The organism is Labrys okinawensis (assembly GCF_002982075.1).
Lineage (GTDB): Bacteria > Pseudomonadota > Alphaproteobacteria > Rhizobiales > Labraceae > Labrys > Labrys okinawensis_A.
Window position 1 is genome coordinate 286,131 of record NZ_PUEJ01000004.1, and the last position, 221,953, is coordinate 508,083.

Annotated in this window: 217 protein-coding genes and 2 pseudogenes (1 of these 219 running past the window's edge); 105 read left to right on the forward strand and 114 right to left on the reverse strand. The window is 64.0% G+C overall.

Features of this window, described 5'->3' with window-relative positions:
* Positions 1-132 precede the first annotated feature (132 nt).
* From C5L14_RS11635 to C5L14_RS11645, 3 genes are all read right to left on the reverse strand, one after another.
* On the reverse strand, positions 133-399 hold the full coding sequence (locus C5L14_RS11635) for a hypothetical protein (RefSeq protein ID WP_105862214.1): 267 nt from the start codon (positions 397-399) through the stop codon (positions 133-135).
* Between the two features lie 16 nt (positions 400-415).
* Entirely contained in the window at positions 416-1,324 is a 909-nt protein-coding gene (locus tag C5L14_RS11640; protein WP_146126887.1) for a hypothetical protein, read from the reverse strand.
* 264 nt (positions 1,325-1,588) lie between these two features.
* The gene (locus C5L14_RS11645; RefSeq protein ID WP_181161132.1) at positions 1,589-4,996 is read right to left on the reverse strand and encodes an autotransporter outer membrane beta-barrel domain-containing protein; all 3,408 of its coding nucleotides are present in this window, start codon (positions 4,994-4,996) and stop codon (positions 1,589-1,591) included.
* A gap of 811 nt (positions 4,997-5,807) precedes the next feature.
* Here C5L14_RS11645 and C5L14_RS11650 point away from each other — a divergent pair.
* A complete protein-coding gene (locus C5L14_RS11650; RefSeq protein ID WP_105862217.1) occupies positions 5,808-6,560 on the forward strand; it encodes an SDR family NAD(P)-dependent oxidoreductase in 753 nt (250 codons plus the stop codon).
* Between the two features lie 12 nt (positions 6,561-6,572).
* Here the strand turns inward: C5L14_RS11650 and C5L14_RS11655 are convergent, their stop codons facing one another.
* On the reverse strand, positions 6,573-7,223 hold the full coding sequence (locus C5L14_RS11655) for a TIGR02466 family protein (protein ID WP_245197243.1): 651 nt from the start codon (positions 7,221-7,223) through the stop codon (positions 6,573-6,575).
* Between the two features lie 78 nt (positions 7,224-7,301).
* The gene (locus tag C5L14_RS11660) at positions 7,302-7,547 is read right to left on the reverse strand and encodes a DUF1127 domain-containing protein (protein ID WP_245443352.1); all 246 of its coding nucleotides are present in this window, start codon (positions 7,545-7,547) and stop codon (positions 7,302-7,304) included.
* Between the two features lie 138 nt (positions 7,548-7,685).
* On the opposite strand from C5L14_RS11660, the gene C5L14_RS11665 reads away from it, so the two are divergent.
* Positions 7,686-9,191, forward strand: a complete 1,506-nt coding sequence (locus C5L14_RS11665) for a winged helix-turn-helix domain-containing tetratricopeptide repeat protein (protein ID WP_105862219.1) — start codon at positions 7,686-7,688, stop codon at positions 9,189-9,191.
* Between the two features lie 28 nt (positions 9,192-9,219).
* Here the strand turns inward: C5L14_RS11665 and C5L14_RS11670 are convergent, their stop codons facing one another.
* The 4 genes from C5L14_RS11670 to C5L14_RS11685 form a co-directional block, all read right to left on the reverse strand.
* The gene (locus C5L14_RS11670; RefSeq protein WP_105862220.1) at positions 9,220-9,612 is read right to left on the reverse strand and encodes a GFA family protein; all 393 of its coding nucleotides are present in this window, start codon (positions 9,610-9,612) and stop codon (positions 9,220-9,222) included.
* Positions 9,613-10,712: 1,100 nt separating this feature from the next.
* Positions 10,713-11,603 carry a LysR family transcriptional regulator gene (locus C5L14_RS11675; protein WP_068291406.1) on the reverse strand — a complete coding sequence of 297 codons (891 nt, stop codon included), beginning with the start codon at positions 11,601-11,603 and terminating at the stop codon, positions 10,713-10,715.
* Positions 11,604-11,779: 176 nt separating this feature from the next.
* Complete coding sequence (trxB, locus tag C5L14_RS11680) at positions 11,780-12,742, reverse strand: thioredoxin-disulfide reductase (RefSeq protein WP_105862221.1); 963 nt, start codon at positions 12,740-12,742, stop codon at positions 11,780-11,782.
* A gap of 13 nt (positions 12,743-12,755) precedes the next feature.
* On the reverse strand, positions 12,756-13,700 hold the full coding sequence (locus C5L14_RS11685) for a mitochondrial fission ELM1 family protein (RefSeq protein WP_105862222.1): 945 nt from the start codon (positions 13,698-13,700) through the stop codon (positions 12,756-12,758).
* Positions 13,701-13,912: 212 nt separating this feature from the next.
* Here C5L14_RS11685 and C5L14_RS11690 point away from each other — a divergent pair, with 212 nt between their 5' ends.
* Entirely contained in the window at positions 13,913-14,284 is a 372-nt protein-coding gene (locus C5L14_RS11690) for a septal ring lytic transglycosylase RlpA family protein (RefSeq protein ID WP_082979910.1), read from the forward strand.
* Between the two features lie 97 nt (positions 14,285-14,381).
* Here the strand turns inward: C5L14_RS11690 and C5L14_RS11695 are convergent, their stop codons facing one another.
* Complete coding sequence (locus tag C5L14_RS11695) at positions 14,382-14,819, reverse strand: MarR family winged helix-turn-helix transcriptional regulator (RefSeq protein ID WP_245443353.1); 438 nt, start codon at positions 14,817-14,819, stop codon at positions 14,382-14,384.
* A 248-nt stretch (positions 14,820-15,067) separates the two neighbouring features.
* On the opposite strand from C5L14_RS11695, the gene C5L14_RS11700 reads away from it, so the two are divergent.
* Both C5L14_RS11700 and C5L14_RS11705 read left to right on the forward strand, forming a co-directional pair.
* Complete coding sequence (locus C5L14_RS11700) at positions 15,068-15,424, forward strand: hypothetical protein (RefSeq protein ID WP_105862223.1); 357 nt, start codon at positions 15,068-15,070, stop codon at positions 15,422-15,424.
* A gap of 596 nt (positions 15,425-16,020) precedes the next feature.
* Positions 16,021-16,773 carry a hypothetical protein gene (locus tag C5L14_RS11705; protein WP_146126888.1) on the forward strand — a complete coding sequence of 251 codons (753 nt, stop codon included), beginning with the start codon at positions 16,021-16,023 and terminating at the stop codon, positions 16,771-16,773.
* Positions 16,774-16,854: 81 nt separating this feature from the next.
* On the opposite strand, the gene C5L14_RS11710 is transcribed toward C5L14_RS11705, so the two are convergent.
* Positions 16,855-18,057: a pyridoxal phosphate-dependent aminotransferase gene (locus C5L14_RS11710; protein ID WP_105862225.1), complete on the reverse strand. Its 1,203-nt coding sequence runs from the start codon at positions 18,055-18,057 to the stop codon at positions 16,855-16,857.
* A 436-nt stretch (positions 18,058-18,493) separates the two neighbouring features.
* Between C5L14_RS11710 and C5L14_RS30330 the strand changes: the two genes are divergently transcribed.
* From C5L14_RS30330 to queC, 5 genes are all read left to right on the forward strand, one after another.
* On the forward strand, positions 18,494-18,655 hold the full coding sequence (locus C5L14_RS30330) for a hypothetical protein (RefSeq protein ID WP_181161133.1): 162 nt from the start codon (positions 18,494-18,496) through the stop codon (positions 18,653-18,655).
* A gap of 161 nt (positions 18,656-18,816) precedes the next feature.
* Complete coding sequence (locus tag C5L14_RS11720) at positions 18,817-19,560, forward strand: NAD-dependent epimerase/dehydratase family protein (protein WP_210203230.1); 744 nt, start codon at positions 18,817-18,819, stop codon at positions 19,558-19,560.
* Between the two features lie 143 nt (positions 19,561-19,703).
* Positions 19,704-21,761: an elongation factor G gene (locus C5L14_RS11725; protein ID WP_105862227.1), complete on the forward strand. Its 2,058-nt coding sequence runs from the start codon at positions 19,704-19,706 to the stop codon at positions 21,759-21,761.
* 50 nt (positions 21,762-21,811) lie between these two features.
* Positions 21,812-22,747, forward strand: coding sequence for a rhodanese-related sulfurtransferase (locus tag C5L14_RS11730; protein WP_105862228.1), 936 nt, complete (start codon positions 21,812-21,814; stop codon positions 22,745-22,747).
* Positions 22,748-22,888: 141 nt separating this feature from the next.
* Positions 22,889-23,593 (forward strand): 7-cyano-7-deazaguanine synthase QueC, encoded by a 705-nt coding sequence (gene queC / locus C5L14_RS11735; protein WP_105862229.1) that lies wholly within the window; start codon positions 22,889-22,891, stop codon positions 23,591-23,593.
* A gap of 234 nt (positions 23,594-23,827) precedes the next feature.
* Here queC and C5L14_RS11740 read toward each other — a convergent pair whose 3' ends face one another.
* Both C5L14_RS11740 and C5L14_RS11745 read right to left on the reverse strand, forming a co-directional pair.
* On the reverse strand, positions 23,828-24,511 hold the full coding sequence (locus C5L14_RS11740; protein WP_105862230.1) for a lysozyme inhibitor LprI family protein: 684 nt from the start codon (positions 24,509-24,511) through the stop codon (positions 23,828-23,830).
* Positions 24,508-25,362, reverse strand: coding sequence for a hypothetical protein (locus tag C5L14_RS11745; RefSeq protein WP_105862231.1), 855 nt, complete (start codon positions 25,360-25,362; stop codon positions 24,508-24,510). Before C5L14_RS11745 ends, C5L14_RS11740 begins: the two co-directional genes overlap by 4 nt.
* A 158-nt stretch (positions 25,363-25,520) precedes the next feature.
* On the opposite strand from C5L14_RS11745, the gene C5L14_RS11750 reads away from it, so the two are divergent.
* The gene (locus tag C5L14_RS11750) at positions 25,521-26,231 is read left to right on the forward strand and encodes a GNAT family N-acetyltransferase (RefSeq protein WP_105862232.1); all 711 of its coding nucleotides are present in this window, start codon (positions 25,521-25,523) and stop codon (positions 26,229-26,231) included.
* Positions 26,232-26,441: 210 nt separating this feature from the next.
* Here C5L14_RS11750 and C5L14_RS11755 read toward each other — a convergent pair whose 3' ends face one another.
* Positions 26,442-26,816, reverse strand: a complete 375-nt coding sequence (locus C5L14_RS11755) for a lysozyme inhibitor LprI family protein (protein WP_146126889.1) — start codon at positions 26,814-26,816, stop codon at positions 26,442-26,444.
* Positions 26,817-26,971: 155 nt separating this feature from the next.
* On the opposite strand from C5L14_RS11755, the gene uvrB reads away from it, so the two are divergent.
* The 3 genes from uvrB (at position 26,972) to C5L14_RS11770 (ending at position 32,126) form a co-directional block, all read left to right on the forward strand.
* Positions 26,972-29,674: an excinuclease ABC subunit UvrB gene (uvrB, locus tag C5L14_RS11760; RefSeq protein ID WP_105862234.1), complete on the forward strand. Its 2,703-nt coding sequence runs from the start codon at positions 26,972-26,974 to the stop codon at positions 29,672-29,674.
* 42 nt (positions 29,675-29,716) lie between these two features.
* The gene (locus tag C5L14_RS29970; protein WP_146126890.1) at positions 29,717-30,037 is read left to right on the forward strand and encodes a hypothetical protein; all 321 of its coding nucleotides are present in this window, start codon (positions 29,717-29,719) and stop codon (positions 30,035-30,037) included.
* A 772-nt stretch (positions 30,038-30,809) separates the two neighbouring features.
* Complete coding sequence (locus C5L14_RS11770) at positions 30,810-32,126, forward strand: reverse transcriptase domain-containing protein (protein ID WP_105862236.1); 1,317 nt, start codon at positions 30,810-30,812, stop codon at positions 32,124-32,126.
* Positions 32,127-32,222: 96 nt separating this feature from the next.
* Here the strand turns inward: C5L14_RS11770 and C5L14_RS11775 are convergent, their stop codons facing one another.
* The gene (locus C5L14_RS11775; protein WP_105862237.1) at positions 32,223-33,353 is read right to left on the reverse strand and encodes a heparin lyase I family protein; all 1,131 of its coding nucleotides are present in this window, start codon (positions 33,351-33,353) and stop codon (positions 32,223-32,225) included.
* 275 nt (positions 33,354-33,628) lie between these two features.
* On the opposite strand from C5L14_RS11775, the gene C5L14_RS11780 reads away from it, so the two are divergent.
* Positions 33,629-34,159, forward strand: a complete 531-nt coding sequence (locus C5L14_RS11780; protein WP_105862238.1) for a DUF3455 domain-containing protein — start codon at positions 33,629-33,631, stop codon at positions 34,157-34,159.
* Between the two features lie 126 nt (positions 34,160-34,285).
* Here the strand turns inward: C5L14_RS11780 and C5L14_RS11785 are convergent, their stop codons facing one another.
* The 3 genes from C5L14_RS11785 to C5L14_RS11795 all read right to left on the reverse strand — a co-directional run bounded on the left by C5L14_RS11785 (position 34,286) and on the right by C5L14_RS11795 (position 36,850).
* Positions 34,286-34,762 carry a hypothetical protein gene (locus C5L14_RS11785; protein WP_146126891.1) on the reverse strand — a complete coding sequence of 159 codons (477 nt, stop codon included), beginning with the start codon at positions 34,760-34,762 and terminating at the stop codon, positions 34,286-34,288.
* Between the two features lie 214 nt (positions 34,763-34,976).
* Positions 34,977-35,918, reverse strand: a complete 942-nt coding sequence (locus C5L14_RS11790; protein ID WP_105862240.1) for a T6SS effector amidase Tae4 family protein — start codon at positions 35,916-35,918, stop codon at positions 34,977-34,979.
* 179 nt (positions 35,919-36,097) lie between these two features.
* Positions 36,098-36,850: a hypothetical protein gene (locus C5L14_RS11795; RefSeq protein WP_105862241.1), complete on the reverse strand. Its 753-nt coding sequence runs from the start codon at positions 36,848-36,850 to the stop codon at positions 36,098-36,100.
* Positions 36,851-37,330: 480 nt separating this feature from the next.
* Here C5L14_RS11795 and C5L14_RS11800 point away from each other — a divergent pair, with 480 nt between their 5' ends.
* The gene (locus tag C5L14_RS11800; protein ID WP_105862242.1) at positions 37,331-39,316 is read left to right on the forward strand and encodes a peptidoglycan-binding domain-containing protein; all 1,986 of its coding nucleotides are present in this window, start codon (positions 37,331-37,333) and stop codon (positions 39,314-39,316) included.
* Between the two features lie 53 nt (positions 39,317-39,369).
* On the opposite strand, the gene C5L14_RS11805 is transcribed toward C5L14_RS11800, so the two are convergent.
* Positions 39,370-40,074, reverse strand: coding sequence for a DUF6882 domain-containing protein (locus C5L14_RS11805; RefSeq protein WP_105862243.1), 705 nt, complete (start codon positions 40,072-40,074; stop codon positions 39,370-39,372).
* A 203-nt stretch (positions 40,075-40,277) separates the two neighbouring features.
* Between C5L14_RS11805 and C5L14_RS11810 the strand changes: the two genes are divergently transcribed.
* Positions 40,278-40,691, forward strand: coding sequence for a VOC family protein (locus C5L14_RS11810; protein ID WP_105862244.1), 414 nt, complete (start codon positions 40,278-40,280; stop codon positions 40,689-40,691).
* A gap of 760 nt (positions 40,692-41,451) precedes the next feature.
* On the opposite strand, the gene C5L14_RS30650 is transcribed toward C5L14_RS11810, so the two are convergent.
* The 8 genes from C5L14_RS30650 to C5L14_RS11850 all read right to left on the reverse strand — a co-directional run bounded on the left by C5L14_RS30650 (position 41,452) and on the right by C5L14_RS11850 (position 52,307).
* Complete coding sequence (locus C5L14_RS30650) at positions 41,452-41,640, reverse strand: DUF2171 domain-containing protein (protein ID WP_105862580.1); 189 nt, start codon at positions 41,638-41,640, stop codon at positions 41,452-41,454.
* A gap of 746 nt (positions 41,641-42,386) precedes the next feature.
* A complete protein-coding gene (locus tag C5L14_RS11820; RefSeq protein ID WP_105862245.1) occupies positions 42,387-43,445 on the reverse strand; it encodes a methyltransferase in 1,059 nt (352 codons plus the stop codon).
* Positions 43,446-44,199: 754 nt separating this feature from the next.
* Positions 44,200-45,423, reverse strand: a complete 1,224-nt coding sequence (locus C5L14_RS11825; RefSeq protein WP_105862246.1) for a multidrug effflux MFS transporter — start codon at positions 45,421-45,423, stop codon at positions 44,200-44,202.
* A 91-nt stretch (positions 45,424-45,514) separates the two neighbouring features.
* Positions 45,515-45,805, reverse strand: coding sequence for a hypothetical protein (locus tag C5L14_RS11830; protein WP_105862247.1), 291 nt, complete (start codon positions 45,803-45,805; stop codon positions 45,515-45,517).
* The gene (locus C5L14_RS11835) at positions 45,802-48,120 is read right to left on the reverse strand and encodes an FdhF/YdeP family oxidoreductase (RefSeq protein ID WP_105862248.1); all 2,319 of its coding nucleotides are present in this window, start codon (positions 48,118-48,120) and stop codon (positions 45,802-45,804) included. The genes C5L14_RS11830 and C5L14_RS11835 overlap by 4 nt, the downstream gene beginning before the upstream one ends.
* 472 nt (positions 48,121-48,592) lie before the next feature.
* Positions 48,593-50,644, reverse strand: coding sequence for a caspase family protein (locus tag C5L14_RS11840; protein ID WP_105862249.1), 2,052 nt, complete (start codon positions 50,642-50,644; stop codon positions 48,593-48,595).
* Positions 50,645-50,761: 117 nt separating this feature from the next.
* Positions 50,762-51,274, reverse strand: coding sequence for a hypothetical protein (locus tag C5L14_RS11845; RefSeq protein ID WP_105862250.1), 513 nt, complete (start codon positions 51,272-51,274; stop codon positions 50,762-50,764).
* Positions 51,275-51,356: 82 nt separating this feature from the next.
* On the reverse strand, positions 51,357-52,307 hold the full coding sequence (locus tag C5L14_RS11850; protein ID WP_105862251.1) for a histone deacetylase family protein: 951 nt from the start codon (positions 52,305-52,307) through the stop codon (positions 51,357-51,359).
* Positions 52,308-52,484: 177 nt separating this feature from the next.
* Here C5L14_RS11850 and C5L14_RS11855 point away from each other — a divergent pair, with 177 nt between their 5' ends.
* Entirely contained in the window at positions 52,485-53,768 is a 1,284-nt protein-coding gene (locus C5L14_RS11855) for an aminotransferase class V-fold PLP-dependent enzyme (RefSeq protein WP_105862252.1), read from the forward strand.
* A gap of 23 nt (positions 53,769-53,791) precedes the next feature.
* On the opposite strand, the gene C5L14_RS11860 is transcribed toward C5L14_RS11855, so the two are convergent.
* On the reverse strand, positions 53,792-54,607 hold the full coding sequence (locus C5L14_RS11860) for a hypothetical protein (protein ID WP_146126893.1): 816 nt from the start codon (positions 54,605-54,607) through the stop codon (positions 53,792-53,794).
* 225 nt (positions 54,608-54,832) lie between these two features.
* A complete protein-coding gene (locus C5L14_RS11865; RefSeq protein WP_105862254.1) occupies positions 54,833-56,281 on the reverse strand; it encodes a cytochrome P450 in 1,449 nt (482 codons plus the stop codon).
* A gap of 107 nt (positions 56,282-56,388) precedes the next feature.
* Between C5L14_RS11865 and C5L14_RS11870 the strand changes: the two genes are divergently transcribed.
* Complete coding sequence (locus C5L14_RS11870; protein WP_105862255.1) at positions 56,389-57,021, forward strand: TetR/AcrR family transcriptional regulator; 633 nt, start codon at positions 56,389-56,391, stop codon at positions 57,019-57,021.
* 232 nt (positions 57,022-57,253) lie between these two features.
* On the opposite strand, the gene agp is transcribed toward C5L14_RS11870, so the two are convergent.
* Positions 57,254-58,489 (reverse strand): bifunctional glucose-1-phosphatase/inositol phosphatase, encoded by a 1,236-nt coding sequence (agp, locus tag C5L14_RS11880; protein WP_105862256.1) that lies wholly within the window; start codon positions 58,487-58,489, stop codon positions 57,254-57,256.
* A gap of 290 nt (positions 58,490-58,779) precedes the next feature.
* Here agp and C5L14_RS11885 point away from each other — a divergent pair, with 290 nt between their 5' ends.
* The 3 genes from C5L14_RS11885 (at position 58,780) to C5L14_RS11895 (ending at position 60,704) form a co-directional block, all read left to right on the forward strand.
* Entirely contained in the window at positions 58,780-59,247 is a 468-nt protein-coding gene (locus C5L14_RS11885) for a hypothetical protein (protein WP_105862257.1), read from the forward strand.
* A 203-nt stretch (positions 59,248-59,450) separates the two neighbouring features.
* The gene (locus tag C5L14_RS11890) at positions 59,451-59,954 is read left to right on the forward strand and encodes a hypothetical protein (RefSeq protein WP_105862258.1); all 504 of its coding nucleotides are present in this window, start codon (positions 59,451-59,453) and stop codon (positions 59,952-59,954) included.
* Between the two features lie 345 nt (positions 59,955-60,299).
* A complete protein-coding gene (locus C5L14_RS11895) occupies positions 60,300-60,704 on the forward strand; it encodes a hypothetical protein (RefSeq protein WP_105862259.1) in 405 nt (134 codons plus the stop codon).
* A gap of 12 nt (positions 60,705-60,716) precedes the next feature.
* Here the strand turns inward: C5L14_RS11895 and C5L14_RS11900 are convergent, their stop codons facing one another.
* The 8 genes from C5L14_RS11900 to ugpB form a co-directional block, all read right to left on the reverse strand.
* Complete coding sequence (locus C5L14_RS11900; RefSeq protein ID WP_210203231.1) at positions 60,717-61,667, reverse strand: DUF6454 family protein; 951 nt, start codon at positions 61,665-61,667, stop codon at positions 60,717-60,719.
* Positions 61,668-61,741: 74 nt separating this feature from the next.
* Positions 61,742-62,356 carry a pyridoxamine 5'-phosphate oxidase family protein gene (locus C5L14_RS11905; protein WP_105862260.1) on the reverse strand — a complete coding sequence of 205 codons (615 nt, stop codon included), beginning with the start codon at positions 62,354-62,356 and terminating at the stop codon, positions 61,742-61,744.
* A gap of 48 nt (positions 62,357-62,404) precedes the next feature.
* A complete protein-coding gene (locus C5L14_RS11910) occupies positions 62,405-62,818 on the reverse strand; it encodes a VOC family protein (protein WP_105862582.1) in 414 nt (137 codons plus the stop codon).
* A 121-nt stretch (positions 62,819-62,939) separates the two neighbouring features.
* A complete protein-coding gene (locus C5L14_RS11915; protein WP_105862261.1) occupies positions 62,940-63,326 on the reverse strand; it encodes a hypothetical protein in 387 nt (128 codons plus the stop codon).
* 103 nt (positions 63,327-63,429) lie between these two features.
* Positions 63,430-64,485 (reverse strand): sn-glycerol-3-phosphate ABC transporter ATP-binding protein UgpC, encoded by a 1,056-nt coding sequence (gene ugpC, locus C5L14_RS11920; protein WP_105862262.1) that lies wholly within the window; start codon positions 64,483-64,485, stop codon positions 63,430-63,432.
* A 7-nt stretch (positions 64,486-64,492) separates the two neighbouring features.
* Positions 64,493-65,341, reverse strand: a complete 849-nt coding sequence (gene ugpE, locus C5L14_RS11925; protein WP_105862263.1) for a sn-glycerol-3-phosphate ABC transporter permease UgpE — start codon at positions 65,339-65,341, stop codon at positions 64,493-64,495.
* Between the two features lie 36 nt (positions 65,342-65,377).
* Positions 65,378-66,259, reverse strand: coding sequence for a sn-glycerol-3-phosphate ABC transporter permease UgpA (gene ugpA / locus C5L14_RS11930; RefSeq protein ID WP_105862264.1), 882 nt, complete (start codon positions 66,257-66,259; stop codon positions 65,378-65,380).
* Positions 66,260-66,500: 241 nt separating this feature from the next.
* The gene (gene ugpB, locus C5L14_RS11935; protein ID WP_105862265.1) at positions 66,501-67,811 is read right to left on the reverse strand and encodes a sn-glycerol-3-phosphate ABC transporter substrate-binding protein UgpB; all 1,311 of its coding nucleotides are present in this window, start codon (positions 67,809-67,811) and stop codon (positions 66,501-66,503) included.
* A 212-nt stretch (positions 67,812-68,023) separates the two neighbouring features.
* On the opposite strand from ugpB, the gene C5L14_RS11940 reads away from it, so the two are divergent.
* Positions 68,024-69,181 carry a diphosphate--fructose-6-phosphate 1-phosphotransferase gene (locus tag C5L14_RS11940; RefSeq protein ID WP_105862266.1) on the forward strand — a complete coding sequence of 386 codons (1,158 nt, stop codon included), beginning with the start codon at positions 68,024-68,026 and terminating at the stop codon, positions 69,179-69,181.
* A 24-nt stretch (positions 69,182-69,205) separates the two neighbouring features.
* Here the strand turns inward: C5L14_RS11940 and C5L14_RS11945 are convergent, their stop codons facing one another.
* Positions 69,206-69,862, reverse strand: coding sequence for a DUF2161 domain-containing phosphodiesterase (locus C5L14_RS11945; RefSeq protein WP_105862267.1), 657 nt, complete (start codon positions 69,860-69,862; stop codon positions 69,206-69,208).
* A 9-nt stretch (positions 69,863-69,871) separates the two neighbouring features.
* Entirely contained in the window at positions 69,872-70,888 is a 1,017-nt protein-coding gene (locus C5L14_RS11950) for a ribonuclease T2 (protein ID WP_245443355.1), read from the reverse strand.
* Positions 70,889-71,303: 415 nt separating this feature from the next.
* Between C5L14_RS11950 and C5L14_RS30335 the strand changes: the two genes are divergently transcribed.
* From C5L14_RS30335 to C5L14_RS11960, 3 genes are all read left to right on the forward strand, one after another.
* Positions 71,304-71,474 (forward strand): hypothetical protein, encoded by a 171-nt coding sequence (locus C5L14_RS30335; protein ID WP_181161135.1) that lies wholly within the window; start codon positions 71,304-71,306, stop codon positions 71,472-71,474.
* Positions 71,475-71,857: 383 nt separating this feature from the next.
* Positions 71,858-73,111: an MFS transporter gene (locus C5L14_RS11955; protein ID WP_105862268.1), complete on the forward strand. Its 1,254-nt coding sequence runs from the start codon at positions 71,858-71,860 to the stop codon at positions 73,109-73,111.
* A gap of 106 nt (positions 73,112-73,217) precedes the next feature.
* A complete protein-coding gene (locus tag C5L14_RS11960; protein ID WP_105862269.1) occupies positions 73,218-74,624 on the forward strand; it encodes an MATE family efflux transporter in 1,407 nt (468 codons plus the stop codon).
* A gap of 34 nt (positions 74,625-74,658) precedes the next feature.
* On the opposite strand, the gene C5L14_RS11965 is transcribed toward C5L14_RS11960, so the two are convergent.
* Entirely contained in the window at positions 74,659-76,149 is a 1,491-nt protein-coding gene (locus C5L14_RS11965; RefSeq protein WP_105862270.1) for a caspase family protein, read from the reverse strand.
* A gap of 331 nt (positions 76,150-76,480) precedes the next feature.
* Between C5L14_RS11965 and ilvA the strand changes: the two genes are divergently transcribed.
* Both ilvA and C5L14_RS11975 read left to right on the forward strand, forming a co-directional pair.
* Positions 76,481-77,995, forward strand: coding sequence for a threonine ammonia-lyase, biosynthetic (gene ilvA / locus C5L14_RS11970; protein WP_105862271.1), 1,515 nt, complete (start codon positions 76,481-76,483; stop codon positions 77,993-77,995).
* 241 nt (positions 77,996-78,236) lie between these two features.
* On the forward strand, positions 78,237-78,416 hold the full coding sequence (locus tag C5L14_RS11975; RefSeq protein WP_105862272.1) for a hypothetical protein: 180 nt from the start codon (positions 78,237-78,239) through the stop codon (positions 78,414-78,416).
* A 114-nt stretch (positions 78,417-78,530) separates the two neighbouring features.
* Here C5L14_RS11975 and C5L14_RS11980 read toward each other — a convergent pair whose 3' ends face one another.
* The 7 genes from C5L14_RS11980 to C5L14_RS12010 all read right to left on the reverse strand — a co-directional run bounded on the left by C5L14_RS11980 (position 78,531) and on the right by C5L14_RS12010 (position 84,472).
* Entirely contained in the window at positions 78,531-78,818 is a 288-nt protein-coding gene (locus C5L14_RS11980; protein ID WP_105862273.1) for a hypothetical protein, read from the reverse strand.
* A gap of 202 nt (positions 78,819-79,020) precedes the next feature.
* Positions 79,021-80,169 carry a hypothetical protein gene (locus C5L14_RS11985; RefSeq protein WP_146126894.1) on the reverse strand — a complete coding sequence of 383 codons (1,149 nt, stop codon included), beginning with the start codon at positions 80,167-80,169 and terminating at the stop codon, positions 79,021-79,023.
* A gap of 90 nt (positions 80,170-80,259) precedes the next feature.
* A complete protein-coding gene (locus tag C5L14_RS11990; RefSeq protein ID WP_105862275.1) occupies positions 80,260-80,721 on the reverse strand; it encodes a molybdenum cofactor biosynthesis protein MoaE in 462 nt (153 codons plus the stop codon).
* Between the two features lie 20 nt (positions 80,722-80,741).
* Positions 80,742-80,993: a molybdopterin converting factor subunit 1 gene (gene moaD, locus C5L14_RS11995; protein WP_105862276.1), complete on the reverse strand. Its 252-nt coding sequence runs from the start codon at positions 80,991-80,993 to the stop codon at positions 80,742-80,744.
* Entirely contained in the window at positions 80,993-81,610 is a 618-nt protein-coding gene (gene pgsA, locus C5L14_RS12000) for a CDP-diacylglycerol--glycerol-3-phosphate 3-phosphatidyltransferase (protein ID WP_245443356.1), read from the reverse strand. The genes moaD and pgsA overlap by 1 nt, the downstream gene beginning before the upstream one ends.
* Before the next feature lie 25 nt (positions 81,611-81,635).
* Positions 81,636-83,606 (reverse strand): excinuclease ABC subunit UvrC, encoded by a 1,971-nt coding sequence (gene uvrC / locus C5L14_RS12005; RefSeq protein WP_105862277.1) that lies wholly within the window; start codon positions 83,604-83,606, stop codon positions 81,636-81,638.
* Positions 83,607-83,707: 101 nt separating this feature from the next.
* A complete protein-coding gene (locus C5L14_RS12010; RefSeq protein WP_181161136.1) occupies positions 83,708-84,472 on the reverse strand; it encodes an SDR family oxidoreductase in 765 nt (254 codons plus the stop codon).
* A gap of 255 nt (positions 84,473-84,727) precedes the next feature.
* On the opposite strand from C5L14_RS12010, the gene C5L14_RS12015 reads away from it, so the two are divergent.
* On the forward strand, positions 84,728-85,192 hold the full coding sequence (locus C5L14_RS12015; protein WP_105862279.1) for a hypothetical protein: 465 nt from the start codon (positions 84,728-84,730) through the stop codon (positions 85,190-85,192).
* 275 nt (positions 85,193-85,467) lie between these two features.
* A complete protein-coding gene (locus C5L14_RS12020) occupies positions 85,468-86,103 on the forward strand; it encodes an outer membrane protein (RefSeq protein WP_181161137.1) in 636 nt (211 codons plus the stop codon).
* A 67-nt stretch (positions 86,104-86,170) separates the two neighbouring features.
* Here the strand turns inward: C5L14_RS12020 and C5L14_RS12025 are convergent, their stop codons facing one another.
* Positions 86,171-87,049 carry a DMT family transporter gene (locus C5L14_RS12025; protein ID WP_181161138.1) on the reverse strand — a complete coding sequence of 293 codons (879 nt, stop codon included), beginning with the start codon at positions 87,047-87,049 and terminating at the stop codon, positions 86,171-86,173.
* 140 nt (positions 87,050-87,189) lie between these two features.
* Between C5L14_RS12025 and C5L14_RS12030 the strand changes: the two genes are divergently transcribed.
* Entirely contained in the window at positions 87,190-87,885 is a 696-nt protein-coding gene (locus C5L14_RS12030) for a helix-turn-helix transcriptional regulator (protein WP_105862282.1), read from the forward strand.
* Positions 87,886-88,133: 248 nt separating this feature from the next.
* On the opposite strand, the gene C5L14_RS12035 is transcribed toward C5L14_RS12030, so the two are convergent.
* Both C5L14_RS12035 and C5L14_RS12040 read right to left on the reverse strand, forming a co-directional pair.
* Entirely contained in the window at positions 88,134-88,736 is a 603-nt protein-coding gene (locus C5L14_RS12035; RefSeq protein WP_105862283.1) for a glutathione S-transferase family protein, read from the reverse strand.
* Positions 88,737-88,826: 90 nt separating this feature from the next.
* Positions 88,827-89,039: a cold-shock protein gene (locus C5L14_RS12040; protein WP_068284736.1), complete on the reverse strand. Its 213-nt coding sequence runs from the start codon at positions 89,037-89,039 to the stop codon at positions 88,827-88,829.
* A gap of 162 nt (positions 89,040-89,201) precedes the next feature.
* Here C5L14_RS12040 and C5L14_RS12045 point away from each other — a divergent pair, with 162 nt between their 5' ends.
* Positions 89,202-90,110: an MBL fold metallo-hydrolase gene (locus C5L14_RS12045; protein WP_105862284.1), complete on the forward strand. Its 909-nt coding sequence runs from the start codon at positions 89,202-89,204 to the stop codon at positions 90,108-90,110.
* On the opposite strand, the gene C5L14_RS12050 is transcribed toward C5L14_RS12045, so the two are convergent.
* Complete coding sequence (locus tag C5L14_RS12050) at positions 90,095-90,979, reverse strand: DUF1499 domain-containing protein (RefSeq protein WP_105862285.1); 885 nt, start codon at positions 90,977-90,979, stop codon at positions 90,095-90,097. The genes C5L14_RS12045 and C5L14_RS12050 overlap by 16 nt on opposite strands.
* Entirely contained in the window at positions 90,979-91,692 is a 714-nt protein-coding gene (locus tag C5L14_RS12055) for an HAD family hydrolase (protein ID WP_105862286.1), read from the reverse strand. The genes C5L14_RS12050 and C5L14_RS12055 overlap by 1 nt, the downstream gene beginning before the upstream one ends.
* A gap of 280 nt (positions 91,693-91,972) precedes the next feature.
* On the opposite strand from C5L14_RS12055, the gene C5L14_RS12060 reads away from it, so the two are divergent.
* Positions 91,973-92,902 (forward strand): DnaJ C-terminal domain-containing protein, encoded by a 930-nt coding sequence (locus C5L14_RS12060; RefSeq protein WP_105862287.1) that lies wholly within the window; start codon positions 91,973-91,975, stop codon positions 92,900-92,902.
* A 66-nt stretch (positions 92,903-92,968) separates the two neighbouring features.
* On the opposite strand, the gene aroC is transcribed toward C5L14_RS12060, so the two are convergent.
* Entirely contained in the window at positions 92,969-94,084 is a 1,116-nt protein-coding gene (gene aroC, locus C5L14_RS12065) for a chorismate synthase (protein WP_105862288.1), read from the reverse strand.
* Between the two features lie 22 nt (positions 94,085-94,106).
* Here aroC and C5L14_RS30340 point away from each other — a divergent pair, with 22 nt between their 5' ends.
* Entirely contained in the window at positions 94,107-94,250 is a 144-nt protein-coding gene (locus C5L14_RS30340; protein ID WP_181161139.1) for a hypothetical protein, read from the forward strand.
* 120 nt (positions 94,251-94,370) lie between these two features.
* The gene (locus tag C5L14_RS12070; RefSeq protein ID WP_105862289.1) at positions 94,371-94,673 is read left to right on the forward strand and encodes a PsiF family protein; all 303 of its coding nucleotides are present in this window, start codon (positions 94,371-94,373) and stop codon (positions 94,671-94,673) included.
* Between the two features lie 71 nt (positions 94,674-94,744).
* Here C5L14_RS12070 and C5L14_RS12075 read toward each other — a convergent pair whose 3' ends face one another.
* The 4 genes from C5L14_RS12075 to pdxH form a co-directional block, all read right to left on the reverse strand.
* Positions 94,745-95,326, reverse strand: coding sequence for a histidine phosphatase family protein (locus C5L14_RS12075; RefSeq protein WP_245443357.1), 582 nt, complete (start codon positions 95,324-95,326; stop codon positions 94,745-94,747).
* A 155-nt stretch (positions 95,327-95,481) separates the two neighbouring features.
* A complete protein-coding gene (fabI, locus tag C5L14_RS12080) occupies positions 95,482-96,300 on the reverse strand; it encodes an enoyl-ACP reductase FabI (protein ID WP_105862291.1) in 819 nt (272 codons plus the stop codon).
* A 147-nt stretch (positions 96,301-96,447) separates the two neighbouring features.
* A complete protein-coding gene (locus C5L14_RS12085; RefSeq protein WP_105862292.1) occupies positions 96,448-97,200 on the reverse strand; it encodes an SDR family NAD(P)-dependent oxidoreductase in 753 nt (250 codons plus the stop codon).
* 148 nt (positions 97,201-97,348) lie between these two features.
* A complete protein-coding gene (gene pdxH, locus C5L14_RS12090; RefSeq protein ID WP_428832619.1) occupies positions 97,349-97,999 on the reverse strand; it encodes a pyridoxamine 5'-phosphate oxidase in 651 nt (216 codons plus the stop codon).
* A 99-nt stretch (positions 98,000-98,098) separates the two neighbouring features.
* Here pdxH and C5L14_RS12095 point away from each other — a divergent pair, with 99 nt between their 5' ends.
* The 3 genes from C5L14_RS12095 (at position 98,099) to C5L14_RS12105 (ending at position 99,443) form a co-directional block, all read left to right on the forward strand.
* Entirely contained in the window at positions 98,099-98,515 is a 417-nt protein-coding gene (locus tag C5L14_RS12095) for an RT0821/Lpp0805 family surface protein (protein WP_181161141.1), read from the forward strand.
* A gap of 203 nt (positions 98,516-98,718) precedes the next feature.
* A complete protein-coding gene (locus C5L14_RS12100) occupies positions 98,719-98,937 on the forward strand; it encodes a hypothetical protein (RefSeq protein ID WP_105862294.1) in 219 nt (72 codons plus the stop codon).
* A 317-nt stretch (positions 98,938-99,254) separates the two neighbouring features.
* Positions 99,255-99,443, forward strand: coding sequence for a hypothetical protein (locus tag C5L14_RS12105; protein WP_105862295.1), 189 nt, complete (start codon positions 99,255-99,257; stop codon positions 99,441-99,443).
* A 647-nt stretch (positions 99,444-100,090) separates the two neighbouring features.
* Here the strand turns inward: C5L14_RS12105 and C5L14_RS12110 are convergent.
* Positions 100,091-100,678 (reverse strand): L,D-transpeptidase, encoded by a 588-nt coding sequence (locus C5L14_RS12110; protein ID WP_105862296.1) that lies wholly within the window; start codon positions 100,676-100,678, stop codon positions 100,091-100,093.
* Positions 100,679-101,279: 601 nt separating this feature from the next.
* Positions 101,280-101,582 carry a hypothetical protein gene (locus C5L14_RS12115; protein WP_105862297.1) on the reverse strand — a complete coding sequence of 101 codons (303 nt, stop codon included), beginning with the start codon at positions 101,580-101,582 and terminating at the stop codon, positions 101,280-101,282.
* A 366-nt stretch (positions 101,583-101,948) separates the two neighbouring features.
* On the opposite strand from C5L14_RS12115, the gene C5L14_RS12120 reads away from it, so the two are divergent.
* Positions 101,949-103,661 (forward strand): vWA domain-containing protein, encoded by a 1,713-nt coding sequence (locus C5L14_RS12120; RefSeq protein ID WP_105862298.1) that lies wholly within the window; start codon positions 101,949-101,951, stop codon positions 103,659-103,661.
* Between the two features lie 38 nt (positions 103,662-103,699).
* Here C5L14_RS12120 and C5L14_RS12125 read toward each other — a convergent pair whose 3' ends face one another.
* Together C5L14_RS12125 and C5L14_RS12130 are read right to left on the reverse strand one after the other, a co-directional pair.
* The gene (locus tag C5L14_RS12125) at positions 103,700-103,969 is read right to left on the reverse strand and encodes a hypothetical protein (protein WP_105862299.1); all 270 of its coding nucleotides are present in this window, start codon (positions 103,967-103,969) and stop codon (positions 103,700-103,702) included.
* Between the two features lie 187 nt (positions 103,970-104,156).
* Complete coding sequence (locus C5L14_RS12130) at positions 104,157-104,492, reverse strand: GIY-YIG nuclease family protein (protein WP_105862300.1); 336 nt, start codon at positions 104,490-104,492, stop codon at positions 104,157-104,159.
* 181 nt (positions 104,493-104,673) lie between these two features.
* Here C5L14_RS12130 and C5L14_RS12135 point away from each other — a divergent pair, with 181 nt between their 5' ends.
* Positions 104,674-105,099, forward strand: coding sequence for a DUF1330 domain-containing protein (locus C5L14_RS12135; RefSeq protein WP_245443358.1), 426 nt, complete (start codon positions 104,674-104,676; stop codon positions 105,097-105,099).
* On the opposite strand, the gene C5L14_RS12140 is transcribed toward C5L14_RS12135, so the two are convergent.
* Positions 105,074-106,009: an alpha/beta hydrolase fold domain-containing protein gene (locus C5L14_RS12140; RefSeq protein ID WP_181161142.1), complete on the reverse strand. Its 936-nt coding sequence runs from the start codon at positions 106,007-106,009 to the stop codon at positions 105,074-105,076. The two genes, C5L14_RS12135 and C5L14_RS12140, sit on opposite strands and share 26 nt — an antisense overlap.
* A gap of 31 nt (positions 106,010-106,040) precedes the next feature.
* A complete protein-coding gene (locus tag C5L14_RS12145; RefSeq protein ID WP_105862303.1) occupies positions 106,041-106,298 on the reverse strand; it encodes a hypothetical protein in 258 nt (85 codons plus the stop codon).
* Between the two features lie 216 nt (positions 106,299-106,514).
* Here C5L14_RS12145 and C5L14_RS12150 point away from each other — a divergent pair, with 216 nt between their 5' ends.
* Positions 106,515-108,101 carry a gamma-glutamyltransferase family protein gene (locus tag C5L14_RS12150; RefSeq protein WP_428832620.1) on the forward strand — a complete coding sequence of 529 codons (1,587 nt, stop codon included), beginning with the start codon at positions 106,515-106,517 and terminating at the stop codon, positions 108,099-108,101.
* A gap of 21 nt (positions 108,102-108,122) precedes the next feature.
* A complete protein-coding gene (locus C5L14_RS12155; protein ID WP_105862304.1) occupies positions 108,123-108,842 on the forward strand; it encodes a DUF1045 domain-containing protein in 720 nt (239 codons plus the stop codon).
* A 110-nt stretch (positions 108,843-108,952) separates the two neighbouring features.
* Here the strand turns inward: C5L14_RS12155 and C5L14_RS12160 are convergent, their stop codons facing one another.
* Positions 108,953-109,327: a winged helix-turn-helix transcriptional regulator gene (locus tag C5L14_RS12160; protein WP_105862305.1), complete on the reverse strand. Its 375-nt coding sequence runs from the start codon at positions 109,325-109,327 to the stop codon at positions 108,953-108,955.
* A gap of 103 nt (positions 109,328-109,430) precedes the next feature.
* Between C5L14_RS12160 and C5L14_RS12165 the strand changes: the two genes are divergently transcribed.
* The 6 genes from C5L14_RS12165 (at position 109,431) to ribB (ending at position 114,660) form a co-directional block, all read left to right on the forward strand.
* Positions 109,431-110,444: a zinc-binding alcohol dehydrogenase family protein gene (locus C5L14_RS12165; RefSeq protein ID WP_105862306.1), complete on the forward strand. Its 1,014-nt coding sequence runs from the start codon at positions 109,431-109,433 to the stop codon at positions 110,442-110,444.
* Positions 110,445-110,724: 280 nt separating this feature from the next.
* Entirely contained in the window at positions 110,725-111,372 is a 648-nt protein-coding gene (locus tag C5L14_RS12170) for a DUF1007 family protein (RefSeq protein ID WP_105862307.1), read from the forward strand.
* A complete protein-coding gene (locus C5L14_RS12175) occupies positions 111,369-112,349 on the forward strand; it encodes a nickel/cobalt transporter (protein ID WP_105862308.1) in 981 nt (326 codons plus the stop codon). The genes C5L14_RS12170 and C5L14_RS12175 overlap by 4 nt, the downstream gene beginning before the upstream one ends.
* 144 nt (positions 112,350-112,493) lie before the next feature.
* The gene (locus tag C5L14_RS12180) at positions 112,494-112,940 is read left to right on the forward strand and encodes a sigma factor-like helix-turn-helix DNA-binding protein (RefSeq protein ID WP_105862309.1); all 447 of its coding nucleotides are present in this window, start codon (positions 112,494-112,496) and stop codon (positions 112,938-112,940) included.
* On the forward strand, positions 112,937-113,287 hold the full coding sequence (locus tag C5L14_RS12185) for an anti-sigma factor family protein (protein WP_105862310.1): 351 nt from the start codon (positions 112,937-112,939) through the stop codon (positions 113,285-113,287). Before C5L14_RS12180 ends, C5L14_RS12185 begins: the two co-directional genes overlap by 4 nt.
* Before the next feature lie 77 nt (positions 113,288-113,364).
* Positions 113,365-114,660, forward strand: coding sequence for a 3,4-dihydroxy-2-butanone-4-phosphate synthase (ribB, locus tag C5L14_RS12190; RefSeq protein WP_105862311.1), 1,296 nt, complete (start codon positions 113,365-113,367; stop codon positions 114,658-114,660).
* Here ribB and C5L14_RS12195 read toward each other — a convergent pair.
* Complete coding sequence (locus C5L14_RS12195; RefSeq protein ID WP_245443359.1) at positions 114,606-115,148, reverse strand: LysR substrate-binding domain-containing protein; 543 nt, start codon at positions 115,146-115,148, stop codon at positions 114,606-114,608. The genes ribB and C5L14_RS12195 overlap by 55 nt on opposite strands.
* A 50-nt stretch (positions 115,149-115,198) precedes the next feature.
* Here C5L14_RS12195 and C5L14_RS12200 point away from each other — a divergent pair.
* Positions 115,199-116,191 (forward strand): annotated as a pseudogene (locus C5L14_RS12200) (molybdopterin cofactor-binding domain-containing protein); the annotation flags it as partial.
* Positions 116,192-116,244: 53 nt separating this feature from the next.
* Here C5L14_RS12200 and C5L14_RS12205 read toward each other — a convergent pair.
* Complete coding sequence (locus C5L14_RS12205; RefSeq protein ID WP_105862314.1) at positions 116,245-116,718, reverse strand: Lrp/AsnC family transcriptional regulator; 474 nt, start codon at positions 116,716-116,718, stop codon at positions 116,245-116,247.
* A gap of 160 nt (positions 116,719-116,878) precedes the next feature.
* On the opposite strand from C5L14_RS12205, the gene ald reads away from it, so the two are divergent.
* Positions 116,879-117,997 carry an alanine dehydrogenase gene (gene ald, locus C5L14_RS12210; protein WP_105862315.1) on the forward strand — a complete coding sequence of 373 codons (1,119 nt, stop codon included), beginning with the start codon at positions 116,879-116,881 and terminating at the stop codon, positions 117,995-117,997.
* A gap of 157 nt (positions 117,998-118,154) precedes the next feature.
* Here ald and C5L14_RS12215 read toward each other — a convergent pair whose 3' ends face one another.
* A complete protein-coding gene (locus C5L14_RS12215; protein WP_181161143.1) occupies positions 118,155-119,150 on the reverse strand; it encodes a sulfotransferase domain-containing protein in 996 nt (331 codons plus the stop codon).
* A 638-nt stretch (positions 119,151-119,788) separates the two neighbouring features.
* On the reverse strand, positions 119,789-120,763 hold the full coding sequence (locus C5L14_RS12220) for an L-threonylcarbamoyladenylate synthase (RefSeq protein WP_105862587.1): 975 nt from the start codon (positions 120,761-120,763) through the stop codon (positions 119,789-119,791).
* 107 nt (positions 120,764-120,870) lie between these two features.
* On the opposite strand from C5L14_RS12220, the gene C5L14_RS12225 reads away from it, so the two are divergent.
* The 5 genes from C5L14_RS12225 (at position 120,871) to C5L14_RS12245 (ending at position 126,287) form a co-directional block, all read left to right on the forward strand.
* Positions 120,871-122,637 carry an acyl-CoA dehydrogenase gene (locus tag C5L14_RS12225; protein WP_105862317.1) on the forward strand — a complete coding sequence of 589 codons (1,767 nt, stop codon included), beginning with the start codon at positions 120,871-120,873 and terminating at the stop codon, positions 122,635-122,637.
* Positions 122,638-122,650: 13 nt separating this feature from the next.
* On the forward strand, positions 122,651-123,514 hold the full coding sequence (locus C5L14_RS12230) for an SDR family oxidoreductase (protein WP_105862318.1): 864 nt from the start codon (positions 122,651-122,653) through the stop codon (positions 123,512-123,514).
* A 161-nt stretch (positions 123,515-123,675) separates the two neighbouring features.
* Positions 123,676-124,611 (forward strand): histone deacetylase family protein, encoded by a 936-nt coding sequence (locus tag C5L14_RS12235; RefSeq protein WP_105862319.1) that lies wholly within the window; start codon positions 123,676-123,678, stop codon positions 124,609-124,611.
* 424 nt (positions 124,612-125,035) lie between these two features.
* A complete protein-coding gene (locus C5L14_RS12240) occupies positions 125,036-125,872 on the forward strand; it encodes a hypothetical protein (protein ID WP_146126898.1) in 837 nt (278 codons plus the stop codon).
* 25 nt (positions 125,873-125,897) lie between these two features.
* Entirely contained in the window at positions 125,898-126,287 is a 390-nt protein-coding gene (locus tag C5L14_RS12245) for a lysozyme inhibitor LprI family protein (protein ID WP_105862321.1), read from the forward strand.
* Positions 126,288-126,378: 91 nt separating this feature from the next.
* Here the strand turns inward: C5L14_RS12245 and C5L14_RS12250 are convergent, their stop codons facing one another.
* From C5L14_RS12250 to C5L14_RS12265, 4 genes are all read right to left on the reverse strand, one after another.
* Positions 126,379-127,017 carry a hypothetical protein gene (locus tag C5L14_RS12250; RefSeq protein ID WP_105862322.1) on the reverse strand — a complete coding sequence of 213 codons (639 nt, stop codon included), beginning with the start codon at positions 127,015-127,017 and terminating at the stop codon, positions 126,379-126,381.
* Between the two features lie 140 nt (positions 127,018-127,157).
* On the reverse strand, positions 127,158-127,418 hold the full coding sequence (locus C5L14_RS12255) for a hypothetical protein (protein WP_068284643.1): 261 nt from the start codon (positions 127,416-127,418) through the stop codon (positions 127,158-127,160).
* 86 nt (positions 127,419-127,504) lie between these two features.
* Positions 127,505-127,930: a TIGR02301 family protein gene (locus C5L14_RS12260; protein ID WP_245443360.1), complete on the reverse strand. Its 426-nt coding sequence runs from the start codon at positions 127,928-127,930 to the stop codon at positions 127,505-127,507.
* Entirely contained in the window at positions 127,927-128,412 is a 486-nt protein-coding gene (locus tag C5L14_RS12265; RefSeq protein ID WP_245443361.1) for an NUDIX hydrolase, read from the reverse strand. The genes C5L14_RS12260 and C5L14_RS12265 overlap by 4 nt, the downstream gene beginning before the upstream one ends.
* On the opposite strand from C5L14_RS12265, the gene C5L14_RS12270 reads away from it, so the two are divergent.
* Both C5L14_RS12270 and C5L14_RS12275 read left to right on the forward strand, forming a co-directional pair.
* On the forward strand, positions 128,411-129,040 hold the full coding sequence (locus tag C5L14_RS12270) for an SOS response-associated peptidase (protein ID WP_181161144.1): 630 nt from the start codon (positions 128,411-128,413) through the stop codon (positions 129,038-129,040). The two genes, C5L14_RS12265 and C5L14_RS12270, sit on opposite strands and share 2 nt — an antisense overlap.
* A 285-nt stretch (positions 129,041-129,325) precedes the next feature.
* Positions 129,326-129,553 (forward strand): hypothetical protein, encoded by a 228-nt coding sequence (locus tag C5L14_RS12275; RefSeq protein ID WP_105862325.1) that lies wholly within the window; start codon positions 129,326-129,328, stop codon positions 129,551-129,553.
* Between the two features lie 11 nt (positions 129,554-129,564).
* On the opposite strand, the gene C5L14_RS12280 is transcribed toward C5L14_RS12275, so the two are convergent.
* From C5L14_RS12280 to C5L14_RS12315, 8 genes are all read right to left on the reverse strand, one after another.
* Complete coding sequence (locus tag C5L14_RS12280) at positions 129,565-130,596, reverse strand: D-alanyl-D-alanine carboxypeptidase family protein (protein WP_245443362.1); 1,032 nt, start codon at positions 130,594-130,596, stop codon at positions 129,565-129,567.
* Between the two features lie 147 nt (positions 130,597-130,743).
* A complete protein-coding gene (locus C5L14_RS12285; protein ID WP_105862327.1) occupies positions 130,744-131,469 on the reverse strand; it encodes a 3-keto-5-aminohexanoate cleavage protein in 726 nt (241 codons plus the stop codon).
* Positions 131,470-131,732: 263 nt separating this feature from the next.
* Positions 131,733-133,151, reverse strand: a complete 1,419-nt coding sequence (locus tag C5L14_RS12290; protein WP_105862328.1) for an FAD-binding oxidoreductase — start codon at positions 133,149-133,151, stop codon at positions 131,733-131,735.
* A 214-nt stretch (positions 133,152-133,365) separates the two neighbouring features.
* Positions 133,366-133,884, reverse strand: coding sequence for a gluconokinase (locus C5L14_RS12295; protein ID WP_245196904.1), 519 nt, complete (start codon positions 133,882-133,884; stop codon positions 133,366-133,368).
* Positions 133,885-133,992: 108 nt separating this feature from the next.
* Positions 133,993-135,219, reverse strand: coding sequence for a class I SAM-dependent RNA methyltransferase (locus C5L14_RS12300; RefSeq protein WP_181161145.1), 1,227 nt, complete (start codon positions 135,217-135,219; stop codon positions 133,993-133,995).
* A gap of 73 nt (positions 135,220-135,292) precedes the next feature.
* Positions 135,293-136,042, reverse strand: a complete 750-nt coding sequence (locus tag C5L14_RS12305; RefSeq protein ID WP_105862329.1) for a TlyA family RNA methyltransferase — start codon at positions 136,040-136,042, stop codon at positions 135,293-135,295.
* Entirely contained in the window at positions 136,042-137,961 is a 1,920-nt protein-coding gene (gene dxs / locus C5L14_RS12310) for a 1-deoxy-D-xylulose-5-phosphate synthase (RefSeq protein WP_105862330.1), read from the reverse strand. Before dxs ends, C5L14_RS12305 begins: the two co-directional genes overlap by 1 nt.
* 134 nt (positions 137,962-138,095) lie before the next feature.
* On the reverse strand, positions 138,096-138,344 hold the full coding sequence (locus C5L14_RS12315) for an exodeoxyribonuclease VII small subunit (RefSeq protein WP_105862331.1): 249 nt from the start codon (positions 138,342-138,344) through the stop codon (positions 138,096-138,098).
* A gap of 236 nt (positions 138,345-138,580) precedes the next feature.
* Between C5L14_RS12315 and C5L14_RS12320 the strand changes: the two genes are divergently transcribed.
* Entirely contained in the window at positions 138,581-140,119 is a 1,539-nt protein-coding gene (locus tag C5L14_RS12320) for a rhomboid family intramembrane serine protease (protein WP_105862332.1), read from the forward strand.
* A gap of 24 nt (positions 140,120-140,143) precedes the next feature.
* Here the strand turns inward: C5L14_RS12320 and C5L14_RS12325 are convergent, their stop codons facing one another.
* Positions 140,144-141,469, reverse strand: coding sequence for a dihydroorotase (locus C5L14_RS12325; protein ID WP_105862333.1), 1,326 nt, complete (start codon positions 141,467-141,469; stop codon positions 140,144-140,146).
* Between the two features lie 289 nt (positions 141,470-141,758).
* Between C5L14_RS12325 and C5L14_RS12330 the strand changes: the two genes are divergently transcribed.
* Together C5L14_RS12330 and C5L14_RS12335 are read left to right on the forward strand one after the other, a co-directional pair.
* The gene (locus C5L14_RS12330) at positions 141,759-142,604 is read left to right on the forward strand and encodes a YgfZ/GcvT domain-containing protein (RefSeq protein WP_105862334.1); all 846 of its coding nucleotides are present in this window, start codon (positions 141,759-141,761) and stop codon (positions 142,602-142,604) included.
* A 335-nt stretch (positions 142,605-142,939) separates the two neighbouring features.
* Entirely contained in the window at positions 142,940-143,530 is a 591-nt protein-coding gene (locus tag C5L14_RS12335; protein ID WP_105862335.1) for a hypothetical protein, read from the forward strand.
* On the opposite strand, the gene C5L14_RS12340 is transcribed toward C5L14_RS12335, so the two are convergent.
* Positions 143,512-144,522 carry an LLM class flavin-dependent oxidoreductase gene (locus C5L14_RS12340; protein ID WP_105862591.1) on the reverse strand — a complete coding sequence of 337 codons (1,011 nt, stop codon included), beginning with the start codon at positions 144,520-144,522 and terminating at the stop codon, positions 143,512-143,514. The genes C5L14_RS12335 and C5L14_RS12340 overlap by 19 nt on opposite strands.
* Positions 144,523-144,670: 148 nt before the next feature.
* Here C5L14_RS12340 and C5L14_RS12345 point away from each other — a divergent pair, with 148 nt between their 5' ends.
* Genes C5L14_RS12345 through C5L14_RS12355 form a run of 3 tightly spaced genes read left to right on the forward strand, consistent with a single transcriptional unit; the run spans position 144,671 to position 146,414 of the window.
* Positions 144,671-145,288, forward strand: coding sequence for a DNA-3-methyladenine glycosylase I (locus C5L14_RS12345; protein ID WP_105862336.1), 618 nt, complete (start codon positions 144,671-144,673; stop codon positions 145,286-145,288).
* Positions 145,289-145,290: 2 nt separating this feature from the next.
* Positions 145,291-145,899 carry an HD family hydrolase gene (locus tag C5L14_RS12350; RefSeq protein ID WP_105862337.1) on the forward strand — a complete coding sequence of 203 codons (609 nt, stop codon included), beginning with the start codon at positions 145,291-145,293 and terminating at the stop codon, positions 145,897-145,899.
* A 5-nt stretch (positions 145,900-145,904) separates the two neighbouring features.
* Complete coding sequence (locus C5L14_RS12355) at positions 145,905-146,414, forward strand: tyrosine phosphatase family protein (RefSeq protein WP_105862338.1); 510 nt, start codon at positions 145,905-145,907, stop codon at positions 146,412-146,414.
* A 186-nt stretch (positions 146,415-146,600) separates the two neighbouring features.
* Here the strand turns inward: C5L14_RS12355 and C5L14_RS12360 are convergent, their stop codons facing one another.
* The 3 genes from C5L14_RS12360 to C5L14_RS12370 form a co-directional block, all read right to left on the reverse strand.
* Positions 146,601-147,137, reverse strand: coding sequence for a hypothetical protein (locus C5L14_RS12360; RefSeq protein WP_105862339.1), 537 nt, complete (start codon positions 147,135-147,137; stop codon positions 146,601-146,603).
* Between the two features lie 6 nt (positions 147,138-147,143).
* Entirely contained in the window at positions 147,144-149,930 is a 2,787-nt protein-coding gene (locus C5L14_RS12365) for a DUF2339 domain-containing protein (RefSeq protein ID WP_146126899.1), read from the reverse strand.
* Positions 149,931-150,201: 271 nt separating this feature from the next.
* The gene (locus tag C5L14_RS12370; protein ID WP_105862341.1) at positions 150,202-151,098 is read right to left on the reverse strand and encodes a LysR family transcriptional regulator; all 897 of its coding nucleotides are present in this window, start codon (positions 151,096-151,098) and stop codon (positions 150,202-150,204) included.
* Between the two features lie 133 nt (positions 151,099-151,231).
* On the opposite strand from C5L14_RS12370, the gene C5L14_RS12375 reads away from it, so the two are divergent.
* From C5L14_RS12375 to C5L14_RS12385, 3 genes are all read left to right on the forward strand, one after another.
* On the forward strand, positions 151,232-152,029 hold the full coding sequence (locus C5L14_RS12375) for an SDR family NAD(P)-dependent oxidoreductase (RefSeq protein WP_105862342.1): 798 nt from the start codon (positions 151,232-151,234) through the stop codon (positions 152,027-152,029).
* Positions 152,030-152,194: 165 nt separating this feature from the next.
* Positions 152,195-153,166, forward strand: coding sequence for an aldo/keto reductase (locus tag C5L14_RS12380; protein WP_105862343.1), 972 nt, complete (start codon positions 152,195-152,197; stop codon positions 153,164-153,166).
* A 162-nt stretch (positions 153,167-153,328) separates the two neighbouring features.
* Positions 153,329-154,192, forward strand: a complete 864-nt coding sequence (locus tag C5L14_RS12385; RefSeq protein ID WP_105862344.1) for an alpha/beta fold hydrolase — start codon at positions 153,329-153,331, stop codon at positions 154,190-154,192.
* 116 nt (positions 154,193-154,308) lie between these two features.
* Here the strand turns inward: C5L14_RS12385 and C5L14_RS12390 are convergent, their stop codons facing one another.
* On the reverse strand, positions 154,309-155,694 hold the full coding sequence (locus C5L14_RS12390) for a cell wall hydrolase (protein WP_105862345.1): 1,386 nt from the start codon (positions 155,692-155,694) through the stop codon (positions 154,309-154,311).
* 263 nt (positions 155,695-155,957) lie between these two features.
* Here C5L14_RS12390 and C5L14_RS12395 point away from each other — a divergent pair, with 263 nt between their 5' ends.
* Positions 155,958-156,794 carry a uracil-DNA glycosylase gene (locus C5L14_RS12395; RefSeq protein ID WP_105862592.1) on the forward strand — a complete coding sequence of 279 codons (837 nt, stop codon included), beginning with the start codon at positions 155,958-155,960 and terminating at the stop codon, positions 156,792-156,794.
* 217 nt (positions 156,795-157,011) lie between these two features.
* Positions 157,012-157,908 carry a KPN_02809 family neutral zinc metallopeptidase gene (gene ypfJ / locus C5L14_RS12400; protein ID WP_105862346.1) on the forward strand — a complete coding sequence of 299 codons (897 nt, stop codon included), beginning with the start codon at positions 157,012-157,014 and terminating at the stop codon, positions 157,906-157,908.
* Positions 157,909-158,009: 101 nt separating this feature from the next.
* Here ypfJ and C5L14_RS12405 read toward each other — a convergent pair whose 3' ends face one another.
* Both C5L14_RS12405 and C5L14_RS12410 read right to left on the reverse strand, forming a co-directional pair.
* Positions 158,010-159,266, reverse strand: coding sequence for a Gfo/Idh/MocA family protein (locus C5L14_RS12405; RefSeq protein ID WP_105862593.1), 1,257 nt, complete (start codon positions 159,264-159,266; stop codon positions 158,010-158,012).
* Positions 159,267-159,336: 70 nt separating this feature from the next.
* Positions 159,337-160,077 carry a GntR family transcriptional regulator gene (locus C5L14_RS12410; protein ID WP_105862347.1) on the reverse strand — a complete coding sequence of 247 codons (741 nt, stop codon included), beginning with the start codon at positions 160,075-160,077 and terminating at the stop codon, positions 159,337-159,339.
* 118 nt (positions 160,078-160,195) lie between these two features.
* Between C5L14_RS12410 and uxaC the strand changes: the two genes are divergently transcribed.
* From uxaC to C5L14_RS12445, 7 genes are all read left to right on the forward strand, one after another.
* On the forward strand, positions 160,196-161,596 hold the full coding sequence (gene uxaC, locus C5L14_RS12415; RefSeq protein WP_105862348.1) for a glucuronate isomerase: 1,401 nt from the start codon (positions 160,196-160,198) through the stop codon (positions 161,594-161,596).
* A gap of 129 nt (positions 161,597-161,725) precedes the next feature.
* A complete protein-coding gene (locus C5L14_RS12420; protein WP_245443363.1) occupies positions 161,726-163,009 on the forward strand; it encodes an ABC transporter substrate-binding protein in 1,284 nt (427 codons plus the stop codon).
* Between the two features lie 5 nt (positions 163,010-163,014).
* A complete protein-coding gene (locus tag C5L14_RS12425) occupies positions 163,015-163,947 on the forward strand; it encodes a carbohydrate ABC transporter permease (protein ID WP_245443364.1) in 933 nt (310 codons plus the stop codon).
* Entirely contained in the window at positions 163,937-164,806 is an 870-nt protein-coding gene (locus tag C5L14_RS12430; RefSeq protein ID WP_105862350.1) for a carbohydrate ABC transporter permease, read from the forward strand. Before C5L14_RS12425 ends, C5L14_RS12430 begins: the two co-directional genes overlap by 11 nt.
* 117 nt (positions 164,807-164,923) lie before the next feature.
* Entirely contained in the window at positions 164,924-165,934 is a 1,011-nt protein-coding gene (locus C5L14_RS12435; protein WP_105862351.1) for a Gfo/Idh/MocA family protein, read from the forward strand.
* A complete protein-coding gene (locus C5L14_RS12440; protein ID WP_105862352.1) occupies positions 165,934-167,010 on the forward strand; it encodes a Gfo/Idh/MocA family protein in 1,077 nt (358 codons plus the stop codon). Before C5L14_RS12435 ends, C5L14_RS12440 begins: the two co-directional genes overlap by 1 nt.
* A gap of 108 nt (positions 167,011-167,118) precedes the next feature.
* Positions 167,119-168,201 (forward strand): ABC transporter ATP-binding protein, encoded by a 1,083-nt coding sequence (locus tag C5L14_RS12445; protein ID WP_105862353.1) that lies wholly within the window; start codon positions 167,119-167,121, stop codon positions 168,199-168,201.
* Positions 168,202-168,300: 99 nt separating this feature from the next.
* On the opposite strand, the gene C5L14_RS12450 is transcribed toward C5L14_RS12445, so the two are convergent.
* Positions 168,301-168,816: a glycosyltransferase gene (locus C5L14_RS12450; RefSeq protein ID WP_105862354.1), complete on the reverse strand. Its 516-nt coding sequence runs from the start codon at positions 168,814-168,816 to the stop codon at positions 168,301-168,303.
* Between the two features lie 182 nt (positions 168,817-168,998).
* On the opposite strand from C5L14_RS12450, the gene C5L14_RS12455 reads away from it, so the two are divergent.
* Positions 168,999-170,123, forward strand: a complete 1,125-nt coding sequence (locus tag C5L14_RS12455) for a PA0069 family radical SAM protein (RefSeq protein WP_105862355.1) — start codon at positions 168,999-169,001, stop codon at positions 170,121-170,123.
* Positions 170,124-170,184: 61 nt separating this feature from the next.
* Here the strand turns inward: C5L14_RS12455 and C5L14_RS12460 are convergent, their stop codons facing one another.
* Positions 170,185-170,625, reverse strand: a complete 441-nt coding sequence (locus tag C5L14_RS12460) for a hypothetical protein (protein ID WP_146126900.1) — start codon at positions 170,623-170,625, stop codon at positions 170,185-170,187.
* A 197-nt stretch (positions 170,626-170,822) separates the two neighbouring features.
* Here C5L14_RS12460 and C5L14_RS12465 point away from each other — a divergent pair, with 197 nt between their 5' ends.
* Positions 170,823-171,395, forward strand: coding sequence for a ribonuclease HII (locus C5L14_RS12465; RefSeq protein ID WP_105862357.1), 573 nt, complete (start codon positions 170,823-170,825; stop codon positions 171,393-171,395).
* 162 nt (positions 171,396-171,557) lie between these two features.
* On the opposite strand, the gene C5L14_RS12470 is transcribed toward C5L14_RS12465, so the two are convergent.
* The 5 genes from C5L14_RS12470 to C5L14_RS12490 all read right to left on the reverse strand — a co-directional run bounded on the left by C5L14_RS12470 (position 171,558) and on the right by C5L14_RS12490 (position 176,789).
* Positions 171,558-172,004 (reverse strand): RbsD/FucU family protein, encoded by a 447-nt coding sequence (locus tag C5L14_RS12470; RefSeq protein WP_105862358.1) that lies wholly within the window; start codon positions 172,002-172,004, stop codon positions 171,558-171,560.
* A 9-nt stretch (positions 172,005-172,013) separates the two neighbouring features.
* On the reverse strand, positions 172,014-173,051 hold the full coding sequence (locus C5L14_RS12475) for an ABC transporter permease (protein ID WP_105862359.1): 1,038 nt from the start codon (positions 173,049-173,051) through the stop codon (positions 172,014-172,016).
* Positions 173,051-174,007: an ABC transporter permease gene (locus C5L14_RS12480; RefSeq protein WP_105862360.1), complete on the reverse strand. Its 957-nt coding sequence runs from the start codon at positions 174,005-174,007 to the stop codon at positions 173,051-173,053. The genes C5L14_RS12475 and C5L14_RS12480 overlap by 1 nt, the downstream gene beginning before the upstream one ends.
* Positions 174,000-175,571, reverse strand: a complete 1,572-nt coding sequence (locus C5L14_RS12485) for a sugar ABC transporter ATP-binding protein (protein WP_105862361.1) — start codon at positions 175,569-175,571, stop codon at positions 174,000-174,002. The genes C5L14_RS12480 and C5L14_RS12485 overlap by 8 nt, the downstream gene beginning before the upstream one ends.
* Before the next feature lie 237 nt (positions 175,572-175,808).
* The gene (locus C5L14_RS12490) at positions 175,809-176,789 is read right to left on the reverse strand and encodes an ABC transporter substrate-binding protein (RefSeq protein ID WP_105862362.1); all 981 of its coding nucleotides are present in this window, start codon (positions 176,787-176,789) and stop codon (positions 175,809-175,811) included.
* Between the two features lie 307 nt (positions 176,790-177,096).
* On the opposite strand from C5L14_RS12490, the gene C5L14_RS12495 reads away from it, so the two are divergent.
* A complete protein-coding gene (locus C5L14_RS12495) occupies positions 177,097-178,230 on the forward strand; it encodes a site-specific DNA-methyltransferase (protein WP_245443383.1) in 1,134 nt (377 codons plus the stop codon).
* Between the two features lie 37 nt (positions 178,231-178,267).
* Here C5L14_RS12495 and C5L14_RS12500 read toward each other — a convergent pair whose 3' ends face one another.
* From C5L14_RS12500 to C5L14_RS12520, 5 genes are all read right to left on the reverse strand, one after another.
* Positions 178,268-179,698, reverse strand: a complete 1,431-nt coding sequence (locus C5L14_RS12500) for an amidase (RefSeq protein ID WP_105862364.1) — start codon at positions 179,696-179,698, stop codon at positions 178,268-178,270.
* A 168-nt stretch (positions 179,699-179,866) separates the two neighbouring features.
* Positions 179,867-180,952, reverse strand: a complete 1,086-nt coding sequence (locus tag C5L14_RS12505; protein WP_105862365.1) for a Gfo/Idh/MocA family protein — start codon at positions 180,950-180,952, stop codon at positions 179,867-179,869.
* Positions 180,953-181,197: 245 nt separating this feature from the next.
* A complete protein-coding gene (locus C5L14_RS12510) occupies positions 181,198-182,358 on the reverse strand; it encodes an ABC transporter substrate-binding protein (protein ID WP_105862595.1) in 1,161 nt (386 codons plus the stop codon).
* Between the two features lie 117 nt (positions 182,359-182,475).
* The gene (locus C5L14_RS12515) at positions 182,476-183,336 is read right to left on the reverse strand and encodes an ABC transporter permease (protein WP_245443366.1); all 861 of its coding nucleotides are present in this window, start codon (positions 183,334-183,336) and stop codon (positions 182,476-182,478) included.
* A gap of 10 nt (positions 183,337-183,346) precedes the next feature.
* Complete coding sequence (locus C5L14_RS12520; RefSeq protein ID WP_105862366.1) at positions 183,347-184,165, reverse strand: ABC transporter ATP-binding protein; 819 nt, start codon at positions 184,163-184,165, stop codon at positions 183,347-183,349.
* Positions 184,166-184,406: 241 nt separating this feature from the next.
* Between C5L14_RS12520 and C5L14_RS12525 the strand changes: the two genes are divergently transcribed.
* The gene (locus C5L14_RS12525; protein ID WP_105862367.1) at positions 184,407-185,357 is read left to right on the forward strand and encodes a MurR/RpiR family transcriptional regulator; all 951 of its coding nucleotides are present in this window, start codon (positions 184,407-184,409) and stop codon (positions 185,355-185,357) included.
* Between the two features lie 353 nt (positions 185,358-185,710).
* On the opposite strand, the gene C5L14_RS12530 is transcribed toward C5L14_RS12525, so the two are convergent.
* From C5L14_RS12530 to C5L14_RS12540, 3 genes are all read right to left on the reverse strand, one after another.
* The gene (locus tag C5L14_RS12530) at positions 185,711-187,093 is read right to left on the reverse strand and encodes an FAD-containing oxidoreductase (protein WP_105862368.1); all 1,383 of its coding nucleotides are present in this window, start codon (positions 187,091-187,093) and stop codon (positions 185,711-185,713) included.
* On the reverse strand, positions 187,090-187,551 hold the full coding sequence (locus tag C5L14_RS12535; RefSeq protein WP_105862369.1) for a DUF4126 family protein: 462 nt from the start codon (positions 187,549-187,551) through the stop codon (positions 187,090-187,092). The genes C5L14_RS12530 and C5L14_RS12535 overlap by 4 nt, the downstream gene beginning before the upstream one ends.
* A gap of 132 nt (positions 187,552-187,683) precedes the next feature.
* Positions 187,684-188,526: a MurR/RpiR family transcriptional regulator gene (locus C5L14_RS12540; protein WP_105862370.1), complete on the reverse strand. Its 843-nt coding sequence runs from the start codon at positions 188,524-188,526 to the stop codon at positions 187,684-187,686.
* A gap of 200 nt (positions 188,527-188,726) precedes the next feature.
* Between C5L14_RS12540 and C5L14_RS12545 the strand changes: the two genes are divergently transcribed.
* Entirely contained in the window at positions 188,727-190,181 is a 1,455-nt protein-coding gene (locus C5L14_RS12545; protein WP_181161146.1) for an MFS transporter, read from the forward strand.
* A 2-nt stretch (positions 190,182-190,183) separates the two neighbouring features.
* A complete protein-coding gene (locus C5L14_RS12550) occupies positions 190,184-190,891 on the forward strand; it encodes an aspartate/glutamate racemase family protein (protein WP_105862371.1) in 708 nt (235 codons plus the stop codon).
* A gap of 52 nt (positions 190,892-190,943) precedes the next feature.
* Here C5L14_RS12550 and mutY read toward each other — a convergent pair whose 3' ends face one another.
* Positions 190,944-192,023: an A/G-specific adenine glycosylase gene (mutY, locus tag C5L14_RS12555; RefSeq protein ID WP_105862372.1), complete on the reverse strand. Its 1,080-nt coding sequence runs from the start codon at positions 192,021-192,023 to the stop codon at positions 190,944-190,946.
* A gap of 24 nt (positions 192,024-192,047) precedes the next feature.
* On the opposite strand from mutY, the gene C5L14_RS12560 reads away from it, so the two are divergent.
* The 11 genes from C5L14_RS12560 (at position 192,048) to C5L14_RS12610 (ending at position 201,571) form a co-directional block, all read left to right on the forward strand.
* Positions 192,048-192,635, forward strand: coding sequence for a DUF721 domain-containing protein (locus C5L14_RS12560; protein ID WP_105862373.1), 588 nt, complete (start codon positions 192,048-192,050; stop codon positions 192,633-192,635).
* 98 nt (positions 192,636-192,733) lie between these two features.
* Positions 192,734-193,396 (forward strand): DsbA family protein, encoded by a 663-nt coding sequence (locus C5L14_RS12565; RefSeq protein ID WP_105862374.1) that lies wholly within the window; start codon positions 192,734-192,736, stop codon positions 193,394-193,396.
* Positions 193,397-193,432: 36 nt separating this feature from the next.
* The gene (gene smc / locus C5L14_RS12570; RefSeq protein ID WP_105862375.1) at positions 193,433-196,891 is read left to right on the forward strand and encodes a chromosome segregation protein SMC; all 3,459 of its coding nucleotides are present in this window, start codon (positions 193,433-193,435) and stop codon (positions 196,889-196,891) included.
* A 192-nt stretch (positions 196,892-197,083) separates the two neighbouring features.
* Positions 197,084-197,398, forward strand: coding sequence for an ArsR/SmtB family transcription factor (locus C5L14_RS12575; RefSeq protein WP_105862376.1), 315 nt, complete (start codon positions 197,084-197,086; stop codon positions 197,396-197,398).
* Entirely contained in the window at positions 197,395-197,814 is a 420-nt protein-coding gene (locus C5L14_RS12580) for an SRPBCC family protein (RefSeq protein WP_105862377.1), read from the forward strand. The genes C5L14_RS12575 and C5L14_RS12580 overlap by 4 nt, the downstream gene beginning before the upstream one ends.
* A gap of 10 nt (positions 197,815-197,824) precedes the next feature.
* Positions 197,825-198,421 (forward strand): ATP-dependent Clp protease proteolytic subunit, encoded by a 597-nt coding sequence (locus C5L14_RS12585; RefSeq protein ID WP_105862378.1) that lies wholly within the window; start codon positions 197,825-197,827, stop codon positions 198,419-198,421.
* Between the two features lie 390 nt (positions 198,422-198,811).
* Entirely contained in the window at positions 198,812-199,180 is a 369-nt protein-coding gene (locus C5L14_RS30915; RefSeq protein WP_105862379.1) for an AtpZ/AtpI family protein, read from the forward strand.
* A 43-nt stretch (positions 199,181-199,223) separates the two neighbouring features.
* Positions 199,224-199,958 (forward strand): F0F1 ATP synthase subunit A, encoded by a 735-nt coding sequence (locus C5L14_RS12595; RefSeq protein WP_068291858.1) that lies wholly within the window; start codon positions 199,224-199,226, stop codon positions 199,956-199,958.
* 43 nt (positions 199,959-200,001) lie between these two features.
* Positions 200,002-200,229 (forward strand): F0F1 ATP synthase subunit C, encoded by a 228-nt coding sequence (locus C5L14_RS12600; RefSeq protein ID WP_068291855.1) that lies wholly within the window; start codon positions 200,002-200,004, stop codon positions 200,227-200,229.
* A gap of 264 nt (positions 200,230-200,493) precedes the next feature.
* On the forward strand, positions 200,494-201,039 hold the full coding sequence (locus C5L14_RS12605; protein WP_105862380.1) for a F0F1 ATP synthase subunit B: 546 nt from the start codon (positions 200,494-200,496) through the stop codon (positions 201,037-201,039).
* 31 nt (positions 201,040-201,070) lie between these two features.
* Positions 201,071-201,571 (forward strand): ATP F0F1 synthase subunit B, encoded by a 501-nt coding sequence (locus C5L14_RS12610; protein ID WP_105862598.1) that lies wholly within the window; start codon positions 201,071-201,073, stop codon positions 201,569-201,571.
* A 234-nt stretch (positions 201,572-201,805) separates the two neighbouring features.
* Here the strand turns inward: C5L14_RS12610 and C5L14_RS12615 are convergent.
* From C5L14_RS12615 to C5L14_RS12630, 4 genes and pseudogenes are all read right to left on the reverse strand, one after another.
* A pseudogene (locus C5L14_RS12615) lies at positions 201,806-201,991 on the reverse strand (YfbK domain-containing protein); the annotation flags it as partial.
* A gap of 95 nt (positions 201,992-202,086) precedes the next feature.
* Positions 202,087-203,385 (reverse strand): aspartate aminotransferase family protein, encoded by a 1,299-nt coding sequence (locus tag C5L14_RS12620; RefSeq protein WP_105862382.1) that lies wholly within the window; start codon positions 203,383-203,385, stop codon positions 202,087-202,089.
* Entirely contained in the window at positions 203,382-204,449 is a 1,068-nt protein-coding gene (locus C5L14_RS12625) for a phosphotransferase (RefSeq protein ID WP_105862383.1), read from the reverse strand. Before C5L14_RS12625 ends, C5L14_RS12620 begins: the two co-directional genes overlap by 4 nt.
* Before the next feature lie 97 nt (positions 204,450-204,546).
* Complete coding sequence (locus tag C5L14_RS12630; RefSeq protein ID WP_105862384.1) at positions 204,547-205,092, reverse strand: cupin domain-containing protein; 546 nt, start codon at positions 205,090-205,092, stop codon at positions 204,547-204,549.
* Positions 205,093-205,282: 190 nt separating this feature from the next.
* Here C5L14_RS12630 and hisD point away from each other — a divergent pair, with 190 nt between their 5' ends.
* The 6 genes from hisD to C5L14_RS12660 all read left to right on the forward strand — a co-directional run bounded on the left by hisD (position 205,283) and on the right by C5L14_RS12660 (position 211,629).
* The gene (hisD, locus tag C5L14_RS12635; protein ID WP_105862385.1) at positions 205,283-206,584 is read left to right on the forward strand and encodes a histidinol dehydrogenase; all 1,302 of its coding nucleotides are present in this window, start codon (positions 205,283-205,285) and stop codon (positions 206,582-206,584) included.
* 166 nt (positions 206,585-206,750) lie between these two features.
* A complete protein-coding gene (locus C5L14_RS12640; protein WP_105862386.1) occupies positions 206,751-207,800 on the forward strand; it encodes an ABC transporter substrate-binding protein in 1,050 nt (349 codons plus the stop codon).
* A gap of 192 nt (positions 207,801-207,992) precedes the next feature.
* Positions 207,993-209,057 (forward strand): ABC transporter ATP-binding protein, encoded by a 1,065-nt coding sequence (locus C5L14_RS12645; RefSeq protein ID WP_105862387.1) that lies wholly within the window; start codon positions 207,993-207,995, stop codon positions 209,055-209,057.
* Positions 209,054-210,229: an ABC transporter permease gene (locus C5L14_RS12650; protein WP_105862388.1), complete on the forward strand. Its 1,176-nt coding sequence runs from the start codon at positions 209,054-209,056 to the stop codon at positions 210,227-210,229. The genes C5L14_RS12645 and C5L14_RS12650 overlap by 4 nt, the downstream gene beginning before the upstream one ends.
* On the forward strand, positions 210,226-211,053 hold the full coding sequence (locus C5L14_RS12655) for an ABC transporter permease (RefSeq protein WP_105862389.1): 828 nt from the start codon (positions 210,226-210,228) through the stop codon (positions 211,051-211,053). Before C5L14_RS12650 ends, C5L14_RS12655 begins: the two co-directional genes overlap by 4 nt.
* A 129-nt stretch (positions 211,054-211,182) precedes the next feature.
* Positions 211,183-211,629 carry an NUDIX hydrolase gene (locus C5L14_RS12660; RefSeq protein WP_105862390.1) on the forward strand — a complete coding sequence of 149 codons (447 nt, stop codon included), beginning with the start codon at positions 211,183-211,185 and terminating at the stop codon, positions 211,627-211,629.
* Between the two features lie 166 nt (positions 211,630-211,795).
* Here the strand turns inward: C5L14_RS12660 and C5L14_RS12665 are convergent, their stop codons facing one another.
* Positions 211,796-212,698 carry a LysR family transcriptional regulator gene (locus tag C5L14_RS12665; RefSeq protein WP_105862391.1) on the reverse strand — a complete coding sequence of 301 codons (903 nt, stop codon included), beginning with the start codon at positions 212,696-212,698 and terminating at the stop codon, positions 211,796-211,798.
* 175 nt (positions 212,699-212,873) lie between these two features.
* On the opposite strand from C5L14_RS12665, the gene C5L14_RS12670 reads away from it, so the two are divergent.
* The gene (locus C5L14_RS12670; RefSeq protein WP_245443368.1) at positions 212,874-214,292 is read left to right on the forward strand and encodes an MFS transporter; all 1,419 of its coding nucleotides are present in this window, start codon (positions 212,874-212,876) and stop codon (positions 214,290-214,292) included.
* Between the two features lie 95 nt (positions 214,293-214,387).
* Here the strand turns inward: C5L14_RS12670 and C5L14_RS12675 are convergent, their stop codons facing one another.
* Positions 214,388-214,801, reverse strand: coding sequence for a VOC family protein (locus tag C5L14_RS12675; RefSeq protein WP_105862393.1), 414 nt, complete (start codon positions 214,799-214,801; stop codon positions 214,388-214,390).
* Between the two features lie 106 nt (positions 214,802-214,907).
* Here C5L14_RS12675 and C5L14_RS12680 point away from each other — a divergent pair, with 106 nt between their 5' ends.
* Complete coding sequence (locus tag C5L14_RS12680) at positions 214,908-215,390, forward strand: MarR family winged helix-turn-helix transcriptional regulator (RefSeq protein WP_105862394.1); 483 nt, start codon at positions 214,908-214,910, stop codon at positions 215,388-215,390.
* Between the two features lies 1 nt (position 215,391).
* Here C5L14_RS12680 and C5L14_RS12685 read toward each other — a convergent pair whose 3' ends face one another.
* Both C5L14_RS12685 and C5L14_RS12690 read right to left on the reverse strand, forming a co-directional pair.
* Positions 215,392-215,970 carry a DUF1993 family protein gene (locus C5L14_RS12685; RefSeq protein ID WP_105862395.1) on the reverse strand — a complete coding sequence of 193 codons (579 nt, stop codon included), beginning with the start codon at positions 215,968-215,970 and terminating at the stop codon, positions 215,392-215,394.
* A gap of 87 nt (positions 215,971-216,057) precedes the next feature.
* The gene (locus tag C5L14_RS12690; RefSeq protein ID WP_181161147.1) at positions 216,058-217,074 is read right to left on the reverse strand and encodes a polyprenyl synthetase family protein; all 1,017 of its coding nucleotides are present in this window, start codon (positions 217,072-217,074) and stop codon (positions 216,058-216,060) included.
* 114 nt (positions 217,075-217,188) lie between these two features.
* Here C5L14_RS12690 and C5L14_RS12695 point away from each other — a divergent pair, with 114 nt between their 5' ends.
* On the forward strand, positions 217,189-217,413 hold the full coding sequence (locus C5L14_RS12695) for a DUF2007 domain-containing protein (RefSeq protein WP_105862397.1): 225 nt from the start codon (positions 217,189-217,191) through the stop codon (positions 217,411-217,413).
* Positions 217,410-218,192 (forward strand): tRNA1(Val) (adenine(37)-N6)-methyltransferase, encoded by a 783-nt coding sequence (locus C5L14_RS12700; RefSeq protein WP_105862398.1) that lies wholly within the window; start codon positions 217,410-217,412, stop codon positions 218,190-218,192. The genes C5L14_RS12695 and C5L14_RS12700 overlap by 4 nt, the downstream gene beginning before the upstream one ends.
* Here C5L14_RS12700 and C5L14_RS12705 read toward each other — a convergent pair.
* Positions 218,189-218,983 (reverse strand): helix-turn-helix transcriptional regulator, encoded by a 795-nt coding sequence (locus tag C5L14_RS12705; RefSeq protein WP_245443369.1) that lies wholly within the window; start codon positions 218,981-218,983, stop codon positions 218,189-218,191. The genes C5L14_RS12700 and C5L14_RS12705 overlap by 4 nt on opposite strands.
* Before the next feature lie 181 nt (positions 218,984-219,164).
* Between C5L14_RS12705 and C5L14_RS12710 the strand changes: the two genes are divergently transcribed.
* From C5L14_RS12710 to C5L14_RS12720, 3 genes are all read left to right on the forward strand, one after another.
* Positions 219,165-220,253 carry an ABC transporter ATP-binding protein gene (locus tag C5L14_RS12710; RefSeq protein ID WP_105862400.1) on the forward strand — a complete coding sequence of 363 codons (1,089 nt, stop codon included), beginning with the start codon at positions 219,165-219,167 and terminating at the stop codon, positions 220,251-220,253.
* 48 nt (positions 220,254-220,301) lie between these two features.
* The gene (locus tag C5L14_RS12715; protein ID WP_105862401.1) at positions 220,302-221,465 is read left to right on the forward strand and encodes an ABC transporter substrate-binding protein; all 1,164 of its coding nucleotides are present in this window, start codon (positions 220,302-220,304) and stop codon (positions 221,463-221,465) included.
* 229 nt (positions 221,466-221,694) lie between these two features.
* Positions 221,695-221,953, forward strand: the 5' end (the start) of a protein-coding gene (locus tag C5L14_RS12720) for an ABC transporter permease (protein WP_105862402.1). The gene runs 605 nt beyond the window's last position; 259 of the gene's 864 nt are visible here — the first part of the coding sequence; it begins with the start codon at positions 221,695-221,697; the stop codon falls past the right edge of the window.

The window sequence follows — 221,953 nt, forward strand, 5'->3', positions numbered from 1 at the left end:
CGCTTGTGTCGTCGTGGCGACCCCATGCCGAACTTGCCCCATAGCGCATCCCCTCGAAGATCTTGGTTCAGGCCGCGAGACCGGCACCGTGAATGAAGCCACCCTTTTGACAATATCGGCTTCCAGCAGGCATCAGACTCGCCGTCCATACATATCTTCGCCGGTGAGTTCGTTTGCTTTGAGCAGCATTGCTTCCAACGCCTGATATACAGGACCGACATCCGCTTTCTTGCTTGCCAGGTCGATGCATTCAGATCGCAGTTTGGCTGTCATTCCATAGAGGGCTTGAAGGGCGTCCGGCTCCAATCGATCATTCAGCGATGCGGCTATGCCAAGATCAAGCGCGCGCTCATATTCACCCCTCTCGACTAAACCGCGAATCTGATCAGCCAGCATCATGTCACAGTGAACCTGCTCAACATTTCTTGTCGTTCGTACGCCCGCCCGGATCCGATACGGCCGGGCTGATGCCGTTCCAGACGACGGCCAAATGCAAGGCGACGAGCAAGTCGATCATCTCGCGGAATTGCGGGCGAATCTCGATAATTCGTCCTGCCCCGGCGTGCTGGACGATCAGACCCTTGTCCTGCAGCTGACGCATGATGCGATGGATCTGAATGCGGGGGATAGCGAGTTCGCGCGAAACCCAGCCATAGTTGAAATTCACAGAGTCTTCCGACCGCGGATCCTCAATTTTGTCGGCGAGCATCAGGAAAAGGGTCACCTCATATCCGCCAGCCATATCGAGGATCGTCTCCATTTCTGGCGTGAAGATCGAGATGTAGCGAAAGTCGACGATGCATCGATAGGAATAGTCGATGACATCCCGAAGCAGGCGATCATCGTTGTAGAGGTCGGAAAGCAAGGTTGGATTGTCCATAAGCAGCGATATCGGAATGAAAAAGTTCCGGTAAACGCCCTTGGCTTTCTCGATCGCTTTGGCGGTGGCTTCGTATCGGAGGTTACGGCGATCCTGATGATTGACGACCTTCCTCAGATATCCCCCGAGCTGAAGCAGCCGCAGGAAGGCGATGGTTCTGGCGCGGCCGGCAATATCGGCGCGTTCGGCAAAGGCCAGGGCGCCCGGCAGTGTGATCCCCTTCTCATCCGCTGACGTACCAAACGCAAAATGGCTTCGCAGCAGATAGAGGGACAGCAAATGCCGCACTTTCTCGGTTGCGAAATGCGAGAGAAAGAAATTACTGCCCATCATCGAGCAGTAACGTTTCGCGAACATCCGAAACGCCGCTCGAAAATTATAATGATTCATCAATAATTTAGCAGTTTCCATCACTTCATGGGAGAGACGACCGAACACATACATGCAATAGACCCGTTCCGCGTCAGGCTTTCTTCAAGAAAAATCAGCGAGCTTTTTCATTGCTGAAAAAACCAAATCGACGCTTCCAAAATTCGGGGCAAGGGCCCGTGACGCCGTACAGGCCAAAGGCGGCTCGCTCCCACGGTGCTGAGGCATCGCCACCTGTCCGGCAAGGCAGAGTCACCGGAGGAAAAGGCGTTGGAGCAAATTCGCGTTCACGCCTGGACGCGATCGGGGCGGCACCATGGGTGGTGCCGCCCCGCCCCGTCACCAGCGATAGCGCAGGCCGGCCGTGCCCTTGAGGGTGTAGTTGTCGCCGCCTTTGCCGGAGAGGGCCATGGCATAGCTGGCCTCGCCATAGGCGCTCCAGTTCTTGTTCCAGCCATAGGTGGCGCCGGCGCCGATTTCGCCCCACAGGCGGCGGTTGCTCTGCACCAGCGAAGTGCCGGACACCTTCACGCTCCTGCCCTTCAGGAACTCGTAGGTCAGGTTGGCGATACCGTAGAATTGCAGACGCGCCGTCTGGCCATCGGCATCCGCCCAGCTCGACAGGTGCTCCACCCTGAGGCCGGCGCGGCCCTGCAGGCTGTCGCCTCGGCCGAGCGCGATGCGGTTGCCCAGATTGTCGGTGAAGCTGGAGAAGTCGACATGGGTCCAGGCAAGCTGTGCCTGCGGCACCACTGCCCAGCCGGAGCCGAGTTCGTAGCGCTTGCCCACCTCCAGGCTCGCCGCGCTCGACCAGCCCTGGTTGCGGCCGTTCTTGTTCGACAGGCTGGAATCATACCAGGTGAACTGGCCGATGGCATCGGCGTAGAGGCCGTCATGGCCGAGCCAGGTCAGGTTGGCGCCGATGCCGTAGCCCTGCGTGGTGATCCTGCCCTTGGCCCTGATAGCGCCGGTGACGGGATCGTTGCTCACATCGATGCGGGCCGTCGAGGTGCCGATGGTCGCATAGGCGCCGATGGTGAGGTCGCCCGCCGCGGTTTCCTTCGCCACGCCCTCATAGCCGGCCTGCAGGAAGCCGATGCTCTGGTCGTAGGCCGAGCCCTTGCTGGGGGCGAAGGAGGAATATTGCCCCCCCATCCGGCCCCAGGCGCCCTGGCCGATCAGCACCGGCCCACCCCTGGCATAGGACGTGGTTCCGGAAGCCGGCGAGTCGGCAGCGAAACGCGGCGCACCTTCGGGCCAGATGCGGTTGCCCGTGCGCTGCTGCAGGGTACCGAGCGTCGCCTGCGCGAAGGTCGAGAGCACATCCGCATAAGGCAGGGCCGTCTGGCTGTTGGGCGACAATTTGCCGGTCGAACGCAGATACCAGTTCTGGCTGCCGGTATGATCGCCGACACCGCCGAGATAAAGATTATAGTCATAGGCACCCGCAGCGACGGCGGCGTCGAGGCTGAAGGCGCCTGCCTCAGAGGTGCCGCCGACCTGGATGATCTCGATACCGTCGGCGGTCGTCGCCGCGCCGGGGCCGCCGACGTTATGGATCGTGAGCGTCGTCGTCCCCGAGACATCGCCGTTGACGATCAGCTTGTCCGTGGGGGAATTGTCCGAGGCGAGATAGGTGTTCATTATCAGCCTGCTGACACCAGGGCCGTCGCCGACATAGTCGCCGGTTACCGTCAGCGTGGTGCCGGGCGGGCCGCCTTTGAGATTGGTGGCGACCGTGCCGGCATTGGTGAGCGACTTCACGGTCTGGTTGAAGCCGCCGGCATCGAGGGTGCCGGCGGTGACTTTGACGTCGGAATTGGGGCTGAAAGCGTTGGCGGCGCCCGCCTGCAGCATGCCGGCCGAGACGGTGGTCAGGCCATAATAGGTGCTCTGCCCCATCAGGACGGTGGTGCCGCTATTCATCTGGTTGACGGCGAGCTTGTAATCCGGCGAGGCGCTGGTCATCGCCGGCGTGAAGGTGATGTCGTCGGTGTGGTTGAAGTTGACCGTCGCCCCGGTCTGCGAATAGCTGGTGACCTGGCCGGCCGTCAGGTTCCCGGCGAGGCCGCCCGTGCCGATATTGATGGTGCCGGTGCCGTTGGGCGAGAACCCCCCGCCGACGCCGACCGTGCCCGTGACGGAGGCCGTGCCGCCCTCTGTGAGGTTGACGACGCCGGTGGCGCCGCTATTGCCGACCGACATGTCGCCGGTCACCGCCAGGGACGACCCCGCGCCGGTGACGGTTACGGTGCCGTCGGAGCCGTCGAAGCGGGCGATCGTGGTGGTGCCGCTGGTGACCTTGGCGCCGTTATCGACCGTCAGGCTGGCCTTGCCATTTTCGGCGACGACGAGCGTTCCCGTATTCTCCCAGCTCGAGCCCGCGCCGGTGACCTTGACGGTGCCGCTGGACGTGATGCCTGCATTGGTATCGACCATCTGCGCAATCGTCGCCGATGCGGTCTTGAGCTTGGCGCCATCCTCGACCGTGAGGCTCGCCGTGCCCAGGCGCCCGACGATCAGCTCGCCGGTCGTCGTCCAGCTCGAACCCCCTCCGCTCACTGTGGCGGTGGTGTTGGAGCCCCCGTAATAGCTCAGATGCGTGATGCCGCTCTCGATCGCACCGCCCGCCGTCACGTCGACGGTGGTGGTGCCATACAAGATGGAGAGTTGGTTCGAAGCCACCAGCTTGGAGCCGGCGCCGGTGACGTTGATCGCGCTCGGCCCGTAGCCATTGGAGCAATTGACACAAAGGTAGCCGGTTTGGACCTGGCCGCCATCTTCAAGGTTCAGCGTGCTCGATTCCACCGTCAGGCCGCTGGTGGCGGTCCATTTGGAACCGGCGCCGGTAATGGTCGCGATCGAGGGCGTACCGCTGTAACCGATCGAGCCGGACGTGGTGTTGACCTGGCCGCCGTCTTCGATGAGGAGCGATGCTTGGCCACCGACCGGAATACCGATGCCATTGTAGGACGATCCGCCGACATTCATGCCGTAAGAGCTCCAAGCCGAGCCGGCACCGGTCACGACCATGGACGAACCGTTGGCGCTGCCGGCATAGGCGATCGTGGCGAAGTCGGAACTCGAAGCCTTGGCGCCATCCTCGATGCGCAGGGAGCCCTGGCCGGCATAGCCGACGAACAGATAGCTACCGGCGTCGAATGTCGAGCCGCTCCCCGTCACTACCACCGAACCGTTCGAGCCGGCCTGCTGGCCTATGGTCGTCTGGGCAGGGGTGCTCGGCGAATTGGCATTGGTGACGCTGCCGCCATTCTCAATCCTCAGCGCCCCTGTGCCGGCGCCGCCGATCACCATCGTGACGTTCGATGTCAGGCTGGATCCGGCTCCCGACACGGTTGCGTTTCCGGTCGAGCCCGCGGCATTGCCGATGATGACGGCGCCGCCAACGGCCTTGCCGCCGGCATCGACATCGAGAGTGCCGTTGCCGGCTCCGCCGACCACGAGCGAGCCGGTCGACGTCAGGGTGGAGCCCGCTCCGGTAACGGTGGCGATTCCCGTCGAGTTTGCGAGCTGGCCGATGACGGTCGAGCTGGCCTTGGTCTGGCCGCCGCCGCTGAGGTTGAGATTGCCGGTCCCGGAACGGCCCACTGCCAAGACACCGTTCACGTTGACGGTGCCGCCGGCGAGGACGTTGACCGTTCCGGTATCGGGCATGCCAATGAAGAGATTGCCCACATTCCAAGGACTCGGTTGCGTGCCGGGAACATCCACGGTCTGGTTGTTCACCACCGCGTTCTGGGCATGCGCACCGTTCCAGGGAACGAGCGCAAGAAGGCAACTCGCGGCGCCTGCGGCTATTTTTGTCGGCTGATGCTTTTGTGCAGCACGAGATATTTTCTGAGAGCCGGAAGGCGTCTTGCGTTGTGTTGTCATTTTGCCGTGATTTGACCGGTTGGTGCGAAAGCGCACATATCGAGGCCATTGAGCCGCGTGTATGTGCTATTTCGCACACGCCATAGTTGTGGGTGATCGACTCAAGCGACGACACTTCGTCCCGACGCACAAGTCAGTCGAAAGCAAATTCTCTATTTTTCTTGAATTACTCTAGGTTACTTTTAGAAAATGCCGAAATTATTATGTAATTTATAGCGCTATGCCGTATGGAGAACCTTCTGTCAATCAAGCTTTGGATGTCATCGATTTTGTACAAACGCCACAAGCAAGTGATGCATTCATGCAACAGTGTCGCAGTGTTACTAATTTGATGAAAATGTCCTCCATTACTGCAGCAGAGAACAGGTAAAGCAAAGAAGCCATAGCCGTTTCCAAGGAACACAGTCCGCGCGCAAAGTGTGTATCGGCTTGATCCGAAAGGGCTGAACTTTATCGGTCGCCCCCCTGCCGGCGCCCGGGACGGTTGACCATTTCCGGCTTGCAGGGCGGCGACAGTGCAATAGGATATCTTCCTGCCGTCACCGGAGCAGAATACGATTTCTTCGAATCGCACTTTGTCTCCGCTTCTTTGTCTTGACGCATTTTCTCAATTGAAAAGGCCGTCAACTTTTCTGGAAAATGTTTATCGGGAGAAAGCGCTGCCATGGCCCTCTACGCCGATCGCTTCAAAGGCCGAAGTGCCGTCATCACCGGCGGGGCCTCCGGTATCGGTCTCGCCAGCGCCAGGCGCATTGCCGCCGAGGGTGGCCGGATCATGATCTGGGACGTCGATGCCACGCGTATCGACGCGGCGAAGGCGCAAATCGGCTCCGGTACGTTCGGCCTGGTGGTCGACGTCACCAATCCGGAAGCGGTCGAGGCCGCCGCAAAGACCTCCGAGCGCCATCTCGGCCAGATCGACGCCCTCATCTGCTCGGCCGGCGTCGCCGGCCGCAACGCGCCGGTGATCGACTATCCGATCGACGAATGGAAGCGCATCTTCGAGATCAATGTGAACGGGCTGTTCTATGCCAACCGCTTCATCGCAGCGATGATGAAGAAGCGCGGCTACGGCCGCATCGTCAACCTGGCCTCGATCGCCGGCAAGGAAGGCAATCCCACGGCTTCCGCCTATTCGGCATCGAAGGCGGCGGTGATCGGTTTCACCAAGGCGCTCGGCAAGGAGCTGGCGAAGAGCGGCGTCACCGCCAATGTCATCGCACCCGCCACGATCGACACTCCCATCCTCAGGCAGGTGGCGCAGGCCCATATCGACTATATGCTGTCCAAGATCCCGATGGGCCGCTTCGGCCGGGTCGACGAAGTCACCGCCATGATCGCCTGGCTCGCCAGCGAAGAGTGCTCCTTCGCCACCGGCGCGGTCTTCGATGCTTCGGGTGGCCGCGCCACCTATTGATCCGTCACTGCCTCAGCGCCAGCGATAGTTGAAGCTCACGCTGATTCGCTCTTCGTCCGCCTGGTTGACCGGTACTTCGTGCCGCAGCCAGCTCTCCCACAGCAACACGGTGCCGGCCTGCGGCGCCTCATAGATGAAGGGCCGCTGCTCCCTGGCCGCCTTGGCCTTGCGCGGCGGCGCCGCCATCATCAGGCCGAGCCGCGGATCCTCGAGCTTGAGCGCACTGGAGCCCTTCGGCGTGGCGACATAATAGGTGCCTGATATCACCGAGCGCGGATGGATGTGCGAGGTATGCACGCCCCCTTCCGGCAGCACATTGACCCAGATGTCGTCGAGCTTGAGCTTGTCGCGGCCGAGATCGAGCTCGAGCTCCCTGGCAAAGGCGGCAACATGACCGTCGAGCACCTTCACCAGTTTCTTGATGGCCGGGAAACGCCAGGGTAGATCGTTCAGCGACGCGTAGGAGGTGTAGCCGGGATAACCGTGCTTGAGGCACCAGGCCTGCCCGGCCTCGTCATCCTCGGCAAGCGAGCGGCAGGTCGCGTCGATCTCGGCGAGCGGCGCCTGCGCCTCGTCTAGTTCGGCGCGATAGAGCTTGGTGACGAAAAGGGTCTTGATCTCAGCCATGGCGAGGAAGTGGCCGGGCAAGGGCTCGCCTGTCAAGCCGCTTGTCGCTTCGTCTCGAATTCGGCTGCGAGAGCTCGAACCCGACGACCTGCCGCAATGCCAAAACCCCTCCCCCTATCGCTGCCAGAAAGGCTTGGCGATCTCCGCCTCGACCTGCCATTTCTTCATGCCGATGTCGTCGACCAGATGAGGATTGGCTTTCGCCATTTCCTCCAGCTGCCTGCGGAAATAGATCCGCTGGCGCCAGATCGCGATCATTTTAGGCAGCGCCGTCAGGCTGCAGGGCCAGCGCGATGCTTCGCCCCTTCCCCGCCATGCCGGATTGTGGTCGGCCGTCCCAAAGATCGGTGTATCGTTCATGGCAACCTCCATAGGTTTCAAGGTCCGAGAGGGTCCTCGACCTGATTGAGGCTGGATAGTGCAAGATACGGCCGGCGCCGTACTTAAGCTCTGCCAAATAGTTCTCAAAACTTCCAAATGAGCTATAGAGTGCCGCCCATGCAGGGATCGCGCTTTGCCTTTGGCCCGTTCGTGCTTGATACAGGCGCGGGAACGCTTCTTCGGGACGATGCGCCCGTTGCCGCCGGTTATCGGGGGTTGAAGCTGCTTGCCGCGTTGATCGAAAAGCCCGGTGAGGTTCTGGGCAAGGCCGCGCTGATGGACGCGGCATGGCCCGGCATGGCCGTCGAGGAAGGCAACCTTACCGTCCAGATCGCACAATTGCGCAAGCTCCTCGGCCCCGCCCCCGACGGCGAGTGGATCGCCACGGTCCCGCGCATCGGGTATCGCTTCGCCGGCGCCGTCGAAAAGCTCGGTCGCGAGCAGCGAAAGCCTCTGCCTTTGCCCGGCAAGCCGTCGATCGCCGTGCTGCCCTTCGTGAATGTCAGCAACGACCCCGAACAGGAATCCTTCGCCGATGGCCTGACCGAAGACCTGATCACCGATCTGTCGGGGATCTCGGGTCTGTTCGTCATCGCCCGCAACTCGGCCTTCGCCTACAAGGGCAAGGCGATGGACGTGCGCGGCATCGCGCAGGATCTCGGCGTGCGCTATCTGCTGGAGGGCAGCGCCAGGCGCGCCGCCGGACGCGTTCGCATCAATGCGCAACTGGTCGACGCGGTGAGCGGCGACCATCTGTGGGCCGAGCGCTTCGACCGCAGCCTGGACGACATCTTTGCCGTCCAGGACGAGGTCACCGGCAAGATCGTGGAAGCGCTGCTCGGCCGGCTGCGCACCCCGCCGCCCCGCACTCCGCCCCGGAATCGCGAGGCCTACGAGCTGTGCCTGCGCGCGCGCAGGCTGATGGATGATTCGCCGCAGGCGGCGCAGGAAGCCCATCTGATGCTCACACGCGCGGTTTCGCTCGCCCCCGACTACGCCGAGCCTTATCGCTGGCTTGCCATGAACCACTGGATGGGATGGGTGCATTCGGGCGGGCCGAGCGAAGCCTCCCGCAACACTGCCCTGGAGCTGGCGCGCAAGGCGGTCGCACTCGATCCCGGCGATGCCGGCTGCCGCTGGGTCCTGGCTTATCTGCTGGCCTATGACCGCAGCTTCGCCGAATCGGACGCGCAATTCGCCAAGGCGATCGAACTCGATCCGAATGAGGCCGACATCTGGGCGACTTTATCCGACATCTCGGTCCTGGCCGGCCGGGTCGAGGAAGGGCTCGAGCAGATCCGCAAGGCGTTTCGGCTGAACCCGTTTCCGGCAAGCTGGTACTATCTGACACTGGGCCAGGCACAATACGCGGCCGGCAATTACGAGGCCGCCGTCGAGACGCTGCGCAGGGACGAGACCTACCGTACCAGCTCACGCCGTTTCCTGGCAGCAAGCCTGGCTCAACTGGGCCGGCTCGACGAAGCCCGCGCCGAGGTCGATTTGTTCCTCGTCGGCAATCCGGATTTCACCCTGCGCCACTGGGCCGAGATGGAACCCTTCCGCGACGCCGCCACGCTTCGGCATTTCCTCGATGGCTGCCGCAAGGCAGGCCTTCCGGAGTGAAGGGCGGCGATTCGAGGAAAGCGCGGCCTCAGTCCTCGAAGCGCCCCTTGGCGTCACGGTCATGCTCATATCGTTTGGTGAGCGGAAATGGCGGCAGCCATGATTCGCGACGCACGGTCCAGCTTTCATAGGTCGGCATCAGCTGGTCGGGAGCATCGAGTGTGCCCAGATGCACTTCGATTTCATCTCCACTGCGGGCGAAAACGGACGAGCCGCAGCGGGGACAGAAAAAGCGTCCGGCATAGTCGCGTGTCTCGCCGTCGATCGTCACCGCCTCCTGCGGGAACACGGCGGCTGCATAGAAGAGCGCCCCATGATGCTTGCGGCAATCAAGGCAGTGACATAGGCCAACCCGATATGGGCGCCCCGATGCCACGAGCCGGATATCGCCGCATAGGCAGCCGCCAGTGAATCGGTCCATGCCGCGCCTCCTCTGCATTCGAGCGATCAGATGGTTAAACGAACCGGCCCCTCATTGCCACGGCCTTCGGGAGCGGGTCCGCAGCCGAATCACGCCTTTGCCGAGCTTCCTACGATGATGCGTTCTGCCCGGCCGAAAAAGGCGACCGGCTTTTCCGGCGGATGCGTCGGGCAGGTCGAATTCCGACTGCCTAAAATGCAATCGCGCCGCCGCTGCACTCGCCGATATTCGGCTCGGCGGAGATCGTTCGGCGGTATTCCAATGCTACTTTCCTTCGGCAATACCGAGCTCTGGCGGCATGGCGAGAGGGCGGGAACGCCCCATCGCAGCCTCTGCAGCGCTGCGCATGCGTCGCACGAGGACAGGAAAAACTTTCCACTTCAGCGTCGTTACAAAGTTGTCATGTAGCATTGTGCTGATCAAGCAGACTGTAGAAAACTACCACCCTGCAATCTGGACAAAAAAAGACGGCCGGGACGAACCCGGCCGTAGCTTGGACAAAGTCCAAAAGTCACCATCCAGAGGGGAACGTCAGATGCTCCAGGTCGCCACCGGGAGGATGATGGCCCGAACGTCTGACAAGGCTGAGAGTATATTTGCTAGCCCCCTGCTGCAATGCATTCTTTCACATGCCGGCCCTGCGTGCTGCGCATAGATGCAATTGCTGTCGAAACGCGCATCTCGTCGCCCAATCCTTGATCAGGCCGGTGCACAACGCGTCCTTGCTGCAAAAACAGGCAAACATGTGCTCGACCTAGCCTGGAAGCAACGCCACTGAGGAAAACGCACCGGTTCTGATCCGGTTCCGGAAGCCGCGGGGTAATCGGCAAGGGGCTTGATCCCGGGTCATGCCCGGCAATGACAAAGGCAGCCAAGCGCCCGGGGCTCAGTGAGCCGCATCCGACCCGCAGCGTCAGACCCGTTGTCGGAGTCGGATCTGATCCAGGCATTGTGGCCGCGTCGTTTTCCCGAAAACCGACGGCCACTTTTCAACGCGCCCTATAGCGTTTTGCGATTGGACGCCGTCACCCAGAATCGCAAAGACGCGTCGGAACAATGAGCTGGAGCAAATAAGCGTTCACGCTTGAACGCGCTTTGCTCTAGAAGGCCCAGCGCTGGGCCTTGCTGACCAGGAAGTCCCTGAGAACCTGGATGCGGGCCAGGTTCTTCATCTCCTCGGGGTAAACGAAATAGGTCTCGAGCTGCGGCATTTCCGCGTCCGGCAGCACCTGGACCAGGGTCGACTCACGCCCGACGAGGTAATCGGGCAGCACGGCGAGGCCGACGCCCCTCTCCACTGCCGTCTTGACGCCGCCGAGATTGTTGACTTCGAACACAGGCTCACGAGGATCCTTGGGATCGCGCCCGACGGTGTTCAGCCAATTGATCGCCTGCAGGAAGCTGCCGGCCGTACCGCCGAAGCTGATGATGCGATGGCGGTCGATCTCCTCGATGCTGCGCGGCTGTCCGAAACGCTTGATATATTCGGGCGCGGCATAAGCGTGGAAATGCACGGTGAACAACCGGCGCTGAATGAGATCCCCCTGCTCGGGCTGGCGCATGCGCAACGCGACATCGGCTTCGCGCATGCCCAGATCGAGCTCCTGCTCGGTCAGCAGGAGTTTGAGTCGCATATCGGGATAAAGATCGAGAAACTCGCCGATGCGCGGCGTCAGCCAATAGGTGCCGAGGCCCACCGTCGTGGTCAGGCGCAATTCCCCATTCGGCTTTTCCCGGCTGTCGCTGAGGGCGCCCATCGCCGCTTCCAGCTTGAGCATGACATCCTGGGTGGTGCGGAACAGCATCTCACCCTGTTCGGTCAGGATCAGCCCGCGTGCATGACGATGGAACAGCGGCGTGCGCAGGTCCCCCTCGAGGGCGGAGACCTGCCGGCTGACCGCCGACTGCGACAATCCGAGCACGTCGCCCGCATGCGTGAAGCTACCGGCCTCCGCAGCCGCGTGAAAGACCTTGAGCTTATCCCAATCCATGAAGCACCCAGTTCAGCCCCGCTCCAGATTCTGCGCTCCGACCCTTGCTTTGCTTCGGTTCAACGTCGGCCAAGTTCAACGTCGTATTGGCGACGCGCGAAGATCTGATTTGCGCAGAGTATATGATGATTGCCTAGAAGTTTGAAACGGGTGGCAAATTTAGGGCGGAAATCGATTTATTCCGCAGCTTCCCTGTGGACTTCCTCAGCTGCCAGCCATTTCTCCGCCTCGAGCGCCGCCATGCAGCCCATGCCGGCGGCAGTGACGGCCTGGCGATAGACGTCGTCGGCGACGTCGCCGGCGGCATAGACGCCCGGTACGCTGGTCGCCGTCGTGCCCGCGACGGTCTGAATATAGCCGCCATTCTTGAAGGTAAGCTGACCAGCGAAGAGTTCGGAGGCCGGCTTGTGGCCGATGGCGATGAAGACGCCGTCGGTGTCATGCTTGGTCACGACGCCGGTTTCGACATTGCGCAGATTGACATGGGTGACACCCAGCGGGATCTCGTTGCCGCCAATCTCGTCGAGCACGCTGTTCCAGACCACTTCGATATTGGGATGCTTGAACAGGCGGTCCTGCAGGATCTTTTCCGCCCGGAAATGATCGCGCCGATGCACGACCGTCACCTTGGCCGCAATATTGGCGAGGTAAAGCGCCTCTTCCACGGCCGTATTGCCGCCACCGACCACGGTGACGTTGCGGTTGCGGAAAAAGAAGCCGTCGCAGGTCGCGCAGGCTGAGACGCCGAAACCCCGGAATTTCTCTTCCGACGGCATCTCCAACCATTTGGCCTGGGCACCGGTGGCGATGATCAGGGCATCCGCGAGATAGATGTCGCCCGTATCCCCCTCCAGGCGGAAGGGGCGCTGCGACAGATCGACCTTGGCGATATGATCGGACACCAGGCCCGTGCCCATATGCTCGGCCTGCTTGCGCATCTCCTCCATCAGCCAGGGGCCCTGGATCACCGAGGAGAAGCCGGGATAGTTCTCGACATCGGTGGTGATGGTGAGCTGCCCGCCGGGCTGGATGCCGGAGATCAGCAGGGGCGACAAATTGGCGCGCGCTGCATAGATTGCCGCGGTATAGCCCGCCGGGCCCGAGCCGAGGATGATGAGCTTGGAGTGACGGGTAGCCATGCCGAGGTTCCAATCAGGATGCCGCCCGAAGGCGTGCGAGGATTTCTTGAGCAATCAAAGGGGTTGAATCTAGGGGTTCATAGGGGTGGTTTTCAAGATGCCCGTCGAACTTCACCACAGCCCCGTGCGCGATCAGGCCGTCGATGAGGCGCATGATCTTGGCCGGCACGCCCTTGGGCAGGTAGACATGGATGGTCTTGCCCGTCGCCGCCGCCTCGCTGAGCATATTGGCTGAATCGGCGGTCACCACGAAAGCATCCGCCAGCGCCAGCATCTGCGCATAGGGATTGGCGCCCTCGCCGTTCCAGATCCAGGCCGGCTTGCCCTCCAGGGCCCGCGTGATGGCCTGCGCCATTGCGGGCGGCGTCCGGCGCGACGGGGTGACCATCAGCCCGGCGCCGCTATTGGCCAGACGCGACAGTGCCGAGACGAAGCCGTCGACGTCATCGGCGGCGAAGGCGACATCCTTGGAGGGGCCGCCCGCCAGCACGGCGACACGCGGTTGCGGCAGGGCGATGAGTTCGGCACGGGCATCCGCGCGCGCCGCCGCCAGCACGGCCGGCGTCTGCCGGTGCGGCGAGGTCAGCGTCGCCAGCACGTTGGCGCCGCGCAGGCGGTCATGCGCCGGCACCCAGATGAAATCCGCTGCCTTGGGTCCGGTGCGAGGATCCTTGAGAAACACGGTAAGCGTGGCAGGCGAGCGTCGTTTCAACCAGGACAGATAGCTCACGGCGCGGCGGCCCGAGGCGATCGCCAGGTCGGGCCAGGGCGGGAGCAGGTTGCGCAGGTCGGCCGGATCTGGCGGGCCCCAGGGCATGGCGAGGGCATAGAGACGCCGCGGCGACACCTTGTGTTCCACGATGCTGCCGCCGGTCTGCGCCAGCACCGCCTCGGCGACGCCGAGGCACTGCAGGGCATCGCCCGCCTTGCCGTCCGTGAGGGTCCAAATCAGAGCCATGAGGGCGCTCTTAACATGTCCTTCCCGAGGCGCGCCATCGCGGTTCAAATCAAGGGTGAATTTTTGCCCGGAAACCCTGTTGAGACTAGCCCCGCAGAGCGCTGGCAACAAGGCTAAGTACCTGAGTTTATCGGGGCTTTTCCACCAATCATATTGAGAACACAATTGACCTTATAACCCGGCGCATCCCCAACTATTGAGAGCTTGACTGAATGACGTCTAAAACGACGAACGCTACATTTTTTGCCGCAGCAATTACTCTACTAACGATGACGGGAACTAGCTATGCTGACTCCGTCGGTGTGGCCTCCTACTACGGCAAGGAATTTAGCGGTCGCCGCACTGCCAATGGCGAACGTTTCAACCCGGGCGGCCTGACTGCCGCGCATCGCTCCCTGCCCTTCGGAACCAAGCTGCAGGTGACGAACCTGCGCAACGGCAAGAAGGTGGTGGTGCGCATCACCGACCGGGGGCCTTTCGCCAAGGGCCGTGTCCTCGATCTCTCCTATGGCGCCGCCCGCGCCGTCGGCATGGTGTCTTCGGGCACCGCCAAGGTGAAGATGGAGCGCCTCGCCGCCCGTTGAGCGAGGCAATGAAGAGAAGACGAGCGAATTGGGGCGGCCTCCGGGCTGCCCTTTTTCTTTGCACCTACCGGCCGTCGGAGCCCGCCGTGGCGCCTTCTCATTCCACGCTTTGGTTCAATTTGGTGAAGATGCGGATCAGTTCCTCGATATCGCCGGAGGAAAGGGCGGCGACTTCGCGCGGCGTGCGGTAATGCTCTTCCATCAACTCCTTGCGGGTCACCTCGCCCTTTCCGGTGAGCCGTACCAGCTTCACCCGGCGGTCATCCGGCGCAGCGGAACGCTCGGCAAGGCCCGCCCGCTCCAGCCGATCGACCAGCCACGTCGCCGTCGAGGGGTCGGCCCCCCATTGTCGCGCAAGCGCGCCGATCGGACGCGCCTCTTCCCGATCCAGCGTGAACAGAACCCGTGAATCGTTAGGGGTCAGGCCGCGACTCCGCAGGCTCTCCAGGCGTTGTGGCGAAGATCGCATCAGGAAATCGAATATCAGCCGCCATGCAGCGGAAGCGGAGTCAGGACTGCGATCCGGCGGCATCATGCGGGCATCCTTGGGAGGCAGGGAAGTTCGCCCCATAAAAATATTTGACTAATAAAATATTTTAGTCAATCAAAATAATAGCGAAGGGAGACGACAGCCATGGAAACGCCCCTGCAAACCAGACCTTCCGTGCTCATCGTCGGTGGCGGCCTCCCCGGCCCGACGGCGGCCGCACTGCTGGCCGAAGCCCGGCCTGACGCCCTGCATCGTCCTGGCCCGGGCACGACCGGAAATGCGGAGCGGGTATCATGACCGCACGGATCGCACGCTTGCTCGCCCCTGAGACCGCGCTCTTTGCCTGTGCTTCCATGGCGCATGCCGGCCTCTTGCCGTTTGGAGAGCCTCATTCGAGAGCCGCGACTGCGGAGGCGATCATTGCCGTCATCTTGGCGCTGGGTCTCGCCACCAGCCTTGTCCGGCCACCCCTGGCGCGGTTCGCGGCTCTCGCTGCGCAGGGTCTTGCTCTTCTGGGGACGCTGGTCGGCGCCGTCACGATCGCCATCGGCATCGGACCGCAGACGGTTGGCGACAAGATATTCCATATCGTGCTGGTGGCCGTTCTGGTGTTCGGCCTGTGGCGCGCCGCCGGAATCCGGCAGCGCTGAAGGACTTTGTCATCGGCAGGATATTCGGCTGCAGCCTGGCGCCTGCCCCTAATGGCGGGCGCTCGCACGCAGGCCGCCACAAGCGCGCTTTTCGTCGCTTCTCGCCTCTTGCGCAAAAGCATGGCATCGGCCGCGCACATCGCCTTAAGGTCGGCAAAGCGCTCGGGAGAGCCCACGCCTAGCGTCGGGTGGGGTGAAATCCTCAGGTGGCGACGAAGAAAACGGGGGATTTTTTGCCAAGAAGTCACCCCACCCCGGCCTTTCGGGCCGACCCTCCCCATCAAGGGGAGGGTAGTCGCGCTTGGCGTTAACCGGAAACGATCGCCCTGTTTGAGTACTCAGCATCTTCGAAACTTGGGATCACTCATGCATCTTATTTGCAGCTTTGCCCAATATGGCAGATCTATTCGGTTAAGATTGCTTGCAATTTCTGGCCCTACTGGTATTAGTAAACACTAACGGAAACCTTTGGAAAGTTATAAGCATAACCAACCCGACGCACCTTTATTGCAGCGTCAAGACGGAATCTCTTCATCAAACTATCTCATGGAACAAATATGTGGCCGTTCCGTCGTAAGACTATGCTCGATCCGGAGATGATGACCTGGATGTTCGGTCAGGCGGAATGGCTGCTTACCGCTCACGCCCATCGCAGAGCTTTCGCCACGGCGCAGCTCCTGCCGCTGTCCGAACGGCTCTTTCCGGCCGCTGGCCAAGCGGGACACGCGCTTGCTCGGGACACATTCGCCAGGATTCGCAGATTCGCCGGTGTCGCCGACCACCCCATGACTTTGGCGCCGCTCGGATCGAGCGGACGCTACAGCGATAGCCGGGTTCAGCAGCAGATGACGGCGGCGGGCCTATATCAGGCAGGCGAGCATGGCGTTACCATCCATTACGATACGGCCCTACTAAGCAACCAGGCCGATCTCGTGGCGGTGCTGGCGCATGAGGTCGCCCACGCTGTGCTCGATCTCGGGGCGCGGCGCCCCGCTCCGGGGGATGAAGCCTTCGAGGAAATGCGCACCGATTTCACCGCCGTTTTTCTCGGCTTCGGTTTCTATCTTATGCAGTTTCGCGCGGACACACGCGTGCCTACCCCTGAAATCGCCCATGCCTGGAAGGACTACTACGCTTATTACATGAACCTGCCGGAGCTTTGTTTTGCCACGGCCTTGTTCTGTGCCGTGCGAGGCATCGACAAACGCAAGATCTTGCCGGGAGCGCCCGGCGCAGGTGCCTCGATGCTTAAGCGTTGTTTCCAGGATCTCGAAAGGCAATCCGACTGGATCGAGGCCTTGCATGCCATGGCCGCCGAAGCGGGCGGTCGATCGGCACAAACGGCCTGACCCGGCAAGAACACCCGAGCCGATAGAAAAAGCCCGCCCCTTTTTAGGAGCGGGCCGCATAGTCTTGCCTGTTCCGAACGATCAGACCAGCGTGTTGCAGAAGCGCTGGATGCGACGGCCGGCCTCCTCCAGCGCCTCGGTCGAGGTCGCGTAGGAGATGCGGAAATTCGGGCCGAGGCCGAAGGCCGAGCCATGCACCACCGCCACGCCTTCGGCCTGCAGCAGTTCGGAGACGAAATCCTCGTCCGTCTCGATCACCTTGCCGCTCGGCGCCTTCTTGCCGATCGTGCCCGCGCAGGAGGGATAGACGTAGAAGGCGCCTTCCGGCGTCGGGCACTGGATGCCCTTGGCCTGGTTGAGCATGCCCACGATCAGGTCGCGGCGGCCCTCGAAGATCTTTCGGCGCTCGGGGATGAAGTCCTGTGTGCCGTTGAGCGCTTCCACCGCCGCCCACTGGGCAATGGTGCAGGCGCCTGAGGTCTGCTGGCCCTGGATCATGTCCATCGCCTTGATCAACTTCTCCGGGCCGGCGGCATAGCCGATGCGCCAGCCGGTCATCGAATAGGCCTTGGAGACACCGTTGATGGTGAGCGTGCGGTCATAAAGCCTGGGCTCGACCTGGGCCGGCGAGTAATAGACGAAATCGCCATAGACGAGATGTTCGTACATGTCGTCGGTCATTACCCAGACATGGGGATGACGCAGCAGCACGTCGGTGAGTGCCTTCAGTTCGTCGTGGCTATAGGCGGCCCCGGACGGATTGGAGGGCGAGTTGAAGATGAACCACTTGGTCTTCGGCGTGATCGCCTTCTCCAAGGCCTCGGGCGACAGTTTGAAATTGGTGGCCAGCGTCGTCTCGGCGAAGACCGGCGTGCCGCCGCACAGCGCCACCATCTCCGGATAGGACACCCAATAGGGCGTGGGGATGACGACCTCGTCGCCGGCATTGAGCGTCGCCATCAGGCCATTGAACAGGATCTGCTTGCCGCCGGTGCCGACAATGGTCTGCGAGGGCTTGTAGTCGAGCCCGTTCTCGCGCTTGAACTTGGCGGCGATGGCTTCGCGCAGCTGCGGGATGCCGGAGACCGGCGGATACTTCGTCTCGCCGCGCATGATGGCGTCGACCGCGGCCTTCTTGATGTTGTCAGGCGTATCCATGTCGGGCTCGCCCGCGCCAAGGCCGATGATGTCGCGTCCCGCCGCTTTGAGTTCGCGCGCTTTCTGGCTCACCGCGATGGTCGCGGAAGGCTTGATGCGCGAGAGGGCGTCGGCGAGAAAAGCCATGGCTGGAAACTCCTGTAAGCCGTGGGAAATGCGGTTGAAGCGGAACATGGCGGCGGCCCGGATGGGGGGCCCCCTGCCCGCCCCGGAGGGCGCGCCTCTGCTTAGGCGCCGCCCGGTCTGCATTCAAGCGCAAAGATTACGCCCAATGCACAACTTGCCGGAGAGGTCGCGTGAGCTCATTGCTTGGCGATATCGACACAACAATGCCGCGAAACTTCCTCACCGCCGCCTGAGAACGTGCAAAAGCCCGCCGTGATCGGCGGCGATGCTTTGATCGTAGCCGATGCGCTTCACGGTCACGCGAGTTTCCGGTGGCGTGATGCGCAGCCCGAAGTATCTGAGTTGAGTGCCGCGTGCGTTTTTGCACTTCGTCCCGCCGGGCGAAGTTCTAGACGGAAGGACGTTAGAGGTTTTCGAGCGTTTCGAGGAGATCACGATGGCCGTCAATCAGGCAACCGCACGCATGTTCAAGGCCGATACCCGCGCCATGCGCGTTTCGGCGGCTGAAGCGGAACGTCAACTCACCTTGGCGCTCTGGCTTGTCGGACTTCTCGCGACTGCAACAGTAGTAACAGCGACCATTGGGTTCTTCGCCTAGTCCCCCCGCAAGCGAATTGAACGGGTCGCTCAACGCGCCGGATGGTCCCCCCGCCATCCGGCGCATTTTTTTGGTACAGTCGTTCACGCCATTCTTGGCGCTTTCCGCTGCCCCCCTGGCGAGGCTATCTCAGCGCCGATCATTCTGAGACGAAGTCAGCCATGTCCCGAACCATTTTGCCCCGAACCATTTTCCTGGCCGGCGCAGCCGGTGCCATTGGAGCCCCCCTCACCCGCCTCCTCCTTCGCGCCGGCCACCGTGTCGTCGGCACCACGCGCACGCCTGCCAGGGCCGAAGCCCTGCGCAAGCTGGGCGTCGAGCCGGTGGTGGTCGATGTCTTCGAGCGCGACGCGCTGATCGCTGCGGTAACGGCCGCCAGACCTGAAATTGTCATCCACCAGCTCACCGATCTGCCCCCTGCCCTCGATCCGGCCCGCATGCCCGACTTCGTGCCGCGCAATGCTCGTATCCGGCGGGAAGGAACCGCCAACCTAGTCGCGGCCGCTCTCGCCGCCGGAGCCCGCCGGATCATTGCCCAGAGCATTGCCTGGGTCTACGCGCCGGGGCCGCTGCCGCACGCCGAAACTGATCCCCTCGACCACGGCGCCGAGGGCCCCGGTGCCGTCAGCGTGCAGGGGGTGATCGCGCTGGAAGACGCCGTGCTCCAGGCTCCCATCGAAGGCGTGATCCTGCGTTACGGCTATCTCTATGGTCCCGCCACCGGCAGCGACGCTCCCCGTCGGCCGATGTCCGTGCATGTCGATGCCGCGGCACAGGCAGCGCTGCTCGCGATCGATCACGGCCGGCCAGGCGCCTACAATGTCGCGGAGGCAAGCGCCGAGCTCTCCACCACCAGAGCTTTGGACGAGCTCGGCTGGCGGGCCGATTTCCGTCTCGTGGCCTGAGCAGAGCATGGTTTGCCGGGTGGCACAGGCTTTGGCGACCGTGGCAGCGCATGTCACTTTTCCCTTGCCACGGCCTGCAATCGGCGCGACGGTTCCTGTCAGCCGCCCAAAAGAGCGGCGGCCAGAACAGGAGGGACGCGACAATGACGCAGAACACTCCAAACGGCAGACGATCCAGCGGGCCGCGCTGCATCGCCCTGGTCGGCCCGTTCCAAAGCGGCAAGACGACCCTTCTGGAAGCCATCCTCGCACGCATGGGCGCCCTGCAGCGCCAGGGCACCGTGGCGGCCGGCTCCACCATCGGTGACGCCAGCGCCGAGGCGCGTGCCCACGCCATGAGCGTGGAGGCCAATATCGCCTCCGTGGATTTCATGGGCGAGACCTATACTTTCATCGATTGCCCCGGCTCGATCGAATTCCTGGCCGAGATGCGCCCCGTGCTGCCGGCGGTCGACGCCGCCGTGGTGGTTTGCGAGGCCGACGAGAAGAAGGTTCCGGCCCTCCAGCTGATCCTGCGTGAACTCGAAGACCAGAAGATTCCGCGCTTTCTCTTCCTCAACAAGATCGACAATGCGCACCAGAGCGTGCGCGAAGCCCTGCCGCTGCTGCAGCCGGCCTCCCGGCTGCCGCTGCTGCTGCGCCAGATCCCGATCTGGAAGAACGGCGTTGCCGTCGGCTATGTCGACCTCGCGCTCGAGCGCGCCTTCATCTACCAGGAGCATGCCGCCTCGCAGGTGGTCGAGATTCCGCCCGACGAGCGCGACGAAAGCAAGGATGCGCGCTATTCGATGCTGGAACGCCTGTCGGATCACGACGACGCGCTGATGGAACAGCTCCTCGAGGAGGTCGAGCCGCCCCGCGACCGGGTGTTCGACGACCTCGCCCATGAGCTGCGCGACGGCCTGGCCGTGCCGGTGCTGATGGGCTCGGCGGCCAACGGCAACGGCATGCTGCGCCTGATGAAGGCTTTGCGCCACGAGGCGCCCTGCATCAAGGAAACCGCCAGCCGCCTGGGCGTGACGCCCGGCTCGGAGCCTGTCGGTTATGTGATGAAGACCTTCCATACCGCCCATGCCGGCAAGCTTTCGCTCACCCGCGTGCTGAGCGGCGCCTTCCAGGAAGGCATGACGGTGACGACGTCCTCCGGCGAGACCGGCCGCATCGCCGGCTGTGCCCGCCTGCTGGGCCAGACCACCCAGAAGACGACGCAGGCCCAGGCCGGCGATACCGTCGCGTTCGGCAAGGTCGATGCCGCCCACACCGGCGACATGCTCGCCGTCGGCAAGGCCGTGCCCCGGCCGGCCGAGATCGAGGCGCCCCAGCCGGTGATGTCGCTGGCCGTCCGGGCCCGCGACCGCAAGGACGACGTCAAGCTCTCGGCCGCCCTGCAGCGCCTGACCGATGAGGATCGGGCGCTCGCCATGGAACAGAATGCCGAACTCGGCGATACCATCCTGCGGGGCCAGGGGGAGATGCATCTGCGCGTGGCGGTGGAGAAGCTCGCCTCGAAATTCGGCGTCGCCGTCGATTCCAGCCAGCCGCAGATCGGCTATCGCGAGACCATCCGCAAGCCGGTGACGGGCGTGCGCGGGCGCCACAAGAAGCAGTCCGGCGGGCATGGCCAGTTCGGCGACGTGGTGATCGACGTCGCCCCCCTGCCGCGCGGCGAGGGCTTCGCCTTCATCGACAAGATCACCGGCGGCGTGGTGCCGCGCAACTACATTCCCTCCGTCGAGGAGGGCGTGAAGCAATATCTCAAGCGGGGCCCGCTCGGCTTCCCGGTGGTGGATGTCGGCGTGTCGCTGACGGACGGCTCCTACCACACGGTGGATTCCTCCGACATGGCCTTCCAGACCGCGGCGCGCATCGGGATGAGCGAGGCCATGCCGCAATGCAGTCCCGTGCTGCTGGAGCCGGTGCTGGCGGTCGAGATCTCGGTGCCCTCGGATGCCACGGCCAAGGCCAACGCCATCGTCTCCTCCCGGCGTGGCCAGATCCTCGGCTTCGACGCCCGCGAGGGCTGGGAAGGCTGGGATGTGGTGCAGGCCTTGATCCCGGAGGCGGAGATCACCGATTTGATCATCGAGCTGCGCTCGGCAACGGCGGGCGTCGGCACCTTCCGGTCTCGGTTCGACCATCTGGCCGAACTGTCCGGGCGGCAGGCCGACACCATCGTGGCGTCGAGGCAGGCGGCACAGTAGGGTCCCGGGGGAAATTTGCCCACCGCCTCCAATGGCGCTAAAGAGCGGCGATGCCGACCATCGAAATTGCCGCCTTCTATCATTTTGCCCCGCTGCCCGGCTTCGCGGAGCTCCGCGAGCCGCTGGCCAAGCTCGCCTGTTCGCTCGGCATCAAGGGCATCATCCTGCTGGCGCATGAGGGCATCAACGGCACGGTGGCCGGCACGCCAGAGGCGATGGCGGTCTTCCATCCACGCCTGCGCGCGATCACCGGCCTCGATGCCATCGAGCACAAGACCTCCTTTGCCGAGGAGATGCCCTTCCTGCGCATGAAGGTCCGGCTGAAGGAAGAGATCGTCACCATCGGCGACAAGAGCGTCGACCCGCTGGAACGGGTCGGCACCTATGTCGAGCCCAGGGACTGGAACGCCCTGATTTCCGATCCGGACGTGCTGGTCATCGACACGCGCAACGATTTCGAGGTGCGCATCGGCAGCTTCAAGGGCGCGCTCGATCCGAAGACCGAGAGCTTCGGCGACTTCCCCGCTTATGTCAGGGACAATCTCGATCCCGCCAGGCACAAAAAGGTGGCGATGTTCTGCACCGGGGGCATACGCTGCGAGAAGGCGACCAGCCTGATGCTGCGCGAGGGCTTCGAGGAGGTCTATCACCTCAAGGGCGGGGTACTGCGCTATCTGGAGGAGATCCCGCCGGCCGAGAGCCTGTGGGAGGGCGCCTGCTTCGTCTTCGACAAGCGCGTCGCCGTCGGCCATGGCCTGAAAGTCGAGGATTTCACGCTCTGCCACGGCTGCCTGTCGCCCCTTTCGGCAACGGACCGGCAATCGCCGGACTATGAGGAGGGCGTGAGCTGCCCCTATTGCGCCGCCACCCTCACCGAGACGCAGAAAGCCTCCTCGCGCGAGCGCCATCGCCAGGAGACGCTCGCCCGCCGGCGCGGCCATGCCCATCTCGGCCCGCGCCTTGCCACGGCGGTCGAAGAAAGCTGAAAAGCACCGTCGTGCCAATGAGATGACGGTGCCTCATGCGCCGGTTCGGGATGGCAGTCACCCCACCCCGATGCTTCGCATCGCCCCTCTCCCTCCAGGGGAGGGTAAAGAGAAAACTCTGTGTGCAATTGCGAGAAGACCATGTCTGACAAAGCCCTCGTCCTGTTCTCGGCCGGTCAGGATTCCACCACCTGCCTCGCCTGGGCGCTCGAGCGTTTCGACAGCGTGGAGACGGTGGGCTTCGACTATGGCCAGCGCCATGGCGTGGAGCTGGCCATGCGTCCGGTGGTTCTAGCCGCCCTGCGCGAAGCCTTTCCGGCCTGGGCGGGGCGCCTGGGGGAGGACCATCTCGTCGACCTCGGCATACTTGGCCGCATCAGCGAAACCTCCCTGACCCGCGACGTCGAGATCACCATGCAGGAGAATGGCCTGCCCAACAGCTTCGTGCCCGGGCGCAACCTGCTCTTCCTGACCTTCGCCGCCACCCTCGCCTATCGGCGCGGCGCCCGCCATCTCGTCACCGGCGTGTGCGAGACCGATTTCTCCGGCTATCCCGATTGCCGCGACGACACCATGAAGGCCATGCAGCTGGCGCTCAATCTCGGCATGGAGAGCCGTTTCGTCATCCACACGCCGCTGATGTGGATCGACAAGGCGCAGACCTGGGCGCTGGCACGGGAGCTCGGCGGCGAGCTTCTGGTGGATCTCGTCCGCGAACACACCCACACCTGCTACAATGGCGATCGCAGCCACCGGCACGACTGGGGTTATGGCTGCGGCACCTGCCCCGCCTGCGAGCTGAGGTCCAGCGGCTACCGGCGCTTCGTGGCCGAGAGCGCTTCTTGATGCGAGCATCCGGGCGGCCGCAGGCGCAAGGATAAGGGTTGGGCAAGATGATTGACCCGCGCGTCATTGCGAGCGCAGCGAAGCAATCCATGAGCCACGGACACCGCGTTTTCCATCTCTGGATTGCTTCGCTGCGCTCGCAATGACGGTGCTTGATCGGTCAAGCAATCAATATCGTTGGTATGACGCCGCGTTCTCGACCTCATCGTATCGCCTGCGGCCAGCCGCCCGCCCTCATTTGCTGCCGGGCGGGACCTGGAAATAGCTGCCGTCGGCGGAGCCGTTCATGCCGCAATAGCCCACCCTGCGCTCGGTCGCACCGGCCGGAAACACCGTCTCGGCCTTGAGGCTGGCGCCCTCGCGGGTCAGCTTGAGGGTCGACGTTTCGTCCTCCTGCCTGACCTCGAGCACGCCGCCGGCCTCCCGCCCGCTGCCGGAGACCTCGCAAACCCAGCGTCCCATCACCGGCTCGACGACAGTGCCCGAAACGCTCAGGCTGCCGTCCGCCTTGGCCTCGATCTCGAGTCCGCCGGCGACGTTGCGCCAATTGCCGGCAAAGCCGCCCGCGGGCTTGACGCGGACGCCCTCGAGAAAGCCCGAGCGTTCCGCCAGGCGCTCCTTCAGGGTGCGAAAGGCGCCGTCCCCCTCCTTGCCGGCGCCCGCCTCGTCGCGGGCACCGACGAACCAGCGCTGATCGGCGGCAAGCGCCGCGGCGGCCCGGGGGTCGAGGGCCTTGCGCAAGCGATCATAGGCCGCGGCGATCGCCGCGTCGGCCTTCGACAAAACGGGACTGGCGCAGATCGCCTTCTCCACCTCGCTCGCGGCTTTGCGGCAGTCGAAGGAGGGCTTGCCGGCCGCCAAAGCGATGGCGGGCAGGAGGCAGGCAACGGCAAGGCCGGCCAGGTTGCGTGCGATCATGGCTGCTTCCCGGTCTCGATGAGGGAGAACAGATCCTTCTCGATATCGCCGTCCTCGCTGCGCGGCTTGACGCCGCCGACCGGGCGGTAATGGCCATTGTCATAGACCAGCTTGAACCCTGCCGGCTTGCCGGGCCGCTTATCGGCGCGACACTCGCCGGCAACCGTCTTCCAGGTTTCGCGGGTGAGGCTCTGCTCCACCGCGAGGTCGCGATAGCCCGCCCCGGCCTTCGGACCGAGCTTGACGGTGCGCGTCAGCGTGGTGGATTCGCCCTCGCACTCGCCGTTGTTCTCGCCATTGCTCCGCTCGACGATCAGCCCGTCCAGCACGCGCTCGATGCGCCCCTTGTCGAAGACATACATCCACAACGCCTGCTCGCCATAGGGATTGAGGCGCGAACTGCCGGATTGCGAGGTGCGCAGGCCGAAGGCGCGCAGCCCGTCGCCGACGTCGTAGCGGGCGGTATCGAGGCTCATCGAGCCGAACCGGATGGCGTCCGAGAACGCCATGCCCTTCTCCAGCCGCCGCGCGACGGGCTTGCCGGTGGCGACATCGGCGATGATGATCTCGACATCGCCCTTGTTCTCGCCCTCGGTCGGCGGCTCGGCCTCGATCAGCGGCACCGCCGCCAGCATCAGCTCGGGGCGGTAGGGCCAGGCCTTGCAGACCACATCGTCGGGATTGATCGCGCGATCATAGGCACCGCCCTTGACCAGCAGGCCGTTGTCGCTTTGCTGCGCGTCGGGATAGGCCTGCTTCAGCAGGGCGTCGGTGATGTCGCAATCGGCCAGGGCCTTGCCCGGCAGCATCAGGGCCAGGACAGCGGCGCCGAGGGCAAGCTGAAGCTTCATGTCGCGGTGATTCCATTCCAGGGACGCTCCGATATCTAGCACGAGCCGGAGCCGGGACAATCTCCTGCACCGTTTGGTCCGCGGCCACAGTTTCGACGGATACAGGGGACTCGCCGCCGGCGATTGCCTGGCCGTCGCGGCCCCGATAGGTTCGGCCCATGCCTCTCGACACCGATAGCCTGCGGGCCTTGCTGAGCCGCCGTTTCGACACCCTCTATGCCACCGACGACCGGGGACGCCTGCTGCATAGCAATGAGTGGGATTCCCGTCCGGCGCCCCGCTTCCATCTCATGCGCACGCCGGCCGGGCCGCTGTTTCGCTGCCGCGCCGACATGCCGGATGCCCTGGTCGCCCGCCTCGGCGAGCTCTGCCGCGACGAGATGCTAGGCGAGGTGCCGCAGCAACCGCCGGCCCGGCAGCAGGCCTATCTCGACCTGCTCGGCCACCAGGCACCGGTGACGCAGATCTGGTCCGGACCGGTCTACCGGGCAGATGCCGCCCTGCCGCCGCCGCGATCGCTCGTCGCCATCCATGAGGGCAACGCCGAATTGCTGCGGCCGCTCTTTCCCGACTGGCTGCCGGACGTGCCGCACCGGCGGCCCTTCCTGGCTGTCGTCGAGGGCGATCGCGCCGTGGCGCTCTGCGCCAGCGTGCGCATCTCCGACGCGGTGCATTGCGTCGGGGTCGAGACCCATGCCGACTACCGCCGCCTGGGCCATGCCGCCGCGGTCGTCGCCGGATGGGCACAGGCCGTGCGGGTGCTCGGGGCCGTGCCCTTCTACAGCACGTCCTGGGACAACCAGGCCTCGCGCGCCGTCGCCGCCCGCCTCGGCCTGCCCCTGGTCGCCACGGACTTCCATGTCAGCTGAGGTGGCGGGAAGCCCGGCTATTGCCGGCGATGGCGGCAGTTGCACCAACGGCATAGATGCTCGCCCGATCAAGCACCGTCATTGCGAGCGTAGCGAAGCAATCCAGTGCCGGGAAACGTGGCCATGGCTCCTGGATTGCTTCGCCATGCCAATCCTGCGGATTGGCAGAGCTCGCAATGACGCACGGGTCAAACATCGCGGCCGTTGGTATTACTGCCCCTCGCCCAGGGCCGAAGCCCAGTCCTTTCTGACCTGGCCGATGCGCGCCGCATAGGCGCGCTCGATGCAGGCAGCGTCGATGCAGATGTCGCGCACCGTCTCGCGCCAGCGGGTCTGGTCCTTGCCGAAGGGGTCGCTGGCTGCGCCGGTCTCGCCGTCGACGCCGCGCGTCTCGCCCTCGATGGCCTGGTAGAGCCGGTTCATCTCGTCATCGAGGCGGGAGAGTTTCGGATGGGCGCAGATCAGCTTCTCGACGATCGTATGCGCCTTGCGGCAGTCGAAGCCGGCGGCCTGGGCCGGGCCTTGCCAGGCGAGGACAGCGAGGGCCGTGGCGACAATCATGACAAGACTTGCAGGACGGATCATCCGGAACTCCCAAGGCGACGAACACCCCTCGCTAGCACAATGGCAGCCGCCTCGTCGTGCCGCGGGAAACTCAGCCACCCTGCTGACAGGACGTTGTCAGCAAGTTTCCGACGACAGCCCTTCCCCCGGCGCGTGACTCACCCCATTATCTCAGCATGTCCGATACGCCCAAATCCCCCTCCCCGAGCAAGACGCCTGCTCCGAAGAAACTCCGCACGCCCAAATCCAAGGCGGCGCGACCCGCCCTGCCCTCGCTCGACGAGCATTTGAAGGCGCTGCTCAATCCCGGCCTGCTCAAGGAGGCCAAAAGCAGCTTGCGCGACGACGAGAAGCCGGGCTTCGGCGAAGGCCCGCAGGCCGGCTTCGACACCGGCGCCGTCACCGGCCTCGACCCCGAGCTTGCCGCCAAATTGGGCGTGCCCTCCGCCGGTGGGGGCGCCGAGATGGAAGGCCGCGCGGTCAAGCGCAAGACGGCCGACAAGAAGGCGCGCGCCAAGGAGGGCGGCGAGCTCGATCCGGACGGGCTCGACAGGCTCGGCGGTTCGGCCGGCACCATCAAGGCGCTCTCCGAACTGCTGGAGGGCGGCGACCCGCGCATGGTCGGCAAGCCGGTGTGGACGCCGCACCGCCCCTCGCGGCCCGACAAGAGCGAGGGCGGCATCCGCCTGGAACTCGTCTCGGAATACCAGCCGGCCGGCGACCAGCCCACCGCCATCGCCGAGCTGGTCGAGGGCCTGCAGAGCCATGAGCGCGATCAGGTGCTGCTCGGCGTCACCGGCTCGGGCAAGACCTTCACCATGGCGCAGGTGATCGCCCGCACCCAGCGCCCCGCCCTGATCCTGGCGCCGAACAAGACGCTGGCGGCCCAGCTCTATGGCGAGTTCAAGTCGTTCTTCCCCAACAACGCGGTGGAATACTTCGTCTCCTATTACGACTACTACCAGCCCGAGGCCTATGTGCCGCGCACGGACACCTATATCGAGAAAGAGTCCTCCATCAACGAGCAGATCGACCGCATGCGCCACTCGGCCACGCGCGCGCTGCTGGAGCGCGACGACGTCATCATCGTCGCCTCGGTCTCCTGCATCTACGGTATCGGCTCGGTGGAAACCTACACCGCCATGACATTCTCGATGAGCGTGGGCGAGCGCGTCGAGCAGAAGCAGCTGATCGCCGACCTCGTCGCCCTGCAATATAAGCGCATCAATGCCGATTTCGCCCGCGGCACCTTCCGGGTGCGCGGCGACACCATCGAGCTGTTCCCGGCCCACTATGAGGACCGCGCCTGGCGCATCAACCTGTTCGGCGACGAGATCGAGAGCATCGCCGAGTTCGATCCGCTCACCGGCCAGAAGATCCAGGACCTGCAATTCGTCAAGGTCTACGCCAATTCGCACTATGTCACGCCGCGCCCCACGCTGAACCAGGCGATCAAGGGCATCAAGGACGAGCTCAAGACCCGGCTGCAGCAGCTCTACACCGGCGGCCGCCTGCTGGAGGCCCAGCGCCTCGACCAGCGCACCACCTTCGACCTGGAGATGATGGAGGCCACCGGCTCCTGCGCCGGCATCGAAAACTATTCGCGCTGGCTGACGGGACGCCAGCCCGGCGAGCCGCCGCCGACGCTGTTCGAATATCTGCCCGACAATGCCATCGTCTTCACCGACGAGAGCCATGTCACCGTGCCGCAGATCGGCGCCATGTATAAAGGCGACTTCCGGCGCAAGGCGACCCTGGCCGAATATGGCTTCCGCCTGCCCTCCTGCCTCGACAACCGCCCATTGCGCTTCGAGGAATGGGACGCCATGCGCCCGCAGACCGTGCATGTCTCGGCCACCCCCGGCAAATGGGAGCTGGAGCATACCGGCGGCGTCTTCGCCGAGCAGGTCATCCGCCCCACTGGACTGATCGATCCAGTATGCGAGATCCGCCCGGCCCGCACCCAGGTCGACGACCTCCTCGGCGAGGTGCAGGAAGTCGCGCGCAAGGGCTATCGTAGCCTCGTCACCGTGCTGACCAAGCGCATGGCCGAGGACCTCACCGAATATATGCACGACCACGGCGTGCGCGTGCGCTACATGCATTCGGACATCGACACCATCGAGCGCATCGAGATCATCCGCGACCTGCGCCTCGGCGCCTTCGACGTGCTGGTCGGCATCAACCTCTTGCGCGAGGGCCTCGACATTCCCGAATGCGCCCTGGTCGCCATCCTCGACGCCGACAAGGAAGGTTTCCTGAGGTCGGAAACCTCGCTGGTGCAGACCATCGGCCGCGCCGCCCGCAATGTCGACGGCCGCGTGCTGCTCTATGCCGACAACATGACCGGCTCGCTGGAGCGCGCCATCGCCGAGACCAACCGCCGCCGCGAGAAGCAGATGGCCTGGAACCAGGCCAACGGCATCACGCCGGAGAGCGTCAAGCGCTCGATCGCCGACATCACCAATTCGGTCTATGAGCGCGACCGCGTCACCGTCGACAAGGGCCTGGCCGACAATGTCGCCACCGTCGGCCATAATTTCGAGGCCGTCACCGCCGACCTCGAAAAGCGCATGCGCGACGCCGCCGCCGACCTCCGCTTCGAGGAAGCCGCCAGGCTGCGCGACGAACTCAAGCGCCTGCGCGAGACCGAAATGGCCGTGGCCGACGACGGCTCGGCCCGCCAGGTCAACGTGCGCGAGAAGGCCGGCGCCTATAAGGGCCCGAAAGCCTATGGCGACGCGGCGAACCTGCCGAAGACGCGGGCGGCCAAGCCGGGGCTGGACAGCATGGGCCCGGGCACGGATCGCGAGGTGCCGCTGGGGGCGGAGGCGCGGAAGAAGGGTGGTGGCAAGCCTGGGCGGGGGTGGAAGAGGTGAGCAATTTTGTCGAAACCAGACACCGGCTATGAGCAATGAGCAATGACCGACGACTTCGAGCAAAAGTATGAAGAACGCAAACGGCAAAGGCTGCGCAACGCGAAACAAGCTGACCTGGAACGGAAGAATCCGAAATATGCCTGGATGATTGAGCAAACCCACTACAGGATGCGCGTAGACTCTCCCCTTGAGTCAGGAGCTCGCAAAGGCACTATCGTTTATAGATGTGCCCATTTTGACTATGGATGTACGCGAGCAGACGAGCGCAGCACTGGAAAACCTCACATGAATGTGAGCGCCAATTCAAACGGAGATTATCCATGCTTTGTAGTCGCTTATGACGACTTGGAGCCGGCTGACTGATGGATGCGGTAGGCCTCAATTAGTAAACTGTCCCGGTAATTCCAAGCTGCAAACCCGACCAAGGATCATAGCCGACACGCGCCACTGTACCCTCCTGCTGTCTTAAAATTAGTACGAATACACAGACTTAATGCACTACTGCCACGTGCCCAAGATAATCCCTAAAAGAAAAGTGTCGATAGACGTATCAGGACCTTGAAGGGTTTTAGGCCAGTCCCCATAATATTGCCCGTCCATGGTTGCCATGGTGTCAGACGTGAAGCTGGACCTGTCCATGCGGATCGCGCGCCACGGGGACCTCGCCAAGGTGGCATTTGCTGCCGAGGTGTCTGTCGTCGCGGCTCAGCCGTGCGCAGTGGATGGGCCGAGCCTGACCGTTGCTCTGGAAGCTGTGAACACACCGTCATACGACGGCCATACGGCAGCAGACAAGCATCTGAAACGGCGGTGGAGCCGAGGGCGGAAAGCGCTTGACTTTGCCAAAAACCCGATAGGGTAGAAAGTGCAAAGATGCGTGGAACTGCACCTAAAAACCGGCTCTCCCGAGCTGGCTTTCCGGCTTGTGCCTAGCCGCATTAGCCGCAGCGTCCATGGTTGCCATGGCGTCAGACGTGAAGCTGGACCTGTCCATGCGGATCGCGCGCCACGGGGACCTCGCCAAGGTGGCATTTGCTGCCGAGGTGTCTGTCGTCGCGGCTCAGCCGTGCGCAGTGGATGGGTGACCTTCAACGGTCGGGTTTGTGTTTAAACGTAGGGCTCGAGCGTAGAATCCATGGGGTCACTTTTTGACAAAGTCAGAAGCGAGCAGAATCTTTTTTCAGCTTGGCGGCATGTCAAGCGTAGCGCCCTTAATTCCGATAATCTGGAAATTCGGGGTTTTGCGGCAGAATTTGAATATCAACATCAAAAACATCTACGGCGCTTTGCATGCCAACTTCGCGAAGACCGTTTCCAATTCGATGCGGCCAAGGGCGTTCTTAAAGACAAGAAGAAACGCGTTGCAGATGGGAAGGATCCCCGACCTATTGCGATCGCGACTCTAAAGAATCGTGTAGTCCAACGCGCGATCCTGCAAGTTCTTCAACCACGGCTTACGCGTGACATTCGGAACACCGAAACGCGATATGAGACTGCGGTTGATCCTAAATTAGGAAAAATAAATGAGATTAACAGATCTAAATTTGGTGTAGGAGGATTGCTATTCCCCTATGGTGGGGTTCGACCTGCAATAACTCGCATTACATCTTCCATAAATGCAGGATCTAGGTATTTTTTTCAATCCGACATTAGGGCGTTCTTTACTAAAATTCCGACTAAAAATGTAGTCGAATTTGTTCGCCGCGAGACTGGTGACGATCAGCTATCTGATCTCTTTGCTGAAGGCCTTAAGATAGAGCTATCGAACAAAGATGAGCTTGAGACTTACGCAAAGCTATTCCCTTCTGGCGGCATTGGTGTAGCTCAAGGATCCTCGCTGTCCGCTTTCGCAGGCAACGTCTTGCTCTTCGAGCTTGATCACGAGCTCAACAGTGAAACCGTTACGTCTGTTCGTTACATCGATGATATTCTTATGGTTTCTTCGTCGGTTGACGAATTGGACAAAGCAATTTCTCATGCTAAGCGGCGCCTGGACGAATTCGGTTTCTCGCTCTACGAGCCGGTTTCCGGTTCTGATAAGGCGGCTCGCGGGGAATGCAGTAACTCTTTCAATTTTCTAGGGTGCACCATTCAGCCGAATAGATGCGTGCCTAGCGCCCGCTCACTTGATAATTTAAGGACAAGTGTAGCATCCACGTTGTCGGCATCAAAACATGCAATTAACGAAACTATTCACTCCAAAAAAGAATTTAATCGCAAAATGGCTCAAAGCGCCGTACTTCAAACATTAGGCAAGAAAATCTTTGGATGGCAAAAATCATTTTCTTTTTGCACAGACACATTGCCTTTCAAACAATTAGATGAATATATTATCGCCCAGATATCTGATTATGAGAATTTTTTGCTTCGCAAATTAGCAAAAATCGATTCTAGAACAAAGATGATGATATTAGGAATTCCATCTGCAGAAGAGTTACACCGACTTACTTAATAACTATTTTTTCGAATACAATTTGCTCACTGTTTGCCTATATTATGCGCCGAAATCCACATCCAGTAAACTGCCGCCACACTGGTCATTCACCTGTCACGGCGTCTCCAGCGGATGCATGTGCTCGATACGCAGCCCGGCGAGATCCGAAGCCTGGGAGAATTCGTCGAGATCGACGCTGAGCGTCCCCGGCTGCCTGAGGCGATAGAGACCGAGCTTGACATATTGCGTCCCGGGATCGGCCTTGGGATCGATGGGCGGCCGGGTGCCGAAATCGCCGCTGACCCGCACGATCTTCCGGCCGTCGGCCCAGACTTCGAGCAGGGCGCCGACAGGCCTGCCGAACGAGTCGTAATGCGAACCCCTGATATGATAGACCATGTCGACCCAGGCATCCCTCGGCGTCGGCAGCGCCCGGTTCGACACCGGCTCGATGCGGACCAGGTGACAGCCGAGATAATTCTCCGGGGCGGACAGGAAGGCGAGCCCTTGCAGGTAATCGGCGGCACGGTTCTCCCCGCTGCGTCGGTCCTCCAGCTCCTTGCCCGGCAACGGCGCCGGCAAGGGTGCGTTGGCCGGCATCACGCCGGTCAGGACCTCCGCCTGCCGCTGCTGCCCGATTCTGCCCCGTATCAGCGCGACGGCCTGTTCGCGCACCCGATCGTCGGAGGCGTCGAGGGAGGCGAGAAATTCCTGGGCCTGGAGCACCTCGGCCACATTGCTGCGGTCCGTCGCGACGAGGCACCGCCCATTGGCCGTTTCCACGGTGATATGGAAAATGCCGTCATCGTAGCGCTGCGCCACGAACGGGCTGTCATTGCCCGGCCCCTTCCATTGGCCGATGACCGTGCGGTGGCTGCCTGAGACAGCGACCTGCCCCCGGATACGGAGGCTGAAGGCATACCAGCTGTCGGAGCCGTAAGGGAGCGCCTGCTTCTTCGCGACCTGCAATTCGGCCCGCTGGCAGCCGCCCGCAGGCGCTTCCTCAAGCGGGCAATCATTGCCGCCGTCGGCGTCCGTCGTGACGATCGAGACGGCGCCCGCGGTTCCGCCGCTGCCGGGGAAGAGAGGCTGCACCTGCTTCGACGGATAACCCCCGACGAACTTGCCGAAGCTCCACGAGGTCGGATCGGCGCTGCCGCTGTCGAAACCGTCATGGAGATCGCCGGCCCGGCAGCCTCCGGCCAGACTCGACGAAATCAGCAAGCCGGCAATCAACCACCGCATGCGGTGCCTCCCAATTCCGCGAACATCAGGCAAAGCCAAGGCGGAGTCAAAACAAGGGACCGGAATTACAATGGCGGTTTACTGATTTTTCTGCCTCATACACTCTATCGTCCGTGCTGGTCATGTTGAAATTGGTCGTTACGACGACAGTACGCTCAATTCCGGTGCTGTCGGCGTGGACGGCCTCGCACGGCATATTGCCGGGCCCATGATACCCATGCCATGCTACCCGGGCCGCGACAGACACCAGCCCGGCGCCGGGCCAGGAGATCGGAATGCCCACGCACAAAACCTACGCATTCGTCGCCGCGGCGATGCTGCTTGCCGGCGGAACCCAGGCTGCAAGGGCGGCCGAGGCCGTGCCGGCCGCGCTGCAGCCGCCGGCCGGCTACACGCTTGTTTTCACCGCCAAGGCCAGGGGCCTGCAGGTCTATACCAGCACGGCGGAAGCCGGCGCGGCGCCCAAATGGGTGCTCGAGGCCCCCGTGGCGGAGCTGGCGGCGAAACAAGGCGCCGTGCATCATTATGCCGGCCCCTCCTGGGAGGCCGCCGACGGCAGCAAGGTCGTGCGCGACAAGGATACGGCCGTGGTGACGGTGCCGGCAAAAAAAGCCAGCGCCGACATCCCCTGGCTGCTCGTCAAGGTCACGGCCGATCCGGCGGCCGGCGCGCTGAGCAAGGTCGGCTATGTGCAGCGCATCGCCACCCATGGCGGCGTCGCCCCGGCCACACCGCCCGTGCGCACCGGCACGAAAGTCGGCGTGCCCTACACCGCGACCTATGCGTTCTTCGCCAAGGCCGACTGAGCCTGCGACAGCGCACTCTGATCGATACGGGCAACTGCGCCCGTCATCCCCTCCCCACGGCCTTCGGCCGTGCCGGGGATGACGGGTCAACTCGACGGGTCGATTTCAACCGGGCGTGACGAGGCGTCAGGAACGCCGCTTCAGCAGGTCGGAGAAGGTCGTCCGCTGCCGTGGCAGCACGAAGGGCACGGCACCGCGCTTGCCCAGGCCGAAGGGATCGCCCGCCACGCGCTCGACGACATGCCCCTCATACAGAGCGATCCCCTCACATTCCCAGTTGCCGCCATAGTTGAGCGTGAGCGGATTGTAGGTATTGGCGCCGTATTGGAAGCAGATGTTGTCCTGGAAACCAGTGGTCGGATCGGCACCGATGAGACGCCAGCGGCCCTGCAGCACGACGGCGTTGCCGGGATACCATAAAGCGGTCCGGCCATCCTTGCTCAGGAACTCGACCTGCGTGCCATGGGCGCTGAACGTCATGTTGGTCGTGCCGCCCTGGAATTTCTTCTTGGTCTCCGCGCTTGGCGGCGTCGTGCTGTTGGCGTTCACGCCGACCAGGGGCGCGCAGCCGGCGATCAAAGCCGACAGCCCGAATACCAACATGAAGTTCCGCAACATCACCAGCCCCGCAGTAAGACGCCGGTGACTACATCATGTTTTACCTGGAATTGAAACTATAGATGCGTTTCGCTCTCTCCGAGGGGCGAGCCTGAAGAGCCTGGCTCAGAACGGGCAGCAGAACCGCGAAAGTGACAAAAGCGGAGGTTCCCGTGATTTTCGGTCAAGGTCTGAAGACTGCCCTCCACGCGCCTGCGGCCTAAAGGGCGACCAGCGGCCAGAAGCTGATTTTCCTCGACCTCAGAAAGGCCGATTCACCCTGCATCGGGTCCATGTCGGCATAGGTATTGCCCATCCTGTCCTTGTTCCATAGGTCGATATGGCCGCCCCACATCGAGGTTTGTCCCTTGATGCTGAAATAATGGGTGAACAGGATGATGCCCTGGCGGCCTTCGACGAATTTGAAAGCGGCAAGGCCCGGCATCGGTTCGGGCGAGAACGGGGGCTTCGCTTCCCAGACATAGGCCTTTCCCTTGGCCCAGGACCAGGTCGGAAAATCATAGGGGTTCGAAAAATGATGCCGGTGATCGGCGCCGGGAAGCTGGCAGGACGAGCCCCAGCATCCCTTGAAGGACACCCCGCTCAGATGCAGCGCCTCGCAGAGCCGGACGAAACACTGCATGTTGCGCAGCGGGGCCCCGCCGTCGTTGCAGGGATAATGCACGGCCCCATTTGCCGGGTTCATCGGATGGTTGTTCCACATCTCCTGAAAGCTGCCGACGGACCGGCCGGCTGCAGCCGGCAAGACGAGCAGCTTCGGATTCGGCTTCACGCTGATGGGCAGGGACGGCGCGTAGGTGGCGCCCATCTTCCCTGCCCTGGAAACCCAGTAGAAAGCGTCCAGCTCGGTCTCGCCGGCGGACCTGCCGCAAATCTGGAAGAAGAAACGTCCCTGTGCCTCGATCGGAACATTGTCCGCCGCGACCTTCGCCATGTCGTAGACGTCGATATATTTCTTCTTGGTCACATCGCCCAGATGAACGCATTGCTGGCTGAAGGCGATGTCCGCATTTCTCGCAACCACGCCCACTTCGACCATGGGCTGCAGATCGAATTTTTTCAGGCCGACGATCCTTGTCTCACCGACAGCCAGATCGATCCGATGAACCGGCTTGCCGTGAATATCGACGAAATTGTCCATGGAAATTCTCCGCGAGCCCGATCCTCGAACAACCTGTGCGTTGAATTCGCTTCGCCGATACCGTGAATTGCGGCGACCTATTGCGTATTACTGTGACGGAGCCTTCCGTTTCCGGTGGCCGCCGGACTGCCGGGCACGGAACTCGGCCTGAAGCCGGCCCGCATTGCCGCCGGTCCATCTCAGCTTTTGCATCGATTGTCCTGCGTCGCGATGGTCTGCCTGTACTGCGTGATCAAGCGATGGAAGATCTTCGGCGGATCCTCATCCATTGCCCACAAGGACGGATCGGGCTGCGCCAGCGCGATGGTGTGAAAGACGGCGTCCCGCTGGTAATCCAATAGATATTCCAACTTGTCGCTCACGCGCATCGCATTGGGCCCGAAGCCGCAACTTTCATACAGGCTATTGGCGGCGACGATCGCCGTGATGTCCCAAAGATCGTTTCGCTGCAGCAGGGGGACCGCGTTGACCCCTCGCGTGAATAGGCCGTCCAGATATTTGAAGGCTTCCGGAGACAGCAAGGGTTTGGATTTCAAAGCGTAGAGATACAAGGCCGTGAGATCGGTGCGCCGCAGTGGAAGGTCCCATTTGTCCCTCCCCTGCACCTCCTGGACGTCACAGAGGACGCCATCTCCCCATGTGCGGCAATCCGTCCCCGCACTGTAGCCCTTCGATTGCAGCCACCCGAGAATTTGGGGATGCACGACGTTCAGATCCGAAATACTCAGGGCAATGGTTCTTCTCTCGACTTCCGTATCGAAGAGCTGTTTTGCCTGCTTGTCCTGGTCGTCCTTCCAGATTTTGTATCCAGAGAAGCCCGATGACGCCAGAATAATGAAAATAATGCCGTATTTCACCCAGCGAGGCGGCTTGTCCCAGATCGCTCCAGCGAGACCGCCGAGGAGGGTGAAGAGCAATGAGACATATTCCATTCCCGCCTCCACATCTTCATCGCCTGGAACGAGGCCCGGCCGAGGCATTCGGGATGACCACCACCACGGGCCGAATACCCCGTGCATAACGCCCCGCCTGTGGCGCGGACATCCAAGTCACGGACCTGTCATGGCGCCGGCATTGCGGATTGCGGATCCATAGTGAAGACGGATGCCGTGACAGCCCCGTGAAAAGCAGCGCGCATCCATCAAAACAGTCGTTGAAAACATCGCCCGCCGGTGCGTTACTTATCGGCGAACTATCCATGCCTGAAATACCCGGCTTCGTAGCAGAAGACCTCGCTCTGCATCGCATCCGTGCGCGTCTATTGTGATGATCGATTCCGGAAAGCATCGCTTTTCCGACCGTGAACTCCTGAATTCTTTTCGCGTCACGATGCAGTGCGGGGCCAGGGAAGTAAAAACCGCACGACCACCAATATCCGCCTGAGACCTGCTGTCCGATGGGGAGGGGCTGCCATGGCTGATTGCATCGTGATTTCGCAAGCATCGCTTTTTCCGGATCCCGACGATTCCTCCGTGGCGCTCGTCAGCCTTTCGGCGGGGGATCGGGTTTCGCAGCTGCGGGAGTTGTCGAGCTGGGCCAAGGTTTCGTTCACCGACAAGGCCGTCCAGACCTATCTCGGCTGGCTGCACGCCGACATGCTGAAGATCGCGCAGGCGACAGTGTTCAAGCTCTATGACGAGCCGCTGGGCACACCGAGGTCCGTGACGGGCAGCATCATCGAGGAACGCGCCCAGCTGCCGCCCTGGAAGAAGGTGCGGATCCGGCTGGAGGACGGCAGCGCCGCCGAAGGCTGGATCTACACCAGCGACCGGCCGGCCGGCGGCGGCGACACCGGCGGAGAGGATGTCTCAGGGCCGGGTTCCGATGCCGGCGACGAACTCAGCCTGGGGCCGAACGAGATCTATCGCGCGTCCCTCCTGAAGGCCCACGGCATCACCGATATCGACACCGCCGCGCTCGCCGCCCTCATCGATGCCGAGGCGGCGAAACTGCCGGGCGGCCAGTGGAACAGCAACTCCAAGGCCGGCACCAGCAGCGCGGCCGGGCTCACGCAATTCCTCGACAGCACCTGGATCTCGCATGCGATCAACCGGAAGACGCTGCTGAACCAGGTCTGCAAGGCCAGGGGCTTCATCAGCGCCGCCAACGACGTGGTGGCCGCGCGCAAGCAGGCCCTGCTCGACCTGCGCTTCGATCCGGAGCTCGCGATCGTCTCGGCGGCCGAATATGGGTCGTTCAACCTGGGCGCCCTGATCGCCGAAGGGCTGGTCGACGACCAGATCGGCGACGACGAGAAGGCCCGCTTCATCTATATCGCCCACCATGAAGGGCTCGGCGGGGCGCAGGCCTTCCTGAAGCAGACGGCATCCTACACCTTTAGCGACCTGGTCACCCAGATCGGGCGCAGCAAGGCGCAGGCCTATGTCGACGCCGCCGGCGGCGACACCACCCGGGCCTACCGGACCTGGCTGAACGACTATCTCGACAGCCATATCGTGCCCGCCAAGTTCCGCAAAAGCGGCACCGCGGCGGCGGGCGGCGGCACGACCTCGCTGTCGCAATTCGACGGCGCCGCCATCCCGGTGGCCGATCTGGGCGGCAAGACCAGCCTGGTCAAGGCGATCCAATGGCGGCTCTCGGAGTTGGGCTTTCTTGATCCGCCCGCCGACGGCAAATTCGGCCCGGTCTCGCTCTGGGCGCTGAGCGAATTCTGCGACCTGAACGGCATCTCACTCGCCGGCGGCTTCAGCGGCGCCATCGCCCGCCGGCTGCTCGAGCCGACGGCGTTCCTGCCGGAGATCGCCGCGACCGGAACCTGGTTCGACAAGGTCATCGCCTATATGAAGGCGCAGAAATACTTCATCTGCCGCCATCCCGACTGCCGGAACATCGCCTATCTCGAAGGGGTGGACGCGGACGGCACGCTGAATGACGACCGGCACAACGTCTTCAACGACCTTCGGATCGTCTTCGCCATCGACAGGAACGGACGCCCGGATTTCAAGGACTCGCTCTGGGAGGGCACCACCGAGCCGGGCGATTTCTGGACCATCCATCCGATGAACCCTGGAGGCGCGGCCAGGATCGCCTTCAACCAGTACAAGGCCTGGGTGGTCGGCACCCACCATGCCGGCTCGCCGTCCGCCCATGAGGCCCTCGTCCAGGCCGAGCCTGTCGGCGTCTTCCGGGACCTCAACAAGGACTTCAAGCGCACCGGCGACCGCCTGGACACCGGCCTGTTCGCCATCAACCAGCATTGGGGCTACGACGCGCCCCAGGGCGACCTCGGACGCACCAGCGCCGGCTGCCTCGTCGGCCGCGCCAAGAACGGCCACCGCCAGTTCATGGCGCTGATCAAGGCCGATCCGCGCTACGGCGTGAACCGCGGCTACAAATTCATGTCCGCCATCATGCCGGGCGACAAGGTGCTGGCCTGAGGGGATGGGGAATTGGTGACCTTCGGCTCATGCGTTCTCGCCAGCGCCGCTCCTCACCATGGTTTCCACCAGGGCTTCTTCGCCGCGGGGGGCTTGATGATGCCCTCGACCTTGGCGATCCGCCGCTGTGCATCGAAGGCGAGTGTGACTTCCGCGCCATCGGCTTCCCGCGTGGCCGAGAGCTGTGCAGGCTCCGCCTTCAGCGCAAAGCCCTGCTGGCGCAGGAAGTTCTCGGCCATGATGCGGTGATCGAGTTCGAAATTGCTGACGACCTGCATCAGCACCGTGTTCACCCGCTCCGGCGCCACCGGCGCGCGGATCGAGGCGGGCAGGTTGTCGAGCAGGAGAAAGACGGCGCCCCCTTGATAAGACGCCCGGTAATAGCAGCTCCTGTCCAGGAGGGCGCCGCACAGCATGGCGAGCATGTGATCGGTGACGGTGCCGAGCATGAATTTCGGCTCGACGAATTCCCCGATGCCGCGCTGGCGGCCAATGTCCCTGATGCGCAGGCTGGCCGCGAGGACCGAGGCCGGCAGGTCGCTCTGCTGGTTGGCCCAGGCCCACAGCCAGCTGTTGTCCTGTTCCGAGCAGGTGCCGAGAACCTGGATCGGGAAGGAAAGATCGCTGCCGAAGGCAATCTCGCCGCGCCCGATGTCGACGCTCCAGGGGCGGTCGCCCACCAGATCGCCGAGCGCCAATTGCCGGGCGAAGGCGGAACCGGCTTCCGCGGAGAACAGGTCGTTCAGGCTGGTGGTCATTGCTGCTGTCCTGGATTGCCGCATGCGGGGGCCGATCGGGCTGACCGGGCCGCCGCATTTCTGCATCTGGATCACGACGGTGCAATGTCGAAGGGAACATGGCGCCCTATCATCACGCTGCCGAGGGCCGACTAGGCGGCAAGCGGCGTTGAACCGCCGTCGGCTTTTCAGCTACCCTCCCCTCGTGACCCGAGGAGACCACCATGCGTTCGCTGTTCCACCTTGCCTATCACGTCACCGATCTCGACGAGGCCCGCCGCTTCTATGGCGAGGTGCTCGGGTGCGAGGAAGGGCGCAGCACGCAGAGCTGGGTGGATTTCGACTTTTTCGGCCACCAGATTTCGCTGCATCTCGGCACGCCCTTCGCCACCAGCCGCACCGGCAAGGTCGGCGATCACCTGGTGCCGATGCCACATCTCGGCGTGATCCTGCCGCTCGACGACTGGCTGGCCCTGGCCGCCCGTCTGGAAAAAGCCGGCATCGCCTTCGAGATCCCGCCGGTGATCCGCTTCGAGGGCGAGCCCGGCGAGCAGCGCACCATGTTCTTCCGCGACCCGAGCGGCAATCCGATCGAGATCAAGGGCTTCAAGGATTTCGACGGCGTGTTCGCGCGATAGGGACTCAAGCGCGCTTCCATCAAAGCGAACTTTGCACCATCCCGCCGGTTGAACGTGTAAGCATGTAGGTCAGTCTGCAGATTTAAATTTTAAAATGATCTTATATAATATGCAGGAAATCCCACATGTAATTAATGGAAAATAAAAAAACACTGAAAATGGATCGGTCAGGCTCATCGAGCGCACCAGACTACCGCTTCTACCTAGAAACACTATAAACCAAGCACAGATAAACACTGAAGACAAATCCAAGGCATTTGTATACTTAAATAAACCCCTATTCGCCAAACAATACCTAAGCATCAAAGCAAAAATAAAAATAAGAACGAAAGGGACGATAAGAACTAACCCAATTATCATTAAAAATGTAGAGTATTCCTTGTAGGATGGACTGAAAAATATCGCTGCGGCTACAACACCGCAAAGATAAGAGCCCATCGCGGCGGGAAAACTCTCATCTGGAAAGCGAGCTCTCATCTCTGCACAGTACATTCGGGCTTCTCCGAGGATGGCTGCGCAGTATATTAAATCACATCGGAAAGGATAACAGCCTTATCAGGCCGCCCTGCATATCGCTCCCGCTCGGGTGGCTGGGATCCATCGCAAGTCGCGTCGCCCCATCGGTCGTGCAAAACTTCCTCTTGCAGGGGTTCTCTGGATCGGAATGTGCCGTGGGCAAGAACACCAAATGCTTGGAATCCATCGAAAAGACGGGCGCCCTCTCAGGCGCCCGTCGTCACGCAGCCGGTGCCGAACGATCCTACCAGACCGCCTGCACCTCCGGGGCCTTGCGCTTGAGATGCACCTGCGCATCGACATGGTCGACCCAGTCCAGCGGCACGAAATGATGCACGCCATCGGGCGAGGTATTCTTGGCGAGCCTGATCTGGTCGTCGCCAAGATCGTCGACCGTGCCGATATTCACGCCATCGGAGGTGATGACCTCCATGTTCTCGCGGATGTCGCCTCCGGCCGCCGCGGAGTGTTCGGAGGAAAGCGGCGCGCCGTCCGGGGCCGCAGCCGCATAGCCCGGCCAGCCGCTCTGGCGCCAGCTCTCGGCCCGCGCCGGCAGGTCGATCGAGCCATATTCCTGCATGATCATCCGGGCGGTTTCGATCTGGTGGTTTTCGGCCTCGACTGTGAGCAGCGTGCCGCCGCGACTCAGGCCCTCGCTATAAAGGTAGCGCCGCTCGTCGGGGAAGAAGAAATGCTTGAGCATCGCCCAGAAGCCGCCCTCGTCGCGCCGGTGATCGTAGGAGGTGGCGTCTTCGTCGCGCACATAGTCGGAACTCTCGTCTTTCGTATTGAGCGTGATCTGGTCGCGGGCAAACCCGGCCGACAGCAATTGCTCGAATGCGGCTTGGGCATCGGATCGATTGTCGTAGAAGCCGGTGATGATCTCGGTCATGGCAGTCTTCCTTTGCATCCGACCGTGGAGGCCACGGGTCTTGGGTGAGAGGACATTTCACCCAAGACAATCCCCGAACGGCGTCTGCGTTCCATCGAAAGTGCAAATCGCCGGCGGGAAAGGATCGAGTACGGAGCCGGAATCCCTGCTCTCGGCGGCTCTTTTGAGCGACAGGAACGCATCTGCAGCGTGGCCGATCTCAAGATCGGCGCTCCGCGCTCCCGCCCGCCGTCCGGCTTTCGGTCACCATGAAAGACCGCCTCCCAAAAGTCAGGGCCGCGCCTTTCCTATTCCCGCACCGCCTCCACCACGCCCACGGCGGACTCCGTCGGCACCACGCGAGTGAGGCGGAAACCGGCCCTGGCCAGAAGCTGGCGGTATTCCTCTTCCGTGCGCTCCTGGCCGCCGGGCAGCGCCAGCATCACCATGTCCAGCAGCTTGCCGGGATGGGGCGCGTCACCGGCGGGCAGCACCATCTCGACAAGCAGGAGCCGCCCATCGGGCTGCATCGCCTTGTGGACATGGCCGAGGATGGCGAGGCACTGAGCCTCACTCCAGTCATGAATGACATGGGAGAGCACATAGGCATCGCCGCCGGCGGGAACCGTCTCGAAGAAGTCGCCGGGCTCGATCGTGACGCGTTCCCTCACGCCGCGCGCCTCGAGGAGCGCCGGCGCCTCGGCCACCACATAGGGCCGGTCGAACAGGACGCCGCGCGGTCCCGGATGCCGGGCCAGGATCGTGCCGAGCAGATTGCCGGTGGCTCCGCCCACATCGACGATGGTGCCGAACGACGAGAAGTCGTAAGCCGCGGCGACGGCCTCCGGTTCCTGGCCATTCACGCCGACCATGGTCTCGCTGAACAGGGAGGCTTCCTCCGGATGCTGGCCGAGATAGTCGAACACCGGCATGCCATGCACCTTCTCGAAGGCTGTCTTGCCGGTCTGCAGCGAATAGATGATCTCGTCGAGGGGGCCGACGAACCAGGGACTGCCGAAGGTCAGCACCGTGGACCGTGCGGCACCCGGTGCACCGGTCCTGAGCGCCTCCCCCAGCTCCGTCAGGGCGAAACGCTGGCCGGTGCGTTCGCCGAGGACGCCCAGGCTGGCCAGGCAGCGCATGAAGCGGTGCAGCGAGGGCGCGTGCAGGCCAAGGGGCTCGGCCAGCTCTTCGGCACTGCGCGGACCGGCGACGAGGTGATCGGCAAGCCCCAGTTTGGCCGCCGCCCAGACCATGCGCGAGACCCAGTTGCCCATCGCAATCTGGATCAGCTTGACAGGCGGGGGAGGCTCCTGGACCGGCGGGGAGATGGGCTGGGCTGAATCTGCGCGGGCCTTGTCGTCCATGGCGCCTCTCCGAGGTGGCTTGTAATGGACCAGATCTGCAATCCAAAATAGCATGAGTGGCGATGCCCCGCACGGAATTGATAGGGTTGGATCCTACCATTCCGGAGCAGCCCCCTCCTTCTGCTCAAGGGTGGCCGACCACCGCAAACAGCGCTTCAACCTTGCTAAGGCCTTCCGTTACCTCGGAATTCTCTACGGTAATCGCGGAGAAAAGCGTTAGGTTTCCGCGAACCCGTCCTGCCTCGAAGTGGGCTCGAAGCTCTGTCGCCGAACAGGCCAGGAGTGATCGCTCCTTCAGCGGGAAAATGACCTGAAGCAAATGTTAGCATACGAACAAACATTATTGAGACGCCCTTATGAAACGGTATTTTCTGCAATACTACTTGAATGTACTCCCTCGATCCGGTTGACATTGCAAAAAGTGCGTATAATCTTCGCCATCAACGACCCTATTACAGGGAAGAATGGAAGTTGGGGATGTCAATCGCCAGCGTCATTGCCGCCCCAGGCAGAGACCAGCGCGATTTTCGACCTTGATGACCGGATAAAACTGAAATCTAAGGGAGGTTTTCGGACCTCCCTTTTTTATTGCCGTAGGGTTATTTCAAGAGCATCACGACAAAAAGAAGCCCGTTCTGGCAAGAGGAATGCGGCAATCATAACCAGCGATGCCACTCTCCGCGCTCATCCCCACCTGCGGAGACCTCCGCCCTGCTTTCGGCGGCCGCGTTGACGTAGCGGCCCATGTCGCAGGTCAGCCCGCGACGCGTCCCTTCCCCGCCATCAGCCTCACGCAGGCGGCCGTCAGCGCAACCATGGCGACATAACCGACGGCAAGAGGGATTACGGTACCATCGAACACCTGGCCGATCAGGATACCGATCGCGGCGCCCGGCACCATCTGGAGGAAGCCCTGGGTCGAGGCGGCGGTGCCCGCCACTTCGCCGAGCGGCTCCATGGCCAGGGCGCCGAAATTCGATAGAATCATGCTGAAGACCAGGAATTGCACCGCGCTGAGCCCGAAGAACAGCCAGAGCGGCAGCGCATGCAGCAAGGCTGCGACGAGGATGGTCAGGGCCGCCGCGCCGAACACGCCGAGCGCCAGCCAGGACAGGAGCCGCATGCCGTAGCGGTTGACCAGTTGCGCATTCACCATGCCTCCCAACGCCGAACAGGCCGCGCCGCCCGCGAAGAACAGCGGGAACATTGCCTCGACGCCGAAGACGTCGCGATAGATCTGCTGGGAAGAATTGAGGAAGCCCATCAGCGCACCGAACAAGGCCGCCATGCCGATGATGTAGGCGAGCGAAATCCGGTTGGCGAAGACGATGCCGAAGCCTTCGATCACGGCCTTGAGGCTGAGCGGGCGCTTATGCTCGGGCTGCAGCGTCTCCGGCAGGCGCCACCAGACCCAGGCGATCACGATCGCTCCCCACCCCGCCATGAAGCCGAACAGGCCGCGCCAGTCCATCACCGTCATCAGCCCCTGGCCGAGCGAGGGCGCGAGGATGGGCGAGAGCATCAGCACGGTGAACACCAGTGACATGATCTTCGCCATCTGGTTGCCGGCGAAGACGTCGCGCACCAGCGCAGTGGCGATCACGGCAGAGGCCGCCGCGCCGCTCCCCTGGATGAATCGCAGGGCAACCAGGGCATTGAAGTTCGAGGTCGAGAAGGCGAACAAGGCCGCCACGCAATAGATGCCGAGCCCGACCAGCAGCGGCCCGCGCCGGCCGAAACGATCGGACAGAGGCCCGAATACGAGTTGAAGCAGGCCGAAGCCGAGCAGATAGGCCGGGATCACCAATTGCCGCCGGTTGGGATCGGCTTCGCCGAGGCTGGCACCGATCTGCTGCAGGCCCGGCAGCATGATGTCGATCGCAAAGGCGTTGACGGCAACCAGGCTGGCCACCAGCACGATGAATTCCGTGCGCCCGAGCCTGCCCACCACGGGCACGCGGCTTGTCGTATCGGTCATGATGGGATTCCTATGAGTGGCTTTTCATAGGATGATTCCGGTGCCCGCCGATAGGGTCTGGCGGGCGGGCCGGCGGTGTCACCTTGCGTCCTTACAGCCCGGCGAGCCGCGCCCTGCCCGCTGGGCTGATCGCCACCTTGGTGCGTTGCGTGCGCGCCTGGCGTTCCACCACGTCGAGCCAGCGTCCCTCCTCGGTGAGTTCGTGCGCGGCGCGGATCACCAGGGCATGCTCTACCTCGAACAGCCTGGCGAAGCTGCGGGTATCGTCGGCGATATCCAGGGTCACGGCAGCGAGGATGACGCCGTCGAGCGGCGAAAGGCGCGGGTCGAGCCGCCGGATCGCCTCGATCGTGGCCAGCAGATCCTCTTCTTCCTCGCTCATGCGGCCACCGCCACCCGACGCCGCAGCGAGACCAGCACCGATTTGGAGGTCGGCGTATCGCTCTCCTCGCCGGCGCTGGACAAGGGCACCAGCACGTTCGCCTCGGGGTAATAGCCCGCGATGCAGCCGCGCGGGATGTCGTAGGAAACCAGGCGGAAATTCTCAGCGACACGGGTGATGCCGTCATCGTGCTCGCCGACGAGATCGACGGAGTCACCGGGCGCAGCGCCGATGGCGGCAATGTCGTCAGGATGGATGAAGATCACCCGGCGCTCGCCCTTGATGCCGCGGTAGCGATCGTCATGGCCGTAGATCGTGGTGTTGTACTGATCGTGCGAGCGGAAGGTCTGCAGCACGAACACGCCCTTGCGCCCCCGCGCCTGCTGGAACGCCGTCGCCTCCGGCAGGGGCACGGCGGCGAAATTGGCGCGCCCGGTCGGCGTGTTCCATTCGCGCTCGGCCGCGGCGTTGCGCAGATGGAAGCCGCGGGGCTTACGCACCCTCACATTATAGTCCTCGAAGCCGGGAATGGTGCGGGCGATCCTGTCGCGTATGAGGTCGTGATTGTCGGCAAGCGCCGCCCAGTCGACCTTGTCCGACCCGACGGTCGCGGCGGCGATGCCGGCGACGATGGCGACTTCCGAGCGCAATTCCCTGGAGGCCGGCGGATTGATGCCGCCCGAGCCGTGCACCATACTCATCGAATCCTCGACCGTGACGATCTGGATCTTGCCGGCGCTGTTGCGATCGACCTCGGTGCGGCCGAGGCAGGGCAGCAGATAGGCGGCACGCCCCGGCATCAGATGCGAGTGGTTGAGCTTGGTAGCGATGTGGACGGTGAGGTCGCAGGCCCGGAGCGCCTTTTCCACCAGGGGCGAATCCGGCGTGGCACGGGCGAAATTGCCGCCGAGCCCGACAAAGGCCTTGGAGCTGCCGTCGAGCATCGCGCCGATGGCGGCGAGCACGTTGTGGCCGTCGGCGCGCGGCGGCTCGAAGCCGAATTCGCGGGCCAGCGCATCGAGAAAGGCGGCCGGCGGCTTCTCGTTGATGCCGACGGTGCGGTCGCCCTGCACGTTGGAATGCCCGCGCACCGGGCACAGACCCGCGCCGGGACGGCCGACATGGCCGCGCAGCAGCAGAAGGTTGGCGATCTCGCGGATGGTGGCCACCGAATGGAGATGCTGCGTCACGCCCATGGCCCAGGTACAGATCACCTTCTCGGCCGACAGATAAATGTCGGCGGCCGTCTCGATCTCGACCTGCGTCAGGCCCGACTGGTCCTCGATCTCCTCCCAGCTCGTCGCGTCGACAGCGGCACGATAGGCGGCAAGGCCATGGGTGTGCTCGGCCAGGAAGGCTTCGTCCAGCAGGCTCGGCCGGCCCGCGGCGCGCTCGGCGTCGTCGCGGGCGAACACGGTCTTGGCCATGCCGCGAAAGGCGGCCATGTCCCCGCCGAGGCGCGGCTGGAAATAGTCGCTCGCGACCGGCTTGGAGCCGCCGCGCAGCATTTCGAGCTTGTCCTGCGGATCGGCGAAGCGTTCGAGGCCCCGCTCGCGCACCGGGTTGAACACCACCACGCGGGCACCGCGCATCGCCGCACGCCTGAGGTCACCGAGCATGCGGGGATGGTTGGTGCCGGGATTCTGGCCGACAACGAAGATGGCGTCCGCCTCCTCGAAATCCTCCAGCAGCACCGTGCCCTTGCCGACGCCGATGGCCTGGCGCAGGGCGACGCCGCTCGCCTCGTGGCACATGTTCGAGCAGTCCGGGAAATTGTTGGTGCCGTAGAGCCGCACGAAGAGCTGATAGAGGAAGGCGGCCTCATTACTGGCCCGGCCCGACGTATAGAACTCGGCCTGGTTCGGATCGGCCAGCGCGTTGAGATGAGCGCCGATTTCGCGAAAGGCCTCGTCCCAGGTGATCGCCTCATAGCGGTCGCTGGCCTGGTCGTAGCGCATCGGGTGGGTCAGCCGGCCCTGGGCCTCCAGCTCGTAATCGGTCCAGCGGCTCAACTCGGCGAGCGTGTGCTCCCGGAAGAAGACCGGCGTGGTGCGCTTGTCCGTCGACTCCCAGGCCACGGCCTTGACGCCGTTCTCGCAGAACTCGAAGGAGGAGCCATGCTCGGGGTCACCCCAGGCGCAGCCGGGACAGTCGAAGCCGTCGGGCTGGTTCGCCTTCAGCATGGTGCGCGCGCCTGTCAGGGGCGAGCCGCTCGCCAGCAGATGCCGGCCGCAGCTCTTGAGCGCTCCCCAGCCACCGGCGGCTGCCTTGCGAAGCCCGCTCTTGCTGGCCTCGGTCTTGGTGGTCTCGGTCATGGAGGGCTCGCGACGATCTGAAAAACTGCCCTCGCGACATATGGACGATCCTCGGCTTTATCAAATCGAAATATTCTATCGCGCGATAGGATATCGCCGTCATTCAGTATTTATCGGCAACCCTGTTCATATTTATACGAATTACAAACTGCGTACACGATCAGCTGCCAGTCATATTGCGCAATAACATGTCGCTATAGACGCATCAGCGACATGAAAACGGGCGTCATGCCTATTTCAAAGGCATCAACTCTCATTACCTCAAGTAGATCTGCACATATTGCATGGCGCGTCAGCGCCACGCTCATACCGGGTCACGACGCAAGCTATTTCAGCAAACGGCCTCGAACCGTTCCGCGAAAACGGGAGAACGCCAGTGTCGCATGAGGAATGGTCGAAACCGAACGGTCACCTATACCAGGTCTCGGAAATGCTGAGCTTTTCACGCGTGACGGTCGAGGAGAGCTGGCAACTACGGGGTAGCCGCCACGGGTGCGGTCGGCGTCGGAGCGAGCTTGCGAAGCTCTTCCGCCATGCCGGCTGCGAGCTCGCCATCGGCCTTGCCCTCGATGAGGTTGCGCTTGAGCAATTCCTGCTGCAGCACGACCCGGTATTCCCTGGGCCATTTGGCGAAATTGGCAAGGATATCCTCGATGCTGCGCGGATCCCCGCCGATAGCGGCATCGGCCATCATACGGGCGGCGGCCGCATAGTTCTGCGGCACGCCGAGACCGTCGAGATACATCAAGGCGAGCTGATAGGTGGCGTAGCTGTTATCGGCCTTCTGGGCCTCGCCGAGCTCCTCCAGCGCCTCCTTGGCATCCTGCCGGACGCCGTAGCCGGTCTTCAGCATCAAGGCGAGATGGATGCCGGTGTCCTCGGGCCGCGGCAGGCGAGCCTTGTCCAGCGCCGCCATGCCCTTGGCATAGTCCTTCGGCACGTTGAAGCCGAAGAGATACATATAGCCGATCCAGACATTGGCCGCCTGGTCGCCGGCCGCGGCGGCCTTGCTCAGCTCGCGCGTGATACCGGCCTTGCCCTGCATGCGCTCGAAAGGCTCGACGAAACCGCGTTTGAAGAAGAAGGAACCCAGCGGCTGCTGCCAGGCCAGGGTGAGGGAGATGGAGCTGTTGCCATCCGGATTGCTGGCCCCGCCGGCTCTCGCCTTGAACAGGCGGGCAGCGCTGATCCAGCCGCCCTGGCTGCCGGCGATGCCGGCCCGCAGATTCATGCCCAGCGCCTTATCCTTCTGTCCGGCATCGGCCAGCGCATCGCCGAGCTGGTGCATGAAGCGCCGCTCGCGCGGATATTGCTTGAGCGCCGCCTCGCAAGCCGCCACGATCTCCTTGGGCGACGCCGCACGGGTACGCCGCATCACGGTGTCGGGGTCGAGCGGGGCCGCGCCGATGCGATCGCATTCGGTTTCGGGGGCCGGGATGCGCTCGCCGGCCGGCGGCGGCAGCGGGTCGAGCTCGCTGACACCCAGGAGCTGCTTGAGCCTTTCCTCGGCTTCGCCCGCATTGCGGGAATCGCGATAACGGTCGCGGAATTCCTCGATCACCTCCGGCATGTCGACATCCTTGACCACTTGCCAGACACGCGGATCGGTCATGCGCAGCATCGCCCCGCTACCGGCCCCGCCGTTCTGAAACAGGGAGGGCGGCACCGCCAGCGGCGTGAACTTGGTCTGCTTGCGCGGCGGCGGCTCGACGGGCGGAGGCGGTTCGGCCGGCGGGACCATGGCTACCGGCCCGCCGCCGGCCGGCGCCAGGGTAATGACGTCGCCACCCAGCGAACCGTTGAAGAACGGCGTCTGCTGCCGGTCGGTGGCGTTGAGCACGTCGTCGCGCACCTTGCCGAGGGCGAGGCGGATGTCGAGGCCGGGTTGGGCGAGATAACGCGCCAGGGCCTGTGCATAAGGGCTGTTGATGCCGTTGCCGTCCAGCGCCACGCTGCCCTCGCGCGCGGCATAGGCGACGAGCACATTGTCCCCTTCCGGCTCGACCCGCGCCAACCCCTTGCCGACGGAGCGCGTGCCGCGCGTGCGCGCCATCCTGGCGAGGAAGGGATTGTTGCGGCAGGCATCCAGGATCACCAGCTTGAGCTGCCCGGCGCCGTCCGTCGCCTCGACCACGCGCGAAAGCGCCAGCGTCTCGTCCTGGACATCGCGATCGCTGGACAGATGCGCATCGGTCGGCACCAGGTAGTTCTCGCCGCCGATCTCGATGCCGTGCCCCGAAAAATAGATCACGGCGATATCGGCGCCCGAGGCGCTGGCCTGGAAGCGGCGCAATGCCGCGATCATGCCGGCGCGGTCGGCATCGACGACGGTATCGACCGCATCGAAGCCGGCCTTCTGCAGCGTCTCCTTCAGCAGCCCGACATCGCGCCCTGGATTGGCGAGGCGCGGCACCTTGGCATAGTCGCTATTGCCGATCAGCAGCGCCACGCGCCGGCCGGCAAGGGCTGTGTCCGGCATAGCGGCCAGGACGAAGAAGAACAGCAAAGCAAGGCAGCGTGTCATCGGGCAACCGGCGTTGGGGCTCCAGGGCCGCGATTAGGCGGCGCGCCCTTCTCCGATGGCTCAAGTGGGCGCCAATGTCCATGGCCGTTTCAGGCTTTCAGCCCTCCAACCCGCCCCCTACTTCGGAATCACGACTGCCTTGGTGACTGTCTCGAAATCCGGGCGCCAACGGTCGAACCGAGACCCGAGCGCATAGCAACTGATGGCAGTCCGGCCCTTGGCCGTTTCGAAGACGGTCCAAAGATGGCGGGGCTTGCCGGGGAACTCGCTGACGAAGTCGGCGGTGAAGGTGATGCCCGCTACGCCCTGCTGGCTGATATTCCTCACACTTCCCATGCGAAAGTTGCCGTTGAGTTCCTGCTGTGCCGCCTGGAGCAGGCCAGCCCGTCCCGGCTGGGCGGCCGCCTTGCCGCCCCTCGCAACGGCGGTGAAGGCCACCTTGCAATTGCCGATTCCCCAGGCTGCGCGGGAGATCTCAAAAGCCGCGCCGTCAGGCTTGGACGCCCGCGTGACGGTAAACTCCCAGGATAAGTCGCCCACACCCAGGCCGGTTTTCCCGTCACGGACCGGCCCGGCCCACGCCGCGGCCATCAGCAACAGGCTCAATAGGAGAGTCACAAGCATCTTCATGAATAAATCCCGCCGTTCTGTGAATCCAAACGTAACGGAATGACGATAACGATACTTTGCTACAATAGGAAATTCATCAATCTCAAGAATGATTTACCAAATCGGAATGTATACCCATCAATGCCAGCGCATGCGCGCGCACTGATCGTGCCAACGGCTCCAACCTGTAGCCGCCCTCGACCTCCGAGACGATACGGCCGCCGCAGATCTTGTCGGCGACCGCCATGATCGAGCGGGTCACCGCAGCGTAGTCCTCGTCCTGCAGTTCGAGATGGCTAAGCCTGTCCTCGCTATGAGCGTCGAAACCGGCCGCTATGACGATGAGATCGGGCCGAAACTCCACAACGCGTGGTAGGATGATGTCGCGCCAGGCTGCGAGAAAAGCCTCCCCACCATCGCCAGCCTTCAGAGGCACGTTGACGATCTGCCCATGGACGCCCCGCTCGCGCGCCTTGCCGGTGCCGGGATAGAGCGGCATTTCATGCGTCGAACAGGCCATCACATCCGGATCACCCCAGAAGATGTCCTGCGCGCCATCCCCGTGATGAGCATCGAAATCCAGGATAGCGACCCTGTCAGCACCATGGGCGACCTGGGCATGGCGTGCCGCTATCGCGGCCTTGTTGAACATTCCCCCACCGCCGGATGCGTCATATTTGACATGATGTCCGTTGGGCCTGGTGGCGAGCAAGGCATTGCGTGCCCGCCCACTCATCACTTCGTCAACACAGAAGGTCACACCACCTACGCCATGCATTGCCGCCTCCAGCGTACCGGGCGACATCACCATGGTATCGGTGAGGCGATAAAAGCCCTCCCGTGGCGCCACTGCCATAACGTGTTCGATGTATTCTGGTGCATGCACGAGCAGAAGAGTCTCGACCGTACCTCGCGGCGCCAATTCGCGCCGCAGCCTGGCAAATTCCGGTCCTGCCAAACCTTCCTCGATCGCAAGCAGTCGCTCAGGACGTTCGGCTAAACCACCTGTGTGATGATCGAGGCCGGAGGGGTGGGAGACATAAAGCGTGGTCATAGGTCTCCGTCGTTACCACCGCTGAATATAGATTTGAACATATAGAGAACAGAAAAATACCTTCCCTACAAGATCCTTGTTCTCGCAGCGACTGAAGGTGGCTCTCCCTTCATTCCCCCGTCACACCCCAGCCCTATCCAGACCGGCAGTTTCGACTCGCATTATTCGGGGGCTACCATGATCCAGCGTCGCAATTTCCTGATCAGCGGGCTGCTGACCACCATGATGGCGGCGACGCGGCCGGCGCAGGCGGCCGAGGGCATTGCCCTGCCCACGCCTGACCCGAGCAAGCTCGCCACCGACGCCGGCTTCTGGTCCGGCGTCCGCGACCTCTATGACGTCGACCGGTCCACCGCCAATCTCGAAAACGGCTATTGGGGCATCATGGCCCGGCCCGTGCTGGAGACCTATGTCGAAAACATCCAGCGCGTGAACCGCCAGAACACGGTCTATGCCCGCAAATCCTTCGATGCCGATTTCTCCGCGGTGCGCGACCGCGTCGCCGGAGCGCTCGGCGTCTCGCCCGAGGAGATCGCCATCACCCGCGGCGCCACCGAGGCACTGCAGACGCTGATCGCCGGTTACAACAAGCTCCAGCCCGGCGATGCCGTGCTCTATGCGGACCTCGATTACGATTCCATGCAATATGCCATGGGCATGCTCGAGAGCCGCCGCGGCGTCGCGGTCAAGACCTTCGCCATCCCCGAGCCGGCCACGCGCGAGGCCGTGCTGGAGACCTACCGAAAGGTGCTGGAGGAGACGCCCAGGGCGAAACTCCTGCTGCTCACCCATCTCTCCCACCGCACCGGACTGGTGATGCCGGTGCGCGAGATCGCGGCGATGGCACGCGCCAAGGGCGTCGACGTCATCCTCGATGCAGCCCATAGCTGGGGCCAGTTGCCGCTCGACATGACGGATCTCGGCGTCGACTTCGCCGGCTTCAACCTGCACAAATGGATCGGCGCGCCGGTCGGGCTCGGCTTCCTCTATATCCGCAAGGGCCGCCTCGCCGACATCGACACCCATATGGGCGACAAGGACTGGCCCGCCGAGGACATCCGCTCGCGCATCCACACCGGCACGCTCAATTTCGCCGCCGCGCTCACCATTCCGGCAGCGCTCGATTTGCACCAGACGATCGGCGTTGCTGCCAAGCATGCCCGGGTTAGCCATCTGCGCAATTACTGGGTGGAGCGCATCGCCGGCATCGGTGCCATCGAGGTCCTCACGCCGAACGATCCGGCCCTGCATGCCGGCATCACTTCGTTCCGGATCAAGGGCAAGGTGAGCAAGGACGACAATGCCGCCATCGTCACGCGGCTGAGGGACGAGTTCAAGGTGCTCACCGTGCGCCGCGCCGGCGTGGCCGCCGGCCAGTGCATCCGCGTCTCCCCGGCCGTCTACACGACCGAGGCCGAACTCGACCGGCTCGTCGCCGCCCTGACGGTGGTGGCGGCCTGAAGCCAAACGCGCCAGCGCGTCCTTCACCAGCGCGTGCTGCGGTCGACCCGGATGTCATCCTGCACCGGCGAGACCGCCGCCCGGACGGCGGTACGCTCCTGGTCGGTAAGATCGAGCATTTCGAGCCCGGCATCGAGCAGGATCGGCGTCGAGGTGGTTTGGGGTACGACCGCGAGCACCTGGCGCTCCTCGGTGTCGAGGAAGAACGGCGTCTCCTTCTTCTTCAGGACGCTGGTCGCCTTGCGGGTCTTGCCGTCGAGTGAATATTCATACTTGATCGTCTGGTTCAGCCAGGTCCGGGCCTGCGTCAGGACCTTGGCGACGACAGGCCTCATGACAACCGGTTCGGCCACCGCCCGCTTGAGCCTCGATGCCTTGAGCAGCATGGCAAAGCCAGCGATGCCAAGGGCGGCAAACCCGCCGACAAAGGCGAGAAAGATGAGGATGCGATCGCTGATCTTCTCGACGCCCAGTTCCAGCGTGAGCAGCCGGGCGTCCTCGCGCGAGCGCACGACCCCGGTTTCATAGTCTCCGGTGTGCATATCCACGAACATCATCTCCACTCTGGTCCTGGCGCCATCGGGTGCGATGATGGTGGCGGAACAATCGGTGAAGATGAACTTTCGGGTCTTGCACTCGCCATTGGAAATCCGCGCATCGTCGGCGATTTCGTAATTGCGGCTGATCTTGTAGTCGCGCCACAAATCCGCGGCCTGCCACCAGGCCACGCCGCCGGCAATGGCGAAGCCGACGAGAATGACGAACCACCCCGTGAGGCTGCTGATGCCGATACGGTTTGCCTGCAAAGGCCGGGTGGGAAATGCGTCTAGCACACTCATGGGGCCGCTTGATCCAGATTGACGATGTACCCGTCTTATCGCTGGGCAGCGGACGTGTCAGCGGATCAGAGCGGCTTTCTTCTTGAGAAGTCCCAGTCTAGTTCCGTGGGTTACACCGACATGACCTTCAGAAAACCGGGATCATCGCCGCGCGCAATCCACAAGACGCTCGCGCTTCCCCCTAGAGCAAAGCGCGTTCAAGCGTAAACGCTTATTTTCTCTAGCTCATTGTTCTGACGCGTCTTTGCGATTCTTGGTGACTCCGTCTAATCGCAAAACGCTAGAGCGACGTTGCACGGCCGTCATGCGCAGCCTGCGGTCAGGCCGCAGCGTGATGTGAAGCTTGGGCCGAGGGCCACGCCGGTCGATATGGCGCAGCGAGAAGCCTTTCAGCAGGACGGCGAGAATGGCCACCGCCTCCAGCATGGCGAAGGCACTGCCGATGCAGGTGCGCGGTCCGGCGCCGAAGGGCATATAGGCATAGCGATGGCGCCCTTTCGCCCGCTCCGGATCGAAGCGATCGGGGTCGAACCGCTCCGGCTCCTCCCACAAACTGGCATGACGATGCACGGCATAGATAGGCACATAGATCGCTGCGCCGGCAGGAATGGTGTGCCGGCCGAGCTGGAAGTCGGCCAATGCCACCCGCGGAATGATCGCCGCCGGCGGATAGAGCCGCATCGCTTCCTGGAACACCTGCCGGGTATAGACGAGCCGGGCCACCTGGTCGGGCAGCAACGTACCGGTCCCGCTCGTCACCGCCTCGATCTCCGCCACGGCCCGGGCCTCGATCTCGGGATTACCCGCGAGCAGATGGAAGGTCCAGGCAAGGCCGAGCGCCGTGGTCTCGTGGCCCGCCATCACGAAGGTCAGGAGGTTGTCGACCACCTGTTCGTCGCTCATGCGCCGCCCACTTTCGGGGTCGACGGCCGACAGCAGCAGGCCCAGCAAATCCTGCCGCGGCTCCGAAGCATGCCGGCGCTCGGCCACCACGCGCGACAGGGTCGAACGCAGATAGCCTGCCGAGCCGGTGATGCCGGCTCGGCCCGGAAAGGGCAACCATGCCGGTGCCTTCAGCAAGCCCATGGCGAAATTCCAGCCTGACCCCTCCAGATACCGCGTGATATTCCGTTCTACCGCCTCGACATCGATCTCCCCCTGTCCCGACATCATCGTCTCGACGATGATGTCGAAGGTGGTGTGCATCATCTCATGGCCGATATCGAGCTCCGCGCCGGGAGCCGTTTCGAGCCAGCGAGCGCGTGTGCGTTCCGCGGCGGCGATCATGGCGGGCAGGAAGGCGAGCAGCTTCTCATGCCGGAAGCCCTGCGCAACCGACTGGCGCTGCCATTTCCAGTGGGCACCGTCTGCGGTCAGCAGTCCCTCGCCGAGCGCAGGGCCGAGGCCACGCTTGGTATCCTCGCCCTTGCCCAGCACGGCAGCGTTGCCGGTAAGCGCTTCGTGAATCAGCGCGGGATCGGTGATGAAGACCCGCAATTTGCCGCCGTCGCGCGTGACGACCAGCGGTTCGTGGAAAGCTTCGGGCGGGATCACCTTGAGCGGATTGGTGATCATGGCCGAAAACACCGACAGCAGGGAGCGGTGGCTGACGGCGACGTCGCCCGTGATCTCGGATATCACCGGAAAAGCCGTTTCCTTCACACCGGTCTCCATCGCTTCGAATTTACCAGCGTCTGCGGTCACTTTAAGGTAGTGACCTTAGAGTGAGGCATCATTAAGGTGAACACCTTAATCTGGAACTGACACCGATAGCGACCGAGATGCGACGAAAGAAGGCAGCGACCAACAAGGGCGGCGCAACGCGCCAACGCATCGTCACGCTCGCGCTCGGCCTGTTCAACGAGAACGGACCGGACCGCGTCACCACCGCCCAGATCGCCGCTGCCGCCGGCATCAACGAAGGCAACCTTTATTACCACTTCCGCACCAAGGAAGCGCTGGTCGCGGCCGTGCTCGACCGCTTCGAAGCCGATGCCATGGACCTGCTGGCGGAGGGGGCGGAAGACAGCGCCGATCCGACGGCCTCGCTGGGGCTGTTGCAACGCTGGTTTGCCCTGGTCTGGGACTATCGTTTCCTGTTGCGCGACATGATCGGCCTGCTGGCGCTCTCCCCCGAATTGCGGCTGCGCGTGCGAGCGCTCAGCGCCCATCTGCGCGAGGCGGTGGAAGTGCTGGCCCAGCGCCTGCGCGAGCGGGACCTGTTGATCGTGCCGGACGAGCAGTTCCAGCCCCTGCTCGCCAATCTATGGATCGTGGCGACCTACTGGGCTCTTTATCTCGACCTGCACGAAGGCATCGCGGCCCTCACGCCGGACCATCTGGCCTGGGGCCTCGGCCAGGTCCGCAGCCTGCTGCGCCCCTATCTCGCACCCGCATTGCAGGCGCTGGTGTAGGAAGGATCGAGCCAGACTTCCCGCAAAAGGATCGCCGCCACCGATGAAAAGCCGTGCCTCCGGCGTCAGCACACCCGCGAGGCGCAGCCGTACTTTTGCTCCAACGACCGGATGCCGCCCGTCGAGCGCGCCCGGTCTGCAGCCGCTCTCCAATACGCGCAGCCCCGACCGCAGCGGCAAGACCTCAAGGATGGCGCGCAGCCGATCGGAGAGCTCGCCCGTCATCGCCGTGCTAGGGCAACGCCTTGGCGAAATCGCTCCAGGCACAGAAGCCATCCTTGTCGGCGGGGCAGCCCTTGAGCTTTAGCGTCACCCGGCGCGGCGGGTTCTTCGGCGTGAGCTTGGTGCCTTGGCGCAATTGCGCCTTGGTCTGGTAGACATAGTCGAGCCGGAACAAATCGCGATTGCCCTTGGTGTCGCGCCAGCGCTGAAACTGGATGACGCCGCCGATGGGCGTCTTCTCATCCTGCCCCGGCAGCGCATAGGGCTCGGCCTCGAGCGCGGCGAGGACGGAGGCGACATTGGAGTCATGACCGAACAGCACCGTCACCGGTACGGCCTTGCCCGCCTCCGGCTTTACCAGAGCGCCGGCAATATAGGCCAGCATCGGGCCGGCAACGTCGCGGGCCACGGCTGGCGTGGTGAACAGGGCTTCCTGGTAGCCGTTCTTGATGGCGGCGAGCGAGCGCCACTGCCCTTCGTTGCGGATCTTCCCCCAGGCGACGTCGCCGGGCGGAAATCCCTCGTAATATTGCAGGGTGAAGGCATCGACCACGGCATTGCCGAGCTTGAGCGGCCCCTTGGTGCCCGGTTCCTCGCCGGCCTTGGCCGTGAAACTGTCCGCGCTCTTGGTCAGATCGCACAGCTTGTCCTGCTTGCAGCTTTGGGAAGCCTTGAAGCCGAGAATGCCGTCGAGCAGCCGGTAGCCCGATGCAAGCGGCGCGGCTTTGGCCTGCGCAGCCATGGCTGTGACCGCCTGTTCGCGGAAGCCGTCGCTGTCGGAGCGGATGGACGGATTGAAGGTCGGGTCCATCGTGCCCATCCTGTCCTGATGATGTACGGCGACGTCGCAGCCGGCAAAGGCGCCGGCGACGAAGAACTGCGCCGTCGCCACCGTGCGCTGGAGACTGTTGGCGTAGACATGGACGCTGCCCGGCGCCGGGCAGGAATCCCTGGGGATCAGGCCGTTCTCGGCCAACCAGCCGCCGATGGAACGGCCCATATAGGTTTCGAGAATGCCGCCCTTGACCGTGAGATTGCCGCCCGGCACCTCCCATTCCGGCCATTTCTTCTCGGTCACCTTGGCGAGCGCGCTGCCGCTATTGGCCAGCGGCGCACGCAGATTGTGCCGGCTGAGCATCAGCACCTGCTCGAGCCTGTAACCATCGGGCACCGATCCGGCCGAGGCCTGCGTCGCCGGAAAGGCGCAGGCCGCCGCGGCCAGCAAGACGGCATATCGTGCGATCATGGCGATTCCTCCCCCTGGAGCGTTTTCCAGAAAAGTTGATAGACTTTTCGGCTAAGAAAACGCGTCGAAATAAAGAGTTAGAGAGAAAGTGCGATTCAGAGAAATCGCATTTTGCTCCAGCCTCCCCTATCGGTGGCATAGGCGGCGCGCTTTGTCGCCCCGGCTGGGCCGCAAAGGGACATCGATACTGTCCCGCCGGCATGCGAAGGCCCTGTAACGGCGGGCATAAACGAATTCATGCAATCACGGTAGGATAGCGTCGTGATAACGGATTTCGGAATGCCTCGACCATGAACACCGACCGCAGAACCGCCATGACCTTGCTGCTGACGGGGGCGATGTCCGCGCTCGGCCTTCCGGCGTTCGCTGCCATTCCCGACATGTCGCCGGCCGCTCTCACCGCCGAAGCGGATCTCATCCTCACCGGCCGCCTACTGTCCGTCGCCACCACCAGGAAGGTCCCGGAATGGGTGAAGAGGCGCGACGACATTTCCTTCTTCGAAAGAGGGTCGTTCGTCGACGAGATCTTCACTCTGACGATCGAGGTCGGCGCCGTCGAGAAGGGTGCGCGCGAGTTCGCCGGCCAGCGCCTCGAGGCACGAGGCTGGCGCGCCTATGGCCGCCCTTCGGGCTGGGCCGGGCCGGGCGGCACCGTCCGAGACCTTCCGGCCGAGGGCGCGCGGATCAAGGTCTGGCTGCGGCGCGAGCAGGACAGCTGGGATTTGATGTCGCCTTCCGGCATGGTGCCCGCGCCATGATCCGGTGAGCGGACGCCCCGCCAGACGGTGCGCCGGCAGCCGGTCCGTCCCCGGCACAAGACATGGCGTCGAATGCACGACCTTTCAGATCGCCCCGTGGTATTCCCGCACCAAAGGCGGCCGTCGATCGTTCCCGCCCGCTTTCCAAACCTGGTGGCGGCGCCTATACACGGCGGACCCAAGGCCCAGGCAAGGAGCCCCTGATGACCCCTTCCCGCTTTAAGCCTCGCACACCGCGCCGCGCCGCAGTCTTCGCGGCGAGCCTGATGTTCGGCCTTGCGGCCTGGCTGTCCGCCCCATTGCCGGCCACTGCCGGCGGCGACGTCACCGACAAGGCTGTGATGCTGTTCCGCGACGCCTGCCTCGCCACCGCGCCTGCCTTCGACAAGGCCATGGCGGCGGCCAAGAAGCATGGCATCAAGCCGCAGATGGATCTCGGGGCCAGCCTGGTCGGCATGGCGCCGGACGGCTCCTATTCCCTGCAGGTGCGCGGCAAGAAGGAATGCGCGGTCACGGCCGAAAGAAGCGCCGGCCCTGCCGTGGCCGAACAATTCCGCAGCGTTGTCGGCGCTGCCGCGGGTGTGCCCGCCGCCAGCCTGGCGAACGAAGGCCCGATCCAGATCACGATGCGGGGCCAGACCTTTGTGGTTCGCCATGACCGCAAGGGCGGCGAGGCCTATGTCATCATGAGCAGTGCGGGTTTGTAACGAGATCGAGATGCTCCTGGTCCGAAGCCAGGCGCAAAGACCTTCGCCATCTCGAACTCATACCAGGTCTCGAAAATGCTGACTGATGCAGCATCGATGCCACAAGCGGCATTTTGGTGGGGGCGGGTCCCCAGACCCGCCTGTAAGGGCTGCATGTCCCGGCGGGTCTGACGACCCGCCTACGGTAGGTAGCGTCGAGGTCGAGAGGTCAATCTTGTCGAAACCTGGTATCAGTCATCCCGCCCGCAGCCGAAGTCCCGGTACAATCGACGACATAGATAACCTAACGTCACCGTGCTATTGGAGGGATCTTGCCGGCATAGTCTCGTCATATAGCGGAATCCCATGATCAAATACGGTATCGCGGCCTTGCTTGTTTTCGGCGCAACCGCCGCCCAGGCCCAGAACTGCTCTTCGAACTTCACCATCTCCGGCGGGCTCGCGCCGGCAATCTCGACCTGGGATAGTTTCCCCGGCTTGAACCCGGGCACCGCGATCGACAATCTGGCGCGCGCGGCGCAGCTCAATTCCTACTGGGTCAGCATCAAGGTCAATCGCCGGCTGGGCCTGCTTACCGCGCTCAATGACGGCGCCCGCAACGGACGGGTCCAGCAGGTCAAGATGACCGTCCGCAAGCGCGGCAATGCCACGCGCGTCGACTATACCATGGTCCTGAATCCCGGCCAGGTGCCGGGTTTCGACTTCCGCTCCAATGTCTGCCGCATCATCCGCTCCGCGGCCGGGGGCTGAGGCCGGCAAACCTCAGGGCGTCTGCGCCTCGTAGACGAACAGGGTCGACTTGTCGTCATCCGGCATGAAATAGGCCCGCAGCCCGCCATCCCTGGTTTCGATGAAGGCCGGGTTCTGGGTCATCGGCAGGCCGGAGGGTGCCCATAGCTCGATGGGCACCTGCCAGACCGGCCGGTTGTCCTTGAGATCGACGAGTTCGAGGCCGCCCAGGCGGAAGGGCGCCGCATCCGGCGCGACCTTGTAGGCGTTCAGGCCGGAACAGAGCATGCGTGATCCGCCGGCATAATGGCAGTCCTGATAGTCGATATATTGGGCCGGATTTATCACGCGCAGGGTCTCCGGCGCCGCATCGGCATTGCTGACCTTGCCATCCGCGCCGAGCGGCCAGGCGTAGAAGCGCCGCGACCCCCAACTCACGCCGTGGAGAGCGTTGCGTTCGGTATCATGGACGATGCCGCCGACATGGTCCTTGAAGCGGAAGACCTCGAGGGCCTTCATGGTGGCAGGATCGACCTTGTAGATGATCGACTGGCTGTTGGGCCGATACTCGGCCACCGGCACCCAGAGGAACTTGCCGTCGAAATCGATGCCGCCGGGGTGGTAGATGCTGCCCTCCCCCAGCTTGAGATCGGCCAGCAGCTTGCCTTCCTTGGAAATGCGGAAGAGATGCCCCTCCCCCTCGCCGGTATCGCGATCATAGCCCTCGCGCGGCGAAGGATATTTGGTGGTCGGCTTCAGAATATTCACCGAGGACACGAAGAAATCGTCGCCGATCTTGACCATGCCCTGGGGATGGAAAGTCGGGAAGGCGATGGAAATGGTCGCAACCTGCTTCCAGACCGTCCCACGCGTGAGCTTGGTCACGCGTTCGGCAACCGAGGCTTCCTCCGCCATCGCCGTGCCGATCGCGCCAGGCAGCACCGCGAGAGCGGCAAGCAGTGCGGCAATTCTGATTCTGACCATCGAAACATCCTCCACGGCGGTGGCTTACGACACGCTTCTAACGGCGATATGACCGTTCCGTCGGATTGGCGGGATCAATAGATCGTCTGGCGCAGGCGTTCGGGATAGGCCTTGTCATAGGCCTCGCCGTCGAAGTCGCCCCGGGTGATCGTACTCAGGATCTGGCCCATCGTCGGCAATTCCGCCCGCGAAATCCGGGTCGAGGGATCCCAGAGCTTGGAGCGCACCAATGCCTTCTGGCACTGGGTGTAGGCCTCTTCCACGGTGACGATGATGACGGTGCGGGGCGCCTTGCCCTGCATGGTGAAGCTCGCGCACAGGTCGAGGTCAGCCGAGACGACCGCACGCCCGACCACGCGGAGCGTCTCGCCGATGCCGGGGATCATGAAGAGAAGATGGACGCGCGGGTCCTCGATGATGTTGCGCAGCGAGTCCAGCCGGTTGTTGCCACGCCTGTCCGGGATGATCAGCGTCTTGGCGTCGGCGACGCGCACGAAGCCGGCCGGGTCGCCGCGCGGTGAGCAATCGACGCCCGACGGCCCCACCGAGGCAAGGATCATGAAGGGTGAGGCCTGGATGAAGGCGTGATACTGATCGGACACATGATCCAGCACCTTGATGCGGGCCGCGGGCTGAACCGGCTCACTGTAGAGCGCCTCGAGTTCGGCGATGGTGGAGATCAGCGACATTGGAAACTTCCGTCCTTGCGGCCCCGGCAGACTCCGCGGCCCGTTACGTCAATAGGTCCGCCACAGCCCGGGCGTGGCCAGTTCCAGCATGTGACCGTCGGGATCGCGGAAATAGATGCTGTCTCCACCCGCCGGCCAATGGGTGCGGCCTTCCACCGCGACCTCGTGCGCCGCCAGCCGGGCCTCCCACTCCGCCAGTTCGGCGGCACCAATGGCAAAGGCGACATGGATGCGTCCAGAGGCGTCATGGCCCGGTATCGTGCCGACGGACGATGTCATGTCCTGATCGGAGGCGCCCTGCTTGAAGACGAGCAGGACGCTGGCACCGCCCACATCATAGGCATAAAGCCGCTCCATCTTCAGCAGGGGAGCAAGCAGCAGCACCGTCTCGTAGAAGCGCGCGGCCCGATCGAGATCGTCGACATAGATGGCGGTTTCGAGAATACGGTCGAGCTTGGGCATGCGATTCTCCTGCATCGGCCGAACACGGCCCGCGCCTCCATGCCGGTTCGCATCATCGGCTCGACGGGCAGACAATCAGGACGGTCGACGAGCTGTCAACCTCATGATCATGCCGGCACCGTCACTTGACCGTAATCTCGATCTCCATTTCGTTGGGAACAAATCGCACATTGTCGGTATGCGAGGGCGCCATCCAGGTCACGGTCAGATGATCGACACCGGTGAAGCCGGCGGCGGACCTGTAGACGACGACGGGTGCCTTCGTGGCGGTACCGGCACACACGCCCGTATCCTTGCCCAGTTTGGTCGCCACGGTCACGAGTTGCGCAGCCCCATGCGCCGGCCCGGATGCGATGCGGATATCCCTGACGGGATAGACTTCGCAAGTCCCGGCACCGTATACGCCGATGGCGAGGACCGGATAGGGTTTGCCGCGAGGCACGGTTACTTGTCTGGGACCGGCATAGGCGAGCGAGGGAGACATGGCGACACCGGCAGCGATGGCCATAAGAAGTCGATTTACTTTATTCATGTGAAAAACTTTATGATCGCAAGCTTACATGGAAGTCGGCGCCAACATCACGTCGACCGTCTTTCAATCAATACGTGGATCAGTCCGAGATTCTCAATCGAGTTTCACTATCAAAAAGATGAATCATGTTCGGGTCGACGGCAAACTGCATGGCGTCGGCGATGGCGTGTTCCATACCGAGTGCGATCACCAGGGGTTGCCCGTCGATGTCACCGTGGACGAGGCGATGCGCGCCCAGTTCCTCGACATAGCGCAGCTTCACGCCCAGGCTGCCCGGTGCCGGCGCGGAGACCGGCTGCAGATCCTCGGCACGCAGGCCGACCAGGACCTCGCCCGGAACCGGCCGCGGCAAGGTCACGCGTGTCTGCCCGAGTACGAGCGTATTGCCCTCCCCGCGCGCTTTCAGGATATTCATGGCTGGCGAACCGATGAAAGCCGCCACGAAGGTGGAGGAGGGTTTGCGATAGATCTCGAGGGGGGCGCCGATCTGCTCGATCGCGCCACCATTCAGCACCACCAGCACATCCGCCAGGGTCATCGCTTCCAGCTGGTCATGGGTGACATAGATCGAGGTCGTGCCGAGACGCTGCTGTAGCTGCTTGATCTCGCCGCGCATCTGCACGCGCAGCTTGGCGTCGAGATTGGAGAGCGGCTCGTCGAACAGGAAGGCGGCTGGCTGGCGCACGATGGCCCGGCCCATCGCCACGCGCTGGCGCTGGCCGCCGGAGAGTTGGCGCGGCTTGCGCTTGAGCATGTCGTCAGAGAGCTCGAGGATGCGGGCCGCTTCCTTCACCCGCTTGCCGATCTCGCCCTCGGCGGTTTTGCGGTTGCGCAGGCCATAGGCCATGTTGTCGTAGACCGACATATGCGGATAGAGCGCATAATTCTGAAACACCATGGCGATGTCGCGGTCCATCGGCTCGATCTCGTTGACCCGTCGCTCGCCGATATGGACATCGCCCGACGAGATGCGTTCCAGCCCCGCCACCATGCGCAGCAAGGTCGACTTGCCACAGCCGGAGGGGCCGACCAGCACGCAAAAGCCGCCATCCGGCACGGTGAAGCTCACCCCCTTCACCGCTTCGAAGCCGTTGTCGTAGATCTTCTTGACGTTGTTCAGAACCACTTGCGCCATGGGTTACTCACTTCTCGGTCTCGACCAGGCCCTTGACGAAGAGCTTCTGCATCACGACGACGACCACCACCGGCGGCAGCATGGCCAGAATCGCGGTTGCCATGGCGATCTGCCATTCGGTCAAGGCATCCTGTGTGGTGATCATCTTGCGGATGCCGATGACGATGGTCTGCATCGAATCCTGGGTGGTGATCAGCAGGGGCCACAAATACTGGTTCCAGCCATAGATGAACTGGATCACGAACATCGCCGCGATCGAGGTGACCGACAGCGGCAGCGCGGTATCCTTGAAGAATTTCAACGGGCCTGCCCCATCGATCTTCGAGGCTTCCAGCAATTCGTCCGGAATCGTCATGAAGAACTGGCGGAACAGCAGGGTCGCCGTCGCCGAGGCGATCAGCGGCAGGGTCAGGCCTGCATAGGTATCGAGCAAATGAAGATCGGAAACGATCTTGTAGGTGGGATAGATGCGCACTTCCACCGGCAGCATCAGCGTGATGAAGATCAGCCAGAAGGCGAACATGCGGAAGCGGAAGCGGAAATAGACGACGGCGAAGGCCGAGATCAGAGAGATCACGATCTTGCCCACCGCGATCGCCACCGCCATGATCAGGCTGGTGGTCAGCATGGTGAGCACCGGCTCACGCGTCGCCCCCTGCGTGCCGTGAAACAGGGTCTGGGTGTAGTTCTTGATCAGGTCCGGCCCCGGCAGCACGCCGATCTGGCCGTTGATGATGGTGGTGGCGTCATGGGTCGAGGCCACGAAGGCCAGCCAGACCGGGAAGGCCAGGATGAGCACGCCCAGGATCAGAATGGCATGGGGCAGAAGATTTCCGAAACGGCGGTTTTCAACCATGAGCCGTTCCTCTCGACAGCGGTGAGGAGCAGACCATCAATAGGTCACCTTCTTCTCGATGAAACGGAACTGCAGGGTGGTCATGGCGATCACCAGGATCAGCAGGATCACCGATTGCGCCGCCGAACCGCCGAGATCGCCGCCGCTCTGGCCATCGTTGTAGACCTTGAACACCATGGTGATGGTTTCCCCGGCCGGGCCGCCATGCGTCACCGCATCGATGATGCCGAAGGTGTCGAAGAAGACGTAGACGATGTTGATGACAAGCAGGAAGAAGGTCGTAGGCGACAGCATCGGCAGGATGATCGTCCAGAAGCGCCGCGCCGGCCGGGCGCCGTCGATGGCCGCCGCCTCGATGAGCGATTTGGGGATCGATTGCAGCCCCGCCAGGAAGAACAGGAAGTTGTAGGAGATCTGCTTCCAGGTTGCCGCCAGCACCACCAGGATCATGGCATGATTGCCGTTGAGCAAGGGATCCCAGGGCAGGCCGAGTTGCTTGAGGCCGCGCGCCACCAGGCCGAGCGAGGGCTGGAACATGAAGAGCCAGAGCACGCCCGCCACCGCCGGCGCCACGGCATAGGGCCATACCAGCATGGTGCGATAGAAGGAGGCGCCCTTGATCTTCTTGTCCGCCTGCACGGCCAGGATCAGGGCAAGGCCGAGCGAAAGCACCGAGACCAGGCCCGCGAACACCAGGGTAACGCCGACTGCCTTGTAATATTCGGGTTGCTGGAACAGGAGCTGATAGTTCTCGAACCCGACGAATTCGGAGGTGGTGCCGAAACTGTCCTCGATGAAGAAGGATTGCCGGATCGCCTGCAGCACCGGCCAGTAGAAGAACACCAGCGTGATCGCCAATTGCGGCGCCAGCAACAGCCAAGGCAGGGTCTTGCCGGAGAAGACGGAGCGTTTTTCCATGGATGCTTCCGGGCTATGCAGTTCGTTCAAGCTGGAAGGGCGCAGCTGCCTTCTCCACGAAGTGGGGAAGGCCGAGGCACCTTCGATACGACGTTGTCACCGTTCATTTCGAAGACATGACGGATAGGGTGCGGCGAGCAACGCGGCCGCTGTGAGGCCCGGCACGACGGTTATGCAACCCAGTGGCGGTCGACGCACCGCCCGCCACACCCCATTAGACCCAGCTTCGCCGGACCGCCTTTTACCGCCCGGCCGTACGGGCGAAGGTCTTCAGGATCGCATCGCCGCGGCGGACGGCGTCGTCCATGGCAGCCTGTGCGGTTTTCTTGCCGGCCAGGGCCTGTTCGATCTCCTCGGCCCAGACATCGCGGATCTGTGCGAGATTGCCGAGGCGCAGCCCGCGCGAATTCTCCGTCGGCGGCTTGTTGGTCAGTTCGAGCACGGCGACTTCGCTGTTGGGATCCTTGGCATAGAAACCCTGTTTCTTGGAGAGCTCATAGGCCGCCGGGGTGATCGGCAGATAACCGGTCTCCTGGGCCCACCAGGCCTGCACGTCGGGCTTCGACAGATAGGTCAGGAATTTGGCGACGCCCTTATAGGATTCGTCCGACTTGCCCCCCATCACCCAGAGCGAGGCGCCCCCGATGATCGAGTTCTGCGGCGCCCCCTGCACGTCGGGGTAATAGGGCATCGGCGCCACCGAATATTTGAACTTGGCGTTGGCCTTGACATTGCCCAGGAAGGCCGAGGAGGTCAGGAACAGGGGGCACTCGCCCGAGGTGAAGCGGCCCTCGCCCTGGTTGGTCCGGCCGGAATAGTCGAAGGTCTTGTCCTTCTGGGCCTCGACCAGGTTCTCCAGATGCTTCACCACCACCGGGTTATTGAACTTCAGTTCCGTATCGAAGCCCTCCAATCCGTTGGCCTTGGTCGACAGCGGCACATTGTGCCAGGCCGAGAGTTCCTCGATATTGGCCCAGGTCGTCCAGGCCGTGGAGATGCCGCAGGTGGCATAACCCGCCGCCTTCAGCTTCTTGGCCGCCTCGAAGGCCTCGGGCCAGGTCTTGGGCGCCGCGGCCAGATTGGCCTTCTTCAAGGCATCCTCGTTGACCCACATCACCATGGTCGAGGAATTGAAGGGGAAGGACAGCATCTCGCCCTTGGCATTGGAATAATAGCCGGTGACGGCGGGCAGGTAGGACTTCTCGTCGAAGGGCTCGCCGGCGTCCTTCATCAGCTGGTAGACCGGCTTGATCGCGCCCTTGGCCGCCATCATGGTGGCCGTGCCGACCTCGAAGACCTGCAGGATATCGGGCGCGTTGCCGGCCCGGAAAGCGGCAATGCCGGCATTCATCGTATCGGGATAGGAACCCTTGTAGACGGGAACGACGCGATAGTCACTCTGGCTGGCATTGAAATCGTTGGCCAGCTTGACGATGCGGTCATTGTTGGCCCCCGTCATCGCATGCCACCATTGAATGTCGGTGGCCGCGAGGGCCCCGCTGGATACACTGGCCAGAAGAACCGCGGCCGAAGCCAGAACGCTCAACTTCATGAATAATACTCCCTCACGGTGCGCCGCTTCTTGAAAGGAAGGCGTTGTTTACGGCCGGATGGTTAGCGCTTCCGTGACGGAACAATGAAGCAATTATGACAATGGAACAAGCCAGCGGCGACAGGTGTCTGTCGATAGCGTGAACGGCGCATCATTGCCGCTCGCCGGTTTCGGGGCTAAGCAACTGGAAACCGGATTGCCAGGGAGGCTCCATGCCGTCGATCGTCATCGCTCAAGGAGGCGGCCCCACCGCCGTGATCAATCAGACCCTTTGCGGCGCCATCGTCGCCGCCCGCAGGCATGATCCCTCGCTGCGCATCCTCGGCGCCCGTCATGGCGTACGGGGCCTGACGCGCGGCGATCTCGTCGATCTCACCGCGCTTTCGGAAAGCGATCTCGAGCGCCTGGCCCGCACGCCCAATTCCGGCCTCGGCTCGACGCGGGACAAACCGGATCCCGCCTATTGCCAGACCATCCTGCAGGCGCTGGAAAAGCTCGACGCCCGCGGCTTCATCTATATCGGCGGCAACGACACGGCCGGCACGCTCGACCTGCTGCGCCAGCAATCGACCGGCTCCTGCAGCTTCGTGCATGCTCCCAAGACGATCGACAACGATTTGATGGAGAACGACCACGTGCCGGGCTTCATCTCGGCGGCCGCCTTCGTCGCCAACGCCTTCGTCAGCATGGACCTCGATTTCCGAGCGATGCCGGGCATCTATGTCGCCATCGTCATGGGCCGGCATGCGGGCTTCCTCAGCGCCGCGGCGGCCGGCTGGCAGCAGGCGCCGGAGGATGCGCCCCATCTGATCTACACGCCCGAGAGGCCCTTCTCGGTCGAGCAGTTCCTCAACGATGTCGACACCGTCTATACCCGCGTCGGCCGCTGCATCGTTTCGATGTCGGAAGGCGTGCAGGACGAAGCCGGCCGTCCTCTTGCCGAGGTGCTGGCCGCCGGCGCGGTCGAGCGTGACGCCCATGGCAATGTGCAGCTTACCGGCGGCGATCTCGGCATCGAGATCCAGAAGGCCTTGAAGCAACGCTTTCCGAAGGCACGCGCCCGTGTCGACACGCTGGGCTATCTGCCGCGCGGCTATCTCGGCATCATCGACGAGACCGATGCCAAGGAGGCCTTCGAGGCCGGCGCCTTCGCGGCCCAGAGCGCCTTTACCGGCTCGGGCTCGGTGGTGTTGCATTATGATGGCAAGCGCACGTCGCCGCGCATCGTATCCCTCGATCAGGTCGCCGGGCGCACCCGTCACATGCCCGACAGCTTCTTCACGGGCGCCAACGCCGTTTCCGACCAAGGCCGGGCCTATTTCCGCCGCCTGCTGCCGCCGCGCCCGGACATCTTCACGCCTTTCGTGTGAGGGGCCGTTGCCCCTCGCATGTCGTCAGGGGCAGCCCTGCGGCCAGCGCTCCAGGGCTTCCCGGCCCGCGGACGTCAGGCCGTAGATGCCTTTTTCGACCCGCTCGAACCAGCCATAGACATTCCCCTGCAGGATCTTCGGGGCGTCGGGTACCGCCTTGGCGAGATCACGCCGGCGCTGCGGCGCCACTACCAGCGCGGCGGCACAGGCCAGCGCCTGCTGGCGGTAGGCCGTCATCTGCGGCAAACGGCTCGAACCGCCGACGACGGGATCGCCTTGGCGCTTGCGGTGCTCTTTCAAAAGGCGGGAACGGCGCTTGGGATCGCGGCGCGGAAACGGCGCCTCGGGCGTGACGATGATCTGCACCTCGCCGCTGTCGGACACGCCCAGCAATCCGAAGCCGAGGCGGCGGCAGAGATTGCGGAAACGCGCATCGCTCTCCCGCCCCTTGCCGCGTACAGAGAGACGGGCCGCGAGCCAGACCTCGTCGCAGGCGCCCGCCCTGTCGACGCCCTGCAGCACCAGTTCCAGGTTGAAGCTCTGCTTGAGCTCGCAGATCACCGCCACCGGCGGTTCGCCTTCGCGCAGGGCCAGGACATCGCAGCCGCCGATCTCGCCTTTCACCACAAAATCAAGCGACTCCAGGAAGGCCTTGACCGGTAGATACAGCTCGGTTTCCAAGGCCGCCCCTCACTGCAATCCGACGGGGTCGACGACGCCCGATTTGCAACCCTGATCCGTCGGCACGGCAGCGGCGATCAGATCGGCCAGCCTGGCGCCATCCTTGACCTCGCCGCGCAGGCCGATGGTCATCTCCACGATGATGCTGCGGTTGCCGTCACGCTGGCAGGCAAAGCGCACGCGCTCGCCGGCCCCCGCGCCGAAGCCCTGGTCGAAGGCGCTGCGGATCTGGCCGGTGTCGACTTGCTTGCCGACATTCTCGGCGAACAGCTTCTGGACGGGCGAGGCGTTGATCTCGCCGATCAAGGCCACCGAACGGCGGAAATAGGCATCGGCCGATTTTTCGAAGAAGCAGGTGCCGTGCTCGATCCATTCATGGCGATCGAGGAAGGAGGCGGTGCCGGGCATCGCCTTCTCCAGGGCCGCACGCGTCGCCGGCTCGAGCTGGGGCTCGGGCAGGTCCTCCCAGCGATGGGCCTTGTCCGCCTCGACATCGCGTCGCGCCACGCCGCAATAGGCATTGCCGCGCGGCTGCGGCCAGAGCCCGTGCAGCGTGAAATGGCTGGCATCATAGCGATCGGCGGTTTGCGTGCGGCACTCGGTCTTGTCGGGCAGCCCCTCGCAGAACGCCGCCTGCCAGCTGATGGCGAAGACATAGGAAGCCCCGCCCGCCGAGATCGCCGCATCGGATCTGGCCGGGCCGGGCTTGCCCGCTCCCGGCGCGACGGCCGTGCCGTCGCCCGCCTTGACCTCGCCACAGGAAACCGGAACCCAGCGCTGCGCGGGCTGAGCATCCTCCACCTCGACGCGATAGAAGGTCGGATCGGGCTTGTTGCCGGCGAGCAGCCTGTAGCTCTGCGCAGGGGTGAGCTTGACGTTGCCGGGGTTGGTCTGCTTGCGAATGGACTGCAGGGCCGCGCAGGCCTCCCGCGCCGTGAAAGTCCCCGTCATTGCTTCCTCGGCCCTGACCGACGCAAAGGGAACCAGGACCGAAACGGCCAAGGCCGCAAGCCAACTTCTGTGCATGCAATCCTCCAGAGCAAACCGCGCTTCGACGGAAACGCCGTTTTCCCCTTACCTCTTGTTCGATGCGCCCCCGTGATTGCCTTGTGGTTCCCGGCGAACACGCCCAATCCCAAGACGCCCCGGGGCCGGGCGCGCATCGCCTGCGGCCCGCCATCCTTCTCGAGGAATAAAGCATAGCGCTGAACAGAAACCTACCAGGGGCGCCACGGCGGGAGAGTGCCCTTGATTTAGGCATCGAAAGGGTAGCTTCGGCCAGCCCCGGAGCCATGCTACCGCATTGCGGTAACCCCCTCTAAACCATGCGAAAATGGCATGCCGGGCATACCGCTTTGCACGTGCGATTCTGCACAAATTTCACCACGATTCGCCTATATACGCGCCAGCAAGTGAACTACTCTTTTTTGGAACCACTCCCGTGACGACCGTCGCCCTCATCAACGCCATCACCACCCGCCTCGTCGCCTATCGCAATCGCCGTCGCATCGCGACCGTGCGCCGCGAACTGAGCTACCGCGACATGCTGGATCTGGGCATCTATCGCGGCCATATCGACCGCGTCGCCAGCGCCGAGAACGAGGCGATCTGATCTCCCTCCGCCTCGGGCTCGCATGGCCCACCCGATGGTCCGATCGCGATCCTGGCCAGCCCGGATCGCGATTTTGTTTTCACGGTCCGGGCTTCCGTCTTGAACCCCGTTTCCCGCGCCTGTGACCACTTTCATTGCATTGGCGTGATGAATATCATCACGAAGTTTTATAATTGACGATGCGTCTCGATATTTCACGGCTGCCGACAATCGGCTAAAACGGTTTAGCGGGCGGCTCCCGCACCTCTTCCCATCACCCGCATAGCCCAGCGGAACCAGGCCGATCGGCCTTGGCGAGTGCCAAGACGCCGGTTTTTCGTGCCGCAACAAAGGGATAGTCCGCGTTTGCACCCCGCGTGCCACCGCGGGTCTAGCACTGACGTATGGACGCCAAAGCAGCCACCCTGCCCCCCTCAGGTGCTTTCAGCCCCGAGCGCACGGCCTATTCGATTCTGATGGCGATCAGCGTCTCGCATTGCCTCAACGACACCATCCAGTCGTTGATCCCCTCGATCTATCCGATGCTGCGTGACAACTACGCCCTCAGCTATACCCAGATTGGCCTGATCACGCTGGCTTTCCAGCTCACCGCATCGCTGCTGCAGCCTTTCGTCGGCCTCTATACCGACCGCCGCCCCCTGCCCTATTCCCTCACCGTCGGCATGGGCCTCAGCCTGGTCGGCCTGGTGCTGCTGGCCTATGCCCAGAACTATATGACGGTCCTGATCGCCGCCATGCTGGTCGGCACCGGCTCCTCGGTCTTCCATCCCGAATCCTCGCGGGTGGCGCGCATGGCTTCCGGCGGCAAGACGGGGCTCGCCCAGTCGGTCTTCCAGGTCGGCGGCAATCTCGGCACCTCGATCGGGCCCTTGCTAGCTGCCTTCATCGTGCTGCCATATGGCCAGCATTCGATCGCCATCTTCTCGGTGATCGCCCTGGTGGCGATGTTCATTCTGTGGAATGTCGGCAACTGGTATGCCGCCTATCGGCGTCATACGGCAGGCACCAAGGCCAGAACCATGTCGGCCGTGGCCTCGCTGTCGCGCGGGCGCGTCATCGCCTCGCTGGCAGTCCTGCTGGCGTTGGTCTTCTCCAAATTCTTCTACATGGCCTCGCTGTCGAGCTATTACACCCTCTATCTCGAAGACCGCTTCGGCCTGCCGCCCGAAGCCGTGCAGATGCAGCTCTTCATCTTCCTGTTCGCGGCGGCCGCCGGCACACTGCTCGGCGGGCCGATCGGCGACCGCATCGGGCGCAAATATGTGATCTGGGTCTCGATCCTGGGCGTGCTGCCCTTCAGCCTGGCCCTTCCTTATGCCAATCTGACCTGGACCCCGGTCCTGGCGGTGATCATCGGCTTCATCCTCTCCTCCGCCTTCTCCGCCATCGTGGTGTTCGCGCAGGAGCTGGTGCCGGGCAAGACCGGCATGATCGCCGGGCTGTTCTTCGGCCTCGCCTTCGGCATGGGCGGGGTGGGTGCGGCCGCACTCGGCGTTCTCGCCGATAAGACCAGCATCGAATTCGTCTACAAGGTTTGCTCCTTCCTGCCGATGATCGGGCTGCTGACGATCTTCCTGCCCAATATCGAGCGCCCCAAGCCGCAGCCCGTGGAAGCGGCGAAGGAAGCCTTCAAGTAGAAAGGCGGCCGCCCGCCTTTCCATCCGACTTTTGAGGCCGAACGGGGCTGCGCACCGATGAGCGCGCGGCCCCCGTTCCAATTTGAATAATGAATGGAAACGACCAATGGCTACGGTATTTCCGCCGACGGGCTCACAGGCGAGCCTCGGTGGTCACCAGAGCTGGAGCCGGGAGGCACTCGAAACCCTCATCCTGGCCTGGCCTCTCATTCTGACCAATCTTGTCGAACTGGCGCTGACCACCACCAATCTCATCCTCGTGGGTGAACTGGGGTCGCAGGCGATTGCCGCCGTGACCCTGGCCAACAACCTGTTCTTCTTCTTCGCCATCATCGGATTGGGGGTTGTGACGGCGGTGGCGCCGATGGTGGCCAGCGCCCTGGGCGCGGGCGACGACAGCGGCCGCGACATCCGCCGGACCGTGCAGCAGGGTTTGTGGACGTCGCTGATCGTGTCGATCCCCGGTCTCGCCTGCCTGATGAACGGCGAATGGATCATGCTGCATCTCGGCCAGAATCCCGCGATCGCCGCGCAGGCCACCGAATATCTCAGCGGCCTCGCCTGGTCGCTGCCGGCCTTCATCGGCTATATCGCCCTGCGCTCGGCCGCCGCCGCCATGGGGCAGCCACGCGCCGCCCTGTGGAGCGCGCTTGCCGGAATCATCATCAATGCAGTGCTGGCCTGGGGCCTCGCTTTCGGCCATCTCGGCCTGCCCGCCCTCGGCGTGTCGGGTCCGGGCATCGCCACCACGATCGCGACCTGGATCTTCTTCCTGCTGCTGGCCGCCTTCCTGGCCTTCAGCCGGCCGTTCCGGCGCTATCGATTGTTCCAGGATCTGTGGCGGCCCGATTGGCAGCGGCTGTGGCAGATCTTCCGGCTGGGTGTGCCCATCGCCGTCACGCTCGCCTTCGAGGTCACCGTCTTCAATGCGGCGGCCTTCCTGATGGGGCGCATCGGCGAGACCGACCTGGCGGCGCACGGCATCGCCATCCAGATCGCCTCGATCAGCTTCATGGTGCCGCTCGGCCTCGGCCAAGCGGCGACCGTGAGGGTCGGCCTCGCCTATGGAGCGGGCGACAAGCATGCCATCAGCCGGTCCGGTTGGACAGCCTATGTCCTCGGCGTCGGCTTCATGTGCGCGGCGGCCGCCTTCATGCTGATCGCGCCGCACCTGCTGATCGGCCGGTTCATCGATCTTGCCGATCCCGTCAATGCCGATGTGGTGGCCCGGGCCAGCCTGTTCCTGATCTTCGCCGGCCTGTTCCAGATCACCGACGGTGCCCAGGTCGTGGCCGCCGGCATGCTGCGCGGCCTGCATGATACCGTGATCCCGATGCTGTTCGCCGCCATCGGCTATTGGGTGGCGGGGCTGCCGCTCGGCATCCTGCTCGGCTTCCATTTCGGCTGGGGCGGCGCCGGCATCTGGGCCGGCCTGGTGAGCGGGCTGACGGCGGTCGCCATCCTGATGACCATGCGCTGGCTGCGGCGGGACCGCCTGAAGCCTGCGACGTAACGCAGACGCGTCTCCCCGATGCCCTTGGGGCTGCCTATTGCAGGGACTGGAGGTAGCTCAACCTTTGCCGATAGGCCGCCTCGATGCAGCTGGCCTGGGCGCCGCAGCGATCGCGGTTGGCGCGCCACGCCGTCTGGTCGGCCGACAGGCTGGCCTGCTCGGCCTTGGGCAGGAGCCGGAAGCGCGCCTTGAAGGCATTGTCCAGGGCGAGATCGAGCCGCGCCAGCGTGTCGCTCTGGCAAATGGCGCGCTCGCTCGGATTGAGGCGTCCGCCGCAGGGAAAACTCGGCGACGCCGAGGGCGTGCCGGCCGCCTTGTCGACCAGGCTCTTCAGGAAGGCGAGCCGCTGCCGGTAGCTCACGCCGATACAGGCTGCGTCGGCGCCGCATTCGTCGCGCTGGGCGCGCCAGGCCGTCTGGTTCGCCTTCAGCTTGGCCTGCAGATCCTTCGGCAGCGCCGCGTTGATCAGGCCGTAGGCGGATGACAAGGTCTGGTCGAGGGCGGCGAGACCGCCATCCTGGCAAATCGCGTTTTCGGTCGGGTTCAGCCGGCCGTTGCAAGGAAAGCTCGGCGAAACGGAGGCGGGAACGGTCCTGTCCGGGGCCGCAAAGTCGAGGGCCGCATTCTGCTGCAGCGTGGAGTTCGGTTGGCTGTCGCCACCTGCCGTCGCCGCCGGAGCAATCTCGACCGAGCCTTGCGCCGGCTGATCGACCGATGCCGGGGCGGTGGTATCGACCGCCTTGACCGGCTGCGGCGTTTCCACTTTTCCGGCCATGGCGAAGGAGCCGATGATGGCTTCGTTCACCCAGGGGGTCTGGCCGCCCTGGGTCGACTGGTCGACATCGGCTCGGACCTGGCCGAACATCTGGCGGATGTCGAGGCCGGGCGTCTCCATATGGGCGAGCAGCGCCGTGGTGAAGGGCGAGTTGCGCCCGCTGCCGTCCTGCGCCACCGAGCCCGGCGCCGTGGAGAAGGCGATCAGCGTGCCCTTGGCCGAGGAGGCGTCGAGATCGATACGCGCCAGTCCGCGCGTGCCGGCCCCCCGGGTCAGCTGGCGCGTCAGGGGATTGTCCCGGCACGAATCCAGGATCACGATCTTCACCTTCGGCGCCGCGCTGTCGACCAGTTCCAGGAGCTTGTCCAGCGACAGGGTCTGGGTGTCCAGATCCAATTCGTCCGAGATCCTGGCCGAGACCGGCACCAGGTAGTTGCGCCCCTTCACCTGCACGCCATGGCCGGAATAGAACACCACCACGCTGTCGGCATGATCGGCGTCGCGCAGAAAGGCCCTCAGACCGTCATTCATCGCCGCCAGGTCGCCGTCCTTGACCAGCGTCACCGCATAGCCGATCCGCCCCAGCGCCGCCGCCATGTCGTTGGCATCGTTGGCCGGATTCACCAGAGGCGTCACCGACCGATAGGCACTGTTGCCGATCACCAGCGCCGCCTTCTGGGCCGCGCCGGCGGGCAGTGCGCCTGCCAGAACGAACGTGGCAAGGAGGAACAGGCGGATCAGGCAGGCCATAATGGGGTCTCTAGGGGTAAGGGCCAACGTAGTTCACTTATGAAGGAACACGCCGGTTTGTCATAGCCGGGCTCGATCCGGCTATCCAGAAGCCCCCCGCCGTGCCGGGCTCGGAGCTGGAGCGCCGGGCCAGACCCGGCCATGACAAAGGTCGTGTAAATCCGAAGGAGCATCGCTGAACAGCATTGGGATCAAGGCGCGACATTATCTCCGCCAATGGGCGCAAATCAAACGTGACAGCGCCACAGGAACGTCCCAAAGATGAAAGCTGACAGGCTTTTCTACAGGGGAGCCCAGACCGCTCCCATTTTTTTCGACAGTCAGGTGCGTTGTGATCGAATATGTCCGCAGAATCCTCGATGCCCGCGTCTATGACGTAGCCCAGCGAACGCCCCTGGATGCGATGGTGCGGCTCAGCCAGCGCCTGAACGCGGAGGTGCTGCTCAAGCGCGAGGATCTCCAGCCGATCTTCTCCTTCAAGATCCGTGGCGCCTATAACCGCATCGCCCGGCTGTCGCCCGAAGCCAAGGCGGCCGGCGTGATCTGTGCCTCGGCCGGGAACCATGCCCAAGGCGTCGCCCTCTCGGCAACGAAGCTCGGCATCGCCGCCACCATCGTCATGCCGATCACCACGCCGCGCATCAAGGTCGATGCCGTGCGCTATTGGGGCGGCAAGGTCGTGCTCAAGGGCGACGTCTTCGACGAAGCCTATGCCCATGCCCGCGAACTCGAACAGGAGCAGGGCCTGACCTTCGTCCATCCCTATGACGATGGCGACGTCATCGCCGGCCAGGGCACAGTGGGCGTGGAGATCCTGCACCAGCATCCCGGCCCGATCGAAGCAGTCTTCGTGCCCATCGGCGGCGGCGGCCTGGCGGCGGGCATCGCCTCCTATGTCAAGTTCCTGCGCCCGGAAACCAAGGTGATCGGCGTCGAGCCGGTGGATGCCGCCTCGATGAAGGCGGCCATTGCGGCCGGCGAGCGGGTGGTGCTCGACCGCGTCGGCCTGTTCGCCGACGGTGTCGCAGTCCGCCAGGCGGGCGAGGAAACCTTCCGGATCTGCCGCGAACTGCTGGACGACGTCCTGGTCGCCGATACCGACGCCATGTGCGCTGCGATCAAGGACATCTTCGAGGATATGCGCGTGCTGTCCGAACCGGCCGGCGCCCTGTCGCTGGCAGGCTTGAAGGCTTATGCGCAGGCCAATCCCGAGAGAACCGGCGCGCTGGTCGCCGTCAACAGCGGTGCCAACCTCAATTTCGACCGTCTGCGCCATGTCGCCGAGCGCGCCGAGGTGGGCGAGGCGCGCGAGATCCTGCTCGCCGTCACCATACCCGAGGAGACAGGCAGCTATCGCCGCTTCATCCAGGTTCTGGGCAACCGCATCGTCACCGAGTTCAACTATCGCTACGCCGGCGGCAGCCAGGCTCATGTCTTCGTCGGCCTGAAGCTCGCCGATGCCAAGCGCCAGAAGAGCGAGATCGTCGGCCAGCTCGAACGGCTCGGCTATGGCGTCGTCGATATCAGCGCCGACGAGACCGCCAAGCTGCATGTACGCTACATGGTCGGCGGGCGGGCACCGGGCCTGACGGACGAATTGGTGCTGCGCTTCGAATTCCCCGAACGCCCCGGCGCGCTGCTCCGATTCCTCGACGGCGTCGGCTTCGACTGGAACATCACCCTGTTCCACTACCGCAATCATGGTGCGGATTATGGCCGTGTGCTGGTCGGAATCCAGGTTCCCGAAGCCGATCGCCCGCGGCTTTTCGAACGTCTGGGAGAGCTCGGCTACCCCTATGAGGACGAAAGCGCCAACGACGCCTATCGCCTCTTCCTGCGCGGCTGAACGGCAGGCCGCCAGGCACGCACCACCCGTTACGGAAAATTAAGCAATAACAAACGGTTAAGGCTTTTCGTAAAGCCGGCGACCGCCATGTTCCACGCCCATATCAGCAATGCCGAATAACATGCCCACGGCGTGCTTTTCGACACTACATAAACACCGAAAAGTCGCAATAGGTCTTACAAGTAGAGACGAGGCGTTAACCGCGCCGCGATACAGTGAAAGGTGAGTTGGAGTTAGTACGATGCGTTTGGCGGGATTGTTTGCAGCAAAGGACGGATTTGAAGAAGGCGACATAGCCGGTGTGACGATCGACGTCGTCACCGGGCTGCTTGCCGGTCTCGCCCTGATCATCGGTGTCTGGCTGCTCGGCAGCGCCCTGAATGCCGATGCCACCCATGTCGCCTCGGCGCTGGCGCGCTGAGAACGCATCGGTCACCACGAATGAAACAAAGCAGTCCAGGCTCCCGCCTTGGGAGAGTGGACTGCTTCGCTATGCTCACGATGACGCAGTTGCCGTAGCGACCCGTCGCAGCGACTACTTGCTCATCGAATTCTTGATCATGCCGGCGATGATCTGAAGGATGGCGCCGCCGGCACCGCCGCTGATCACATTGGTGACGATCGAGCCGACGTCGAAGCTGCCCGACTGCATGGAGGCGGCGACGGACGGCCAGACAGCAGTGATGATCTGGCCGAGCACACCGCCGCCCACCAGACCGGCGATGATGTTTCCGATATTACCCATGTCGAATTGCGGCAGAGCCTTGCCGGAGCCGGCGCCGCCAAGCGCGCCTGCCACCAGGTTGATAAGAATCTGTTCCATTGTCGACTTCCACTTTCAGTGGCGGCTGGTTGATGGAAGATGACCGCCTGCGACAATTTGTGCAGATTCTGGTTTCTTTTCAATTAATCCCTGAACCGAGCCCCGCTTCAAGGAGACTTAGACAAAGTAAAATCTGTGTATTTCGCCTTTGCAGCGCTTCCCTGTCTCTGTGGAAAGTCCGCTGCATTGATTTCATACGAGTCTATCCGCCTTGAAGTGCCTTGAAATCGCGCTGCCAGATTGCGCCGGTGATATAACGCAGGACGGAGTTGCCCCGTTCGGCGTCAGGCGTTCCCACCAGCGACAGCAGGGCCACGCAGGCTTCCTTTCCCTGATGCACCGTCACCGAGGGTTCCCTGCCGGTCCGCTGCGCGCCGGTCTGGCCATCCCGACCGACGGCATTCTTCCACTTGTCGGCGAAGATCCTCGCCCCCTCTTTGGCGGTGTCGCAATCGCCATAGGGCAGCGCGATCACCACGCCACTGCCTGCCGGCTCCTTCGTCTCGACATCGGCGATGATGGCCCCCATGGACACAGGCGTGATCGGTTTCTTCGCCCGCTCGGCCATCTTGTCCGCCAGCGCTTTCTTGTCGACGGTGGGAGAGGTTGCCATCAGATCCGTCACATCGTCCCCCTGCATCCAGATCGCCGGGGTGAGAACGATTGCCTGCAGGATCGAACCCTGGGCAGCCACCTTCTCGATGCCATCGAGGCCCGCCTCGAACGGTGCCAAACCGGCGAGACTGGTCTTGGCCGAAACGGCGCCGGCCTCGGTAGCGGCCCCGGGATCGGGGGACTGGGCGATACCATCCTTGAGAGGCGCGATCATCGAAGCACGCCCCAGCGGGCCAAGGAAAGGATTGTTAGGATTGCGCTTGGTGAAATCCACCTTCAGCGGGTCGCCATTGCGCCATGTGCCATCGATCTGGCTGAAACCGCGCTTGGCGAGCCCCGTGACGAAAGGATCGACCATGTCCGGACGAGTGAAGCGCCAGAGGACGACGGCCCGTGGCGGTGTACCATATTCGGTGAAGCTGGAAATCTCGTCGCGCTTCAAGCCAGTATCCCCTTGCCAGGAAGACTCGGCGCTAGAAAAGAACGCTTTCGTCGTGTCGTTGCCACCAAGACTCATGCGGCGTCCCATCGAGGCGAAATTCCCCGCATAGAGCGCACGCAGTTCCGACAGATTAACAAAGATGGCGGCAATGCCGTTGCGATCCATTGCGAACTTCGCAGGAACGTGGGACAGCGCGCCCCGCAACTCCGAATCGGCCGAAGCCGCTCCTGCGACGCCGCACAGCAAGGTTGCTGCCACTACGACGCCTGCCAGTTTTCTCAATCCGTTCGGCATCAAAATCCCTCCTTGTCCATCGCATAGGCCGCAATGGCACGCCGGAAGAGGCCAAGTCTGTCGTCAAGGGAACGCATCAGGGGAACCGCATCAAGGCTTCTTCGTCGTCCAGCGCGCGGCGGCGGCATCGTCCTCGTCCTTGGCGGCGACCCAGCCGGTACCGGAGGCGCGCTCCTCCTTCTTCCAGAATGGCGCCCGCGTCTTGAGATAATCCATCAGGAAGGAAGCGGCCTCGAAGGCAGCCTGGCGATGCATCGAGGCCGTCACCACCAGCACGATGTTGTCGCCCGGCACCAGCCGGCCATGCCGGTGGATGACGGTGACGCCTTGCAGGGGCCAGCGCTCGCTCGCTTCCGCCTCGATCCGCTCGAGCTCGGCCTGGGCCATCTCCGGATAATGGTCCAGCGTCATCGCACTGATACGGTCGTCTTCCGGCCCTGCCCGACAGATGCCGATGAAATTGACCACCGCACCGATATCCGTGCGACCGGCTGTCAAGGCAGCAACCTCGGCCGAAACGTCGAAATCCTCGCGTTGCAGACGAACGCTCACCGTTTCTGCTCCCCGCCGGCTCAGCCGCCCGTCATGGGCGGGAAGAAGGCGATTTCGCCGGCTCCGGCAACCGGCGCAGCCGGCTTGACATGGCGCCGATCGATCGCCGCCCTGATGATCTTGCGGTTCTCGAAGGCATGGGCATGGGCCTCGCTACGCTCGGACAGCCACTGCATCAGATCCTCGACCGTCCTGACCTCGGCCGGCAGGTCGACTTCCTCCTCCGGCACGCCGATGCGCTCGCGCAGCCAGGCGAAGTAGATCAGCTTCATCACGCGTCCTCCAGCAGATGCTGCACGCCGCTGCGGAAATAATCATACCCCGTGTAGAGCGTCACCACAGCCGAAACCCACAGCAGCACCAGGCCGATGATGGTACAGCCCGGCAGGACGGCGTCGCCCGCTGGCCCTGCCAGCAGAAAACCGATCGCCAGGAGCTGGACGGTTGTCTTCCATTTGGCAAGCCGAGTCACCGGCACTGAAACCCGCAATTCGGCCAGGAACTCCCTGAGACCGGAAACCAGGATCTCGCGGCATAGGATGACGATGGCCGCCCACACGGACAGATTGCCGATGGTGATGGTTCCCGTCGCCGTCAGCATGAGCAGGCAGGACGACACCAGCAGCTTGTCGGCGATCGGATCGAGCATGCGCCCGAGCGAGGATTGCTGCCCCCAGGCCCTGGCCAGATAGCCATCGAAATAATCCGTCACCGCCGCCAGGGCGAACGCCCCGAAGGCGACCCAGCGCACCCAGATCACCTCCGGCCAGAACAGGCAGGCCACGACCACCGGCACCGCCGCGATCCGGCCATAGGTGAGGATGTTCGGCAGGGAGAGCGGGGATGTCCGCTTGGTGGGCGCTGGTGATGTCATGGCTTGAAGGAACATGGCGCGGTCGCGCCGTCAACCGGGTTTAGGATGCCTTGTCGTGGAAGAAGTCGTAGACCTTGCGGGCGGTCGCCTGATCGATGCCCGGACAGCCTTCGAGATCGGCCATCGAAGCGCGCTCGATCGCCTTGAGAGTGCCGAAATGCCGCAGCAGCGCACGTTTGCGCTGCGGACCGATGCCGCCGATTTCCTGGAGCCCCCCCTCCTTCAGGGATTTGGAGCGTTTCTGGCGATGAGCACCGATGGCGAAGCGGTGGGCTTCGTCACGCAGGCGCTGCACGAAATAGAGCACGGGATCGCGCGGAGCGAGCTTGAAAGGGGGCTTGCCCTCGACGATGAAGGTCTCGCGCCCGGCATCGCGATCGACACCCTTGGCGACACCGACCAATGCGACGTCCTCGACGCCGAGATCGGCGAAGACCTCGCGGGCCACCTGCATCTGGCCGGCACCGCCGTCGATCAGGACGAGATCGGGCCAAGAGGGCATCGCGACATCGTCCGCCCCCTCGCCCGGTTCGGCCGCCTCGTCCTTGGGTGTCTCCTTGATGAGGCGGGAAAAGCGCCGCTGCAGCACCTCGCGCATCATGCCGTAGTCGTCGCCCGGCGTGATCTCCGTCGATTTGATATTGAACTTGCGATAATGCGTCTTGGCGAAGCCTTCGCGCCCCGCCACGATCATGCCGCCGACGGCGTTGGTGCCCATGATGTGAGAGTTGTCATAGACCTCGATGCGGCGCGGCGCCTCTTCGAGGCCGAAGGCTTCGGCTACGCCTTCCAGCAGCTTGAGCTGCGAGGAGGATTCGGCCAGGCGGCGTCCGAGTGCCTCGCGGGCATTGGTGAGGGCATGCTCGACGAGGTCGCGCTTCTCTCCCCGCTTCGGTGTCGCGATCTCGATGCGATGGCCGGCCCGCAGCGTCAATGCCTCACGCAGGATCTCCCCACCCTCGATCTCGTGCGAAAGCAGCACGAGCTTGGGCGCCGGCTTGTCGTCGTAGAACTGGCCGAGAAAGGCATCGAGCACTTCGGCCTCGCTGAGCGTGCGATCGGCCTTGGGGAAATAGGCGCGATTGCCCCAGTTCTGACCGGTGCGGAAGAAGAACACCTCGATGCAAAACTGGCCGGCCTGCTCGTGCACGGCGAAGACATCCGCTTCCTCGATCGAGCGTGGATTGATCCCCTGGGTCGACTGGATGGCCGAAAGCGCCGCGAGCCTGTCGCGATAGCGGGCTGCGCGCTCGAACTCCAGAGTTTCGGCCGCCTTCTCCATCTCGTGCGCCATCGCCTCCTTGATGGCCTTGGACTTGCCGGTCAGGAAGGCGCGCGCTTCGCTCACCAGGCCGGCATAATCCTCGATCGAGACCTCGCCGGTGCAAGGGGCCGAGCAGCGCTTGATCTGGTGCAGCAGGCAGGGGCGCGTGCGGGTCGAGAACACCGAATCCGTGCAGGAACGGATGAGGAAGGCGCGCTCCAAGGCGTTCATGGTGCGGTTGACGGCCAGGACGCTGGCGAAGGGACCGAAATAATCGCCCTTGCGCGTGCGCGCCCCGCGATGCTTGGTCAGCTGCGGCGCCGGATGATCGCCCGTCAGCAGGATGTAGGGAAAGGATTTGTCGTCGCGCAGCAGCACGTTGAAGCGCGGCTTCAGGCTCTTGATCAGATTGATCTCGAGCAGCAGGGCTTCGGTTTCCGTCTGTGTCGTGACGAATTCCATCGCCGCCGTCTCGGCGATCATGCGGGCGATGCGCGCAGTCGGCGCAATGCCGCGGGCGTAGCTCGCCACCCGTTTCTTGAGCGAATGCGCCTTGCCGACATAGAGCACGGTGCCTTCCGCATCGATCATGCGATAGACACCCGGTGCGTTTGGCAGCGTCTTCCAGAAAGCGTGAATGACCGCCGTTCCCGCGCGCAGCGAAGACGGCACGGCTTTCTCGTCGAAGGCGAAGTCGACGGAGGAGGAGGCTTCCTCGGTTTCGGCAAGATCGGGCGAGTCGGTCATGGCTGATAAATAGGACGCAGGAGGCACGCTGACGAGAGGGCATGCAAAATGCCGGTGAAATTGCCCGCCATCGCCGGCGTGCCCCGGCTATCGCGGCTGGACTACTCGGCCCAGGCCAGATGCTGGCCGCCGTCGACGGCGATCATCTGACCGCTGACGCTGCGGGCGCGGGCGAGATAGAGCACGGCCTCCACGATGTCCTCGACGGCGCTGCCATGGCCGAGCGGCGTGCCGGCCGCCTCGGCAGCGAATTCCTCGGGGGTCTGCGAAGCCGCCTGCAGGGTCGGGCCCGGCCCGATGCCGTTGACACGGATCCGTGGGGCCAGCGCCTGCGCCAGGGTCTGCGTGGCGACATGCAGCACGGATTTGCTGAGATAATAGGAAACATAGTCCGGCCGGGGATGCAGCACGCGCTGGTCGATCAGATTGACGATGGAGGGGTCGCAGGCGCGCGGGTCGACCTGGGCCGCAAAAGCCTGGGCGAGAAAGATCGGCGCCTGGGCGTTGACGGCGAATTGCCGGTTCCAGACCTGCGCACGGAGGGTGCCCACGCCGTCGGCCTCGAACATCGAGGCTGAATTCACCAGCAGGTCGAGAACGCCAATGCCGGCATGCGCCTCCTCGACGATCGCACTCACCTTGTCTCCCGCCGACAGATCCCCCACCACGATGCAGGCCCTGCGTCCCATGGCCGCAATATGCGCCGCCACATCCTCCGCTTCGGCGCGCGAGCGATTGCAATGAAGCGCGACGTCATATCCGGCCTGCGCCAGGCCGAGGGCGATGCTGCGGCCGATACGCTTGGCAGCGCCGGTCACCAAAGCGCGCTGCGCCCCCGAACAAAGCTCTTTGGCCTTTTCCACCATTTTCTCCATTCCTTCCGCAGGCTTGTCTTCATACTGCGTTTACGATGCGGGCAGATTGCTGCCCAGCGTTAACGTCGATCGACCACCGGGCAGTGTTCAAGTGACGAACTGGCCCATGCCAGCACTGGAGTAAAGCGCGCTCACGGCGGAACGCTTTTTTGCTCCGGCTCTTTGGTTCGACGCGTCTTTGCGATTGTGGTGCTTCCCTCAACTCGCAAGGCGCTTTGGCACCGGAACAGGCAACACTGGGACACGATGCTGAAGGTCACTTTCCTCACTTGCGCGATACTGGCCTGGCAGCCCCTCATCGGAACGGCGCAGGCCGGCGAAGCCGTGCCCGGGGCACCCTCCGCCCTCTCGCTGGTGTGGACCGGCCGCTTCATTGCCGTGACCAAGGCACCGGTACTGGCAGGCGTCGTTCCGCAGGCGGCCGCCAAGCCGGCACGCCCGTCGACTGGTGATGACATCGACATCGTCGGTTCCATTCCGGTCAATCCCTCGGGAGAAAGCGGCAAGAATCGCTCGCTCGCGCATAATGCGCGCCCGACAAGCCTTTGCCTTCTGCCCGGTCTGACCTCGGGCCGAGGCGATGATCTGGCCTGCGGTGGCGTTCAGCACAATCGCTGGTCCGCCCGGGCGACGGCGTTCAACTATGATTTGGGCACGGTTCATTCCGATTTTGCCAACGCGCCGGCGCCCTATGCCGCCGGGTGGGAATGACAAATCGCCGAACAACCCAATAATTCGCAATATTAATCTCCCGTTAACTATAATAAACTCAATTTACCCTAAGAGAATTCACAGAACATAAATTATAGTTAACAAACCATTTCAAATATAACTGAAATCATTGCCATAATATTGCCTTGTTAAATCTACTTAATAAACCCATCAGGCAACTTTCTCTTAAGAGTCTTCACGTAACACGGTCGCATGATTGTTCGATGGGTTGGGGATACCGGCGTCATCGCGTGTATGAGTTCCAGGAGTTCACGATGAAAAAGCTTCTTCTCGCCACAGCAGCGACGCTGATCACCGGGTCCGCCTTTGCGGCCGACATTCCGCAATATCAGGAACCCGCTCCGGCCTACCAGGCACCGGCTTCCAATGTGACCTGGACGGGCTTCTATGCCGGTATCAATCTCGGCTACGGCTTTTCCGGTGACTTCGATGCTAATCGCGGCGTCCGCTTGAACGAGGCCAGCGGCTTCACCGGCGGCGTGCAGGCCGGCTACAACATGCAGTACGATCCGATCGTGGTCGGCATTGAAGGCTCGTTGAACTATGCCGACATCACCGACAAATATGACGGCCACAAGGGCACCTACGGCTTCAACGGCTCGATCACACCCCGCTTGGGTTACGCCATGGGCGACTTCCTGCCCTACATCAAGGCCGGTCTGGCCTTCGGCGACGTCGAAATCAACCGCTTCGGCGCCAAGGATTCGCAGTGGCAGGTCGGCTGGACCGCCGGCTTCGGTGCCGAATATCGCGTGACCCCGGAAGTTTCGGTCCGGGCGGAATACAACTACACCAGCTATGGCAAGGATGACTTCGACATCCGCAGCGGTGTGGTCAATGCCGGCTATAGCGGCAGCGACATCAAGGTGGGCGTGAACTATCACTTCTGATCCGTTCGGAAGACAGCGCTCCGAAAAGGCCCGGCATCACTGCCGGGCCTTTTTCGTTCGATGATCGTCAGCAGCCCTTGGCCGTTGATGCCCGGCCTTCCCAGACCATACTGCCGATCACGGCCAGGAGAACCATGCCGCCACCAGCCAGGGCCGCCATTCCCGGCGCCTCTCCGAAGGCAAGCCAGACCCATAGGGGCGCAAGCGGGGTCTCCAAGGCACCTATCAGCGCCGTCTGTGCCGCCGGAATGAACTTCGCGCCAATGGTGAAGCAGACCAGTGCCAATCCCATATTGCTTACGCCGAAGGCAACCAGCATGGCGACCTCACGACCGTCCGTCGGCCAGCTCGACATCAGGGGAGCGCTGATCAGCGCCGGCACCAGAGCCGACAGGCAGGCGGCCGGTACCAGCGGCACATCGGGAAAGCGCCGTCGCATCACCACGAAAGCGGCAACCAGTATCGTCATCGCCAATGCAAGGACATCGCCGATCAGGCTCCCCTGCGCGCTGCCGCCGGCCACGGTCAGCGCTACGCCCGCGACGGCGAAAAAGCTGGCGACCAGCACCGCTACGGAAGCCCGTTCTCGCATCACCAGCCAGGCCAGGCCGGCGCCCACGAAGGGCACCGTCGCGTAGATGATCGAGACATGGGCCACGCTGGTGAGCCGTAGCGACGCCACGAAGCAGGCCATGCCCAGGCTGGACAGCAGGCAGAAGCCCAAGCCGATCCATCCCATCGCCCTGAAGCTGCGCCAGGTGTTGCGGCCTTCCAGCGCCAGGATGAAGGCAAGGCTGGCGAGCGCGCCAAACAGGCCGCGCCAGAACAGCAGGGCGGCAATGTCGAGAGGCACCGCCCGCGTGAAATAGCCGGCCGAACTCCACAAGATGGCGGAGGCCGTCACCAGCGCCACGCCGATATGGCGCGGCGCGTATGCCGCCGGCATGCTCCCTTCAATGGACATTGCGATCTCCGATATGGCTGGATGCCGATTGACAGATGCCGGATTGAAGCAGAACTCTGCTGCCAAGAATCTGTCAGCAGTCAGCGTTCCCTACGCAGACCGCGCTCAACGGCTTGCCTCCCATGCGCCGCACCACCCGCCTGTTCGAGATCATCCAGCTCCTGCGCGTCGCCAAGAAGCCAGTGACGGCCGAGGCGATCGCCGCGCAGCTCGAAGTCGCCAAACGTACCATCTACCGCGACATCGCTTCGCTTCAGGCCCTGTCGGTGCCCATCTACGGCGAAGCCGGCATCGGCTATGTCATGCGCTCCGGCTACGACCTGCCGCCGCTGATGCTGTCCATCGAGGAAGTCGAAGCCCTCGTGGTCGCTCTCGGCCTGCTGGAGCGCACCGACGATCGGGCGCTCAAGCTGGCCGCGGATTCGATCCGCGCCAAGATCGCCACCGTTTTGCCGATCCCCAATCGCGAACCCATCGACAAGACCCGGCTCTTCGTGCCGCAATGGATCCATCCCGAGCCGATCAGCATCGATCTTGCCGCCATTCGCCTGGCCATTCGCGACGAGCGCAAATTGCTGCTGCACTATGTCGATGTAGAGGAACGGGAAAGCAGGCGGGTCGTCCGACCGATCGCCATGGTCTACTATGTCGAAGTGATGCATGTCGTGGCCTGGTGCGAACTGCGCCGGGATTTCCGCAGCTTCAGGGCCGACCGCATCCGCCATTGCGAGGTCATGCAGGAGCGTTTCGAGGGCGAGAGCGCGGCCTTGCGCACGGCCTGGGAGGCGCGCCAGCGTGAAGAGACGCCGCAGCGCTAGATCAAAGTGCGATTTTTCTGAAAAACGCTTTAGTTCCCTATCGAGCTCTCAGATGAACACCATCGCCACCTCATTCCGCGTCTGAAAGCCCGCTTTGGCATAGGCCGCTTGTGCCCACCGATTGGCTGGACCGGGATCGATGACGATCATCGGCGCCCTCTCCGCCCGCAGATGCCGCGCCGGCAAGGGCAGATCGCTCGCGCCGGCCGGGCGGAAACGATAGGGGCCCGCTGTTCAGGCTCATTGCTTCATTGGGGACGCGTCAGGCCGAAAGCCGGGATCTCCGCCTCGAAGGCGGCAAGCCAGGTCTGCAGCTTGGGAAGATGCTGCCGCCAGGTTCCCGCAAAGCGCAAATCGAGATAGCCGAGTGCGCAGGCCAGCGCGATGCTTCCCGCGTCCAGCGCCGGGTCGAAGGCCCCTGCCCGCGCCTCGAACGTAGCCAGGCCGCGCGCGACCTTGCCAGCCTGGATGTCGAGCCATTTGGCACTGCGTTGATCTTCGGGGCGCATCCTCGCCTCATAGACCTGGAGCAGCGAGGCATCCATGACGCCGTCCGCGAGGGCTTGGCGGGTGAGCACCTCGAAACGCGCCGGGCCCTGCGGCACGATCCGGCCGCCACCGGCGAGGTGGTCGAGATAATCGAGAATGACCCGGCTGTCGTAGAGGACGGCCCCGTCATCCAGGATCAGCACCGGGATCTTGCCGAGCGGATTCTGCCCGCGCAGGCTGTCCTGCGGATCATTGGTATCCGCAGGAACCACGGTGATGCGATCGAACAAGCCGAGATAATGGGCGGCGATCTTGACCTTCCGACCAAAGGGCGAAGGAGGCGAGGAGCGCAATTGCATGATGGTGCCGAAACCCAGGTGCTGGAATCATGAGCGACTGCGAGCGCTCGTCCTTCCATTACCGCATTTCAGCTGCAAATGCGGTAATACCGGTCAGGCCTTCACCAAATTGACGGCCTTCGGTCCCTTGCCTTTCTTGTCAGGCTCGACATCGAAGGAGATCTTCTGGCCTTCCGACAATGTACCCAGACCGGAACTTTCGACTGCGGTGATGTGAACAAAGATGTCGCGTCCACCATCGTCAGGCGTTATGAAGCCATAGCCTTTTTGGGTGTTGAAGAACTTGACGGTGCCGCTCTGCGCCATCTTACGCTCCCAGTCCCGATCTGGCCGGATGACCAGATCCATTCCACACCAGTACGAAAAGAGTTTCATCCAAAGGGCGCTTGTACGCAAGAGGCGATATGGGCCGCAGGACCAATCCACCCTTGCCGCAGCAGACAAATTTTACCGATTTTGGAAATCCGTATGGGCGAAGACATACCATATAACCGCGAGGCGCCCTCCCCAGGCGTCCTCGAGGAATTGTCGCCGGGTGTCCGCCGCATCCTGGCTCCCAATGGCGGTGCCTTCACCTTTACCGGCACCTGTTCCTACATCGTCGGGCGCGGCAAGGTCGCCATCATCGACCCCGGTCCGGACGATCCCGCCCACGTCGCCGCCCTGCTGGCGGCCGTGCGGGGCGAGGAAGTCGTGGCGATCGCCGTCACCCATACCCACCGCGACCATTCGCCTGCTGCATCGGCGTTGGCATCGGCGACCGGCGCGCCCACCTATGGCGCCGGCCCGCATCGCAGTGCCCGCCCCTTGCATGAGGGCGAGACCAATCTGCTCGACGCTTCCGGCGACCTCGCCTTCCAACCCGACGTGGTCCTGGACGAGGGCGATCGCTTCGGTCCCCCGGACTGGCCGTTGACGGCGCTGGAGACGCCCGGCCACTGCGCCAACCATCTCGCCTTTTCGCTCGAGGCGGACAAGGTGTTGCTCTCGGGTGACCATGTCATGGCGTGGTCCACCAGTATCGTCGCACCGCCCGACGGCTCGATGGGAGACTATATGGCCTCGCTGGAGAAACTCCTCGGCAGGCCGGAGACGCGCTATTTCCCGGGCCATGGCGGTCCGGTCGAGCAACCGCAGCGCTTCCTGCGCGCCATGATCCAGCATCGCCGCATGCGCGAGGCCTCGATCCTTCAGGCCCTGGGCGAAGGCCCCGCGCCGATCACGCCCTTGACCGCCAAAGTCTATGCAGGACTGCCGGCCGGGTTGCAGGGAGCGGCGGCCCTCAACCTCTTCGCCCATCTCGAAGACCTCGTCCAGCGCGGCAAGGTGCTCACCGAGGGCGCCCCTTCCCTGGCAGGCCGCTACTGGCTCGCCTGATCGGGCGTCAGGGCCCGATCGCGCAATTCGGCCATGAAGCTCTGCACATGCTTGGCGTTGGCCCCGAAATCATAGGAGCCGTAGCGAGCAGCCGATCGCATGTCGATCCGCGTCTTGCCGCCCTCGCCCCGGATGCGCAGCGCGATATCGTCGACGGTGCCCAGAACGGCGGATGAGGCGACGGCTTCGATGCGATCGCTGAAGCGCCTTTGCGCGGCGGCAGAACCGGCGGGCCCGCCGCCCGCCGTGTCCGAGTCCACGGGATCGCCATCCCCCCGGATGCTGTCCGGCAGACGAATGCGCGCCGCCATCTCGCCGAAACGCAGATCGCCGACCACCTGCCAGCGCCTTTCCCGCATCAGGCGAAGCGCGATCTTGCGGACGTCGTCCGGCGGCACGTCGAGCAGAATCGACTGGATCTGCGGCAGGGCTTGCCGCTGATAGGCGGCGAGCCCCGCGGTATAGGCCGTCGAATTGGCGTCCGGCCCGCGGGTGCGGGCGGCATGAGCCAGGGGCGGAGGATCGTCGGGATCGGTGCTGACATCGACAATCGCAGGCACGCTGAGGGCGAGGCTGGCGGCGATTGCGGCGGGGGCCAGCACCAGGATGGCGAGCAGGAATGCGCTGAAGGCCCGGCCGAAGCCCCGCTCGCCCTTGCGCCAGATCACCTGAAAGGCGATCACCGCGCAGAGCAAGGCGGCGCAGGCTGCCAGCAGCCCCGCACACAGCGCGGCAAAGCCGGCCTGGAGCGGGGCGAGATGAAAACGCAGCAACAGCAACGAGATCACGACGACCTCGAAGGCAAAGACCGCCAAGGTCTGCGCGGCACGGGCCCAGCCGATCGGCGGAGGCACCGGGCGTCGCAGCATCAGGGCGCGCCCGCAAGAGACAGCAGCAGAGCGGGCAGGTCCATCACGCTCTCGATGACATGATCGGCATGCGGCGCGAGTTCTTCCCGCCGGGCGAAACCGCTGAGCACGGCGATGGCGGTGCCCCCGGCCGCCCTGACGGCGTGAAGGTCATGGGTGGAATCGCCGACCAAGGCGATCTCCTGCGGCGCAACTCCGAACGCCCTGGCAAAGCCGAGCACAGGGCCAGGCTCCGGCTTGCGGCCATGGCCTGAATCATAGCCGAGCACGGCGTCGAGCCAGGGTATCAGGCCGAGCTTTTCGCAATGGGCACGCGCGCCTGCCTCGGAATCGTTGGTGCAGATGCCCAGCAGATAGCCGCGCGCCTTCAAGGTGGAGAGCAGCCAGGGCGGGTCCCCGATGGGCGTGACGTGTTTCAGGCCCTCTTCGATGAAGATGCGATCCATCTGCTCGAAAAAGGCCGTATCGGCGACCTCCCCAAGCACTTCGGCCCAGGCGACCCCGTAATCGGCCGAAGATTCGGCCACCAGCACCGAGTGCGGCAGGATGCGATGGCTTTCCAGGTCGTAGTCGTTGATCTCGATCAGCCGCGCCATCTTCTCGGGATCTCCACCGCTCAGGCGCTGCATGGCAGCGTAGGCGGCGGCGCTCCAGGTGAGATGAAAATCGACCAGGGTCCCGTCCTTGTCGAAGAGTATGGCGCGTATCGGCATGGCGAATCCCAGTCTACAGCCCTTTCCCGCCCTCCATAAGGAATTTAGCCGGCGCGGCATACCGAATTCGCGCGGAAACAGGAGGTTGGAACAGAGATCATCGACCAGGCGTCAAACCAGCGCCAGACCTCCCACATGGGTGGAAGTCGCCGTCTTCCCGAGATTTCGCGGCGCAAGCATATTGCGGAATCTCGTGCTAAATCCCATGTGTTTGGCGCACGTGGGCCTTGTGCCACGGTGCGGGCTGCCCATCAGGGGGCCGGCGGGAGAGATTTTGAACATGCGTGACCCCTATAGCGTCCTTGGCGTTTCCAAGACGGCAAGCTTGGCTGAGATCAAGAAGGCCTTTCGCAAGCTCGCCAAGCAGTACCACCCCGATCAGAACAAGGATGCCAAGGCCGCGGCGAAGTTCGCCGAGGTCAACAGCGCCTATGAAATCGTCGGTGACGAGAAGAAGCGGGCCCAGTTCGACCGAGGCGAGATCGACGCCGAGGGCAAGCCGCGTTTCCAGGGCTTCGAGGCCGCGGGTGGTCCCGGCGGCTTCGGGCGCGACACCGGCGGCTTCGAGTTCAATTTCGGCAATGCCCGGAGCGGCAGCGGTGGCGGCGGTTTCGCGAGCGGCTTCGACGACATCCTCAGCGAGATGTTCGGTGGCAGAGCCCAGCGCGGCGGCGCGCGCGCCGGTGGTGCGCCCCGCGGTGATGATATCCAGGTCACCGGACAGATTCCCTTCACCGTCTGGGCGTTGGGCGGCAAGACACGCGTCGAGCTCGGGCCGGGCCGCGTGGTGGACGCCTCCATTCCGGCCGGCATCGCTCCCGGCAAGACCATTCGCCTCAGGGGCCAGGGCGAGCCCAGCCCGTTCGGCGGCGAGCCCGGCGACGCGCTGATCACGGTGGCCGTGGCGCCGCACGACACGTTCCGCGCCGAAGGCAAGAACGTCCGCGTCGACGTCAACGTGACCCTCTACGAAGCCGCCCTCGGCGCCAAGGTGCGCGTGCCGACGCTGGACGGCTCCGTCGATCTCACCTTGCCCGCCGGCACCACGGGGCTGCGCTCCTTCCGCCTCAAGGGCAAGGGCGTGCAGGCCAAGGACGGGCCGGGCGACCTCATCGTGCAGCCCCGGATCATCATGCCCAGCAAGATTGATCCCGAACTCGAGGCCGCTCTCGTGAAGCTGCGTGAGAAGGGCTACGACATCGGGCGGTAAAACGGGGCGGATCTTCGGCCCCGCCCGGAACGGAACCGAGATGGCGGGTGAAGACCCGCCCCCCAATCATGCTTCGAATGGCCAGGCCGCAGGCGTGCCGACCTGCCCGCGGTGACGCAGGAGATGATCTGCCAGCACGCAGGCCATCATCGCCTCTCCCACCGGCACGGCGCGGATGCCGACACAGGGGTCATGGCGCCCCTTGGTGACGATATCGGTGTCCCGGCCATAGCGGTCGACCGTGCGGCGCTCCTGCAGGATGGAGGAGGTCGGCTTCACCGCAAAGCGCACCACCACGGGCTGCCCGGTGGAGATGCCGCCAAGAATGCCGCCGGCATGGTTGGAGAGGAACAGAGGCCGTCCGTCATTGCCCATGCGCATTTCGTCGGCATTCGCCTCGCCTCCGAGTTCGGCGGCGGCGAAGCCATCCCCGATCTCCACGCCTTTGACGGCATTGATGCTCATCATCGCCGCGGCGAGATCCGAATCGAGCTTGCCGTAGATCGGAGCACCGAGACCGGGCTGCACCCCTTCGGCCACCACCTCGATCACCGCGCCGATCGAAGAGCCCGCCTTGCGCACGCCATCGAGATATTCCTCGAAGAAGGCTGCCGCGACCGGATCCGGGCAGAAGAACGGATTGGCGTCGACCGCCTCCCAGTCCCAACGGCTGCGATCGATCTTGTGCGGGCCCATCTGCACGAGCGCTCCCCGGACGGTCACGCCGGGCAGGACCTGCCGGGCCACCGCGCCGGCCGCTACCCGGGCCGCCGTCTCGCGGGCCGAGGAACGCCCGCCGCCGCGATAATCGCGAATGCCGTATTTGATGTCATAGGCATAATCGGCATGGCCGGGGCGATACTTGTCCTTGATCTCCCCGTAATCCTTCGAACGCTGATCGACATTTTCGATCATCAAATGGATCGGCGTCCCTGTGGTCAGCAACTGCCCGCTCGCTTCGTCCGCCATCACGCCCGAGAGAATGCGCACGGTATCGGGTTCGCGACGCTGCGTGGTGAACCGGCTCTGGCCCGGTTTGCGGCGATCGAGGAAACCCTGAATCATCGCTTCGCTGATCGGAAGGCGCGGCGGACAGCCATCGATCACGCAGCCCAGCGCCACGCCATGACTCTCGCCATAGGTGGTAACGCGGAAGAGATGGCCGAAGCTGTTGAACGACATGGCAACTCGCAGGGAACGGGTGATGGCCGCCTTCTACAGCATTCGCGCCAAAACTCAATTTCGGCCGTGCCTCACCGAGGTCGAAGACAATCTTGCGAGCGCCGTCATTGCCGCTTCCGCCGATCAGAATAAGCAAGGCGTCAGATGGGATCAAAACAGGATTTGATCAGATGCCGCCGCCGAATTCTCAAACGAAGGTCAAAATTCGGCCATGTCATGGTTCCATGCCTGAGGCGGGCTGGCTATCGAAATCATCATCGATGTCGAATATACTGGAGGAAATACCATGAACGTCCGCAATTTTGGCCTGCTTCCGGCAATTGCATTGGCATTTTCCTTGGGTGTTGGCGCTGCCTCCGCACAGACCACGCCTGAAACCGCGCCGCCGGCGACGGCCGCGCCGACCGAACAGATGGCGCCAAGTGCCACGCCGACGACTCCGAAGGCCAAGAAGCCGGCGGTCGATGCCACCAAGAAGGCGGCCATTTCCAAGGCCTGCTCCGACGCCGCCGACAAGCAGGGACTGAAGGGCACGCCCCGCAAGAAGTTCCGCGAAAGCTGCAAGCGCAAGGGTGGCCCGGTCACCTGATCCGGACCTGATGGCCAGAACCGCCGAAGCCGCTACCCGCCTCGGCGGTTCTGGTCAGCCGCGAAGATATTCTAGACCCATTCGGCCGTTTTGTTGCGGAAGACCAGGAGCTTGCCCTGCCAGATCGGTTCCTCGGCGGCCTGGCCGCTGGCTTTTCCGGCCAGCAGCACCATCAGCACACGGGCGACGCCGCCATGGCTGACGACCACCTGATCCTGCGTCACCGTCTTGAGCCAGAGCGCGATGCGGTCGTGCAGCATGGCGTAGCTCTCACCGCGCGGCGGCACATAAGCCCATTTGTCGGCCGTGCGCGCCTTCACCATGTTGCGGTCCACCGAACGCAATTCAGCCCAGGTGCGGCCTTCCCAATCGCCGAAGGTCAGCTCCTTGAGGCGATCGTCGGTGGTGTAGCGCTGCGGCGGCAAGCCGATCGCCTTGCGCGCCAGTTCCGCCGTCTCGCGCGTGCGTCCCAGCGGGCTGACCAGCCAAGGCAGGCCATCCGGCTCAGGCAGGATCTCGGCGAGCCTGTGGCCAGCCTCGGCGGCTTGCCTGCGTCCGGCTTCGTTGAGGGGAATGTCCTGCTGGCCTTGCAGGCGCGCTTCGGCGTTCCAGTCGGTCTCGCCGTGGCGCATGAAGTAAAGTGTGGGCGCCACGGGCTTACTCCTGCTTTGGACGCATGAACCAGACGGGAGGCCGTCCTGCCTCCCTAAACGGGCATGACGCCAGCCGGCGGACGCCCGTCTCGTTTTCGTGCTGCCGGCCACTCACGAACTGCTGGACCGGTGCTCCAAAGCCTGCCCTCCCCCGCTCAGTCCTTGCCGGCGAGCGTGATGTCCGGGGAGGTCGGATTTTTCATGCCGACCACATGGTAACCGGCATCGACATGGTGCACTTCGCCGGTCACGCCGCGCGACATGTCGGAAAGCAGATAGGCCCCCGCTTCGCCCACCTCCTCGATGGTGACGGTGCGGCGCAGCGGCGCGTTGTATTCGTTCCACTTCAGGATGTAGCGGAAGTCACCGATGCCGGAGGCGGCCAGAGTCTTGATCGGACCGGCAGAGATGGCATTGACCCGAATCGCCTTCTCGCCGAGGTCGGCGGCGAGGTAGCGCACGCTCGCCTCGAGCGCGGCCTTGGCCACGCCCATAACGTTGTAGTGCGGCATCCACTTCTCGGCGCCGTAATAGGTCAGCGTCAGGATCGAGCCGCCATCCGTCATCAGCTTCTCGGCGCGCTGGGCGACCGAGGTGAGCGAATAACAGGAGATCAGCATCGTCTTGGTGAAGTTCTCCTCGGTCGTCTCGATATAACGGCCGTCGAGCTGATCCTTGTCCGAAAAGGCGATGGCGTGGACGATGAAGTCGAGCTTGCCCCATTTGGCGGCGACCTCGGCGAACACGGCATCGATGCTAGCGCCGTCGGTGACGTCGCAATGGCCGACGACCAAGGCATCGAGTTCGGCAGCCAAGGGCTCGACGCGCTTCTTGAGGGCATCCCCCTGATAGGTGAAGGCGAGCTCGGCGCCATGCTGCCTGCACGCCTTGGCGATACCCCAGGCGATCGATCTATTATTCGCCACACCCATGATGAGGCCGCGCTTGCCGGCCATCAATCCACTTGCTGTCATTCCGCAACTGCCTATTCGAAAGGAACGGCATGAATAACGGAAGGCTGCGCAGGGGGGAAGGGGCGATAGACCTATTTGTTGAGGAATAGACCCGCACCGTCATGCCGGACGTATATTCCGCCGCCTTGTGTTCCCGGAAGATTGCCGTCAGACGTGCTGGCCGCCATTGATGGCGATCTCGGCCCCGTTCACATAGGAACTCTGATCCGTGCACAGAAAATAGATGGTCTTGGCCACCTCGTCCGGCGTGCCGAGGCGGCGCATCGGGATCTGAGCCACGATCTTCTCGGTGCCGGGCGACAGGATCGACGTATCGATCTCACCGGGCGCGATCGCATTGACCCTGATACCTCGCGGCGCAAAGTCCGAGGCCATTTCGCGGGTCAGCGCCGCCAGGGCCGCCTTTGACGTCGCATAGGCCGCACCGGCGAAGGGATGGACACGCGCGCCGGCGATCGAGGTGACGTTCACCACCGATCCCTTGACCTGTTCGAGTTCCTCGATCAGCCCGCGCGCGAGCATGATGGGCGCGAAGAAATTAACCTGGAACACCCATTGCCAATCGGAAAGCCCGGTGTCGATGCTGCTCAGGCGCGACCCGTTCTTGCCCTTGGGCGAGATCGCCGCATTGTTGACCAGCGCATGCAGGCCGCTGCCGTCGAGACGGCGCTTGATCTCCTCGATCGCTTCTTCTGTATTGCCCGGGTCCGAGAGATCGACCTGAATATGATCCTCCGGCCCTGCCTCCCAAGGACACTCCTCGGGAAAAGCATGGCGGGAGCAGGTGATGACCCGCCAGCCCGCCGCTGAAAAGCGCTTGACGGTCGCGTGTCCGATCCCTCGGGAGGCGCCGGTGAGGATCATCGCGCGCTGCGGATGCTGGGCGGAACTGCTTGCCATGAGAATAACCGATCGAAAAAGAGGCGGCTCCAGGGAGCCGTGCCACAAGACATAGATATCACGACGCCCAAATGAAATAGGGCGACGGATCGCCGCGACAGGCGAGCGAAGGTCAGGCCATCATTCGGATCGCTGGGGCCGGATGATCTCAGGGATAGAGCTGCTCTCGCTGCCAGCCACCGTGCGCCTGCCCGCGCCGGAATACCAGGCGGTCATGCAACCGGAACGGCCTGTCGTGCCAGAATTCGATCTGCACCGGCAGGATACGGAAGCCCGTCCAGTGGGGCGGGCGCGGAATTTCGCCGATGGCGAATTTGGCCGTATAGGTCGCCACCGCCTTTTCGAGGGCGAAACGCCCCTCAAGCGGCCGCGACTGCTGCGAGGCCCAGGCACCGATCCGGCTTCCGCGCGGGCGCGTGGCGAAATAGGCGTCGGCCTCCGCATCCGTAACGCGCTCCACCGGCCCGCGCACCCTCACCTGCCGGCGCAGGCTCTTCCAATGAAACAGCAGGGCGGCCTTGGGCGTGCCGGCCAATTCCTGGCCCTTGGCACTCTGCGTATTGGTGTAGAAGACGAAGCCCTTGTCGTCGAGGCCCTTGAGCAGCACCATGCGTACATCCGGCAGGCCCTCGGTATCCACCGTGGCGAGCGCCATGGCGTTGGGATCGTTGGGCTCGGATTTCTCCGCCTCCGCGAGCCACTGCGCGAACAACAAAAATGGCTCGGACGCATCCAGGAAGCCGGCGGAGTCACCCGGCGTTAACTCGCCCGTGCCAGGATTACCTAACGTCATGGTCATTGGGGTGGCTCCACTGTGTTCAGCCTGTTCGCCTTCAAGGGCGCTTATAACGCGTACCGCGTCCGCGGCCCACTGTCAGCGCTGTTCGCCGGTGTCATTTTGACAGGCTGCGCCATTTCGACGCCGCTCGGCCCGATCTTCGGTTCCGCCGAGGACCAGACGACGACGGGCTCGATCCCCGCCCAGGATCTTCGCTTCAACGCCAGCATGACCGATGCCGACTGGCAGCAGGCCAAGGCCGCTCTGCAGGCCGCCATGGATCCCCAGAATCCAGGCGCTTCGATTCAATGGTCCAACATGGCGACCAACGCCCATGGCTCGGTGACGCCCGTGGCCGAGCCCTATGTCGAGAACAAGCTCACCTGCCGCAGCTTCGTAGCGGCACAGTCGGGCCAAAGCGGCGGGACGGTCAGGGGATCGAACCCGGCGCAATGGTACCAAGGCAAATCCTGCCGCAAGAGCGGTACGCCCTGGTCCATCGTCAGCGTGCAGCCCTGGGCCCTGCCGAGGGCATAAATCGCCGGCGCCGCCAACCCGGTTAATCGAACATTCAGGTGGCTGAGCTTATACTGTTCACCATGCCGTGCGAAGTATCACGGGGCTTTCACGTTAACCATGATAGCTTCGCCGCCAAATATTCACAGTCCGGCCCTCACCTCGCTTCAAAGCACCTTCAGGGTGAATGCAAGTAGAGCGTGTCGTTGCGTATGGAGTTAATCATGACGACCTCCCCTCTTTCCTCTGCCCGACCGAGCGAAGGGCCCGCACCCCAGCAGGGGTCCCCGCGCGAACAGTTGCAGCATCTCTATCGTGCCATCGGCATTTCGGCTGTCGCCGCCGCTGCGGCGCAGGTGGCGCGAGTGGTGGCCAAGCCTGAAAAACCCAAATATGAAATGCCGGCCTGCCTGCGCGAGGAAGACGACGATCTCGCCGCTTGAGCGAAAACATTCTGCATTTGTCGATATGCGACGCGGCCACGACGGCTTGAATGCGGCATACCGGTAATATTGAACTTATCAATGCATCGCAGCCGCGCCGCAAAGCGCGGCTTTTCTTTATGACGTGGCGGCTCATTTACTTGTGACGTTCTTGCAACATGTTGCAGCAAAATAGCATCGATGTCGCAATTGGGCCAATCATGTCGCCGTTCCGTCATAATTCCCGCGCCTTCGCTGTCAATTATAAGCCAAGTTATTGTCGTACCTGCCTAAATCTGCACACGTAGCTGTCGTGTATCTTGGTTGAGGACCAGATTATGGACATCGAGGGATCGCGTCTCCAGCAGCCCGCTCAGGACAAGCGGGAAAAGCTCGAGGATCGTTATGGCAAGATTGCCATGCCGGCTCTGGCTGCAGCCGTCGGGGCAGCGCGCAAAGAAAAGGATCAGCGCCAGATGAGCGCGGAGGCAGCTTATACCCGCCTCCAGCAAATGGCCCAGTCGTAAGACCTGGTATACTTTCCTTTACGGCACTAGACCTGTCACGGCTGGCAACCGGCTTTTCCGGATGCGGTGCTTTTGTGCGTAAGTACGGTTGGGCGATGGCCGACTGATATCAGCCGCCCTGGCAGGACGAGAAAGCGCCGAAGCTGCCGGTTGAAATCGCCTTCGGCCGTTTGCACTCGATACGCCGAGCTGATCGAACTCCCGGCACACTGTGCACATTGCCTCCGCTGCCCAGACTTGGATCCCGGCCACATCTTTGTTCATGCCGAAGGGCGCCTGGAGCGTCTGGCGATTAGACGGCATCACCTCGAATCGCAAAGACGCGTCGAAACAAGCGCTAGAGCAACTAGGCGATCGCACTCGAGCGCGTTTTGCTCCTGCGTCTCTCGCCGCCGTGCAGCGAAGATCGGCTGTTTCACTGGACGGATCCGGCTGGGCCCCTCCGTCATTTCCTGACCGCCCCCAATGATCGCCTTCTCCGCCGAACCCGCCGCGGCAGGCGCCCATGGAGGACAGCGCCAGCAGACGGCCATGACAGCGAATGGCGGGGCGACCTGGACAACAAAAAGCCCCGGTGGAGATCCGGGGCTCTTGTCGAGATCACCTTGGATTTCGCGCCCTGCTCAGCACAGCGCCGAAATCCATCGTCAGCGCACGATCACCTTGGTGCCGGCGGGAACGCGGTTATAGAGATCGATCACATCGATGTTGCGCATACGGATGCAGCCGGACGATACGCTGCGGCCGATCTTCTCGGGCTCGTTGGTGCCATGGATGCGATAAAGCGTGTCCTTGCCGCCCTGGAAGAGATAGAGCGCGCGCGCCCCCAGCGGGTTGGTCCAGCCCCCTTCGGTGCGCTTGACATGCGGCCAGCGCGCAATCATCTCGGCCGGCGGATTCCAGGTCGGCCATTCCGCCTTGTGATCGATGACCGCCTCGCCCGTCCAGCCGAAGGCTTCGCTGCCGAGAGCCACGCCATAGCGCATCGCCTTGCCGTCGGGCAGCGTGTAATAGAGCAGATGCTGCTTGGTCTCGACCACGATCACACCCGGCGGCTCTCCGGTGGGATTGTCGACCATGTAGCGGGCATACATCTTGTCCACGTCGCCGGTCGGAATCATCGCCATGAACTGCGCGTCCCGCTCCGAGAGCACGGGATCGGCCGTCTTGGTATATTGGCAAGCGCCCAGACTCAGCGACATGGCCGCGAGCACGGCATAATGGACCAGTTTCATAGTACCCCCGAATACGTCAGCGCGTAGCTAGTACCGCCATCATTATGGTTACTGTTCGGTTAAGCCCGGCGGTACAGGCAGACGAGAGCCGGAAACCTCAACACATGCACAGTACAAAAATGAAACAACCAGTGGGTGTCAATGCGGCGTGATTAAAAAACAAGAAGTGTTGCCGATATCATACGCTGCAGCGTCGCCGCCCCCGCGAACCTCAAATCCGGAGGGTTTTGCGATCCGGCACAATCGCCGGGACTTGCAAAGGCACGTCGAAACAAAGAATTAAGGCCATGAGCACCGGGACATCGACGCACCTCTCCATGGCCAGGCACATCGCCCTCGTTTCCTGAGAGGAAGTCGGGACAGGCATAAGAATTGCAGGCTACATTCTTTAAAAAACTACACCTCTCTCCTGGCGAGACGGGTGTGAGGCTTTTTCTCTACAGGATGCCCAAGCTGAAAGGAGCGGACAAACCTCCTGCAAGGCCTGCCCGCTCAAGTTACTGCTATGGAGAGTAGAGTTACGTCCACGGCAACCCGGTTTCCCGGTCGCTGCACCACTGTGCCTTACGGCACAGCCGGCCGCCGCAGCAGCGACTATTCGTCAATGAGCAGTCGAGGGACGCGTCGGCGCCGAGAAGCTCAGGGCGCTGTCGATTCCGGCGATAATTCCGCGGGCCAGGTCGACATGACGGCCGACTCCGGCGGAAAGGGCATCCCGCATCTGGGAGTCGAGAGGAGAATTGTTGATGGCAACACCGAGGCTGGACAAGGTCGCGCAAAGCTCTCCCAGCAGACGCTGGTGCTGTCGGATCGACAGCATATAGGCGCGATGCAGCTCGGTGATATCTGGCGCCGACATGTCGACATCGTCGTTCCAGGCCAGGCGTTCGTTTGAGGTCAACATCGATAGTCCCCGACGATTTTGCGTGGGCTCGTGCTGAATTTCGGCCCCGCTGATGCAGCAATGGTTAATTGGAAACGGCCCCTTCGCGCTGTGCGTTTTCGCACATCGCTGTGGGGCGGTATCCTCATGCCGCCTGTCCAATCAGGGGGAAGAAGGGCATCGGCGGCATATGGGAGGGGGCGCCGCTGCTATCGAGAGAACACCATCGCCCTCTATCCGCCTATGCGAAAGCGCACAGAGTGGTAACCGGGGGCGGAGACGCGGTGCGCGGCCATATCGGGCGCCACAACCTTTGCTTGTATTCGAACCTGCAAAGGGCGAGCATGGCGCAACAGGCGTCCGACGACGACTCCATTGGAGTTTTCCATGCAGAAAGGCTTTTGCTTCACCCTTCTGGGCCTCCTCGGCCTGGCCGGCGCCTCGTTGGCGTTTGCCGCGAGCGCGCGGGCCGAGGAAGGAGCTCGCGTCATGCTGGTGCTCGACGCCTCGGGCTCGATGTGGGGCAAGGTTGGCGCGATCACCAAGATCGAAGCGGCCCGCCAAACCGTCGGCACCATCTTGAAAGGCTGGCCCTCGGAGGACCATCTCGGCTTGATCGTCTATGGCCACCGTCGAAAAGGCGACTGTGCCGACATCGAGATGCTCAAGCCGGTCGGGCCTGTCGACGGGCAGACATTCATGACCATGGTCGGCGGCTTGACCCCCAAGGGCCGCACACCGATGACGGACGCCGTGCGAGCCGCCGCCGAGGCGATGAAGGGGCATGAAGGTCGGGCGACCATCATCCTGGTTTCGGACGGCGTCGAGACATGCAACGCCGACCCCTGCGAGGTCGCTGCCAAGCTGAAGAAGGCCGATATCGACCTCGTCGTCGACACCGTCGGCTTCGACATCAAGGATCCGGAGGCCAATCGCGAACTGCGCTGCATGGCAGCGGCGACAGGCGGCATCGCCCTGCAGGCCGAGGATGCCGGCGAACTCACCAAGGCGATCCAGCAGGCCGTCCATGCCGCTCAGGGCAATCCACCTCCGCCGGCACCACCCCCTGAACCCAAGATCGAACCCAAGATCGAACCCAAGGCGGAGCCCAGACCGGCGTGGAACCTCACCGGCTATGCCCGGCTGGCCGCCGGTGACGATCCGCTCACCGACAATCTGCAATGGGAACTCACCCGGCTGGCGCCGGAAGGCGTCCCCCCTGAAACGGTGATGACCAGCTACAACGCCAACATCCATGAACAGGTTGCTCCGGGCGACTACATCCTGACGCTCACGGCCGGACAGGCCAGCGTGCGGGCACCCGTCACCATCAAACCCGGCGAGATGAACCGCGTCGACATGGCGCTGAACGCCGGCCGCCTCGGCCTGCGTGCCAAGCGGACGGCGACGGAAACCGCCCTGGAAAACGCGACCTGGACCGTCAAGGCCAAGGGCGGCACCGACGACCTGTTCACCAGCTATGATGCCGAGACGGCGGTCATCCTGCCGGCGGGCGAATACAGCGTCACGCTCAAACTCGGCACGTCCATCCAGTCCCGCGACGTCGAGGTCGCACCGGCCGAAACGGTTCCCGTCGAGATCATCGCCGGGGTGGGCAAGCTCAAAGGCAAGGTTGTGTTCGTTTCCGGAGGCTCCCTTGCGAAGGACCCCCATGTGGAGATCCTCGCCGGCGCCACAGCGGTCGACGGCGAATCATTCCTGGCCGATGCCTATGACGGCGAGCCGGTCTTCGATATTGCAGCCGGCACGTACCGCGTTCATGTCCATATCGACGGTGTGGACCGGGTCTTCCCGCTGGAGATCAAGGCCGGCGAAACGGTGACGGCTTCCTTCCCCCTCGATGCGGGCCTTGCCGCCCTCGACGCACCGGGCGCGGATTCGGTGCGCATCACCAGCCCCGAAACCGATATTTATGGAGAGGCGAAGGAAATCACCCGGCTCTACACCCTGCCGGCGCACTACGTCCTGCCTGCCGGCAAATACAAGATCAGTGCCTGGAAGGGCGATGTCAGCACCGTCCAGGACGTCGAGATCAGGGCAGGCATTCGCAATGAGGTGAAGCTGGCCCTGCCACAATGATCCCGGCTTCGTCGGCGCAGTCGGTGAACGCGCTTATGTCAGGGGAACACCAGATATCGTCTCCTTGCGCCGCTGCGGGTATCGGCCACCAGGAGTTCGATGGTGTCGACCTCGCCCTCGTGCCGTAGGCCGGCCACCACCGTGGTGACGGTCAAGTCCGGCCAGGCTCGCCGCACCGCCAGTCGAATCGCCTGCTCGACATCCAACTCCATTCGTGTCGGATCGGGCATGCTCCAATCCTCGAAGACGAGCCCGAGCGTTCGCGCCAGCGTGCTGCGAAGCTGATCGTCGCTTGGAAGATCGGACATGCGAAGAGCCCCCGGTAACCACGATGCACATCATGCGCTGGTCCAGCCGCAAATGAGAAGCATCACATCGCTCGAGATCGACCAGCCGGATTGAGGCGCCTTCAGCGTCGCAGAAACGCTTTGGCATTGCGACGCTATGTCAGGGTGAAGACGCTGGGAAAGCGCGTCTTTCTTCCGGAGGGCGATATCAAATCGGCTTTGCCGCCAGGGCCGCGACCCAGTGATCGAGCCGCTCCTTCAGGACCCGTTCGCGCACGAAGGCGACCTCCTCATCCTCGAGTTCCTCCACGATCTCGAGCCTGAAGGCGTGCTCTCCATGTTTCTTCCAAGCAGTCTGCAAGGCCTGATTCAGGCTGACGCCCTGGCCCAGGGTGAACCAGAGCCTGTTGCGGATCTTGGAGAGGTCCGGCGCCCGGCCGACCCAGCAGTCTCCTGTCTCGGCGCAGCGGACAGCGTAGATGCCGGCTGCGATCTTGCGCTTCTTGTAGGCGTCGACGACCGCCTTGCGCTCTTCACGTTTCATGGGCGGCCTCCTTCGTCCCAGCCGGAATGGCATTGAATTTCGGCGGACAGCCTTAAACCAGATCCGCACACTCCGCAATATTACCCGGGTATATTGACTTCAAAAATTTCTCCCGGATATAAACCCGGCAGTTTCACCCGGCCTATCCAGGGCTGGACCTTCCCGAATGCCGAGGAAAATCATGCCGCCTTTTCTCTCTCCCTCGCAGGAGGCTGGACGGGCCTTCGTAATGCGCGGCCTTTCCGGACCCGTCACCATGCTCAACCTGCTGCGTTTTCGTGAGGTCGCCGACTATTCGGCATCGCCGGGTCTCGCCCCTGCCGCGGAAATCAGCGGCGAGGAAGCCTTTCGACGCTATATCTTCCACACGCTGCCCTTTCTGGCGCGAAGCGGCGGGGAACTGCTGTTCCTCGGCACTGGCGGGGCTTTCCTGATCGGGCCCGAAACGGAACGCTGGGACCAGGTCATGCTGGTCCGGCAGGCCACGGTACAGAGCTTCCTCGCCTTTGCCGACGACGGGGACTATCTCGCCGGGCTCGGGCACCGCACCGCCGCCCTGGCTGATTCCCGTTTGCTGCCGCTCACGCAGTTGCCGATTCCGGCCTGAAGCGCGCATTCAACAACTCGCCGATCTGCCTTCGCGCGCGTTCGGCCTCCGGCAGCGGCAACAGCATCCAGGCATGCACCATGCCGGCCTGCTCGAGGAGTTCGACGGGCTGCCCGGCCGCCTTCAAGCGCTGCTCCAGCCTGTGGGCCTCGGGATTGAGGAGATCGGCGGTGCTGGTCATGATGGCGATCGGCGCCAGCCCCCGCATCTCGCCATAGAGCGGACTGACCGCGGGATCGTTTAAGGGCAGGTCGCCGGCATAGAGGCGTGCGGCCGCGCGGGCCGCCTCGGGCGTGATCACGGGATCATGCGGCCTGTGCGCCAGTGTCGCCGGGTCGTCCATGGTGAGGTCGAGCCAGGGCGAAAGCAGAACGAGCTGACCAGGCTGAGGCTGGCCGGCCGCGACCAGGGCCTGGGCCAGCGCGAGCGCCAGCCCGCCTCCGGCCGAATCGCCCATCACCACCACACGCTCCGGCGCAACCCGGGCGCACAGATCGGTGTAATGCGCCAGCACGCTCGCCAGCACTTTCCGATGACCGTTTTCGGGAGCCAGCGGATAGAAAGGCACCGTGACGCTGCAGCCGGTGCGCCGAATCAGATTTTCGAGAAAGCGCCAATGCAGGAAGCTGATCGCAAACGAATAGGCGCCGCCATGCAGATAGAGCAGGTGAAAGGGCGCCTTCCCGCCATCGCGGGCTCCGAGATGAAACACGCGGTCACCGTGCGCAATGTCCTGCCGGATCTCACACAGATTGCGCAAGCGGGCGGAGGGCAATGCAGGGCCGGTACTGCGGCTCAGGCGGATCAACGCCTGCAGAACCGGCGGCCTAGCCCAATCCTTCACCCTGAGCAGGCGAAACAGACCATGGAGCGAGCGTGAGGCGAAACTGGGCTCGGCGGCCGCGGGCATCCCGCCGGACGGCGCCTCGAGAGTTTTCGCCTTAGGATCTGGCGCCTTCACGCTTGAAAATCGGCTCAACCCGGCTGGCCTGCCGCAGGAAGACGAAAATGGCATAGAAGGCCACGAGGCCGAACACGCATTGCAGAACGACTTCAACCGTGGGCCCAAGCTGAAAAAAGCCAGCCAGCGCCCAACCGGAAGCCCAGGCCGCACCGAGCAACTCGGTGCCGATCAGAATGGCGGCCGAGCAAACGGTGATCAGGCTGGGCCAATTGATGGACTTGTCAGAGCTGGGCAAAGGCGGCTCCCTGGCGGCTTCCGTGAACGTCGTCCCATGCCTCTATACCATCGCGTCGCGCTTTGCTACGCCCCTTCTGGAAAGAAGCGCGCTGGAGCGAATTGGCACTCTTGCGCTAACGCTTTGTTTCCGTGCGCCTTTGCGATTCCGGCAGATCGCAGGGTGTGTGAGATGACAAATCGTCCATGTAAGTCTTCGCCTGGAAAGCCCCTGCCCATGGAAACCCCCGTTTTCGGTCATGCCGCCGTCGCCACGCCCCATCATCCGGCCAACGAAGCCGGCCAGCGCATCCTGATCCAGGGCGGCAACGCCATCGAGGCGATGATCGCCATGGCAGCCACCATCGCCGTCACCTACCCGCATATGAACGGGATCGGCGGCGACGGCTTCTGGCTGGTGGCCGACAAAAGCCGCCGCGTCCGGGCGATCCAGGCCTGCGGCCCCGCCGGCAGCCGGGCCACCCTCTCGGCCTTGCGCGATCTCGGCCATGACGAAGTGCCGTCTCGCGGCGTCCTTTCCAGCCTGACCGTTCCCGGCGCGATCGCCGGCTGGCAGATCGCCGCCGACATGGCCAGAGCCTTCGGCGGCCGGCTGCCCCTGGCCCTGCTGCTGGAAGACGCCATCCGCCATGCCCGAGAAGGCATTCCCGTGTCGGCTTCGCAGGCTCGCGTCGAGCCGGCCGAAATCGACGAACTCAAGACCGTCCCGGGATTCGCCGCCCACTTCATGCCGTCCGGCGAGGCCCCCAAGGCTGGAGACCGCTTCGTCCAGCCGGCCCTTGCGGGACTGTTGGAACAACTCGCTCATGCCGGGCTCGACGATTTCTATCGTGGCGACGCGGCCCGTGAAATCGCGGCCGATCTCGACCGCGCCGGTGCCCTCGTCAGCCGGGAAGACCTCCGGCGCTATGAAGCAAGGCTGCGCGAACCGTTGAGCCTTGCCCTGCAGGGTGTCACGCTCCACAGCCTGCCGCCCCCGACGCAAGGTCTTTCCACCCTGATCATCCTTGGCCTCGCCGAGCGCCTCGGCCTCGAGCGGGCGAGTAGCTTCGACCACCTCCATGGCCTGGTCGAGGCTGCCAAACGGGCATCGGCCATCACTGATCGCGAGATCGCCGACCCGGCCGTGATGAGCGCCGATCCCGCCGGCTTTCTCTCCCCCGGCTTCCTCGGCCACGAAGCCGCGGCGATCTCGATGACGCGTGCCGCCGCCTTCCCGCTGCCGGGTGCCAAGGGGGACACCGTCTGGATGGGCGCGATCGACAGGGAAGGCCTCGCCGTCAGTTATATCCAGTCGCTCTATGGGGATTACGGCTCGGGCCTGGTCCTGCCGAAGACCGGCTTGCTGATGCAGAACCGCGGCGTGGCCTTTTCGCTGGACGCGCGCTCGCCCCGCGCTTTGGCGCCCGGGCGCCTGCCCTTCCACACCCTTGCGCCGGCCATGGCGCTGTTTTCCGATGGGCGGACAATGCCGTTCGGTACCATGGGCGGCGATGCCCAGCCGCAGATCCTGGCACAGATATTCTCGCGCTATCGCCTGGGCGAAAGCCTCGCGGCCGCCGTCGACGCCCCGCGTTTCACGCTCGCTCGCGACGGGGGAACCGGAAAATCCGCATTGCAATTGGAAGATCGTTTCGACGAGAGCCTTCTCAATGCGCTCGACCGCGCCGGTCATGCCATCGACATCGGCGCGGCCTATGCGGATAGCTTCGGCCATGCCGGAGCACTCGTCCGCCATAGCAGGGACGGGCGCATCGAGGCCGTGCACGACCCGCGCGCCGACGGCGGCGCCCTGGGGCTTTAGAATTGTCATGGACGCTTGAGAATGGCCACACGTTACGCGATCTATTATGTGCCTTCTGCCGATTCGGCGCTCTGGCGCTTCGGCAGCGAAGTCCTGGGTTACGACGCCTTCACCGGCCAGGACGTGCCGCAATGGCATCCGCCCGGCATTGCGGCGGCGGACTGGCACGCGATGACCGCCGACCCTCGGCTCTATGGCTTTCATGCCACCTTGAAAGCGCCCTTCCGCCTGGCTGACGATGCCGATGAAGGCGGCCTTATCGAGGCATTTCGAACCTTCGCACGCAAATACACCACGCATGGAGATCATGCCTGGACAATCCGACCGATCAGCTCATCGACCCCCGAAAAATCGTTTCTGGCCTTGATCCTGCCCTATGATCCCATCGAAGTGCGCGTTCTGGAGCGCATTATCGTCCAGCATTTCGACAGGCTGCGCGCGCCGCTCACGCCCGCCGAGATCGCCCGCCGCAATCCCGAGCGCCTGAGCGAACGCCAGCGCACCTATCTCCATGCCCACGGTTATCCCTATGTGCGCGAGGAATTCCGCTTCCACATGACGCTGTCGGGCGCCATCGAGAACGCCGCAGCCATCGGCGAGCGCCTGGACCGGCGAGCGCGGGAGCTCGAGGTCGGCCCCCGCCTGCACATCGACCGTCTCGGCCTGTTCCGCCAGGACGATGGCGGGCGTTTCCGCGTCATCGACGTCGCCCTGCTCCAGGGCGTTTTCCAGAAAAGTTGATAGACTTTTCGATTAAGAAAACGCGTCAAAACAAGGAATTAGAAAGCAAGTGCGATTCGGAGAATCGCACTTTGCTCCAGGGCTGACGACGCCGGCTTTTTCCGCCATGGTCAGGCCGCGTCCGCCCTTTCGGCGGCATGCGGCTTGCCGTACAGCCCGATATGGGCATCGCCCCAGGCCTTCAGCGCCAGCAGGACCGGCTCCATGCTGCGGCCGAGCGGCGAGAGGCTGTATTCCACCTTGGGCGGCACCTGCGCATAGACCTTGCGCTCGATCAGCGCATCCTCCTCCAATTCCCTGAGTTGATTGGTCAGCATGCGCGGCGTGACATTGGCGATATGGCGGCGGATCTCGCTGAAGCGCAGCGTGCCCGAAAGCAGATGGAACAGGATGATCGACTTCCACTTGCCGTCGATCAGGCCGATGGCAGCCTCGACCGAACAGCCCGGCGCGCAATCGAACCGGGAATGGCGTGCTTTGGCCATGACAGTATCCTTTTTGACACTATAGGCTTTCTTTGTGCCTATTGACGATATCCGATCATAAGCACAGGTTCCGCCCACAGCAATCAGCGCTGAGGAGCGAACCATGAAAGCGATCGGATACAGGACGGCCGGCGCCATCGATAGCGCGAAGGCGCTGGAGGATATCGAGCTGCCCCGTCCCAAGGCAACCGGCCGCGACATTCTGGTCGAGGTCGCGGCGATCTCCGTCAACCCGGTCGACACCAAGGTGCGCCGCAGGGCTTCGCCGGAGGCGGGCGAGTGGAAGATCCTGGGCTGGGACGCGGTCGGCCGGGTGGCCGAGATCGGCGAAGCGGTAACCACCTTCAAGCCCGGCGACGAGGTGTTCTATGCCGGCTCGATCACCCGGCCCGGCGCCAACAGCCAGTTCCATCTGGTCGATGAGCGCATCGTGGGCCATAAACCGAAAAGCCTGTCGAATGCCGAGGCCGCCGCCCTGCCGCTGACGGCCATCACGGCCTGGGAGATGCTGTTCGACCGGCTCGACATCCGTCGTGCCGTGCCCGGAGCGGCCAATGCCATCTTGATCGTCGGCGGCGCCGGCGGGGTTGGCTCGATCGCCATCCAGCTCGTCCGCGCGCTGACCGACGTGACGGTCATCGCCACTGCGTCGCGCCCGGAGACGCAGGACTGGGTGCGTGAGCTGGGCGCGCATCATGTCGTCGACCATGGCAAGCCGATCGCCGAACAGGTCGCCGCCCTTGGCATCGGTGCGCCTGCCTTCGTCTTTTCCACCACCGAGACCCAGCGCCACCTCGACGAGATCGTCGAGTTGATCGCGCCGCAGGGCCGGTTCGGGCTAATCGACGACCCCGAGGCACTGAGCATCATGGGCTTCAAGCGTAAGGCGGTCTCGATCCATTGGGAGCTGATGTTCACCCGAGCCATCTTCGAGACGCCCGACATGGGCGAGCAGGGCAAACTGCTCGACGAGGTCGGGGAACTGATCGATGCAGGCAATATCCGCACGACGCTCAGCCAGGTGCTCCGCCCGATCAATGCCGAGAATTTGAAACAGGCCCATGCCTTGATCGAAAGCGGGCGCGCCAAAGGCAAGATCGTGCTGGAGGGCTTCTGAGATATGCAGCCGGCCTGCTGGGCGTCGCATTAAAGGTTCCGAAGCTGGAAGCTGTTATGAAACGCATGCGCTTCAGGGCCAGAGGCGATGGCGTTTTGCGATTGGAGGGAATCACCCGCCAATCGCAAAGCCGCGTCGGACCAAAAAGCCGGAGTAAAGAGCGTCCACGCGTGAACGCGCTTTGCTCCGGAGAGCGCCATCCTTCCGCCCCACTCGGCGGGTTACAACCCTCCGGGTGGTGAATCGCTCTTGTTCCCGCCCGCTGCAATCCGGATCGTTCATGCGCTCGCTTCTTCTCGCCGCCGTGCTGCTCGGCTGCCTCATCGGACCCGCTGCGGCCCATCCGCATGTCTTCGTCAATTCGGCCAGCGAGATCGTTTACGACGACAAGGGGCGCGTAACCGGCGTCAAGCAGCACTGGACCTTCGACGAGGCCTTCTCCTCCTATGCCACGCAGGGACTTCAGCAGAGTGCGGATGGCAGCTACAGCCGCCAGGCCCTTGCCCCGCTGGCGCAGACCAATGTCGAGAACCTCAAGGATTTCGGCTATTTCACCTTCGCCAAGCTCGGCGGCAAGGAGCTTTTGTTCAAGGATCCGGTCGACCCCTATCTCGATTTCACCAACGGCGTCCTGACCCTGCATTTCTTCCTGCCGCTGTCCTCCCCGCAGACGCAGGGGCAGAAGGCCCTGGCGATCCAGATCTACGACCCGACCTATTACGTCGCTTTCACCCTTGATGACGAGACCCCCGCCAAGCTCGACGGCTCCCCGCAGGGTTGCGCACTCAACGTCATCAGGCCCAAGCCGCTGAGCGAGGAGCAAAAGGCCGCCGCCCTGCAGCTTGACGAGGCCTATTTCAGCGCGCTGGACCAGAACAAGGATTTCGGCGCCAAATTCGCCAACAACATCCAGGTGAACTGCCCGTGACAACGGGTACAGGCCGCATTTCCAGGCGGATCGCGCATGCGGCGCCGGCCGTGCTGGTTCTGCTGCTGCTCGCCGCCGGCGAGGCCCTCGCGCAGAAGAGCACGCCCTTCGGCATCAGCCGGCCGGAGCAATCGATCACCGGCCCCGCCAGTCCCTTCCTCGCCTGGATCCTCAGCGAAACCGCCCGCTATTATCAGCTGCTCGTCGACGCCCTGAAGGAATCCAAGCAGAACGGCACCGCCAGCCTCGGGCTGATCGCCCTCAGTTTCGGCTATGGCGTCTTCCATGCCGCCGGTCCCGGCCACGGCAAGGCGGTGATTTCCTCCTATCTGTTCGCCAATGACGAGGCGGTGAAACGCGGCATCGCGCTCTCCGGCGCCTTTGCACTGGTGCAGGCGCTGTCCGCCATTGCCATGGTGTCGGTGCTGGCCGCCATTCTCAACGTCACCGCCCAGACCATGGATGCCTCCACCCTGATGCTGGAGCGCCTCTCCAATTTCATGGTGATGGCCGTGGGCGCCTGGCTGTTCTGGCGCAAGGGCCGCGCCCTCTGGGGGCTGATCGCCGCCCGCTTCGGCCTGCCCGGCGCCAGCATCCATGTCCATGACGCCAATTGCGGCCATCTCGCCTTGCCGACCGACAGCGAGACTGCCAAGCGCAACAATATGCGGGCTATCCTTGCCGCCGGCCTCAGGCCCTGCACGGGCGCCATCATCGTGCTGGTGTTCGCCTGGCGGCAGGGAATCTACGGCTCCGGCATCATCGCGACCTTCGCCATGGGCCTCGGCACCGCCCTCACCATCGCCGTCATTGCCACCGTCGCGGTGCTGGCCAAGAGCCTCGCCGTCCGCCTTGCCGCCCCGCAAAGCTTTGCCGCCGCCATCACGGTGCGCACGCTTGAAATGGGCCTTGCGTTCATGGTCTTCGCGCTCGGCCTCATCCTGCTTGCCGGCGTGATAAATTTACCCTCCGCATAGGCCCTGCCATCGCCAAAATGCTTGGCCGTAAAAAAGCCGCGCAGTATGATGGTGCAAGGTGTGCCGAAAGGTGCGCCCAGCGCGACTTTCCGGCTCAATCCGCAGGAAGAAGCGGCCAGCCGGAGGCGGCCGGAGGATCGACCGATGGGCCAGCAGATAGAAGCCGTCGTCCAGCGCCTGAGGCGCTTCGCCCGGGCGCTCAGCCAGGATTCCGACGGGGCGGATGCGCTGGTCCTCGAGATCCTGTCGGCGCATGAAGGCAAGCGTCTCGACTATACCCGCCTGCTTACGGCCCTGATCGCCCGCCGCCGCGACCTCGACGACCGTGAAAATCAGCTCAAGACACAAAGGCCGCCGATCAAGGCCGGCTGTTCCGGCCATCCCGACATCCTGCGCGCCTTCGAGCGCCTGCCCCTGGGCGATCGCGAAGTCCTGGCCCTGATCATTATCGAAGGGCTGGACTACGAAACCGCCGCGGCCGTGCTCGCTGTACGCGAAGAGGCCTTCATCGCCCGTCTCACCCGAGCTCGCGAGGCCTTTTCGCGCCAGGTGGACGGACAGCGCCACGCCGTGCTGCGGATCGTGAAATGACCGAACCCACCCGTATTCCGGATCGGATCTTCAATGCCCTGGTCGATGGCCGGCTCTCCGCGCGGGTGGAGCGGGAAACGCGCGAGGCGCTGGAGACCGATCCCCAGGGCAGCGAGCGTGCCGCGACCTGGCAGCGCCAGAGCGAGGCTCTGCATGCGGCTCTCGCTCCCATCGCGCGCGAACCCCTGCCGCTTTCGATGATGCTGAAGCTCCGCCACGACAAGCCGGTCGCATGGCATCGTGACAGCACGCTTTGGACCTATATCGGGGTTTTCGTCGCCGGCATCGCCGTCGGCCTGGCTCTCGACCTCGCCATGCCGACCTTGCGTGCTCTGATCGGCATTTGATTTTGATATTTCAGTAATACTGAAAATCGCACAACATTTCAGTTGAAATTAAAAACCTTCATGCCTAAGTTGGCGGCATGAAACTCGACGCCTGGCTCAAGCAGACCGCCACCCCCCGCAGCGCCTTCGCCAAGACGGTTGGGCTGTCGCCTGCGAGCATCACCGCCCTGTGCAACGACGAGACGGCGTGGATTTCCCGCGAAACCGCCGGACGCATTGCCGAAGCAACCGGCGGCAGCGTCACTCCCAATGATTTTCTGGGCCTCGCCCCGGTTCGAGACCATCTCAAGGAGACTGTCGTGTCCCATCAGAAGATTCAGGCCGCCATCGAGGCCTTTGCCCGCGGCGAGATCGTGGTGGTGGTCGACGACGACGACCGCGAGAACGAAGGCGACCTCATCATCGCCGCGAGCCACCTCACCACCGAGAAGATGGCCTTCATCATTCGCCATTGCTGCGGCATCGTCTGTGCGCCCCTGACGCTGGAGGAGGCTAAGCGCCTGCGACTCGATCCCATGGTGTCGCAGAACGACGCTCCGCTCGGCACGGCCTTCACCGTCACCGTCGACGTCAAGCATGGCCTGACCACCGGCATCTCGGCCGAGCAGCGCGCCAACACGGTGCGGGCGCTCGCCAATCCCAATATGGGCGCCACGGACTTCGTGCGCCCCGGCCACATCTTCCCGCTCATCTCCAAGGAAGGCGGCGTGCTGATGCGCTCCGGCCATACCGAGGCGGCGACGGACCTGTGCAAGCTCGCCGGCCTGCCCCAGGTCGCGGCGATCTGCGAACTCGCCAATGATGACGGCACCGTCAAGCGCGGCCCCGAAGTCATGGCCTTCGCTGAGACCCACGGCCTGCATGTGGTTTCGATCGCCGATCTCATCGCCTTCCGCCAGGCCCGCGAAAAGCTGGTCGAGCGCGTGGCGACCTTCACCGTGGAGAGCGAGATCGGGCCGCTCACCGCCTATGCCTACACCACGCCCTATGACGAAGTGCAGCAACTCGCCTTCGTCTATGGCAAGATCGGCGACGGCGAGAACGTGCCGACCCGCCTGCATCGCGCCGATGTGGTGACGGATGTGTTCGGCGGCGCCAAGACGCTCGGCACCTCCCTCGCCAAGTTCAAGGAAGCAGGCCGGGGCGTGATCGTCTATCTGCGCGACGGCACCGCGGGCGTCCCCATGGTGACGCACGGCTCGGACCACGGTTCGGAGGCCGTACGCAACGAACAGTGGCGCGAAGTCGGGCTCGGTGCCCAGATCCTGCGCGACCTCGACGTCTCTTCGATCAAACTGCTCTCGACCAAGCCGCGCACCTATATCGGCCTCAGCGGCTTCGGCATCGAGATCAAGGGCACGGAGACGGTGTGATCCGGCGGCGAGCCGCTTTGCATCGCGGCTCGATCGCGCGTCCGATATTGCTCCTCCAGCCATTCGATGAAAACCCGCAGGCGTGGTGACAGCGGACGCGCCTGCGGATAGAGCACATGCACGGGAATCGGCAGCGGCGGAAATTCGCTGAGGATTTCCACCAGCGTCCCGTTCGCGAGTTCGGAACGCACGCGATAAAATGGGATCTGGACGATACCCAGGCCCGCGCACCCCATGGCGAAATTGGTCTCCGGGCCCGCCACCGTAATGTCGATCGGCAGGTTCACTTCCCGAACCTTGCCCGAGACGGTGAAGGTGAAGGCCGCACTGGCAGGCTGATCGGGCGCCAAGAGCCCAACCCGCCGGTGGCCGTTTGCCAGATCCTCGGGTGTGCGAGGGGTGCCGAACCGCGCGAGATAGTCGGGACTGGCGAAGGTACCCCGCCTCAGCTCAGCGAGCTTGCGGCGGACGAGCGATGTGTCCGTCAAGGCCCCGGCCCTCACGATGCAGTCGATTCCCTCCCGCACTAGGTCGAGCGGCTGGTGGATCTCGACGACGCGGCAACCCCGCGGCCGATTGGACGCGTGAGCTCGCCCATGCAGCCAAGGCCATCAATGGCCGGGCTCCCGTGCATCTGATCTGGACACGCGAAGACGATATCAAGGGCGGCTTCTATCGGCCGATGGTGCTGCACAGGATCCGTGTCGGCCTGACCGCAGGCGGTGCGATCTGGGGCTGGGAGCACCACCTTGCCAGCAAACCCATTTTCACCGGCACCCCCTTCGAGGCGACCAGCGTGAACAAGGAAGGGCTCGATATCACCAGCGTCGAGGGCGTGGCCGATACGCCCTACGCCATTCCGGACTTCCACGTCGTGCAGCACAACGTGGATTCGCCCGCACCCGTGCTTTGGTGGCGCTCCATCGGCCATACGCACACCGCCTTCGTCATGGAGACGGTGATCGACGAGTTGTCAACGATCGCCGGCATCGATCCCGTCGCGTTCCGTCTCGATCTGCTCAAGGACGACGCGCGCAATGTCGCCGTGGTGAAGCTGGCTGCCGAGCAAGCCGACTGGGGCAAGGCTATGCCGAAGGGCAAGGGGCGCGGCATCGCCTTTCACAAATCCTTCGGCACCCGCGTGGCGATGGTGGCCGAAGTCACAGTCGAGGACCAGGCGGTGAAGGTCGAGCGCATGGTGGCGGCCATTGATGTCGGTATCGCCGTCAATCCTGACGTACTCACCGCTCAGATCGAGGGCGCCATCGGCTTCGCGCTGTCCATGGTCTTGCGCAACCGCATCACCTTGAAGGACGGCATGGTCGAGCAAAGCAATTTCGACGATTACGAACCCACACGCATGCGCGAAATGCCGCGTGTGGAGGTGCATATCGTCAAGTCGACGCAAGCGCCCACCGGCATCGGCGAGCCAGGTCTGCCGCCGGTCGCTCCGGCGATCGGCAACGCCGTGGCCGCGGCGATCGGCCGGCATCTGCGCGGTCTGCCGCTCGATCTCTCGCAAACGACGTGAGAAGACAACCCCCGAGGGAGCGATCGGGATATGCGAGTGAGACCCGCTTCTTCTCACACCGGCAGCGCGGTCGTCTTCTTGACGCTTCGTAGCGCAAGCGTCGACTGCACGCGCACCACGCCGGGAAGCTGGGTGAGGATTTCGGTGTGGATGCGCTCGAAATCGGCAGCATCAGCATAGGCCACACGGACCATATAGTCGGCTGCGCCGGCCAGGAGGCAGCATTCCGTCACCTCGGGATGACGCTGGATCGCCGCCTCGAAGGCATCGAGCGCACCGCGTCCCTGCTGGTCCAGCGTGACGAGCACGAAGGCCACGCCCGGCAACCCGGCTTCCTTTTCATCCAGCAGCATGACGTAGCGCGAGATCAGTCCACGTTCTTCCAGAAGCTTGACCCTTCTCAAGCAGGCGGAGGGCGAGAGATTGACCTTTTCGGCGAGGTCGACATTGGTCAGGCGGCCATCGGCCTGCAGCAGCCGGAGAATGGCGCGGTCGCGACTATCGAGCGATATCGAGGATTTTGGCATAAATAGCGATCAAGGCATCATTCTATCGCATACTATGCGACAGAACGCCCCAAACACCAGAGTTTTCCGCGAGAAATTGCGCGATTTCCGCGCCAACATGCCTTTCTAGCCTAAAGCCCGACGACAAGGGCCGGCCTCATCACCAGACAAGGCAAAAACAATGCTGATCGGCGTTCCCAAGGAAATCAAGGACAATGAATTTCGCGTCGGCCTGATCCCCTCTTCCGTTGCGGAATTGGTGCATCACGGCCACAAGGTCTGGGTCGAGACCAATGCTGGGGTCGGCGCCGGATTGTCGGATGCCGATTATGCCGGCGCCGGTGCCGAGATCGTCGACAACCCCGACATCCTGTTCGCCAAGGCGGACATGATCGTGAAAGTCAAGGAACCGCTGGCGGTCGAACGCAAGAAGCTACGCCAGGGCCAGATCCTGTTCACCTATCTGCATCTGGCGCCCGATGCGGACCAGACGCATGACCTCGTCGCCTCCGGTGCCGTCTGCATCGCCTATGAGACCGTGACCTCCGCCACCGGCGCCCTGCCCCTGCTGACGCCGATGTCGGAAGTCGCCGGACGCCTGGCACCGCAGGTCGGCGCCCACAGCCTGGAAAAGGCCCAGGGCGGCCGCGGCATCCTGCTCGGCGGCGTTCCCGGCGTTCCCGCGGCAGAGGTCGTCATTCTCGGCGGCGGCGTCTCGGGCACGCATGCGGCGACCATCGCCGTGGGTATGGGTGCGAAGGTCACCGTGGTCGACCGCTCGGCCGAAGCTCTCAAGCGGCTGGCTGCCCAGTTCGGCACGTCGATCTCCACCGTGTTCTCGACCCGCTCGGCCATCGAGGAACTGGTGAAGCGCGCCGATCTCCTGATCGGCACCGTGCTGGTCCCCGGCGCCGCAGCTCCCAAGCTGGTCAGCCGCGACATGGTGCGCAGCATGAAGCCGGGCGCCGTGATCGTCGACGTGGCCATCGACCAGGGCGGCTGCATCGAGACCTCGAAGGCGACCACCCACTCAAACCCGACCTATGTGGTGGATGGCGTGGTGCATTACTGCGTCGCCAACATGCCGGGCGCGGTGGCGCGCACCTCGACGTTCGCGCTCAACAATGTCACCCTCCCCTTCGCGGTGGCGCTGGCCGACAAGGGCTGGAAGCAGGCCCTGCGCGACGATCCTCATCTGCGCAACGGCCTCAATGTGGTGGATGGCAAGATCACCTGCCGCCCGGTGGCGGAGGCGCATAATCTGGCTTATGTCAGTACGGAAAGTGTTCTCCAGGCCTGACCAGGCATCGACTGGAGGCATCGAGAGCGTTTTTCAGAAAAGTTGACAAACTTTCGACGAAGAACGCGCCGAAACAAACGGTTGGAGAGCAAGTGCGATTTTGAGAAATCGCGCTTGCTCTTGAGGATGCCTCCGGCGAGGCCTTTGCCGGGCTGGGTCAGTGTGCCGAAGCCGAGGTCGCCGCGTCGACCTTCTTAAACGGTACCGGTACCGGCTTGATCTTGGTCGAGGTCAACAATCTGGCGGCGGCGAAAACCAGGATGGCCGGCACGATGAGATCATCGGTGCGTCCGCCGCTCAGCGAATTCGGGATGAGATTGTACAGGAAAGCGTAGTAGAGGCCAGCAAAGGCCAGCAGCCCCATGGCAATCAGAGGGTTGCGCCTCTTGCCAAGCAGCCTCGCCTTGCGCCTGAAATAACGTCTTGTCCGCATCGCGAGAGATGGGCGGGCCAATGGTTTGCTGGTCGAAAGAGGCGGCGGTGCTGCAACGACCTCTTCGGTTCCCGCGGCCAGGATACGCGCTGCCTGCGCCTTCATCATCTGCACGTACCGGTCATCCTGAATCTCGGGATAAGCGGCCAGCATGTCCATGATCATCCTGACCGTCTCCGGCTTGAGATTCATGCCGCGGCCAGCCTTGCCGACATTGATGCGGCTGCCTTGGGACCTTGCGGCCTCCAGACCAGCGGCTATTTGCGCAGCATTCGCGGGAATGCCGGCAAATGCCAACATCTCGCTTATCGCCTTGTTCTGATCGACGACGAAATCCTCATACATGAAGATCCGGGCTGCCTTCGAACTGCGCCAGCCCATATAGAAATTGATGTACCAGGGGATCGCCAGCATGGCGATCATATGTTCGAGCTCGGCCTCGTCGCGGTTCAAATGCTGCTTGTCGAGATAGAAGAAGGGATTGACCGGGCTCTCGCGATGCACGTGGTCCCGGATGCTGACCACGACATCGAAGAGACTGCGGATCAGGACGATGATGGAGACGTCATAGTCACGGCACAGTTCCTCGGTCCAGGTACTGTGCTTGATATGGTGCTGAGCGATGTAATCAAGCCCGGCGTTTTGCGCCAGGCGGATCTCGCACAGTTCCTGCTCGCGGCGTCCATAGCTTGGAATCAAATTGACTGAATTAAGTTTCACCGCGTTTGCTATGGCGCTGGTTATGAATGTCGAAGCCGACTTCGGCATGCAGGCCACAAGAACATGGTGCGACATCGCGTCTCCCTCGCTCGAACAATCGTTCCCGATGGTCGGGTATTGTCCCGCTACTCGCCTTCCCCCCAAGCGCTACCCAGCGTCACCTGACGGAAACACACTTTCCCGGATGGTTCAACCTGCGGTTTATTCTCAGTTATTCCACGGGGCCTCGGCCCCCGTCGGATAGGCGCCAGGACAACGCCGCCTCTCGTCTGAAGTTCCAAGCTCGGCAAACTATCCGTCAGTCCCGCTTGCTTCCGGGCGCCCGAGACTGCTTCACGGCACTCATCATTTTGGAATGACTACAAAAATTGAGCTGGATGGATCGCACCGGGGCCGCAGACCCGAAGGTCGAAGCAGGATCAAGGACGCGCGGTATTCCCCGGCCGTCCCCAACCCCGCCAGCCGGGTCGCGCGCTTATCCGATCAACAGAAATTTTCTCCGGGGACTGCGATTTACGACGCGACCTTCGGGAAGCAGAACCGCAAGGGCCAGAACGGGCGAAAACCTTGGCAAGGAATCATCGGCGCGATGCTTCGGCCGGCGTCGCCGCCGGTCTGTTCAGAGTGAGCCGCCTGCCCTATCGCTCGGCGGCAGCGCGGGCAAGCCTGTCGCGTATGGCCTCGCCCAAGCCCTCGCCGGGGATGGGAGCGACGGCGATCGCATGGATGTCGGCCCGGTCGAGCAGACGCAGCATGCCGAAAAGATTGGCGGCGGCTTCGGTGAGGTCGCCATTGGGGCTGAGATTGGCGGCGACGTGCGGCTGCCCGCCCCCGCCACCCGGCCCAAAGCCGAGCCAAGCCTCGTCGGGGCCGGCCTCCTCGGCGTCGAGCCTGACATGGGCTCGAGGCGCATAGTGGGAGGCCAGCATGCCGGGGGCAACCGGCTCGTCACCTGCGCCCTCCGGTCCCTCGGCGAGGGCAAGGCCGAGCACATCCTCGATCATGTCCCGCGACAGCCCGCCGGGCCGGAGCATCGCCACGCGATCGCCGAGGCAGGAGAGGATGGTCGATTCGACGCCGACCTGGGTGGCGCCTCCATCCACGATGGCATCGATGCGGCCGTCGAGATCGGCGGCGACATGGGCCGCCGTCGTGGCGCTGACATGGCCGGAGCGATTGGCCGAGGGTGCGGCGACCGGCCGGCCGACCGCCTCGAGAACGGCATGGGCGACAGGGTGATCGGGCACGCGCAGGGCCACGCTGTCGAGCCCGGCGGTGGCGATCTCGCTGACCGTGCAGGTCGGCGCCTTCGGCACCACCAAAGTCAGCGGCCCCGGCCAGAAGGCCCTGGCGAGGCGTTCTGCCGCCGGCGAAAAGACACCCTGGCCGCGGGCCAGTTCGAAAGAAGCCAGATGCGCAATCAAGGGATTGAAGCGTGGCCGCCCCTTGGCCTCGTAGATGCCGGCAACCGCCCGCCCATTGGTGGCATCGGCACCCAGGCCATAGACCGTCTCGGTGGGAAAGGAGACCAGTCCGCCCTCCGCGAGGATGCGTCCCGCCGTCGCCAGGGAGGATGGATCGGATCCGAGATGCAAAGTGTTTCGATGTGTCATCCGGGTGCGCCATCCGCTCTTTTGTTGATCGATGCGTGATGCGCCATTGCCCGCAGCGGCGCATTCCGTCAAGGTCGAAGGCGCGCAATGGAGTTCAAGAACCAACAATGACCTATCAAGCGCCTGTCTCCGACATTGCCTTCTCGCTTCGTCACGTCGCCGATATGGACGCGTTACAGAGCGAAGGACTGTTCCCTGACGCAACGCCGGATCTTGTCGACACCATCCTGGAGGAAGCCGGCCATTTCGCGACCGACCGCATTGCCCCGCTCAATCGCGAGGGCGACCGGATCGGCGCCCGGCTCGAACAGCAGGGCGTGGTGACCGCTCCGGGCTGGCGGGAGGTCTATGCCGATTGGAGCGGCGGCGGCTGGAACGGCCTGGCGGGACCTGTCGACTTCGGCGGGCAAGGCCTGCCCCTGCTGCTCAACGCAGCCTGCCTTGAAATGTGGAACTCGGCCTCCATGGCCTTCGGCATCGGCCCCGTGCTCACCATGGGCGCCGTCGAGGCGCTCGCCGCCCATGCCACGCCGGAATTGCGCGAAACCTATCTTGCCAAACTGGTCAGCGGCGAGTGGACCGGCACGATGAACCTGACGGAGCCACAGGCCGGCTCCGACCTCGCCGCCTTGCGCAGCAGGGCCGAACGGCGCGACGACGGCAGCTACCGCATCTTCGGGCAAAAGATCTTCATCACCTATGGCGATCATGACCTGACGCCCAACATCGTACATCTGGTGCTTGCCCGCCTCCCCGATGCGCCAGCAGGCACGCGCGGCATTTCGCTGTTCCTGGTGCCGAAATATCTGCCCGATGCCGAGGGTAATCCGGGCCGGCGCAACGATGCGTTCTGCTCCGGCATCGAGCACAAGCTCGGCATCCACGGCTCACCCACTTGCGTCATGGTGTTCGGGGACGAAGGTGGTGCCGTCGGCTACCTCGTCGGCGAGGAGCACAAGGGCCTGGCCTGCATGTTCACCATGATGAACAATGCCCGCCTTGCCGTCGGCCTGCAGGGCGTTGCCATCGCCGACCGGGCCTACCAGCAGGCCCTTGCCTATGCGCGCGAGCGCCGCCAGGGCAGGAGTCCGCTCTGGCAGAATGGCGGCATGAGCCCGATCATCGAACACCCCGACATCCGGCGCATGCTGCTGGAAATGCGGGCGAAAATCGTGGCGGCCCGCGGCATTTCCTATCTTCTCGCCGCGGCGATCGACCGTTCCCATCACGAAACCGATGTCGACAGGCGCAGACAAGCTGCCAACCGCGCGGCTTTGCTCACCCCGGTGGCCAAGGCCTTCTCCACCGATATCGGCAACGAAGTCGCCTCGCTCGGCGTCCAGGTCCATGGCGGTATGGGCTATATCGAGGAGACCGGCGCCGCCCAGCATTTCCGCGATGCCCGCATCGCCGCGATCTATGAAGGCACCAACGGCATTCAGGCGATCGACCTCGTCACACGCAAGCTGCCGCTCGAAGGGGGCGATGTTATCGGCGACTTCATCGCCGAGTTGCGAGCAACCGTCGCAACCGTCGCGGCCAGCGAACGCTTCGCCTCGCTCGCGCCTTCTTTGGGGCGCTCCGTCAATGCCCTGGAACGGGCCACGGCCTATATGCTGGCGCCTCGCGAGCGGCCCGAGGACGTCCTGACCGGCGCCACGCCCTATCTGCGCGTCTTCGCCATCGCCGCGGGCGGCGCCGTGGTGGCGAAGGAAGCGCTGGCGGCCGCAGCCATCGATCCGCACGAGCCCGCCAACCGGCTGCGCATCGACACGGCGCATTTCTACGCCACGCAGATTTCGCCGCAGGCCGAAGGGCTCGCGGAAAGTGCGGTTAGCGGCTACGTTGCCGCCGGACTCGAAACCGTTCTCTGACAGGATCCCCTGAATGTCGCTTGCCAACAAAACCCTGTTCATCACTGGCGCCTCGCGTGGCATCGGGCTCGCCATCGCGCTGAGAGCAGCCAGGGATGGCGCCAACATCGCCATTGCGGCCAAGACGGAGACCCCCCATCCAAAGCTGGAGGGCACCATCTACACGGCTGCCGATGCGATCGAGAAGGCGGGTGGCAAGGCGCTGCCGCTGGTGGTCGACGTACGCGACGAGGACAGCGTCAAGGAGGCTTTCGCCAAGACCGCGGCGCAGTTCGGCGGCGTCGACATCGTGGTCAACAATGCCTCGGCCATCCAGATGACCAAGACGGCGGACACCGAGATGAAGCGCTTCGATCTGATGCATCAGATCAATGCGCGCGGCACCTTCCTGGTCTCGAAGACGGCGCTGCCCTATCTCGAAAAGGCGCCGCAGCCGCATATCCTGATGCTGTCGCCGCCGCTCGACATGAAGGAGAAGTGGTTCGCTCCCCACACGGCCTACTCCATGGCGAAGTTCGGCATGAGCCTGGTGGTCCTCGGCCTCGCCGGCGAGACGCGCGGGCGCATCGGCGTGAACGCCTTGTGGCCCCGGACCACCATCGCCACCGCTGCGATCAAGAACATTCTCGGCGGCGAGGCCCTGATGCGTCGTTCGCGCAAGCCGGACATCCTGGCAGATGCCGCCTATCGCATCTTCAACAAGCCGGTCAGTTTCTCCGGCAACTTCCTGATCGACGACACCTTCCTTCATGGCGAGGGCGTCACCGATTTCGAAGCCTATCGCGCGGTCCCAGGCGAAACCCTGGCGCCTGACTTTTTCGTGCCTGACGATTCGGTGCCGCCTCCCGGCGTGGTGATCGGCGAGTCCATGCACTGAAGCATCTTGCGCTTCGGGGGGATTGCGCCCAATCGCAAGATGCTCGAGGACCGAAGAATGGACGTCGGTCTTCGGTACGCATGATGCAACTGCAAAGACTGGCAGCACCGGTCCGAGGTCGGAATCGGGTCCGGCGTTGTCCGTCATAAGGAGAATCCGGCATGACGACGCTGTTGGTGACGCATCCGTCCTATGCCCGGCACGAGACACCGCGGGGACATCCCGAGCGAGTCGACCGTATCCTGGCGGTGGAAGCGGTGCTCGCCACTTCCTTGTTCGACGCGCTGGAGCGTATCCAGGCGCCGGAGGCCTCGATCGAGATGATCGAGGCCTGCCACCCGCGCACCTATATCGAGACCTTGCAGCGCCTGAGCCCGCATGATGACGAGGGATTGGCACAGCTCGACGGCGATACCACGATGTCATCGGGCAGTCTCGAGGCGGCTTTGCGTGGCGCCGGCGGCGCCACGCTGGCCGTGGACCATGTCATGACCGGCAAGGCCAAGAACGCCTTCAGTGCCTCCCGCCCGCCCGGGCACCATGCCGAGCCGCAACGGGCAATGGGATTTTGCCTCTTCAACAACGTCGCCATCGCGGCCCGCCATGCCCAGAAGGCTCATGGCGCCGAACGCGTGGCGATCGTGGATTTCGACGTGCATCACGGCAACGGCACCCAGGCGATCTTCTGGAAAGATCCCAGCGTGCTCTATGCCTCCACCCACCAGATGCCGCTCTATCCCGGCACCGGTGCCGCCAGTGAGACCGGCGAGGCCGGCACCATCGTCAATGCCCCGCTCAGGCCCGGCGAGGGCGGCAGCGAGTTCCGCGAGGCCATGCAGAAAGTGATCCTGCCGCGCCTGCAGGACTTCGCGCCCGATCTGATCCTGATCTCGGCCGGCTTCGACGCCCATAAGCGCGATCCGCTCGGCGGCCTCAATTTCGTCGAGGAGGATTATGCCTGGGCAACCTCAGTGTTGATCGACCTTGCGGCCAGGACGGCGGGCGGACGTATCGTCTCCGTGCTCGAAGGCGGCTACGACCTCACCGCCCTCGCCCGCTCCAGCGCCGTGCATGTCGCCACCTTGATGCAGGCCTGACAGCAGGCCTCTGTGATCGGAACTCATCGCGTGGCGATGGAGGCGATAAGCTGTTCCACGCGTATCAGCGGCGAACGAAGATATCGAATTAGGATTTGAAGATATGTTCGAATTGCCGCGCATGGCCTGCCGGGGGATTTGGCTGGCACCGCGCGATACTGCATTTTGAGACGTATCTTATCCTCGACAGAAAGGAGTGCCCGTCGTCAGCCAATGTACCAGACCGATGGCACCAGCTGGTCCCGACCACCTCATGCTGCCTAGAGCAAAGCGCATTTAAACGGAAACGCTGCATTGCTCTAACTATTTGATTAGACGCGGCTTTGCGGTTCTTGGCGATTCCGCCAAATTGCAAAACGCTTCAGCCTAACCGTCAAGAACGAGAGGCCATATTGAGTCATCCTGGGATCATGGAGATCCGAGCATGCCGATAATGCGTAAGATTTTGCTCGCTGCAGCAGCCTTGGTCGTGATCGGAGCGGCCGTCGGCGCGAGCGTTTACTATTTCACGAAAGGCGTAGCCGATACAGCCAGCGCTTTTTTTGCGACCATCGCTTCCACAGGGCCGGAGGTCGCCTATCGCAGTGCCTCACCGGCGTTCCAACAGGCAATGAGCGAAAGCAGTTTCACCGCGCTCGTAAATCGGGCCGGCCTGACGCGGTTCAAAAGCGCGTCATGGCCCGAGCGGGCGGTCGAAAACGGCCAAGGCAGCGTGTCCGGTACGCTGATGCTGGACGGGGACGTGTCTTTGCCTGCCAAGGTGCAATTGATCAAGAACGCAGCAGGCGCGTGGAAGGTCTTTAATTTTACCCTGCAGATGCCCGGCGGCGCTCAACAAGGCGAGCCACAGCCCCGGCCGGCAAGCGGAGACCAGGTTTCGGCCTTGATCGGGGATAGGGCCTGGTCGGCGGATGGCCTCTCGCTCGTGGTCCTGAAGCTGGGCAACACCGTTCTTGTCAACACCGCACCCGTCGTCAAGCCTGACAGCACGATCGACGCAACGTCACTGCGCCTGCAATTCGACGCAAAAACCACCGGCGCCCAGAAGCTCACCCGGAACTGTCAGAAGAACGAACCTTGCATCGAACTCAGCGCGAATGACAGCCATTACAAGATCGACGAGAGTCCGAATGCAGCGGCCATACTGACCATCACGAAGATGGACGCGGGCAGGATCGAAGGTGAGTTCTCCGCCGATATGATCTCTCTGGAAGGCAAGCTCGCGATTCACCAAGGCCGCTTCGTCGTCTCGGTGAAATGACCGTGCAAAGCAGGAGGCGCCAACCATGATCTCGAAACATGCCCTTGCCGGCCTGCTGCTGCTTGTCGCCCAATCCGCAAATGCGCAATCGGACGCCGAGATGGCGACTTGCGTCGATCGCGCCGACGGCGTTTCGACCAAAATGCTCGAATGCGGAAAGGCAGAGATTGCCAAGTGGAACGCCAGGCTTGATATCGCCTACCAGGCCTTGCTGCATAGGGAAAAGGGCTCCAGGCGGGCAAAGCTGCAAGCAGAACAAAAAGCCTGGCTTATCCATCACAGCATCGAAACCCGGCGCCTTGCGAGCGATCCCGACACCGGATCCGGCGCCTTTATGATCTCACAAAGCTTCGAGCTGGATGATATCGCCAAGCGCACGCGCGAGCTGGAGAGGCGCGTTCACAACAAAGACTAACCCTGCCTCGACGAGGCAGGGTCTCTCGCAATCGCGAAGCCGAAGGGGCTTTCAATCCCATTCAGGCTCGGGAATAGGATTCCGGCGGATATCAATCGCCATCCTCGAAGAACTGCCACTTGCCCTGCGGGCTGATGCCGAGGCGATAGAAGGAATAGACGCCCTTGTCCTGCATGTCCTGGAAATCGCCGGCGGTAATCAGGCGGAACAGCTCGACCATCTGCGGGCCGGTCAGCTTGTTCAGGGGATAACGCGCGAAATAGGGCCAGACATAGGCCTCCTGCGGCGTGCCGGCATCCACATGGACATAGCCCGCCTCGAGCACGTCCTCCATGATGGCGAGAATCTCCCGGCCCTTCGGATCGCCGGCCAGCAGCTTCAGCGTCGCAATAGGATCGTCGCTCTCGCCGCCGGGCAGATCGGGATTGCCGCCATTGGCGGCAAAGATCGGGCGCAGTGATTCCAGTTCGCCCGTCTTGATCGCCGCTAGCAGTTTCTGCCTCAGTTCCCTCACCGGCGCCGGCAAGTCGGCGTCGCCATAAAAGACCTGGGGCGTGGCCTGAGCGCCCGCGCTGTCGTCGTTTGCGGGCGTGGTGACCGTCACGGTGGGCGTCTGGGTGCTGACGGGCGGTGACGAGCCGGGCGCATTCTTGTTCGTGTCGTTGGCCGCTTGCGACGGCAAGGCGCCGAGCAGGGTGGCAGCGAGAACGGCAAGGGTCATCAGGCGCATGGGCGGCATCAATCCGGGATCAGGCGAATCACGGCATTCGCTTGGCACCAGCCTAGCACTACAGTTGCCCTTCCCGAAAGAAGGCAGGCGGGAGGCGGCGTGTCGGGCCGCGGTCGACGCGCCAAGCCGCCCATCACATTCTATTGATGGGTTCCCTTCACCGTGAACTCGCCATTGCGCACCCGCTCCGGCAGGCGCTCGGCAAAGCGGGCGACGGGCTCCTCGCCATAGGTCGCGACCAACTCCTTGAAGGCGGCAAAGAGAGCCGCATTGGCCACGCAATCGCCGTCGATGCCATCGAGAATGGCTTCCTCCCAGGCCTGCAGCAGATAGTCGAGCGCTGCCCGCCGGGCATCGTCTGCGGCGAATTGCTGTTTCAGATGGGTAACGCGATCATACATGACAAAATCCTGCCGCGGCGATGGCTGCGGGCGCACCGGACCATAGCACGCTGGTGTCCCAGGAATAGACACTTCCAAATTAATCGTTAACGGCCGTAACGCGCTTCCAGTGCCTTGATGATGGTAGCGCTCTCGTCGAGATAGAGGCGGATCACCGTGCCTGCGGCCTCGTTGCAGCTGCGGTAGCTCTCGCTGAAACTGCGATAGCCCCGGTTGAAGGCACCGGCGAAGCGAGCCTTGGCGGCCTCGTCGAATCCCTGCGCCTCGGCCAGCGCATTCATCTTGTCACGCCAGGCCGGTGCATCCGCAAAGCCGCACAGGCCGCGCAGATAGTGCAAGGCGCCCATCAGTTCGGCGAGCCGCAGCAATTGCGGTTCATAGGGCGCGATCTGGGGCGCCGCCGGCGCCGGCGGCGGCTGCGTGGGCCTGGGGGGCGGCGTCTGCGCGAAGGCCGCAGCCATAGCCGTTGCAAACGCCAGCAAGGCGGCAGGCAGGATCCGGCGGCCGCTCACAGCATCCTCCTGGCGGCGGCAACGATGTCGGCCAGCCCGTCAGTCAGTGGCAGGTCGTCGAGGGTCGAGGGATCGGCCCAGCGAAAGCTCAAGGTTTCCTCGCTGAGCCGCGGTTCGCCCTGCGCCGAACGTCCCACGAAGACCGCCACCACGAAATGGCGCTGCACGGCCCCCACTCCATCACGGGCGATCACCTCGTGATGGCGCACGAAACCGGTAATCTCAATCTCCAGCCCCGTCTCCTCACGGACTTCCCGCCTTACCGCTGCTTCCAGGGTTTCACCCAGTTCCACCACACCTCCCGGCAGCGAGAACAGGCCCTGACCCGGCGCTCGCGCCCGCTCGCCCAGCAATACCTTGCCGTGGCGGAAGAGAGCGATGCTGGCTGCGAGAATCGGTCGGGGGGGATAGGATCGCGCTGCTTCCGTCATGGTGACACTATTGGCGGCGACATCCTGCCTCGCAACCCCTTTCAAGGTCATGACCGGCCGTTTTGCGCTCACCCATACGCCACGAGAGGTGCGGGACTGGTTCGGCTATGTCGAGGAGCCGGATTTCCCGCCGCGCGCCAATATCGCGCCGAGCCAGCCCATCGCCGTGGTGCATGCCGACTTCTCGGCGCGGCATTTCACCTTGATGCGGTGGGGCTTCATTCCGGCCTTCATCAAGGATACGGCCGGCTATCCGCTGTTGATCAACATCCGCTCCGAGACGGTGCAGGAGAAGCCCTCCTTCCGCAACGCCTTTGCGCGGCGACGCTGCCTGGTACCGGCGGACGGCTTCTACCAATGGCAGAAGCAGGGACGCACGAAGCGGCCTTATCTGCTGCGTCGGCCCGGCGGCGGTCTCATGGCCCTGGCGGCAATCTGGGAGACCTGGTCGGGCTATGACGGCAGCGAGATCGATACGGTCGGCCTTCTCACCACCGATGCCAGCGGTACTCTGGCGGCACTCGGCGACCGCAGCCCGGTGCTGATCGAAGCCGACGCCGTGGCCCTCTGGCTCGACCCGCTGACAAAGCCCGGCGAAGCAGCCGCCCTGCTGCGGCCGCCGGCCGCCGATAGGCTCGAACTGGCGCCGGATGCACCGGATCTGGGCCGCGGCCTCTGACAATCCAGCACTACTGCCGGAACTCTGGTTTCCAGGTGCCTTTCTGTCATTACGAGCGAGCAGCGGAATTACGACTGCAATACCAGCCCCTTCGCGCGGATTCTGGATAGCCGGGTCGAGCGCGGCTATGAAAAAATGGAGCGTTTCCTACTCAAGTGAACTCCATTGGCGGCCCTCCCCCTTGCGATGCCGGAGGCGGAAATGGCGGGTGTTCAAATTCTTAGCGAAATCTTGTGAGACAGGACGGCTTCCTGTTCGACGAGATTCGATCCCGAAGGAAAGACGATGATGAAGTTCCTATCCGCCACTCTCGCGCTTGCAGCCGCAGCGACCCTGGCCGGGTGCAGTGCCGGTGTCAGCGTCGGCAGCGCAACCTATAGCGCCGATGAGCGAGGATCGACCTATTGCTCACGCAGTGTCGGCGCCAGCATCGAGGCTCCGGACGCAAGCGGCAGCGGTGTGCACCGCCAGCGCGGCTGCGTGACCCGTCCAGCTGTCTACGATGAGGACTGAACCTCGCCGGGTCATCCACGCTTCGGCTTGGCGGTGGCCGAGGTTTTTTCGGGCTTGGGAGGCCTGGGAGTCAGCCAGGTCGTGATTTGGTGTACCTTCTTGGCAGCCCCAGCCTGCGAGAGATAGCTTGTCTGCCCAGGCAGGCCCATCGGATACGCCGCATCGCGCATGCGCTCATAGTCCCGCGTTTGCTCGCCGCATTGCTTGGCCCGCATGTCGGGAGGGCTGCGCTTGGTGTCGTTGGCAAGGGCGGAGAGCGTTTTGTCACCGGGTGAAAGCTCGCCGGCAAACGCCTGGGTAAAATACATCGCCGCCCGTTCGTTGCGTTCGCGCTCGGTCGTCGCGCCCATCACGACCACCATGACCTGCCTACCGCCTCTCTCGGCAAGGGCGACCACATTGTTGCCCGACGCGCAGAGATAGCCCGTCTTCAAGCCTCGAACGCCGTCGAAACGGGTCAGCAAGGCGTTGTGGGATTCCACGGTCTTTCCGTCGATGACGACAGCCGACGTTTCGAAAAAGCGGCGATATTCAGGAAACTGCCTGGTAATGGCGATGCCGAGCAGCGCCATGTCGCGCGCCGTCGACTTCTGCCGGCGATCGAACAAGCCGTTCGGGTTGACGAACCGGCTGCCCGTCATTCCCAACCGCCTGGCGGCATCGTTCATCGCCTTGACGAACGCCTCTTCCGAACCTGCAACCGTCTCGGCTACGGCCATGGCGACATCGTTGGTGGAGCCCGAAATGACGGCGAAGAGAGCGTCCTCAAGCGTCATGGTGCTGCCGGCATGCAGGCCCGAGTCGAGGAACTTCTGCTTCGCCGCATGCTCGGAAAGGACCACCGGCGTATCCAGTGAAACACGCCCGGCGCGAATGGCCTCGAAGGTGACGAAGGCCGTCATCAACTTGGTCGTCGACGCCGGAAACCAGGGACGACCTGCCTCCTCGGCATAGAGCACCTGCTGGTCTGCGACATCGACGACGAGAATGGGCGTCGCATCCGACGCGCGCGCAGGGCCGTGAAGCGCCAAAATGAGCGCCACGCATCTGAGACTCTTCCAAAACATCCTGTTCATATCCCTTTCGGTCGCCGAAGCGGCCCAATCAATGAAGCGTTTCTATGACGCTCGCGTCTCACCCCTGTGCAAGATTCACGGCGCATCGCCCGGCGCCGGCGCGAACAGCCCCGATCAGCCGCTCCCCCGCGCGGCACGCGCCACCGCGGTGCGCAGCAATTCGGCATTGTCGGCAGCCCTGGTCCCGTCCGGCAAATCGGCGCCATCCTCCAGGCCGATGCGGCGGTCGAGACCCAGGCGCACGGCTTCGTCATGCATCGGCCATTGGGTCAGATCGCTGCCATGCAACTGGACCGGCAGGCGGAGACCGGCATGGCGCAAGACAGCGAGGATCTCGTGGGCGACATGCAGACCGGCCGTTGTTTCCTGTTCCTCGATCTCGACGAGCACGCGCAGGCATCGTTCGGCGGAAGGCAGCGCCACCAGGCGCAAGGCGTCGGCGACCGTAGCCAGCCCCGCTTCGATGCCGATGCGGCACTGGATCATCAGCGCCATGATCTCCGGCGCATCCTCTTCGCTGAGATTGACCGAAACATAGTCCGGCAGGATCCGCCATTCGCGCATCGGTGCCTGCCGCGCCCGCCCGACCGGCGGAATGGTCCACAGGGTTGAAATGCCGATCGGCACGCCCGGCACGCTTGCGCGGATCGCTTGCAGCGCCGCGGCAACATCGGCCGGCTCCAGGCTCTGCTCGCCGGTTTGTCCACGAGGATGGACATGCAGTTCCTCGGCTCCGGCCTCGACGGCCGCCTTGGCATCGCGCGCTAGTTCGGCCGGTGAACAAGGCAGCGCCGGGTGGAAATCGCGGCTCCTGCTGCCGTTCAGGCAAGCTTGCAGCATCGTCCTCTCCCTGATCACATTCCTTTGCGGACTCCCGCGCCTGCGGCGCCAACGCCCCTGTGTCCGCGTGACTGCCGTCCCGATGGTCGCGGCGCCGGTGGCGATCACGCCAAAGGAACGCCCGCCAACCATATGCGCGCCACAATAAAGCGTCTTCCGGAAAAAGGGGTAGACCTTTCCAAAAAGAAAACGCGTCAGAACAAAGAGTTAGAGAGCAAGGCGCCCGCCTGCCCCCGTGTGATCGGGTGGATCGCCCAAACAGGTCAGAGCACCTTGCCGGGATTCATGATGCCCTTGGGATCGAACGTCGCCTTGATCGCACGCATCATTTCCAGCTCCACCGGATCCTTGACCCCCGGCAGCAGCTTGCGTTTGGCCTGGCCGATGCCGTGCTCGGCCGAGATGGAACCGTGGAACTCGGCGACGATGGCGTGGACGATCTCGTTGGTCTTTTCCCACTTGTCCAGGAAGGCCTGCTTGTCGCCGCCCACGGGCTGGGAAACATTGAAGTGGATATTGCCGTCGCCGAGATGGCCGAAGGGCAAGGGACGCGCACCGGGAATGAAGGCCTCCACGGCGGCGATGGCCTTGTCGAGGAAAGCCGGTACGAGCCGGATCGGCACCGAGACGTCGTGCTTGATCGAACCGCCTTCGAAACGTTGGCTCTCCGACAGCAATTCGCGCAGGCGCCAGAAATCGGCGGCCTGTTCGAGCGAGGCGGCGATCACGGCATCGCGGGCATAGCCCTGCTCATAGGCCGTCATCAGCATGGCTTCTAACGCCTCGTTCACGCCGCCCTCGGCGGAGTTCGACACTTCCAGCAGCACATACCAGGGATAGCTGCCTTCGATGGGGTCGCGGGCGTCGGCAACATGGCGGATGACGAAATCGATGCCAATGCGCGGCATCAGCTCGAAGGCCGTCACGGTACCGCCGCCGTTCTCGCGGGCGACGTTGAGGAGCGCTAGCGCCGCCGCCGGACTGTCGACGCCTATGAAGGCCGTACCGACGGAGCGCGGCTTGGGAAACAGCTTCAGCACCGCCGCGGTGACGATGCCGAGCGTGCCCTCCGCCCCGATGAAGAGGTTCTTCAGGTCGTAGCCGGTGTTGTCCTTGCGCAGATGGCGCATGCCATGCCAGATCCGTCCGCCCGGCAGCACGACCTCCAGGCCCATCACCAGGTCGCGCGTATTGCCATAGGCAATCACGCCGGTGCCGCCGGCATTGGTGCCGATATTGCCGCCGATGGTACAGCTTCCCTCCGACGGCAAGGTGAGCGGGAAGAAGCGCCCGGCCGCCTCGGCCGCCTCCTGCACGCGCTGCAGGGTCACGCCCGCCTCGACGTCGATGGTGTTGCTGTCGGGATCGACGGCGCGGACCTTGTCGAGGCGCTTGAGCGACACCAGCAGCTCATTGCCTTCCGCATGCGGAACCTGGCCGCCGACCAGGCCGGTATTGCCGCCCTGCGGCACGATCGGCGTGCCCGTTTCGTTGGCGAGCTCGAGGATCGCCGCCACCTCCTCCACCGTGCCGGGCAGCAGCACCAGCGGCGTCTTGCCATGATAGCGGTCGCGCCATTCCTTCAGGAAGGGCTGCTGGGCATCCGCATCGGTAATGGCATAGCGCTCGCCGACAAGGGCGGCGAAGCGGGCAAGGAGGTCGGGAGAAAGCGGAGCGGACATGAAGGCGATCCTGGCTACGGCGTATTACGGTCGGTAGACGCGGCTTGAAATGCAAAGACGCGCCAACATGAAGAGGCAGAGCAAGGCACGGTCACACTTGAACGCGCTTTGTGTGAGAGCAAAGCGCGTTTATGTATAACCGCTGCTTTGCTCTAACTCGTTGTTTCAACGCGTCTTTGCGATTCTTGGCGATCCCAAGAGATCGCAAAACGCTTTAGCGGGCAAGCTGGTGGAGCGCGTCGGCGACGATCGCATCGGGCTCCGCATCGATTGAAACGGTAATCGGCGCTTCGTCCGGCCCCGGCGGCTCGAGCGTGGCGAACTGGCTGGCGAGCAGGCTCGGCGGCATGAAATGGTCCTTGCGCTTGGCCAACCGGGCCGCGATCACATCGGCACTGCCTTCGAGAAAGACGAAGCGGACATCCGCATGCCCGTCGCGCAGGGCGTCCCGATAGCCGCGCTTGAGCGCCGAGCAGGCGACGACGCCGTGTTGCCCCGCCCCTCTCAACTCGTCGATCCAGGCGGCGATGGCCGCGAGCCAGGGCCACCGGTCCTCGTCCGTCAGCGGAATGCCCGCATGCATCTTGGCGACATTGGCCGGCGGATGGAAGGAGTCGCCGTCACGGAACGCCCAGCCGAGCCTGAGCCCGAGCCGCTCGCCGATGCTGCTCTTTCCGGCGCCGGAAACACCCATGACGATGAGAGCGGTGGGAAGAGGCGGCACTGAAGTCATGGCATTTCCTAGAGCAGAATGCAGTCTGGGTGAGGTGGTTCTCTGGATCAACGCGCCGATACCAGGAGCATTTTGCGGTTCCTGGCGATTCCGTCCAATTGCAAAACGCTATCTTCGCTCGAACACGCCGACCAGTTCGACATGGCCCGAGTGGCGAAACTGGTCGACCGGCGTCACCTTGGCAAGCCGGTAGCCGCCGGCAATCAAAAGCGCGGCATCGCGGGCAAAGGTCGTCGGATTGCAGGAGACCCCGACGATACGGCGCAGTCTGGCGGCGGCAAGGCGCCTGGCCTGCGCTTCCGCGCCGGCGCGCGGCGGATCGAAGACCACGGCGTCGAAAGGCTTGAGTTCGTCGGCCAGCAAGGGGCGGTGAAAGAGATCGCGTGCTGTGGCGCTGACAGGCTTCAGCCCCGGGGCCCGGCGGGCGGCGCGGTCGAGCGCCGAGATCGCCGGCTTGTCTGAATCGAAGGCCTGCACATGCATGGCATCCGCCAGCGCCAGGGCAAAGGTGCCGCAGCCGGAAAAGAGATCGGCGATGCGCTTGGCGCCTGACAGGCCCTCGCGCACCAGGCTCGTGAGAGCGATATCCGCCTCGGCCGTCGCCTGCAGGAAGGCGCCGGGCGGCGGTGAAACCTCCACCGTTCCGAACCGCACCACCGGCGCCCGGCGTTCGATCACCACGTCGCCATGGTTGGAAAGCCGGGCCAGGTCGAACTGCTGGGCGAGGTCGCCGAGCCTCAGCCGCATCTTGTCGTCGATGCGTCCGGCGCCGCGGATGTCGCAGTCGAGGCCGGTGATCGTGGCGGTCAGCACCAGATCGAGCGGCTTGCCGAGACCGCGCAAGTGCTTCTCCAGCGCACGCGCTGCCTCGAGGCTGCGGTTCAGTTCCGGCACCAGGATCGGACAGGAGTCGAGTTCGACGATCGCATGCGAACGTGCCTCGGCGAAGCCGAGCTTGCCCTTGCGGGCATGCAGGGTTGCCCGGCGCCGGCCGCGGCCATGGGCATCGACGAGCGGCTCGACCGGCGCCTCGATGCCGGCCTGCCTCAGCGCCTCGACCACCAGGCCCCGCTTCCAGGCCTGATATGCCTCAAACGACCAATGCTGGATGGCGCAGCCGCCGCAATGCGTGAAATGGGGGCAGAAAGGTTCGACGCGATCCGGGCTCGGTTCCTGCAGGGCGATCAGCCGCCCCCGCTCCCCGGCCACCTCCGCCAAGATCGTCTCGCCCGGCAAGGCATAGGGCACGAAGACCGGGCCCGGTGCGACGCCATCGCCGCGATGCCCCAGCCTTTCGATCTTGAGTTCCAGCGATGTCTCAACGTGCTGATTCACGATCTCAACTTCATCAAGCGATGCCTGAAAGAGATGAATCAAAATCTCAAACCAGACACGCAAGTCCCCTGATTCAATCTGTGAGCTCGGCTAAACTAACCCTTTGGGCAGACAGCAGAAACTCCTTGTTGCCATCCCCGCCCTCGATGGGAGACGGCACGATCCCGCGCACCTTCCAGCCAAGCGACGAGACGAGGCCAGCGATGCGCTCGCAGACCTCGGCATGCACGGCCTCGTCCTTGACAACTCCGCCTTTGCCGACCCGTTCGCGACCCGCCTCGAACTGCGGCTTGACCAGAACCGCGAGATCCGCGCCCGGCGCGGCCAGTGCGAGTGCAGCCGGCAGCACCAGCGCCAGCGAGATGAAGCTGACATCGGCGACAACGAGGTCGACGGGGTCGGGCACGAGGTCGCGATCGAGCTTGCGCGCATCCTGCCCTTCCAGAGAGATCAGCCTGTCATTCCCGCGCAGGCTGGCATGCAGCTGATCATGACCGACATCGACGGCATAGACCCGTGCCGCGCCCCGCCGCAGCAGCACGTCGCTGAAGCCGCCGGTTGAGGCGCCGATGTCGAGCGCCACGCGCCCCTCCACCGGCACTGGAAATGTATCGAGCGCATGTTCGAGCTTGAGCCCGCCGCGCGACACGAAAGGAAAGGCCGCCTGCGCCTCGATCACCGCCTCTGCTTCCAGGCTTTCCGACGCCTTGCGCACCGGCTTGCCATTGGCAGTCACGAGGCCGGCGGCGATAGCGGCCTGCGCCTTGGCGCGGCTGTCGAAGTGACCGTGCTTGACCAGCAGCACGTCCGCGCGCTTGCGCATCAGGCCCGCTTGGCGCCGGTTACGACATCGCGCCCGAGCACCGACAGCACCTTGGTGACGATACCGGCAGCATCGAGCCCGGCCTGCGCATACATCGCCTCCGGCTTGTCCTGGTCGAGGAAGACATCGGGCAGGACCAGGGAGCGGAATTTCAGGCCGCTGTCGAAGGCGCCGGCTTCGGCCAGGCACTGGGCCACGAAGCTGCCGAAGCCCCCCACGGAACCTTCCTCGATGGTCAGCAGCACCTCGTGCTCGCGGGCGAGCTTCAGCACCAGCTCCTCGTCGAGCGGCTTGGCAAAGCGCGCATCGGCCACGGTGGCGGAAAGGCCGAGCGCCGCCAGGTCCTCAGCGGCCTTCAGGCACTCGGCCAGGCGCGTGCCGAAGGAGAGTAGCGCGATGTTGCTGCCTTCGCGCAGGACACGGCCCTTGCCGATCGGCAAGGGCACGCCGACTTCGGGCATCTCGACACCGACGCCTTCGCCGCGCGGGTAGCGGAAGGCGATAGGGCCGCCCTCATAGGCGGCCGCGGTTGCGACCATATGAACAAGTTCCGCCTCGTCGGCGGCCGCCATCACCACCATGTTGGGCAGGCAGCCGAGAAAGGCGACGTCGAAGGAACCGGCATGGGTGGCACCATCGGCCCCGACCAGGCCGGCACGATCGATCGGGAAGCGCACGGGCAGGTTCTGGATCGCCACGTCGTGGACGACCTGGTCATAGCCGCGCTGCAGGAAGGTGGAATAGATCGCGCAGAACGGCTTGTAGCCTTCGCTGGCCAGGCCTGCCGCGAAGGTGACAGCATGCTGCTCGGCGATGCCGACATCGTAAAGCCGCTGCGGGAAGGCCTGCTCGAACAGATCCAGCCCGGTGCCGGACGGCATGGCCGCCGTGATCGCCACCACCTTGTCGTCCTTGCGGGCTTCCTTGATCAGGCTTTCGGCGAAGATGCGGGTATAGGAGGGCGCATTGGCCTTGGCCTTCACCTGCGCGCCGGTGATGACGTCGAACTTCACCACGCCGTGATATTTGTCGGGCGCGTTCTCGGCCGGCTCGTAGCCCTTGCCCTTCTGGGTGACGACATGGATCAGCACGGGACCGTCGGCCTGGTCCCTGACATTCTTGAGCACCGGCAGGAGATGGTCGAGATTATGCCCGTCGATCGGGCCGATATAATAGAAGCCGAGCTCCTCGAAGAGCGTGCCGCCGGTCCAGAAGCCACGGGCATATTCCTCGGTGCGCCTGGCCTTGTCGTAGAAGAAGCGCGGCAGCTTCTTGGCCAGCATCTTGCCGAAATCGCGCAAATTCTTGTAGGTGCCGCCCGAAACCAGCCGGGCCAGATAGGCCGACATCGCCCCCACGGGCGGGGCGATCGACATGTCGTTGTCGTTGAGGATGACGATCAGGCGCGAACCCAGAGCCCCGGCATTGTTCATCGCCTCATAGGCCATGCCGGCCGACATCGAGCCGTCGCCGATCACGCAGATGACATTGTTGTCGCGGCCGTCGAGATCACGCGCCGCCGCCATGCCGAGGCCAGCCGAGATCGAGGTCGAGGAATGCGCGGCGCCGAAGGGGTCGTATTCGCTCTCGCTGCGCTTGGTAAAGCCGCTGAGCCCGTTCACCTGGCGCAGCGTGCGGATGCGATCGCGCCGCCCGGTGAGAATCTTGTGCGGATAGGCCTGGTGGCCGACATCCCAGATCAGGCGGTCGCGCGGCGTGTCGAACACCGCGTGAATGGCGACCGTCAGCTCCACCACGCCGAGACCGGCGCCGAGATGGCCGCCCGTCACCGAAACGGCATCGATGGTCTCCCTGCGCAGCTCGTCCGCCACCTGCTGGAGCTTGTCCTCGGGCAGGCGGCGCAGATCGGCCGGCAGATGGATGGTGTCGAGCAGCGGGGTTGCTGAAGTGTTTGCCAAAGTGTTCACCCGGGGAGACTAGAGCAAAGCGCGCATAAGGGGAAACATCATTTTGCTCTAACTCTTTGTTTCGACGCGTCTTTGCGATGACGGCCTTCTGGTGGAGTGCTGGGCGCCTTGGAGACCGTCGAATATCAGGCTTCAGGCAGTGGCTCGAGCCCGGCGGGCTTGCCCTCGGCATCGAGCCGGATCTTGTCGACCTTGGCCTCCGCGACCTTCAGAAGCTTGTCGCAATGGGCCTTGAGCAGTTCGCCACGCCCGAACAGCGTGATCGATTCCTCCAGCGGCACATTACCTCCCTCGAGGCTGCGCACGATTTGCTCGAGTTCGGCAAGTGCCTTCTCGAAACTGAGCGTTGCGATGTCGGACGGCTTGTCGGCCATTATCAACCTGTCAATCCACGATTTCCCCCTCTATAGCCCCTAACGTCGCCGCATTGAAAGAAAAAGCCATGCAGACCGTATGACCCAACCGTGCATAAGGCGGGGAGAGCGCCGGGGCGCGTCGTCGGTTACGGCTTCAACCCAAAGCGCCCTCGACCGGAGGCGGTGAGGTCAAAAACATAACTGACGGCGCGCCCCAGGTTGCGGCTCAGCCCCGCTTCCGGCAAAAGCGGCGCATGGATTTGCAGACCTTCCTCGCGCTCTCCGCCGGTTCCCTGTCAGCCGTGGCCATTGCCCAGGTGTTCGTAACCCGAGCCTACCGCTTTCCAGGCATCGCGATCTATCTGGCGGGGCACGCAATCGTGATCGCCATCGCCGTCGCCGGCTACCGGTTTCTGCCTGCCTATTACGGTTTCCTGGCGGCCCTCGCCTTGCTGGCAATCATCGCGCCGGGGCCGCTGCTGAACCGGGCCAATCGCGAATTGCTGGCCGGCCGCAACGAACGCGCCGCCCTGCTCGCCCGCCTGGCCAGCCTCGTCCAGCCCACCTCCCAAAGCCGCTTCACGGCCAAGCTGTTCAAGGCTCTTTCCGAATCGACGCGCGAGGAACGGATCGACGCCCTCGAAGCGCTGCGCCAGACCGGCAAGCCGGATCAGGAAGTGATCCTCGACCTGCAATTGCTGCGGCAGCGCCAGGACTGGCAGGGCATCGTCGACTATCTCGCCCGCAACCCCGTGCCGGCAGGTGCAGATGCGGTCGCCTTTCCGATTCGAGCCCTTGGGGAGACCGGGCAGCTGGAGGCCATGGTGGCGACGGCTGCGCGCTATCGCGGCCTGCTGGGTACTGGACAATTGTCGACCCTGATGCTCCTCGCCTTCTGCGGACGCGTCCAGGCCACGGATTCGATGCTGGCCTCTTTCCATGCCATGCCGGTCTCCGTGAAGGCCTTCTGGCAGGCGACCGCCCTCCAGGCGGCGGCACGCGGCGAACTCGCCGAACCGCTGCTGCGAGGCTTCGCCTCCGCCGCCCTGACACCCGCCCAGCACGAGGCGATCGTCGCTCGCCTGGACAAGCCGGCGAGCCTGGCGGAGGGCCAACTCTCGTCGCAGGCAACGGCCTTCCTCGACGATTTGGAGGCGCATGTCCGTCGCAACGCGCCCCTTCGACGTACCGGCTGGCGCGCCGCTCCGGTGACCTATCTGCTGATCCTGGCCAATTGCGCCGTCTTCGGCGTGGAACTGTGGAATGGCGACACCACCGATGCCGAAAACCTGTTCCGGCTCGGGGGGTTATGGCCCGATGCGGTGGTTCGGGATCATGAATGGTGGCGTCTGCTCAGCGCCATGTTCCTGCATGCCGGCCCCGAACATCTGATCAGCAACATGATCGGGCTCCTCCTGCTCGGGCGCATGGTCGAGGCTACGGTCGGAAGCCTGCGCATGGGCCTCGTCTATCTGATCGGCGGCCTGGTCTCCATGGCCGGGGTGCTCGCCCTCACCGAGGCGGGCCTGACCCAGCCCGATGTCCTGGTCGGGGCTTCCGGCGCCATCTTCGCCCTCATCGGGGCCATCGCCCTGCGGCGCCTGTCCGACTTCCTGGCGACACGCCATATCGCCGACCGGCACAATCTCAGCCTGATCGTCATCGTGCTGCTGATCCAGGCGGCGATCGACCTTTCGCTGCCTCAGATCAGTTTCACCGCGCACGGCATCGGCTTCGTCGCCGGCATTGCCCTGGCCTGGATCTTCGGCACGGCGCACGCCAGCAGACGGTGATGTCCGCGCTTCAGTTCTGTCGTGTCAGGCCGTCCAGAAGCGTGCGGCTTCGCCACGCGAATGTTCGTCTAGCGTGCCTTCCCACATTACCCGCGCTCCGCGTACGATGGTGCCGACCGGCCAGCCGGTGACCTCGACGCCGTCATAGGGCGTCCAGCCGCATTTGGAGGCGATCCAACCATTGCGGATGGTTTCCTTGCGCTTGAGATCGACGATGGTGAGGTCGGCATCGTAACCCACCGCGATACGGCCCTTGCCGGCCATGCCGAAGATCCGGCAGGGGCCGTGGCTGGTCAGGTCGACGAAACGTTCCAGCGACAGCCGGCCCTGGTTCACATGGTCGAGCATCACCGGCACCAGGGTCTGCACACCGGTCATGCCGGAGGGCGAATCGGGATAGGGCTTGGCCTTTTCCTCCAGCGTATGGGGCGCATGGTCCGAGCCGAGCACGTCGACGATGCCCTGGCGGATGCCCTGCCAGATACCCTCGCGATGGCCGGCGTCGCGCACCGGTGGGTTCATCTGCACCAGCGTGCCCAGCTTCTCATAGGCCTCGGGCCCGGCCAGGGTGAGATGGTGGGGCGTCGCCTCGCAGGTCACCAGCCGCTTATGCGCGCCGAGGAAGGGAATCTCGTCCGCTGTCGAGATATGCAGGACATGGATGGGCGCGCCCGTCTCTTCGGCGATGGCGACGAGGCGCCGCGTGCAATTGAGGGCTGCCTCGACATCACGCCAGACCGGATGGGAAGATGCATCCCCCTTCACGCGCAGGTCGCGCCGCTCACGCAGACGATATTCATCCTCCGAATGGAAGGCGGCGCGCCGCCGCGTGCGCTTAAGGATCTCGCGCACGCCCTCGTCGTCCTCGACCAGCAGCGAGCCGGTGGAAGAGCCCATGAACACCTTGATGCCGGCTGCGCCCGGCAGGCGCTCGAGCTCCGCCACATGGGGAGCATTCTCGCGAGTGCCGCCAACCCAGAAGGCGAAGTCGCAATGCATACGATGCGTGCCACGGCGCACCTTGTCGGCCAGGGCTTCGGGCGTAATGGTGAGCGGATCGGTGTTGGGCATCTCGAACACGGTGGTGACGCCGCCCATCACCGCCGCCCGCGAGCCCGATTCGAGGTCTTCCTTATGCGTCGGCCCCGGTTCGCGGAAATGCACCTGGCTGTCGATCACACCCGGCAGGATGGTGAGGCCGGTACAATCGATCATCTCGCCTGCGCTGGCTTGCGACAAGTCCCCGAGCATCGCGATGCGTCCATCCTTGACCCCGATATCGCCGCGGTGCCGGCCGTCCTGGTTGACGATCTCGCCATTGCGGAAGATGCGGTCGAAGGTCTGGGGCATGGCGCTCTCCTCGATGACAGCTGTAGCCTCGGAGGAAGGCCGGGACGCCGGACGCCCCTTCCCCCCGCAGGAGCGGGACGAGGGGGCGCAAGCGTTGAGGGGTCTCGTCGCCCTCGCCGTCTCGCCCAATCCTCATGCTGGCGCATATGGATGATGCCGCCCCTCTCAGCGAACGGGAAGGCGATGCCGTCTTATCCTGTCCTCCGAACCGTGTCGACAATCCGCCGCCTCTTCACGCCGCGCACGAGGATTGCCATATAGGGGATGCTGAAAACGGGACTGCCCTGCCATGATCCACCTGCCCGACCGCGCCGTGCTCCGCCTCAGCGGAGAGGATGCGCGATCCTGGTTCGCCAATCTCGTCACCTGCGACATCGCCCATCTCGAACCCGGCCAAGGACGATGGGGGGCGTTGCTGACACCGCAGGGCAAGATCCTGTTCGATTTCCTGGCGACGATCGGCGAGGACGGGCTCTATCTCGATACGGATGCCGCGCTGGCGGCGGACTTCGCCAAACGGCTCAATTTCTATCGGCTGCGTGCCAAGGTGACGGTCGAGACGCTGTCGCCGGCCTGGGCCGTCTACGCTGCCCTGCCCCCTGAAAGCGTCGACATCGAGGGTGCTCTCGCCTTCCCGGATCCCCGGCGCTCCGAGCTCGGGCTTCGCATTCTCGCGCCGGCCGCCGCCATGTCAGACGACAGGGCCGCGGCCTATCACGCTCGCCGCATCGAGCTCGGCGTTCCCGAAGGCGGCAAGGATTTTCGCTTCGGCGACGCCTTCCCGCACGAGGTGCTGATGGACATGCTCGCCGGCGTCGACTTCAAGAAGGGCTGCTTCGTCGGCCAGGAAGTCGTCAGCCGCATGCAGCATCGCGGCACGGCGCGCAGCCGCATCGTGCCGGTCGCCGCCACGACCGCCCTGCCGGCTGCCGGCACCGAGATCCGCATCGGCGACCGGCCGGCGGGCACGCTCGGTTCCACGGCCGGCATGAGGGGGTTGGCCCTGCTTCGGCTCGACCGGGTGGAAGAAGGGCTGGCCGCCGGCGAAAGCCTGACGGCCGAGGGCCTTGCCCTGGCGGTCGACAAGCCATCATGGTGGGCCGGGCCGAGCGAGGCGCACAAGGCGACGGCCTGAGGCTCCCTCCTCGTCGCGTGCGAGAGTACATTCCCGCCTTGAGTGCAGGGGCGCTCCGGCGACGTGCCAGCAGAGCTCGCTCGCGGATACCCGTCCCAGAGAAAACTCGGCCGGCTCTCACGCAGTTGACCAGAAAGGGTGCCGCGCGGCACCGTATCCGCCCGCCGTAAAGCGGTCTTCCCCAACACCCTGTCCTGTCTGTCTTGCTCCCGTGGTGATTCCGGGCAATCCTGGGGAAGTAGTTTCATACCCGCCCGCGCGCGGGACTCTTCGCGAGTATGCCGGCATCGTGGCTGCAATGGCATGCCGCCGCCTCTCAAGCGCGAGGATGCTCCGTGAACCAGTCCCACGCCTTCGATCCCACCGTCCTCAGCCATGTCCGCACGGTGATCAGCATCATCGTCGGCCTCAGCATGGGCCGCCTGCTCACCGGCCTTGCCCGCTTCGTCCAGCATCCGCGCCAGCACAAGATCTACGGCGTCCACCTGGTGTGGACCTTCTTCATGCTGATTCAGATCATCTCGTTCTGGTGGTGGGAATTCCACCTGGTCAACGTGCAGTGGAGCTTCCCGCTTTATGGCTTCGTCGCCTTCTATGCGAGCGTATTCTTCTTCATGTGTACGATGCTCTTTCCGGACACCATGTACGAATACAAGGGCTTCGAGGACTATTTCATGTCTCGCCGGAAATGGTTTTTCGGTATCCTGATCGGCACCTTCTTCCTCGACATCATCGACACTTTCATCAAGGGAAGAGATTATACCGCAGCGCTCGGCCCTGAATACTGGGTACGCTTCGCCCTCTACACTACCGGCTGTGCCGCCGCGATCCTGATATCCAACCAGCGTTTTCAGCTCGCCTTCGCCATCCTGGCGCTGCTCGGTGAAATCGCCTGGGCGCTCGGCCTCTACGACACGCTGACCTGAGCCGGCGCGGCAATCAGCTGCTCAGCGAGGATTTCGTAGGAGCGCTTGGTCTTCTCATGGTCGAAGATCATGTTGGTGGCGATGATCTCGTCGGCACCGGTGCGGGCGACGAATGCCTCGATGCCCGCCTTGACGGTCGCCGGGGAGCCGACCACCGAGACATGGTTCATGTGCTGCAGCGTCGCGCGACCGACGGCATCGAGAGTCTCCTCGTAATTCTCGACCGGCGGCTGGATCAGGCCCGGCCGCCCCGTACGCAGGCTGACGAAGGCCTGAAGCCGCGAGCTCTGGAGGAAGTGGGCCTCCTCGTCGGTGTCGGCGGCGACCACGTTCATGCCCAGCATGACATAGGGCTTGTCGAGATATTCGGAGGGCTCGAAGCGGCCGCGATAGATGGCGATCGCTCCTTCGAGATCGGCCGCCGCGAAATGCGAAGCGAACGCAAAAGGCAGGCCCAGCATGGCGGCCAGCTGTGCCCCGAACAGACTGGAACCGAGGATCCACACCGGCACCTCCAGCCCTGCCCCCGGCACGGCCTGCACACGCTGGTCAGGGCTGGCCGGCTTGAAATAGTTCATCAATTCGATGACGTCGCGCGGAAAGGCATCGATCTCGGCGTTGAGATTGCGGCGCAATGCCTGGGCGGTGATCTGGTCGGTGCCGGGCGCCCTGCCCACCCCGAGATCGATGCGCCCGGGATGCAGGGCCGCCAGCGTGCCGAAGGCCTCGGCCACCATCAAGGGCGCATGGTTGGGCAGCATGATGCCGCCGGCCCCCAGGCGGATGGTGGAGGTGCCGGAGGCGACATGGGCGAGCGCCACCGCGGTGGCGGCGCTGGCGATCCCCGGCATGTTGTGGTGCTCGGCCAGCCACAGCCTGTTATAGCCGAGCCGCTCGACATGCCGGGCAAGGTCCAGCGAATTATGGAGGGCCTGCCCGGCATTGCTGCCGACGGCGATGGGCGAAAGGTCGAGGACTGAAATCGGGATCATGAAAAGGGCACGACAAAATTCGATGACGATCGAATTAATATAGGTGGCTTTGCCGCCCTGGCAAGGAAGGGCGCAGGCCGCCGCCTCTACGATCACGAAATGTTCTTCCCTCTTCCCGAGTCGGCTTTCGCCATGGCAAGAAGGCGGCATGGAACGCACAGTCATTCTGCACGCCGACGGCAAGCAACGCTGTCCCTGGCCGGGGCTCGATCCCTTCTATGTCGCCTATCACGACGAAGAATGGGGGGTGCCGGAATATGACAGCCGGGCGCTGTTCGAAAAGCTCATCCTCGACGGCTTCCAGGCCGGCCTGTCCTGGATCACCATTTTGCGCAAGCGCGAGCGCTTCCGCGAGGTGTTCGATGGCTTCGAGCCCGCCAGGATCGTACAGTACGGGCCCGAAAAGGTGGCGGCCCTGATGGCCGATCCCGGCATCGTGCGCAATCGCGCCAAGGTGGAGGGTACCATCATCGCGGCCCGGCTCTGGCTGGAAATCGAGGAAAAGCAGGGCTTCTCGCACTATCTGTGGGACTTCCTCGACGGCCGCCCCCTGCAGAACACCTTGCGCACCACGGCCGACGTCCAAGCTGAGACGCCGCTGTCTCAGAAGATTTCCAAGGATCTCAAGGCGCGCGGCTTCAAATTCGTGGGTCCCACCATCGTCTACGCCTTCATGCAGGCGGTCGGCATGGTCAACGACCATCTCGTCGACTGCTTCCGCTATGCCGAATGCGCCGAGCTCGGCAAGGCGGGACATCCGGGCTGACAATGGCACGCGCAGGCAAAGCCACTCCCCACCGGGCCTGGCAGCGCATGCTGTCGGGGCGACGGCTCGATTTGCTCGACCCCTCCCCGCTCGACATCGAGATCGAGGATATCGCCCATGGCCTGGCCCGGGTGGCGCGCTGGAACGGCCAGACCAGCGGCGACGCCATCTTCTCGGTGGCGCAGCACAGCGTGCTCGTGCTCGACGTGCTCGATGCGATGGAGCCTGCCCAGCCCGACACCGTGCGATTGATGGTGCTGCTGCACGATGCGCCCGAATATGTGATCGGCGACATGATCTCGCCGTTCAAGGCGGTGATCGGCGAGAGCTACAGACATGTGGAGGCCCGCCTGCTCGGTGCCATCCATCTGCGCTTCGGCCTGCCGGCCGTTCCCCCTCCGGCGATCAAGGCGCTGACCAAGAAGGCCGATACAGTAGCCGCCTTTCTCGAGGCAACCCAGCTTGCCGGCTTCGGCATCGAGGAATCCTGCCGGATCTTCGGCGATCCCCGCCCTCTGCCCCGGCCGATGGACCAGGCCAGGCTGGTGCCTTTGCCGGCGGCGGAAGCGCAGCAGGCCTTCCTCGATCGTTTTTCCCAGATCTTCCGGTAATCGCCATGCAAATCAATGTCTGTTCGCTCTCCCGCCTCGAAGCCACTGTCGCCGCCACCGGGGCCCGCCAGATCCTGACCCTGATCAATGCCGGCACCAAGGTGATCAGGCCGGTCACGGTGGAGGAAAACCGTCACCTGTTCCTGAGCATGAACGACATCGTCGAACTGGCGGAAGAAGGCCAGATCCTGCCGGGCGAGGATCACCTCTCCCAGCTTCTCGCCTTCGCCAGAGCCTGGGACCAGGCGACGCCGCTGGTGGTACATTGCTATGCCGGTGTCAGCCGCTCGACCGCCGCGGCCTTCACGGTGGCTTGCGCTCTCAACCCCACATTGGATGAACACGAACTCGCCCAGACCATTCGCAGGCTGTCACCGACCGCCACCCCCAACCGCCGCATCGTGGCTCTGGCCGACATGCGCCTGGGCAGAAACGGCCGCATGCTCGCCGCCATCGACGCGATCGGACGCGGCGAGGACTGCTTCGAGGGGGTGCCTTTCGCCTTGCAATTATAGGGCGTGCCGTCACGAAAGCGCCGCCCGGCGATACGGCAAAAAAGAAGCCCGGCATGGAGCCAGGCCAAGGGAAGGTCAAACATCGCATCGCTGTCGGGGAACGGACAGCTCGATGGCCGCGACCATGGCGCAGGTCCATGACGGGCCGATGACGCCGTTTCACGCGGCAGTTCGTGCCGCGAGCAATCAGCTGTCGGCTCGCCAGCTTGCCGGATCCGCGTAGGGCGAACCACCCACAGCGGCATAGAGCTCGCGGTTGCGCCGCCAGTCGGGGTGATAGTTGCGCAGCATGAAGATGCGGAAACGTTCGGCGGCCGAGGCTCGGGCCTCGGGCGTGACATAGCCGGCATCCTCGGCGGCCAGTGCTTCCAGAGCGCCGAGATCATGGTCGGGGGTGCGCAGGCGCAGCACGGAGAACTCGCCGCTGACATCGCTTTCATAGGCGAACGCCCAATCCACGCCCGCGCCCTGCAGCCGCCCGACGGCCGAAACAAAGGCAGGATCGGCGGCCCAGGCCGCGCGCCTTGCCTCATGGGCGGCCTCGAGCCGAGCGACCTCCTCGGGCGGCGGATTACCCTGCGTTCGATCGAGCCAGATATCGTCAACCAGACTGCCGTGGTTTTGGTACTGTAGGGCAAACCTGTTCACGGCGAGGTTGAGCAGGACGATTTCCGGCCTGAGACGCTGCAGGACACCGTCGGGACAGGGCGCGATTTCATTCATTCGCGGCTACGGCTTCAATTCCTGCTCCGACCCGGGTTTGGGTCCGAACAACAGGCGCTGATAGACGAGGCCGATGCCGATCAAGGCAACACCGAGCCCCATGAAGGACAAGGCGCGCCAGATGCCTTCCAGCTCCGACATGTCGAACAGGAAGGCTTTGGCGACCGCCAGCATGATCACGATGGCCGAGCCCAAGCGGATGGCCCGCACCTTCGCGCCGATGCCGAGGCCGAGCAGCACCAGGCCATAGAGCAGCCAGGCGATGGTATAGCCCCAGTTCTCGGCGGAGGAGACCGAGACGAAATCAGGCACGCCGTCGGCAAAGATCTTGCGCACCTCCAGCGTGACATAGGTGAAGCCGAGCACGAAGGCACAGATCCCGCATAGCAGCGCGAAGGGTGCGTTCTCCATCCCCGGGTTCTTCGGTTCATCCTTGCCGGCGCCGCGGCCATACCAGTGCCAGAACAGCGCCGCCGCTCCTGCCAGCAGCGCTGGCAGGGCATAGCCGGGCAGCAAGGTGTTGAAGAGGGCGCCGCCGCCGATCATCTCGCCGCTGACCACGGGATTGGCGGTGATCATTGGCCCCGAGACCGTCAGGGAAAGCGCGATGATGACGCTGATCGGTGCCGCTGCCCGGTAGACCGGGCTGGTGGTCGCCCCGGAGCGATAGACCAGCGCCATAGAGGCCGCAAAGGCGAGCGCGGTATAGAGTCCGGCCTCGGCGAGGGACATGCCGGGATGAGCGGCTTCCTCCGCTCCGCGCAGGCCGAGGCGGATGGCGAAGACCACCGCCACGCAGGCGAGCAGGATGGCACCGAAATCGAGGATGGCGGCTGGCATGTCGGCCTTGCGCCGGCGCAGGAGGATGCCGCCATAATAGAACGCCGCCGCCGGTATGGCATAGCGCAGCAGGATATCCTGCCAATCCGGGAAGCGCTCGAGGCCGGCGTCGGCCAGGGTCCAGGCTCCGCCCATGCGCGCCAGCACCAGCAGGACGAAGCCGGCGGCACACCAGCGCAGGGCAGGCAGCGGCCGCAGGGTGGAGACCCAGGCCGCACCGAGCGCCGACAGGCCGAAGGCCAGTGTGAGCGGGGAATCGGCGATCAGGAAGGTGAGCGTCAGCGCCACCGCCGAGGCGCTGGCCACGGCATGGAGGGAGGAGCCGGCTCCAGGTGTTCCGTCCTGCTCCGTCTGCGTCTCCAGCCGCAGGAAACGCTCGGTCGTCGCGGCAAAGAGCACCGCAAGACCGGCCGCCACGGCCCCGAAGGGCAGGCTGGCGCGCAGGCTCTCGATGCGCAGATAGGCGATGGCCAGCGCGAAGATCGGGGGCGCCGTCCCCGCCAGCGCCAGGGCCAGGGCCGGCCGTTGCGGCCTGGGATGGCGCATCAGGCTGATCGTGGTGGCCAGCAGCAGCACGGCAGCCGGAACGATCGCGATCTCGATATAGGCCTGGAGGGCATCCGGCATCAGGAAAGGCAGATAGAGGTGGCCCGGCACCACCACCAGCGGCTCGGCTGCGAGCTGCCCGTCGATCGGCCAGATCCACAGGCAGGTGAGCCCAGCGAGGCCGGCAATCACGGCTGCCGGGGCAAGCGCGTCGAAGGCGAGCGCCGCCGCCAGCGCCAGTGCCATCACGATCAGCAAGGTGGCAAGCGAGGCATGCCCGAACACGTCGGCGCCGGCGAAGGAGACGGCCAGGATCGCGAGGCCGGCGACCGCGCCCAGGCCGACGGGATCGAAGCTCTGATAGGCCTTGCCGTGATGAGGCTCGTAGATCAGCACCGCGCCGATCAGGGCCGACAAAGCGAGGATGTAGAACACCATGGCGCCGGTGTCCTCGCCCATGATGCTGCCCAGGACGAAGCCATAGCAGAAGGCGGCGAGACCGGCGGCGATGGCGAGCCAGCGCCAGAGCCGAATGCGGGCCAACATGAAGGCGGCTGCGGTCACCACCACGACATAAAGGGCGAGAGCCCAGGGGTTGGGCTGGTTCGAGGAGACCAGCAAGGGAGCGCCATAGGCGCCGACAAGGCCCAGCCCGGCGAGCCAGGGACCATGCAGCGCCGCCGCATACATGGTGGCGATGCCGACCAGGCCGAGCAGCACGAAGGCCTGGGCCGGGCTGAGGAATTCATAGAGCGCATAGGCGGCATAGACGGTCGCAAACAGGGCGACCGTGCCCGCGGCCGTGACCACGCCGGGAATATAGACGGCCTGCCCTGCGGCGGGCGCCACGGGACGGCGCCTCAGATATTCGCCACCCCCAATCAGGGCCAGGGAGAAAACGAGACCCGCCAGGATGCGCGCGCCGGGGCCGAGAAGCTCCTCCTCGACGGCATACCGCACCAGGAAGGCACCGCCGAGCGCCAGCGCCAGCCCGCCCACCCAGACAGCCCAGCGCGTTCCGAGCTTCTCCTCCAGGCTGACCTTCGGCTTAGGGGGCGCCGAGCGGCGCGCGGCCTGCGCGGAAGCGGCCGCCACCGGCTCCGGCCGGGCCTGCGGCGGTGGCGGCTCGATGGCCGGCAGCGTCTCGGCTGGCACGGCAGCGGGAACCGGCGCAACCGCTTCCCGCACGGGCTCGGCGGCCTTTCTCTCCTCCGCCGGCGCTGCCGGCGTAGCGGCCCTCGCGGCATCGACCGGCACCGGGCGTAGGCCCGCCAGATGGCGAACCCTTTCCTCCAGGTCCTGCACCCTGCGCCTGAGGCCGAGCGTCATTACGAAGGCGACGATCGCCAGCACCGGAAAGGCGAGCACCAGGAGGCCGATGAAGAGGAAGGCACTTTCTTCGGACATGCTCACCCATGACTGGTCATTGCAGCGCAGGCGTCGCGCGATTCTTGGTTCAACGTCTTTGCGAAACTGGCCGAACAAATCGCAAAATACGGCAGGCGACAAGTACGGGCGATCGGCCCGGCAATTGAAGCTGCACGACACCCGCATCGGCGAAACAAAATCACCCTGTCCACAATCGCAACTATTGTGTCAGCCATATGCGCGAATCCGGATCCTGGATATCCCGCCGGTTACAGGTGCTGAACGCAAGCCTGTCGTTTCCTCCCAGCCATCAACCAGACGAAACCCGCAGAAAATCAACGAGCACGCGCAGCGCAGCCGGCATCTGGCGACGTCCGGGATAGTAGAGGAAGAATCCCGGATAGGGCAGACACCAAGCCTCCAATACCCGTAGAAGACGACCTGAATCCAAATGCTCCTGTATGTGCTGTTCAATGCAATAGGCAACTCCGACGCCATCCAGCGCCGCGGATATCATCAGGTCGGGATCGCCAAGAATGAGCGGCCCATCCACCGCCACATTGAACGCCCGCCCGTCCTGATCGAATTCCCAGCGATAAAGCCCCCCTTGAGTAGTCTGGCGATATCCGATGCACCGATGCCGATGCAGGTCCCGCGGGGTCTCCGGCGGCGGAAAACGATCAAAATAATCGGGCGAGGCTACGACCGCCGTGCGCAGATCGGAAGTAACACGCACCGCGATCATATCGCGCTCAAGGCTTTCCCCGAGCCTGATACCGGCGTCATATCCTTGGCGAATAATGTCGACAAAGCCGTTCTCAGCCTCGATCTCCAACACGACGTCAGGATAAAGATCGCTGAACGCACGGAATTTCGGAGCGAGCACCCGAACTGCAACAGCCCGCGGCACGCTGATACGAACCGTTCCTGCTGGATGGTCACGAAACGCATTGAGCGTCTCGATCGCCGTTTCGATACTGGCGAAGGCTGGTGCGACCTGTCGCAGCAGCGCGTGTCCGGCAGCAGTCAGAGATACCGTCCGGGTGGTTCGGTTGATCAGCCGCACGCCAAGCCTTTGTTCCAGCGAGCGTAGAGAGTGGGAGAGCGTCGACGGCGTCAAGTTCAGTCGCACGGCAGCCCGGCGGAAACCGCCTTCCTCCGCGATGGCCACAAAGGCCGTTAACTCGCCAATTTCCCCTGCTCGCATGATTGATGAATCATGCCCATCAACTCGTGCAAAACAAGATGGATAATTTCGAACAATGAGGTCGGGTAGGATTTCCATATCGCGTTCGTGATGTAGCCGCGAACTGGGCATCCTTCTTCCATGAGACCTCAAAATGCCGGAAATTACTCAAGAGCCCTCTCCTGAAACCCGCCGTCTTCAAGGACGCGTAGCCATTGTTACCGGCGCCGGAAGCGGTATCGGCCGAGCCGCCGCGCTGGCCTTTGCTCGCGAGGGCGCCAATGTCGTGGTGGCGGGCCGCCGCGTGAGGGAAATCGAGGAAACTGCCGGCGCACTGGAGGCGGAAGGCGTAAAAGCTCTGGCTATACCCACCGATGTTTCACGAAGCGGCGATATCGAGGCATTGATCGCAAATACGGTTCGACATTTTGGACGCCTCGACTGCGCCTTCAACAATGCCGGGATAGAAGGCGTCTTCGCGCCGATCACCGACCTGTCGGAAGAGGATTTCGACCAGGTGATCGCCACCAATCTGAAGGGCGTCTGGCTGGCGGTAAAGCACCAGGTCGCCGCCATGTTGCAGCACGGCACGGGCGGCGCGATCGTCAACACCTCGTCTTGGCTGGCCAAAGGCGCGCTCGCCGGCTCCTCGGTCTACTCGGCCAGCAAGGGCGCACTCGACGCGATGATCCGGGCAGTTGCCCTCGAGGTGGCGGAGCGGAACATTCGAATCAACAATGTGAATCCGGGGATCATCGATACTCCGATGCTGCGCCGTTTCGTGAATGATGAAACCGCCAAGCCCTGGATCGATTTCACGCCCGCCAAGCGTCTTGGCCGGCCGGCTGACATTGGCGATGTAGCGATGTGGCTTTGCACCGACGAGGCGCGCTTCGTGACAGGGCAATCGCTGTTGGTCGACGGCGGCTACACGATTGCCGGTATGCGCTGACGCCGCTTCGATCAGGCTCCGTTTTGCAGACGCAGCCATGATCCGGGTTGCCAGCCTCACGCTGCAAGCTGTTTCGCCTGAACTGTGATGCCCGGTGCCCGCGTGATCTGGCTCCGCGCCGCTTCCAATCCTTCGTGTAGCTGACGGACGCCAAAAGGAAAACGCATGGAGTACATTCGACTTGGCCGCAGTGGCCTCAAAGTCTCCCGCTTATGTCTCGGCTGCATGACCTATGGCGATCCAACGTGGAGACCGTGGGTTTTGCGGGAAGACGAAGCGCGCCCTTTCATACGGGATGCGCTGGAAGCCGGAATCAATCTCTTCGACACTGCCAATATCTACTCGGCCGGGGAAAGCGAGCGTATTCTCGGCCGAGCCATCAAGGATTTCGGCCGCCGTGACGATGCGGTGATCGCAACGAAAGCCTATTTTCCCACGGGAGGTGGCGCAAATGATCGCGGCCTGTCTCGCAAACATATTCTGGCCAGCATCGACGCCTCTCTCCAGCGTTTGAACACGGATTTCATCGATATCTTCGTCATTCACCGCTTCGATCCGCATACCCCGATCGAAGAAACGGCGGAAGCGCTGGATACGGCGGTGCGCGTCGGCAAGATCCGCTATCTCGGCGCGTCGTCGATGCATGCCTGGCAATTCATGAAGTTCCTGGCGTTTCAGCGGTACAACCGGCTGGCCTCCTTCATAACCATGCAGAGCCAATACAATCTGATGACCCGCGAGGATAAGCAGGAGCTGATCCCGCTCTGCCAGGAGGAGGGAATTGGCTTGACGCCATGGTCGCCGCTTGGTCGCGGCCTTCTGGCGGGATCACGTCGGGCAGAGACATTACGGGCCGGAACCGACGAGCAAGTCACGCAATGGTACGACGGACGCAAGGAGGTCAGCGAGACCATCGCCGCGGTGGAGAAGGTAGCAGACACCCGCGGCCTTCCGCCTGCGCGGATCGCTCTGGCATGGGTTCTTTCCAGACAAGGCATAACCGCGCCGATCCTAGGCCTGTCAAAGCCTCATCACCTTTCCGATGCGCTGGGCGCTCTTCAACTTGTCCTTTCCGATGACGAAGTCGGTTTGCTTGAAGCGCCCCTCAACGCCCGAAAGATACCGGCGCGATGGTAGGCATCCGATAGCCGAAATCGGCCGGGCAGGCTTCTGTCATACACGCGTCGAGTTACAGCTATTCTCGGTTCCGGACCGGCTCAAGGGCGTCCCCCACCACGGGCACCCATCATATATGTCGGGGATGGCAACTGTTCCATCGAGAGAATTGGAAGGCAAACCATGGAGCACCTGACCCTCGAAGCGAGCGGAACCCACTTCCATGTCGTGCGCACCGGCAAAGGGCCGGCGCTCCTATTGCTGCATGGATGGCCGGAATTCTGGTTGGCCTGGGAGCCTGTGATGCACAGACTCGCCGACCGCTACACACTTGTCGCACCCGACCTGCGTGGTTTCGGCGATAGCGGCAAACCCAGCGGTCCATTCGGTCCCGACGGACACGCCGGTGACATGCTGGCCTTGATCGACCTGCTCGGCATAGATCGGATTGGCGTCATTGGGCACGATGTCGGCGGCGCTGTCATGCAGTCGCTTGCCCGCCTTGCGCCGGCGCGGCTCGCAGGCCTCTTTTTCTTCGACTTCGTCTACCCCGGCATCGGGCCGCGCATGGCCGCCCCCGATCGGCTAAATGAAATTTGGTATCAATCTTTCAACCAGATGGAAATGGCGCCGGAACTCATCGGAGCAACGCGCGAGAGCTGTCGAGCCTATATCGGCCATTTCCTGCGCCACTGGGCGAATCGCAAAGACGCGCATGACGACGTGCTGGATGTCTACGTCGACAATTTCCTAAAGCCCGGCAACCTCAAAGGCGGCTTCGCCCACTATAGTGCTTCCCATGCCGGCCGCATTGCCATGATGAAGGGTGAGGCGCCGCCGCTTCCCCCTATATCGATACCGACATGCGTGCGCTGGGCAGAGCATGACCCATTATTTCCCTATGCCTGGACTGATCGACTGAAGGATACTTTTCTCGATCTCGATCTCGCTCCGTTTCCCGGCGTGGGCCATTTTCCGCATCGCGAGGACCCGGACCGCGCGGCACAGGAGATCGATGCGTTCTTCTCACGCTTACGAGGGCGCTAAGGCAGTTCGGCAGGCGGTCTTGCGCCTTCGTCAGTGAATCGCGGATTCGGCATCGGCTCCTGCCGGGACGAGAAGCCGATAAGCCCGATCGCTTTCGTATTCTTGAACTCCCGCTGTTAGGCCCACCATTTGACGCGGTAGAAGATATGCTTGCCGATCTTGTCCTTCTCCCGCATGTCGCGCACCCAGCGCGGGCGGACATAATTGGCGTGATAATGCGTGGCGTTGCCGACTTCGGGGATCCAGTCCTTGGCGTTCATCACCCGCTCGGCGATGACCAGAGCCTGTTCCCAGGGTTCCTTCTCGGTGACCTTGTCGGCGACGAGATCGCAGGCGAAGGAGAACTGGCAGCCGCCATAGCGCTTGTTGCTGGCGCCCTGATAGACCACGTCGCAGACATTCTTGGGATAGAAGGGTGAACGCAGGCGGTTGATGATGACCTGGGCGACGGCCACCTGCCCTTCCCGGCTCTCGCCGCGGGCCTCGAAATAGATCGCCGTTGCCAGGCACGTCTGTGCCTTGGTGAATGCCGCCGGCGGCAGGTCGAGCGGGCGGGCCTTGCCGTCGTCCAGCCCGGGCAGGCCGGCGATGCGCGATTTCTTCTGCGCATCGGTCAACCCCTCGTCGCTGCCGATTTCAGGCAGGGTCTGGGCGTCGTCCGGCGTCATCACCGGCTGTACGTTCGCCAGCGCCACCACCGGCTGGAGAGCGCCCGGCTCGGCCATGGCGAGCTCGACCGGCAGCGCCTCGTCGGCACGGGTGGTGCTGCTGGTCAGGCTGGCAAGGTCGGGGCGGCTCGCCGCCGGCGACATGCCGCCGGTCGGGGCCAGCGAATGATCGAGAGGGACGGCGCCGTCATGTCCGCCGAGTTCGGCGTCGGCGACCGAGAGCCTCTCGGCGAGCTTGGTGACGACGATGGCGCTGAGCCGGGACGGCTGGAATTGCTGCAGCCCCTCGGCGGTTTCGGGCGGCTGGAGCTTGCGCGACAGGCGCGCTATCGGCCTGGCGCCGACTTTGGGCATCAGCACATGCGGGTCGCCGGGCACCATATAGGCGACGTTCTCTCCGGCACCCCGGTCCGGCCGCCTGTCCCCCTTGGCGGTCCGGATGACCTCGGGCCAGCTCGTCATGCCCTTCTTGGTGGCATCCCGGATCGGCGCGCTGGGCGGGCCGACATCGTCGGGAAGCGGCATGAAATCGTTTTGGCTCGGCGTCAGGGTCAGGCTGGCTGGCATGGCGCGCAGCGTGAAGCCGTCGCCGAAGGCCGCCCGCGGCGCCGAACCGATATCGGCCAGGCTGAGCTGCGGCATCGCGAACAGACCGGCCCGCATCACCGAGACGCGCCGCGCACCCAGCACACCTACGCCGCCCTGCAAGGCACCATGCATGCTGGCGGCAACGGCGGGGCTCGCCTGCACGGCGGTCGAGCGCCGATACATCATCGTGCTGGTGGCGCCAGCGCAGAGCAAAAGGGCGATGATGACGGGCCGGCGCAGCAGCATGGACGAGGCTCACAGGTTCAACCAACACGGCCTATGCAGGTTCTCCATGATCGCGCCCGTGGCGTGATCATGGAGAACCTGCAAGATTTCAAACCTCTGCCGACAATCTCGATACTGACCGTTCGTGGGCAGTATCGAGATTGTCGGCCTGGCCGATGAGCTCATTGATGATGCATTAACCTTGATGGGGAGTTAACAGAGGCCGCCAGCCTGTTCCAACCGTGGAAGCTTTGCTCTATCCTTTCGCCATGATGTCCGCGTCCATGCCTCCCGAACAGATCGTCGCGCTGCTGCAGTGGTATGCCGATATGGGCGTGGACGTGGCGATCGCAGACGAGCCGCTCGACCGTTTTGCCGAGAGCGCACAGGCCCCCCTCGCCTCCCCTCCCATGCGTTCCGTGCCGGAAGCCGATGCGGCGCGCAGGGCTCCCGCTGCCGCCGCACAGCCCCGCATGGCCTCCCCGGCGCCGACCATGCTGACCACCTCGCCGGACGCGGTGGAACTGGCGGCCCGCGAACAGGCGCGCAGTGCCCGCACGCTGGACGAATTGCGGGACCTGCTCGAGCGCTTCGACGGCTGTGCCCTCAAGGCCACGGCCAATCGCCTGGTCTTTGCCGACGGCGCGCCCGATGCCAAGGTGATGTTCGTGGGCGAAGCCCCCGGGCGCGACGAGGACATTCAAGGCAGGCCTTTCGTCGGCCGCTCGGGACAATTGCTCGACCGCATGCTCACGGCCATCGGGCTCGACCGCACCAAGGCCTATATCGCCAATGTGGTGCCCTGGCGTCCGCCCGGCAATCGCGATCCGACCCCGCAGGAGACCACAATCTGCCGTCCCTTCATCGAACGCCAGATCGAGCTGGTGGCCCCAAAGGTCCTGGTCTGCCTCGGCGCCCGCAGCGCGCAGGCCTTGCTCGGCGTCACCGACGGTATCCTGAAACTGCGCGGGCGTTGGCTGGACTATGATCTTGCCGGCCAGCGCATCCGGGCGATCGCCACGCTGCACCCGGCCTATCTCCTGCGCCAGCCGGTGCAGAAACGCCTGGCCTGGCGCGATTTCCGCGCCATCCGCACGGCAATCGAGCAAGACATGTCCTGAATCCGCGCGCCGATGCAGCCTCTCACCTTCGAAGATGAAGCGAGCGCCGTCGGACCGCATTTCGGGAAAACTGTATTTCCCTACGTAAGCACCGGCTAGAACCCCTGTAACGGACTTTGCGAAGACATATTTATTGGGTATGGCTTGCACAGTACAAATCACCATGCCGGCCGGACATCGGTGAAAGGCTGGCATCCGGGGAGCAGGAGACAGGGCGATGAAACTCGACGATATGCGCGCCTCCGACAATGTCGACGATCGTCGCGGCGAAGGCGGCGGTTTCGGCGGCGGTGGCGGCGGTTTTCCGGGGGGACGGGGCGGCGGCATCGGCCTGGGCGGCCTGGTCATCGTGGCCGCGCTCTATTTCCTCGTCGGCCCCGAAGCCGCCTTCAACGCCCTGCAGGGCCTGAGCGGCGGCGAGCCGCAGGTCCAGGAACAACAGCAGCCGCGCCCCTCCAGCCAGACGGGCGGCGCCACCGACGCTTCGGGAACCTTCGTGCGCAAGATCCTGGGCTCGACCGAGGATACCTGGACCAAACTGTTCCAGGAGCAGGTTCGGGGCAAAAGCTACCAGCCGACCGAGCTGGTGCTGTTCAGCGGGGTGACGCGCTCGGCCTGCGGCACGGCCCAGTCGGCCATGGGACCCTTCTACTGTCCGAACGACAAGAAGGTCTATCTCGACACCGCCTTCTTCGACGAGATGCGCAACCGCTTCAATGCCTGTCCGGCCGGCCAGGGCGCCTGCGCCTTCGCACAGGCCTATGTGATCGCGCATGAGGTCGGTCATCATGTGCAGGACGAGCTCGGCCTTCTGCGCGAGGGCGGCGCGGGCGCCGGCGGCGCCTCGGTGCGTCAGGAACTGCAGGCCGATTGCCTGGCCGGCGTCTGGGCCAATCGCACGCAGCAGGATTTCAAGTTCATCGAGCAGGGTGACATCGAGGGCGCGCTGCAGACGGCGCAGGCCATCGGCGACGACATGCTGCAGAAGAAGATGCAGGGCTATGTCGTGCCCGACAGCTTCACCCATGGCACGGCAGCCCAACGCCAGCGCTGGTTCGTCACCGGCCTGAAGAGCGGCCAGATCCGTTCCTGCGACACCTCCGGCAATATCTGAGGGGGATATTCCGCTCCCTTATCGTTAAGGTCGCCCTGCGTAAACCCAATCGGTTTCACGCCGGATGCAGACGGGGGGCAGAAGACGAAGACGCGTCTCCTTCAGGCCGGCAGGCCCCCGAGTTCGGCCAGCCTGACCGGACGGCCCGACTTCATGCTGGCAACGGCCGCCGCCCCGCACAGCATCGACATCGCGCCGGCCAGCGCGCCGGCACGCTGGCCGAGCGGATCGGTCATGCCGGGGCGCAGCAGCATGTCGCGCAGGCGGTCGTCGCCGCCGAAATGCCCGCCCCCGGCATGCGGCACGCGAATGCGCTCGACACCACCGAAATTGCGCATCAGCAGGATCTCGTCATGGTCAGGCGTCTCGAAGGCCTGACGCTCATATTGGCGAACCTCGATGCGTCCCTTGGTGCCGTTGAACGCCAGATGGTAGCCCTCGATCGGCATGAAGGTGTTGAGGGAATAGGAAACGATCACCTCGTTCTCGAAGCGCAGCATCGCGGTCATGGTGTCGGCGATGTCGATGTCCTCGCGATAGACGCAGGCGTCGCGGACATAGCCGTCCTCGGCTGACGGGTCCTCATAGAGCATGGTCAGCCAGGGATCCTTGCTCATGTCGAAATAGAAATCGCAATCCCGGGCATGGCTGCAGGTCTGGCAGCGCTCGCCGCGGAACGGCCCGTTGCGACCGTAATTGCGCTGGGTACCGAAGGCCGAGACCTCGCGCGGCACCGATTCCAGATACCAGTTGAGCAGATCGAAATGATGGGTGGCCTTGTGCACGAACAGGCTGCCCGAATGGGCCTCCTTGGCGTGCCAGCGGCGGAAATAGTCGGCGCCATGCTGGGTATCGAGATACCAATGGAAGTCGACAGAGGTCACGGTGCCCACCGCTTCCTCGCGCAGCAGCTGCTTGATGCGGGCGGCCGTGGGCGCAAAGCGATAGTTGAAGGTCACGTCGACGGGCCGGCCGGTGCGCGCCTCGGCTTCGAGGATGCGGCGGCATTTTTCCGGCGTGGTGGTCATCGGCTTTTCGGTGATCACCCTGCAGCCCGCCTCCAGCGCCTTGACGATGATCTCGTCGTGGGTGTCGTCGCGGCTGCAAACGATGACGATCTCAGGCTTTACGCTCGCCAGCATCTCGTCGACATCGGTGTAGACGGGCGCATTGGTACCGATCGCGGTGCGCGCGGCCGTGGCCCGCATCTCGTTGACGTCGCAGATCGCCACGAATTCGGTCCGGTCCCGCCAGCCTTGCAGCAGTTCCTTGCCCCACATGCCCGCACCGCGATGGCCGGTGCCGACCAGGGCCACCCGATGCCGTTCTGGCCCCTCCTCATGTCTCGTCGCTTGCATCGTCATAGCGTTTCCTCATGCGGTTCTTGCTGTCGATGGCGCCCGGGAACGGGATCTTCCTCCAGGGTGCTCAGACGAAATAATCGGGATATTGCACCCGCAGCCGGTCGATGTCGGGAACCACGGCGCTCAGATGCGCCTTCATGGCCTTGCTGGCCACCGCGACATCGCGGCGGGCGATGGCATCGCGGATGAAGCTGTGCTCGGCGATGACCTGATGCATGCGGCCCGCCACCGGCAGGGTCAGTCGCCGTGCCCGATCCATCTGGACCTTGATCTGGCGCAGCAGGCGCGGAATGCTGGGATAGCCGGCAATCTGGGCGATGGCCTGGTGGAAGCCTTCGTCGGCCTCGTGGAAGGCATCCTTGTCGCCGAGATCGGCAAGCAAGCGCTGGCGCGCCAGGATGGCGTCGATCGTGGCGATGTCGGCCTCCGTGGCGATCTCGATCAGGCGCCGCACCGCGGTATCCTCCAGGGACTGACGGATCACCACCGCCTCGGGAATGGCAGCCACAGGCACACGCGAGACGAAGGTTCCCGATTGCGGGAAGATGTCGACCAGGCCGTCCTCGGCCAGGCGGATCAGGGCCTCGCGCACCGGCGTCTTGCTTACGCCGAAACGCTGGGTCAGCGCCTTTTCCTGCAAAGGCGTGCCGGGCACCAGGCGCATGCCGAGGATCGCCTCACGCAAATCATCATAGATCAGGGTCGCGGTGGTGACGCGCGGCCGCCTCGGGCGAACGCCGGACTGCGCCGCCTTGCCTCGCGCCGTCAGGATCTCCAGCGAATGGCTCGTGTCCTGGCTCTCCATGGCCCCGGCCTGATGCGACCTCTCGCGGCATCGCGATGATCAGATTTTGACACACTAGTATCTTAGTGTTAAAGCCAGCGTCAAGAGGAGACGCCAACCAGAACAGGGCCGAGCCCGCATGGCACTTCATCCAGACAGGCTGTTGCCGATCGAACCGGACGCCAGGACCATCGCCCGGCGTCTCTACGGGCAGGTGGCCGGCCTGCCGATCCTCTCCCCGCACGGCCATACCGATCCACGCTGGTACGCCGAGGATGCGCCCTTCCCCGACCCCGCTACGCTGTTCGTCAAGCCGGACCACTACATCACCCGCATGCTCTATTCGCAGGGCGTGCGGCTGGAGGCGCTTGGCATTTCCAGCCGGGACGGGACGGCTGTCGAAACCGACGGCCGCAAGATCTGGCGTTTGTTCGCGCAGCATTGGTATCTGTTCCGGGGCACGCCGAGCCGTTTGTGGTTCGAGCATTCACTGGAAAGCGGCTTCGGTATCACCGAGCGTCTTGCACCGGACAATGCCGACCGTCTCTATGACGAGATCGCCGCCGCGCTCGAGCGCCCCGAATTCCGCCCCCGCGCGCTTTATGACCGCTTCAACATCGAGGCGATCTCCACCACGGACAGCGCCACCGACGCCTTGGACGCCCATCAAGCCATCCGTGCGTCGGGGTGGAAGGGCCGCGTCCTGCCGGCCTATCGTCCCGATGCGGTCGTCGATGCCGACAGGGCCGATTTTCGTACGGAGGTCCGCCGCCTCCTCGATCTCACCGGGCAGCCAGCCACCTGGGACGGCTATCTGACGGCCCATCGCGAACGCCGCGCCTTTTTCAAGTCGCTGGGGGCGACCTCGACGGATCATGGCCACCCCACTGCCCGCACGGCCGATCTCGACCGCGCGGAGGCGCAGGCCCTGTTCACCCGCCTGCTGGCCGGCCCCGCCGCGCCGGAGGATGCCGAGCTGTTTCGAGCCCAAATGCTGACCGAGATGGCGCGGATGAGCCTGGAGGACGGGCTCACCATGCAGATCCACCCGGGCTCCTACCGCAACCACAACCCGGCGCTGTTCACCCGTTTCGGGCCGGATGTCGGCGCCGATATTCCGAGGCAAACCAGCTATGTCGAGGCACTGAAGCCCCTACTCGACGCCGTCGGCAACGAACCGGATCTCACCATCGTGCTGTTCACCTTAGACGAGACGGCCTTCAGCCGCGAACTAGCGCCCCTCGCCGGGCATTATCCGGTGCTCAGGCTGGGGCCGCCCTGGTGGTTCCTCGACAGTCCGGAAGGCATGCGACGCTTCCGCGAACTCGCGACGGAGACGGCCGGTTTCTACAACACGGTCGGCTTCAACGACGATACCAGGGCCTATCTCTCGATCCCGGCGCGGCACGATATGGCCCGCCGCGTCGACTGCGCCTGCCTTGCCCGCCTGGTGGCCGACCACCGCCTCGACGAGGAGGAGGCGGCCGAGACCGCCGTCGACCTCGCCTACAATCTCGCCAAGCGCGCCTACAAGCTCTGACCTCGCCTGTCGTGGCGACACGCAATATCACGTTACGTCATATCGATATCGAAACGCACGAGTACAAAGACAAGAACGCAGAAAAAACCGGCCTTCGAGCAACCATGCGGACCGGAAAAGGGGGAAGCCATGAGTGCCCATCTCGTCAGTCGTCGTGCCATGCTGGGAGCCGGTTGCGGGTTTGCCGCTTCCGTCATGCTGGGAAGCCCGGCCCGGGCGCAGGACAAGCAGCTCAGGGTGTTCTGGTGGGGCTCGCAGGAACGGGCCGACCGCACCAACAAGGCGGTGGACGCCTTCCGGGCTGCCAATGCCGGTATCGACACCAAGACCGAATTCACCGGCTGGAGCGACTACTGGCCGCGTCTGGCCACCCGTGTCGCGGGGCGCAATGCGCCCGACCTGGTGCAGATGGACTACCGCTACATGTTCGAATATGCCCGCCGCGGCGCCATCGTGCCGCTCGACCAATATCTGGGTAACCTTCTCGACATCGCCGATTTCGGCAAGACCAATCTGGGATCCTGCAGCGTCGACGGCAAGCTCTACGGCATCAATCTCGGGGTCAATTCCTCCGCCATGGCCTATGACGCGGCCGCCTGGCAGGAGACCGGGGTGGAGCCACCGAAATTCGGGACGAGCTGGGAGGAATTCGCGAGCAAATGCGAGGCCTTCGGCAAAGCCAACAAGCGCAAGAAATTCTATGCGTCCGTCGACGCCAGCGGCCTGGAGCCCGCGTTCGAGCTCTGGCTGCGGCAGCGCGGCAAGGCCCTTTACGACGACAAGGGTGCGCTCGCCTTCGATGCCAAGGACGCCGCCGACTGGTTCAAGCTTTGGGGCGTCATGCGCGATTCCGGCGGTTGTGTCACCGCCGACATCCAGGCCCTCGACAAGCTGACGCTGGAGACCTCGCCGCTGGCACTCGGCTATGCCGCTGCCAGCTTCCTGCATTCCAACCAGTTCATCGGCGCACAGCAGCTCAGCAAGGCCAAGCTGTCGATCACGGCCTATCCCGTTATGACCGGCGGCAAACCCGGCCACTATCTCAAACCCTCGCAGATGTGGTCGGTCTCATCCGACGCCAAGGCGCCGGAGCTTGCCGTCAAGCTTGCCAACTTCACCGTGCATGATCCGGCCGGCGTCAAGATCCTCGGCGTGGAACGCGGCGTGCCCGCCTCGCCCGCCATGCGCGATCTCGCGGCCGCCTCGCTCGACGACGTCAGCAAGCAGATGGTCGATTATGTCGGCAAGCTCGATCCCTATGTCGGGCCGCTGCCGCCGTCTCCGCCCAAGGGAGCCGGCGAGATCTCCTTCGTACTGCAGCGCATCAGCCAGGAGGTTGCCTTCGGGTCGACGCCGGAACAAGGGGGCGAACAGTTCGTGACGGAAGCCGAGTCGATCCTGAAACGGGGATGACCGTCATGGCCTCGACGACTCTGGCCCAACCCCGCGAAATCACCGAAAGCCGCCTGCGTCAGGCTTTGCGCCGGAATCTCGCCGGCTATCTGTTCCTGGCGCCCTGGCTGATCGGCTTTCTCGGCCTGACCCTGGGGCCGGCCCTGGCCTCGCTCTATCTGTCCTTTACCGATTACGATCTCCTGCAGAGCCCGCAATTCGTCGGCACCGCCAATTATGTGCGCATCGCCACGGCCGATCCGAAATTCGCCGCGGCGATGAAGGTGACCTTCACCTATGTGCTGCTGTCGGTACCGCTCAAGCTGATCTTCGCCCTCGCCTTGGCCATGGCTTTCAATCGCGGCATAAGGGGCCTTCCGCTCTATCGCGCCATCTTCTATCTGCCCTCGCTGCTCGGGGCTTCCGTGGCGATCGCCGTGCTCTGGCGCCAGCTCTTCGCGGCCGACGGCCTCGTCAATTCGCTGCTTGCGCTGGTTGGCATCGACGGGCCGAGCTGGATCTCCAATCCGCGCTATTCGCTCTACACGCTGGTGGCGCTCTCGGTATGGCAGTTCGGCTCGCCCATGATCATCTTTCTGGCGGGGCTGCGCCAGATTCCGCAGGACATGTACGAGGCCGCGAGCCTCGACGGCGCCTCCAAGGCCCGGCAGTTCTGCAAGATCACCCTGCCGCTGCTCACTCCGGTGGTGTTCTTCAATTTCGTCATCCAGACCATCGAGGCCTTCAAGGCCTTCACGCCCGCCTTCATCATCTCCGAAGGCAATGGGGGTCCGATCAACTCGACCCTGTTCTATACGCTCTATCTCTACCAGGAGGCCTTCGGCTTCTTCCGCATGGGCTATGCCTCGGCGCTGGCCTGGATCCTGGTGCTGATCATCGCTTTCTTCACCGCCTTCTCCTTCCTCACCGCGCGCTATTGGGTGCATTATGACGACTGATGCCGCCGCCGTGCACGCGCCGGAGCGCTCGGTCCTGCGTTCCGCCCTGACCCATGCCGGCCTGATCGCCGCTTCCTTCGCGATGCTCTATCCGCTGCTCTGGATGCTGGCGGGCTCGGTCCGGCCGGCCGACGACATCTTCGGCGGCCAGACCTCGCTGATCCCCTCCCAGGTCTCGATCCGCGCCTATGAAACCGGCTGGTTCGGCCTGCAGGTGAGCTTCGGCACCTTCTTCCTCAACTCGCTCGCCATTTCGGTACTGGCGACGATCGGCAACGTCATGGCGGCCTCGCTGACGGCCTACGCCTTCGCGCGGCTGCAGTTCTTCGGCAGGAACTTCTGGTTCGCGCTGATGCTGGGCACGCTGATGCTACCCTATCACGTCACCCTCATTCCCCAATATGTGCTGTTCCTCAACATCGGCTGGGTCAACACCTGGTTGCCGCTGGTCGTACCCAAATTCCTCGCGGTGGACGCCTTCTTCATCTTCCTGATGGTGCAGTTCTTCCGCAGCCTGCCGCGTGAGCTCGACGAGGCGGCGATGATGGACGGCTGCAGCGCCTGGCGCATCTATTGGAAGATCGTGCTGCCGCTTTCCGTCCCCGTGCTCGCCACCGCCGCGATCTTCTCCTTCATCTGGACCTGGGAGGACTTCTTCGGCCCGCTGATCTATCTGGGCGACATCCACACCTACACCGTCCAGCTCGGCTTGAGATCCCTGGTCGATGCCGGCGGCACCTCCGATTGGGGTGCCCTGTTCGCCATGTCGGTGCTCTCGCTGATCCCGATCTTCCTGGTCTTCCTGTTCTTCCAGCGCCTTCTGATCGAAGGCATCGCCACCACAGGCATGAAACGCTGACATCCGAAGCAAATGCGTTCAGGCCCAAACGTTCGTTGACTTAACACACTGGGAACAGAAGCATTTTTCGATTCCGGTGATTTAATCTGACAGTAAAACGCCGAGCGGACAATCGATATGAGACCTTTGAAATTTGCCGTCATCGGCATCAATCACGACCATATCCACGGCCAGATCGGCGCGCTCAGGCGTGCCGGCGCGGTCTGCACCGGTTTTCACGCCGCCGAGGACGATCTCGCAGGCGCCTTTGCCGATACCTATCCGGAAATCCTGCGCGTCACCGAAGCGGACAGGCTCTATGAGGATCCCGCGATCGACGTCATCGTCAGCGCCGCCATTCCGGGCGATCGCGCCAACATCGCCGTCAAAGCCATGCGCCACGGCAAGGATGTGCTGCTGGACAAGCCGGGCATGACCAGCCTCGACCAGCTCGAGAGCGTGCGCCTGGTGCAAGCCGAGACCGGGCGCATCCTCTCGATCCTCTATTCGGAGCATTTCGAGGTGCCCGCCACCGTGAAGGCGGGCAAACTCGTCGCGGCCGGCGCGATCGGCGACATCGTCACCATGGCCGGGCTCGGCCCGCATCGCCTTCGCAAGCCGCAGCGGCCGGGCTGGTTCTTCGAACGCGAGCGCTATGGCGGCATCCTCGTCGATATCGGCGCCCACCAGTTCGAGCAGTTCCTGTTCTTCACCGGCGCCGAGGATGCCGACATCCTTTCCGCCTCCGTCGGCAATCGCGCCAATGCCGACAGTCCGGGCCTGCAGGATGTCGGCGATGTCCATCTGCGCACGCCCGAAGGCGTCACCGGCTATATCCGCGTCGACTGGTTCACGCCGGACGGGCTTCCGGTTTGGGGCGATGGGCGGCTCTTCATCACCGGAACGCAAGGCACGATCGAGCTGCGGAAATATATCGATGTCGCCGGTCGTCCAGGTGGAGACCATCTCTTCCTGACCGACCGCAATGGCATGCAGCATATCGATTGTTCTTCGGTCGAACTTCCCTTCGGCAGGCAGTTCATCGCCGATGTCTTCGAGCGGACCGAGACGGCCATGCCGCAGGCCCGGTGCTTCAAGGCGATGGAACTCGCTCTCAAGGCCCAGCAACGCGCCGAGGAGATAGCGTGATGGACGAGATCAAATCCGTCGCCGTGGTCGGGCTGAACATCGGCCGCTCCCATATCGCCGAAGCCTATGCGCCGCGCCCGGAACGCTGGCGTCTCGCCGCCGTGTGCGACCGCAATCAGGAGCGCCTCGATGCGGTCGCCGACGAATTCTCGGCCGAGAGCCGCACCCTTCATTTCGACGATCTCCTCGCCCGCGACGATATCGACGTGATCGACATCGCCACCCCGCCCGCGACCCATTTCGAGCTGGTCAGCCGGGCCCTGGCGGCGGGCAAGCATGTCGTCTGCGAAAAACCGCTGGTTGGCTCGCTGCACGAGGCAGACCTCCTGGCCAATGCGCAGGCCCAGAGCGGCCAGATGCTGATGCCGATCTTCCAGTACCGTTTCGGCGAAGGAGTGCAGAAGGCCAGGCGCATCATCGAGGCGGGACTGGCCGGCAAGCCCTATCTCGGCACCGTCGAAACCCATTGGAAGCGCACGCCCGACTATTATGCCGTCTATTGGCGCGGCAAATGGGAGACCGAGCTAGGCGGCGTGCTGATGACCCATGCCATCCACCAGCACGACATGATGACCTATCTGATGGGCCCGTTACGACGGCTGTTTGCGCGGGCGACGACGCGGGTCAACGCCATCGAGGTGGAGGATTGCGTCACCGCCTCCTGGGAAATGGCCAACGGCGCACTGGTGGCCGCCAGCGCCACCCTTGGTTCGCAGAACGAGATCAGCCGCCTGCGCCTCTGCTTCGAGAACGTCACCTTCGAGAGCGGCGGCGAGGCCTATTCGCCGGGCGACGAGCCCTGGACGATCCTGCCGGCCAACCAGGCCGTGGCCGCCGATATCAGGGACCTCGTCGCCGACCTGCCGCCGGTCGGCCGCCGCTTCCTTGGGCAGATGGATGCCTTTCACGAAGCCCTGCACGGCCGTGGGCCAGTGCCGGTCACAATCGATGACGCCCGCCGGGCGCTGGAACTGGCGACCGCCTTCTACCATTCGGCACAGACCGGCAGCGACGTCAGCCTGCCGATCAGCCCGGATCATCCGAAATATCGGGGCTGGCGGCCGGATCGGGCGTGAGGAAGCACATGATGAACAAGGCGTTATCCCCGGCCGAGCGCAGCGAGGGGAAAGGGATGACGGGTCCTTCCATTCAACCAGGCGCATATGGCTCCTAAGGAGGACGACATGGCGGCGAGCATCAGGCTCGACAAGGTGGTGAAGCGCTACGGCTCCCTCGACGTCATTCACGGCGTGGATCTCGCCATTGAGCCGGGCGAGTTCACCGTGTTCGTCGGCCCGTCGGGCTGCGGCAAGTCGACTTTGCTGCGCATGATCGCCGGGCTCGAGCCGATTTCAGCCGGCGACCTCACCATCGACGGCGAGCGCATGAACAATGTCCCCGCTTCGCGCCGGGGCATCGCCATGGTGTTCCAGTCCTACGCCCTCTACCCTCACATGACGGTATACAAGAACCTGGCCTTCGGCTTGGAAACCGCCGGCTACAAACGTGCCGAGATCGAAAAGCGGGTGCGCCACGCCGCCAGAATCCTCAAGATCGAGGATTATCTGCAGCGCCGGCCCAAGGCCCTGTCCGGCGGCCAGCGCCAACGCGTCGCCATCGGCCGGGCGATCGTGCGCGAACCGCGCATCTTCCTGTTTGACGAACCGCTCTCCAATCTCGACGCGGAACTGCGCGTCCAGATGCGTGTCGAGATCGCCAAGCTCCACCAGGACCTCGGCAACACCATGATCTATGTGACCCACGACCAGGTCGAGGCGATGACCATGGCCGACAAGATCGTGGTGCTGCGCGACGGCGTGGTGATGCAGGTCGGCGCGCCGCTCGATCTCTACAATGCCCCGGCCAACCAGTTCGTGGCGGGTTTCATCGGCTCGCCCAAGATGAACTTCCTCTCGGGTCGCCTGGCCGGAACCGGCGACGCCATCGAGGTCGCCGGGCAATCCCTTCGCCTCGGCGCACCGCTGCCGGGCGGCGCTAATGCGACGGCGCCAGTCACGTTCGGTGTCCGCCCGGAGCATATCCTGGTCGGCGGCGAGACCGGCGAGGCGCTTGGCGAGGTCAAGGTCCATCTGGTGGAGCATCTCGGCGGAGAAACCGTGCTCTACGCAACCACCACAGGTGGAGAGAACCTGACCATTTCGGCGCCAGGCCAGTTGCGGGTCCGTCATGGCGAAACCGTTCCGCTGCGCGCCGACCCTTCCCTCTGCCATGTCTTCGACAGCGAGGGCGCTTCGCTGCGGCGATAAGTTCCCCGGGATCACCGGCTTCCAGCCGGCTCGCGGAACCGGCGCGCGTACCGAAAGGAAGAGCCGGCTGGAAGCCGGCGATTCCCAGGAGCGTCTGCCTCACCCTGCAGTCCCTACTCCACCCGTAAAGGCGCGGGCGCGCAATGCGTGGCTTCCCAAGCGCCCGCCTTCCAGCAGTGCCTTGCGCGGTGCCAGCATGGCCTGCCTCCGTCTGCGGCCGCGGGACAGTTTGAGCACGATCTCGCGGAGCCTTGCCCGCCAACCATAATCGTCGACAGCGCCGCGGAACAGCATCGCGACCGGCCGTCCGCCCGCTCTTTGCAATCGCTGCATCATGACGCCGGCCTCGCGGAACCAGTCGCTTTCCAGGCGGACGCCTGGCGCCACCACCAGCACCCAGTCGCTGCGGGCAGCCTCCAGACCGGCTCTGGCATCGCCCTCGACAATGACACAGCCGACCGCATCGGCGACCAGCCGCGTGCCCTCCGACGGTCCGGCTTCCGCTACCACCACCACCTCGCGCACGAAACCATCCGCCGCCGCCGGAACAAGGGCAGCCAGCGTTTCCGCCAGCGCCATTTCCTGGCCGTTCGCGGCAATGACGACACTGATCATGGCAAGTCTGGTCCGGCTGGAACGTCACCTTTTTCAAGCGTCCGCATATCACGCACCACCGCCCGCCGTGAGGGGTGCAAATGGGCGATCCTGCTCAAATGATTGGCATTTTCGTCATGCTTGCTCAAATGTTCTCTTTTTGTTCTAATGAGAACAGAGAAATGTGATTCGCGGAGGCGGCCATGGGCGTGCCGATAAGCAAGGTCTCTCTTACCGATGCGGTGCCGGTGGGCACGACCGTGGTCGACATCGAGCGGCGGCGGGGACGCGGTGCCGGCTCCAATGCCAGCGGGCGCTTCGAGGGGCTCTCACGCTTCATCGAGGATGACGGCTGGAACTCGATCGAGGAACTGCCGACCCTGCGCACCGAAATCCAGGAGGAGCAGGCCCGCAAGATCATCACCTTCAACGACTCGCCGGACATCTCCTTCGACCGCTCGATCAACCCCTATCGTGGTTGCGAGCATGGCTGCGTCTATTGCTTCGCCCGGCCGACCCACGCGCATATGGGCCTTTCACCGGGGCTCGACTTCGAGACCAAGCTGTTCGCCAAGCCGAATGCCGCTTCCCTGCTCGAAAAGGAATTGTCGGCGAAAAATTACCAGCCGCGAACCATCGCAATGGGCACCAACACTGACCCCTACCAGCCCATCGAGCGCCAGCGCGGCATCACCCGGTCCATTCTGGAGGTCCTGGACAGAACCAGCCATCCGGTCGGTATCGTCACCAAATCGGGCCTGATCACGCGCGACATCGATATTCTCGCACGCCTTGCCCGGCGCGGCCTCGTCAAGGTCGCCTTGTCGGTGACCACCCTCGATGCCAAGCTGTCGCGCTCGCTCGAACCGCGCGCGGCAACGCCGTCCCTGCGCCTGAAGGCCATGCGGCAACTGGCCGATGCAGGCATTCCCGTGACGGTGATGGTGGCGCCGATCATCCCGAAGATCAACGACGCCGAGATCGAGCGCATCCTCGAGGCGGCCCATGCGGCGGGCGCGCGCGAGGCGGGTTACGTCATGCTGCGCCTGCCCCTGGAGATTTCCGGGCTGATGCGCGATTGGCTCAACGAGCATCGCCCCGACGCCATGAACCATGTCTTCTCGCTGATGCGGTCGAGCCGCGACGGCAAGGACTATGATTCACGCTGGGGCCTGCGCATGTCGGGAACCGGGCCCTATGCCTGGATGATCGGCCGGCGCTTCGAACTGGCCGCCGCGCGGCTCGGGATCAACGCCAGGCGGCTGAAGCTGCGCACCGACCTCTTCACCCGCCCGGTGCGGGTGGGCGAACAATTGGCGCTGTTCTGATCGGGGCAAATATTCCGTTCGTCGCCAAGTTGACCCCTGCCATTCCGAGACCCGCCGGCAATCACCCCTTGCTGCCGCTGAACCAGGACGTACGCTGCGGCTTTGCCGGAGCGGAGGAAGGCTCGCTCACGGCCGGCCCGGGCAATTCGCTTACCGGTGTCAGGGTCGCCGAAGCCCAGAAGGAATTGCCGGCCAAAGCGTGCTCGGCAAGCTTGCGATAGGTGGCCAGGCGGCGGTCGATCCGCTCGCCAATGTCATAGGCGGCGAGTTCCTGGGGCGTCGGGTCACGCCCGACCTCCTTCTTGAACGCCACCAGCCAGTCGCGCTTGTTCTGCATGGAAAGGGAGAAGGCCAGGAGCCCGACGACATCTTCCTCGTCATGCACCAGGCGATCGAACACATTGTCGGAAGGCAGGCCGGCCTTGACCGGCGCCGGGGCCGGCGTCACGTCGCTCTGAGGTTGACGGTCCTGAGAAGGTGCAGCTGCATCGATATCGGTCACGTTCTTTTGCATTCCACCCTGCCCTGCAACAAACGCTATCTGCCTGAACGCCATCTGCCATTGTCGGCAACATGCCGTGAATATCGCGGCTCAACTTGACACGGCAGAGGCACAAAGCAAGTCACGATTTGTATCGGCACGGCTTCGGCGCAGCCTCCGCGCTGGACCTGCCGGCGGGAATCTTCTAACGCCAGTTCATGACAAAACTTCTTCTCGCTGGCGTCGACGAGGCTGGCCGGGGACCGCTGGCAGGCCCGGTCTCGGCTGCCGCCGTCATCCTCGATCCCGACAGAGTGCCCGTCGGCCTGGCCGATTCCAAGGTCATCACGGCAGCGCGGCGGGAGGAGCTCTATCAGGAGATCATGGCGTCGGCGCTTTCCGTATCGGTCGCCTTTTCCAGCCCGGCCCTGATCGACCGGCTCAACATCCGCGGCGCGACGCTCGACGCCATGCGGCGGGCGGTCAGGGGGCTGTCCCTGCGCCCCTCGTCGGTGGAAATCGACGGCAAGGACGTGCCCCACGGCCTGCAGCTGCCGGCTCGGGCGATCATCGACGGCGATGCCCTGGTGCCGGCCATCTCCGCTGCCTCGATCATCGCCAAGGTCACCCGCGACCGCCTGATGATCAAGCTCGCGACCACCTACCCGCTCTATGGTTTCGAACGCCATATGGGCTACGGCACGGCCGAGCATACCGCCGCCATCGACACACATGGGCCCTGCCCGCATCACCGACTGACTTTCGGCAGGCTCAAAGCTTATCGGGCTTGAAGAGGAGGTACAGCGCGTCCCCCCTCATCCCCCTGCCGGGACCTTCTCCCGCAAGGGGAGAAGGGATTTCATCGGGCTCGCTTTTGCCACTACGGCCGCTTCAACATCGCGCGGCCTATCCCACAAAGGCCCCTTCTCAAGGGATGAGGGGTGCAACACCTCCTACGGTGCGATCACGCCCTTGCGGAAGATGAAACAGCCATAGAAGCGGCGTTCGCCGGTGGCGATCACGCAATAGGCCTTCTTGGCGTGTTCGTAGAATTCCATGCGCTCGATCGAGGTCATCGGCCAGGACTTGCCTTCCGCCTTGTCGATGGCCGCCTGCACTTCCTGCTGCACCGCCGGGATCTCGTCGGGCGAGCCGACGATCTCCATGCGGCGGGCGGAATCGTCGACGAACGTATCGAGCGGCACGACCGACAGCACGGCCTCGACCGCACGCGCAGCCGTCACGCCGTCGATACGCAGGAGATCACCCAGCACCGTCTCGCGGGCAACCGAATCGGCCGGGAAATTGGTGTCGCAGATCACCAGCGTGTCGCCGTGGCCCATGGCCCGGAGGGCATAGAGCACGTCGGCATTCAACAGTGGGTCGATATTCTTGAGCATGGTGCTTTCCTATTTTGTGATCTGCGCAGGCTTGGTCTGCATCAGCTTGGCCTGCAGGATGACGACGATCAGCAGGAAGGCGCCGCGCACCACCGACTGCCAGTAGGCCGAGAGCGAGATCCAGCCCATGCCGTTCTCGAAATTGAGGATGGTGTAAATCAGGCCCAGCAGCAAGGCGCCGGCCAGCGTGCCGCCGATGGAGCCCTTGCCCCCCGTCAGCAGCGTGCCGCCCACCACCACCGAGGCGATGGCGATGAGCTCCCAGCCAATGCCCTCGATCGGCTGCCCGGCGCCGAATTGCGAGGCCAGGATCACGCCCGCCATGCCAGCCGTCACACCGGAGATCACATAGACCGCGAAGATGGTGCGATTGACCGGCAACCCCATCAGCCGGGAGGCTTCGGTGCCGCCGCCGACCGCCAGCACATGGCGCCCGAAGGAAGTGGAGTTCAGAGTGACCCCACCGACGATATAGGCGACCAGGGCGATCCAGGCCGGCGTCGGGAAACTGAGGATGAAGCCGAGAATGGTCGCGGCGATGCCGGCATTTTCGGCATCCACCCATTCGGGCCTCATGAAGCTGAGGAGATCGCCTTGCCCGAGCACGGTGAACGCGGTGTCGTAGGAGGCGGACACCGATTGGTTATTGGCGAGTAGCAGGGCCGTGCCCTGGGCCGCCAACATGGTGGCCAGCGTGGCGATGAAGGGCAGGATCTTCAGGCGGGTGATGATCAGTGCATTGATGATGCCGACGATCGCGCCGGCCGCAAGCCCGCCAGCCGCGCCGGCGAGGAGGCCATAGGAGCTGAGATAGGCGGAGACCACGCTCGCCAGCGCGGCGGTAGTGCCGACCGACAAATCGATACCGCCGGTCATGATCACGAAGCACATGCCGAGGGCCACCAGCGCGAACATCGAATTGTAGCGCAGCACGGTCTGGATATTGTAGGTGCCGAGGAAGCCCTCATAGCGCCAGGCTCCGAAGGCCGCGAGCAATACGAGGGCGAGCAGCACGCCGAGGGTGGGAGAAAACCGAACCTTGCCCATCACGCCGTCCCCTGCCGCTGGAGCCAGACGGCGAGCACGATCAGCACCGCCTTGGCAATGAGGGCCGCCGCATCCGGTACGCCGTTGGCAAGCAGGGTATAGCGCACCAGCTGAATGATCAGGGCGCCGAACAGGGTGCCGACGATGGTGGCCCGGCCGCCCGACAGCAACGTGCCGCCCACGGCCACCGCCGCAATGGCATCGAGTTCCTTGCCCATGCCGATCAGATTGGCATCGGCCGCCGAGTTCATGGCGATCTCGATGAGACCCGCGATACCGGCGCACAGGCCGCAGACGAAATAGACCAGCACCTTGACGCGAGCCACCGGCACGCCGGCGAGCCGGGCCGCCGCCTCATTGCCGCCGACCGCCAGCACCTGGCGGCCGAACACGGTGCCCTTGAGCACATAGGCAGCCGCGATCACCAGGACCGCCATGATCCAGACCTGGAACGGCAATCCCAGCACCTTGCCGAGCGCGATCGCCTGGAATTCCGGAACCTTGAAGACCTGCAGGTCGCCATTGGTGGAGACCTGGGCCAGTCCCCTGCCGGCGATGAACAGGATGAGCGTCGCGATGATCGGCTGGATATTGTAGCGTGTGATCAGCCAGCCGTTGAAGAGACCGAACAGGCCCGCAATCATCACCGGAATGACGATTCCGAAAGCGATCGCGACGTAGAGGCTGGGAAAATCCACGAATTTTCCGGTGAAGATCATCGGCGAAAGCGCGCCGGCGATCGCCATCAGCGAGCCGACCGACAGGTCGATGCCGCCGGTTGCGATCACCAGTGTCATGCCGATGCCGACGATCACGATGGTGCAGACCTGCGTGAGGTTGAGCAGCAGGGTCTGGGTGGTGGCAAAATTGGGGGTGACGGCGAAATTGAAGCCGATCAGAAGCAGCAGCGCGATGATGACACCGTAGCGCTGCAGGAACGCAGGAACATCACGCATGGCCGGGTCTTCCGTGGTCTGGCGTTCCCACCTCTTCAGCAGCGGGGCTCGCGCCGTGGGCCATGGCGGCCATGATACTGTCCTCGTTGATATCGGGGGGGCGCAGTTCCGCCACGCTCAGCCCGTCGCGCAGCACGAAAACGCGGGTCGCCGCCTCGATGATTTCCTCCAGCTCGGAAGAAATTACCAGGACGCCGAGTCCATCGGCGGAAAAGCGCCGGATCAGGTTGAGAATCTCCGCCTTGGCCCCGACATCGATGCCGCGCGTGGGCTCATCCAGAATGAGAAGCTTGGGATTCATGCACAGCCAGCGGGCGAGCAGGACTTTCTGCTGGTTGCCACCCGACAATTCGCGGATCTTCTGGTCAGGGCTCGAACATTTGATGCCGATTTCCTTGATGAAGCGCTCGACGATCCGCCTCTGCTCTGCGAGGTCGAAGCGGCCGGAGCGCGAGAGAGCCGGCATCAGCGCAAGAGTGAGGTTGTCGGCAACCGACATGTCGGGAATGATGCCTTCGACCTTGCGGTCCTCGGAGCAGAAACCCATGCCGGCCTTGATCGCCTCGGCGGGTGAACGGAAATCCGTGTTGGCGCCTCCGAAGGCAATCTCGCCCTTGGCCCGCCGGTCGGCGGCAAAGATGGCACGGGCCGTCTCGGTCCGGCCCGAACCCAGCAGTCCGGCCAATCCGACGATCTCGCCCTTGTCGATCGAAAGCGTTGCATCGGTGACCCGCCGGCCGACTGCAAGCGAGCGCACATCGAGCAATTTCTCCCGACGTGAGGGCGCTTCGTCGCGCTCAGCGGCGGTTGGGCCCGCCATCACCTCGGCCAGAGCCTTGCCGAGCATGGTGGTGACCAGGGTGAGCTTGGGCATTGCATGCATGGCCGAAACCGCGACAGTGCGCCCGTCGCGCATGATGGTTACCCGGTCGCAGACCGCATAGAGCTCATCGAGCTTGTGGGTGACGAACAGCACCGAGACCCCATCGCCTTTCAGCTGCCGGATGGTACGCAGCAGCACCGCCACCTCGGCCTCGTCGAGGGAGGATGTGGGCTCGTCCATGATCACCAGCCGGGCCTTGAAAGACACCGCACGGGCGATCGCCACCATCTGCTGGATGGCAGTGGGGAATCCCCCCAAGGGCTGGGTGACGTCGATATTGACGTCGAAACGGGCAAGGAGCTCGCGCGCACCGGCATTCATCGCCTTCCAGTCGATGAACAGGCCTCCGCGCTTGGGCTCGCGCCCCAGATAGATGTTCTCGGCAACCGAACGATAGCCGATCAGGTTGAGCTCCTGGAAGATGGTGCTCACCCCCTGGCGCTGGGCCTGTTGCGGGGAGCCTGCCTGCCAGGGCTCGCCACCAAAGGTGATGGTGCCGCCATCATGCGAATGGGCGCCATTCAGGATCTTGATCATGGTAGACTTGCCGGCCCCGTTCTGGCCGACCAAGGCCATGACCTCGGCCGGCGCAATGTCGAGGGTCGCACCATGCAGGACTTTGACACCACCAAAGCTCTTGGTGATGCCATCCATGGAAAGAAGCGGGGACGATACTGCCATTCAGTCTCTGGCTCAAAATGGCGGCAACCCGCCTCTGTCATTGGTAAGAAATCGCCGCATAGACTCGACCTTTGTCATGCCCAGGCTTGACCCGGGCATCCAGGTTCTCCGTGGCCAACGAGAAACCGGATTGCCGATCGAGATTCAGTACGGATCAGTGAGGGGCGAAATGCTTCGCTTCGTCATAGCCGGGCTTGCCCCGGCTATGACGAAAGTCAGCGTTCCACGACCGCCCGATCAATAGGATTCCGGCATATAGGCGGCGATGTTGTCCTTGTTGAACAGCCGGTCAGTATTGACGAGGCGCGGCGCCACGGTCTCACCGGCGGCATATTTGACGATGGCGTCGAAGGCTGCCGGGCCGAATTTCGGATTGCATTCGACCAGGACGAGGATCTTGCCATCCGAGACGGCCTGGGCCGCGTCACGCGTGCCGTCGATCGACGCGAGGATCAGGTCCTTGCCCGGCACCTTGCCGGCAGCCTCCATGGCGGCAATGGCTCCCATGGTCATCTCGTCATTGTGCGAGTAGAGGGCCGTGGCGTCGGGATGGGCCTGATAGAGCGTCTCGAAGACCTGGCGTCCCTTGTCGCGAGCGAAGTCGCCGGACTGGGAGGCGATGATCTTCATGTCGGGAAAGGCCTTGATCGCCTTCTCGAAACCGGTCTTGCGGTCATTGGCCGGAGAAGAGCCGACCGTGCCCTGCAGTTCGATGATCTTGGCCTTGCCATTGACTGCCTTGGCCAGATATTCGCCGGCCATCTCGCCTTCCTTGATGAAGTCCGAGCCGATGAAGGCGACATAGTCCTTGCCGCCCTTGGCGAGATTCGCATCGACGCCGCGATCGATCAGGAAGAGCGGGATGCCCGCTTTCTTGGCTTCCATCACCGCCGGCACCAGCGGCTTCTCCTCGCGAGGCGACAGCAGGATGACGTCGACCTTCTGGGCAATCATCGAGCGCACATCGGCGACCTGCTTGGCGGCCGAGCCGGCGGCGTCGGTATAGACGAGTTGCCAGCCCCGCTTCTGAGCCTCTTCCTTCATGCTGGCGGTCTGTGCCAGGCGCCACGGATTGTTGCTCTCCGTTTGCGCAAAGCCGACCTTGTAGGTGTCCTTCTTCTTCAGCTTGGGCAGGTCGGCATAGGCCGGCACCAGCCCGAGGCCGGTGAACGCAGCACTGCCGGCAGCGATCTGCAGCAAGGAACGACGCGTGATCATTTTTCTCTCCCGTTTGGGCCCTTGTTACGACGGGCCCCGGACCGATGGCAGTGACGTTTCCGTGCCATGGTCGGCGGCTAGAATGGTCGGACAATTTGAACCGCGTCAAGTCATCAATTTGAGCAGAACGCCGACAGACACAGCAAGCTCGGCCACGCCGCAGGCGTCCCGTTCCGGCACGGAATTTTTATCGCGGCGGCAACGCGGAATTTACCAAACCGGCCCAGGATTCGACCTGTCCTTAGTAAGCGTTGCGTATGAGTACCCCATGAGTATCTCGCGTACCGGAGCCGCCCAAGCGCTTCGGATGAGCCCTGGGTTGAAGCGTGTAGAATCGCGTTCGTCGATCGTGACGGACGCGGTTCTACCGCTCGATACCATCATCGAAGGCGATTGTATTGCCGCGTTGCAGCGCTTGCCAGCCGCCAGCGTGGATCTCGTCTTTGCCGATCCGCCCTATAACCTTCAGTTGGGCGGCGATCTTCAGCGGCCCGACAATTCCATGGTCGATGCCGTCGATGACGACTGGGACAAGTTCGCTTCCCTGCGCGACTACGACGATTTCACCCGGGCCTGGCTCGCCGCCGTCAAGCGGGTGATGAAGCCGGACGCCACGCTATGGGTGATCGGCTCCTATCACAACATCTTCCGGGTCGGCGCCAGCCTGCAGGATCTCGATTTCTGGATCCTCAACGACATCGTCTGGCGAAAATCCAACCCGATGCCGAATTTCCGCGGCAAGCGCTTCACCAATGCGCATGAGACCCTGATCTGGGCCTCCCGCGACCAGCGCTCGCGCTACACCTTCAATTACGAGGCGCTGAAGGCCGGCAACGAGGATGTGCAGATGCGCTCCGACTGGCTGATCCCGCTCTGCACCGGCGCCGAACGGCTCAAGGACGACGAAGGCCGCAAGGCCCATCCGACCCAGAAGCCCGAAGCCTTGCTGGCGCGCATCCTGCTCGCCGCCTCCAAGCCCGGCGATGTCGTGCTCGATCCCTTTTTCGGCTCGGGCACCAGCGGCGCCGTCGCCAAGAAGCTCGGTCGCCACTTCGTCGGCATCGAGCGTGACCAGGCCTATATCGCGCATGCCCGCGAACGCATCGCCCTCGCCGCTCCCGTCGACGACGCCGCCATGCTGGCGCCGGCGGAAAAGCGTGCCGAGCCGCGCATCCCCTTCGCCAGCGTGATCGAACGCCAGCTGCTGCAGCCCGGCGCGATCCTCACCGATGCCAATGGCCGCCACCAGGCCCGCGTGCGGGTCGACGGCTCGATCATGCTGGGCGACATCGTCGGCTCGATCCACAAGATCGGCGCCCTCGCCCAGGGCCTGCCGGCCTGCAATGGCTGGACCTATTGGCATTATGACAATGGCGGCAAGCCGGCGCTGATCGACGAACTGCGCGCCATCCTGCGCAAGGAACTCGCGGCGGCGGGGTGAGCTTCCTTCTCCCCCTTGCGGGAGAAGAAAAACGTGCTCACGCACTGATGGCTGGGCGTCTGTCCTTCCAGGGCATGGCCTGCTCGAGCTGGGTCGAGACCGCCAGCACGCTCGCTTCGTCGCCATAGCGCCCGACCAGCTGCACGCCGATCGGAATATTGTCCGGCGTCGAGCCGAGCGGCAGCGAGATCGCCGGCAGGCCGGAAAGATTGAACGGGAAGGCGAAGACCGCATCCGTCCATTTGGCGTTGTATTGGTCGAGATCGGTCATCGACATGTCGTAATAGCCCATCGGGCGTGGCAGCTGCGTCAGGGTCGGCGTGATGAAGATGTCGTAGGGCGCAAGGTCCTCGGCAACGGTGCGGCTGAGTTCGCGCAACTTCCAGACATCGCGGGCATGCTCGACACCGCTGATCGAACGGCCGCGCTCGATTACCGCCCAGGTGACGGGCTCGACATCCTCCCGGGTGACGGGGCGCCCGATCACGCCGGCCAAGCCGTCGAACATCGCCGCCGTCTCGACCGGAGACATATGCGTATAGGTCTTCCAAGCATCATTGGCGTCGAAGGCCATGTCGTGCTCCTCGACGGCATGGCCGAGGCTTTCCAGCGTCTTCGCGGTGGCCAGCACCGCCGCCTTCACCTGGGGATGGATCGGCGTGCCGTTGGCAGGCGTCACGGTGAAGCCGATGCGTAGCCGCGCAGGCGCGCGTCTCGACAGCTCCAGCCAGCCTTCCGGCGGGGTCGGCGGCGTATAGGGATCGCCGGGCAAGGCGCCGGCGACGGCATCGAGATAGGCGGCGGTATCGCGCACGCTGCGCGAATGACAGAGGAAATAAGCGCCGCCATACCAGAAGTCCCCCGCCGGAGCGAGGGTGACCCGGCCGCGCGAGGGCTTGAGGCCGACGATGCCACAGCAGGAGGCAGGTACGCGGATGGAGCCGGCGCCATCGCTCGCCTCGCCGATCGGGACCATGCGCGAGGCGACAGCCGCCGCTGTGCCGCCGCTCGAACCGCCGGCGGTAATGCCTTCCTTCCACGGATTGATGGTGGCGCCGTAGAGCTTGGGCTCGGTCGAGATCGACCAGCCATTCTCCGGCGCGTTCGATTTGCCGAGCAGCACCAGGCCGGCTGCCTTGATGCGGCTCACCGAAACCGAATCGCTGTCGGCCACCAGGTCCTTCAGATAGCGCGACGAATTGGTGAGCGGTGCGCCCTTCCAGGAACTGGCGAGTTCCTTGGCGAGGAAGGGAACGCCCGCAAAAGGCGCCTTGCGGTCCACCTTGGCGGCCATCGCCCGGCCCATGTCGTAAAGGCGATGGATGACGGCATTGAGCTTTGGATTGAGCTGCTCGATCACGCCGATGGCGGTTTCCGTCACCTCCGCGGGCGAGACCTCGCCTTTCTGCACGAGTTCCGCCACCGCGAGCGCATCGGATTCGACATAGGTTTCCAGCAATGTCGCCATGACGAATGTTCCTTGGTGATGAAAATGCACAAACATCGAAGTCGCAATTTGATCGCCCGACCTCGATTTCGTCATTGCGAGCGTAGCGAAGCAATCTAGGATCCGAGAATTAAAGAGGCTGGATTGCTTCGCTGTGCTCGCAATGACGGTCAGAAAGCATCGAGAGGCTCAGCTCAACTCGATCGCCCGCTGCTCCCGGATGCTCTGCTCGGCCGCCAGCACGATGCGCAGGCTGTTCACCGCCGCCGCCATGGATTCGGAGAGATCGAGGTCTTCGCGGATCGCCTTGAGGAAATAGGCCTGCTCGCGGTCGCACAATTCCTGGTGCCCCGGCTCGTCTTCCATGCTGAAGATCTCGTCCGGCTTGGCGAAATTCTTGTCGGCGTCGACCTTGGCGTAATGGATCTTGATGGCATCGGTTTTGGTATGGCGGTCGATGTCCGCGGAATCGGACAGTTCGTCGCCCTGCTTGGCGCTCTCTGTCTGCCCTGCCACGATGGAAACGGCCCCTTCCGGCCCGATGACGTCCTTCACGAAATAGGCGATCTCGCTCATCATCGGCCCCCAGCCCGCCTCGTACCAGCCGACCGAACCATCGTCGAAGGTGACGTGCAGGTGGCCGTAATTCTGCTGGGCCGCCTCCTGCCAGAGCTTGGCGCCGATGCCGTGCACGCGCAGCGGCCTGGCGCCGGTGAGCTGGCACATCACATCGACATAATGCACGCCGCAATCGACGATCGGGATCAGCGAATCGATCAGGTTCTTGTGCCAGTGCCAGGCTGGGCCGCTGCTCTGCTGGTTGAGGTTGAGGCGCATCACCAGGGGCTTGCCCAAGGTGCGGCCCATCTCGATGAACTTCACCCAGGAGGGGTGCACGCGCAGGATATAGCCGAGCACCAGCTTGCGATTTTTCGCAACTGCGGCTGCGACAACCTTCTCGGCATCCTCGATCGTGGTGGCGATCGGCTTTTCCATGAAGACATGGCAGCCGGCCTCGATCGCCTTCAGCGCGTATTCGGCATGGGTGTTCGGCCAGGAATTGATCGAGACGGCATCGGGCCCGGTTTGCTTCAGGGCCGCCTCGTAATCCTCGAACAGCGGATAGCCGGCGAGTTCGTCCGGCACGGGCTTCGATTTGATCGAGCGGCTCATGATGCCCACGATCTCGAAACCGTCATTGCGATGATAGGCGCTGGCATGGGAGGCCCCCATATTGCCGAGCCCCACCACGAGAATCCTGACCTTGCCGGACATGCGCCCTCCCTCAATGCCAATCACATGGTCCGACACAAACCGGGATCCGCGCCGGATTTCAAAACTTTGCAAAGCGCCCCCTGAAGGACCGATGCGGTTCACTTGAGCGTCTTGGAGCTTGCGCTGCCTTTGTCATTGCCGGGCTTGACCCGGCAACCCAGCCCCTTCGCGTGGATCCTGGATAGCCGGGTCAAGCCCGGCTATGACAAATCGCAGCGTTACCTCCCTAGGTGGACCGCATTCCCCTACAGGGCCCCGCTAAACAGATTCGCCTTGATCTTCTCGACATCGAGCTTGGCAAAGCCGTCCGAAAGCTTGGCGCCGTCCGCGTCGGCCTTGACCTTGGCCTTGTCGAAATCATTGGCCGGCTTGATGAGGTCGTTGGTGAGCACGTCCTCCGCCTTCACCGGCGCGGTGATCTGGCCGATCTTGTGGATCTGGTCGAAGAAGGCCTGCCAGCTCGCCATGTCGTGCCAGCCCCAGCCGCCGCGCTTGTCCATGTCGCCGCGGAAGACATTGATCTGCTGCAGGATCGAGGTGGTGCCGAGCTCCGGGCCGAGATTGCTGGCGAGCGTCGGGAATTGCTCGAACACCGCCTCCACGGCCGCCCGCGGATTCTGGTAGCCGAACTCCAGGCCCATGGCCCAGCCGCGCAGATATTTCTCGAGGAAGGCCTTGCGGTCGGGATCCTCGAGATCGGCGCTGCGCACCACGAAAGTGTTGGCCGGGAATTTCGAATGCTGGACGCCGAGCCAGTAGTCGAAGCTGAGCCCTTTGGCGATCCATTCCGCCCGGAGCCCTTCCCAGGACAAGGCCGCATCGCCCTGCCCGCCGGCCAGCGCCGTGCCCCAGGTCGGCCAGCCGGCCTCGACATATTTCACCTTCTTGACGTCGACGCCCTGCGCGGCCAGCAGCGGATCGGTGATCGCCTGCCAGGCAGCCGAACCGAGCAGGATGGTCTTGCCCTCGAGCGTCTTGAGGTCCTTGGTGCCCTCGCCCTTGCGGAAGGCGAAGCTGAATGTGTCTCGTGCCCCCATGTGGAACACGGATTTGAGCTTCATGCCGTTCTGGATGGCGAAGGAAAACACGCCGGGGGACGGGAAGCCCATGTCGGCCTGGCCGACATCGACGAATTTCACCGTCGCCGTGCCGTCGGAGGGCCCAGGCTGCATGTCCGTGGCGAGATCGCCGAAATAGCCGGCCTTCTTCGCCGCCCAATAGGGATAGTCGTCGAGCACTTCCAGCGTGCCGCGCGGCGAGATCCAGGTGAATTTCTCATAGACGGCAGCCCGTGCCGGCGTCAGCAGGCCGGAAGCGCCAAGCGCTGTCGCCGTCACCAGGCCGCCGGCGCTCACCTGCAGGAAATAGCGCCGGTTCACACCAAGTCTTGTCATGTCCGGCTTCATCGATACGATCTCGTTCTTCGTCACGGGCTTCCTCCGGTTGGGTCCTGCCTGTTTCCGGCAGTTTGAATGGCGTGTGGTCTTTTCGTTCTAACGCCTTGCTATGATTGGCTTTCCTGCTCAGGCTTCCCAGCTCGCCCATTTCTTGCCGATCAGGAAGAACAGCACATAGATCAGGATGCCGAGGATGGAGAGCACCAGAACCACCGCGAAGAATTGCGGCATCTGGATCATCGAGGAATAGGTCGTCAGCCGGTTGCCAAGCCCGAAACCGCCGCCGACCATTTCGGCGCCGACCGCCGTCAGCAGGCCGAAGATGGCGCCGATCATCAGGCCGACCAGGATCATCGGCAGGGCCATCGGCGCCCGGATCTTCCAGAAGATCTGCAGGGTCGAGGCACCATAGGAGCGAGCCAGAGCGATCTTAGCATTGTCGACCCGCCGGAAGCCGGTGGCGGCGTTGATCATTACCATTGGGCCGGCGGCCAGAGCCACTGCGATGATCCTCGGCGTATAGCCGAAGCCGAAGCGAAGGATGAGCAGCGGCACCAAGGCCAGCATCGGCGTGGTCACCAGCAGCAGGATATAGGGCGCGATGATCTTCTCGGCGAAGGGGAACTGGGTGATCAAGGCAGCGAGGATCAGGCCGATGCAGGCCCCGATGGCAAAGCCGCCGCCCAGTTCCACCAGCGTGTAACCGAGATGCGGCAGGATCAGCGGGAACTCGGTGAACAGCGCCGTGACGATCGCGCTCGGCGGCGGCATGATGTAGAGCGGCACCTTGAACAGCCGGAGCGCCAGTTCGGCGCCACCGATCAGGATCACGGCGACCGCGACGATCGCGGCGACCTCGAAGCCGGACTTGATGCCGGGTCCCGAGGAAAAGGCCGACAGATTGGTGAGGCTGACATCCTGGCCGTCGCCGGAACTTGCCTTGGAGAAGGACTTGGCCTTGGAGAATTGGGGAACGGTGTCACTCACGGCGATGTCCTCAGCTTCCAGCCACGGCGCTTCGAAGAGGCGCCTGCTTCTGGCTGGTGCGGCCACCGACGATGTCGAGCTTGATGGCGTTCTGCAGGTCGAAGACTTCCTTGGTGGCCATGATTTCGAGGGAACGCGGGCGCGCGAACAGCACCTCATATTCTTTCGCCACCCGCCCGGGCCTAGCGCTCATCACGATCACCCGGTCCGACAGGAAGATGGCCTCCTCGATGCTGTGGGTGATGAAGACGATGGTGGTCGGCCGATCGAGCCAGATCTCCTCCACCAGCCGGTTCATCTCCTCGCGCGTGAAGCTGTCGAGCGCGCCGAAGGGCTCGTCCATCAGCAAAACCGAGGGCTTGAGCGATAGCGCGCGCACGATGGAGGCCCGCTGCTGCATGCCGCCGGAAAGCTCGCGCGGGAACTTGCCGCCAAAGCCGGCGAGGCCGACGCGCTGCAGGAGATGGTCGATCCAGGCCCGGTCGGGACGGGTGCTCTTGATTTCGAAGGGAAAGGCGATGTTGGCGTCGAGATTGCGCCAGGGCAGCAGGTTGGCTTCCTGAAAGACGAGGCCGATATCCGGATGCGGCCCGGTGATGACCTTGCCGTCCAGCCGGATCTCGCCGCTGGAAAGGCGATGAAGGCCCGACATCGACCACAGCAAGGTGGTCTTGCCGCAGCCCGAAGGCCCGACGATGGAGACGATCTGATTGGCCTGAATGTCGATGCTGCAACGGTCCAGAGCAACGAGATCGCCCGAAGCGGTGCGATAGACCTTGCTTGCCTCCCGCACGGCAAGCTTGGGGTGTGATGCCGGCCCCGTTTTCATTCCATCCCTCGGAGAATGCGCCGCGGCCCTCGAAGGCCATCTCATCGCGGCGGGCACTGTGTAACTATCCTACCTGGGTGTCAAGCTGTGGTCGGACCATTACAGGGCCAGCAGGGCCAAACACTTTCTATCTATCGGAATTGTCTTGTGTTATTCCAACATGAAGGTTGTGTTACTTTCCTACATGGACCGTGCTGCCCCGTGGCCGCGCGCGACTTCGAATCCCAGGGAGAAACGCGGGATGAGCCAGGACAGGAAGCGAGCGTCCCGGCGCGGCAAGACGAGCGAGCCGGTCAATGCCGCCTCCGAGCGCGTAAGCCATATCCCCGACATTATTTCGCAGGTGAAGGACAATTATCGCGAGCTGCGGCCGGCGGAGCGCCGTGTCGCCGATGTGGTGCTCGAGGATGTCGAGGCCGCTGTTGCCGCCTCCAATGCGGAGCTCGCCAGGCGGGCCGGGGTGAGCGAACCGACGGTCACGCGATTCTGCCGTGCCGTCGGCTGCGAAGGCGTCAGGGATTTCAAGCTGCGCCTGGCCCAGAGCCTGGTGGTCGGCGCGCTCTATCTCGGCAAATCGGGCGCTCATGCCGATAACGGCCTGCCATTCTGGAACGCCGTGTTCGGAGAGGCCCACCGCGCCATCGAAGCGACCGAACGCCAGCTCGACCCGGCCGAACTGCAGAAGGCGGCCGACCTGATCGCCGGCGGCCGCCAGATCGCGGTCTTCGGCCTCGGCGGCAGCGCTTCCGCCCTGGCGCAGGAGACGCAATATCGCCTCTTTCGCTATGGCATCGCGGTATCAGCCCATATCGATCCCTATGTGATGCGCATGACGGCCTCGACCCTGAAGCCGAAAGACGTGGTGATCGCGATCTCGGCGACCGGCCGCACGCGCGAGGTGGTGGAGGCCGTCGAGATCGCCCGCCAATACCGGGCCACCGCCATCTGCGTCACCGCCCCTGACACCGACCTTGCCCGCGCCTGCGACGTCAAGCTGACGGTGGCCGTGCCCGAATATGCCGACACGCTCAAGCCCACGGCCCTGCGCTTTGCCTTCCTCGCCCTGATCGACCTGATGGCGACGGCCGCCGGCTACAAGCTCGGCAGCTCGGCCCGCGAAACGCTGCGCCGCGTCAAATACAATGTGCAGATCCGGCGGGCGGGTAGGGAGATGGAGCCGCTAGGGGATTGATACCAGAGGTACTGATGCTTGACCGATCAAGCAGCGTCATTGCGAGCGCAGCGAAGCAATCCAGGAGCCATGGCCACCGCGTCGACAAGCCTGGATTGCTTCGCTGCGCTCGCAATGACGCGCGAGTCAAACGTCGCAGTCATTGGTATGAGGCGTGAATCTTGCGGAACACCGGAGCATCGCGCCGAAAAGTAGGTCCCGGCTTTCGGCAAAAAAGATGCGACAACAAGGAATTACAGCATCGAGCCTGATTCAGAAATCAGGTTCGATGCTGTAGGTTCATGCATCTTCACCAAGCCAGATCGAGCACAAGGATCCCTCCCCGGTTTCGGGGAAGGGTTCCCGTGCGCCGCCTACACCAGCGGCTGCATCTCGCCGATCATGGTCGGCACCAATTCCGAGACCGTCGGATGGATATGCACGGCGCGCTGGATGGTGGCGTAGGGCGCCTTGGCATACATGCCGTCGAGCAGGCCATGCACGACCTCGTCACCGCCGACACCGAGGATGGCGGCACCGAGAATGGCGTGGCTATCGGCATCGACGATCACCTTCATGAAGCCTTGCGTCTCGCCCTTCTCGACCGCCCGGCCGACCCGCGTCATCGGCCGCTTGCCGATCAGGGCCTTGCGCCCGGAGCGGCGCACCTCCTCCTCGGTCTGTCCGATGCGCCCGAGGGGCGGATCGATGTAAAGGGCATAGGCGGTGATGCGGTCGCTGACCCGGCGGGGATCGGCGTCGAACAGATTGGCGGCGACGATCTCGTAGTCATTGTAGGAAGTGTGGGTGAAGGCCCCCTTGCCGTTGCAATCGCCGAGCGCCCAGATGCCCTCGACATTGCTGCGCAGTTGATCGTCAACCGTGACATATCCGCGGGCATCGGTGTGCACGCCTGCTCTGTCCAGGCCGAGGTCGTCGGTATTGGGCACACGGCCGACGGCGATCAGCACATGCGAGCCCGATATCCGCGCGGGGCTTTGCCCCTCCCCCGCCACGGTGACGGCAACGCCGCGGTCCTCGCGGGCAAAGGAGAGGTTTGTCGCTCCGAGGTGAATATCGATGCCTTCCTTGATCAGGATGTCGCGAATGGCGTCGGAAATATCGGGGTCTTCCCGCGAGGTCAGGCGCGGACCACGCTCGATCACCGTAACCTCAGAGCCGAAGCGGCGATACATCTGCGCGAATTCGAGCGCGATATAGCTGCCACCGACCACGATGAGATGCTCCGGCAGCGTATCGAGTTCGACGATCGAGGTGTTGGTGAGGTAGTCGATGCCGGCAAGCCCAGGCATGTCGGGCACCAGGGCACGCCCACCAACATTGAGGAAGATCTTCGGCGCGCTCAGGCGCTCACCATCGACCTCGATCTCATGGGGGCCGGCGAAGCGGGCATGGCCCCGGATCAGCCGGCAGTCCGGCATGCCGCCGAGCCAATCCTCCAGCCCGGTGCGCGCATTCATGGTCACCGCCTGCTTGCGGGCCCAGACCTTCTTCATGTCGACGCCGATGCCGCTGCCCAGTACCACGCCGTAATCGTCGGCCCGGCGCGCGAGATGGGCGGCATAAGCGCTGGCCACCAGGGTCTTGGTCGGCATGCAGCCGGTGTTGACGCAGGTTCCGCCGACATGCTTGCGCTCGATCACCGCGACACGCTGCCCCGCCGCACTGAAGCGGCCGGCCAAAGAAGGGCCGGCCTGGCCGGCGCCGATGATGATGGCGTCGAAGCTGCTGCTCATAGCAGCCCCTTGACGATGAGGAATGCCCCGAGAACGGCCACCGCATCCTCGATCAGGGCCGCCGGCAGATCCCGCCCGAAGGCGAGCGCCAGCCGCCGGCGCACCTCATGGCCGCCCAGCGTGCCGACGATGGCACCGGCCACGCCGCCGATCAGCCCGACCAGCCAGGATCCGCCGGCAAATCCGATCGCCGCCCCGCTGAACGCGCCGCTCAGGAGGCGGGCGCCGAACTGCATCGGCACCTTGCGGCTGGGGGTCGAGGGCAATTGATCGCCGACGAATTCCAGCAAAGCCAATATGGTGAAGACATAAGGTGTGATGGGATGGCCGAGGAAAGCCAGCGGCGTACCGTCCAGCGGCAGCCAGCCAAGATAGGCCGCCCAGCTCACGGCGGCAGGAGCGGTGAAGGTGCGCAGCCCCGCGACCACGCCGATCAGAAAAGCGCCGAGCAACGACATGCAGCCCCCTCTGCCGATGAGGCCCCATGCTGGAGGTAGGATGGTGGAAAGGCAAGAGTCATTCGCCGGAGGGCGCAGCCTTCTCGGCAACGGGTTCCGATGTCGCTCGCAAAGCCGGCCGTCCGGGAGCCGCTACAGTTCCTCGAGTGCGTCGCCAAAAGTCTCAATGTCGCGCAGGCGCCTTCGGCCGGCGGCACCGGCTTTCTCGATGGCGCGGGTGGTGATGAGATGGCAGAGCGCCATCACCGACGTGTGGTTGAACAGGGGGCCGGGCGCCAAGGTCTGGCAATGGAAATGCCATTGCGCGGAGGAGCGCAGAGGCGCGCCTTCATCGGTGATGTAGAGCAGTTTGGCGCCCCGCCTTTCGATGGCTGCCAGGATGTCGTCCAGCTTGGCTATGCGGCGTCGCAAGGCGAAAACCACCACCATGTCGTCTGCGGCGATGCTCGCCAGATATTCGCCGAGCGTCTGGCCCGAACCGGGAATGGCAACGATATTGTCGATGACCTGCAGCATCTGCCATTGCAGATAAGCGGCAAACGGCTGGCTGGAGCGAAAGCCCAAGACCCAGGTCCTGCGCGCGCCGAGCATGGCATCCACCACAGCATCGATCTGGGCTTCGCGGATCGACAGAAAGGTCTGCTCCAGATTGGCGATGGCCTGGCCGACATGGCTGGAAAGCGACTGACCGGCAGCAGGGTCCGCCGCACTGGAAAGAAACAGCCGCGACCCGGTCTGCCTTTCCTGGCGGACATGGCGGCGCGATTCCTCGTAGGTCTCATAGCCCAGGCGGCGCACGAAGCGCGTCACGGTGGCATTGGAGACATGGGCCAGGGCCGCCAGTTCCGATGCCGAGTAGCTCGCCAATTCGCCGGGAAAATCACAGACGAATTCCCCGAGCCGCCGTTCGGCCGGCGGAAGCTCCTCGAGGACGTCCCGCACGCGGGTCAGGAATGATCTCTCGCTGGACTGCATGGCCTAGATAGCTGAAATCTCGTTTTCAGGATGCTTCGAGCAGTAAGAGATTTTGACCGTCTGTACAATCAAATCATCCGGGATGCTCGCAAATCGCCACCCATAAGCAAGAAACGAAAATATCAATTGCAAAAATATTTTCTTTGATCTTAACTATGAAAAAATAATTTCACAAACATCATCCAGAGGATTTAATCGCCATGGCAGGGGAACAGATGATCCCGTCCGGCGCATCGTCGCCGGTACAAAAGCAGATGGAACAGGCGCTGGGGACGATCGGCGTCACCACGGCCCACAAGCAGATTCTCGCGCTCATCCTGATCGGATGTCTCTTCGACGCCTTCGAGCAGAACACCATCGGGCTGATCGCGCCGATGTTGAAGGCGCAATGGGGCCTGACCGGCGCCGACATCGGTTTCCTGAACACCATCACCTTCGCGAGCGCGGCCGCCGGCCGCCTTCTCTCCGGCATCCTCGGCGACCGCTACGGCCGCCGCGTCATGCTGACCATCAATCTGCTGCTGTTCACGCTCGGGTCGGCGCTCTGTGCGCTTGCGCCGAGCTTCGGCGTGCTTTGCATGGCGCGCGCCATCGTCGGCTTCGGCGTCGGTGGCGAGATCTCCACGGCCGTCACCATGCTCGCCGAATTCTGCTCGCCGAAATTCCGCGGCACGGCGGCAGGCCTCGTCAATGTCGGCGCCGGCGGCTTCGGGAATTTTCTCGCCCCCGCCTTCGGGCTCCTGGTCTTCACCATGTTCGCGGGCGAGGATGCCTGGCGCTGGCTCTTCGGCGTACTGGCGATCCCGGCCTTCCTCGTGGTGTTCTTCCGCCGCTACGTACCGGAAACACCGCGCTTCCTGGCCTCGCAGGGCAAGATCGACGAAGCCAACAAGGTGCTATCCATCCTGGCCTCGGGCTCGCTGCGCCCCAAGGATCTGCGGGTCAGGGCCTATCTGTCGACCCCCGAGGACGACACGGTCCAGCCCACGAAAAGCAGCTGGAGAGAGCTCTTCCAGGCCCCCTATCTCGGCCGCACCATTCCCGTGGCGATCGCGATCCTGATGAGCTATGGGGCGCAGCTTTCCGTGCTCACCCTCATGCCGATGATCTTCATGTCGATGGGCCATACGCTCTCCGGCAGCCTGCTCTACTCGATGATCATCCAGAGCGGCAGCGTGCTGGGGGCGATCGCCGCCTCGATGTTCGGCTATTATTTCCCGCGAAAGAGGGTCCTGAGCATCGGCTCCGTCTGTGCCTGCGTGGCAGCCCTGGCCATCGTCTGCCTGGGGAACAGCCTCTATCTGGTGCTGTTCTTCGGCGCCCTCTTCCAGTTCTTCGTGCTGCTGCTCAACACCTCGATCTGGATCTATGCACCGGAACTCTATTCGACCCGCATTCGCGGCTTCGGCGTGGCGCTGATCCTGGCGAGCGGCTCGGCCGCGGGCTCCATCGTGCCGACCTTGGCCGGCTTCCTGTTCGACAGTCTCGGCATGCTCGGCGTTTTCGGCCTCGCCGCCTCGATGTATGCGGTCTTCGCCTTCTGCATCCAGCTCGGGCCCGAGACCTATGGCCGATCCATGGAAGACCTCACCCAGCCGGCCGAATCCGACCCTCCGACCATCGATTTTACCAAAACTGCCAGAGAACAGGCCTGACAATGCAAGCATCGTCCCCCCAAGCATCGTCCCCCCAAGCATCGTCCCCCCATGTCCTATTGATCAATCCCAACAGCTCGGAAGCGACCACGGGGATGATGCTGGCCATTGCCCGTCGCAAGGCAGATGGGCGCCTTCGGCTGGAAGCCGCTACCGCAACCCGCAGCCCTTCGATGATCGTCAACGAAATCCAGCTTGCCGCCTCCGCAAGCCAGGTGATCGAGATCGGCCGCGCGCAGGACGCGGGCTGCATCGGCATTATCGTCAGCGCCTATGGCGATCCGGGTGTCGTCCACCTGCAGGAAAGCCTGCAGGTGCCGGTCATGGGCATCTGCGAGGCATCCATGATCGATGCCTCGCAAGGTGGACGGAAATTCGGCGTCGCCACCGTCACGCCGGATCTCGCCGAGGCCATCGCGGCGCGTGCCGCGAGCCTGGGGCTACCGCACCTCTATACGGGCATACGCTGCACGCCGGGCGATCCGGTCAAGCTTGCCGATGATGCCGAACGTCTGCGCAGCGAGCTGGCAGCCGCGGTGAGGCTTTGCATCCAGGACGGCGCGGAGGCGGTGATCATCGGCGGTGGGCCGCTGGGCGAGGCGGCGGAATATCTGCGCACGCAGTTCGACATTCCCATCATCGCGCCCATCGGCTCGGCGGTGGACCTGATGATCGCTGCGCTCGCAAACGGCAACGGGCATCGGAACTGAGCGGCGCCCACGGCAAGGAAGACGCGCGCACGGCCGCCCGCTCGCGCCTCTCTTAATTTCCTCGCACCAGCGCTACGATCTTGCGCATCACGGTGGGCAGGGCCTCGCCGTCGAGATCATCAAGGCGAACCCAGCGGCAATCCGGTGGAGCCTTGGTGCTCAGCAGGGCATCGGCGGCATAGACGCTGACGGCAAGCTCGAAATGGGTGAAGCCATGGCCCACCTCGCCGGGCAGCTTGCGCCATTTCGCCTTGAGCGGCGCGTGGTTGACGGCCGCGCTTGAATCGAAATCCTCGCTCCAGACGCTGGACGGAATCTCGGTCATGCCGCCGAGCAGCCCCTTGTCGGGGCGTTTGCGCACCAGCACCCAGCCATCCGGCCTGACGATCCAGAAGGCGGCGCCCCGTCGCAAAGGGCGCTTGGCCTTGGGCGCCTTGCGCGGAAATGTCTCCTGCGTGCCTTCGCGGCGAGCCCGGCAGAAGGGCAGATAGGGGCACAGGCCGCAAGCCGGGCGTTTCGGGGTGCAGATCGTCGCCCCGAGATCCATCATCGCCTGCGCGAAATCGCCGGGCCTGTCGGCCGGGGTCATGCCGTCGACGATTTCGGCGATCCGGGGCTTGGCCTGCGGAAGGGGGGTCTCCAGCGCTTCGAGCCGGGTCACCACCCGCTCGACATTGCCGTCGACCACGGCCGCTCGCCGGTCGAAGGCGATCGCGGCCACCGCCGCTGCCGTGTAGGCCCCGATTCCCGGCAGCTGCCTGAGGCCCTCGACCGTATCGGGAAAGCGCCCGCCCAGTCTCTCGCTGACGAAGCGGGCGCAGGCGTGGAGATTGCGGGCGCGCGAATAATAGCCGAGACCCGCCCAGGCCTTGAGGATATCCTCCTCGTCGCTTTCAGCCATGGCGTCGACCGTGGGCCAGCGTGCCAGAAAGGCCTGGAAATAGGGGCCGACGGTCTTCACCGTGGTCTGCTGCAGCATGATCTCGGAGAGCCAGACGCGATAGGGATCCGGCTTCTCGCCGGGCAGCGCCCGCCAGGGCAGCCGCCTGCGGTGCCTGTCGTACCAGACGAGCAGGGCTTCGGCGTGCGGGCCTTCTGGAGACTTGACCTCGGGAGCGACACTATTAAGCATGGCTCCTCATTCCACAGATCGGCCATGATCAACAAGCCCAAGTCTCAATATCCGGCACCTTCGCAGCAGCCGTCTTCCCAGCAGCAGGTGTCCGTCAAGCGAAGGTCGGCCCGCCCCTTCGCCGATCTCGTCGGGCCGGCCCTGGCCGACGCCCTCAAGGCGCGCGGCTTCGCCACGGCTGATATCATAGGGCACTGGCCGGACATCGTCGGGGCCCGCCTGTCGGCCCATTCCCTGCCCGTGAAGATCCAATGGCCGCCCCGCCCCAAGGGCGAAGCCTCCGATGCTGCCCCCGCCGCCGCGACCCTGATCCTGCGGGTGGAGAGCGCCTTCGCGCTCGAGGTCGAAATGTCGGCCGGCCAGATCATCGAGCGCATCAACGCGGTCTTCGGCTGGCGCTGTGTCGGCAAACTTCGCCTCAAGCAGGGGCCGGTGGACCATCCGGCGCCGCGGGAGAGGCCGGGGATTCCCGCCTTGCCTCCGGAGGCGTCCCGCCAATTGGCCAATGATCTCAGCGGCATCGAGAACCCCGCCTTGCGCGAAGCGCTGGAACGGCTGGGGCGGCAGGTTCGCGGCGCGCCCCGCCGCACCAAGCCGGTCACACCTACGTGAAGGCGGCCGGTCAGCCTGTTGCCATAATTGCAAGGCTCAAGTACCGCACACATAGAGTGCGCCCCAATATGCGCAATGACAAAGGACATGAGTCGCCGATGAGCCCGATGCTTTCCCGCCGCACCCTGATCGCAGCCCTTGCGGCGAGTCCGGCGCTTGCGGCCCTGCCCGCCCTCGCGGCCGACGACAAGGTCAGCCTGCTCGAACTGGCCGTGCCCGGCCCCATCCCCGACATCGCCCTCGGCAAGCCGGATGCGCCGGTCAAGGTCTATGAATATGCCTCGATGACCTGCCCCCATTGCGCGCGCTTTGCCAAGGACGTGTTTCCGGCGATCAAGGAAAAATACATCGACACGGGCAAGGTGCTGTGGACGATGCGCGAGTTCCCGCTCGATCCGCGTGCCACCGCCGCCTTCATGCTGGCGCGCTGCATCGCCAAGGATGCGCCGCCGGAGAAATATTACACCATGCTCGACGTCCTGTTCTCGCAGCAGGAGAGCTGGGCATTCGTCAGCGACGCCAAGCAGGTGCTTCCGGCCCTGTTCGGCATCGCCAAGCAGTCCGGTTTTACACAGGAACAGTTCCAGGCCTGCTTGAAAGACCAGACGCTCTATGCTGGCGTAAATGCCGTGAAGGAGCGTGGTTCTTCGGCTTTCGGTATCGACGGCACGCCGACCTTCTTCATCAACGGTATCAGGAAGGGCGGCGAGATCACGATCGACGAGTTCTCCAAGACCGTCGATCCGTTCCTCAAATCCTGAATGCAGTTCCGGCCCCGCCGGACTGCGGGGTGATGGATGAAACTAACCAAGCTCAGGCTTCTCGGCTTCAAGTCGTTTGTCGAACCCACGGATTTCCTGATCGAACCCGGTTTGACCGGCGTGGTCGGGCCGAACGGCTGCGGCAAGTCGAACCTGGTCGAGGCCCTGCGCTGGGTGATGGGCGAGAGCAGCCACAAGAACCTGCGCGCCGCCGAGATGGACGATGTCATCTTCGGCGGCTCGGGGAACCGGCCGCCGCGCAACATGGCCGAGGTGATGCTGACGGTCGAGAACAAGGACCGTACCGCTCCGGCCGCCTTCAACGACGCCGACATCCTGGAAATCTCCCGCCGCATCGAACGTGACCGCGGCTCCAACTACCGCATCAACGGCCGCGAAGTGCGCGCCCGCGACGTGCAGCTCATCTTCGCCGACGCCTCCACCGGCGCGCGCTCGCCCGCCATGGTGCGCCAGGGCCAGATCGCCGAACTGATCGCCGCCAAGCCGCAATCGCGCCGGCGCATCCTTGAGGAAGCGGCCGGCATCTCCGGCCTGCACACGCGCCGTCATGAGGCGGAGCTGCGGCTGAAGGCGGCCGAAAGCAATCTGGAGCGGCTCGAGGACGTGCTGACCCAGATCGAATCCCAGCTCGACAGCCTGAAGCGCCAGTCCCGCCAGGCCTTCCGCTATCGTGGCCTTTCCAACGAGATCCGGCAGGCCGAGGCCCTGCTCTTCCACATCGCCTTCGAGGAGGCGGGGCGGCTGGTGATCGAGGCGGAAAAACGTCTCGATCTCGACACCCGCACCGTGGCCGAACGCACGCGGGCTCAGGCCGAGGCGGCACGCCTGGCCGCCATCGCCGCCCATGAGATGCCGCCCTTGCGCGAAGCCGAGCATGCCGCTGGCACTGCCCTGCATCGCCTGGTGCTGGCACGCGAGCAATTGGACCAGGAGGAAAGACGCGCCGGCGAGCGGCGCATCGAGCTTGACCACCGTATCAGGCAGGCCGGCGCCGACATCGCCCGCGAAAAGTCAATGATATCAGATGCCGGCACGATGCTGCAGCGCCTGACGGGCGAGGAGGCCGCCCTGAAGGCCGAGCAGGACGGCGCACAGGAACGCGCGGCCGAGGCCGCCGGCTTGCTGCGGGAAGCCGAAGCGGCCTTGGCCGAGCAGGAGAAGGCGATGGGCGAGGCCCAGGCGGCCCTGGCCGAACTCCAGGCGTCGCGCGCCCAGGCCGAGCGCAGCGAGCGCGAAGCCGCCGAGCGGGTGGTTCGCCTGGAACGCCAGCTCGCCGAGATCCAGCGCGAGAGCGAAGCCCTGCGCGCCGGATCGAACGCCGCTGCCATCGCCGAGACGCTGCAGGGTGAACTCGCCGCGCTGCAGGAGCGGCGCAGCCTGGCCGAACAGGCCGCCATGGAGGCCGAGGCTGCCCACGCCGAGGCGCGCGACGCGGAAGCCGCCACGCGAGCCCCGCTCCAGGAGGCCGAACGCATGGCCAATCGCCTGGAAACCGAGGCGCGGACCCTGGCCAAGCTGGTATTGACGCCGGCCGGCGCCAAATATCCCCCGATCGCCGACGTCCTTCAGGTCGCCAAGGGCTATGAGGTCGCGCTCGGTGCCGCCCTCGGCGAGGATATCGACGCGCCCACCGACCTCGACGCGCCGGCTCATTGGTCGGGCGCCGCCGTCGCGGACGGCGATCCGCTTCTGCCCGCCGGGGTGGAACCGCTGGCCGATTTCGTCCAGGCGCCCGAGAATCTGGCGCGCCGCATGGCCCAGATCGGCATCGTGGATAGGGCGGACGGCCCCCGCCTCAAGCCCCTGCTCGCCCCCGGCCAGAGGCTGGTGAGCCGCGAGGGCGATCTGTGGCGCTGGGACGGATTCGTGGCCGCCGCCGAGGCCCCCTCGCCCGCCGCCCGGCGCCTGGCCGAGCGCAACCGCTTGGCCGAGCTCGAAGAACAGGCCCAGGCGGCCCGGGACGCCGTCGCTCCCCGTCGCCGCGAGGCGGAGATGGCGCAGGCCGCCTTGCGCCAGGCCGCGGAGCGTGAGCGCACCACGCGCGATGCCTGGCGCAGCTTTAGCCGCGAGGCCGACCAGTTGCGCGAGCGGGCCGTCGCGGCCGAGCGCCAGGCAGCCCAGCTCACCAGCCGGCTGTCTGCCCTGGAAGAGGCCGGCAACCGCCTCGGTAGCGATCTCGCCGAGGCGCGCGAGGCCTGCGAGCGGACAAGGCAGGCTCTGTCGACGCTGCCCGACGGGAGTGCCCTCAATGCCCGCCTGCAGGAATTGCGCCAGGCCGTGGCGGAAGGCCGCGCCGAGGTGGCGGAGACCCGCGCCCAGGCCCAGACGCTGGCGCGCGAGGACGAATTGCGCGCAAGGCGCCTTGCCGCCATCGACCAGGAAAGCCAGTCCTGGAGAGAACGCCAGGAGAACGGCGCGGCCCAGATCGAGACATTGACCAGCCGCCTGACGGAACTGGAAATCGAGCGGGCGGAATATGACGATGCCCCGGTCGTCTTCGCGGCACGGCGACGGGGCCTGATCGCGGAAACCGAGATGGCGGAAGAGGCCCGCAAGATCGCCGCCGATCGCCTGGCAGAGGCCGAGACCCGCCTGGCCCAGACCGATCGCCAGGGCCGTGAAGCGCTGGTCGCCTTGAGCCAGGCTCGCGAGGAGCAGGTGCGCTCGGAGGAAAAGCTCGACGCCCTGCGCGCGCGCCGGTCCCAGATCGTCGCCGAGATCGAGGAGGCCCTGAACGTCGCGCCGACGGGCCTCCTGAAACTCGCCAATCTCGCGGCCGACGCGCCGATCCCCGACCGGCGTGCGGTCGAGCGTACGCTCGAGGACGCCAAGCGCGAGCGCGAGCGGCTCGGCGCGGTCAATCTCAGGGCCGAGGACGAGCAGAAGGACGTGCAGACCCAGCTCGATGGCCTCGTCAGCGAGCGGGACGATCTGGTCGAGGCGATCAAGCGCCTGCGCCAGGCGATCGCCGGGCTCAACCGCGAGGGACGCGAAAGGCTGCTCGCTGCCTTCGACGTGGTCAACGGCCACTTCCAGCGCCTGTTCCAGACCCTGTTCGGCGGCGGCACGGCCGAGCTGCAGCTCACCGAGTCGGACGACCCCCTCGAAGCCGGCCTCGAAATGCTGGCCCGGCCGCCGGGCAAGAAGCCGCAGACGCTGTCGTTGCTTTCGGGCGGCGAACAGGCCCTGACCGCGATGGCGCTGATCTTTGCGGTGTTCCTCACCAATCCGGCGCCGATCTGCGTGCTCGACGAAGTCGACGCGCCGCTTGATGACGCCAATGTCGAGCGCTTCTGCGATCTCCTCGATGCGATGATTCGCGAGACCGAGACGCGTTTCGTCACCATCACCCACAACCCGATCACCATGTCGCGCCAGAACCGCCTGTTCGGCGTCACCATGGCAGAACGCGGCGTCAGCCAGCTGGTCTCGGTCAATCTGAGCGAAGCCGAGAAGTTCCTGGAAGCGGTGTAGTCTTGGCCGCCGGTCTTCAGGCCGGCATGGAAATGCGACCCGTGTCCCCCTCCTCCGTTCCATCGAGAGATGGAGCGGGACCGGCACAACTTTCTACCCAAATATCGTACTGCCCTGCCGGTCGGAAGACCGGCACACCGAACCCACAATCTTCCCTTGCCGAATCCATAAGCAAATGCTTATGTGTTCTGCATGACGCAGACAGACCTCTTTCGAGCCCTCGCCGATCCCACCCGCCGCGCCGTGTTCGAACGGCTGGCGGGCGGGGAGATGAGCGTTTCACAGATCAAGGCCGGCTTCGACGTTTCCCAGCCGGCGATCTCGCAGCATCTCGCGATCCTGCGCGAAGCCGGCCTGGTGGCCGAGCGGCGCGAAGGCCGCCTGGTGCATTACCGCGCCGCGCCCCAGGCGCTGGCGCCGCTGGCCGAATGGGTCGACCGCTATGCCAGCTTCTGGCCCGGGCGCATCGACAGACTCAAGGCCGTGCTGAAGGAGATGGACCAATGACGATCCTGAACGATGCGACCACGGGGCCGGAGGACAAGACGGCGCCCGACGACCTCCACTTCGAGAGCGTGCTGGAAGCCCCGCCCGCCAAGGTCTGGCGTGCCCTTACCATTCCCGACTATGTCGCCGCTTGGTTGACGCCGACCGAGAACGGCACCGACGCCGCCCGTTCGTCGCGGCGGGATCTCAAGGAGCCCGAGTTGGTCGATTGTCGCCTGCTCGCCGCCGAGGCCCCGCAAATGCTGCGCTACGCCTGGAGCGAGAAGATGCAGGAGCGCGTGCTCGACAGCGTCGTCACCTTCGAGCTCGCGCCGCATGGCGAAGGTTCAACGCTGCTGCGCATCACCCAGGGCAGCTTCGTCCTGCGGCCCGTCGCCGCCAATCTCAACCAGCCGCCCCTGTTGCTGGCGGCCTGAGGATCCTGCAATGAACGCCCTCATTCCCATGGTGGTGGAACAGTCCACCCGCGGCGAACGCTCCTTCGACATCTTCTCGCGCCTCCTGCGCGAGCGCATCATCTTCATCAACGGGCCCGTCGATGACAGCGTCTCCGCCCTGGTCTGCGCGCAGCTCCTGTTCCTGGAGGCGGAGAACTCCAGGAAGGAGATCTCGCTCTACATCAACTCCCCCGGCGGATCGGTGACCAGCGGCTTCGCCATTTACGACGCCATGCAGTTCATCAAGAGCCCGGTCTCGACGCTGTGCATGGGGTCGGCCTTCTCCCTCGGCTCCTTCATCCTGATGGCCGGCACGGCCGGCCGCCGCTTTGCCCTGCCCAACGCCTCGATCATGGTGCACCAGCCTTCCGGCGGCTATCAGGGCCAGGCCAGCGACATGCTCATCCACGCCAACAACATCATCAAATCGAGAGCCCGCCTCAACGGGCTGTATGCCCAGCATTGCGGCCGAACCGTCGCGGAGGTCGAGGCGGCCATGGACCGCGACAATTTCATGTCCGCGGAGGAAGCCCAGGCCTGGGGCCTCGTGGACCATGTCGCGCCGGCGCGCCTTGAGGCAGCATGAGCGCCTGATTCTCGTGCCGGTTTGCGCACCGCCGCCCGTCTGGCGGCGGCGCGGAGCTTCAAGACGGGCTTGCATAGGCCGACACGGCCGAATGTGACGTCGCAACCATGGCTTGTCCTGGAGCAAAGCGCGTTTAGGCGTAACCGCTTCTTTGCTCTCATTCTTTGGTCCGACGTGTCCTTGCGATTCTTGCCGATTCCGACAAATCGCCAAACGCTTTGGCAGAAAAGCCGGCAGCCAATGGCTATTCTCCCCATTTTTTATTTGTTCTCAAAGACTTGGCATAATTTCGCCTCGCCTTGACACCGCAAGGGGGCGTGGGTATGGTCCCGCCGTTTTCAAGGGGGGCGTCCGGCTCTGTTTTGGCCGGCCAGGGAGCATGTTGCCGCAATGGCGAGCGACGAAGCGGACCAGGCCGGAAAATCCGGCAAAGACGAATCCCGCGATCGTGAATTGAACGAACGCTTGCGCCGTCTCGACGAGCGCCTCGGCTCCATCAAGTCCGGGGAAGCAGCCGAAGCGGCCAAGGCGCGTAAGCAGGAGGGCGATCCTTCTGCGATCGGCAAGGCCATGCGCCTCTCGTCCGAGTTCGTCGGCGGCATCGTCGCCGGTGGCTTGCTGGGATGGGTCGTGGATCGGTTTGCCGGTACTTCGCCGTGGGGGCTCATCATCTTTTTGATGCTCGGCTTCGCGGCAGGTGTCCGGAACTTGTTGCGCGCCTCGAATATGTTGGGCAAGACGCCCGACAAACAGGAATGAACCGGCGCCTTGCGCCACAATTGAAGACAGGGCCTCGCTGGCGATGCATAGTCCGATTACGCAGTTCGAGATCAAGCCGCTCTTCCATATCGGCAGCATCGCGTTCACCAATTCGGCTCTCTTCATGTTCCTGGCGGTGATCCTCATCGCGCTGGTGATGATCGCGACGACCTCCTCCCGCGCCACCGTGCCGGGCCGCTGGCAGTCCCTCGCCGAGACCTTCTACGAATTCGTGGCCGGCACCGTGCGTTCTTCGGCCGGGAACGAGGGCATGCGCTTCATGCCGCTGGTGTTCTCGCTCTTCATGTTCGTGCTGTTCTGCAACGTGCTCGGCCTGATCCCTGGCTTCTTCACCGTCACCAGCCACATCATCGTCACCTTCGCGCTGGCCGCCTTGGTGATCACCACGGTGATCCTCTACGGCTTCTACAAGAACGGCGCCCACTTCCTGAAGCTGTTCGTGCCCTCCGGTGTGCCGGCCGTGCTGCTGCCGCTGCTGGTGGCGATCGAGATCATCTCCTTCGTCTCGCGCCCGATCAGCCTCTCCGTCCGTCTGTTCGCCAACATGCTGGCCGGCCACATCGCCCTGAAGATCTTCGCCGGCTTCATCGTCATGCTCGCCAGTGCCGGCGTGGCGACGGCGATCCTGTCGCCCCTGCCCCTGCTTCTCGTGATCGCCCTGGTGGCGCTCGAAGTGCTGGTTGCCGTGCTGCAAGCCTATGTCTTCGCCACGCTGACCTGTATCTACCTCAATGACGCCCTTCACCCCGGCCATTGATCCCGTCTAAATCCAACAAAACCTACACCAACAGGAGTTCTCCATGGATCCCGTCGCAGCTAAGTATATCGGCGCTGGTCTCGCTTGCATCGGCATGGCCGGCGCTGGTATCGGCCTCGGCAACCTGTTCGGCCAGTTCCTCTCGGGCGCCCTGCGCAACCCGTCGGCTGCCGACGGCCAGCGCGGCACGCTGCTCCTCGGCTTCGCTCTGACCGAAGCTCTCGGCATCTTCTCGCTGCTCGTCGCTCTGCTGCTCCTGTTCGCAGTCTGATCCGCGCCAGCCGCACCAACGAGGACGGCTTTCGCGATCAGAATTCGCGAGGCCGTTCATCGTTTCAGTGGCTAAAGCGTTTTGCGATCTGGCGGCTACGCCAAGAACCGCAAAGACGCATCGGACCCAGGTGCTGGAGCAAACAGGCGTTTCCGTTCAAACGCGCTTTGCTCTAGGAATGGCAGCAATTCCATCTGTTTGTGGCTCTATCTGTTTGTAGCTTGGCCTGCAAAGACATGAGTGCACATCCGTTGAAGGTGTTTCATGGCTGAAAGTCACGCAGGAACCGAGGTTCCCGGCGATGCACATGGGGCCAAGGGCGCATTTCCGCCCTTCGACAGCTCGTCCTTTGCCTCACAGCTCGTGTGGCTGGTCATCGCTTTCGGGCTTCTCTACATCCTGATGTCGAAGATCGCGCTGCCGCGCATCGCCGGCATCCTCTCCGAGCGGTCGGCTAAGATCGCCGCGGACCTTGCGGCTGCCCAGAAGGCCAAGGCGGACAGTGACGAGGCCGTGGCCTCCTATCAGACCGCGCTGATCAAGGCCCGCGCCAAGGCGCAGAGCATCGCGGCCGAGACCCGTGCTGCCGTGACCGCCGAAACGGACACCACCCGCAAGTCGCTCGAAGCCGATCTCTCGGCCAAGCTGGCGGCAGCGGAGGCCAAGATCCTGGCGACCAAGCAGGCTGCCCTCGGCAACGTCAACGGCATCGCCGTCGACGCCACCACCGCCATCGTCGAGCAGCTGCTCGGCAAGGCGCCCGAGCCGCAGACGGTGCAGTCCGCCGTCGACGCCGCCATGGCCAAGTAAGGAGGCGGGCGTGATCGAATATTTCGCCGACATGATCCATGAACTCTTCAACCCTGCCGGGCCGGAGTTCTACATCCTCATCGCCACGCTGATCTTCCTGGCCATTGCCTGGAAGCTCGGCGCCTTCGGGCAGATCGGCAAGGGCCTCGACGCCCGCGGCAACGCCGTGCGCGCCGAACTCGAACAGGCTCGCTCCCTGCGCGAGGAAGCCCAGAAGCTGCTGGCCGACTATCAGAAGAAGCAGAAGGAAGCGGAAGCCGAGGCTGCTGCGATGATCGAGGCTGCCAAGGCCGAGGCCGAGCGCTTCAAGGCCGAGCAGATCGCCAAGATCGAGGACTTCGTCGCCCGCCGCACCCGCTTGGCCGATCAGAAGATCGCCCAGGCCGAAACCTCTGCTGTGGCCGAGGTCAAGGCCGCTGCCGCGGATGCCGCCGTCAAGGCTGCCACCACGATCCTTGCCGACCAGCCCGCTGCCAGCGCCAGCAACCTGATGTCGGCCGCCCTCAACGAAGTGCGCGCCAAGCTCAACTGAGCGACATCGACCACATCCCGAAAAGCCGCCCGCCGAAAGGCTGGCGGCTTTTTCTTTTGCGAGGCGAAGGTAGAGTCGATTCTCCTTCTCCCCTTGCGGGAGAAGGTACCCCGAAGGGGCGGATGAGGGGTTTTGCCACGCATACCGAGTATGGGGCGTCCACCCCTCATCCGGCTGCTGCTACCTTCTCCCGCAAGGGGAGAAGGGACTTTATCTTGATGGGCGGTGATCACATCATTGCTGCTGCGGCAGGCCTTTCGCCGTCTTGGCTGCCCGTACACGGTTGGCGAATTCGGCGCGGTAGCCGTAGGGGTCGTCGCCCCTAGCCCCACTCACCAGCGCGATGATATCGTCCAGCTTGAACGTACCGGCATATTTGCCGCCGCGCAGCCATTCGCCGAAACCGGCCACGGCGACAGAGAAGCGCGCATTTCATCGCAGAACGAGACGCGACTGCCCGCGTAGCGATCATAGCTCGCCTCCGGTCGCGCCGGTGCCTCCTGACGATACAATCCCTACAGGCTCGCCAGCGTCGCCTTCAATCTCTCGATCAGCAGGGCCGCGTTGTCATGGGAGAACACCATCGGCGGGCGGATCTTCAGGCTGTGGCCCTCCCGGCCGGTGGCGCTGATCAGCACCTGGCGCTCGCGCAGGCCGTTGACGATGGCGGCGGCCGCCGCGGCATCGGGAGCGCCCTTGGCGTCGACGATGTCGGCCCCGATGAACAGGCCCGCCCCGCGCACTTCGCCGATGCGGCCATCGTGCGCGGCGAGATCCTCCAGTCCGCTCTTCAGCGCGGCGCCGACGTCACGGGCACTCGCGATCAGGCTTTCGTCCTCGATGACGTCGAGCACGGCCATGCCCACCGCGCAGGAGACCGGATTGCCGCCGAAGGTATTGAAATAGCGCACCTCGCGGCCAAAGGCTTCCAGATGCTCGGGCCGTGCCGCCATGGCCGCCATCGGATGGCCATCGCCCATCGGCTTGCCCATGGTGACGAGATCGGGAACCAGGCCATGCCGGGCAAAGCCCCACATGCCGGCGCCGGTCCGACCGAAGCCGGGCTGGACCTCGTCGGCGATGAAGAGGCCGCCGGCGGCCCGGATGGCTTTCACGGCCGGGCGCAGGAAGCCCGGCGGATCTGCGAAGACGCCGTCGCTAGAAAAGATGGTGTCGACCAGCAGCGCCGAGGGCCGGATGCCATGCGCCGCCATATCGGCAATGGCGGCCTTGACCCCATGCGCGAACCCCTCGCCGCTGGTGTCGGCGGAGGTGGGTGCGGGCACCACCCGCACCGTTTCGCCGATCGGGGCGCCCGCGCCGAGCGAGGGCGACATGTGGGCGAGCACGTCGGTCACGCCGTGATAGGCATTCTCGGTGACGATGACGCCCGTGCCGCCTGTCGCCGCCTTGGCCACCCGCAAGGCGAGGTCATTGGCCTCGCTGCCGGTGCAGGTGAACATGATGTTGGCGATCTCGGCCGGCATGGTCGCGACCAGCCGCTCGGCATAGTCGAGAATGCCGTCGGTGACGTAGCGCGTGTGGGTGTTGAGCGTCCCGGCCTGGCGCGCCAGCGCCGCCACCACATGCGGGTGGCAATGGCCGACGCTGGCGACATTGTTATAGGCGTCGAGATAGGCCGTGCCGTCGGGCCCGTAGAGCCAGACACCCTCGCCCCTGACCACATGAACGGGATGGGCATAGAACAGGCGATAGGCGGGACCGAGCACGCGCCGGCGGCGCTCGATCAGGGCCGCTTCCTCGGCGGCGAATCCGGCCGTATTGCTGGGATCGAAGGCATTGACCATCGTCATGAGGGGCGATCCTTGCTCAGATAAAGGTGGAATTCGTCCGCCGCCTGATCAGGCGAGAGCGAGCGCGCCGCCGCCAGGCCCGCCCAAGCCCGGCCGGCATTGCGCATGATGTAGTCGCGATTGTCCGGCTCCAGCGTGCAGCGCCAGGCCGTGATGATGGCCGTCAGCGTCATGCGCCCCTGGATGAGATCGAACAGGCAGGCGATCTCCTTGTCCTGGAGCGGCAAGACGCTGTTGTAGCCGGCGACGAATTGCTTGACCGGCTCCAGGAACGTGTCCCCTGCCCCGACATGATAGGAGGCGGACACGCCGACTTCGTTGACGAGGGGCGCCCGCACCATGTCGCCGAAATCGATGATGCCGGCGAGCTGGTCCAGTGCTCCATCGCTTCCCGGGCCGACCAATATGTTCGAGGGGTTGAAGTCGTTGTGGATGACCTGCGTCCGGAGCCCGGCCGTGAGAGGCAGGGTGCGGGCCTCGAGCCGGTCCAGCACGGCAGTGACGAGGGCACGACGCTCCTCGTCCTCGACATGAACGACCAGCGGCCGCAGACTGGGCGCGTGGGTGAGGTCCCACAACAGGTCGGCCGGGCTGCCGGCATGCTCAAAGCCGTCCAAGGCAAGGTCGAGGCGGGCGAGGCTGGCACCGAGATTACGGCGAAGCGCCGGGCCGCGTTCGAGCTTGGCCAGCGGTGTGCCCGGCAGATAGGTCAGCACGCGCACCAGGCGCGGCGGCTGCCCTCCCTCTTCCAGCCGGAAATAGGCTTGGCCGGCCTGCGTGCAGACCACCCGCGGCACCGGCAGATCGGCATCATGCCGGGCGATATGCAGCAGGGCCTGCGTCTGGAAATCGGTCACCGCCACGTCTTCGGCCGGGTTGACGATCTTCAGGAGAAACTCGCCCCCGTCGCGTGCCAGGAGGCGGAAATTGCTGTCGCGCTCGCCGATCAGGGGGAAGGCTTCGACGTCGAGGGCATAGTGATCGCGGATGAGGGCCTCGGCACGCGCCTTGGAAACAGGCGGGGCCGGCGTGGAGAGAACGGTCGATGTCTGTGGAGGCGCCATGGCACCCTCCGTCTCCCATCCCTCAGGCGGCAACGCAACCCCTGGATGCGGAGAGAGCCCAAGTAATGGTTGGTAAATCGACCAGGGTGTATCTCGTCTAATAGGTCGGCGGTGTGATCGCGCTGACGATCTCGCTGCGCCCGTCCGAGATGTTGCGGAAACGGTGCGGCAGCCGGCTATCGAAATAATAGCCGTCGCCCGGCCCCAGTACCTCGACCCTGCCGTCGACGGTGATCTCGATAGCCCCGCTCAGCACCATGCCGCCTTCCTGCGCCGAATGGGCATAGGCCTCGCCTGAATCGGCACCGGGCGCGTAGGTCTCATGCAGCAGCAGCATGGATTTGTTGGGGTAATCCAGGCCGATGACGCGATGGGAAATCGCGTCCGGCTGTCCGATCTCGGTCAGGTCGGCCGCCCGGTAAAAGGGGCTCTGCGGCAGTGCGGATTTGAGGTCGATGAAAAAGCCCGGCAGCGTCGTGCCGAGCGCATCGAGAACGGCCCGCAGCGTGTCGAGCGAGGGGCTGATCAGGTCCCGCTCGATCAGCGATACCGAGGAATGCGACACGCCCGAGCGCAGGGCGACCTCCCTGACGCTGAGCTTGCGCCGGTGGCGCAATTCGCGCAGCTTGTCTCCGATCTTCATCGTCCCCCTCCGGCCTTCCCAGCATCGGGCCGGTGAATATATTGAACAAGCCCGTCGGGGGCAATTGCGCCGGGCGCCGACGGCGGCAAGTCTTGCGCACCTCGCTTCCCAGAGCATTTTCCCCAAGAAGTCGGTCGACTTCTCGATTGAGAAAATGCGTCGAAACAAAGAATTAGAGAAAAGGCCAGCAATGCTCGACGCCGCCATCCAAGCCCGCATCATCCCTATCAAGGCACCAGGGCGCAGCGCCCTGACCGACAACGCTCCCGTGGAAGCCACCGTGAAGCAGGTGATCGACGAGGTGCGCAAGCGTGGCGACGCAGCGCTGCGCGACTATTCGCGCGAGTTCGACAAGGTCGACGTCGAACGCTTCGAAGTGACCGCCGCCGAGCGCCAGGCCGCCGTGGATGCGCTCGACCCGCAGACCCGCGCCGATACCGAATTCGCCATCGAGCGGGTGCGCGCCTTTGCGCAGGCCCAGCGCGCCACGCTCCAGCCTTTGGAGATCGAGGCCCTGCCGGGGCTGCATCTCGGCCATCGCATCATCCCGATCGCCCGTGTCGGCGCCTATGTGCCCGGCGGGCGCTATCCGCTGCTGTCGGCGCCGGTGATGACCATCGTGCCCGCCAAGGTCGCCGGCTGCGACGAGGTGATCGCCTGCCTGCCGCCGGGCGCCCACCAGGCCATGATCGCCGGCTGCCATCTCTCCGGCGCCGATCGCATCTTCCGGATCGGCGGAGCCCAGGCCATCGCGGCCATGGCCTATGGTACCGAGAGCATCCCGGCCGTCGACAAGATCTTCGGGCCCGGCAATGCCTTCGTCAACGAGGCCAAGCGCCAGGTCTTCGGCCTGGTCGGCATCGACCAGCTCGCCGGCCCCAGCGAGATCTTCGTGGTGGCCGACGAGACGGGAGACGCGGTCACCATCGCCGTCGACCTGCTGGCCCAGGCCGAGCACGACGTGCGCACCCGCGTTGGCCTGATCACCACGCACAGGGCTCTCGCCGAAGCGACCCTGGCCGAGGTCGAGCGCCAGCTTGCCAACCTGCCCACCGCCAATGTCGCCGGCCCCGCCTGGCGCGACTACGGCGAGATCGTGCTGTGCGAGGACGAAGCGGCCATGCTGGCCTATTCGGATTTCATCGCCGCCGAGCACCTGCAGGTCCATACGCGCGACGCCCATGCCACCGCGGCCAGGCTGCGCAATTACGGCTCGCTGTTCATCGGCGTCTCGGCCAGCGTGGTCTATTCGGACAAGTGCTGCGGCACCAACCACACCTTGCCGACCATGGGCGCGGGGCGCTACACAGGAGGCCTGTGGGTCGGATCTTACCTCAAGACCTGCACCCATCAGTGGCTGGACGAGCGCGGCGTCGCCGCAGTCGCCCCGCCGGCTATCCGGCAGAGCGCCAGCGAGGGGCTGGAGGGCCATCGCCGGGCGGCAGCCTTGCGCCTCGCTCCCAAGCAATTGCTTGCGGAGATCGGCGTTTAATTTTTTCACCGGACGCGGGCGCTGCCATTGCCATCGGCGGCCTCGCGGGTTCCGATGAGAGCATTCCATGCGGCGGCGAGCCGCGTGCAACAGACGAGACGGGTCCTTTCCTCGGAAAGCGACAACGCGACGCACACCAGAGACCGAACCAGTGGGGAAGACCGCAATGCGCTTCAGACACCTTCTTCTTGCCTCCGGCATCGCCTTGGGCACCGCTCTTGCCGGCGGCGCGGGCGCTTCGGCGCGCGACCTGACCGTCGTATCCTGGGGCGGGAACTACCAGGACGCCCAGCGCAAGATCTATTTCAAGCCCTTCTCCGAGAAGACCGGCAAGCCGGTGCTCGACGAGGCCTGGGACGGCGGCATCGGCGTGCTGCAGGCCAAGGTCAAGGCCGGCACGCCCAATTGGGACGCCGTCCAGGTCGAGGCCGAGGAACTGGCGATCGGCTGCGCCGACGGCATCTACGAGACGCTCGACTGGAACAAGCTCGGCGGCAAGGACAAGTTCATCGACAGCGCCGTCAGCGATTGCGGCGTGGGCGCCATCGTCTGGTCGACCCAGCTCGCCTATGACGGCGACAAGCTGAAGGAAGCGCCGAAATCCTGGGCCGATTTCTGGGACACCAAGAAGTTTCCGGGCAAGCGCGCCCTGCGCCGCGGCCCCAAATACGCTCTTGAATTCGCGCTGATGGCCGATGGCGTGGCGCCCAAGGACGTCTATACGGTGCTGCGCACGCCCGAGGGCGTCGACCGCGCCTTCAAGAAGCTCGGCGAGATCAAGAGCGACATGGTCTGGTGGGAATCAGGCGCCCAGCCGCTCCAGCTCCTGAAGTCGGGCCAGGTGGTGATGACCTCGGCCTATAATGGCCGCATCACGGGCATCAACAAGACCGAGGGCACGCATTTCAAGGGCGTGTGGCCGGGCTCGATCTACGCGGTCGACAGCTGGGTGATCCTCAAGGGCAGCCCGAACAAGGATGCTGCGATGGATTTCATCGCCTTCGCCAGCCTGCCGGAGAACCAGTCCAAGCTGCCTCAGGACATCGCCTACGGCCTGCCCAACAAGGCAGCCGCCGCGGCAGTGCCAGCCGATCTCGCCGTCGACCTGCCGACCTCGCCGGCCAACATGACGGATTCGGTCTCCATCGACACCGAATTCTGGAACGACAACATCGAGGACCTGACCAAGCGTTTCAATGCCTGGCTGGGGCAGTAGAGAATACGAAGGTTTGGTCATTCCGGCGCGTTGCGGCATGGAATGCTGCAACGCTGACCCGGAATCGCGTTGAATTCAGCCCTATTGTGCTTGCGGTCCCGCATCTGCATCGCATCACTTCATGCCGCAATGCGTGCGGGATGACACGCATCCCCCCGGGCCCAGCATCCCGCAAGGAGCTTTTCGGATCCGATGGACTCGTTCATTCACTTCGACGGTGTCAGCAAATCCTTCGGCACGATGAAGGTCGTCGACAATCTTGACTTCCATGTCGGACGAGGCGAGTTCGTCAGCCTGCTCGGCCCCTCCGGGTCCGGCAAAACCACCCTCCTGATGATGTTGGCCGGCTTCGAGGCGCCTACCAGCGGCGCCCTGCTCGTCGACGGCACGCGGGTGGAGAACCTGCCTTCCTATAAGCGCAACATGGGCGTGGTCTTCCAGAACTACGCCCTGTTCCCGCACATGACCATTGCCGAAAACGTCGCCTTCCCGCTCAAGATGCGCGGCGTCGGCCGGGCCAGGCGCGACGCCAGGGTCGCCAAGGCCCTCGATCTCGTCCGCCTCGGCCATCTCAAGGACCGCAAGCCCTCCCAGCTCTCCGGCGGCCAACAGCAGCGCATCGCCCTCTCGCGAGCCCTCGTCTACGAGCCCAAGGTGGTGCTGATGGACGAACCGCTCAGCGCGCTCGACAAGCAGCTGCGCGAGCATATGCAGCTCGAGATCCGCGAGCTCCACCGCAAGCTCGGCCTCACCGTCATCTTCGTCACCCATGATCAGGGCGAGGCCCTGACCATGTCCGACCGGGTCGCCGTGCTCAATCTCGGCAAGATCGAGCAACTCGACACACCATCCGGCCTGTACGACCGCCCGCGCACGCGTTTCGTTGCCGAGTTCATCGGCGAGACCAATCTGCTGGACGGCACCCTGAAATCCTGTTCGGACGGCCTCGCCACCGTCGAGTTGGCTCTGGGGCCGACCGTCTCCTGCCGCACCGAGCTCTCGCCCCGGCCGAACGCGCCGGTTCTGGTCTCCGTGCGGCCCGAAAGACTGCATCTGAGCGACGCGCCGGCCCTGGCCAACACGCTGCCGGTCCGTATCGAGGACGACGTCTATCACGGCGATCACGTCCGCCTGCATCTCAGGAGCGGCGAACGCCGGCTGGTGGCCAAGGCCGACAGGCGCGAGGCCAGCCGCCCCATCGGCTCTGACGCCCATGTCGGCTTCGCCGCCGACGACTGCACGCTGGTCCTGCCATGACGCCTGCCGCGCGGCTCAAGGCCGCTCTCCTGGTGCTGCCCCTCATCGCCTTTCTCGGCATCTTCTTTCTGTGGCCGCTCGGCATGATGATCGTCACCTCCGTGCAGGGCGGCACCGTGCGCCACGCCTTCCCGCTCACTGCCGAGGCGATCGCCGGCTGGAAGGGCGACGGCCTGCCGCCGGCCGAGGTCCAGGCTGCACTTGCCAAGGATCTGCGCACGACAATCCCGCAGGAGCAGTTCGGCGATGCCGTCCGCGCCCTCAACAGCCAGCAGGCGGGCTTCCGTACCCTGCTGCCCAAGACGGCGACGGCCGTGCGCAACGCGCCGGAGAACAGCCCGCCGCCCCTCGCGGGCATCGATCCACGCTGGAACCAGCCCGCCTTCTGGCTGGCGCTGAAGCGCTCGATGCCGGCCTATACCGACGCCAACCTGCTGGCGGCGGTCGACCTCAAGCGCGCAGATGATGGCAGCGTCGCCAATGTGCCGCCCGATATGGCGGTAAACCGCATGATCATGCTGCGCACCTTCGTGATCGCCCTGCAGGTCACGCTGCTCTGCGTCGCCATCGGCCTGCCCTTCGCCATGCTGGCGGCCAGCGTCACCGGCTGGAAGCGCAATCTCTTGCTGCTCGCCGTGCTGCTGCCGCTCTGGACCTCGCTGCTGGTGCGCACCGCCGCCTGGATGATTCTCCTTCAGGAGAACGGCCTGATCAACCAGACGCTGAAGGCCCTCGGCCTGATCGATGCCTCGCTGCCACTGATCTACAACCGCACCGGCATCCTCATCGCCATGACACATGTGCTGCTGCCCTTCATGGTGCTGCCGATCTATGCCAGCCTCGTCGCCATCCCGCGCAATCTGATGCCGGCGGCTGCCTCGCTCGGCGCCCCGCCGCTGCGGGCCATGCGCCACGTCCTGCTACCGCTGGCCATGCCGGGCGTGCTCTCGGGCTCGCTGCTCGTCTTCATGGTGGCGCTCGGCTACTACATCACCCCGGCTTTGGTCGGCGGCCCGAATGAGCAGATGATCTCCTCGGTGATCGCCTTCTATGCCACCGGCACCGCCAATTGGGGCATGGCCGGGGCACTGGGCGTCTTCCTCCTGGTGCCGACCACGGTGCTCTATTTCGTCTATGGACGACTCTCGCGCACGTCGATGGTGCAGACATGACGGGATTGGGCAAGAGCTCCTTCAACGCCCTGCGCCTTGCCTTCGGCGCACTGGTGGTGGCGTTCCTGGTCATCCCGCTGGCGGCGATCCTGCCGCTGGCCTTCACCGACAGCGTGTTCTTGACATACCCGATGACGGGGCCGTCGACCCGCTGGTTCGACACCCTCGCCACCAGCGAGGCGTGGCAGCGCTCGATCGTCAACTCCATGATCGTGGGCACCGGCGCGACGGTGCTGTCCACCGTGGTCGGCACGCTCGCCGCCCTCGGCCTCCGGCGCAACCTCGTGCCGTTCTCCGGCGTGCTGCGCTCGATCTTCCTGCTTCCCATGGTGGTGCCGGCGGTGGTGCTCGGCGTCGGCATGCAGATCCTCTATGCAAGGCTCGGCCTCGCCTCCTCCTATGCCGGCGTGATCATCGCCCATGCCGTCCTGTGCGTGCCTTTCGTGCTGGTCAATGTGTCCGGCTCGCTCGCCAGCATCGATCCCGCCCTGGAGCGGGCGGCGGCCAGCCTCGGGGCTTCGCCCGGCACCGTCTTCCGCGCCGTGACCTTCCCGCTCGCTCTGCCCGGTATCCTCACCGGCGCGGCCTTCGCCTTCGCTACCTCGCTCGACGAGGTGGTGATCACCCTCTTCGTCGCCGGGCCCAACCAGACCACGCTGGCACGGCAGATGTTTTCTTCCTTGCGCGAGAACATCAGCCCGGCCATCGCCGCGGCCGCCTTCCTGATCATCCTGATCACGCTGATCCTGGCCCTGGCTGTGAAGGGAGCCGCGATCCTTGCTTTGCTCGGCAAGCGCAAGCAGGTGCTGCCGGCGGAGGAGTGATACCTGTTCGGCACGTCATGACGCCCCAGCACGTGCGCCATGTCACGGCGACATAGCGGCGCCTGAGCAAAGATATCGGCAAGTCAGTCGCGTAGGAGCCTTTGCTCCACCGAAAAGCGTGAGAGTACCATGCCGAGTACCGCCATCGACATCCTGCCCAATCCGACGCGCCGCCAGGTCGCCGCTCTGCCGCTTCGCGAAAAGGACGGCCGTATCGAGGTCTGCCTGGTGACCACCCGCACCACCCATCGCTGGACGGTGCCGAAGGGGTGGCCGATCAAGGGGCGCAAGGATCATGTCGCCGCGCGCATCGAGGCCGAGCAGGAAGCGGGGCTGACCGGCAAGCCGCGCAAGAAGGCGCTCGGCTCCTTCGTCTACTGGAAACGCCTGACCGATCGCTTCGAACGGATCAAGGTCAATGTCTATCCCCTGCGCGTCACCGGCATGCTGCCGGTCTGGAAGGAACAGGCCGAGCGCCGCGTGCAATGGATGGGCCTGGGCGATGCCTCCATCATCGTGGACGACCCCGGCCTCGCCAGGCTGCTATCGGGCCTGAAGCCTGCCATGGCGCCGTAGGGTCGGGCTCACCGAATAGAGAACGCCCCTTCCCGGGACCGCCAGCATGTTGCCGGCTCTTTCCGCCCGTACCGGCCGCCCCTCCAGCAGGCAGCAACATGCTGGCGGTCCCAGGAAGAAGTACGGTCCGCGCGAGGCGGAGGTATAAGTACCGTTGTGATCCGGCCTAAGCGGCCAATTGCTCGATGCAGACCTTTCGAACGCAGTCCCTCAGCCAGCGATGGGCCGGGTCGGCGTCGAGGCGTGGGTGCCAGAGCAGCGAGATCGTGATCTCCGGCAAGGCGAATGGCAGTGGGAAGCAGAACATCCCAGCACGCAGCCGGCCGGTGGAACGCTCCGGCACGGTGGCGACCAGGTCGGTCGCACGGGCTAGGGCCAGGGCTTCGGAAAAACCGCTGACGATGGTCTCGATGTTCGGCTTGAGCCCGAGTGCCTCGAGCCGGCCATCGTCAGGCCCCTTATAGAGGGCCCGGCGGGAGATCAGGACGTGACTTGCCTGCGCGTAGCGGGCCGGCGTGATCGGTGCCCCGCTCAGGGGATGTCCCATCCTGACCACGCCGACGAACCGATCGCGGAACAGGGCCTGCGCACGCACTTCCGGCCCCGTCGAGTCACCGATGACGCCCGTCTCCAGATCCACGCTGCCATCGCGCAAAGGCGTGCTCTCCTTGTCGATTTTCGGCACGAAGCGGAGCGTGACCCCCGGCGCCTGTTCGCGGATATGAGCTATGAGATCGGCTCCGAAATTCTCGACGAAACCCTCCCTGTTGCGAAGGGTGAAGGTTCTCGTGAGCTTTTTCAGATCGAGCGCTTCCGCAGGACGAAGAACGCTTTCGACCGCCTGGACGAGCGGGCCGACCCGTTCGCGCAGTTCCAGCGCCCGCGGCGTCGGCACGAGGCCGCGGCCGGCCCGCACGAGCAGGGGATCGCCGGTCGTCTCGCGCAAACGGGCGAGGGTGCGGCTCATCGCCGAAGGGCTGAGCCGCAGGCGGCGGGCAGCCCCGGCGACACTGCCTTCGGTCAGCAGCACGTCTAGGGTGATGAGGAGATTGAAATCGGGCAGCGACATAGGCCCGATCATAGCACCCACCCGCACTCCTGGCATGCCGCCTCATGCACGAATGAAGTGCAAATGATGCGTGTTTCGCCATGCCGGGCGCAGGCTTATCCTCCAGCGGTTCCTCCCTTCAGAACCGCGGAAGATCCAATTCATGCCGAAATCAGCCACGAGAGACGATGCAAGGATGCACGAACGGCCCGCTCCCATGTTCCATGGCGCGCTGGTCGGCCTTTGTCTGTGTATCCTGCTGTCGTCGCTCGGCACCAGCATCGCCAATGTCGCCCTGCCTTCCCTGGCCTCGGTTTTCTCGGCTTCATTCGAACAGGTGCAGTGGATCGTTCTGGCCTATCTGCTGGCAATGACCACTTTGGTCGTCAGCACCGGGCGCCTGGGAGACATCATCGGCCGGCGCAGGCTGCTGCTGGCCGGGCTCTTCCTGTTCACGGCCGCCTCGGCCTGCTGCGCGATGGCACCGACATTCGCGCTGCTGGTGGCCGCACGCGCTGTCCAGGGCCTCGGTGCCGCCATCATGGCGGCACTCGGCATGGCGATGGTCGGCGAAGCCGTTTCCAGGGAGAGGACAGGCAGCGCCATGGGGCTGCTCGGCACGATGTCGGCGGTCGGCACCGCCTTGGGGCCATCGCTCGGCGGCTTCTTGATTTCCGCCCTCGGCTGGCGGAGCATCTTCCTGGTCAACATTCCCCTGAGCGTGCTCGCCTTTTGCCTTGCCGGCCGCTTTCTTCCTGCCGACGGCGACAAATCCCAGCATGTGCGCAGCCGCTTCGACAGCCTCGGCACGTTGCTGCTGGCCGCAACGCTCGCCTCCTACGCCCTGGCGATGACCACTGGGCGCAGCGCTTCCGGCTGGATCGGCACCGGCCTCGTGTTGGCAACACTCATCGGAGGCGGGCTCTTCCTGCTGGTGGAGGCGCGCGTCAGGTCGCCTCTGATCCAGTTGGCGGCCTTCCGCAGCGAGGGACTGAGTGTCAATCTGGCCACCAGCGCCCTCGTCGCCACGGTGATGATGACGACCTTCGTCGTCGGGCCGTTCTATCTCGCCCGCGTCCTCGCGCTCGACGAGGCGGTGATCGGCGTGGTGATGGCGGTGGGACCCGTCATTTCCATCGCGAGCGGTGTCTTTGCCGGCCGTATCGTCGATCGTCTGGGCGCCCCGCGCCTGATCCTCGTCGGCCTCGCCGAGATGGCGCTCGGGGCCATCGTCCTGTCCGCCGCAGGCCCGGCATTCGGCGTCGCGGGCTATCTAGCCGGCATCGCCGTGCTGACCCCGGGCTATCAGCTCTTCCAGGCCGCCAACAACACCGCCGTGATGGCGAGCGTTCCGGCGGACCGGCGGGGCGTGACGTCAGGCCTCATCACCCTGTCGCGCAATCTCGGCCTGATAACCGGGGCCTCGGCCATGGGCGCCGTCTTCCACCTCGCCGCGGGAACGGGCGATATCGCCAAGGCCGCTGCGCAAGCCGTCTTCTTCGGCATGCAGGCAACTTTCGGGACCGCGGCGCTCCTGATGGTGGCCGCGATCATCCTCGCCGCCGGAACGCGCGTTGCGGCGGGCCGTGCCGGACAAGCCCAGGACTCGCCCTGAGTTGCCAATGCACGGTTCGCCGAATGGAGAAAAGCTCCGGATTGTCATAGCCGGGCTCGCCCCGGCTCGACGATGTGGAAACCACCGCGCTGGCCTCAGCCCTGGGCCCCCATCGCAGCGGGATCCATCCACACGATCTCCCAGACATTGCCGTCGGGATCCTCGACGCTGCGGCTCACCATGAAGCCGTGATCCTGCGCCGGGTTGGGATCGGCCTTGCCGCCCGCTTGCGTGGTGCGAGCGAGCGTGGCGTCCACCGCGTCGCGGGTGTCGACATTGAGGGCGATCAGCGCCTGGCTCCATTGGCGCGCATCACCGATCAGGCGCTGGGTGAACTGGCCGTAGCGCTCATGGGTGAGCAGCATCACCACGATCGCATCGGAGAGCATTATCGATGTGGTCTGCTCGTCGGAAAATTGCGGGTTCACCTCGCCGCCCAGGGCGACATAGAATGCGGTGGCGGCGGCGAGATCGCGCACCGGCAGGTTCAAGAAAATCATCCTGGCCATCATTTCCTCCTTCACCGAATGGGCGAGTTGTCCTATTCTCTCGCTACCATGTTAGTAAATAGAAAGTATCTTAATGTCAAGATACTTTCTATCGAGAGACTTGCCGATGGACCGCGCCGATACCGCCGTCGAACAATGGGCTCGCGAACGACCCGACCTCCCCTCCTTGCCGATGGCGGTGTTCGGCCGCCTGTCCGATGCGTCCGAACGGGTGCTGCGCGACCATATGAACCCGCTCTTCGCCGCAGCGGGCCTGCAGCCCGGCGAATTCGACGTCCTGGCCACGTTACGGCGTTCGGGCGAACCCTATATGCTTTCGCCGACCCGACTCTATGAAGCGGCGATGATCTCCTCGGGCGGCATGACCAATCGCCTCGACAGGCTGGAACGCGCCGGGCTGGTCGAGAGGCGCCCCGATCCGAATGATCGTCGCGGCAAGCTGATCGCCCTCACCGAGGCCGGCAAGGCGGTGATCGACGAGACCATCGCGCGCCACGTGGCCAATGAGGAGCGGCTGTTGTCGGTGCTGACGCGGACGGAGCAGGAGACCCTCAATGGCCTGCTCCGAAAGCTGATCACCGCACTTTGATTCAACCGGGCAGCCGCTGCATCAGCGGCTGTAACTGCGGCTGCGCTTCCGCCACCAGATTGACGCCGGCTTCATACTGATGAAAGCCGTCGAAATCGCCCTTGCCGATCGGGCAGCCGGCGAGGCGCAAGATCGAATAGGCCATGCCGAGGTGAAAGAAGAAGTTCGGCAAGGCATATTGGGTGACGAAGTCGACGGCCCTGGCCTCGAACACGGCCTGGCCGGCCTTTTCCCGCACCAGCCTGGCTTCCCCGCCGGCAAAATCGCGTCGCGAAACGCTCCTGAGCCGGGCGATGGTGCTTCCCAGGAGCAGGCGGATGTCTTCGATCGAATCGATCGGGCCGTCATCCAGCATGATCGGCTGCTGCAGCACCGGATTGATGGCGCGGATGGAAAAGCCCAGGGCGATCCGAACCTGCCACTTCAACGGGAACATGTTCGGCTGCAAAGCGAGGTTGAGAACCTCCGCCTGCTCCGTGCCCTGGTGCTGCAGATGCTCGGCCGTCTTGTCCAGGATCGCATCGAGATTGCTGAGATAGCGTAGGAAAACCGGTACGGAAACGTCGAAAAGGTCAGCCATGGGCTTGCTTCCCCGGACGGCCTCGGGCCGCCCACATGGATATGCCTGCAGAATTCCACATCCGGCCGAGGAGGACCGGCCGACGCTTCAGTGAGCGCGGCCGATACAGAACTCCACCACGTCCGCCAGCGCCGACTTCATCGGGCTGTCGGCGAACAGCGCCAGGGCGTCCTTGGCCATGGCGCCATAGTGACGCGCGCGCTCGATGGTGTCTTCCAGCGTCTTGTGGCGGCGCATCAGGCCGATGGCATGCTCGAGATCGGCCTCCTCGATCTCGCCGCGCTCCAGCGTGCGGCGCCAGAAGTCGCGCTCGGCCTCGTTGCCGCGCCGGAAGGCCAGCACCACCGGCAGGGTGATCTTGCCCTCGCGGAAATCGTCGCCGACATTCTTGCCGAGCTTGGCGTCAGAACCGCCGTAATCCAGCGCATCGTCGACGAGCTGGAAGGCAATGCCGAGATTCATGCCGAAAGAACGGCAGGCGGCCTGTTCATCCTTGGGCCGCTCAGCCAGGACCGGGCCGACTTCGCAGGCAGCCGCGAAGAGTTCGGCCGTCTTGCCGCGAATCACCGCCAGATATTCGTCCTCCGTGGTCGCCGTATTCTTGGCTGCGGCGAGCTGGGCCACTTCGCCCTCGGCGATGACGGTTGCGGCGGTCGAGAGAATGTCGAGCGCCTTGAGCGAGCCGACTTCCACCATCATTTTGAAAGCCTGGCCGAGCAGAAAATCGCCAACCAGCACGCTCGCTTCATTGCCCCACAGCATGCGGGCGGCCGGCTTGCCGCGCCGCATGTCGCTCTCGTCGACGACGTCGTCGTGCAAAAGCGTGGCCGTGTGCATGAATTCCACGGAGGCAGCGAGCTTCACATGGCCATCGCCCCGGTAGCGTGCGAGCTGCGCGGTCGCCAATGTCAGGATCGGGCGCAGGCGCTTGCCTCCGGAGGAGATCAGATGATTGGCGACTTCCGGGATCATCGTCACCTCCGACCCCGTCCGCGACAGGATGGTGGTGTTGACTCGCGCCATATCCGCCTTGGTCAGGTCGACGATCGGCTGAAGCGAGCCTTGCGACCCGGATTTGTCCTCGAATGCGACAACGACGCCCAATACATGCACTCCGTTTTGCCGGCACCATAGAAATGCGCGGCTCCCCATACAAGCTCGCTGTTGTCGCGCCAACAAGCTCGTTGCAATTGTCGCGATAATCGCAACGATTGCGGCATGGAAGAAATCGTTCGTACCAATGATCCCGTGCTGATCTCCTATATCGAGGCCTTGCTGACCGAGGCGGGCGTGGTTCATCTCGTGCTCGACACGCATATGAGCGTGCTGGAAGGCTCGCTCGGCATGATCCCGCGCCGTATCCTCGTCGACGCCGACCAGAGCGCGCTGGCGCGCCGGCGTCTGACCGAAGCGGGTCTCGGCAAGGAGCTGCGCACGCCGTGACCAGGACCGAGCCCGGGACCGGGACCACGCTCTCGGCCTTTCTCGGCGGCCGGCTGCAGCTCGTCCAACCGGACCGGGGCCATCGGGTCGGAACCGACGCCGCCTTGCTTTCTGCCTGCCTCTCGCCGGCCGCCGGCGAGGTGGTCTACGACCTCGGGGCGGGAATCGGCGCCGCCGGCCTCGGCCTTGCCATCCGCTGCCCTCGGTGCCGCGTCGCCTTGGTGGAGATCGACCCGGCCATCGCGGCTCTAGCGGCCGAGAATGCAGCACGCAACGGCCTTGTCGAGCGCGTGACCACGCTCGAGGCCGACGTCACCCGGCGTCCTGCCAGGGGTCAATCCCTGGTTCCCGGCACGGCAGACCACGTCATCATGAATCCACCCTTCCACCTTCCCGGCACGATTCGCCCGGCACCCGATGCCTATCGCGCCGGCGCGCATGTGCATGGCCAGGCCGACGAGGAAGCCTGGATCCTGTGCGCCCTCGCCCTCCTGCGCGCCAGGGGCAGCCTCGCCCTCATCCACCGGCCCGACGCCCTGCCCAGGCTGCTGGCAAGCCTCGACCGCCGCTTCGGCGACATCCGGGTCAAGCCCGTGCAGCCTCGGGCCGGCACGCCGGCAGTCCGCCTTCTCATCCGCACCGTCAAGGGATCGCGCGCGCCCTTCCTCCTGCTGCCGCCGCTGGTCCTGCATACCGAGGACGGCGGCTTCACAGCCGAAGCGGATGCCCTGCATCGCGGCGAAGCGACGATCGACTGGCAGGACCCGCCTCGAGCCTAGCCCGTTTCGTTCAGGAGCGAGAGGAAGCGGGCGAACAGGCCGGCCTGGGAATGGATGCCGAGCTTGTGGTGGATGTTGCGGCGATGCACCTTCACCGTGCCCGTCGAGATATGCAGCAGGCGGCTGATCGAATCCGACGAGTGCCCCTGCAGCACCAGATTGACGATTTCACCTTCCCGCGCCGTCAGCGACTGGCTGGCCCAGAGCCGGGCCCGGTCGAGATCGCTGCCCGGCAGCGGCAACGTCGTCACCCGGCTGCCGGCCTCACCGAACTCCGGCAGGTCGCGCCAATGCTGCGCGCAGAGCGCGAGCACGATCGGGGTCAGGTCGCGCAGTCCGCGCACCTCCGCGGTGCCGAACGGCCCCGAGGCGGCCAGGCGCATCAGCGACCATACCACCGAGGTCTGTTCGGGGAGCTGAACGAAGAAGCCGACCTCCTCGGCCAGGCCCGTCTGACTGTAATAGGAGCGAAAATACTCGCTGGTGTAGAACCGGTCGGGCGCCAGCTCACGCATGCGCCGGAAGCCTTCGCATCCCCCGATCGCGGCGCGATGGAAGGGGTCGAGCAGGTAGGCGCCATCCTGGTAGAGAGCCACGAAGACATGGCTCTCGGCGGGCGAGAAGGTCTCGTACAGCATCGGCGGCCGAGCCGAGCCGCGATAGGCGAACACCACACTGTGGTCGAACCGCGCATGCAGGCCGAGCCAAGCCAGCAAGGCGCGCTCGAAGTCACCCGAACCGCCGCGCCCCGCCGCCTTTATCGCGTCTGCCAGCGCCGTGGATGCCGCCAAATTATGCCTGGAGCTGCCGATTTCTACCCCCTGTGCTGAACAAACATGCAGGATATACCCCCTGTTGGGTATATACGATAGGAAATCGGCTCTGCTAGCTTTCCTTTCGCATAAGGGCCGAAAAGCAAGAACAACCGGCCGGAACGATAAGGCCCGGCATCGACCGAGGGGACCAGCGCGGATGAACGATACGACCTCGCCCGACATCGAGTTTCGCGCCGTTGCCAAGCGCTATGGCGAGGTCACTGCGGTGCATGGCATCGACCTCGCCATTCCCAGCGGCGCTTTCGTCGCATTGCTCGGGCCCTCGGGCTGCGGCAAGACCACCTGCCTGCGCATGATCGGCGGTTTCGAACAGCCGAGCAGCGGCCAGGTGATGATCCGTGGCCAGGACATGGCGGGCACGCCGCCCTATCGCCGCCCGGTCAACATGGTCTTCCAGCAATATGCCCTGTTTCCGCATCTGAGCGTCGGCGACAACATTGCCTATGGCCTGCGCCAGGCCCGGCCCCGCCTGCCAGGCTCGGAGATCGCCCGGCGCGTCGACGAGGCGCTCGCCATGGTGCGCCTCTCCGGCTATGGCCGCCGGCGCATCCACGAGCTCTCCGGCGGCCAGCAGCAGCGCGTCGCGCTGGCCCGCGCGCTGGTCAACAAGCCCGCCGTGCTGCTGCTCGACGAACCGCTCGCCGCTCTCGACAAGAAGCTGCGCACCGAGATGCAGCTCGAGCTGCAGAACCTGCAGAGGTCCCTCGGCATCACCTTCGTGCTCGTCACCCATGACCAGGAAGAGGCGCTCTCGATGAGCGATCTCGTCTGCGTGATGAACAAGGGCCATATCGTCCAGACCGGGGCACCCAGTCAGATCTATGACAATCCTGCCGACCTCTTCGTCGCCGATTTCGTCGGAAAGTCCAATTTCCTCGACGGCAAGGTCACCGAGGTCGACGGGAAGGCGGCCAGCATCGTGCTGGCCGACGGCACCACGCTCCAGGCCCGCAGCCATGCCCCGCTTCGGCCCGGCCAAGCCGCGCGCGTCAGCATCCGCCCTGAAGCCATGCGCCTGGAAGCCGGCGACGGACCGAGCCTGCGCGGCACCGTGCACAACCGCATCTTTCTCGGTTCGACGGCCGAATATGCCATCGACGTCAAGGACGTCGGCACAATCCTGGTCGCCGCCGACCACCTGGCGCAGGGCCCGGGCCTCAAGGGACCTGGCGACAGCGTCTCGATCGGCTTCGCACCGGGAGCACCACTCGCCTTCGCCGCCTGAACGATCCGAAAAACCGCGCAAAGCGGCACCACCAGAGGGAAATGAGACATGTCGAAATCCTATCGCGACGGCCTGCCGATCTCGGCTCAGGGCTTTGTCGACCAGCTGCTGCGCTACCGGAGGGGCTCGATCAGCCGCCGCCATTTCCTGGGCGCGACAGGCCTGGGCCTGGCGATGGCTGTCCTCGGCCGCGAGAACGGCGTCCTGCCCGGCCCCGCTCATGCCGCCGGCGACCTCGGCGACAAGATGTCGATCGCCACCTGGCCCAATTATCACGACCCGCAGACCTTCGTGAATTTCACCAAGGCGACGGGCGTCGCCGTCGAGGTCAACGTCTTCGGTTCGAACGAGGAGATGCTGGCCAAGCTGCAGGCCGGCGCGACTGGCTGGAGCCTGTTCGTGCCGACCAACTACACCATTTCCACCTATAAGAAGCTCGGGCTCATCGACGCCATCGATCTTGCCAAGCTGCCGGCCTATAGCGCCCCCACCGAGGATGCCCGCTTCACGGCCGAGGGCACCGTCGACGGCACGGTCTATGCCGTGCCGAAGAATTGGGGCACCACCGGCTTTGCGGTCAACACCCAGAAGCTCACCAAGCCGCTGGCGAGCTGGAAGGATTTCTGGGACACCGCCATGGCCGAGGGCTCCAACCGCACCATGGTGCATGACTACCAGCTCACCACCATCGGCAACGCCCTGAAATATTTCGGCTATTCCTTCAATTCGCTCAAGCAGGACGAGCTTGCCAAGGCCGAGGAACTGCTGATCAAGGCCAAGCCACATCTCTATGCGGTGTCCTCGGACTATCAGCCGCCCATGCGCGCCAACGATGCCTGGATGACGATGTGCTGGACCAATGACGGCGCGCAGCTCAACCGCGACCTGCCCTACATCAAGTATGTCCTGGGCAAGGAAGGCGGCGAGATCTGGACCGATTTCTACGCCATTCCCAAGGACGCACCCAACAAGCCGGCCGGCTATGCCCTGCTCAACTATCTGATGACGCCGGAAAATGCCGTGAAGGAGCACATCGCCAATGGCGCCCCCTGCACGGATTCGCGCGTCAACGCCCTGCTGCCCAAGGAGTTTCTCGCCAATCCCATCCTCTATCCGGCAGCCGAGTTGCTGAAGCCGCTGGAATTCGGAGCCGCGGCGACGCTGACCGATCCGGCCCGCGCCGAACTGATGGCCCGTTTCAAATCAGCCTGACCGACCCCCTCAGGATGGCTGGAGGTAAGGTCGTTCCGTCATTCCCGGCGCCACCGCAGGTGGCGGGAAGGGAATCCAGGGGCCAGGGGCGCCGTATTTGCCCCTGGATTCCCTTCCCCTCACCCTCTCTCGCTTCGCTCGCGAGCGGCTCGGCCGGGAATGACTGCATCCCTCACGCTGAGAACCTATTCCGCCAGTGCAGCTCCATCCTTCCCTCGGAACCGATCCAGTGGCCTCCTCCCGCGCCCGCCGCACAATCGTGACCGCCTTGCTGCTCGCCCCGGCGAGCGCTTGGCTCGTGGTCTTCCTGGTGCTGCCCTTCATCGCCGTGCTCGTCTTCAGCGTCGGCGAGCGGGCACCGGAAGGCGGCTACCAGGCCGCGCTCTCCTTCGCGCAATATGCCAATCTAGGCGCGCGCTCCACCGCCTTCTGGAACACCGCGATCCTGGCGCCGGCCGGCGCCTTCGCCTGCCTGCTGGTCGCCTATC

Excerpts from the sequence above, each read along its gene's own strand:
- C5L14_RS30650 (WP_105862580.1), bottom strand. The coding sequence starts at position 41,640 with ATGGAGGTCATCACCTCCGATGGCGTGAATATCGGCACGGTCGACGAT.
- C5L14_RS12325 (WP_105862333.1), bottom strand. The coding sequence starts at position 141,469 with ATGCCCCAGACCTTCGACCGCATCTTCCGCAATGGCGAGATCGTCAAC.
- C5L14_RS12480 (WP_105862360.1), bottom strand. The coding sequence starts at position 174,007 with ATGCGTGATGTTCCTGCGTTCCTGCAGCGCTACGGTGTCATCATCGCG.
- C5L14_RS12235 (WP_105862319.1), top strand. The coding sequence starts at position 123,676 with ATGACGACGCTGTTGGTGACGCATCCGTCCTATGCCCGGCACGAGACA.
- C5L14_RS11640 (WP_146126887.1), bottom strand. The coding sequence starts at position 1,324 with ATGTATGTGTTCGGTCGTCTCTCCCATGAAGTGATGGAAACTGCTAAA.
- uvrB (WP_105862234.1), top strand. The coding sequence starts at position 26,972 with ATGTCCGATACGCCCAAATCCCCCTCCCCGAGCAAGACGCCTGCTCCG.
- C5L14_RS12640 (WP_105862386.1), top strand. The coding sequence starts at position 206,751 with ATGCGCTTCAGACACCTTCTTCTTGCCTCCGGCATCGCCTTGGGCACC.
- aroC (WP_105862288.1), bottom strand. The coding sequence starts at position 94,084 with ATGTCGTTCAACAGCTTCGGCCATCTCTTCCGCGTTACCACCTATGGC.
- C5L14_RS12595 (WP_068291858.1), top strand. The coding sequence starts at position 199,224 with ATGCATAGTCCGATTACGCAGTTCGAGATCAAGCCGCTCTTCCATATC.
- C5L14_RS11740 (WP_105862230.1), bottom strand. The coding sequence starts at position 24,511 with ATGATCGCACGCAACCTGGCCGGCCTTGCCGTTGCCTGCCTCCTGCCC.
- C5L14_RS12270 (WP_181161144.1), top strand. The coding sequence starts at position 128,411 with ATGACCGGCCGTTTTGCGCTCACCCATACGCCACGAGAGGTGCGGGAC.
- C5L14_RS12530 (WP_105862368.1), bottom strand. The coding sequence starts at position 187,093 with ATGAGCAGCAGCTTCGACGCCATCATCATCGGCGCCGGCCAGGCCGGC.
- C5L14_RS30340 (WP_181161139.1), top strand. The coding sequence starts at position 94,107 with ATGGCCGCCTTCTACAGCATTCGCGCCAAAACTCAATTTCGGCCGTGC.
- C5L14_RS12410 (WP_105862347.1), bottom strand. The coding sequence starts at position 160,077 with ATGGAGAGCCAGGACACGAGCCATTCGCTGGAGATCCTGACGGCGCGA.
- C5L14_RS12150 (WP_428832620.1), top strand. The coding sequence starts at position 106,515 with ATGGAAACCCCCGTTTTCGGTCATGCCGCCGTCGCCACGCCCCATCAT.
- pgsA (WP_245443356.1), bottom strand. The coding sequence starts at position 81,610 with ATGTTCCTTCAAGCCATGACATCACCAGCGCCCACCAAGCGGACATCC.
- ugpE (WP_105862263.1), bottom strand. The coding sequence starts at position 65,341 with ATGGTTGAAAACCGCCGTTTCGGAAATCTTCTGCCCCATGCCATTCTG.
- C5L14_RS11750 (WP_105862232.1), top strand. The coding sequence starts at position 25,521 with ATGCCTCTCGACACCGATAGCCTGCGGGCCTTGCTGAGCCGCCGTTTC.
- C5L14_RS12320 (WP_105862332.1), top strand. The coding sequence starts at position 138,581 with ATGGATTTGCAGACCTTCCTCGCGCTCTCCGCCGGTTCCCTGTCAGCC.
- C5L14_RS12420 (WP_245443363.1), top strand. The coding sequence starts at position 161,726 with ATGAGTGCCCATCTCGTCAGTCGTCGTGCCATGCTGGGAGCCGGTTGC.
- uxaC (WP_105862348.1), top strand. The coding sequence starts at position 160,196 with ATGGCACTTCATCCAGACAGGCTGTTGCCGATCGAACCGGACGCCAGG.
- ypfJ (WP_105862346.1), top strand. The coding sequence starts at position 157,012 with ATGAAACTCGACGATATGCGCGCCTCCGACAATGTCGACGATCGTCGC.
- ugpB (WP_105862265.1), bottom strand. The coding sequence starts at position 67,811 with ATGAAGTTGAGCGTTCTGGCTTCGGCCGCGGTTCTTCTGGCCAGTGTA.
- C5L14_RS11845 (WP_105862250.1), bottom strand. The coding sequence starts at position 51,274 with ATGAAGATGCTTGTGACTCTCCTATTGAGCCTGTTGCTGATGGCCGCG.
- C5L14_RS12070 (WP_105862289.1), top strand. The coding sequence starts at position 94,371 with ATGAACGTCCGCAATTTTGGCCTGCTTCCGGCAATTGCATTGGCATTT.
- C5L14_RS12025 (WP_181161138.1), bottom strand. The coding sequence starts at position 87,049 with ATGCCGGCGGCATACGCGCCGCGCCATATCGGCGTGGCGCTGGTGACG.
- C5L14_RS12675 (WP_105862393.1), bottom strand. The coding sequence starts at position 214,801 with ATGGCCAGGATGATTTTCTTGAACCTGCCGGTGCGCGATCTCGCCGCC.
- C5L14_RS11975 (WP_105862272.1), top strand. The coding sequence starts at position 78,237 with ATGCGTTTGGCGGGATTGTTTGCAGCAAAGGACGGATTTGAAGAAGGC.
- C5L14_RS12375 (WP_105862342.1), top strand. The coding sequence starts at position 151,232 with ATGCCGGAAATTACTCAAGAGCCCTCTCCTGAAACCCGCCGTCTTCAA.
- C5L14_RS12155 (WP_105862304.1), top strand. The coding sequence starts at position 108,123 with ATGGCCACACGTTACGCGATCTATTATGTGCCTTCTGCCGATTCGGCG.
- C5L14_RS12340 (WP_105862591.1), bottom strand. The coding sequence starts at position 144,522 with ATGATCCCGATTTCAGTCCTCGACCTTTCGCCCATCGCCGTCGGCAGC.
- C5L14_RS12085 (WP_105862292.1), bottom strand. The coding sequence starts at position 97,200 with ATGGCAAGCAGTTCCGCCCAGCATCCGCAGCGCGCGATGATCCTCACC.
- C5L14_RS11775 (WP_105862237.1), bottom strand. The coding sequence starts at position 33,353 with ATGCGGTGGTTGATTGCCGGCTTGCTGATTTCGTCGAGTCTGGCCGGA.
- C5L14_RS11915 (WP_105862261.1), bottom strand. The coding sequence starts at position 63,326 with ATGGCCATCGCTGCCGGTGTCGCCATGTCTCCCTCGCTCGCCTATGCC.
- queC (WP_105862229.1), top strand. The coding sequence starts at position 22,889 with ATGTCTGACAAAGCCCTCGTCCTGTTCTCGGCCGGTCAGGATTCCACC.
- C5L14_RS12060 (WP_105862287.1), top strand. The coding sequence starts at position 91,973 with ATGCGTGACCCCTATAGCGTCCTTGGCGTTTCCAAGACGGCAAGCTTG.
- C5L14_RS11790 (WP_105862240.1), bottom strand. The coding sequence starts at position 35,918 with ATGGACAATTTCGTCGATATTCACGGCAAGCCGGTTCATCGGATCGAT.
- C5L14_RS12470 (WP_105862358.1), bottom strand. The coding sequence starts at position 172,004 with ATGCTCAAGAATATCGACCCACTGTTGAATGCCGACGTGCTCTATGCC.
- C5L14_RS11890 (WP_105862258.1), top strand. The coding sequence starts at position 59,451 with ATGACCCCTTCCCGCTTTAAGCCTCGCACACCGCGCCGCGCCGCAGTC.
- C5L14_RS11730 (WP_105862228.1), top strand. The coding sequence starts at position 21,812 with ATGCCGACCATCGAAATTGCCGCCTTCTATCATTTTGCCCCGCTGCCC.
- C5L14_RS11800 (WP_105862242.1), top strand. The coding sequence starts at position 37,331 with ATGGCTGATTGCATCGTGATTTCGCAAGCATCGCTTTTTCCGGATCCC.
- C5L14_RS12560 (WP_105862373.1), top strand. The coding sequence starts at position 192,048 with ATGATCAACAAGCCCAAGTCTCAATATCCGGCACCTTCGCAGCAGCCG.
- C5L14_RS12495 (WP_245443383.1), top strand. The coding sequence starts at position 177,097 with ATGAGCCCTGGGTTGAAGCGTGTAGAATCGCGTTCGTCGATCGTGACG.
- C5L14_RS12405 (WP_105862593.1), bottom strand. The coding sequence starts at position 159,266 with ATGCAAGCGACGAGACATGAGGAGGGGCCAGAACGGCATCGGGTGGCC.
- C5L14_RS12240 (WP_146126898.1), top strand. The coding sequence starts at position 125,036 with ATGCCGATAATGCGTAAGATTTTGCTCGCTGCAGCAGCCTTGGTCGTG.
- C5L14_RS12505 (WP_105862365.1), bottom strand. The coding sequence starts at position 180,952 with ATGTCCGGCAAGGTCAGGATTCTCGTGGTGGGGCTCGGCAATATGGGG.
- C5L14_RS12245 (WP_105862321.1), top strand. The coding sequence starts at position 125,898 with ATGATCTCGAAACATGCCCTTGCCGGCCTGCTGCTGCTTGTCGCCCAA.
- C5L14_RS12355 (WP_105862338.1), top strand. The coding sequence starts at position 145,905 with ATGCAAATCAATGTCTGTTCGCTCTCCCGCCTCGAAGCCACTGTCGCC.
- C5L14_RS12430 (WP_105862350.1), top strand. The coding sequence starts at position 163,937 with ATGACGACTGATGCCGCCGCCGTGCACGCGCCGGAGCGCTCGGTCCTG.
- C5L14_RS12290 (WP_105862328.1), bottom strand. The coding sequence starts at position 133,151 with ATGTCCGCTCCGCTTTCTCCCGACCTCCTTGCCCGCTTCGCCGCCCTT.
- C5L14_RS12605 (WP_105862380.1), top strand. The coding sequence starts at position 200,494 with ATGGCTGAAAGTCACGCAGGAACCGAGGTTCCCGGCGATGCACATGGG.
- C5L14_RS12450 (WP_105862354.1), bottom strand. The coding sequence starts at position 168,816 with ATGATCAGTGTCGTCATTGCCGCGAACGGCCAGGAAATGGCGCTGGCG.
- C5L14_RS11810 (WP_105862244.1), top strand. The coding sequence starts at position 40,278 with ATGCGTTCGCTGTTCCACCTTGCCTATCACGTCACCGATCTCGACGAG.
- C5L14_RS11650 (WP_105862217.1), top strand. The coding sequence starts at position 5,808 with ATGGCCCTCTACGCCGATCGCTTCAAAGGCCGAAGTGCCGTCATCACC.
- C5L14_RS12250 (WP_105862322.1), bottom strand. The coding sequence starts at position 127,017 with ATGCGCCTGATGACCCTTGCCGTTCTCGCTGCCACCCTGCTCGGCGCC.
- C5L14_RS11785 (WP_146126891.1), bottom strand. The coding sequence starts at position 34,762 with ATGTTGGTATTCGGGCTGTCGGCTTTGATCGCCGGCTGCGCGCCCCTG.
- C5L14_RS11780 (WP_105862238.1), top strand. The coding sequence starts at position 33,629 with ATGCCCACGCACAAAACCTACGCATTCGTCGCCGCGGCGATGCTGCTT.
- C5L14_RS12130 (WP_105862300.1), bottom strand. The coding sequence starts at position 104,492 with ATGAAACGTGAAGAGCGCAAGGCGGTCGTCGACGCCTACAAGAAGCGC.
- C5L14_RS11840 (WP_105862249.1), bottom strand. The coding sequence starts at position 50,644 with ATGACACGCTGCCTTGCTTTGCTGTTCTTCTTCGTCCTGGCCGCTATG.
- C5L14_RS12365 (WP_146126899.1), bottom strand. The coding sequence starts at position 149,930 with ATGTCCGAAGAAAGTGCCTTCCTCTTCATCGGCCTCCTGGTGCTCGCC.
- C5L14_RS11855 (WP_105862252.1), top strand. The coding sequence starts at position 52,485 with ATGATCCAGCGTCGCAATTTCCTGATCAGCGGGCTGCTGACCACCATG.
- C5L14_RS12385 (WP_105862344.1), top strand. The coding sequence starts at position 153,329 with ATGGAGCACCTGACCCTCGAAGCGAGCGGAACCCACTTCCATGTCGTG.
- C5L14_RS12115 (WP_105862297.1), bottom strand. The coding sequence starts at position 101,582 with ATGTTGACCTCAAACGAACGCCTGGCCTGGAACGACGATGTCGACATG.
- C5L14_RS12350 (WP_105862337.1), top strand. The coding sequence starts at position 145,291 with ATGGCACGCGCAGGCAAAGCCACTCCCCACCGGGCCTGGCAGCGCATG.
- C5L14_RS12015 (WP_105862279.1), top strand. The coding sequence starts at position 84,728 with ATGCTGAAGGTCACTTTCCTCACTTGCGCGATACTGGCCTGGCAGCCC.
- C5L14_RS11965 (WP_105862270.1), bottom strand. The coding sequence starts at position 76,149 with ATGGCCTGCCTGATCCGCCTGTTCCTCCTTGCCACGTTCGTTCTGGCA.
- C5L14_RS12370 (WP_105862341.1), bottom strand. The coding sequence starts at position 151,098 with ATGCGAGCAGGGGAAATTGGCGAGTTAACGGCCTTTGTGGCCATCGCG.
- uvrC (WP_105862277.1), bottom strand. The coding sequence starts at position 83,606 with ATGACCGACTCGCCCGATCTTGCCGAAACCGAGGAAGCCTCCTCCTCC.
- C5L14_RS12715 (WP_105862401.1), top strand. The coding sequence starts at position 220,302 with ATGTCGAAATCCTATCGCGACGGCCTGCCGATCTCGGCTCAGGGCTTT.
- trxB (WP_105862221.1), bottom strand. The coding sequence starts at position 12,742 with ATGGCTACCCGTCACTCCAAGCTCATCATCCTCGGCTCGGGCCCGGCG.
- C5L14_RS12135 (WP_245443358.1), top strand. The coding sequence starts at position 104,674 with ATGCCGCCTTTTCTCTCTCCCTCGCAGGAGGCTGGACGGGCCTTCGTA.
- C5L14_RS12565 (WP_105862374.1), top strand. The coding sequence starts at position 192,734 with ATGAGCCCGATGCTTTCCCGCCGCACCCTGATCGCAGCCCTTGCGGCG.
- C5L14_RS12020 (WP_181161137.1), top strand. The coding sequence starts at position 85,468 with ATGAAAAAGCTTCTTCTCGCCACAGCAGCGACGCTGATCACCGGGTCC.
- C5L14_RS11895 (WP_105862259.1), top strand. The coding sequence starts at position 60,300 with ATGATCAAATACGGTATCGCGGCCTTGCTTGTTTTCGGCGCAACCGCC.
- C5L14_RS11825 (WP_105862246.1), bottom strand. The coding sequence starts at position 45,423 with ATGACCGATACGACAAGCCGCGTGCCCGTGGTGGGCAGGCTCGGGCGC.
- mutY (WP_105862372.1), bottom strand. The coding sequence starts at position 192,023 with ATGCTTAATAGTGTCGCTCCCGAGGTCAAGTCTCCAGAAGGCCCGCAC.
- C5L14_RS12665 (WP_105862391.1), bottom strand. The coding sequence starts at position 212,698 with ATGTCGCTGCCCGATTTCAATCTCCTCATCACCCTAGACGTGCTGCTG.
- C5L14_RS11835 (WP_105862248.1), bottom strand. The coding sequence starts at position 48,120 with ATGACCGAGACCACCAAGACCGAGGCCAGCAAGAGCGGGCTTCGCAAG.
- C5L14_RS11700 (WP_105862223.1), top strand. The coding sequence starts at position 15,068 with ATGACCGCACGGATCGCACGCTTGCTCGCCCCTGAGACCGCGCTCTTT.
- C5L14_RS12285 (WP_105862327.1), bottom strand. The coding sequence starts at position 131,469 with ATGCTGCAAGCTTGCCTGAACGGCAGCAGGAGCCGCGATTTCCACCCG.
- ugpC (WP_105862262.1), bottom strand. The coding sequence starts at position 64,485 with ATGGCGCAAGTGGTTCTGAACAACGTCAAGAAGATCTACGACAACGGC.
- C5L14_RS11805 (WP_105862243.1), bottom strand. The coding sequence starts at position 40,074 with ATGACCACCAGCCTGAACGACCTGTTCTCCGCGGAAGCCGGTTCCGCC.
- C5L14_RS12465 (WP_105862357.1), top strand. The coding sequence starts at position 170,823 with ATGACAAAACTTCTTCTCGCTGGCGTCGACGAGGCTGGCCGGGGACCG.
- C5L14_RS12305 (WP_105862329.1), bottom strand. The coding sequence starts at position 136,042 with ATGCGCAAGCGCGCGGACGTGCTGCTGGTCAAGCACGGTCACTTCGAC.
- C5L14_RS11820 (WP_105862245.1), bottom strand. The coding sequence starts at position 43,445 with ATGGACGACAAGGCCCGCGCAGATTCAGCCCAGCCCATCTCCCCGCCG.
- C5L14_RS11940 (WP_105862266.1), top strand. The coding sequence starts at position 68,024 with ATGCCGTCGATCGTCATCGCTCAAGGAGGCGGCCCCACCGCCGTGATC.
- C5L14_RS12550 (WP_105862371.1), top strand. The coding sequence starts at position 190,184 with ATGCAAGCATCGTCCCCCCAAGCATCGTCCCCCCAAGCATCGTCCCCC.
- fabI (WP_105862291.1), bottom strand. The coding sequence starts at position 96,300 with ATGACAGCAAGTGGATTGATGGCCGGCAAGCGCGGCCTCATCATGGGT.
- C5L14_RS12110 (WP_105862296.1), bottom strand. The coding sequence starts at position 100,678 with ATGAAACTGGTCCATTATGCCGTGCTCGCGGCCATGTCGCTGAGTCTG.
- C5L14_RS11900 (WP_210203231.1), bottom strand. The coding sequence starts at position 61,667 with ATGGTCAGAATCAGAATTGCCGCACTGCTTGCCGCTCTCGCGGTGCTG.
- C5L14_RS12670 (WP_245443368.1), top strand. The coding sequence starts at position 212,874 with ATGCACGAACGGCCCGCTCCCATGTTCCATGGCGCGCTGGTCGGCCTT.
- C5L14_RS11720 (WP_210203230.1), top strand. The coding sequence starts at position 18,817 with ATGTCCCGAACCATTTTGCCCCGAACCATTTTCCTGGCCGGCGCAGCC.
- C5L14_RS11745 (WP_105862231.1), bottom strand. The coding sequence starts at position 25,362 with ATGAAGCTTCAGCTTGCCCTCGGCGCCGCTGTCCTGGCCCTGATGCTG.
- C5L14_RS12160 (WP_105862305.1), bottom strand. The coding sequence starts at position 109,327 with ATGGCCAAAGCACGCCATTCCCGGTTCGATTGCGCGCCGGGCTGTTCG.
- C5L14_RS11635 (WP_105862214.1), bottom strand. The coding sequence starts at position 399 with ATGATGCTGGCTGATCAGATTCGCGGTTTAGTCGAGAGGGGTGAATAT.
- C5L14_RS11980 (WP_105862273.1), bottom strand. The coding sequence starts at position 78,818 with ATGGAACAGATTCTTATCAACCTGGTGGCAGGCGCGCTTGGCGGCGCC.
- C5L14_RS12455 (WP_105862355.1), top strand. The coding sequence starts at position 168,999 with ATGGGCGTGCCGATAAGCAAGGTCTCTCTTACCGATGCGGTGCCGGTG.
- C5L14_RS12315 (WP_105862331.1), bottom strand. The coding sequence starts at position 138,344 with ATGGCCGACAAGCCGTCCGACATCGCAACGCTCAGTTTCGAGAAGGCA.
- C5L14_RS12585 (WP_105862378.1), top strand. The coding sequence starts at position 197,825 with ATGAACGCCCTCATTCCCATGGTGGTGGAACAGTCCACCCGCGGCGAA.
- moaD (WP_105862276.1), bottom strand. The coding sequence starts at position 80,993 with ATGAAGCTGATCTACTTCGCCTGGCTGCGCGAGCGCATCGGCGTGCCG.
- C5L14_RS12105 (WP_105862295.1), top strand. The coding sequence starts at position 99,255 with ATGGACATCGAGGGATCGCGTCTCCAGCAGCCCGCTCAGGACAAGCGG.
- C5L14_RS11870 (WP_105862255.1), top strand. The coding sequence starts at position 56,389 with ATGCGACGAAAGAAGGCAGCGACCAACAAGGGCGGCGCAACGCGCCAA.
- C5L14_RS12010 (WP_181161136.1), bottom strand. The coding sequence starts at position 84,472 with ATGGTGGAAAAGGCCAAAGAGCTTTGTTCGGGGGCGCAGCGCGCTTTG.
- C5L14_RS12545 (WP_181161146.1), top strand. The coding sequence starts at position 188,727 with ATGGCAGGGGAACAGATGATCCCGTCCGGCGCATCGTCGCCGGTACAA.
- C5L14_RS12710 (WP_105862400.1), top strand. The coding sequence starts at position 219,165 with ATGAACGATACGACCTCGCCCGACATCGAGTTTCGCGCCGTTGCCAAG.
- C5L14_RS11885 (WP_105862257.1), top strand. The coding sequence starts at position 58,780 with ATGAACACCGACCGCAGAACCGCCATGACCTTGCTGCTGACGGGGGCG.
- C5L14_RS12055 (WP_105862286.1), bottom strand. The coding sequence starts at position 91,692 with ATGCCGATACGCGCCATACTCTTCGACAAGGACGGGACCCTGGTCGAT.
- C5L14_RS11685 (WP_105862222.1), bottom strand. The coding sequence starts at position 13,700 with ATGGCTCTGATTTGGACCCTCACGGACGGCAAGGCGGGCGATGCCCTG.
- C5L14_RS12265 (WP_245443361.1), bottom strand. The coding sequence starts at position 128,412 with ATGACCTTGAAAGGGGTTGCGAGGCAGGATGTCGCCGCCAATAGTGTC.
- C5L14_RS12540 (WP_105862370.1), bottom strand. The coding sequence starts at position 188,526 with ATGCAGTCCAGCGAGAGATCATTCCTGACCCGCGTGCGGGACGTCCTC.
- C5L14_RS12500 (WP_105862364.1), bottom strand. The coding sequence starts at position 179,698 with ATGGCGACATTGCTGGAAACCTATGTCGAATCCGATGCGCTCGCGGTG.
- C5L14_RS12165 (WP_105862306.1), top strand. The coding sequence starts at position 109,431 with ATGAAAGCGATCGGATACAGGACGGCCGGCGCCATCGATAGCGCGAAG.
- C5L14_RS11985 (WP_146126894.1), bottom strand. The coding sequence starts at position 80,169 with ATGCCGAACGGATTGAGAAAACTGGCAGGCGTCGTAGTGGCAGCAACC.
- C5L14_RS12295 (WP_245196904.1), bottom strand. The coding sequence starts at position 133,884 with ATGACTTCAGTGCCGCCTCTTCCCACCGCTCTCATCGTCATGGGTGTT.
- C5L14_RS11960 (WP_105862269.1), top strand. The coding sequence starts at position 73,218 with ATGGCTACGGTATTTCCGCCGACGGGCTCACAGGCGAGCCTCGGTGGT.
- hisD (WP_105862385.1), top strand. The coding sequence starts at position 205,283 with ATGCTCGACGCCGCCATCCAAGCCCGCATCATCCCTATCAAGGCACCA.
- C5L14_RS12680 (WP_105862394.1), top strand. The coding sequence starts at position 214,908 with ATGGACCGCGCCGATACCGCCGTCGAACAATGGGCTCGCGAACGACCC.
- smc (WP_105862375.1), top strand. The coding sequence starts at position 193,433 with ATGAAACTAACCAAGCTCAGGCTTCTCGGCTTCAAGTCGTTTGTCGAA.
- C5L14_RS12620 (WP_105862382.1), bottom strand. The coding sequence starts at position 203,385 with ATGACGATGGTCAATGCCTTCGATCCCAGCAATACGGCCGGATTCGCC.
- C5L14_RS11675 (WP_068291406.1), bottom strand. The coding sequence starts at position 11,603 with ATGGATTGGGATAAGCTCAAGGTCTTTCACGCGGCTGCGGAGGCCGGT.
- C5L14_RS12490 (WP_105862362.1), bottom strand. The coding sequence starts at position 176,789 with ATGATCACGCGTCGTTCCTTGCTGCAGATCGCTGCCGGCAGTGCTGCG.
- C5L14_RS11770 (WP_105862236.1), top strand. The coding sequence starts at position 30,810 with ATGGGGTCACTTTTTGACAAAGTCAGAAGCGAGCAGAATCTTTTTTCA.
- C5L14_RS12525 (WP_105862367.1), top strand. The coding sequence starts at position 184,407 with ATGAGCCAGGACAGGAAGCGAGCGTCCCGGCGCGGCAAGACGAGCGAG.
- C5L14_RS12050 (WP_105862285.1), bottom strand. The coding sequence starts at position 90,979 with ATGCTGCGACGCCCGGTGCCTCCGCCGATCGGCTGGGCCCGTGCCGCG.
- C5L14_RS12140 (WP_181161142.1), bottom strand. The coding sequence starts at position 106,009 with ATGCCCGCGGCCGCCGAGCCCAGTTTCGCCTCACGCTCGCTCCATGGT.
- C5L14_RS11725 (WP_105862227.1), top strand. The coding sequence starts at position 19,704 with ATGACGCAGAACACTCCAAACGGCAGACGATCCAGCGGGCCGCGCTGC.
- ribB (WP_105862311.1), top strand. The coding sequence starts at position 113,365 with ATGAAACTCGACGCCTGGCTCAAGCAGACCGCCACCCCCCGCAGCGCC.
- C5L14_RS12660 (WP_105862390.1), top strand. The coding sequence starts at position 211,183 with ATGCCGAGTACCGCCATCGACATCCTGCCCAATCCGACGCGCCGCCAG.
- C5L14_RS11660 (WP_245443352.1), bottom strand. The coding sequence starts at position 7,547 with ATGAACGATACACCGATCTTTGGGACGGCCGACCACAATCCGGCATGG.
- C5L14_RS11955 (WP_105862268.1), top strand. The coding sequence starts at position 71,858 with ATGGACGCCAAAGCAGCCACCCTGCCCCCCTCAGGTGCTTTCAGCCCC.
- C5L14_RS12225 (WP_105862317.1), top strand. The coding sequence starts at position 120,871 with ATGACCTATCAAGCGCCTGTCTCCGACATTGCCTTCTCGCTTCGTCAC.
- C5L14_RS11950 (WP_245443355.1), bottom strand. The coding sequence starts at position 70,888 with ATGCACAGAAGTTGGCTTGCGGCCTTGGCCGTTTCGGTCCTGGTTCCC.
- ald (WP_105862315.1), top strand. The coding sequence starts at position 116,879 with ATGCTGATCGGCGTTCCCAAGGAAATCAAGGACAATGAATTTCGCGTC.
- C5L14_RS12180 (WP_105862309.1), top strand. The coding sequence starts at position 112,494 with ATGGGCCAGCAGATAGAAGCCGTCGTCCAGCGCCTGAGGCGCTTCGCC.
- C5L14_RS12435 (WP_105862351.1), top strand. The coding sequence starts at position 164,924 with ATGAGACCTTTGAAATTTGCCGTCATCGGCATCAATCACGACCATATC.
- C5L14_RS12185 (WP_105862310.1), top strand. The coding sequence starts at position 112,937 with ATGACCGAACCCACCCGTATTCCGGATCGGATCTTCAATGCCCTGGTC.
- C5L14_RS12045 (WP_105862284.1), top strand. The coding sequence starts at position 89,202 with ATGGGCGAAGACATACCATATAACCGCGAGGCGCCCTCCCCAGGCGTC.
- C5L14_RS12475 (WP_105862359.1), bottom strand. The coding sequence starts at position 173,051 with ATGGGCAAGGTTCGGTTTTCTCCCACCCTCGGCGTGCTGCTCGCCCTC.
- C5L14_RS12440 (WP_105862352.1), top strand. The coding sequence starts at position 165,934 with ATGGACGAGATCAAATCCGTCGCCGTGGTCGGGCTGAACATCGGCCGC.
- C5L14_RS12520 (WP_105862366.1), bottom strand. The coding sequence starts at position 184,165 with ATGAAAACGGGGCCGGCATCACACCCCAAGCTTGCCGTGCGGGAGGCA.
- C5L14_RS12580 (WP_105862377.1), top strand. The coding sequence starts at position 197,395 with ATGACGATCCTGAACGATGCGACCACGGGGCCGGAGGACAAGACGGCG.
- C5L14_RS11695 (WP_245443353.1), bottom strand. The coding sequence starts at position 14,819 with ATGATGCCGCCGGATCGCAGTCCTGACTCCGCTTCCGCTGCATGGCGG.
- C5L14_RS12645 (WP_105862387.1), top strand. The coding sequence starts at position 207,993 with ATGGACTCGTTCATTCACTTCGACGGTGTCAGCAAATCCTTCGGCACG.
- C5L14_RS12330 (WP_105862334.1), top strand. The coding sequence starts at position 141,759 with ATGATCCACCTGCCCGACCGCGCCGTGCTCCGCCTCAGCGGAGAGGAT.
- C5L14_RS12345 (WP_105862336.1), top strand. The coding sequence starts at position 144,671 with ATGGAACGCACAGTCATTCTGCACGCCGACGGCAAGCAACGCTGTCCC.
- C5L14_RS29970 (WP_146126890.1), top strand. The coding sequence starts at position 29,717 with ATGACCGACGACTTCGAGCAAAAGTATGAAGAACGCAAACGGCAAAGG.
- C5L14_RS11710 (WP_105862225.1), bottom strand. The coding sequence starts at position 18,057 with ATGGCTTTTCTCGCCGACGCCCTCTCGCGCATCAAGCCTTCCGCGACC.
- C5L14_RS12630 (WP_105862384.1), bottom strand. The coding sequence starts at position 205,092 with ATGAAGATCGGAGACAAGCTGCGCGAATTGCGCCACCGGCGCAAGCTC.
- C5L14_RS12575 (WP_105862376.1), top strand. The coding sequence starts at position 197,084 with ATGACGCAGACAGACCTCTTTCGAGCCCTCGCCGATCCCACCCGCCGC.
- C5L14_RS12685 (WP_105862395.1), bottom strand. The coding sequence starts at position 215,970 with ATGGCTGACCTTTTCGACGTTTCCGTACCGGTTTTCCTACGCTATCTC.
- C5L14_RS11705 (WP_146126888.1), top strand. The coding sequence starts at position 16,021 with ATGATGACCTGGATGTTCGGTCAGGCGGAATGGCTGCTTACCGCTCAC.
- C5L14_RS12485 (WP_105862361.1), bottom strand. The coding sequence starts at position 175,571 with ATGGCAGTATCGTCCCCGCTTCTTTCCATGGATGGCATCACCAAGAGC.
- C5L14_RS12100 (WP_105862294.1), top strand. The coding sequence starts at position 98,719 with ATGACGACCTCCCCTCTTTCCTCTGCCCGACCGAGCGAAGGGCCCGCA.
- C5L14_RS12040 (WP_068284736.1), bottom strand. The coding sequence starts at position 89,039 with ATGGCGCAGAGCGGCACCGTCAAGTTCTTCAACACCCAAAAAGGCTAT.
- C5L14_RS11830 (WP_105862247.1), bottom strand. The coding sequence starts at position 45,805 with ATGAGCGAGGAAGAAGAGGATCTGCTGGCCACGATCGAGGCGATCCGG.
- C5L14_RS30915 (WP_105862379.1), top strand. The coding sequence starts at position 198,812 with ATGGCGAGCGACGAAGCGGACCAGGCCGGAAAATCCGGCAAAGACGAA.
- C5L14_RS12170 (WP_105862307.1), top strand. The coding sequence starts at position 110,725 with ATGCGCTCGCTTCTTCTCGCCGCCGTGCTGCTCGGCTGCCTCATCGGA.
- C5L14_RS12275 (WP_105862325.1), top strand. The coding sequence starts at position 129,326 with ATGATGAAGTTCCTATCCGCCACTCTCGCGCTTGCAGCCGCAGCGACC.
- C5L14_RS12535 (WP_105862369.1), bottom strand. The coding sequence starts at position 187,551 with ATGTCGTTGCTCGGCGCTTTTCTGATCGGCGTGGTCGCGGGGCTGCGC.
- C5L14_RS12610 (WP_105862598.1), top strand. The coding sequence starts at position 201,071 with ATGATCCATGAACTCTTCAACCCTGCCGGGCCGGAGTTCTACATCCTC.
- C5L14_RS12125 (WP_105862299.1), bottom strand. The coding sequence starts at position 103,969 with ATGTCCGATCTTCCAAGCGACGATCAGCTTCGCAGCACGCTGGCGCGA.
- C5L14_RS12650 (WP_105862388.1), top strand. The coding sequence starts at position 209,054 with ATGACGCCTGCCGCGCGGCTCAAGGCCGCTCTCCTGGTGCTGCCCCTC.
- C5L14_RS12030 (WP_105862282.1), top strand. The coding sequence starts at position 87,190 with ATGCGCCGCACCACCCGCCTGTTCGAGATCATCCAGCTCCTGCGCGTC.
- C5L14_RS11865 (WP_105862254.1), bottom strand. The coding sequence starts at position 56,281 with ATGGAGACCGGTGTGAAGGAAACGGCTTTTCCGGTGATATCCGAGATC.
- C5L14_RS11910 (WP_105862582.1), bottom strand. The coding sequence starts at position 62,818 with ATGCCCAAGCTCGACCGTATTCTCGAAACCGCCATCTATGTCGACGAT.
- C5L14_RS12205 (WP_105862314.1), bottom strand. The coding sequence starts at position 116,718 with ATGCCAAAATCCTCGATATCGCTCGATAGTCGCGACCGCGCCATTCTC.
- agp (WP_105862256.1), bottom strand. The coding sequence starts at position 58,489 with ATGATCGCACGATATGCCGTCTTGCTGGCCGCGGCGGCCTGCGCCTTT.
- C5L14_RS11755 (WP_146126889.1), bottom strand. The coding sequence starts at position 26,816 with ATGATCCGTCCTGCAAGTCTTGTCATGATTGTCGCCACGGCCCTCGCT.
- C5L14_RS12695 (WP_105862397.1), top strand. The coding sequence starts at position 217,189 with ATGGAAGAAATCGTTCGTACCAATGATCCCGTGCTGATCTCCTATATC.
- C5L14_RS12655 (WP_105862389.1), top strand. The coding sequence starts at position 210,226 with ATGACGGGATTGGGCAAGAGCTCCTTCAACGCCCTGCGCCTTGCCTTC.
- C5L14_RS12425 (WP_245443364.1), top strand. The coding sequence starts at position 163,015 with ATGGCCTCGACGACTCTGGCCCAACCCCGCGAAATCACCGAAAGCCGC.
- C5L14_RS11665 (WP_105862219.1), top strand. The coding sequence starts at position 7,686 with ATGCAGGGATCGCGCTTTGCCTTTGGCCCGTTCGTGCTTGATACAGGC.
- C5L14_RS12625 (WP_105862383.1), bottom strand. The coding sequence starts at position 204,449 with ATGGCGCCTCCACAGACATCGACCGTTCTCTCCACGCCGGCCCCGCCT.
- C5L14_RS11860 (WP_146126893.1), bottom strand. The coding sequence starts at position 54,607 with ATGAGTGTGCTAGACGCATTTCCCACCCGGCCTTTGCAGGCAAACCGT.
- C5L14_RS30330 (WP_181161133.1), top strand. The coding sequence starts at position 18,494 with ATGGCCGTCAATCAGGCAACCGCACGCATGTTCAAGGCCGATACCCGC.
- C5L14_RS12600 (WP_068291855.1), top strand. The coding sequence starts at position 200,002 with ATGGATCCCGTCGCAGCTAAGTATATCGGCGCTGGTCTCGCTTGCATC.
- C5L14_RS11795 (WP_105862241.1), bottom strand. The coding sequence starts at position 36,850 with ATGGAATATGTCTCATTGCTCTTCACCCTCCTCGGCGGTCTCGCTGGA.
- pdxH (WP_428832619.1), bottom strand. The coding sequence starts at position 97,999 with ATGACCATGACGTTAGGTAATCCTGGCACGGGCGAGTTAACGCCGGGT.
- C5L14_RS12510 (WP_105862595.1), bottom strand. The coding sequence starts at position 182,358 with ATGAAGCCGGACATGACAAGACTTGGTGTGAACCGGCGCTATTTCCTG.
- C5L14_RS12220 (WP_105862587.1), bottom strand. The coding sequence starts at position 120,763 with ATGACACATCGAAACACTTTGCATCTCGGATCCGATCCATCCTCCCTG.
- C5L14_RS12360 (WP_105862339.1), bottom strand. The coding sequence starts at position 147,137 with ATGAATGAAATCGCGCCCTGTCCCGACGGTGTCCTGCAGCGTCTCAGG.
- ugpA (WP_105862264.1), bottom strand. The coding sequence starts at position 66,259 with ATGGAAAAACGCTCCGTCTTCTCCGGCAAGACCCTGCCTTGGCTGTTG.
- C5L14_RS11850 (WP_105862251.1), bottom strand. The coding sequence starts at position 52,307 with ATGACCACGCTTTATGTCTCCCACCCCTCCGGCCTCGATCATCACACA.
- C5L14_RS12230 (WP_105862318.1), top strand. The coding sequence starts at position 122,651 with ATGTCGCTTGCCAACAAAACCCTGTTCATCACTGGCGCCTCGCGTGGC.
- C5L14_RS12120 (WP_105862298.1), top strand. The coding sequence starts at position 101,949 with ATGCAGAAAGGCTTTTGCTTCACCCTTCTGGGCCTCCTCGGCCTGGCC.
- C5L14_RS12390 (WP_105862345.1), bottom strand. The coding sequence starts at position 155,694 with ATGCTGCTGCGCCGGCCCGTCATCATCGCCCTTTTGCTCTGCGCTGGC.
- C5L14_RS12380 (WP_105862343.1), top strand. The coding sequence starts at position 152,195 with ATGGAGTACATTCGACTTGGCCGCAGTGGCCTCAAAGTCTCCCGCTTA.
- C5L14_RS12255 (WP_068284643.1), bottom strand. The coding sequence starts at position 127,418 with ATGTATGATCGCGTTACCCATCTGAAACAGCAATTCGCCGCAGACGAT.
- C5L14_RS11670 (WP_105862220.1), bottom strand. The coding sequence starts at position 9,612 with ATGGACCGATTCACTGGCGGCTGCCTATGCGGCGATATCCGGCTCGTG.
- C5L14_RS11905 (WP_105862260.1), bottom strand. The coding sequence starts at position 62,356 with ATGTCGCTGATCTCCACCATCGCCGAACTCGAGGCGCTCTACAGTGAG.
- C5L14_RS11690 (WP_082979910.1), top strand. The coding sequence starts at position 13,913 with ATGACGTCTAAAACGACGAACGCTACATTTTTTGCCGCAGCAATTACT.
- C5L14_RS12395 (WP_105862592.1), top strand. The coding sequence starts at position 155,958 with ATGCCTCCCGAACAGATCGTCGCGCTGCTGCAGTGGTATGCCGATATG.
- C5L14_RS12445 (WP_105862353.1), top strand. The coding sequence starts at position 167,119 with ATGGCGGCGAGCATCAGGCTCGACAAGGTGGTGAAGCGCTACGGCTCC.